Here is a 230686-nt window from a genome sequence, read left to right as displayed (position 1 = left end):
AAACCATGCTCATCAATGTAGCTCTGACTGGCTGCCGCAGCCATAGGACGGTCTACAAGCTTTCTCGCAACCAACCCTGAATCGCTTAACCTCCCATAACGGATGGCAAAATCAAAACCATCTTCAATAAAGTTCACCATGCTGGTGTTGTAGTTTATTTCTACCGTAAGATTAGGGTGTTGTTTGGCGAATTCCATTAAAGCTGGCGCTACATAGTTTTCAGCAAACCCGCCAGCCGCACTCACTCGTAACGTACCGCTTAATTGAGTTTGTTGCGTGGTGAGTTGTTCATTAGCTTGTTGAAGCCCAATTACTAACTCTTTGCACTGCTGGTAATACGCTTGGCCAGCTTCCGTTAAGCTCACCATTCTTGTCGAACGTGCTAACAAGGCGACACCTAATCGCTGTTCTAACCTGGTGACTTGGCGGCTGACGTGACTGGTACTGCAACCCAATTGTTTTGCCGCCGCAGAGAACCCTTGGCTCTCTGCAACCGTAACAAACTCGTTGATGCCTTCAAAACTGTCCATAACCACCTTTGCTATATGGCAATAATGTTTTGCTGATATGGTATATTATCACTCATTTGCTTTGCAATTAGTATGTAGGTGTTCAAAAATTACAACTAAGCCAATAGGGAAACCATCATGAAGAAAGTACTCATTATTGTAACTAACCATGCGACGCTGGGTGAAACTGACCAAGCAAACGGAACTTACGCACCAGAGCTAACTCATGCACTTAGCGAACTACTTGCTGCTGGCTTCGACTACGACATTGCTTCGATTAAAGGTGGTCAGGCCCCACTATATGGCACTGATATCGAAGGTGATGCAGTAAATGCGAAAATCTTAGATAATGATGATTTCCAAAACCGTATCAACAATACGATTCCCGTGTCACAGATCAACGGCGACAGCTACGACGCAATTTTCTATCCAGGTGGCTTCGGTCTTCTTTCCGACCTGGCAAGCAATGAAGACTTCGCAAAAATCTCAGCAAAACATTATGAAGATGGCGGTATTGTCGCAGCCGTATGCCATGGTCCTGCTGCTCTTCTTCCTATCACACTAAGCAATGGTGACAAGTTGCTTGCGTCTAAGTCAGTGACAGGTTTCACTCGTGAAGAAGAGATCGATTTTGGCACCATCAATGACATCCCGTTCCTTTTGGAAGAGTCTTTGGCACGTAGTGCAGCTCGTTATTCTAAAGTTCAACCTTGGCAGGAGTTTGTGATTGTGGATGGTCGTGTTATCACAGGGCAGAACCCTACAAGCGCTCACGGGGTCGGTAAAGCTATCGTGGATCTATTGGTCTAAACGATAATTAGGACTTAAACCATATATCACTGCGGTAACAAGTCCGATAAGAATTTCCCTCCCACATCCACAGTTGGCACTTCTCGGCTCAGAAGTGTTGTCATTCGAGTTAGCTAACCTAGCTAACTCGAAAGTTCCCCAAGGTGTACCATCGTTAATTGAATCTGTTCTAGGATGCTTTGTCACATGACTTAGCTATTACTAATAGGTGTGACGTAACCAATATGCGGATTTTTCGCTGAGTCAATGCGAGTAATCGCCTCAGTTAGATTATATGTTTACTTAGATTGGTATGATTGCATCGAAAATGAAGCACCTTCAATGATGACGGGTATACTATCCACCACTTGTACTCAGGTACCAGAGTATTACCAATACCAGCGTTATTAGGCCTACTGTTGCAAGTTTATATTTTTTTATCAACTCCTCTGCTTTGTTACCGGCAACATACACTACCAACGCAATACCAAAGTACCTCATGGCACGAGATAGTCCCGCTGCGAGTAGAAACAAAGGGAGAGAAAAGTGAGTTGCTCCTGCCGCCAACATAGCAATTTGGAATGGGATGGGCGCTATGCCTAAAGTCATGATAAACCAGAAACCTTCGGTATTTATTTGCCGTATGACATTAACGAGGCGTTGCTCGGTTATCCAGTGTGCAACGATCCAATCTCTTAGTAGTTCGAAAGTGTAGTATCCCAGCGCATATCCGAATAGCGCGCCCAAAATACAGCCTAAAGTAGCCATTAACGCAATCTGCCAGAGCTTATCACGTCGTTCCTGCAACAGTGGAATAAGCAATGCTTCCAATGGAACGGGGACAATCGTGGATTCAAGAAAAGAGGCAGTGAAAACACCACCCAAAATATACTCAGACTCAATCAGATCTTTGGTTTTTCTTTTCAGTTTTTTAACCATGAAAACTTTATCCTTCAGAGTATTTGATGAAACTTATTCAGCCCCTAGAGGCATTATTAGGATAGACCGTACCAGCAAGCGCCGTTTGCTTCCGCCAAACCAACTACAGACTCTGGGTGCAAGTTAAAAATTTCCAGAACTGTAATTTCCCGGCCTAACGTGCGGTTAAATAAATTTCGATGGCTAATATAAGCTTGATATCGTTCCACTATTTGTTTCATTGACTGACAAAAACATCCAGCATTAGATATTAATTAATTGCTCACGATATGTGCGTAATGACTTTTCGTTCATGCCTAACTAAAAGACGTCTATCAAGTTGGTGGCTATTCAAGCAGCAGATCTTTTGTAAGTAATGTGCAGCTATTTTTGACCCTATTTGGTTTTAATCTAATGGATTAGAAGTCAATGGGTATAGTATTTATCGCGGCTGAATCCCCAGTGATAGCATCAATTGATTAATTATATCTTCTAGCCACTTTGTTAGTGGATCATTTCTCCACTTCACGCCATAGACGTAGCCAAAGTGGCCTTCCAACGTCGGCATATTAATGTCGATATCAATACTAGCGTAACGACTGCCTAGCTGTTTGATTAAGTGTTTTGAACAGGGGAAAAGAAGATCCCGTTTTTCTATCGCATCAAGAATTACACTGAGGTGCGTGGTGCGCAGCTGGATTCGTGGCTTGATATCGAATGGTTTGAGTAGCCTTGAAATGTGCTGTTCTTTTTCATTCCAGTCTTTGATGATGTGCACTGCAAAAGGATGCTGAGTGAAATCATCAAGCTTCATTGTCTTGTTTGCGAGAGGGTGGTTTGCACGGCAGACGATACCAAAATGATCTTTTCCTCCTTTTCTCTGCACAAAGTGCTTAGGCAGATCCATCGGGAAGTAGTTGATCCCAAACTGGATATCACCGCTGTCTATCTTGCTTACCGTTGTCTCCGTCCAGTCTTCAATTGTCAGGTTCATTAGCGGTGCTTTTTCTGACAACAATTGAGCAAGAGGTGCCGCAAACCACTGACCAATAGAGCTGTTCATCGCTATATGTACATCTTGCCTGAAGCTAGCCGGATCGAAATCTACAGTGGTCTCGACCAGTTCTTTGATTGAGTCAATAATCTCCGGTAGCTGGCTTTTTATGCGCTCCGCTTTGGGAGTCAGTGTCATCTGCCCACCGTTACGCACGAGTATATCGTCAGCTAATAACTCTCTGAGTTTTTTGAGCGAGCGGCTTATTGCAGGCTGGCTCGTGGCCAGTTTATCTGCAGTTACTGTGGTGCTTTGTGTTTCAAGTAATACTGCAAGAATTTTCAATAAGTTGTAATCAAAATTAATCATAAGTTAAAGGACTGGTCTGAAATAAATTTAGTATATCAAATTTGATATAATATGAATTTAATTAGGTTATTTTTAATATAGATACTGTCTCAGTATATTGTTTTCAACGAATTAAATATCAGGCAGGCTCCATATGAAAACGTCGATTAAATCCCTTACCGCTGCATTAGGTGTTACTTTACTTAGTACAAGTGCTTTTGCCGGTACCAGTACGGCTCCTCTTACACAAAGCGAGCAAGAGTTAGCAAAAAATGCCTACATTTATGCTTATTCAATTGATGAGGCGTACAAGTTCTTTCATCGAACAGTGGTAGAAAAAGACTACCCGTTAAACCGTTTCCAGAACATCCGTCATATTGCAGATGATACTTATACTGACCACGTAACGATTAACAACGATACTCTGCATGTAATGGGTTGGTTGGATGTGGCAGCAGAGCCTGTTATTGTCAGCGTTCCAGATATGGATGAAGGTCGTTACTGGATTTTGCATACCATGGACATGGGGCACTATACCAATGCTATGTTCGGTTCTCGTACTCGCGGCACCAAAGGCGGTCAGTTCATGTTTGCCTCTCAGTCTTGGCATGGTGAAGTACCTGATTCAGTTGATGAAGTTATTCGCGTCGAGAGTAACATCGTGAAGTTAATGGGTCGTATCATGGCTGTGGGTAAACAGGACGAAAAAGTCGCCCTGAACTACATGGATAAATGGACGCTGCGTACGCTATCTGCATATTTAGGTGAAAGCGGCCCTAAAGCGGTAGTTCGTAGCTATCCGGATGTGAAAAATACTTCATGGCTTGAGCGTGTAAACTTCATGCTTTGTGACGGCAGCATGGCAGAGGCTGATAAAATGTGGGTTGAGCAATACAAATCAATCGGCATTGAAGCTTGTAAATATGACTTCACTGACAAGCAGCTTGATCTTGCAAAAATAGGTGAAAAAGCGGGCATGGAACACTTGCAAGAACTCGCGCCTAAGATGGTGGATTCTCGTAAGCTGCTAGGCACACGTGATGATTTGGGTACTGGTGCCCGTGACGAGTTCGCAGAAGGTACTTTAATTGGTCAATGGGGCCTACCGCCAGCAGAAACAGGCTATCGTCAAGCGGTTACAGATTCAGACGGTGAGCTTTTGGATGGTTCTAAACACGATTATGTGATGCGATTTAAAGCGCCTAATGCGAGTGAATTCTGGTCGGTTACGGTTTACGCTAACGATACCCGTTTAATGGAACACAACTCGATGAATCGTCACAGCCGTGGTGATAGAACATTAACGCCTGATTCTGACGGTTATTATACCATCACGATGAGCGCTAATACTAAGGGTAACGAAGGTGACGCCAACTTCCTTCCAATCCCGAATAAGCCGTTCTACTCAATTTTGCGTCTTTACGGACCGGATGAAGAGATTCAAAGCGGTAAGTACCAAATGCCTGAAACAGTAAAAGTGAAGTAATTTCTCTTGTGATGAGTGCTCAACCTACTTGGTTGAGCACTTTTGTTTGTGCAGAACCGAAGCCCTTTTAAGGTACTTGAAGTAATCCGTATATCGCTAATTTACGTAGAAACTCTAACAAACTTTTATATGGAAACTTATCGAGCGTCCTTAGAGGACGACATTGTTGAAAGTCAGCAATACCGTATTCGTGCTGTGTTAGTTCCCAAACTAGGCAACCACGCTAAATCATCTGACATAGCAGTCGAGTTTATTAATGTGAATAAACTCAGCGAAGATGAACTAAAGAACTATGAGCAGGGTATCGCTTTTATTAAAGGTATCGAAAACCCATATAAGCTCAAGCTCTCTAAAGTCATGAGCTTAGTCCAAGATAAACTGCCAGTTTCAACATGCCTCTTCACACAAAGTGTTGGAAGTTTTTTGAAGCGCGACCTCGTGAAGACAAGGTCGGATTTAAGGGGGAATATAGTTCATTTGTCGTAATGCTTGTAAGTTAAGCATTATCTAACGTCTTTTAGGAGGCAGCGACAAGGCCTCTATTTTACTGCTCTCGGATAGGCCCGTTCTCGCCTTTCCGGCAGGATAAAGCTTTCCGACATGTCCAAGATATAGCTCATAACCTCTGGTATTCGTCCTGGGGCTACGGCGGGTAATAATTGAAGCTGTCCGATTAGGGAGAGTGAAGCTTGCTTAAAGCCGATTTGATAAGGCATGACTGATTTTTGGTTGTAAGCCATCTGGCACATCAAAAACCTCAATAAATTATAAGCGACCAGCATTCCCCAAAGCTCTTGAGTCACCAGTTCCGGTGTCTTACTTCTCAAGGTTAATTGATTTTGAAGCATGTACTGCTTCATTTCACGATACCCTAGTTCGATCTCCCAGCGGTGACTGTAAAGCTCTGCTATATCTGCACCTGGATATTTCATTGCATCTGTCATAGAAGTTAATAAACGAACTTCTTTTCCTTTGATGTTCTTTGTGATTAACCTTGCTTGGATTGTTTTAGGTGCGTCTGCCCACTTCTTTTGAGCTTGCGGCGATAACTTGAGCTCAACGAGCTCTTGCCCTCGACCTAGTTTGGCTATCACCGTGTACTGAGATCCTTTTCTTAGTGGGATGAGCCAGTGCTTTTCCTCCCCGCTTGCCCGCCACTTATGGAGTAACCCTAGCGCATAAAATCCTCGGTCAAAAATGGTCAAGCTATTCGATGGTGCGTGATAAATTAGGGGAACGGTAAGGTCTACTTCACTTTTAGATACAGAGTCGAAAGAGGCGCCATTAAGCAAGTGACTGGTTAGCTCCATGTGACAGACCATTCTCACTTGAGGGTAGTCAGATATTGTGGTTTTGTTACCAGTTCTACCAAAGTGTTCGTCATTATCTTTTGTGTATGGTGTTCTCCACACTACACCGTCAACGGCGTGAAGCGTCAGACCATGCCAGTTCGGATGAGGTGTCTTACTCTGCCATAATTGTTGAGTTTGGTTGAAGACAGTTCTCATCACATCTGAGCCCAAACGCTTTCGCGCTTGTATTACGGCACTTGGTGCAACGAAAGGTTTCTTACCCGGCAGGAGAATATCGAGTTGTGAAACCACTTTATCCATAGATAGATGGCGGTAAAGAGACATTCCTAATACGCTCCAAACCATCATTTCCATTGGCAGTCTTCTCTTGCAATCCGCTGCATAAGCCACTCTGCCAAAGCGCCTTACCGAATTTTATATTATGAAAAGATGGTGCCTCGGGCCGGACATGAACAGGCACAGCGCGAACGCCGAGGGATTTTAAATCCCTTGTGTCTACCAATTCTACCACCAGGACAACTCAATCATGCGATAGGTTAGACATCATCTTTATCAACGACCTTCGCCGTGAGAAAGAGGCGTCCTGTAACCGATTGAGATTCATCGTAAAAGTTATCTTTTTGATTCAATCGGTTAAAGTGCGTTCCGAACAGATCAATAGACAAACATTTTGGACAATCAACAAACACTAGCCACAAGCTTAATTCTCATTTTTGATACTCCCTCATCAAATACGTGTTGATCTAACACCTCTGCGCTCTTGCCTTAAAAAATGTCACGCAAAACTGTAAACCAAGTGTACACCTGTACACGTAGTACATCTACAAAAAGCAATGTTTTAACTCTAACCTAACCTATTGAAGTTAAATGTATATTTTCAACTCCGACGAATATCGCATAACACCAGGCTAACAAACTGTTCACCCATGGCAAGATGAAACACTCCGCTTTTAAAAATATTTTATTTACATATCAGACAGATAGGTTTTGGTTTATTTATTGCTTTCATGAGTGCAACTGACAGCGAGTTCCAGTCTTAAACGATGTACTAACAACTCTGGATGAAGCTGTCTTGGGACGGGGGTAAAAAGTTTAGTGTGTTCAATGATTCCGGATCCAGTGTTGGCATCAGTGAATACTCACATAGCCCTTTTATCAACTTTCAATGAAAAAGAAGGTAGATGATGGAACATTTAATAAATAGCCGACATAAAGGGTTGCTCAAAGATGAAATTCAAGGAGTAACTTTATGAAATCTTACACTAAACTTTCGGACGCAGCAGCAAGTCCGAGAACAATGGTGAGTGGAACGCTAGTAGCCGCTGCGTTGACCGCTTTTTCTCTCTCTTTTCCCGCATTCGGTTTTATCGAACCACCTAATACCGTCAATCTAACTCATGAGGCCTGTCGTAACAATGGTGATATTATCTTGCCTAATGGCGACGGTAACTTCATTTGTCCTGATGACGCCTATACCACAGGTAACTTAGGTAAAGGCTGGAATGAACTCGACCTTGTGCCCCACAGAATCACGCTCAGAAATGGTAACAGTAATGGCAATATTACTTATAACCTTCGCGCTGCAGCGAACAATATAGATCAAGGTAAGTTAGGATATGATGCCTTTTCTCCTGCTGATGATATTGTTGTCATCGGGGATTGTGAGGTATCTACAGCCTTCAATGAACTTCCGCAACCGTGGGGCATCACTGATGAAAACCTTAATGGGGCAGATCAAAGCCTGTTCCAGGAGTTTGAAATCACCCAAGGCCCAAATACTTCTTGTGAAATTAACTTTTATTATCGCCTTGCGGTGGGTGCCAACGAATATCCAGGCTCATCATTGCAATCCTACCTTGCAGATCAGAGCGTATTTCAAGGTGGCCTTCGCACTATTTCACTTCCTGTAAGAGAAATACTGCCGCAAGACATCAGTAAAGATATGGATGCTAGGCAAGATACCGACTTTACCTGGAACCTTACCAAGGAATCAAACAAGGCCAGTATCAACCTCGGCGATACTTGTGATGTCGAAAATCCTGCATCTGAGGATGTGGCCATCACCCTAAAATGGCAACTTCTTGCGGGGGTCCCTGGTAAGGTAACGGTGAAAACCAACATCAGGTTAACCAATCCAGCCAGTCGCCCTATCGATGTTAATGTCACCGATATTATACGCGGTAACCTTGGCGATGGATTAACCGATCTAGATATCAAAAACTTTGATCCCGTCACTGTGCCTGCCAATACCAAGCGGCTACTGACAGTGCATATGTATATAGCTGAGCCTGATGTCACAGAGTTAATGGATATCGCCACTGCCACCTATACCGACCAAGCAACAGGTATTCCTGTGCCTGGAGAAACAGTCGCGAAGTTTGATCTTACTAGCGATGGTATGGGCATTCAGCCAGGGACTTCGACCAATACTACGGCCGTCGTCACCGATGAAGAATACCTCACAGGTAATTATTTGCAGTACAGTGCTGGCAGTACGGCAAGTGGCAGTGCAACAGGTAATTTCACCGTTGACGGACTCGAGTACACCTTTAATACTCTGCTAAACAAAATGTCACCTAACCTACTGTGGACATCTGGTACTCAGCCAGAGGAGAAAGCAACCTGTACTACCGCGGGTGAATGTTTTGTCACTATTAACAAAACGGTATCTGTTACCCAAAGACCTATCGTGACCAGTGGTACCTTGTCGGATCAAGCACACTTAGTTGCAAGTGATGGCTTTAGCGTAAGTTCGCCTACTTCAGGTCCACTTAACATTGAAATTACATCTGGTGCTTTAGTGGATTACAGCATTAAAGGCACCTTCTCTGATGATATTTTACAAGGCAACGAGGAGGTCACCTGTCAGGTTGTGGTGAAAAACAGCAGCGATGTGGAGGTGTTAAATACAGATTACACCTTTAAAGAGGGTCAATTAGAGATAGATGAAACCTTTGAAAATATCCTTCCCGATAAATACGCTGTCACTGTCGGTCCCTGTGATCCTAATATCTTCAAAGCAGACTTTGACCCAACTACCGATGAGCTTGATGCAACGACCACGATAGATCTTACTCTAGATGCTAACTCAACCTTGGATGATTGTAGTAAAGGCGTAGTCTTCATTGTACGTACGTCTGGAAATCTTGGGGCTGTTGCAGAGGTTAATAAGGTAACGGAACCTGCTGGTTTGGAAAATGGCTGGACGATGACTTTACAAGGTCCAGGCTTACCTGAAGGCCTATCTCTCGTAACCAATGATAACGATGCTATTGCGTTTGAACGCTTCCAGAAAGATCTAGCAGACTTCAGGTTGCAAGAGGGCGCCTATACCATCACGGAAACCCTGAAAGATGGCTGGACAAAAGTGAGTGCCGTCGGTGATTGTCAGTTTACTATCAATTATCCTGCCGATTACGGCGTAGTGAAAAAATGTGAATTTACTAACCGAAAACTAGGGACAGTGATCATCAATAAAGAAACTCTGCCTGATGGCGATACAGCCACAGCCTTTGCCTTTACTGATGATATCTCTGAACCTAATACCTTCGATCTCATGGATGATGGCACCAAAACCTTCTTGAATATTGCTCCTGGTAGATACACTGTCGCTGAAGCCGATCCTAATCCCGATTATGATCTCAGTGCGCTGGTATGTACCGACGATGCAACCCAAGAAGGCTACAACGTGGATGACTCTGGTGTCGATGTCGCCAACCTCACAGCAACCATTAACTTAGATGCAGGTGAAACGGTTGAATGTACCTTTACCAATACCAAACGCGGTATGGCGATGGTCAACAAATTAACCGACGGTGTTGCCAATACCAGTATAAATTGGGTATTCACGTTAAGCGGCCCTGAGGTCAATGCTAGCGACCAAACGATCCCTCAATCTGGCGAGGCCGATACCTTGCTTGACTTTAATAATGCCAAGTTGATTCCTGGTGAAACTTATCGTCTCTGTGAAGTCGATATCCCTGTTTCTTGGACAACGGTGTGGACTTTGGGTGGTGTAACCATTCCTGAGGTACTAGATAATGCCGATCCTGATTTCCTCTCAGGTGAGAACTACAGCCCAGTGTTTAACCCTAACTATGTTGCAACGGGAGAAGCTGATAACTCCACCGTGTGTGTGAAATTTGTTGTTGAGCCAGGTCAGACTCTATCGTTTGAAGTCAATAACATCTCACCACCAGGAGGTGATCAACGTACTATCGGTTATTGGAAAAACTGGAACACCTGTAGTGGCGGTAGACAGCAGTACAAGGCTGCAGATAATGGCTTCTTCTTGTTAGAAGATGCACTACCACTCAATATTGGTAGCCGCCTAGTGGTGAGTACTTGTGACGTTGGCCGTAGCTTGTTGGATAAACGAGATATCGACAGTGGGAAAAAACGTGCGGGTGATCCTGCATATGGTTTAGCTGCACAGCTTGTCGCTGCTAAAGCGAATGTAGCTGTTGGTGCTGGTACTTGTGCTGCCGCTACCAATGCAATAACAGAAGCTGATGTATTACTCACAGAGATTGACTTTGAAGGTAAAGGCGATGTGCTCAAGAAAGGTAAACGTCAGCTTAAGACCCAAGCCAATGACTTAGCAAGTAAGCTGGATGATTACAACAATGGATTGCTATGTCCTTAATCTGAGTTAAAGGCTCAATATGAGTAATGCCAGTCAGTTATGCTGATTGGCATTTTTCTTATTGAACGGCTGAATAAAACACACCTAACCTAGCTTTGATAAATAAGTAAGATTGAACTCTTGATTAGTGGTTTTGTCATATCCTTGATAATTAATCAAAAGCTAAATTAGCAAAGCCACTGACTCATAAATGTCCAGAACCTTTACATCGGGCACTTCTAGCTCAGAAATACCCCAATGCTTCTTAAGTACCATCGAGCATAAGATTTTGGTCATTTCAATTTTCCCAAGTTTATCTAATGCCTAGATTTGAGCTTTATTGAGTAAGAATTAAACTTATTGGCACATAAAATTGTGCGCAATGTCACATTGTTATGGAGTGATTCAAGAATTTGTTTTATTATCAGCTTAAACAAAACTTTAAAAAAGAGATCTTTATTATGCTTTCTTATCTTGAGCGGTTTTACCAAGTGTTACCAGTAGTTGCATTGGCATTATTAATAGCTTTAGTTTATGTAGGTATTGAACATTTTGTGACCAACAAAGGCACTGCATCAGCTCATAATGTTCAGCACAGTTTGAAAAGTCGGTGGAGTATTTTATTTTCTAACACGTTCGTTTCAATTTGGTGTTTGTTCCAACGCAATGCTAAATAGCTGTTGGTAAACCTAGTGTTCTGTGTTGCTATAGGGTTTTAAAAATCCACAATTAATACCGAGCACTGGGTTTAGCGAGCTTTGACGTACATCAGATAGTTTACATTTTTCTATATTAAGAGTTTCACTAAAACACATTTATCCAGAGACGTTTACGATTCCTAGCTTCGGGTGTGATCAACAAGCGATTCTGTCGTCCCTTAATTACCAAGCGACTTGGTCATTGCAATAACTACCGAGCGAAATTGATGGAACTCATTAGGTACCTCTAGAGTAATCAAGTTAGCTTTAAAGAGGGCTAAGGATGTTCTACATGGATTCAAAATCACAGTTTACTGTCGATATCATTAGCAAAATCATAGATGGCAGCATCAGTCTCAATAGTGCTGCGACCTTGCTCAGCAAATCCCGCAGGACTGTTGAGCGTTACCTCAGTCGATACCAGAAAGAAAGTGTTCGTTTCGTTGTTCATGGTAACAAAGGTCGTGCTCCAGCCAATAAAATCCCTGAGTCAACCACTAAAGTAAGCAAGTAGAATCTGACAGCACCTTTAAGATAGATAGCTCACATTTTTATTGTAATATTGCATTGTGTTGTGGTGTATATGTGGCAAATGTATAATTTTGTGGTTTGTTTGTAACAACCTCAATCTCTACTTAACGTCATTAAATGACTGAGCTTTTGACAATCAAAATAGGCCTTATAAGGGAAGTCATGTTTTTTAGTAAGTCGCTTCAAAAAGAAAATCAGCAATTAAAGCAAGAGCTGTACAGTCTTACCCAAGTGCAGCAAAGCCTTGATCAGGATATGTTAATGCTCTCCCTTGATACCGAGGGTAACGTTACGTCTGTTAACCAGAACTTTTTGCAACAGATGAATCTAACTGAGCAAGAGGTGTTGGCAAAGCACATCACTGAGCTTGTTCCATTTAAAGCGAGAAATACAGAGCACTTTCAGCGGATGAAGCAGTGCGTATTATCCAACACCTTTTGGAATGGTGCTATGCAGGTTTCTAAAGGGGATGGTGAAGAAGCATGGTTGCGCTCTATGGTTCAACCTATTTTTGATTTCACGGGAAAAGTTACCCGTTTTGCCGTGTGTGCTTCAGAATTGACTCGAACGATCAAAGCCTCTCGTGAGCAAGAAGATATGCTCAACGCATTGAATCGCTCTATGGCGGTCATTGAGTTTAGTTTGGAAGGTGTCGTTCTCAAAGCGAATAATAATTTCCTCAAAACAATGGGTTATACGTCAGAACAAGTTACGGGTAAGCATCACCGAATTTTCTGTACTCAGGAAGAAGCGGAATCCCACGCCTATGAGGAGTTTTGGCAAAAACTGGCGAGCGGTCAATTTGTTTCTGAGCGTTTTAAGAGACTAAATCGTTATGGTGAGGCTGTATGGTTGGAAGCCTCTTACAACCCAATACACAACGATAGAGGAGAGCTGTACAAAGTAGTGAAGTTTGCCACCGATATTACTGAGCAAGTTCTCCAAGAGCAGTCGATGGCGCAAGCCGCTCACTTAGCGAACGAAGTGTCTAAAGAAACAGGGACGCAAACGATTCAAGGCCAGCAAGTTATTGGGGCAACGGTTGAGAATATGCAGATACTTTCGGATCAGATGCAGCAAGCGAATACCGCGATTGAGGAACTCAAAGGCCACTCAGCGAAAATTAGCGAATTGGTAAAGAATATCAGTGGGATTGCAGATCAAACCAATCTGCTTGCGTTGAACGCTGCCATTGAGGCCGCTAGAGCAGGAGAGCATGGACGAGGTTTTGCGGTTGTTGCGGATGAAGTAAGGCAACTTTCACGTCGTACCAACGCGACGACTGATGACATTGTCACGATGGTGAAAGAAAACTTGGATCGGACCAATAACGCTGTCGATTTGATTTCTCAATGCCAAAAAGATGCGCTGAATACCCTTGAGTTGTCTGAGAAAGCAGGCAACGTCATGAATGATATTCAAGATGGCGCAAGCCGTGTCGTTGAGGCGGTCGCTCAGTTCAATCGCACGCTCTAGTAACGACTTACTATTCAAATGTGAGTGATGTTTCCTCGCCAGGCATGCAATGTGATCTGGCGCGGATTAACGCTTTTGAAATTGTTAGTTTCATGTATAGTAATTGTGTCTCGCAAACGTCAGCATGCTCCATTCTTCATTCATTTCTTGCCTGTATTTGTGATTCTTAAACAATAACTTCCATCGTTTTTCTCGACGTCAAAAACTCGTTCGATGAACTCATCACCGGGTGATTTTGTGAGTAATTATGCTTAATTCAGAACATAAAGCGACTATCATTCTTGTTGCTACGACCATGATTGCGGCACTTGGCTGGATTTTCTCTAAAGAGACCATACAAGGCTTACCTCCTTTTGGCTTTATCGGTTCGCGATTTACCATCGCGTCACTCTGCTTACTGCCTTTATGCTATCGACCTCTGTTGTCAGCGAGGTTAAGCGATGTTTTATCGGCAAGTGGCGTCGGCTTATTGTTGGGTAGTGCTGTAATGACGTGGATCTACGCGATTTCAATCAGTGATACGTTAGGCGAGGGTGCATTCATCATGAGCCTGTCGATGTTGTTTGTTCCTATTGTTGCCTGGGTAATGTTTCGTCAACGACCGCAGCGTATATTCTGGGTTTCATTACCAATTGCCGTTATTGGGTTAGCCTTTCTTTCCCTGGCAGACGGGTGGAAGCAGTCTGCCAGTCAGTTTTGGTTTCTTGGCGCGGCTCTGCTCTTGGCATTACACTTTAATGTAAACAGCAAATACTCACAGAAGCTACCTGTGTTATTGCTGACCTGCCTACAGTTATTTTCGGCGGGCTGTCTTGGTTTAGTGGTCTCCTATTTTATGGAGTCACTGCCAAGTGAAGTTGATGCATCAATATGGTGGTGGTTTGCGCTTAGTACCTTGCTCGCGACCAGCTTACGTTATGTAATGCAAACGATGGGGCAGAAGTTTGTCCAAGCGGGTAATGCCGCTTTGATTATGATTTTAGAGCCAGTATGGACAGTAGTATTGAGTATTCTTTGGTATGGTGAAGTACTGACGACCAACAAATTTATTGGCTGTATGCTCATTTTGTTTTCCCTCGTCATTTATCGCACCAGCGGCAGATTCCGTTTGCCGAAACGTATTTGATACCGTTCGTAGCAATACGTCGGACTCACCAAACAACGCTAGGATAATGACTTATGGCGGATACTGAGCATGAAGAAAAATTAGATTTTTTAGATAAGCTGAGTGTTTGCCTGTATCGACTAGGTATCAGCGTATTTTCTCTTTCCCTGTTAGGCCTTTCTGCATTGGTTTTCGGCTGGTTTGGTGGGCTAGGTGAGTACTACCGCAGTGTACTTGTCATGATTGGTATTTCGGCGGCGTTTTCGGCCGCTAATATTCATATTTACAGCAAGACGGTTCGGCTAGCCATCAGCTGGTCGAGCTGGATTGGCTTAGTGCTAATGTTAAGTGATTATGATTTAAGCCGAGTATGGTTGTCGCTTGGGTTTGTTTTTGTAACATTCTCAGGCATCGCGCTTAAAGAGTCTTATTGCTTTAAAGTGCCTGGGTTAAAATTCGTTCCGATTCTACTTGTCGTGACCACTCTTGCTCACTACTTTGATTTTTTGAACGTTGCCGCCATTGCCATGTTACTGGCAGGCATCATTATGGGTTACCTATCGATCGCTAAGTGGAGAATGCCACTGCACTTTGATATCGGTAATAAAGCTAAGTACGAAGTGTAAAGAGAAAGCAACGCCACTCAATTAACAGCCAATGATTGGTTCAAATCATCTGCGATTCTGAAAAGCGACCAAGGAGTTGGTCTCGACTACGGAGCTTACCGTTAGTAGATTCCTGATGTCGCTCTGGCTCCTCGGAATGACGATGATGGCTGAACATATCCCAAATCAATCTACAAATGTAGCGAAAGAAGCGCGTTTACATAGTGTCTGTTACTCATAGCGATGACGTAACGCCAATGAAACCTTCGATGTGGGTTGACGCTGTAACTCGTCGCTGATCACCCAGCCTGCTTTGGCTAGCAGTTCTAAATCAACGCCAGTTTCAATTCCCAGCCCCTGACAAAGGTAAAGCACATCTTCAGTCGCCACATTTCCTGACGCACCGTGAGCGTAAGGACAGCCACCCAGACCCGAAACACTACTATCAATGGTATTGATGCCCATCATCAGCGCCTGATAAATATTCACAAGGGCTTGTCCCCACGTATCGTGAAAATGGACGGCTAATTGCTGGTGTGGTACTTCGGCAATGACCGTTTCCAGCATGTCACTGACGCGATGCGGAGTGCCAGTACCTATCGTGTCACCGAGTGATACCTCATAGCAGCCCATATTGATGAGACTCTTAGCGACACTTGCCACTTGGCTGGGATGGGTCGCGCCGTCATAAGGACAGTCGATCACGCACGACAGGTAGCCTCGTACAGGAATACCGTGTTTCGCTGCTTGCTCCATTATTGGTTCAAATCGAGTCAGACTTTCTGAAATTGAGCAATTAATATTGTGCTGGCAGAAACCTTCTGAAGCGGAAGTAAAAATAGCGACTTGATTCGCGCCAGAGTCAAGCGCAATGTCAAACCCTCTCAAGTTTGGGGTAAGCGCTGAGTAGATGACGTTGCCACGCCGAGTAATTGCCCGCATCACCTCTTTCGAGTCGGCCATCTGTGGCACCCACTTGGGTGAAACGAAAGACCCGGCTTCGATATGCGTTAAACCAGTATCGGACAACAAATTGATCAGTCTGATTTTGGCTTGTGTCGAGACGGGCTGCTCGTTTTGCAGCCCATCCCGCGCTCCTACTTCGACAATATTTACCGTTGAGGGCAGTTTCATTTTTCCTCCGGCTTCTTAGTCGGTATCCATTTTGGGGGACGTTTTTCAAGAAATGCCTGTAAGCCTTCTTGCCCCTGAGGCGACACTCGAATATCGGCAATTAATCTGCTCGTGTATTGGATCAGGTGAGAATCTATTGGATTTTGATGGCATTGTTGGCACAGGGCTTTTGCCTGGCGCATCGCATCAGGACTATTTAGCACAAGTGATTCGATCAACTGATTAAGTGCGTCTTCAATGTCGTTTGCATCCCGGACTTCATGAACAATACCGTAACGCTCTGCGTCATCGGAAGAAATCACTTCGCCACTTAATATGTATCGACGGGCTTGTCGGTTGCCCATCGCCCGCATGACATAAGGGGCAATCGTGGCCGGAACGAGCCCGAGTTTTACTTCGCTTAAACAAAAATTGGCAGACTTACTCGCGATGGCGATATCACTGCAACAAATTAAGCCCAAAGCCCCGCCAAATGCTGAACCTTGAACGACGGCAATAGTTGGCTGCGGAAACGTATCTAACGTATCCATTAAGCGGGCAAGATTTTGCGCATCAATTAGGTTCTCTTTGCGTGTACTGTTTGCCATTGATTTCATCCAGCTTAAATCCGCACCAGAGGAAAAGTGCTCGCCACTGCTACGGAGAACCAGACACCGAACGTCATTTCTTAATGCCAGATAGTCAAGCCGATGTATCAACAGGTCAATCATACAGGCATCAAACGCATTGTGTTTTGTTGTTCTGTTTAGTGTGATGGTCGCCACTCCGTATTGATCGACCTGCCAAAGCACATCATCTTGCCTTTCAGCATTAGGAATAATGCTCGGTTGTAGTTCCTGCATATGCGTTTCCTTATCTCTATCCCACATTTACATTCTGCTTTTTTACATTCTAAAGATACCAAACTCGCTAGGATGAATCGGTGCGTTACGTGCCGCATCGAGCGCCTGAGCCAATACGTGGCGAGTCTCTTTTGGGTCAATAATTCCGTCATCCCACAAGCGTGCACTTGCGTAGTATGGGTGACCCTGTGTCTCATACAAGTCTATGATCGATTCACGAAATGTGTGTTCTTCTTGCTCCGACCAGGTTTCACCTTTGCGCTCTTTTATGTCTTTCCGAACCTGCGTTAATACCCCTGCAGCTTGCTCTCCGCCCATCACCGATATGCGTGCGTTTGGCCACATCCACATCATTGTAGGATCATAAGCTCGGCCGCACATGCCATAATTACCTGCACCGTAAGATCCGCCTATGATGATGGTGAACTTGGGCACTTCAGCACACGCGACGGCCATAACCAGCTTCGCTCCATGTTTTGCTATGCCTTCTTCCTCTACCTTTTTGCCGACCATAAAACCGGTGATATTTTGCAGAAAGAGCAGAGGAGTTTTACGTTTGGCGCACAGCTCAATAAAGTGCGCGCCTTTTTGTGAAGAGTCAGAAAATAGAATGCCGTTGTTGGCGACAATACCGATCAGGTGGCCATGGAGTCGCGCAAAGCCGCAAACAAGCGTTCTGCCATAGAGTGCTTTGAATTCATCAAAATCTGAATCATCGACAATGCGGGCGATAATCTCACGTACATCAAATGACAAGCGAAGGTTGGCATTGATGATGCCGTACATCTCCTCAGCGTCATAGCGTGGCGGTAAAATGGCATGTTCTGCTTTAGGTAGTGGTTCCTGATTGGCATTGCCGATTGCTTCACGAGCGAGTGCTAAGGCGTGTTCGTCACTTTCCGCATAGTAATCCGCCACGCCTGATTTTCGGCAATGGACATCCGCTCCACCGAGCTCTTCTCCGGTGACAACCTCTCCTGTAGCCGCTTTGACCAGCGGTGGTCCGGCTAGGAATATCGTACCTTGCTCTTTAACCATTATGGAGACGTCAGCCATCGCGGGTACGTACGCGCCACCAGCGGTACATAAGCCCATAACCACTGCAACTTGCGGTATCCCTTTGGCTGACATTCGGGCCTGATTGAAGAAAATACGTCCGAAGTGGTCTTTATCAGGGAACACTTCAGCCTGATGAGGTAGATTTGCGCCGCCAGAATCGACTAAATACACGCAAGGGAGTCGGCAACGTTGAGCGATCTCTTGAGCTCGTAAGTGTTTTTTTACTGTGAGTGGGTAATAGGTCCCGCCTTTGACGGAAGGATCGTTGGCGATCACCATGCACGGAATCCCCTTAATCGTTCCAATACCCGCTACGACCCCAGCGCAGGGAATGGTTTCGTCATACACATTCCAGGCAGCAAATTGACCGATTTCCAGAAATGCACTCTCATCGTCAAGCAATTTTGATACGCGTTCTCGTACGGGGAGTTTTCCCTTGCTTTGTTGATGTAAGATGGCCTTTTCGCCACCACCTTGTTTAATGGTTTCGATGTCCGCGTTAAGTCTATCCACCAACGTTAGCATTGCAGCTTTGTTGGAAAGAAACAGCTCATCCGTTGGCTTGGCTTTACTTTTTATAATGGCCATAAAGACTTCCTTTTTCGGGAGCGTGATTAACGTGATTCCTCGAATAATTCTCGCCCGATTAACATCCGGCGAATCTCAGAGGTACCCGCGCCGATTTCATACAGCTTTGCATCACGAAGCAATCTTCCGGTTGCATATTCGTTAACGTAACCGTTGCCACCAAGGAGTTGAATGGCATCGAGAGAGATTTGTGTGGCCAGTTCGGCACTGTATAAGATGACACCGGCAGCATCTTTGCGAGTGCATTCCCCTCTATCACAGGCCGAAGCAACGGTGTAAACATAGGATTTGGCAGCGCTCATACGCGAGTACATGTCGGCAAGCTTACCCTGAACAAGCTGAAACTCACCGATGGATTTACCAAACTGTTTACGCTCGTGTACATAGGGCACCACAATATCCATACAAGCTTGCATGATCCCTAACGGTCCGCCGGCAAGGATCACACGCTCGTAATCAAGGCCACTCATTAATACTTCCACTCCTCGATTTAATTCACCGAGAACGTTTGTTTTTGGTACGACACAATGAGTAAAAACAAGTTCGCAGGTATTGGATCCACGCATCCCCAATTTATCGAGTTTCTGCGCGTCACTGAATCCTTCAAATGTTCTCTCGATAATAAATGCGGTGATTCCTCTCGAACCAGCACCAGGATCGGTTTTGGCGTAAACCACTAAAACATCAGCATCCGGGCCATTGGTCACCCACATTTTGTTGCCATTGAGTTCGAAGTGATCGCCTTTGTCTTCGGCTTTAAGTTGCATACTAACCACATCTGAACCGGAGTTTGGCTCACTCATCGCAAGTGCGCCGACCTGAGAACCGTCGATGAGTTTAGGGAGATATTTTTTTCTTTGTTCTGCAGTGCCATTGCGGAAAATTTGATTAACACAGAGGTTGGAGTGGGCACCGTAGCTAAGCCCGACAGAGGCAGAAGCTCGACTGACTTCTTCCATGGCGATGACATGAGCAAGATACCCCATTCCTGCACCGCCATATTCTTCGTCCACTGTCACGCCGAGCAATCCCATTTCGCCAAATAGTGGCCACAAATAGTCGGGGAACTGGTTATTGTGATCGATATGCGCAGCAATCGGAGCAATATGCTCAGTAGCAAAGGCGTTAACATGGTCCCTTAGCATGTCAATGGTTTCGCCAAGGCCGAATTTAAGTGGGGTATACATAGATTTCATAATTTTTCCCCCGTAACAGGAGTCTAGGGATGCGTCGATATTTTGTTGTGTTTTTGCAGGGTTTGTAAGCAACGCTCTTTGGCGGCATTTAGTTCACCCATTACAACCCCGATATCATTCATTTGTTGTTGCAACACCGCTTGTTTTTCTTCAATGATATTGAGCATTTTAAGCAGCTGCTCATCATTTTGCTGAAGGTCGTACAATTCAAACAGTTCACGAATTTCTGCGAGTGAGAAGCCGAGTCGTTTTCCTCTTAATATCAATTTTAAACGGATTTTATCTCTGCGCTGATATACACGCATATTGCCTTTTCGCTCAGGCTCAATCAGACCAACATCCTCATAAAATCGAATGCTGCGAGTAGTAATATCGAACTCTTTAGCAAGATCGCTAATTTTATACTTTTCCATCACACACTTACCTCAAATTACTTACCTCAAACAAAAAACAGCTTCTCGAAGTCGGCCCCTGTGGTGAAAGGTCGGAGGAAAATTATTCTTTTATCAACTTGTTTCTTTACCTCACTGTAAAGGCTAGTGCTATGCTTACGTAAACGTCAAGAAATCACGGTGCGAAAGATTTGTCGTTTGATTTGAAACTTAAGCGGGTATGAAAGTTTTTGATAGCGACTGTGATGGGTAAATTTGTAGGCTGTGATACACCGTTTAAGGATGGGGAATCATGGAAAATGACATCTGGATTGTCAGTGCGAAAAGAACGCCAATAGGTCGCTTTCAAGGACAACTCCAAACACACTCAGCGCCAGCGCTCGGGGCTATCGCGATAAAAAGTGCGCTTCAGCAAGCACAGCAAACTTCAGTCGATGAGGTGTTTATGGGCTGCGTGTTACCGGCGGGCTGCGGTCAGGCACCAGCACGGCAGGCCGCGCTCGAAGCCGAATTGCCTCTTTCTACTGGTTGCACCACGATCAACAAGGTATGCGGATCCGGGATGAAGAGTGTGATGTTAGCGCATGACCTGATCAAAGCAGGCACTATTCGAACGGCCGTCGCAGGTGGTATGGAGAGCATGACGAACGCTCCTTATCTGATGAAAGAGGCGAGAAGCGGTATGCGAATGGGGCATCAGTCCGTATATGACCACATGTTCCTTGACGGCTTAGAAGATGCTTACGAAGGCCTATTGATGGGGGTGTATGCACAGCAAATTGCTGACAGACTCCACTTTAGTCGCGAAAAAATGGACGAGTGGGCTGCGATGTCAGCAACGCGTGCATTAGAAGCACAAGAGCAAGGGATGTTTGCTGAGGAAATCTCTCCAATAGAAGTTCGTAGTAAGTTGTCGTCTGTACTGTTTGATTACGATGAACACCCGCGTTCGATTAACTTTGAAAAAATGGCTCAACTGAAACCGGCGTTTGATATTCATGGCTCAGTCACTGCCGCTAATTCGAGCGCAATTTCAGATGGTGCAGCCGCACTTGTCCTAATGGACGAGGAAACCGCTCTGCACCGTCATCTCTCACCGCTGGCCATTATAAGAGGCCACGCTACTCATGCCAGAGAACCGGCAGAATTTACGCTCGCCCCTGTTTACGCGATTGAGCAACTGTTATCTAAACTCGATTGGACGATAGATGAGATTGACCTGTGGGAAATCAATGAAGCATTCGCTGTTGTTACACAAATCGCTATCGCTGAACTGGGGCTCGATCCTGATAAAGTCAACATCAAGGGCGGAGCGTGCGCACTTGGGCATCCTATTGGTGCGAGTGGCGCACGGATTCTGGTGACGTTGATCCACAGTTTACGTCAGCTACAGGCTTTAGGTGTCGACGGGGATTCAGCCAACAAAAAGTCCATGAAAGGGATTGCCGCAATCTGTATTGGTGGCGGAGAAGCGACGGCAATTGCTATCGAGGTGCCACTTTAATTCACGCAACGTTTACGAAGGAGTAGTCTATGATGACTCGTTTGGTTCCCTTATTTATTAGCGGTGAGTTTCGTGAATCTCAAACCGCAGATTGGATGGAAGTCACTAATCCTGCCACTAATGATGTGATTGCTTATGTGCCGAATTCAACCAATGAAGAGATGCACGCCGCCATCGACAGTGCTAAAGCGACGTTCCAAACATGGAAAGAAGTGGCGGTTTCAGAGCGAGCGCGATTAATGCTTCGTTATCAACATTTGTTGAAAGAGCATCATGATGAACTAGCGGTATTGCTCTCGCATGAAACAGGCAAGATTTTAGCCGATGCCAAAGGAGACGTTTGGCGCGGAATTGAAGTGGTTGAGCAAGCCGCAAATATTGCCAGTAATCTAATGGGTGAAACGGTAGAAAACGTGGCGACTGATATCGACAGTTACTCGTTAATCCAACCTTTGGGCGTGTGTTGCGGGATCACCCCGTTTAACTTTCCTGCAATGATCCCGCTATGGATGTTTCCAGTCGCGATTGCCAGTGGCAATACATTCGTTCTAAAACCTTCAGAGCAGGTGCCTTTAACGTCGATTCGTCTTGCTGAATTGTTTGAAGAGGCGGGTGCACCGAAAGGTGTCTTGCAGATTGTTCATGGCGGTAAGGCGCAGGTAGATTTTCTACTATCCCATCAAGATATTCGTGCTGTGTCCTTCGTTGGTTCCGTACCGGTCGCTCAATATATTTACACCACGGGTACGCAGCACTTTAAACGGGTACAGGCCTTTGCTGGTGCCAAAAACCATATGGTGATCATGCCAGACGCCAACAAAGAACAGGTAATAAACAATTTAGTCGGTTCATCCGTTGGGGCTGCAGGTCAGCGCTGCATGGCGATATCAGTTGCGGTGTTTGTTGGTGATTCGAAAGCCTGGATTGCCGATCTCAAAAACGAAATGGCAAAAGTACATCCTGGTGCGTGGGATGATGAAGAGGCGGCCTATGGGCCACTGATCAGTGAGCAGGCAAAACAGCGCGTTTTAGGCTTGATAGAATTAGGCAAACAACAAGGCGCGGTGTGTGAGCTTGACGGCAGCGAGTGCGAAGTGGATGGATTCCCTGATGGTAACTGGGTTGGGCCGACCTTGTTTAGCGGCGTGACCACAGACATGTCGATTTACACTCAAGAGATTTTTGGACCAGTGCTGGTCTGTATAGAAGTGGACACTCTGCAAGAGGCTATTGATCTGGTCAACCGTAATCCTTATGGAAATGGCACATCGATATTTACCGCCAACGGTGCGGCTGCGCGTAAATACCAACATGAGATACAAGTGGGCCAGGTGGGAATAAATGTGCCTATTCCAGTGCCTTTGCCATTTTTCTCTTTTACTGGCTGGCGAGGCAGTTTCTATGGCGATCTCCATGCGTATGGTAAGCAAGCCGTGCGATTCTACACCGAAACCAAAACGGTGACGTCACGCTGGTTCGATGATGACATCCCGAGTGGCCCAAACCTGACGATTCATTTGCGCTAAAGCATCAGCAAGGAGGTTTTATGGACTTTGAACTCAACGAAGACCAACGTGCCTTCTCCGATACCGCTCAACAGTTTTCACAAGAACGGCTCGCCCCAATGGCTGCGGAATGGGATGAGAAGCAAATCTTTCCCAAAGAGGTTTTACGTGAAGCCGGTGAGTTAGGTTTTTTGAGCCTTTATACGCCTGAAGAACAGGGTGGTTTAGGGCTGAGCCGTTTGGACGCTTCGATCATTTTTGAGCAATTATCCATGGGATGCACATCAACAACTGCATTTATGACCATTCATAATATGGTGAGTTGGATGGTGGCAAGCTTTGCACAGGATGAGGTTAAACAAAAGTTTTGCCCTCGATTAGTCACCGGAGATTGGCTGGGATCTTACTGTCTAACAGAGCCCAACGCTGGATCTGATGCGGCGTCACTCACTACTACTGCGTCCAAACAAGGGGACCAGTATATTCTTAATGGCAGTAAGACGTTCATTTCTGGCGCTGGCGATACTGATGTTTTGGTAGTCATGGCAAGGACCGGAGAGCAAGGCGCAAAAGGAGTTTCCGCATTTGTTGTCGAGGCAAACGCTAAAGGCATCAGTTACGGACGTAAAGAGCCCAAAATGGGCTGGAATAGCCAGCCGACACGTGCCGTCACATTCGAAAACGTCGCCGTTCCCACCAGTCAATTATTGGGTGAAGAAGGGCAAGGTTTTGTCATCGCGATGAAAGGTCTCGACGGGGGAAGAATTAACATCGCAACTTGTTCTGTTGGTACGGCGCAACAGGCACTCAACCACGCTACTCAGTACATGCAGGAACGAAAACAGTTCGGTAAATCATTAGCACAATTTCAGGCGCTGCAATTCAAATTAGCGGATATGGCGACAGAACTGGTTGCTGCAAGACAACTGGTGCGTTATGCCGCGAGCAAGCTCGATAAAGGCGATCCTGACGCGACGACGTACTGTGCAATGGCAAAACGTTTCGCAACGGATGTCGGATTCCAAGTCTGCGATCAAGCTCTGCAGTTATATGGTGGTTACGGATACATCAAAGAGTACCCAATGGAGCGCTATTTCCGAGATGTGCGTGTGCACCAGATTCTGGAAGGCACCAACGAGATAATGCGGTTGATTATAGCGCGGCGTTTGTTATCCGAGTCATCGGCGCTGCTGTGAATCTCTATTCGATCATTTTCAATTAGAAAGGATTCGATCTATGCCAACGAGTCAACAAGCGATTCAACACCAAATCAGCAATCACGTTGCTGTCATTACCATGAATAACCCACCTGCTAACACCTGGACTGTGGAAAGCTTAAATGCATTGAAAAATCTGGTACTTGAATTGAATCAGAATAAAGACGTTTACGCACTGGTGATAACAGGTAGTGGGGAAAAGTTCTTTTCTGCTGGGGCGGATCTCAAACTGTTTTCTGACGGAGATAAAGCGGTTGCATCGGCAATGGCACGCGCATTTGGAGAGGCTTTTGAAACGCTTTCAGACTTTCGCGGCGTTTCTATTGCGGCGATAAACGGTTATGCCATGGGCGGGGGATTAGAAGTGGCGTTGGCTTGTGATATTCGAGTCGTTGAAGAACAAGCCGTGTTGGCATTGCCAGAAGCAAAAGTTGGGTTGTTGCCTTGTGCTGGTGGTACGCAAAATCTTACCGCATTAATTGGTGAGGGTTGGGCTAAACGTATGATTCTTTGTGGTGAACAAGTCAGCGCGAGCCGGGCAAAAGAACTAGGCTTAGCAGAGGAACTGGTACAAAAAGGAGAAGCGTTACCCAAAGCGATAGAACTGGCAGGTTCAGTGGCAAATCAGTCTCCGTCTTCTGTCGCGGCATGCAAGATCCTGATTCAAAACATGCGTTCAGCGCCGAGAAAACATGGATTAGTCAAAGAGCGAGAGCTATTTCTTAATCTCTTTGATACCGAAGATCAGACAGAAGGTGTACGTGCGTTTCTTGAGAAACGTCAACCGAAATGGAAAAACCAATAGGAGTTCAAATGGCAGGGATGGTAACGATCACCGAGATGGATTGTACAGACGGCATTCACCGAATCGGTGTGGCGACATTAGACAATGTGTCATCTTTAAATGCGCTTACCTACGATATGTTAGTTCAGCTCCATGATCAGTTGCTGAAATGGAAAGATGACCCCCATTTAGTGTGTGTCGTACTCAACGGAGCCGGAGAAAAAGCCTTTTGCGCAGGTGGTGATGTACGGGCTATTTACGATGTCATGCACGATAAAGGGAAAGACACAACTGCCGAGTTTTGTACCCGTTACTTCACCTTGGAGTATGAGTGTGATTACCTCATCCATACCTATAACAAGCCAATTATCGCTTGGGGAGAAGGCATTGTGATGGGCGGTGGAATGGGGCTCTTCATGGGCGCGAGCCATAGAGTGGTCACGCCAAAATCGCGTCTGGCAATGCCGGAAATTAATATCGGCCTTTATCCCGATGTGGGGGCGACGTGGTTCTTAAGCCAAATAGATCCTGAGGTCGGATTATTTCTTGGTTTGACTGGTGCATTAGTTAATTCTAGTGACGCTGTCACAATTGGTTTTGCCGATTGGTTACTACTGGAAGAGCATTACCCAACGTTATTGCAGGAGCTACAAATACTACCGTGGGGAAGCAGTAATGCTAAAGAGCTGGTGACGGCTCTGTTAACTTTAATGGAAGAAGGAGTTATTGATAGCAAGCCAACCACACAAATTCGACCATGCTTGGAGCAAATTAAACAAGCCTGCAAAGGTGTCGATCTCAACCTTATTGCCCAGAGAATTATGGCAATGGACAACATCAATCCGTGGCTGGAAAACGCCAAAAAGACGTTCGCTGCGGGTAGCCCAATCACGGCGCATATTTGTTTTAGACAAGTTAAGGAATTTCATAGTCTACCACTGGCAGACTGCTTCCGGATGGAACTGACGCTTTCTGTTCGTTGCGCTTTGTTAGGCGAGTTTAAAGAAGGCGTGCGCGCGAGACTGATCGATCGAGATGATGAACCAAACTGGATGTTTAAAAGTGTACCCGAAGTCGATGAGGACCTTATTGATACCTTATTCACACCGCTTTGGTCGAGAGACGAGCATCCACTTGCGGAGTTAGAGAACGAAGGAGAATTACCATGAGCACCATTGCATTTATAGGTTTAGGCAATATGGGGAGTCCGATGGCGCAGAATTTACTGGCGTCTGGGTTCAATGTACAAGTTTATGATTTGGACAGCAAAGCGGCGAAAGAGCTAGAACCATTTGGCGGCATCGTTGCCAGTTCATTAGAAGAAGTGGTGGATGGGGCTGGTACCGTTATCACCATGCTACAAGCACCATCACAGGTCAGAAGCGCTTACCTGGGGGACCTACATGGTGGCGTAGGAGTACTTAATCTTGTTGCTCCGAATACCCTACTCATCGATTGTTCTACGATTGATCCGGACTCAGCACGACTCGTCGCGAATGAGGCTGCAAATAAACAATTGTTATTTGTCGACGCACCGGTATCGGGTGGGGTAACGGGAGCAAAAGCCGCAACCTTAACGTTTATTGTTGGTGGCTCTGATCAGGCATTTTCAAAAGCGAATGCCATTTTGCAGTACATGGGTAGGAACGTTTTCCATGCTGGTAAAGCCGGTGATGGTCAGATGGCAAAGATCTGTAATAACCTGATGCTGGGCATTTTGATGTCAGGAACCTGTGAAGCACTGAATCTTGGCATTGATCATGGCCTCGATCCTAAAGTTCTCTCAAATATTATGCTGCAAAGCTCGGGACGAAATTGGGCACTCGAGCTTTATAATCCTTGTCCAGGAGTGATGGAAAGTGCGCCGGCAAGTCACCAGTATCAACCGGGCTTTATGAGTAAATTGATGTTAAAAGATTTGGGATTAGGGCTGGATGCCGCATTGCAAACGCACTCTTCAGTTCCTATGGGATCGCTTGCTCGTAATCTGTATGCGTTTCATAACTCAAGTGGTCATGGGGAACTCGATTTTTCCAGCCTGTTTGAGTTCTATAAAAATCAAAAATGATGGAGATTAAAACATAACAGATTCTCTATCATGCTCCTCAACTCGCCTTAGGGAGTGACGCTGTCAGGTTAGTGAGTGCCATTTACCGCCTTCGTCATTCCCAACTGGCCAGACTGAGCAAAAAGGAATTTAGTAATCACCGAGAGTGACTTTTTGCCGTGTGATAAACATTTCGGCGTTGCAGAAAGTCATCATAAAGCGTTGGAGTACAGCCATGGATTTAAGCAACAGTGTTATTGCCATTACTGGCGCAGGGCAGGGGCTTGGGCAGATGATGGCGATTATTTTTGCACGTGCGGGAGCCGACTTGGCGCTGCTCGATATTAATGAAAGTGGATTACGTGAAACCCAACAGCAATGCCAAATGTTAAGTGGTAAGGCGTTCATTTACCAGTTAGACATCACCAATGAGCAGCAAGTAGAAAGCGCATTTGACGAGATCCTGCAAGACTTCGGGCAATTAAACGGGCTTATCAATAACGCTGGTGTAATCCGGGATGGCTTGTTAGTCAAAGCGAAAGATGGCGTGATCAGTAAGATGTCTCTTGAGCAGTTCAGTATGGTGATGAAGGTAAACGTGACAGGGACTTTTCTGTGTGGTCGAGAGGCTGCGGTGAAAATGATCGAAAGTCAGTCACGTGGTGTGATCATTAATATCTCCAGCGTTGCACGAGCGGGAAACATTGGTCAAACCAACTATTCCGCGTCCAAAGCTGCAGTCGCCACCATGGCGACGACTTGGGCTCGTGAGTTAGCACAGTATGGTATTCGTGTTGCAGCGATTGCACCGGGTGTTGTGCATACTCCTATGGCAGAAAATATGAAGCCAGAAGTGATAGAACGTTTGGAAAAACTCATTCCGCTTGGAAGGATGGGGAAGGCGGAGGAAATCGCACAGGCCGTTAAATATATCTTAGAAAACGAATACTTTACCGGAAGGGTACTTGAGATAGACGGCGGTCTGCGTATGTAAGAAACCTCTTTGGGAGGTTCCCATAACAGTCTATTTAGCGAGTCTTTTCCTTTCGTTTGTGTCATTGATGACTCGGCACGGGAAGTTATTTACCTTATGAATGTTTTTACGTTTAACTATGCTCGATTGATAAATACCATGTAAAAACTACGTGAAATCACTAAGTTGATCTAGATCACATTTCTTGGGTTTGAAATTTGACCAGGTTCCTCACCTGGTTTGGATGATGAAATCTTCAATTATTTACCGACCTTTCATTCAGTAAAGCAGCATGCCTTGTGGTTTGGTGGCTTATTACCACTGATGACATCAGCCATTAACCCAGCTCTCATCCTTATTGTTTGTTCGAAAATTGAAATGTTAGTTTCCATATATGGCTCGTGAGCTTTGACTTCGAACTCCTCATAATGCGCCCGAATGTAACATTGTATTTCAAAGTGTAACAATAAACTCACACTACTTGTGGGGTTTAATTGCGTTTTGACGTCCAATGTCGCATACGCTCAACACATAAACATTCTAATGACTATAACAACTGGTTCTCGGCATTTGCTTAGAAACCAGACAACCATCGAGAAAGTTAATGGAAGCCTCAAGATACAAACGCATCTTATCGAGAGGGAGTCTGGCGTCCGTCATACTTTTGCTCTCAGGATGTAATTCTGCTTTGCTTGACCCCAAAGGTGCTATTGGTGTCCAGGAAAAAGAGCTGATCATCACGGCTCTTTTGCTGATGTTGATCGTCGTGATCCCCGTGATTCTTATGACGATTTACTTCGCCTACCGATACCGCGCAAGTAACACTCATGAAGAGTACGCCCCTGAGTGGTCGCACTCGACCAAAATCGAAGTGGTGGTATGGACCATTCCAATCATCATTATTGCGATTCTAGCCACTATCACATGGCGTTCTACTCACGAACTAGAGCCGTCTAAGCCTCTGGAAAGTGACGTAAAACCAATGACGATAGAAGTCGTTGCGCTAGATTGGAAATGGCTGTTCATCTACCCGGAAGAAAACATCGCGACGGTTAACTACGTAGCGTTTCCAAAAGATGTTCCTGTCCAGTTCAAACTGACGTCCGATAACATCATGAACGCGTTCTTTATCCCCCGTTTAGGTACTCAGATTTATGCGATGCCAGGCATGGTAACCAAGCTAAATCTGATTGCTAACCACGAAGGTGATTACAAGGGCTTTGCCTCGAACTTTAGTGGCGAAGGTTTCTCGCAAATGAAGTTTACTGCATCGGCTATGCCTGACCGTGCTGCATTCCTTAACTGGGTGCAGGAAGTGAAAGCGAGTCCAGACCGCATTGAAGACTGGGTACAGTACAGCACGCTCGCAGAGCCGAGTATCGCTGAACCAGTGACCTTGTTCTCAAGCGTACCTCCGTTCCTGTTCAGTAACGTCGTGACTCAGCATCCGGGTTCTATGAACTGTTTGCCTGAAAACCAAGGATAATCGCAATGTTTGGAAGATTAACTCTGGATTCATTCCCATTCCATGAACCCATCATCGTTATTACCTTAGCGATAGTGGCTTTGGTTGGCTTAGGCGTAGCTTACGCTGTCACTAAAGCGGGAAAATGGCAGTATTTGTGGAATGAATGGTTTACTTCGGTAGACCATAAAAAACTTGGCTTTATGTACATCGCGGTTGCGATGGTAATGCTAATTCGTGGTTTCGCTGACGCAGTAATGATGCGTAGTCAGCAGCTACTCTCCTCTGCTGGTGAAGCAGGCTACTTGCCACCGCACCACTATGACCAAATCTTTACCGCCCACGGCGTGATCATGATTTTCTTCGTTGCAATGCCATTGGTTATTGGTTTGATGAACATCATCGTTCCGCTGCAAATTGGCGCGCGTGACGTGGCTTTCCCGTACCTGAACAACCTGAGTTTCTGGTTGTTTGTTGTTGGCGTGATTCTAACGAACATGTCACTAGGTTTGGGTGAGTTTGGTCGTACTGGCTGGTTGGCGTATCCGCCATTGTCAGGTATTGAGGCAAGTCCGGGAGTCGGCGTCGACTATTGGATTTGGGCACTGCAGATATCGGGTGTTGGTACAACGCTAACTGGTGTGAACTTCTTCGCAACGATTCTGCGTATGCGTGCGCCTTCAATGCCAATGATGAAAATGCCTGTTTTCACTTGGGCATCGCTGTGTGCAAACATCCTGATCATCATTTCCTTCCCAATCCTGACGGTTACTATCGCGTTACTAACGCTGGATAGATACCTGGGTATGCACTTCTTTACCAATGATCTTGGCGGCAACGTAATGATGTACGTCAACCTGATTTGGGCATGGGGCCACCCAGAAGTGTACATTTTGATCCTGCCGATATTTGGTGTGTTCTCTGAAGTAACGGCGACATTTTCTCGCAAGAAGCTATTTGGTTACACCTCGCTGGTATGGGCAACGATTGTAATTACCATTCTCGCGTTCGTTGTTTGGCTACACCACTTCTTCACAATGGGTTCTGGTGCGAATGTAAACGCCTTCTTTGGTATTGCTACGATGATCATTTCCATCCCGACCGGGGTGAAGATTTTCAACTGGCTATTCACCATGTACAAAGGGCGTATTCGCTTTACAACTCCAATGTTGTGGACGGTTGGCTTCCTGATCACCTTTACCGTTGGTGGTATGACGGGTGTATTGATGGCGGTACCGGGTGCGGACTTCGTTCTGCATAACTCAGTCTTCCTGATTGCTCACTTCCATAACGTTATCATTGGTGGCGTAGTGTTTGGTTGTTTTGCAGCGATCACTTACTGGTTCCCGAAAGCGACAGGTTTCACCATGAATGAAACTTGGGGCAAACGTGCGTTCTATCTTTGGATCATCGGTTTCTTGATGGCGTTCCTACCGCTATACGCGTTGGGCTTTATGGGCATGACTCGTCGTCTTAGCCAAGACATCAACCCGGAATTCTTCCCACTATTGGCAGTAGCCGCTGCTGGTACGGTAGTGATTGCTCTGGGCGTACTTTCTCAGTTCATCCAGATCTACGTAAGTATTCGTGACCGTGAACAAAACCGCGATCTTACTGGTGACCCGTGGGGTGGCCGTACCCTTGAGTGGGCAACGTCTTCACCACCGCCGTTCTATAACTTTGCGCACCTTCCAAAAGGTGATGTGCTAGATGCATTCTGGTACCAAAAGCAAAGTGGTGAGTTTGATCCAACTAAGGAAGTGGAATACGAGCGTATTCACATGCCTAAGAACACGGCAACAGGTATTTATGTCTCTGCTTGGTCACTGCTATTCGGTATTGGCATGATCTGGTACATCTGGTGGCTGGCTGGTTTGAGTCTGGTTGCTATCATCGTGACGAGTATCAAACACAGTTACAACGATGACGTGGATTACTACGTGGAAGTTGAAGAAATCAAAGCCATTGAAGCAGCACGTCGTGCTCAGCTTGAAGAAGCGAAGAAAGATTCAGTGAAAGACAACGAAAGCAAAGACGATCTGGAGGTGACATATGCAAACTAATGTCGCTGCTCATCATGACCATGATCACCACCACGATACTAACGGCAACAAGCTGTTTGGTTTCTGGGTTTACCTGATGAGTGACTGTGTATTGTTCGCAACTTTGTTTGCAACATACGCAGTACTATCTAGCAACTCGATTGCTGGCCCAACGGGTAAAGATATTTTCGAATTGCCTTTCGTGTTTGTTGAAACCATGTTGCTGCTATTTAGTAGTATCACATTTGGTTTTGGCATGATCGCGATGAAACGTAATGATGTTGCTGGTCTTAAACGCTGGCTGCAAATTACCTTTGCGCTAGGTCTTGGCTTCATTTGCATGGAAGTTTACGAATTCCATCATTTGATCGCTGAAGGCTACGGCCCTCAGGAAAGTGCGTTTCTTTCTGCGTTCTTTACGCTAGTAGGTACGCACGGTTTGCACGTGTCATTTGGTCTGCTTTGGTTGGCGATTGCTTATCACCAACTGTCTACCAAAGGCTTGAACGATAACATGGCGATGCGTTTTAACTGCTTGAGCCTGTTCTGGCACTTCCTGGATATTGTCTGGATCTGTGTCTTTACCATCGTTTACTTACTGGGGGTAATGTAATGGGACAACATATTGAAACAAGTGCGTCTGATTACGTTAAAGGCTTCGTTGCGTCGCTTATTCTTACGGTGATTCCATTCTACGTTGTTTGGGCGCAATCTCTGCCGGAGACCACGACATACGCGATTCTATTTGGCTGTGCATTGGTTCAGATCTTTGTGCACTTCAAATACTTCCTGCATATGGAAGCGAAGACCTCAGACGGTCGCTGGAATCTGGTTTCACTGATGTTTACTGCCATTGTTGTGCTCATCCTGATCGCAGGTTCGATCTGGATCATCTACAACATGAACGTCAACATGAAGTTGTAGGCCAAGGTATGCTGAAAAGTTATTTGTCTATCACCAAACCGGGCATTATTTTCGGCAACCTGATTTCTGTTGCGGCGGGTTTTTTCCTCGCCGCAAAAACAGAACCTGCTAGCCTGACGTTGTTTCTGACAACGCTGGCTGGTGTGGGGCTGGTGATTGCTTCAGGTTGTGTGGTGAACAATATTTTTGACCGCGATATCGATCAAAAGATGGCGCGCACTCAGAACCGTGAGCTAGCAAAAGGTAACATCAATATTGATGTCGCGTTTGTTTATGCTTTGGTTCTGCTTTTGGTTGGAACGGGCTTACTGTTTCAACTCGCCAATCCACTTTCTGCCGTTGTTGTCCTTCTCGGTTACGTGTACTACGTGTTCTTTTACACCATGTGGTACAAGCGTAATTCCGTGTATGGCACCTTGGTCGGCAGTATTTCTGGCGCTGTTCCGCCTTTAGTTGGTTACTTGGCGGTGACGAACTTCATTAGCTTAGAAGCCATTTTGCTGTTCACCATGTTCTGCCTGTGGCAAATGCCGCACTCGTACGCGATTGCAATGTTCCGCATGCAAGACTACCGTGAGGCAGGTATTCCTGTTCTGCCTGTCAAAGAGGGTATCCATAAAGCGCATCGTCACATGAAAGCGTACGTGGTGGCCTTTGGTGCTGTTTCATTGGGATTATTTTTGCTCGGTGAAGCAGGGTATGAATACTTGGCTGTCGCAGCTGTCGTTTGCTTTATGTGGACAAAAGTGACTTTCCGCAGCATTGACGATGAAAACTACGTTGCGTGGTCGAAGTCGGTGTTTAAAGTCTCTTTGCTGGTGGTTATGGGAATCAGCGGCGTGTTGGGAGTAGAGTTGCTTCCGTTGGTGATTTAACTGCTATAAAACAGCGACTAACGATGAATGTTAATCGCTGAACCACCGGATATATTTATTAATGTGTAAGATGTTCATGCTGGTGTGTCATTCCGAGGAGCCTAAGCGACATCAGGAATCTAATCACTGCAAAGTCGTAGTTCAAGCAAACACTCTCGGTTAGTAGATCCTGAATCACGCTCCTTCGTCGCTGTTCAGGACGACTGGATAGTGTGAATGTTCTGAATATGCCGCTCGCTGTCATACGAGCGGTACTACTCACTTAAACCAGCGTCTCCAGCATGGCTGCATCATACTCGACAAGTTGTTTCTTTTCCTGAACTCGGCTGATGTAGTCTGGGTTGGCAATAAATGGACGACCAATCGCAATCAAATCGAATTTATTCGCCTCAATCGCTTCCGCACCAGTTTCTGCAGTATAACCACCTACACCCAGCAATGTCTTTGAGTAAGTCTTACGCTTTTGAAGAGTTCTTTGATAACTCTAAACAAACCTTATCTGGCTTCGAGCGTTATCTTCTCGACATTATTGATTCCAAAGAGTGTAATAACAACGGCAACGGCTGTTTATTGCAGAAATCACTAAGTGAGCTTGATCAGCAAGATGAAGAGATCGAAGCCATCATTTGTAACATGCTTGAGCAATGGAAACTCAGTATTCAATCCAAGCTAGAGTTAGCAAAAGAGAATGAAGAAATTGCACCAGGGACCGATTGCGAGTTGTTAAGTGATATTCTGGTGATGAATATTTACGGTTTGCGGGCGTTTGCCAGTACAAGACCGACTGAAGCACGTCTGGGCCAACTCGTCGACAAAATCATGCAGAGTCTGAAAAGCAGCGGTGTGGATGAAAGGGGCGTGGCTTAAGTTCTACGGTTCGAGATTAGAGAAAGGATGGCTGTGATGCCATCCTTTTTTATAGCGAGCAACGTTTATATCGTTTATATCGTTTTTATGCCGAGGTCGGGTTCAATCGATGTTGACGTCGGCTGTATACGTATAACGCAATTCCTGGAATGTAAAGAATCGCTGAAAGCAACAGGGTATCGACACCTGCCGCATAGACTAACCAAATGCCATAAATACTGGCTCCAAAGCCAATCAATTTTAACTGCAAGCGAGCGTTAGTCTGGATGGATAACTTAAGCAGATACGCACCAACCAAGAAATACGGTATCAAAATCATTGACGTCGAAATCAAAACGAGCGTGTTATAACCTTCCCCTGTAAGCATCACGAGTATTAAACACAGTTGTACCGTTAAGCTGGTTAGGAACAGCGAGTTTTTGGGTGTGTCGTTATCGTTAGATTTCGCAAAATATTTCGGAAATGCACCGTACTTAGCTGCGGTGTAAGGTACTTCAGCAGAATACAAAATCCAACTTAAGTACGACGCCAGCACCGACACAATTAAACCGATACTGATCACCGCTTTACCCCACGAACCAGTCATCGCAGCCATCAGCCCAGCCATCGAAGGATTCGATATCGTGGCGATCTCTGCACGAGAAGCGATGCCAAGTGACATAAGAGAAATTAAAACGTACAAGATTAAGGCGGCGATGACACCAAGGTAGGTTGCGCGGCCGATGTCTTTGCGGTTTTTTGCTCGTCCCGACAAAATTACAGCACCTTCAATACCTGTAAACACCCAAAGTGTAATCAACATCGTCCCTTTCACTTGCTCTATAAAAGGTTGTTGGAGTGTTTCTCCTTGTGTATCGATATGAAAAGTGTCGGTATCAAAGAAGTAGTAAGCGGCACAGACAAAGAGGATTAGCGGTACACTTTTAGCCAACGTCGCCAGCAAATTAATGAAGGCAGCCTGTGTGACTCCTCTCAGAATCAAACAGTGAACTGACCACAGCACGAGGGACTCGCCGATAAAGGCAAAGAGGGTTGTCCCATCACCAAATAACGTAAAGTCTGGGGTATCTACAAAAGCACCGAGCGCCGCAAACGCTACGACAAGGTAGCCAACAACACCGATCGTCGCACACAACCAATAGCCCCATGCAGAAAGGAAACCTGCGAGATCACCAAACCCTTCTCTGGCATAGGCATAGATGCCGCCGTCCAAATCTGGCTTAAGGCGCGATAGGTGAAGAAAACAACCTGCCAAAAGTAGAATGCCGACGCCAGTAATCGTCCAGCCGACGATCATTGCATTGAGTCCGGCTACCTCTGCCATGTTTTGCGGCAGGCTGAATATTCCTGCACCAACCATGGAACTAAAGACTAACGCTGTTAATGCGGTTAAGCCAATTCGTTTTGTTTGTACCATAATTAACGCTTAGTCCTTGAAATATTGGCTTAATTTAGCGATGTGTTCCGGTCCGATACCACAGCAACCACCGATGATAGACGCGCCAGATTGACGCCATTTTTCTGCCCAAATCAGGTAGGCTTCTGGGCTTAAGTCGTCTCGAATTTCATCGAGGCCATCGTTCGCCGTTGCATCTTTAGGCTGTGGAGGAAACGCATTCGCGTAAACACCAAGGCGGATGTGAGATAAACCGAGTTCCTCTAGTGTACGCACTGACACCTGTAATGCTTCTTCTACGATTTCTGGTTGGCAACAGTTAAACAAAATGGCGCTTACCCCAGCTTGTGCCATGGTTGCAACGGCTTGTTGTACCGTCTCACCAGAGCGCAGACATGGTTCGTCTGTAGGCTCAGAATCTTCCAGTGTAAACGAGACCCAAAACGGCTTTTCTTCTGATGTTAATTCGTCGACCAGTGCTTTTACTGCCACCGATTCGGCAATTAAGCTTTGCGTTTCCGTAAGCCAGAAATCGACCGAATCTGACAAGCCGATAATTAACGGAGTCGCTAAGTCACGTACGTGTTCCTGATCGTACAGGTCTGGTCGGTATGAGCCGAATAGAGGAGGAAGTGAACCCGCGACTTTAGCGCCTGTCCCTTGCGCCGCTTCCTTTGCTACTTGGCCAGAAAGCTCAGCGAGTGACTGTCCTGCTTCCTTGAAACGCGTTTCTCCGATATGAAATGGCACCAATGCGTAGCTGTTGGTTGTGATCACCTGTGCACCGCTTTGAATGTAGTCCGTGTGTACCTCTTTAACGATTTCAGGCGTTTCGATCATAGCAAGCGCTGACCACTCTGGCTGGCGAAAAGGCGCGCCACGACGATTTAATTCTCGTCCCATACCACCATCAAGAATCAACATCGTATTCGTTTTCATTTTTCTTACACCTTTAAATGGATATCTAGCCGTTTGGATGGCTAAAATTAAATGAGAACGTTACCAAATTCAACTGTTAATTTGTTTTTCGCGCTTATTTTGTAAGGAGTGGCGAGGTTTTAAACAGAAGCGTTTAATTCATAAGCTATCACAGGTGATGCTAGTTGATGCTCATGAGCGACACCTTGCTGCAGCACTGTCGTCGGTTTGACATAGACATCCTCAAACCTGCTCGATAGAGTAAAAAACAGTTGTAAATACAATCATGGACGTAATTATGAAAAGGTCTCGAGTACTACTTTTAGCTTTATCTTCTTTGTTTTCGACGATGACACTCGCCGCCGGTGATACCATTCGCTTTGGTACGGATGCGACGTTTCCTCCGTTCGAGTCTATTACACCAGACGGTGAGATTGTTGGTTTTGAAGTGGACCTGGGCAATGCGATTTGTGAAGAAATGAACAAAAAGTGTGAGTGGGTTTCTTCTAGTTTTGATGGCCTGATCCCTAGCCTGAAAGTTCGCAAGATAGATGCGGTTTTCTCTTCTTTAGGTATTACCGAGAAACGTAAGCGACAAGTTCTGTTCACGGACGTTGTCTGGACGGGTTACTCATCGATGTTGAGCAGAGCAGAAGACAATATTGAACCTACAGTTGAATCTCTAAAAGGTAAGACAATTGGTGTCCAGCTCGGTTCTATGCAAGAAGAGTACGTGAGTAAGCGTTTTGGCCGCCATGGCGCGACGGTGAAAACGTATCAAGATCAGGATGCGGTATATTCAGATTTATTGAGTGGCCGTATTGATGTGTCGTTTCAGGATATGATTCAAGCTCAGTTCAACTTTATTGAAGCGGGTGACCATAATGACTTCACAAACACCAGAGTTCAGGATGAGCTGCTTCCGGCGGATTCTGCGATTGCACTGCGTAAAAATGATAAAAAGCTTGCTGATGTGATAAACGAAGGTTTGAAAAAGATTCGAGCTAACGGGACTTACGATCGCATTCAAGAGAAATACTTCGGTGAGCTGAAGCTTTACAGCGAATAAGCGGCAATTTCAACAACAGATAACATACAAAGGCAGTTGAGCACGCTTATCTGCCTTTTATCAATCTAATAAGTAGAGTCATTTATGCAGCATCAACAAACGCCTCTTATTTCTCCCGTGCTTGGTACTCAACGTGCTATCGATAGCTTCCATTTTGGTTGTGAAGGCAGTGGTAAAAAGGTCTACATTCAGGCTTCGCTCCATGCTGATGAACTACCAGGAATGTTGGTCGCGTGGAAACTAAAGCAACAGCTTATTGAACTGGAAGCTAAAGGTCGCATCAACGGGGAAGTTGTTCTGGTTCCAGTGGCAAATCCTATTGGACAGAATCAGCACCTGATGGACATTCAGCTGGGTCGTTATGAACTTGAAAACGGTCATAATTTTAACCGTGGCTATTTTGATACGTTTAATGATGTGAAGCTGGCCGTAAACGGTAAGCTGACCAACGACAAAGAAAACAACAAGCAATTGATCCTCGCAGCGATGAAAGCGGCGTTAGATAACTGGAACGTTGAGACCGAGTTTCAATCACAACAAAAAGCATTACAGTGCTTAAGCTATAACGCGGATGTGATGCTTGATTTGCATTGTGACTTTGAAGCTATCCTGCATTTATACAGTACTTATTACTCATGGGAAGGTATTGAGCCACTCGCTCGTCTGTTGGGCTCTGAAGTGAACATGCTGGCTGATGACACCGGTGGCAATCCATTTGATTGTAGTGTTGATATGGTTTGGCAACGTTTGAGTGCAGAGTATGGCGACATCATTCCTCAGGGCTGTGTTAGTGCGACGATAGAATTACGTGGTCAAGCGGATGTCTGTGACGAATATGCGGATCAAGACAGCCAGGGTATCCTCCGTTATTTGCATTCACTGGGCGTCATCAATGGTGAGTTTGAACCTCAACCTGACGAACCAGCACCACGTAGCGATCTTGCGGCGGTAGAAACCCTCAAGTCCACACAGGGTGGCGTACTAGTGCATAAAGTCAAAGTGGGTGAGTGGGTAGAGTCCGGACAGGTGTTTGCAGAAGTTATCAACCCGATCACCGATCAGGTTGAGCAAGTCAAAGTCACACAGGCCGGCCGTGTGTATTCAAGAACAAACCGTCGCACTGCCACCGCCGGTATGTTGATAGGAAACGTTGCCGGAGAGAACATCATCCGCAGCGGATATTTGCTTGCGCCTTAAAAGTTTTCTGCTGCTGTAAAGATGTGCTCATTATCGATGCTACTTGCAGAGGTTAATCGGGAAAGAATAGCGGGGGAAATGCTCTCGCTGTCCATTGTTAATAGTTGAACCTCTTTTAACTTCTCTTTCAGCGATGGTTTATCACTTATTTTTTCGAACACCACTCGCGAAGTAAAAGGGATACGGGAATTACGCCCCTGAATACCCATCGTTAAACCGGAAAGTAAGTGGATATTGCCTTTGGTAGCACCATATAAAATAGTTTGAGAAATGGCGCGTTGACAATGCACGCTGTAATCGACGATTTGTAATCGTTCACCCAGTAAAAATACCAAACCAACAAACTTGCCAATTTCTGCGCCTTCTTGCATGGCTTGCTCTGGATTCGCACGCTCATAGAAGTGGGAATACCCGACGTCATTTTGTAGCGAGAGACGAGCAAAGCCCTTACTGATGCAGCCTTCGTATGAGGGCGTCATGTAGTAGTAATAGTAGTCGCCAAGATAACGCTCAATAGATTGTGATGATTCAGCCATCATATTTTTGAGTTGCTTAGTATAGCGTTTACCCGCGGGGCTATCTTCAAGCAGGCTTTCGGGAGCGAGACTTTTCTTCTGAGTTGAGATGAGGTTTTTAAACTGCTCCGGTTCTAAATAGATTTCGTCACTATCGACGCCAAAGTAATCACAGATCTTTCTTAAGGTTTGCATGGATGGTTGGCTGTAGCCATTGAGGTATTTTGACAATTGTTGTCGATTAATACTCATCTTCCGACTGCATTCAGAGACGCTACCGACATAACTACATAGCAGTCGAAGGTTAACGGGAAGAGACTGTGATTCCATTTCTGCGACCTAAGGATGTGACTAAGAGAAAGAGTTTTATCACATTCGTGATGACACATAAACTGACTAATACAGACAGACTACTGCTAAGTGGTGGGATTTGTCATACTGGCGTAATAACAATTAAGTAAATTCTTCACAAAAATGAAGGAACAAATCATTGTTATGAACGACGTGCTATCTCGGATGTGGAGCCACAATCATGCTCCGTGGATCTTTAAACTAGGTTGCCTGCTATTGATAACTTTACTTCTATTAGTTATTCAATTCCCGCGTGCTGAATTACCGCCAGTCAATTCATTTAACCAGTTATCCTGTTCAGAGCTCGGCCAAAACTATCAAGCGGTGTCTGATCAAGAACAGTTAGATGTACTCATTCCTGCTCACGCTTTAGCGCTGCCTTTGTTAGCTAAATTGTGTAACAACGCTGTCTTCAGTAGTGCGTATTCAGATATTGTGGCGCATTGGGTTCCTCGTCAGCAAGTGACGCCACAGATCATTTACAGCCAAAAATTTGATGTTATGTGGTCGAGGGAATACCAGCTTGCAGGCTTGAGCCCGGACTATGGGAATTATTACGATAAATTGCTTAGTTTGTCTGGGTATGATGTGTTGTGGTATGCCAACCAAGCGATCAATGAATCGTTCCTCAAGACCCATCGAATCGGTTTATTAAACGATACCTTCAGCCGTTCTGGCTATCAGCTCCCAGTAAAACAGTTAACGTCGCTCTCTATTGATGTGAGCTCTTCACAAGTGACCTTATATCCAACGCGTAAAGCCATGATTGAGGCTTTCATACAAGGAGAAGTGGATGTGATTGCAGGGACCAATTACAGCCCGATAAACCAATCTGAAATCAGTTTGCATAAAGCGACTATCGCGAGTGGTGTGTCAGCTGGTGGATGGTTTATCTCTCGTTCGATGGAGAGTTTTTCTGATAAGACGTTCCGTGAGCGATTAACTCAGGCGTTAGGAGAAATAGGATAATGCGCTTGAAAGCTTTAGTGCAAGATACTTGGAAGACGTTGGCGGGACTGACGCTACTCTATTTGCTGGTTTCGTTAATTAGTGGATTTTACTTTACTCAATCCCACTATTCGCAATTTATCGATCAACATTTAATGACGGCGCGAAGTCAGATATGGCTTGATGGGGCGGAGATGGGGGAACGCCCAGAAACGCAAAACATTTTTATATTGAAAAGCCAGATGTTGTTAGATCAGGTAAGTTGGCATAATCCAGTACAAATTTTTCGTCAGTGCTACATTGTCACACCACATGCGCAAACGTCTGGTTCTCATTATTTAGGGTTCCCGTTTACATTCTCACTCGCTCTCTCTCCCGATCAAACCAGCGACATAGCCGTTATCGAGTGCCAGCTACAAAGTGGAATTTGGCTTGTTAGCTCCTTCGTACTCGCCGTTTTATCGATATTTTTGCTCTCTTTTCAGCCACGCCCATTAAATAGCGATGATCTAAAACTGTTGAAGCAAGTTCGTCGTCTAGACGGAGACAATCTAGAGTGCAAACGCTGGAAGCAGGCTATTCATCAATTTCGCGAGACAAGCCCTAACACGGCTGTCAATCAGGACTACTTTAATCGGTTACTCAATGCCAGAGCAGAACAGTTTCAAACCGTTGAAGACAAGGTCAGGATACTTGAACAAGCGTCGCGGCCACTTACTTTGTCGTTTTCAGTGAATAGTGGCAATGTCGAAGTACGTATAAATGAAATTGTAATCCCAATGTCCAGTACACCAGCGATTTACTGGTTATGGTATGCGAAAAAGCGGATAAGTGAACAAAATGATGGATGGGTACTTAATCCGCCAAGTAATCGACCTTCGCAAACTTTGGCTTCAGAACTGATTACGTTAATGGAAAACTACGGTGGTCATGGCAGAGCGATCAGCGAATTAAAACAACACGGATTAAAGGCGAAAACGCTCGATCAAAATCGCAATAAAATTAAAGATGCATTGGTCAAGGTGTTAGGAGAAAGCTTTATTGAGCATTTAGGTTTTGAAAGCGCGAAACATATCGATAATGCACAGTCTATTTATCGTTTGAAGATATCTCCAAATACTATTTCAATAAATGGGCTTTGAATTAAGTGACTGAAATTATTTGATTATATTTTAAAGATGTCTCTAATGTGGTTTGAGAGAAATCGGTAACAGAAGCTTCATAGTATTTCGTCAAAGTAGCTGCCAATGCGTTCAGACATGAAGTTTGAACGGGAAATCAAGCAGTGAAACAAACGGAAATATTATGAACAAATTATCTAAACTTTGCCTTGCTATTGCAGCGGGCTCGGCATGTGCAATGTCAGCAAATGCGTTTGCATTAAATATCGTGTTAACCAATGACGATAGCTGGGATACAACCAACATTAACGTGATGAAATCGGCACTGGAAGCCGCGGGTCACGATGTCATTATGTCTGCACCTTGTACAGGGCAAAGTGGTAAAGGTGGCGCGATGAGTCACTTTAAGCCTGTGTCGATCGATGAATCTAAAGCAGTATCACAGGAGTACTGTGTTGGCGATACCGATACTAGCGTTGCTTTTAAAGATTATGTCGAAGGTACGCCAGTAATGGCTGCGATTTATGGTATCGATATTGCCGCTCAGGAAGTGTGGGGTCAAAACCCAGATTTGGTTATCTCTGGGCCAAATGAAGGGAATAACCTGGGCTTTATGAATAATAACTCGGGTACTCTGGGTGCAACAATGGCGTCGTTAAGTCGCGGTATTCCTGCGATTGCCATCAGCGCGAACCATAATACAGCCAGTGATGCAGCGCAATCTCAATTAGTCGCGGATGTCATCGTGGATATTGTCGCTCAGCTTGTCGCAAATCAACCTTCAGGTCAGCCTTTGTTACCTGCGTACACAGGTTTAAATGTGAATACACCAGAAGATATGAATAATCACCTTGGATATAAGTTTACTGATGTTGGCTGGAACGCTGGAGCAGAGTTTGCGTTTAGTACGGATCTTTCTCAAAACAGTACTGCGATTTATTACATGATGAGCAGCCTTATCGCTGACGGAATGGACCCGGCGGAGGCACAAGCAGAAGCGGTTGCTTTATTAAAGGATAAAAAAGGACTCTCATTTAACGAGGGGGATGCAGGCGATACCAATGAGAACTCGGAAGGCGTTGCTGTAAACCAAGGCTATATTACGATCAGTACCATTGATGGGAATGTTCAGGCGGCACGCGGAAAAGTCGCGCTGGTTGAGCAACGTCTTGTTGGCTTGGAATAGGGGCAGCAAGAATGAAACAAAAGAAAACCCTGCTTGTCACTTTACTATCGGTTGCTGCTCTATGGGGTTGTGACAGCGATAACGATGAGAACAAACAAGCAGAAAGTGGTGTTTATGAAGGCGTTATTTGGGCAGATGATGCCTCTCCAGATGGTGCACAGGTAGTTGTACAAGAAGGTGTTGAGCCACAATTGACGCTTTGGGACGCAAGAGAACATCAAATATCTTATCTCGGGACTCAGAGTGATGAGCAAATCACTTTCGCTGCTGCTTCGGTAAATTGTGAAAAGAGTGGTACGAGCTTAACATGTAGTAACGCTAACGGCTCTTCAGTGTTATCACCGGTGACTTTGGAGAGTACCGATCTAAGCGTTTATGCCGGTACTTATCAGGCAAGATACGCTGATGGATTGTATCAGATGTCGATTGGTCAATCGGGATCGTTATCATTAACTGGTTCCGCCTGCAGTAGCGAAGGTGAGCTGACAACGTCGAGTGAACTGGACAACCTAGTAATGATGGAATTGTTTGATGAGCAATGCATTCAGGTTGGGAATGTAAATATCGCAACGCTTGAAGTAGATAACGATTCTTTGGTCAGTATCAACGTCCAAACTGACAGTGATCAGTTCCCTCAAGTTTGGGTTAAGCTTTAATAGATTTACAGTGTAAACAAAAAGCCGCTAAAATAGCGGCTTTAAATTAATATGCACCTAGGTGCGCTCCAGTGAAATTGGCTTGTAATTAAACCAAATCGAATCGGTCTGCGTTCATTACTTTTGTCCAAACCGAGATAAAGTCTTTGACGAACTTCTCTTGGTTGTCATCTTGAGCGTACACTTCAGCGTAAGAACGTAAGATTGAGTTTGAACCAAACACCAAGTCAACGCGTGTCGCTGTCCACTTCGCTTCGCCTGTCTTACGATCACAAATATCGTAAGAGTTGCGTCCAGTTGGTTTCCATGTGTACGACATATCAGTTAGGTTTACGAAGAAGTCATTGGTCAGCGCACCTACACGATCTGTGAATACCCCATGTTGAGTACCACCGTGGTTAGTGCCTAGTACACGCATACCACCAAGCAATACGGTCATTTCAGGCGCAGTCAAACCAAGAAGTTGAGCACGGTCTAGCAACATTTCTTCGGGTTTCACGGCATAATGCTTTTTCTGCCAGTTGCGGAAACCGTCAGCCAAGGGCTCAAGTACCTCGAATGATTCAACATCAGTCTGCTCTGCGGTTGCATCACCTCGGCCCGGTGTAAATGGCACTGTAAAATCAAAGCCTGCTGCTTTAATCGCTTTTTCCAGGCCAACATTACCCGCAAGAACGATAGTGTCTGCAATACTAATGCCCGAGTCGTCAGCGATCTTAGTCAATACGTCAAGCACGTGAGCGAGTCTCTGTGGCTCGTTACCTTCCCACTGATTTTGCGGGGCAAGGCGAATTCGTGCACCGTTCGCACCACCGCGAAGGTCCGAGTTACGGAAGGTTCGCGCACTGTCCCAAGCTGTCGATACCAATTCAGAAACACTTAGATCCGTCGCTGCGATTTTCGCTTTTACTGCATCGACATCGTAATTGGTTACACCCGCTGGAATTGGGTCTTGCCAGATAAGATCTTCGGCTGGAACATCTGGACCAACGTAGCGAGCTTTAGGGCCTAAATCACGGTGAGTCAGCTTAAACCAAGCACGAGCGAAAACCTCTTCAAAGTATTCTTGATCTTGGTAGAAGCGTTCAGAAATCTTACGATACTCAGGGTCAACTTTTAGTGCCATATCGGCGTCGGTCATCATTGGATTGTAGCGGACTGACGGATCTTCTACGTCAACTGGTTTGTCTTCTTCAGCGATATCAACTGGCTCGTACTGCCAGGCACCTGCAGGACTTTTAGTAAGCTGCCATTCGTGCTCCAACAACATTTTGAAGTAACCGTTATCCCATTCAATGGGTTGACTTGTCCAAGCGCCCTCAACGCCGCTAGTTACGGTGTCACGGCCAATGCCTCGAGATTTATGATTAATCCAACCAAGGCCTTGTTCCTCTACGTCGGCACCTTCCGGGTCTGGGCCTAAGTTGGCCGCATCACCATTACCATGTGCTTTACCAACGGTATGACCACCTGCGGTGAGGGCGACTGTTTCTTCGTCATTCATCGCCATGCGAGCGAAGGTGACACGCATATCTGCTGCTGTTTTTAACGGATCTGGGTTGCCGTCTACACCTTCTGGGTTTACATAGATCAATCCCATCATTACTGCAGCAAGTGGGTTTTCCAGATCTCGCTCCCCTGAGTAACGGCTACCTTCACCGCCACTTGGTGCTAGCCATTCTTTCTCAGAGCCCCAATAAATGTCTTTTTCTGGATGCCAAATGTCTTCTCGTCCGAAGGCGAAACCAAACGTTTTTAGACCCATTGACTCGTAGGCCATGTTCCCAGCAAGAATCATAAGGTCTGCCCAGCTGATCTTGTTGCCATATTTTTTCTTTATTGGCCATAGCAAGCGGCGGGCTTTGTCTAGATTACCGTTATCTGGCCAGGAGTTAAGTGGGGCAAAGCGTTGGTTACCAGTAGAGCCGCCCCCGCGACCATCAGCGGTACGGTAGCTCCCAGCAGAGTGCCAGGCCATACGGATCATTAAGCCACCATAGTGTCCCCAGTCTGCGGGCCACCATTCTTGGCTGTCTGTCATCAGGGTTTTCAAATCGTTTTTAAGCGCTTCTACATCAAGCGATTTCAGTGCTTCTCGGTAACTGAAGTCTTCACCCAGTGGGTTGGTTTTTTTATCATGCTGATGAAGAATGTCTAAATTCAGGGCGTTCGGCCACCATTCCATTACGCTAGAACCCGTTGAAGTCATGCCACCGTGCATTACGGGGCATTTTCCTGCTGAGTTATTATCGCTGTTATTCATAGGATGTCCTTTGTAGCAGTGAAATAGTATTTATCTCTAAACCAAGAATCTCAATCACTGTTTGAGTATCTGTTTAGCAGTTAATGTTGATACATCTCAGTAACTTGTATTTGATAATAGTAAGGAACCCGAGGTTTATCATATCACTTAGGCCGATTAATTTAATAAGCAAAGCCTATCAATCTAGAACTCAGTTTTCCTAGCGCGATCAGTGGTTAAAAACGTTTATGAGTTCTCTGTGGAAGGGAGAGTGTTTTTATCTAAAATAGGAAAAGTGATAACGTGTACTTGAAGTATTAGTGATATTCGCAGGCTAAAAATTAGCTTGCCTTTTATAAATTAGTTTAAATAATAGATAAAAGGCGAGTGAAGTCGTATTTATAATTAATAGTTATTATTAGCGTCTAAATTTGCATTACTTTATCACCTAGATAAGCTTTAAACTGTCATACGCTTTTAAACTGTAGTTACTGGTTAACTATATGAAAACAATGGTCATTGTTAATTAAGTGATTAAAATATCAATAATGAGACGTTTTTTCATTACCATCCGGCTGGATTCTTCTTACACTTTAAGCGTTTTAAATGTTAGCCCTGAGTGCTCTGCCGATGCCCGGGGCTGGATGTAGACGAGTAAATTAGAATATAAAATCCAGGAAGAGTGAAAAGAAAAACAGTACTCGAAGATATGACCTGTTTACCTGCCTACGTTATATAACGGACGATCTACTTTTAACAATATATTGAGATGTTAGAAGCAGAATTTTTAACTGAATAATAGCTACTCTAAATAAACGTTTAATTATGAGGAGCTTGGGTGTCGTATTCAATATTCGCAAGTGCTCATGTAAAACGTGATAGGCAACTTGTATGAAAAATATCGAAAACGCTAAGGTTGAAGACTTTACAAAACATTTCGGTGGCGAGGTAATTTTACCTGATTCTCCTTCCTATGATGAAGTTCGGCAAATTTGGAATGGAATGATAGATCGCAAGCCAGGTATGATTGCTCGCTGTAAATCAGCGGAAGACGTTGTGTTGTCAGTAAACTTCGCTCGTGAAAATAATTTGCTCGTCTCCGTTCGAGGAGGAGGCCATAATATTGCTGGTAATGCGATATGCGATGATGGCTTGATGATTGATCTATCTCTCTTAAATGAAGTTCAGGTCTATCCATCTGCGCAAAAAGCTATCGTTGAGCCCGGTTGTACTCTTGGTGATATTGACTCAAAAACTCAAAACTACGGGCTGGCTACACCTGTTGGCATCAATTCTACTACGGGAATAGCAGGATTGACGCTTGGTGGTGGCTTTGGTTGGTTGAGTCGTAAGTATGGTATGACGATTGATAGCTTGGTGTCTGCTAATGTTGTGACCGCAGATGGATGTCAATTACTCGCCAGTGAGACTGAAAATCCGGATTTGTTTTGGGCACTTCGAGGGGGCGGTGGCAATTTTGGCATCGTTACTCAGTTTGAGTTTCAGCTTCATCCGGTAGGGCCTGATGTTCTTAGCGGTTTGATCGTCTTCCCATTTAGTCAGGCTAAGTCTGTCATTAGCCAATTTGCCCAGTTCACTAAAACTGCACCAGAAGAACTCAGCGTTTGGATGGTCAGCCGTAAAGCGCCGCCTTTACCGTTTTTACCAGAAGATGTGCATGGTAAAGAGGTAGTGGTTCTTGCTATGTGTTATGCCGGAGATCCAGAAGAGGGTGAAAAGTTGATTGCGCCGCTTCGATCGTTTGGAGATGCGCATGGTGAACATATTGGTGTACAACCCTTTGCCGCATGGCAGCAAGCCTTTGATCCTTTGCTAACGCCGGGTGCTCGTAATTATTGGAAATCACATAATTTCACAGAGCTCAGCGAGGGTGTTATCGATGCGGCTATCGAATACGCAGGGAAATTACCGTCACCTCAATGTGAAATTTTTATCGCCTCTCTTGGCTGTGCCGCTTCTCGTCCTGCACCTGAATCGATGGCGTATTCTAGTCGTGATGCTGAGTACGTTCTCAATGTTCACGGGCGCTGGGAAGCTGAGGAGGATGACGAACGTTGCATAGCTTGGGCGCGCGAGTTCTTCGCTAAAACGAAACCATTTGCCAGTGATGGCGCATATATCAATTTCTTAACTCAGGACGAATCGGAGCGCACCGAGTTTGCCTATGGCCCGACTTATGAGCGTCTGCAGCAGATCAAGAAGAAATATGACCCGACTAACTTATTCAGAATGAATCAGAATATTAAGCCAGAGTAATAAGTATAGAATAATTGCTTGTTACTGCGGCTCGTTTCCTAAATCAAAGCTTCACCACAACGCTTATCAATATTTAAGCGTTGTGGGGGAGTGCTGCCATTACGTTTTGATAAACAATACCTGCCACATCCTGCCCATACTTACGTAATAACTCATTGTGTTTTGTGCTTGGTCTGATTTGATAAACATTGCATATCATTACTCATCAAACCAGTCATATGCTCTGTGATGCTGTTATATAGTTATACAATAATTTAACAAGGCATATTTTTATACATTTATATTGCATAAAACGCACTTATTGGTAGTATTAGCGACCGATGACGATTAATGCGGTATGACAGCATGAGTATTCAAGTTAGCGGGATCAACAAATCCTACGGTGATACACAAGTTCTTCACGATGTCAGTTTTAATTGTGAAAGCGGTGAAACATTGGTGTTATTAGGCCCAAGTGGCGCAGGTAAAAGCTCTTTGCTGCGCGTTCTTAACCTTTTAGAAGGTGCAGATAACGGCAAGTTAAACATTGCTAGTGACGCTTTCGACTTTTCAACTGAGATCAAAGAAAAGCAAGGTTTAGCGCTACGCCGTAAAGTAGGTATGGTGTTCCAGCAGTACAACCTTTGGCCACATATGACGGTCATGGAGAACTTGATTGAAGCGCCAGTCAAAGTCTCTGGTATGGCGAAAGACGAAGCCAAACAGCAGGCAATGCAAATTTTAGCGACATTGCATTTGGCGGATAAAGCTGATGCTTGGCCAATGCAGTTATCTGGTGGTCAACAGCAGCGTGTTGCGATTGCACGTGCGTTGATGATGAAACCTGAAGTGCTTCTGTTTGATGAGCCAACGGCCGCGCTTGATCCTGAAATTACCAACCAAGTGGTTAAGATAATCAAGGATTTAAGTGGGACAGGTATCACTCAGGTTGTCGTCACTCACGAAGTGGATTTTGCCAAAAAAATTGCCAGCCATGTTTTGTACCTTGAGAAAGGACATATTGTTGAACATGGTACAAGCGATGCGTTTACCAATCCGCAAACTACGCAGTTTGCTGATTACCTAAAACACTAAAAACAATTTATACCCACATAAGGGTATAGCTATAAACAACTATCACAGATGACCGGCTGTCATTGCGAGTGTCAGCCCAAGACGTACACACGGAGTATTGCAATGAAAAAGATTTTACTAGCTTCACTAATCGGCCTTATTTCTACAAACGTAGCAGCACAAGAAGAAATCAAATTCGCAATGGAAGCGACTTACGCACCATTCGAATACATGGATGAAAATAACCAAATCCAAGGCTTCGATGTTGATCTTGCGAATGCACTATGTAAAGAAATGGAAACAAAATGTAGCTTCTACAACCAAGCGTTTGACAGCTTGATTCCTGCATTAAAATTCAAGCGTTACGATGCGGCAATTTCGGCGATGGACATCACTGATGCACGTTTAGAGCAAGTAAATTTTTCTGATTCGTACTACGACAACTCAGCAGCCTTTGTTTCTGTAAAAGGCAAAGTTGAAGACAAAACTCAGCTGGAAGGCAAGCGTGTAGGTGTACAAAATGGCACAACTCACCAAACTTACCTGCTTGAGCAGCTTCCAGGTGTGACTGCGGTTCCTTATGCAAGCTACCAAGATGCATTCATCGATATGAAAAATGGCCGTATCGACTCTGTTTTTGGTGATACCGCTGTCGTTGCAGAATGGTTTAAGAAACAAGACAACCTAGTATACGTTGGTGAACGTGTGACCAATGCGAAATACTTCGGCAACGGTTTTGGTATTGCAGTAAACAAAGATAACGAAGAACTTGTCAACAAACTCAATACTGCTCTGAAAACCGTAAAAGCTAACGGTGAATACGACGAGATCTTCAACAAGTACTTCGGTAACTAATATGGCGTTATCGGGCTACTCTCTATCTCTTGTGCAAGCGAGCTGGATGACCGTCCAGTTGGCTTTTACAAGTCTGTTAGTCGGTTTGATTCTGGCAGTGGTTTTCGCCAGTGGTGAAATGTCTCGTCGTGTATTCGTGAAATGGCCAACAACGGCTCTTGTTACAGTGATACGCGGCCTGCCAGAGCTTCTCGTCGTGTTGTTCATTTATTTTGGTTCGACTCAGGTTCTGTTTTTGATCACCGGTGACTTTATTGAAGTTAGCCCGTTTTTGTCTGGTGTGATTGCGCTGTCATTGATTTTTGCTTCTTATGCCTCTCAGACCCTTCGTGGCGCACTTAAGGCGGTTGGAAAGGGGCAAAGAGAGGCAGCAAGTGCATTGGGGATAGGTCAAGTCCACGCTTTCGTGCGTATTGTTTTGCCACAAGCGGTGAGACACGCTTTACCTGGTCTTACTAACCAATGGTTGGTGTTATTAAAAGATACCGCGTTAGTTTCTCTGATTGGTGTCACTGACCTTCTGAAACAAGCTCAGCTTACTTCCGCAGCGACTCACGAAGCCTTCACTTGGTACGCAACAGCCGCGGCGGTTTATTTGGTGATTACTTTGGTGACGCAACGAGCGGTGAAGATGATCGATAAGAAGTTTTCGGTTAAAGGTATCAGTATGGGGCAGGAGGCAACCGCATGAACGAACAACACGTTTGGCAATTGGTTGAAGGTCTCGGAACCAGTATTCAACTGACAGCGGCTTCTTTAGTTATCGGTTGTATTATTGCGTTGTTAATGACCTTGACGCTGATACTGCGCACCCCTGGTTTGCATTGGCTTAGCCGCGGTATCATTACTTTGTTCACTGGAACACCTCTGTTGGTACAGATTTTCTTAGTCTACTATGGCCCAGGGCAATTTGATGTTATCAAAGAGAGTTTTTTGTGGACATGGCTCAGTCAGCCTTGGTTTTGCGCCATGGTCGCACTGGCACTAAACACGGCATCCTACAGTACTCAGCTATTTAAAGGCGCTTTCAACGCTATTCCATCAGGTCAGTGGCAAGCTTGTCGTGCACTTGGCATGGACAAATCTACTACGTTAAAAGTTCTACTTCCGTATGCGATTCGTCGTGCTGTTCCGGCGTATTCCAACGAGGTAATTCTGGTCTTCAAAGGAACGTCTTTGGCAAGCACGATCACCATTATGGACCTTATGGGATACGCGCAACGCATTAATGCTCAAACCTACGACACGCTCACCGTGTTTGGTGTTGCGGGAGCATTTTATCTAACGGTCAATGGCATTTTGACGCTGATTTTCCGTAAGGTTGAGAAGAAAGTCCTAGCGTTTGAAGCCGCGTAATCCTCTATTCAATTTTAAATGCCCCTATTCACGGACTCTCGAATAGGGGCATTTTTTATTTCTAGCTAACTGCAATCAACCCAATATTAAGTGACCATTTAACGTCATTGCCTTCCGTTGATATTTAGCAGCAGAATCTTTATTCCTATCCCAACATTCCCTGACTATCATAATAGTTACATGATGTTTTATCGAAAAAACAAAAGTGATGTGCTGATTATCATGGACTGTGCAAAATTGACTTATTTATCAGTTATATAGTTAATAAATCAGAAAGCCTACAATTAACTTGAGGAATAATGATGCAATTACTTGAATCCTTTTTTGGTATTATCGGAGACCTCACATGGGGCTGGGCCCTCATCCCGTTTCTCGTGATCTTCGGTCTGTTCTTCACAATCGTAACTGACTTCGTTCAATTCCGATTCTTCAAACGCATGTTTCGCGTCTTACTGACTAAAAACCAGACTTCAGATGCAAAAGCCATCTCTGGCCGAGAAGCTCTCTTGCTCTCTATCGGTGGCCGCGTAGGTGGTGGTAACATTGCGGGGGTTGCAGTAGCCATTACGCTCGGTGGTCCGGGGGCTGTCTTCTGGATGTGGGCGGTAGCACTGGTTGGTATGGCCACCAGTTTAGTCGAGTGTTCTCTGGCCCAGCTATACAAGCGAAAAGAAGGCGATGACTTCCGTGGTGGTGCTGCGCGTACGATTATTCATGGTCTCGGTGAAGATTATCGCTGGCTCGCCTACGTTTATGCGGTGTGTCTGATCGCCTCTTTTGCTATCGGGTTTAATGCCTTTCAGGGCAATACGGTAGCAGGTGCCGCTTCAGATAGCCTCGGGATCGATCGTTTGTACACGGGTATATTTCTTTCTATTGTTGTCGGCTTCATCATTTATGGTGGTATTCATCGTATCGCAAAAGCAGCAGATGTCATCGTACCTATCATGGCGGTTGCGTATGTTGCCTTAGCGCTCCTTGTCATCATTATTAATATCGCAGAACTTCCAGCCGTAATTGCGACTATCGTTAGAAATGCTTTCGGTATTGAGGAAGTCGTGGGTGGAGGCATGGGGGCTGCACTCGCTAACGGGTTACGACGAGGATTATTCTCTAATGAAGCAGGTTTAGGGTCTGCGCCTAACGTGGCAGCAACTGCAGACGTATCGCACCCAATTAGTCAGGGCATTACTCAATCACTATCGGTATTTATCGATACTATTGTTGTATGTAGCTGCACCGCTTTCGTCATTCTACTAGGCGATGTTTATGTACCGGGAGCGGAAGGGGTGGATGGCGTTGTCCTTACTCAGCAGTCTTTGGTGTCTCATCTGGGGCTGTGGGCTCAGTATTATTTGACAGGCGCGATACTGTTGTTCTCATTTAGTTCAGTGATTTACAACTATTACCTTGGTGAAAACGCACTCACCTTTATGTCTCACCGTAAGTCCTCTGTGCATATTTTGCGTATCGCCGTTATTGCTATTGTGTTTGTTGGTGCGGTTGCGCCTGGAGCGACTTCTGTCTTCTTCTTCTCCGATCCAATGATGGGTATTCTCGCGATTGTGAACTTACTGGCGTTGATAATGTTGTTCCCAACGGCAATGCGTTTGTTGAAAGATTATCGTAAAAAACTGGCAGCAGGTGCTGAGCATCCGGAGTTCAATCCAGATGAGTTCCCTGATTTAGATATTGACCGTACGGCGTGGGTACCAAAAAGTAAAAAATAATAAGCTCGGGGTAAAGGGCTCCTTATCTATCCTGCTGAAGTTAAGCTGTGAGGAAAAGGGCTTACTTGCGCATGTAACGCAACGAGTCAGGGAGCGATTCCCTGACTCTGAACCACCTCATCGACAACGCGATAAACCAACTTGTTGTCGACGTACACACTTTCCATCAAAGCAAGTGAGTAAACATCAACGTGTTGAGGCTTCACCTGTACGTTTTTCAAATGAGTATCGCCAGTAACATGACGAAAAAGCGTAATGTGAGGCGTGTATTTCTTTGACTCAGTGGGGAAACCTTGTGCTTTTAATGCATAACTGAGCTCTTTTTCCAGTCGCATTAACGCGCGATTATGCGCTATTCCCATCCAAATCAGCCGGCTTCTTTTTTGCTGAAATGAACCTAAATGATCAATACGTAAACGATCACATCGTGAATTCAACTGATGTAAGATGTCGACTAATTTCTGCTTCTGTGATTGTGTGGATTCACCAATAAAAGCTAACGTGAGATGAAGGTTCTCCATGCGAATCTGACGGCCGTTTATACCGTGCGAACGTAACAAATTCTGGTACGTCTTTAATTTGCGTTTTGTGTCATCATTAAATGTCAGTGCGAAAAATAACTTCATAGGAACTCCCTCTCAGACGAAAATTGTCGTTCACTCTCACTGAGTCACTTCAAGAATGCTATTAATAACAGTTTGAGTTTGTTCGTTCATTTTTACAGTAGACGGCAAGCACACGCAGAGTTCTTCTTCTAGGCGCTTGTCTTTAAGAGGGGTAAAAGCCAACTCACCATCCATTACTTGCTTTTCAATGTCGTACCAGGTCATAAAGCTGACCCCGGCACCATCACGTACCAGATTGGCCAACAGGTTAAAGGAATTGCTGGTGGCGGCAATATCAAAGCTACTGTTTTGTCGAAGAATCTCTGAGTAGAGGCGGGTATGCACCGACAAATTAATGTCTGGAAAACAGAGCGGCCACTTTAGGCATTCGTGCAACTCAATGGATTGAGTCTCTTTGTCCAACAAACCGGGAAGATGAACCAGCCCAATCTTACTCTTTTGCCGTGCTGCAAAATGAATTTTTTCATTTCTGGCGACGTTGAACGCAATAATAAAATCCAGCTGATTATCCAAGAGTAAGTCGGTCAGGGTTTGCGTGTCACCAGTTTTAAAATGAATGCGGACACTATCGAATCGATTGGTGAGTAAATTATAAAGTTTTGGAAGAACTCTGTTGCTCAGGCATTCAACCGCCCCAATTCGCAGTTGCACCAAGTTCTGTCGGTGCTCCTCCTTCAAGCTGCGACGAAAGCGGTTTTCAGCGGCAATCCATTCTTGCGCTTGTTTATAAAGTGCCTGGCCTTGCTCCGTTAGTTCAATACCTTTAGGCAGCCTCAAAAGTAACTGGGTGCCAAAATCTTCTTCGAGAATATTCATCTGACGGCTAAGAGCAGACGCAGCAATATGCAGCTTTTCTGCCGCTTTACGTACAGACTTTTCACGCGCAATGACGACAAAGGATCGAATTTCTTTAGTTAAAGCAGACATGAGCGGCACCTGGTTAGAAAGCTACTGTTCGAAATATTAGCACGCAGATATCTAAACGTTCTAGTTTAAACAACGAAAACTCTCTCTTATAGTGTTTTCAGATTCAACAAAAGATTCAAAGAGCATAAACAAATGGAGTTGCTTATGAAAAACGATATTGATCATCTGAAAACGACGATTTCTCTAGCTAAAGAGAGCGTAGACAGTGGTAATCATCCCTTTGGCGCAATGCTTATCGGCCCAGACGGAGAAATTTTGATTCGCTCGGGTAACACGTATAAACAAGATAAGGGAGTTGGACACGCTGAGTCTAATGTTGCCCGCCTTGCTTCGCGTCAATATGAGCCTGAATTCCTTGAAAAGTGTACGCTAGTGACATCTGTCGAGCCTTGCTGTATGTGTGCTGGTTCTATTTACTGGGCTGGCATCGGTAGTGTCGTATTTGGACTGACAGAAAAGCGTCTCGCTGAACTCACCGGTGACAACCCTGAAAACCTGACCTTAGACCTCGCGTGCCGAGATGTATTTACCGCTGGGCAACGTAAGGTTGAAGTACGTGGCCCATACGCTCAGCTGGAAGAAGAGATTGCCGCAGACCATATTGGATTCTGGTAAGTCGCCGTATTCGAAAACATCGATCTTTTAGGGCACTAGTAATAACCCAATCTTAGTAACCTGATTTTGGAAAAGTAGCACCTTATACAGTTGATACACTGGTCTCAAACTGCTTCAAAGCTCAGTTCTTCACCATGCCATTTGACTTACTTTTTAACCGACAACTAATGTATCCATTACATAAGTTAGAATTACACAGCGTGTTAAAAGTTACAGTGTGACAATGTGCAATAGCCAGAAGACGGAAAGTCAGCAATGAGAAACATAGCCAGATTAGGAGATTTCGTTCGCTCGTTCACCCAGTTAATCGAGCAAGTTGGTCAAGATGAGGAGCACATCTTTGCGGATGGTAAGGTGCTCCTGACAGAGCTTATCAGCCATGATGACTGGTTACCTGATGAGTTCGCACAGCCAAATCCAGAGTATTATCAACAGTACTTATTATATTGTGATCCGTTAGAACGTTTCTCTGTCGTGAGTTTTGTTTGGGGGCCGGGCCAAGAAACACCCGTACATGATCACTCGGTATGGGGGATGGTAGGGGTTATGAGAGGCGCTGAGTCTTGCGAAGAATTTTACCTTGATCCTGAATCGGAGCGGTTCGCGTCAAAGGGGACACATTACCTTCCGGTTGGTAGCATCGACTTAGTATCACCAAGGATTGGGGATATTCATAAAGTGTCGAACGCCCACTCAAATCACACGTCGCTTAGCATCCATGTATACGGTGCAAACATTGGTGGAGTGAGTCGTCATGGTTATGAACCGGGTACAGGGAAGAAAAAGGTTTTTATTTCTGGATACTCAAACGAAGTGCTTCCGAATATTTGGGACCGGACAAAGGAATAATCCAGATTTAGCTAGTGAAACTGTCTTGGGTAATGGTATACCGCAACTCAAAGTGCGTTTTCACGCGGCCCTTAACGTTGGCTGTACAGAAGAATAACTGAAAGAAGTAATCATTCAAATGCCTGTCTACGCCAGTTTTCCAGCAGCATTAAATTTTTAAAGAAGTAGTCATCTCATTAAAAGCATGATCGGTTATTGAGTATTTGATTAATAATTGGTGTTTTGGTTATTTTTTGTGCTATAAAGGTGCTCGCACGACTCCCGTACTGATTTTGGGAGTAAAAATTGGAGTAAAGATATGGTCAAATGGTATAAGTTTTATAGTTTAGGTGCGCTGATTGTTTTGACAGGGTGCAACTCTGTTGATGAAGACATTTCCCAAGCAAGCTCAACCCGAAATGAACAACAATTAGTGTATCCAGCTATGGCTGTACCATTGCAACCGAATGCAATCGCCGAGGCTAACATTGCAAAACTAAACCACCTCCTGACAGATAAAGAACTCAGCGATGAGTCTCGCGCCGAAATATATTTAAAGCGCGGCGTCTATTACGATCAGATAGGACTAAGAGATTTAGCTAGTACAGACTATGCCAAGTCACTACAGATCAATCCACGACAACCTGATATCTATAATCTGCTTGGGATGTACTACACCCAAATCAGCCAATTTGATGCTGCCTATGACGCATTTTACTCATCGCTTGAATTGGATCCGAATAATAAGCAAGCCATATATAACCGTGCAATTGCACTTTATTATGGCGGAAGAGCAGAACTTGCACTGGAAGATATGAAAACTTTCCATGAGGATAACCCTAACGATCCTTTCCGTGCTATCTGGTTATATATTATAGAATCTGACGTAGATAAAGCTTCAGCAACGGCACATTTACAAGAGAGTTATAAAAACCGAACCGATGAGTGGGGCTGGGTATTGGCAGGTATAATGCTGAACGAAATAACTGAAGAAAATGTCGTTAAATTAGTTACTAATAGCACATCAGACAATAAAGTGATGGCCCAGCGACTTACCGAAGCCTATTTTTATCTAGGTAAGTATTATACGGAAAATGGGGATATGAGCAGAGCTCTATCAGTGTACAAGTTAGCGATATCTTTGAACGTATGCAGTTATAATGAGCATAGCTATGCATATTTAGAGTTAGAACGTATTTCGAAAGAATTTGAAGCCGCGAAAGAAACGGGTAATACGGAAAAGTTTGTTACTTTAAACTAGTAGTACCTTCTGCAAGTCGCAATTCAGTAAAAAGGCGAATAACCGATTGAGTTATTCGCCTTTTATTAATTTATGTCAAGAGTATGCATCTATTTGAACATCTGAAGCTTAGCGACCATCTTCTTTCACTTTGTAGTTGAAATCAACGTCAATAACAGCACGATATTGCATAGCGCCTCGAGATACAGGAATTTCCTCAACCCGCACTTGAGCACTTTCTACGTTCATACTATGTCCTACGATACTTTGACCAGTAGGATTCAGTTTCCAACGTAACTGGTTGTCATTTGCGCTCGCCAGTGAGTCATACATATTGAAGCCAGCATCAATCGCTTCCTGTTTACTCGCAAATGTATCTGAATATAGTGTCTTGTTATTCTGCATTATCCGTTCACCAGCGGTAGCGGTAAACGCAAAAAACATACACATGATTGTAATTAACGCTTTCATAACAGTACCTCACAATGAACAGGATATTAGGCACACACAACGACTAAGTTCCAATTCATTTGTTCTCATATCATTCTGATACTAATCATTTTCACAATCTTGCAAGCTTTCTGCTGCCTGAGTGAGAATGAAAAGACTGCTATCTGAAAATGAAAAAATCAATTTCGACTTGTATGGATGTACTCCAAAACAGGAGGTCCATACTTAAAAAGTAGCACCTATTTGATCTTGATCAAGTTAAACGGGTTATTTTATGAGTGTTTTGTCATTAAGGGCCGCGGTAACCAAAAGCGTGTTTAAGAGACGGCTGACCTTTTGCGATCACCAACCGGCTTTGTCTTGTCTTTACTATCAACAAACTTGCTGGCTAATGAATGTGCAGGGAAATGATGGCGTTAATACCACCTCCCATAAGTGGAAAATTGCTCTGTGTACGCCACAATTAAAACAGTCAATCAAATTGGATGAGATCATGGAACGAAGGCATTTTCTGGCTTTATGGACGCTTCTGTTTGCACCTTCGCTTAAAGCAACAAGTCCAATGAAGCCTACACCAGCGCAAACCGAGGGGCCGTTTTATCCTGTCGTGGCTATACCTCTGCGTGAGAATTTGATTTTGCAGACCGAAGGGGTGGTAGGTGAGCCTATTATGCTACACGGCAAGGTTATCGACACCACGGGAAATGCGGTTTCTGGTGTTAAGGTGGAGATCTGGCAGTGTGACGGGCAGGGTATTTATGACCATCCCAACCAATCAAACAATGACAGATTTGATCCCCACTTTGCTGGCTTTGGTGCAGCCGTGACGGGTAAAGATGGGCGCTACCTTTTCCAGACTTTATATCCTGTTGCCTATGGTTCTCGTCCACCACATATACACGTTAAGCTGTGGCGTGGTGAACGAGAACTGTTGACCACACAACTTTATTTGCAAGGCCAAACCGGCAATGAGTGGTGGGGCGGAAAAGCACGTGACTATTTGCAGTTTGAGCCATTAAAAGTAGACGATCACCTAACCGGAGAGTTCACCTTTGTGATTGCCTAGATCTTTGTGACACTTAGCGTTTAGAGTTAGGTTGCAGAGTGTGTGTTCATCATTGATTTGTTTAAGTAGTACTTTTCCAGCTCGACTAAAAACAGCACAGACGATGCGACAATAATGATTCGTAGCCATACGTCGACTTCAAGTCCGGCGGTTCCAAACAACACCTGCATGAATGGCAGGTAGGTGAAGCATACTTGAAAGACGATCAGTACCGCGATCGCTATTAACACATAATAATTACCAATCAATCCTTGGCGGCAGAAAACAGAATCAAGGATGAACCGGGTATTGAACAAATAAAATATCTCGAACATCACCAGAGTGTTTACCGCGATGGTACGGGCTCTGGCAATATCCTCTTGTTGACTCATTTCCCAAACAAACATACCCAGAGTGCCAAACATCAATATGATAGAAACAAAGACTACTCGCCAAATAAGATGAGAAGTTAAAAGCGGCGTATCCGGGTCGCGAGGAGTACGTTGCATCAGGTTTGGTTCTTTAGGTTCAAAGGCCAATGCTAAAGCAAGCGTGACGGCGGTGATCATATTAACCCAAAGAATTTGTATGGGCGTGAGAGGGAGGTCTTTAAATCCCCAAACCACGGCTGCCAGTATGACTAGCGCTTCACCTCCGTTGGTCGGCAGAATAAACAGAATGGCCTTTTTGAGGTTATCGTAGACGGCTCTGCCTTCTTCAACTGCCGCGGTAATCGATGCAAAGTTATCGTCGGTAAGCACCATTTCGGCGGCTTCTTTAGCAGAGTCGGTACCCGTAATCCCCATCGCGGTGCCAATGTCCGAACGTTTAAGCGCGGGTGCATCGTTAACGCCATCGCCAGTCATCGCGACGATTTGTTGGTGCTGTTGCAGTGTGTTGACGAGTCGCATTTTATGTTCCGGACTGACGCGGGCATAGACATCAACTTCTCTGGCAACCGCGAACAGTTCATCGTCGGTCAGCGCATCGATTTGTATTCCTGTAAGTGCATCACTAGGGTTTATAAGACCTATCTGTCCAGCTATAGCTTGTGCGGTTAGGGCGTGATCACCCGTCATCATTTTTACTCGTATCCCTGCGCCCTTACACACGTCAATGGCATTGATTGCCTCTTGTCTCGGTGGGTCGAACAATCCAAATAGCCCAAGCATGATGAGGTCATCTTTAACATCGTCGAAAGAGAGTTCGAGTTGGGTGTATTTTGTTGGTCGATAAGCAATCGCTAAAACTCGCATCCCTTGCTTGGCCATGGCTTCAATTTGCTCATGCCAGTAATTTCGATCGATTTCGGTGGTTGTATTGACGCCGTTTTGATCTCCATGTTGTTGGTTACAGATGTCGAGAACCTGTTCGGGGGCGCCTTTAATAAAAATATACGCTTCTCCGATATGGTTATGGTGGAGCGTCGCCATAAAGCGGTGTTCTGATTCGAATGGGATAAGATCGGTCCGGGGAAAGCTTTTTGTCTCTGTTTCGCTGTCGATGCCTGCCTTCATACCTGCGATCAGCAGTGCGCCTTCCATCGGATCGCCCTGTATTTGCCATTTATCATCAACCAGCTTGATGCTGGCATCATTGCATAGCACAGCAGCTCTCATCGCCTGAATCAGAAAAGGATGATCATCTGGATATATCGACGCCCGATTAATGGTTACTTCGCCATGCGGATCAAACCCTGTACCGCCGATTCCGAACTCGTTACTTGAAGTTATGAGTTTTTGCACGGTCATTTCATTACGAGTAAGGGTACCAGTCTTATCGGTGCAAATGACGGAGACTGCACCCAGCGTTTCTACGGCAGGTAGACGGCGAATGATTGCATTACGTTTGGCCATTCTTTCCACACCAATCGCAAGAGTGATGGTCATAATTGCGGGTAATCCTTCTGGAATCGCCGCTACTGCTAAGCTGATTGCCGCAAGAAACATATCAGTAATGGGATAGCCCTGAATGAGTAGGCCATAAATAAAGGTTGCAATGGCAACAATTAAGATACCAGCCGTTAACCAGCGACTGAACTGAGCAATCTGCTTGAGAAGTGGGGTAGTAGCCGGTTTTACCCTTGAAACCAAGGAGCTTATTTTACCCAGCTCAGTATTGATGCCAGTCGCAACAACAACCCCTGAGCCTTGCCCATGAGTCACCATCGTTCCCGAATAAACCATGCAATAGCGGTCGGCTAATTCACTGTCTGAACTGACTGGCAGAGTCGTTTTTTCGATGGTCATAGACTCGCCTGTCAGCACCGCTTCGGCAACTTGAAGCCCTTTACTGCGAAACAAACGCAGGTCTGCAGGTACTCGGTCACCGGATTGTAGGATAACCACGTCGCCTACAACCAGTTCGTCGGTATTGATCTTGATTTGATGGCCTTCGCGTAAGACTAAGGCTGTCGGAGCGAGCATCGCTTGAATTGCATTGAGTGCGTTTTCCGCCTTGCCTTCCTGGATAAAGCCGATGATAGCATTGATGATTACAACGCCAGCAACTACGGCGGCATCCACCCAGTGACCTAGGGCGGCGGTGACAACCATGACAACGAGCAGAACATGGATCAAGACATTTTGAAACTGGCCAAGAAAACGCTGAAAAACCGTTCTCCCATGAGAGACCGGGAGTCTATTTGCTCCAAACTGAGAGAGGCGCTGAGCGGATTGTTGTGGACTTAGACCATCGGGCTGGCTTGAGAGTGTAGAAAAAGTTTCGTCGATGGACTTACTGTGCCAAAGATCGCCGGTTTCTTCCATGTATTAGGCTCCTACCTAATGGGGTACGTTGGAGTATGCTCATTGTTTGATAATTATAGAATATCGACTAGGTTTTGGATATGAAACGGGTAAGCAGGAGGCGCTCGTGGTTGACATCTATGGCTTTGATTCCTTTTCCCCTAAGCAAATTGCAGAGAAGGTGGATTCTATTGGTGTAGCAAAAGCACGCTTACCTCTTTTGTCTATGGTTATGTTGGGTATCTTAGCAGGCGCGTTCATTGGTCTGGGCGGTCTGTATTTTACTATCGTTAAATCGGATGCATCGTTAAGTTTCGCCACGCAGCAAGTGTTAGGTGGAGTAACCTTTTCTCTGGGATTGATACTTGTCATTATTGCCGGCGCCGAATTATTTACTGGCAACAACTTACTGGCGATGGCGTGGGCAGATAACAAAATCACGACAGCAGAATTGTTAAAAAACTGGGTTGTGGTCTGTTTGTCCAACTTCGTTGGCGCGGTTAGCGTCGCTGCAATGGTGTTTTTTTCTGGTCATTCGGAAATGAATCACGGAGCTATCGCAACAACGTATGCAAACATAGCGGCAGCAAAGTGTGAGATGCCTTTCTGGACGGCGTTTTTCCGTGGCGTGTTATGTAATGTCTTTGTGTGTATGGCGGTCTGGATGGCGTTAGCTGGACGCACTGTGGTAGACAAAGCGGTCGTCATTGTTTTTCCTATTTCCGCGTTTGTCGCAGCTGGATTTGAACACAGTATTGCGAATATGTACTTCATTTCTTTAGCGATGATGCTACAAAGTTCGGGTACGGTTGAATCCGTTGGCTCGGTCGGGATATTGGGCTTCTTCAGTAACTTGATTCCGGTGATTTTAGGCAATCTCGTCGGAGGAAGTGTGTTTGTTGGCTTGGTCTATCACATTATCTATCAGCGTGGTCACTCTGAAAGTGAATAATAAATGATTGCCTAAAGCAGGTTTTAAGATCACTTCTTCTCATGCTAATCGCCTAACGAATAACAGGAGACTGCTATAATTTAGCTAGATTCACGTAGCAAGGTTAAGGCTATGAGCTCTCAACAGAAAAATGAATCAAAAGCCCCTGATCTTCCTTTTCCGTTAGACGAAGATGCGATGCCATCGGTGCCGCTGCTCAACCATAGCACGGTTCGAGATCATCCAACTCAAACGGTATGTCCGTTTTGTGGTGTCGGTTGTGGGGTGCTTCTGAGTTGTGATTCACATGGTCAAGTGTGTGGAATTAGCCCACTGAATGCTCACCCTATCAGTCAAGGAAAACTGTGTGAGAAAGGGTGGAGTAGTCTTTACGCGATTTCAGCTGAAAATCGAATCACTCAACCTTTGAAACGCAACAAGGATAAATTCGTCCCGATCAGTTGGGATGAAGCGCTTGACGAAATCAGTTCGTCTCTACTTGGCATTGTTGAGGAGTTTGGCCCCGATGCGACTGGGGTGATCAGCAGCGCCCGTGCGACTAATGAAGACAATTACGCCGCTCAGAAATTTGCCCGTGCGGTATTAGGCACCAATAACATCGACCATTGCGCCCGTATTTGTCATAGCCCGACGGTTGCAGGCTTAAAACAGGTTTTAGGCTCAGGTGCGATGACCAACAGCACCAAAGATCTGTTTGAGGCAGAAGTGATCGTGGTGATCGGGGCTGACCCTACAGAAAACCACAGTGTTCTCGGCGGGCAGGTGATGAGTGCCAAACTTGCCGGTGCGAAGCTGATCGTCATCGACCCCAGAGTCACACGTTTAGCCAAGATTGCAGATTTACATTTAAAGCTGACTCCAGGAACCAACATCGCACTCATTAACGCCATGATTCATGTGATTTTAAGTAATCACTGGCATGACGAGGACTTTATTGCCAATCGTTGTGAGGGCTTTGAAGCATTGTCAGATCATGTAGAGCGTATTACACCTGAATCCGTCGAGAGTACGACCGGCGTTGAGGCGAATCTTATCCGCCAGGCTGCTCAATGTTATAGCCAGGCAGACAAAGCCATGATTATGTACGGTATGGGGATCACTCAATTTGTTAGTGGTACGTCCAATGTGATTGCATTAGCCGATTTGGCGCTGGTTTGTGGGCACATAGGCAAACCGGGCACTGGCATTAATCCACTACGCGGACAAAACAATGTTCAGGGCGCTTGCGATATGGGATGTTTACCTAATGTCTATCCGGGGTATCAATCAGTGGAAGATAGCGTTATGCAGTTGCGGTTCTCTGATTACTGGGATTGTGATGTGGCTTCGAGACCCGGCTTAACCTCATTGGGTATGACCAAAGCGGCGTTAGCAGGACATTTTCGGGCTCAGATTCTTTTTGGTGAAGATCCCGTGGTAACCGATCCGGATCAAAACCACGTTCGACAAGCATACAAGTCATTGGATTTGCTGGTTGTTGCCGAACTGACCATGACAGAGACAGCAAAACTGGCTGACTATATTCTCCCAGCCGCCTCGTTTGCGGAGAAGTCGGGCACCTTTACCAATTGTGAACGTCGCGTACAGCATATTAATCAGGCGATGCCACCAGTGGGTGAGGCAATGGCAGACTGGCAGTGGTTGCAAGCACTGGCAAAAAGAATGGGGAGTGACGCATTAAATTGGTGTAATAGTGAAGATGTGTTCGATGAGATGGCCGCGATTACCCCTTCGTACCAAGGGATGAGTTACGCGAAACTGGATAAAAATTATGGTCTTCAATGGCCATGTAACGAAGATGCTCCTGAAGGTACCGCAGTACTTCACGAAAATGAATTTCCCATCGGGCGAGCGCGTTTGACACCGGTTAAATACGTACCGATTGATGAACCTACTGACTCCGATTTTCCATTGCTGTTAACCACGAATCGGCTACATTTCCACTATGGCTGTGGCTCCATGACACGTAAATCTCCCTTATTGGAACGAGAGATCCCGCCAGGTATTTTGTTCATTAATCCTAGGGACGCTGACTTATTAGGGATTTCTTTGTATAGCCCGGTCAGCGTGCGCTCAAGGCGCGGTTACATCGAAACAAGAGCGATGATAACCGATGATGTCCCACCTGGCGTAGTAAGCATGCCTTATCATTTTAAAGAGGCACCATCGAATCAGCTGACCAATACAGCGCAAGATCCCGTCACCAAAATGCCAGAGTTAAAAGCCTGTGCCGTGGAGGTTGAGCTACTGCCTGTCGGGCATAAGCCACTCGCACCTTGGGAAAAACCGGGGGAAGTAAAATGACAAAGACTTACCTGTTAGATTCTTTAGATGAACTCAGAATGCACTTACTCCAGGATCGAGCGCTTTATCAGGTCGTTGCGAATAGTGAGCAGGGGGCGGAGGATTACTATTGGCAGCAAGTCATCGCGCAAGACCTACCGCCTTTGATTAATCAATTACCAACGCATTCGGCTAAGAGTTTCTTCTTCACTGAAAACGAACCAATGTACGTGTTTGACGGGAGGTTTTTTAAAGAGACACTGCCAAACGTGGAACCGTTTGTTTTGTTTGGTGTGCAAAGCTGTGATTTGGTCGCGATTCGTTATCAAGACGAGTTCTTTGATCAAGACCCATACTATCAAGCTCGCCGGAAACAAGCATTGTTGATCGGTGTGGATTGCACTCAACCCTGTAAGCACGGTTTCTGTCCTACCGTTAACGCTGGCCCAAGTGTGCGTGATGAAACCGCGGATTTAGTTATTCATCCTTTGGACGAGGAATCATGGCTGTTGGTGGTATTGTCGAAGTTGGGCGAAGAGGCGTTACAAGGACTCGATCTTAAAGTGGCGTCGACTCATCATAGGAGCAAACGCTGGGAAAATATCGCCCATTGTGAACAGGCTTTCCCTGACGACCGTTACCTTATTGAAGGCATTGAGAAAGTCAGTCAAGGCAGGGTGACCGATGAGTTTTGGCAAAAAGTGGGCATCCAATGTTTGGGATGTTCTGGATGTACGACACTTTGCCCAACCTGCTCGTGTTTTGGTACTCGTTCTATTACAGAGAATACGGATTCTGAAGACGCCCAACGTTCGCAACAGGACAATGTTTCTCAAAGCAACAATGCTTTTCAAGGTAATAATGTTTCTCAAGTCCGGTTTTGGGACTCTTGTTTATATGAGGGTTTCCAGCGTGAAGCCAGTTTTCATAACCCGACCAAGGAAGCGGCAAAAAGGGTAGAGCGCTTTTGGTATCACAAGTTCAGTATTGATTTTGTACCTGAGTTTGGACGCTATGGCTGTGTGGGTTGTGGGCGCTGCGAACAGACGTGCCCTGGAGTTATTGGCGTACATTCATTAATGAGAAGGATAGCCGATGATGTTTAACCTTACTCCGGACAGTATCGAAATTATTGATTTTTATGATGATGGAGAAGACACCCGTCATTACCATTTCCGCTTACTAGAGTTGGATCCAAAATGGCTGAAAATCCAAAGTGGCCAGTTTTTCATGCTTTGTGTACCGGGGGTTGGTGAAGCGCCGTTTACCTTTACTCAGTTACCTGACGAGTCGGGAAATTTTAGAGCACTAGTACGCATAATGGGCGCTGTCACACAAGCGCTGTTTAGTAAAGAACGTGGAGCGATACTAGGGGCTCGTGGGCCTTTTGGCCATGGTTGGAAGGCCAGTGAATTGGTGGATAAGAAAATTTTAATCATAGGTGGAGGGTGTGGCCTTGCCCCCTTGGTTAGCGTTGTTGAACAACTTATCGATCAGCAAAGTTACACCCAGCTGGAAGTGGTTTATGCAGCGCGGAATAAGCAATCCTTGTTACTGAAACCGGAACGAGAACGCTGGAAGCACTGCATTCCTATATTCAACGTGGTGGAAGATCCCTCTGGTCTTGATGAGCAAGATTATTATCCGGGGACGGCAATAGGTGTGTTACCTACCGTACTGCATTCATTCGGTGAGCAGCCAGATTGTGTATTGGTTGCTGGTCCTGAGGCGATGATGAGTGTCGTGAGCGAATATTTGGTTTCTTACGGTATTGATCCGCAAGATATCTATCTTTCTGTTGAGAGAAGAATGCATTGTGCGGTGGGGTTATGCGGACATTGTTACATGAAAAACCACTATGTCTGCACTCACGGCCCAACATTAAGCTGGGCCGAGGTGGGTGAGTTTTTAACTGTTTAATGCTGGTCGAGAGAGCATTTTACGGTTTATTGGATTGCGAAATTTCTTGCTCTGCTTTCGCTACCACAGTGCAGCCTTTAGCAAATGAGTCTGGGTTGAGCGAAATCGAATCGATGCCGCAAGAGACAAGAAACTCAGCAAATTCCGGGTGATCAGAAGGTGCTTGCCCACAGATACCGACTTTGCATCCTTTGCTGTGTGCGACATGGATGACTTGCTCAATCAGGCTTTTAACCGCGTCATCTCGGGCATCAAACATCGGTTTCAGTTCTGCTGAGTCGCGGTCAATGCCGAGCACTAGTTGAGTTAAGTCGTTACTACCGATAGAGAAGCCATCAAATCGCTCTGCAAATCGGTCGGCAAGAATAACATTAGATGGTATCTCGCACATTACATAGACTTGCAGCCCGTTTTCTCCTCGTTTAAGCCCCGCTTCCGCCATTACTTCCAGCACTTTGTCGGCTTCACTGACGGTACGACAGAATGGGATCATCACGATGATGTTATCGAATCCTATCTCTTCTCTGGCTTTTAAGATCGCCTTACATTCAAGCTGAAACGCTTCTTTGTAACGAGGATGGTAGTAACGAGAGGCTCCGCGTAAACCCAGCATCGGGTTCTCTTCATGAAGCTCAAAGAAATCCCCGCCGAGTAAGCCACGATATTCATTCGATTTGAAATCAGACATACGCACAATCACCGGTTTAGGATATTGGCTTGAGGCTATTTTGCTGACGCCAAGCGCAAGGTTATCGACGAAATAATCCGCCAGTGTGTCGAAGCCTTCACAACGCGCACGAATTTCGTTTTCGACCTCGGGATCGGTGATTTGTTCTGGATGTAACAGTGCCATAGGGTGCAGCCCAATATGGCTGGAGATAATAAACTCGATGCGGGTTAACCCAATGCCGGCAGTCGGCAGTTGCCACCAGTGGAAAATACCATCGGGCATGGCGGCATTAATCATGATTTTCGTTTTAGTCGACGGTAACGCTTTAAGGTCGATCTCTTGCGTGGTGTAACTAACTTCACCTTCATAAACCTGACCAACCGCACCTTGGGCACAACTCAGGGTCACCAGTTGTCCTGAGTTGAGTTTTTCTGTCGCGTGTTCGGTGCCGACAATCGCAGGAACTTTAAGCTCGCGACTGACAATCGCCGCATGGCTGGTTGGCCCACCTGAGTCGGTTATGATACCAGCCGCTTTGCGCATTAATGGTACCCAGTCAGGATCGGTTCGTTCAGTCACCAGAATTGCCCCTTCAGGAAATGAGTCTATATCATCAGGAGAAAGTACTGTGTAGGTTTGACCGACGGCGACTGCGCCACCGACACTGGCGCCTTCAAGCAGCACAGGCGCGTTGGTTTTTTCTAGTTTGTAGTTGACCAACAGAGCCGCATCTCTGTGGGATTCCACGGTCTCAGGCCTTGCCTGAACCATATACAATTGCTGGGTTTGGGTATCTTTGGCCCATTCCATGTCCATAGGGCAGCCATAATGGTGTTCTATGATCACGGCCCATTTGCTCAGTTGCAGTATTTCATCATCATTCAGTACCAGCTGATTGCGTTCTTCGTTGCTGGTTGGCAGGGTAATGGTTGGTTGAGTGACGTTCCCCGGTTCATTGAACTGCATTTTTTCCAGTTTGTTACCAAGCTGTTTTTCAATGATTGGACGTTTGTCTGATTGTTCAAGCAGCGGTTTATAGACCATAAAGCGATCCGGTGTAACCGAGCCCTTAACAATGGTTTCACCTAGTCCCCAACTACCATTAATCATCACTACGTCCGGGAAGCCGTTTTCGGTATCCAGGCTGAACATCACGCCTGCGCATTGTGACTCGATCATCTGTTGCACACCAACGGATAAAGCAACTTGTTGGTGTTCGAAGCCTTGTTCTTGACGATAAACAATAGCGCGGTCGGTATAAAGTGAGGCGAAACACTGCTTACAAGCCTCGAGCACTTGTTGATCACCACGAATGTTCAGATAGCTTTCTTGCTGGCCAGCAAAACTGGCTTCAGGGAGATCTTCTGCGGTGGCGGAGCTACGCACTGCGACCGATGCACAAGAGACGCCTATTTGTTCACATAAGGCGTGGTATGCATCTAAGATGGCGCTCTCTTGCTCAGGGGTAAAGTGTGCTTGGCTGATCAAGGCGCGTATGTTTTTGCCGGCTTCCGCTAGACTGATCTCTTCTCGATTCATTCGGTTAAGAAACTCGCCAATCGGATCGTTCAGTTCATTTTGTGCTAGAAAGTCGCGGAAGAATTGTGCGCTGGTGGCAAAGCCGTCGGGAACCCGAATGCCACTTGCACCTAGCTGGCTGAGCATTTCACCTAAACTGGCATTTTTGCCTCCGACGAGGCTGACATCTGTTTTATGAAGCTGTTGATATTGATATATCAACGGTTGTGCGTTTTGTGTAGACATAGTCAGCGTCCTTTATTCGTTTTTAAGGGGCTGTCTGCCGTCATTGTCGCGATAATGCTGCGCTTACTGACACCTTTCTTGCAGATAGCTTTTTAATTGGTTGTAACTGCGTACCTTGGTGTAGTCTCCTTCCGGAATACTGACGCCGGTACTCTTTTTCAGAGATGCAAGGAGATTAAGAAAGTCCATCGAATCGAGATCGCACTCTTCACGTAGATCTTCATCCAGGTCGATTTCGTCCATTTCAATTTCCGGCGCGATGTGTTTTATCGCTTCGGCAATCGTGGTTGGTATATTGATATTGCTCATAAAGCCTCCGGATGTTGAAGTTGCTTCGCCAATGCTTGCAGAAAACGAGCTCCTGTGACGCCGTCACTTACACGATGGTCAGCGGCGAGTGTCACCGTCATGATTTCGCCAATTTCTATTTGGTTCTCTTTGATTACCGGAGCCTGACGTTGGCGGCCAAGTCCAATGATGGCTACCTGAGGTGGGTAAATCACACCAGTAATACTATCGGCACCTCGTTCCCCGATACTGGTTACCGTTATGGTGGTTTGGCTAATCTCGGAGCTGCGAAGTCGCCCGCGTCGGCTACGTTCGGCTAAATCCCGTAGCGCATCCATAGTTTGATCCACGGATAACTGGTCCGCATTGAGAATGCCCGGAATGACTAAACCGCCTTCTCGCAGGCTGATGGTATTGCCTATATTCACCGCCGTAGAAGGGGTGAAGTGACCATCTTGATAAAATCCATTGAGAGCAGGGAATTTGACAAGCTGGCGGGCGATGGCGTTGAGAATGACTGCGGGTAGCAAAAGCCGTTGCTCTGGTTCACGCTGTTGATTCTGTTCTGCCAGCCAGGTTTGTACTTTAGTCAGGTCAATATCCAGCGCGAGATAATAGTGGGGGATCTCTTTTTTCGAGCGACTCATGGCATCACTGATGGCTTGCCGCATTGGTGACACGTTTTGTCGCTCCGTTGTTACTTTATCAGCAGCTGCCACTGTTGGTGAGTCACTATCTTTTGGTAAGTCTCGTAGGAGAACGGCACCATATGGACCACTGCCGGTAAGTGTCGACAGTTCAATTCCTGATAGATGCACAGTTTTTCTTGCGACTGGCGATGCGTATTGCCGTTGGTGGCCTTCAGAAGTAGAGTTGATGCGTTTTAATAGCTCATCAGTTGTTACGATGTCACTTCCTGTCGCAGATTCTGTCTCTGAAAGTCGAGCGGTTTTAGGGGCAAGGTAAGGTGGTAACTCTTCAGTTTCTGGTTTGGCTACAGGCTGCAATACTTCTGCTGTCGTTGAGGCGGCTTGTGTGTGCTCAATAGCACTGGAAACGGGTGTGTCGCTTTCCATTCGAGCCATAACACTACCAACCGGTAGTTTGATGTCCGGCTCTATCAGAAGCTCGGTAATGGTGCCGGTATGGTAAGACTCCATGTCTATCGCACCTTTGCTGGTCTCAATGATCGCAATGATGTCTCCTTTTTCTACGTGGTCGCCCGGCTTTATTTGCCATTCCATCAGTGTACCATCGCGCATGTCGGCACCAAGAGCAGGCATGGTGATATCAATTAAGGAGTCATCGTGGTTACTGTTTCCCATGAGCGGATTCTCCTCATTTTTCCTGCCAATCGGGCGTCATTAATGCTGCCTTTGCAGCGCTCACGATTTTGTCCACTTGTGGAATGGCGGCTTGTTCTAAATGGTGAGGGTAAGGTATTGGCACTTCTTGTGTACAAACCCTACCGACAGGCGCATCCAGTTGCCAAAAAGCGTTTTCCATGATGACTGCACTGACTTCACCCGCCAGACTGCCGGTATACCAACCTTCATCAATGATGACGGCACGATGAGTCTTCGAAACACTGGCAATGATGGTGTCGGTATCCAACGGTCTGAGTGAACGAAGATCAACCACTTCAGCGTCTATGCCTTCTGTCTCAAGTTGATAAGCCGCTTGTAGGGCCTTACCAAGGCTGCCGCCATAGGTAATAAGTGTGACGTCTTTACCATCCCGACGAACCAACGCTTTGTCCATCGGTGCATCAGGTGTTTCTGTAATCTGACCTTCTTCATTGAGTAGCATTACGTGTTCAAAAATGATCACGGGATCGGGGTCTGAAATCGCCTGACTGAGCATATAGCAAGCATCATTATGAGTTGCCGGGCTAAGTACTTTTAGGCCGGGAACGTGAGCGTAGAAGTTCTCCCAACTGTGAGAATGTTGTGCGGCGAGTTGTTTGCCTGCGCCACAAGCCATACGAATAACAACCGGGACGTTAAACTGACCTCCAGACATATGCAGCAGAGTCGCGGCGGTATTAATGATCTGATCCATCGCCAGTAAGCTAAAGTTAACGGTCATGACCTCGACGATAGGGCGCATGCCACCAAGTGCGGCACCAACACCTACGCCGACAAATCCCGACTCACAAAGCGGCGTATCAATGATTCGATCTGGGCCGAATTGTTCAAGCAGTCCCTTACTGACGGCGTAACAACCACCATAACGTCCGACGTCTTCACCCATGAGAAAAGATCGAGGTTCATTATTCAGTACGTCGCTAATTCCTGCGCGCAGTGCTTCGCGATAGGTCACTTTGTCGGGAGCCTGGCTACAAGGTAGCGGTTCAGGTGTTTGTTGGTTTTCGGGGCTATGGACAAAACGAGTCAGTTGTTCTTCTGGCTCTAGTTCACCACTTTCTGAGAAAGCGATGGCTTCACTGATTTCTTCAGCAATTTTCGCTTCTATATCAGCTAGCTCTTGATCCTGAAAGTGGCTGTTTTTCTGTAGCCAATGGATGAGTTGTTTAACGGGGCCTTTTTCTTCCCATAGGGCAACTTCACTTTTATCCCGATATAATTGCGTATCGAAACTTGAGTGCCCACGGAAGCGGTAAGTCTGACACTCGATAAGATATGGCTTTTTCTGATCTCGGACATAATCAACGGCTTCACCGGCGGCCGCTTCTACGTCAACCACATTCATGCCATCAACTTGGGTGGACTCAATACCGTAACTTTTGGCTTTTTGAGAGATATTGGTGTTCGACTCAGAGAGTGCAAGCGCCGTCCCCATTGCGTAACGATTGTTTTCACAGATGAACAAAACCGGGAGCTGCCAGAGTGCCGCGAGGTTAAGGCTCTCATGAAACTCACCTTCGGCAACGGCACCCTCACCAAAAAAACACACCGCAATAGCATCTCGCTGCATTTTTTTGTTCGCAAGCGCCAGACCGGTCGCAAGAGGCAGACCTCCGCCGACAATGGCGTTACCACCGTAGAATTGCAGATTCTTATCGAACAGGTGCATAGAGCCGCCACGACCGCGACTGCAACCGTTGGTTCGACCGTACATTTCAGCGAGTACGCTGCCCATACTCATCCCTCTGGCAAGGGCGTGTCCGTGTTCTCGATAGGTTGCGACGACTTGATCATCGTTATTGAGTGTCGACATCACTCCAACGGCGATGGCTTCTTCACCAATATAAAGATGGAGAAAACCACGAATCTTTTCCAGTGCGTAAAGCTCAGCGCACTTTTCTTCAAAACGACGAATACGGAGCATCTGTTCTAACTGCTTGAGCAAATGTTCACGATTGATATGGAGTCTCTTGTTCATTGTTCATCACTCTCCAAAGTCGAAATATCGCCTTCAGGCAAGCCAAGTTCTCGTGCTTTAAGTAAACGGCGCATGATCTTGCCACTGCGTGTTTTTGGCAGGTTAGTGCGAAATACGATTTCTTTCGGCGCTACTGCTGCACCAAGACGTTTACGAGCTAAACCAAGCAGCGATTGTTTAAGTTCCTCGTCCGCAGTCACATTTGGTTTAAGCGCGACAAAGGCTTTGACGATTTGGCCTGCAACGGGATCGGGCACGCCAATAACCCCAGCTTCTGCAACTGCAGGGTGCTCCATTAGGGCGCTCTCAACTTCGAAAGGACCAATCAAGTGGCCAGAAGACTTGATCAGGTCATCCTTACGACCAACGAACCAGAAGTAGCCGTCTTCATCTTTCATCGCCAAATCGCCACTTAGATACCATTCGCCATTGAAGCAGGACTGGTATTTTTCTTCTTGATTTAAATAGCCGCGAAACATAGAAGGCCAGCCGGATTTGAGAGCTAGCTCACCGACCTGCATCGGCTCGGTCTCCAGACGTAAAGAGCCATCATCGTTAGTGTTGACAATATCAGCTTCAATACCGGGTAGGGGTTTGCCCATCGAGCCTGGTTTGACTGGCCTTGAAGGGACATTCGCAATCATGATGCCGCCAGTTTCTGTCTGCCACCAGTTATCATGAAATGGCATACCAAAGACTTTTTCACCCCATTCCACTGCCTCCGGATTAAGCGGCTCACCGACACTGGCCATAAAGCGTAAATGTGACAAATCGAATTGCTTAGGCAGATCTTCACCAATTTTCATTAGCATTCGTATCGCGGTCGGCGCGGTATACCAGACGGTGACTTTTTGATCCTGCAAGATCTGATACCAACGCTCGGCATCAAATTCAGCCTCATCAATAATCATGGTCACCCCAAGACAAAGCGGGGCGATGATGCCGTACGTTGTCCCTGTTACCCAGCCCGGGTCAGCCGTACACCAATAGATGTCATCAGGCTTAAGATCCAACGCATAAAAGGCCGAGTGAATATGATGCTCTACCGCCTGATGAACATGAATCACCCCTTTTGGTTTACCCGTTGTGCCACTGGTAAAGTGAAGGAGCGCCATGTCTTCGGACTGTGTCGGCTCGCATTGGTGTTCGGGGTTAGTATCCACCATTAACTCGTGATAGTCATAACATCCGGGCTCGTCATCAAGGCTGCCATCAATCAGTATTATGGCTTTAATGTGCGTTAGCTCCCGCCACCAACTTTTGAGTTTTTTACGATATAAGCTGCGAGTGGTAATGACGACGTTGGCCACGCCGATTTCCATTCGCGAACGAATAGGTTCGGGTCCGAACGCAGAAAAAAGAGGGGTGAACACACAACCTGCTTTTAGGGTTCCTATCGCCGCTATATAAAGTTCTGGCCTGCGGCCTGCAAGGCTGAATACGCGACTACCCCGTGGTATGTCGAGCTTCGATAATAGATCAGCAAAACGGTTGGTTTGCTCGGTAAGATCGCGATAACTGAAATCAATAACTTCATTGTCTTTACTGATCCAACGAATAGCCAATTTATCTTGTTCCGGTTGATTAGCGTGACGATCCAGCGCTTCATAACCTATGTTCAGACCACCAGAGCTCAGCCCTTTAAGTGGAGGAGGGGAAAGTAATGCTTTGTGAGGTTCTATTTGCAGGTTGGCATTGTCCGCCAGCGTTTGGTGAAAAATTGTTTTAACCATAATTTGGCATCCCGCACAAAAGTGAACGATTTCCTGATTAGGGAAATAGACCTGCTAAAAGTATGGTTTATCGTGGTGGGTTTGTCACCGGGTAATTAAGTTTTTACTAATGTTTTGAGCTAGCCCAATTCTCTGCGTAATAGCTGTATAAAACTGGGCCAGTCGGCATGCCAGTTCCAAATTTAATCTATACTGTGAGGAATATAAATAATTAACAAAACAGTCACCAATGAATAACATTATTGGTGTGTTCATAACGCTAACCATCATCCCATTGATTTTGCTTCCTAAACCTTTTCAATAAAGGAGTCAGATCATGAGAAAGTTCACAAGAAAATTATTAGTTGCTGCGAGTTTGTTGCCATTGTTTATGTTTAGTTCGAATGTGTTAGCTTGCAGTACTACGCCTTTTATCGGATCTATGTGTGTGTTTGCGGGAAACTTTGCTCCTCGCGGCTGGGCTTTTGCTCACGGACAGCTTTTGCCCATCGCCCAATATAGTGCTTTATTCTCTATTGTAGGAACGACATATGGTGGCGATGGACGTACAACGTTTGCTTTACCAGATACCCGAGGTCGTACACTCATTGGTTGGGGTCATGGACCCGGGCTGAGCAATTATCAGTTAGGCCAGCGTGGTGGTTCTGAAACCGTAGCGTTAGAGGAGGAGCAATTGCCATCCCACTCTCATACAGCGACGACGTTGATGTCTGGAGATATAGATATTGACGGAGTGATAAACCTGCATGTATTTGGTGGTAAGCCAAATACGAAAAGCGCGGCAGGTAACTCACTTGCAGGGCTGAAATACGCTTCTGATGCTCCTGACGTTATGATGAGCCCTGATTCCGTTACTTTCAGTTTGGTGGCGGCAAACAACTTTACCGCTTCGACAACAGTATCAGGTACTGGTGGGAGTCAGGCTCATGAAAATCGTATGCCATACATCGCTGTAAGCTGGATCATTGCGCTTCAGGGTTATTTCCCATCGAGAAATTAACTGAATGTACAACATTTTTAATGACAGCCAGTTACGACTTGCTTTGCTCGTTTGTAGTCTGGCTTACTCATCTGCAAATTTAGCAGAAAATGAAAACAATTTGCTGGCCAAGGGATATGAGTCTCTTGCTCGTGGTGATTATGTTCAGTCGTTTGAAATCTTTACACAATTAGCCAAACAAAACTCGGCTGAAGCTAACTTTGTCTCAGCACTTTTCTACAAGCATGGTTGGGGTGACATAGACAAAGATCCAGCCAAATCTTGTGAATTCTTTGCTTCTGCCGCAGAAAAAGGTATCCCCGTTGCTCAACAAGAGTATGGTTTTTGTGTAATGCAGAACCATGCGGTAGGTTTAAATGAACAGCCTGGTGATTGGTTTAAGTTGGCCTATGAGAGTGGCGTTTACGAGGCTGCCTGTGACTTAGGGCGTTTGTACCTTGGCACTGTCTGGCAAGAACGAAATTTGCCACTCGCCGTACAATGGTGTCAGAAAGCGGCGGAGCGGAGCGCCGTCAACGCTCAGGTCACGTTAGGCGATATCTATATATCTCATTCAGAAGTCTTCGATTTAGAGAGAGTGGAATTTTGGTACACGCAGGCGATAAATAATGGCTCTGGGGAAGCGGCTTATAAGCTGGCAAGCCTTTATCTTAAAGTTGTAGGCGTGAAGAGTGGAGCCGAAAACGCCAATAATAAGGCACTGTATTTAATGGAACTTGCCTCATCTCGCCACATCGAAAAAGCTTATGAACCGACGGCAAAAATGTACTGGAGTAAGTTACACAATAGCGGTAAATCTAGCTCTGAAAAAGTGAGATCTGAACTGTTAGCTAAAAGCTATGTATGGGCAAAAGCAGCACATCAAGTGAACTCGACTGATGATGCCGCCCGATTCTTGGGAGAAATTGAAAAGGAGTTACCAGCACAGTGGAAGGAGGAGTTAGATTTTCAAGTACAAGAGTTTTATGAAAATCGTCGGCCGTAGTGTAGAGTAAGACGGAAAGTCCGCGACTTAAGCCACAGACATTTCCGCCTATAGATCGTTAAGTGATCATTATGATTGCGAACGCTGCATATGTGCTCTTATCACCTCAACTGCCATGTTATGGTCCTCTTCTGACGGTAATCCAGACACCGTGATCACACCAACTAGTCCACTTCCTTTGATACGAATAGGGAAGGCACCGCCATGGGCACAGTATTCTTTGGCATCTATGTGAGGCTGACTGTCAAAGTCGCGTTGCTTAGATTCGTTGTAATGCCCCAGATAATGAGAGCTGTGACCAAAGCGCAGAACAGATTGACGTTTGCGCTTCGCCCAGTCTTGCTTGTCTTTAGTACTGCCTTCCATTGCGTAACTAAACAGCACTTGCTCGAAGGCGTACACTTCAATAAACACGGTAGCCGATCGTTCCTCCGCCGCCGATTTCAATGCGCAGCCTAATTCCCATGCAGTGCCATGATTAAAATGATCTAACTGTAAGTCCGTTTCTTGATCTAATAGCTCTGATAAAATGTCTTTACTCATTTCCTTGTTCTCACACACTCTTTATTGGTAATTTTTGACCCAAGCGGCTGCTTTCCATCGCCAATTCAATCAGCTTGATGTTCCATAAGGCGTCTTCAGCGGAAACTGGTGGAGCCGTATTATTGCGAATTGCGTCCGCCATTTGTAAGAAGTAATGCTGATAGCCACCTTGTTCGGTGACTACAGCTTCTCGGTTATCGGCATTATAAAAGTAGCCATAGTCGTCGGGTGTTTCATCTGCCCAGCTCGGTTCGATTGGTGAAATACCTTCAATTAAACGTGGCTCTTGCGGATCTAACCCGAGTTTTTCAAAACTGCCGCCTGTACCTTTCAGGGTGAAACGCTTATTCGGCCCGGCACTGAATAGATCGCCGTGAACGATGGCCAAATGATTAGGATAGTGCATAACAACATCAAAATAATCAACGTTGGTCGAGCCTTCACGCATCATCTTACATTCAGCGCTGATCGCATCAGGAAGACCGAATAGTTCAAGTGCCTGATCAATTAAATGCGAGCCCAGGTCAAACAAAATGCCCCCACCATCTGTCGCCTGTTCACGCCAGCGCTGACGAACCTCTGGTCGAAAACGGTCAAAGTGAGATTCAAAATGCCTTAACTCGCCAATGCGTTTTTCTTCTATTAATTTTTTAACGGTTAAGAAGTCACCATCCCAACGACGGTTATGATAAACACTTAGAATGAGGCCTTTTTCTTTCGCCAGCGCAATAAGTGCTTCACCATCCGACACATTGGTCACGAATGGCTTTTCAATGATCACGTGTTTGCCATTTTCAAGGGCTTGCTTAGCGAGATCAAAGTGGACATCGTTTGGTGCTGTAATGATGACCAGTTCTGCATCCGAACTTGAGAGTAAATCCGACGCCGATGCATAGTGCTGTGCAGTTGGCCAGTCTTTGGTTACCGCTTCACCATTACTGGTGCTGATGGCGACAAGATCAAATTCATCTAATGCGCTAACGAATGGAATATGGAAGGTTTTTGCTGAAAATCCATATCCGATTACCGCGGTCTTTATTGGTGAAAAAGTCATAATATCTAACTCTCTGCTTGTGGGTAGAGAAGGCTCTACATCTCTGATTTGGCATAACGTGATTGAATGAGCATTGTTTGATTATCATCACGTTGCTTTAAAAACACTTATAAACAGTGCACAAATGCTTACCATTTTGCGCATTAATACTCAAATGTCTCATATTTACTTACGTATTTTCAAGTTAAAACCGAGGTTTCTGATCGATGATGATGAATTAATCAATGTAACTGTAAGTGTTTATACGTGTTTTTAAGTGTTTAACTGATAAGAATCAGTTACACTAAATTCGATCAAAACAAGGTGTAACTATTAATGACGCAAGACGAACGTTTGATTGAGATTGAAGCTCATATAAAAAATCACGGTAAAATCACCATAGACGAGATTTGCCACAAGTATGACATTTCTTACGATTCTGCGCGGCGCGATCTGGTTAAGCTGTCCAACCATCCGGGCATATTACGCATTAGAGGCGGCGCAATTCTGGATGATAAAAAGGTGACGATTTCCTTTAATCAGCGATCGAAATCCAACCCGATTAAACAAAACTTGGCTGCATTTGGGGCATCACTTGTCAAAGAACACGACATTGTATTTTTAGACGCTGGCACCACTTGCGCTGCACTGGCTCATTACCTCGAAGAGCCTTGCAGCGTGATAACAAACTCTCTAGAAGCACTAGGTGAGCTGAGTGATAAGTCTGGTATTAAAAAGTGCGTGCTTGGAGGAACGTTTGATGACTTTTCTCATGCCATACTTGGCGATATGACCACACAACAGATCAAGAAATATCAGGCAAATAAAGCATTTATTGGTGTGAGCGCTTTATCTGACTCGGGTATAACGACGGACTTGGAAACCGATGCCAACCTAAAGCTAGCAATGGCGAGCCAATCAACTCAGGTGATCTGTATCGCTGAAGATAGTAAGTTTAATACGCAGCTGATGTTTCAATCCTGTTCATGGTCAGAGATCGATTTTGTCATCACCAACCGTCGACCACCAGAGCATATAGCGAGGAAAATGGAAGACCATGGTGTTGAGCTTATTGTCGTGGATGTAGAGTCGGACAATAAAACTGGTCATGATCCAGAATAAAAAGAAGATTAGCAGTAGAGCAAATTAAAAAAGCGCCCAAAATCGTGACATTGTCACAAGGGCGCTTAAATACTTTCGAACACTTAGCTTTCAAATGAAAGTATGTCACCAAACGCTGATTTCCAGTCTTTATCAAATTGATCGACAGCGGGCTGCACGGCAGGGTGAGAGAACATCTGCGCCGCCACATCCACTGGCAGAGTGATCGCTTCGATACCTAACATCATCACTTCCATCGCTTGCTGTGTGTTCTTGAAACTTGCCGCTAAAATTTTTGTCGGAAGTTGGTTGTGATCGAGCAATAATTGCAGGTCGGCAACGACTTCGACACCATTACCATTCATTGCATCAATGCGGTTCACGTAAGGGGCTAAGTAATCTGCACCGCAAAGTGCCGCGAGAAAACCTTGCTGTGCGGAGTATATAGCCGTCGCTAGTACCTGAATTCCCTCTTGCTTCATTAACCTAATCGCCGCCAGTCCTGTCTCTGTTGCTGGCACTTTAACAACCATGTCGTAAGGTAATTCGTTAATTTGACGGGCTTCCTCAACCATACCTTCTACCGTTGTGCTAACGACTTGTGCATGGAAGCGAGGAGAGCCACCCAAAGCTTGATGCATGTTCTTTAGGGTTTCATTTAGCCCCTGTTTTGATTTTGCCAGAATACTCGGGTTTGTCGTCACGCCTTTTAGCGGCAGGCATTGGGCAAAGCGTGTTACTTCTGCGACATCAGCTGTATCTAAATAGAGTTCAATCATAAGGTTTACCTTAAACAAATTCTTTGTTTTGTTGATGGAGTCACTATATATCCGTCTATCGACAAAGATCTTGATTTCGATCAATTGTGTTTTCAAATGAAAGTATAATATTTTCATTAAATGAAAGTTAAGTTCGAAAGTGCAGATATCAAATCAAGCACAACAATGACGAAAGCGAAGAGGCGAATAGAAATGTATTTCAATATTCAGAGGTTCTCGACCCATGATGGTGATGGCATTCGTACCATCCTGTTTCTGAAAGGGTGCAGTCTGTCTTGTCCTTGGTGTCAGAACCCTGAGAGCCGCAGTGAAAAACGTTCGCTGTTATTTGATGCGCGTAGCTGTCTGCAAGAGTGTGAACTTTGCGTTGCTGCTAGCCGCGCAATGTCGTGTGAGGGGATTCAGCAAGTTGATCAACAAATTATCATTAATCGTAAGTCGATTAACCAAGAGCAACTGATTGCATTGCAAAATGTGTGTCCGACTCAAGCGTTAACAGTATGTGGTGAAGAAGCGTCAGCAGATACGTTGTTCGACACGTTAATGAAGGACAAACCGTTTTACGACCAAAGCCAAGGTGGCGTCACTTTCTCTGGTGGTGAACCGTTGATGCAAGCGGATCTGGTGACTGAATTGTCGCAAAGACTGCATGAAAACCAAGTCCCGACAGCCATTGAATCTTGCATGCATGTACCGTGGAAAAACGTAGAAAAAGTCGCGCCACATATCGACTGCTGGCTTGCTGATCTCAAACACACTGACGAAGACAAGTTTCTTAACTGGGCGAAAGGCTCGCTAAAACGCATCAAAGATAACTTTCGTAAATTAGCTCCGATAGCGAAACGTATTGTGATTCGTGTACCTGTGGTCCCGGGGTTCAACGACACCATCGAAGAGCTGAAAGAGATTATTGATTTTGCTGCTTCATTAGAAAGCTGCCAGGAACTTCACTTATTGCCGTATCACACCCTCGGCATGAACAAATACCGTTTGCTCGATATGCCTTACGAGTGTTCTGAAGAGCCATTAAATAAGCCAGAACTGATAGAAAGCGCAATGCACTATGCAAGCGAACATACCCAACTTAACGTGATTGTAAGAGGTTAATCATGAACCTACACACCCTTCCAGAGCGTATCAAAGCGCATAAATCGGCACTGGTAAACATTGTCACTCCACCAGTTTGTACCGAACGTGCAGAAGCATACACTCGCGCCTATCAGGCAAATGAAGATAAACCTGTTATTGTCCAACGCGCGTTGGCACTGCAAGAGCATTTGCGCACTCGTACCATTTGGATCAAGCATGACGAATTAATCATTGGTAATCAGGCAAGCAAGGTACGCGCAGCGCCAATCTTTCCTGAATACACGGTTCGCTGGATTGAAGCCGAAATTGACGATCTGGCAGACCGCCCAGGCGCTGGTTTTGCGGTTAGCGAAGAAGACAAAGAAAGTATCCACGCGCTAACGCCATACTGGCGCGGTAAAACCGTTCAGGATCGCTGTTACGGTTTATTTACTGACGAGCAGCAAGAGATTCTGGCCAGTACCATTATTAAGGCTGAAGGCAATATGACGTCTGGCGATGCGCACCTAGCGGTCGACAATGAGAAAATACTTAAGATCGGTATGAATGGTTTGTTGGAAGAGGTTCGTCAACATCGTTCCAACAATGATGTCTCTACTTATGAAGGTTTGAAAAAAGAACAATTCTATAAGTCAGTTGAAATCGTATTATTGGCGATTCAAGATCACATAGTGAGTTACGCGGATCTCGCCGTTGAAATGGCACAGACTGAAACACGCCCAGAGCGAAAAACCGAACTCGAAACCATTGCTGAAAACTGCCGTCATGTCGCTTATCACGCTCCGACGAATTTTTGGCAAGCACTCCAGTTGAGCTATTTCGTTCAGTTAATGTTGCAAATCGAATCGAACGGTCATTCGGTCTCTTTTGGCCGCATGGACCAGTTCCTCAACGAATACTATCAGCGCGATATCGAAAATGGTGTGATGAATAAAGCGTTCGCGTTAGAACTGCTACAAAGCTGCTGGTTGAAACTCCTTGAAGTCAATAAAATTCGTTCCGGTGCGCACTCAAAAGCATCGGCAGGTTCTCCGCTGTATCAAAACGTCTGTATTGGTGGTCAAAAGCTAAATAAAAATGGCGAACCAGAAGATGCGGTAAATCCACTGTCGTGGGCAATTTTGGAGTCTTGCGGCCAGCTTCGTTCCACCCAGCCAAACCTGAGCGTTCGTTACCATGAAGGATTGAATCAAGAGTTCTTGATGGGTTGTATTGAAGTGATTAAATGTGGTTTTGGTATGCCAGCGTTCAATAATGATGAAATTGTGATACCTGAGTTCATCAAATTGGGCGTCGAGAAAGAAGACGCTTACAACTACGCCTCTATTGGCTGTATTGAAACCGCGGTTCCTGGTAAATGGGGTTATCGCTGTACTGGTATGAGCTTTATTAACTTTGCTCGAATCTTACTTGCTGCGTTAAACGAAGGCATCGATGCGACCACTGGTAAAGCCTTCTTACCGCATAATAAATCGTTAGCGAAAGGTAACTTTACCAACTTTGATGAAGTGACCGCCTCCTGGGCAGAGCAGATTCGCTACTACACACGCAAATCGATTGAGATTGATTGTGTTGTTGACAGCGTACTCGAGCAACAAGCGCAAGATGTATTCTGTTCTGCACTGGTGGATGACTGTTTATCCCGCGGTAAAACAGTTAAAGAGGGCGGTGCAAAATACGACTGGGTATCCGGCCTGCAAGTGGGTATTGCTAACTTGGGCAACAGCCTGGCTGCTATAAAACATCTGGTCTTTGAAGATGCGCAGATTAGTCAGCCAGAATTAGCAAAAGCACTGGCTGAAGACTTTGCTGGGATTGAGAACGAACAGCTTCGTCAGCGATTAATCAACTTCGCGCCAAAATATGGCAACGATGATGATTATGTTGACCAACTTCTGGCTGATGCGTATCAGGTTTACATCAATGAGCTCAGTCAGTTTGTTAACACCCGTTACGGACGAGGCCCAATCGGTGGTGGTTACTACGCAGGGACATCCAGTATCTCCGCTAATGTGCCATTTGGTGCTTCTACCATGGCAACGCCAGATGGCCGTAAAGCTAAAACGCCGCTGGCGGAAGGCGCAAGCCCGGCATCTGGCTCAGATCGTTTGGGGCCAACTGCAGTGTACAACTCAGTCGGTAAAATCCAAGCCAATCAAATCTTAGGTGGTGTGCTGCTTAATCAGAAGTTAAGCCCGGCTGCAGTAGCTTCGGAAGGGGATAAGTTGAAGCTCTCTATGTTGATTCGTACCTTCTTTAATCACCATAAAGGTTGGCACGTACAATACAACATTGTTTCCCGAGAGACCTTGTTGGCCGCGAAGAAGAATCCTGAGCAATATCGCGACCTCGTAGTACGCGTTGCGGGTTACTCTGCATTCTTCACTGCGCTGTCGCCAGATGCACAGGATGACATTATTGCTCGTACGGAACATGAGTTGTGATTAATCTTTCACTTTAGTTTCAAATGAAAGGGAGAGGTGTTATAATAATGCCTCTTTTCTTTCTCGAAGATGAACTTATGAACCCAAGACAAAATGAAATCCTACAACTCGTTAATGACCGAAAGCGAGTTCAGGTGACTGAGTTATCGGACGTCATTGGCGTTTCTGGGGTGACAATCCGACAAGATCTCAATTTTCTCGAAAAAGAAGGGTACTTAAAGCGGGTGCATGGCGCGGCGATGGCTCTGCAAAGTGATGATATCGATAACCGCTTAGAAGTGCGCTTCGATATCAAGCAAGCGCTGGCGAATAAAGCGGCAGACTTAGTGGCGCCCAATGAGACGGTGCTTATCGAAGGTGGAAGTGCAAATGCGCTGCTGGCAAGAACATTGGCGGAGCGAGGTGACGTTACCATCATTACGCCTTCTGCCTATATAGCTCACCTCATACGTAATACTTCTGCCAATATCATTTTGCTTGGTGGTGTTTACCAGCATCAGGGTGAAAGCTTAGTTGGGCCTTTAACCAAGCTATGCATTGAAAATATCCATTTTAGTACCGCGTTTTTAGGTATCGACGGATTCCAGCCAGACACGGGTTTCACCAGTCGCGATATGATGCGTGCCGAGATTGCAACCACCATCTTAAATAAAAAACGCCGAAATATTGTGCTGACTGACTCGAGTAAATTTGGCCAGATTTTTCCCTCAACCATCGGGCGAGTTGAGCAAATCTCGATTGTGCTGACTGATAACTCTGCGCCGAAAGAGGCTATTAATTATCTTAAAGACAATGGCATTACTGTCTATTTTGGTTAACTGCGAGCCATATCTGGTTCACCACAGTGGCTGAGGATCTCTGTTCGGGCTTTGTCGCGCAGTTCAAGTGCTGCATTCCAGTCACTACCGTTCGGGTAGAGTGGCTCACTAATGGTTACATTGATGTCACCTCTGCGCGGAAAAAGAGAATTACCTCTGAGTTTAGAGCGAGTGCCACGCAAGGTTATCGGGATAATTGGGACCTGTGAGTTTGCGGCAGCAATAAACGCGCCCATATGAAATGGGTGCAGGCCAGACATCCGATATAATGTGCCTTCAGGAAAGACAACTATTGGCTGACACGCATAATCATCAAAAGCCAGCCTTTTGGCATCCCCGACACTTTTTTCCACGTCAAAACGCTCTACGAATTCTGTACCGAGTTTACTTAAGAAAATTCGGGTAAATGGATTATTGAGTAATTCACTCTTTGCTACAAACCGGCATGGTAATCCTGAGGCGGCGACTATCACCAGTCCATCGAGATAACTGCTATGATTCGCGACTAAAATGCAGGGGGCATTCGCGGCAGGTAAGTGTTCCTTTCCGTCTATTGTGCATTTTGTTCCCGTGAGTTTAATCAGAGCTTTGGCACCAAACTCGGTGATTTTCCAGCACATGGCTTTGTTGGGTAACAGTGCAACAAGCAGCCAGACCAAAGGCGCGAGTATCCCCAGTACGAGCCACGAATAGGCTGCGTAGCCAACATCTAAGAGCGTGCGCGTATATTTTAGAAGCTGAGGCTTGATTCCAGTGACGGCTAGACTGATGGTTTGCAGCCATAAAGCACGATGCTGCTTAGCAAAAGACCCACGCTCATGCAGTTCTTTACACGCACTGCGGCGAATTTTTCCGCTGGATGTTTTAGGGATAGAGTGGGGAGGGCCGATAATGACATCGTCCACGGGGTTACCAAGTAGTTTTAGCGAGAGTTTGTTAATTTTCTTTTTTAGCTGCTTGATTTTGTCTTTATTGGTTTCGCGACTTTCCGCTACCACGACCAGTTTCTCCGTACCGGAGTGATTGTCGTGGCTACCAAACGCGGCCACACAACCTTTGCGAATACCATCAATGCTGCCCACTGCTTGTTCCAACTCGTGAGGATAGATATTGCGTCCGGCTTTGATAATGATGTCTTTGCTGCGTCCGGTAAGAAAAAGCTCGCCACCTAAGGTAAACGCACGATCGCCCGTCACCAGCCAGTCATCATGGTAAAGAGCTTTGGTTTTTTCAGGGTTGCGATAGTAACCCTGGGTGGAGGATGGGCCCTGAAACTCAAGGGCGCCTTCTTCTCCGTCTGGTAACTCTTTACCAAGATCATCAACGATGCGGATCTGATGATCGGGAAGTGGATAGCCTAATCCAATAAACGGGATAGCATCTTGATCGTCTTTTTGGGCCAGCACCGCTCGACCGAACTGGCTTAACGCCTCTCTTTGGAAATACTCTATACGTGGCTCTCTAACGGTGACAGGAAAAGTCAGCCCAACGGAGGACTCTGCCAACCCATACACAGGTGACATGGTTTCTGGTTTAAATCCATACTTGGCGTATTTCTCGGAGAAATTCTGGATCGATTGTGGGCTGACAGGTTCAGCACCATTCCATGACAGTCTCCAACTGCTTAAGTCCAGCCCTTCTAGATCACTTTCTTTCACCCGGGCTACACAAAGCTCATAAGCAAAATTAGGTGCGGGAGAAAGGGTCCCTTTATGACGATGAATCGCCCACAACCATCGCTGAGGCTTGGTTAAAAAGAGTAGCGGTGACATGATCACTAACGGTATTGCATGGTAAAGACTGCCAAGCCATGCTCCAATGAGTCCCATATCGTGATAGACGGGCAGCCAGCTGACAAATACGTCATCAGACTTAGCTCCGATAACTTTGCCCATTGCCCGGATGTTCGCGAGTAAGTTCGAATGGGTAAGGGTGACGCCCTTAGGCACGCCAGTACTTCCTGATGTGTATTGCAGAAAAGCAATATCACTCGTGTCTGCATTGCCGATATCGGGGAAGGTGGTGTCTTTCTCCAAATCCTCTGTTGTGACGATGGCATCTATGGAGGGAACTTGTAACTTAAGTAAATGAGCGACGGGCTTGGCTTCTTTGACCGTGATTAATAGTTTGGCCTGCGCGTTGTTAAGAATACTGGCATGACGATTTAAGTGATCTTCCACATGTTCGATTCTGGCGGGTGGGTAAATGGGCACCGGCACGGCTCTGGCGTACAATATGCCAAAGAAACTATAGAAGTAGTCTGTACAGGTCGGCAGCATAATTGCCACACAATCGCCCGCTTCGACTCCGGCCTCTATCAGCCCTGCCGAGATCTTAAGTGCTTGTTGTTTTAGTTTGCGGTAGCTGACTTCCACAACTTCATCAGCGTTCTGGTACACGTAAAGATGAGGCCGTTCTGGATGAAGCGCCACATGCCAGTCTAGCAGCGCTTGCAATGTAGTGATCTCGGTTGGTAACTGATTAACCAAATCGAGTTTGATCTCGTTACCAGACCCATTCAATAGGCTTACGTTACTCGATGGTGCTGCCTTGAGTACCGCGCCTATTATATCCTCTGGCGTGGCGATGGTGGCGAGTGCGTGTTCTGGAAGGGAGACGTCAAAGTGACTTTCTACACGCGTGAGCAGCTCTGCACGGGTCAGACTATCCAGACAAAGATCTCGGTCAAGGTCACTTTTTAAGTGTACAGAAACCGACGACACGCCTTCGGGGTCCAATTCAAGTGTAAGACCCCGTACGATCTCTAAAACAGCTTGTGCGATATTCTCAGAATCTCTACCTGTACTGTCATTATTGTCAGACATTTGAAGCTTCCCGATAGAAGAAGAGTGCTGCTTGTTTACTCTGTTAAACTTTTTCCGTGTTTAAAGCGTAGACCACTAATTACAAGAGGTTACATATTCTGATAGTTCGGACCGCCACCGCCTTCTGGTGTTTTCCAGGTAATATTCTGCGAAGGATCTTTAATATCACATGTTTTACAGTGCACGCAGTTTGACGCATTGATCTGGAACGTCGGCTTTCCTTCAACTTCAATCACTTCATATACACCAGCAGGGCAGTAACGTTGGCTAGGCTCACCGAATAGGGCAAGATTCACATCGATTGGTATATGTGGAAATGTCAGTACTAGATGGCACGGCTGATTTTCTTCATGTTGTGTGCCTGACAGAAACACCGACGAGGGCTTATCGAAACTTATTTCACCATCCGGTTTAGGATATTCGATCGGATGAGATGCGCTGATTGGCTTGATTTGTTCATCATCATGCGAGTTATCGATAACTTTCCAGGGTAATGGTTTTTTAAATAGTGGACGCCATACATTGTGCTCAAAGGTAGCAAGTGCGCCTCCTAGTAGGCTACCAAACCTATGGATATTTGCGCCAAAGTTACGGGTTTCTATCAGCTCTTCATATAACCAGGAAGCTTTAAAGAGAGATTGATAATCAGGTTCAGGTGTAGAGTTTTGCAGTGCCACGTTTATTGCTTCTGCAGCCAATAAACCAGATTTCATCGCGGTGTGACTGCCTTTGATTTTGGCCACGTTTAGCGTCCCCGCATCACAACCAATTAAAAGTCCACCGGGAAATTGCTGTTTAGGCAGTGAAGAAAAGCCGCCTTTGGCAATAGCTCTGGCACCATAGGCAACACGCTGTGCATTTTGGAGATGTTTCTTGATGGCTGGGTGATGTTTAAAGCGCTGGAACTCATCAAACGGGCTTAAATAGGGGTTATCGTAATTAAGATCTGTGATCAGACCAACGGCGAGTTGATTATCATCCATATGATACAGAAATCCGCCCCCGGTCGTGTCGGTTTCGCTCAATGGCCACCCCGCCGAGTGGATCACGTTACCGGCTAATTGCGCTGAATTATCTGGCAATTGCCAAATTTCCTTTATACCTAACGCGTAATGTTGCGTTTGTTTACCTGCATCCAAATCGAATCGACGGATAAGCTCTTTACCTAAGTGGCCACGGCACCCTTCAGAAAATACCGTGTATTTTGCTTTCAGCTCGATACCCGCTTTGAAGTTCGGTTTTTTTTGCCCGCTTTTATCCAGCCCCATGTCACCCGTGGTGATCCCAGTGACGGCTCCGGATTGGTCATAGTTAATGCTCGCTGCGGCAAAACCCGGAAAAATTTCAACCCCAAGTTCTTCAGCCTGTTTTGCCAGCCAACGGCACAGGTTAGCGAGGCTGATGACGTAGTTATTTTCATCGTTATGCATCGGGCTTGGGGTGAGAGCGTGAGGAACCTGGACATGATTAAGTGATGTTGTCAGATAGAGAAAAGAATCGTTTGTCACAGAAGCCGATAGGGGAGCGCCCATGGTTTGCCACTCAGGAAACAGCTCATCTAAGGCGCGAGTTTCAAATACGGCACCAGAGAGAATATGTGCACCGACTTCGGAACCTTTTTCCACGACGCAAATGGATAATGGTTCGTCCTGTCGTTGCTGATTGAGCTGAGCCAATCGACAAGCTGTGCTTAACCCTGCAGGACCTGCACCGACGATTACGACATCAAACTCCATAATTTCTCGTTCCATTTCTCTGCTTCCTTTATCTTTTGTTCACCTATCTCATTGTCATATATAGAACTATAGTTCAGTTAACGTAAACGTGAGTTGAACTTATTACCGCAAAACTAAATATTTTATTTTTATTGTCGGAGAGTAATAAAGTCTCATACTAAAATGGCAGCGACCACGTCGGTAAGCTGCCATTTCTAAATCAAAAATGCCCCATTCGGTGTTTAAAGCAATTTATGCTGGATATTGCTGACAATATTTAGCCCGAAGTGGTCTAAATATTAAATTTGTTATCGGGAAATACCACTATCAGGCGAATTTGCGAGACCCAATTACGCACAGAATTACCCCGAGAGTGATAAGTACCATTACAGGACTGACAGTTTCATGCAGGAGCACCGCTGACAACCCCAACCCAAAGAATGGTTGTAAAAGTTGTAATTGACCGACAGAAGCAATACCTCCAATGGCTAATCCCTTGTACCAGAAGATAAAGCCAATCAACATGCTGAATAGTGAAACATAGCACAGGGAGAACCAGGCTGTATTGCCAATACTTTTGAACGATTCTGGCATCGTTAGTAACGAGGCAATCAACATGAAAGGTAAAGATATAATCAGCGCCCAACTAATTACCTGCCATCCCCCCAGAACACGTGTCAGTCTAGCGCCCTCTGCATATCCCAACCCGCAGGCAATGATGGCTGAAAGCATTAGCAAATCACCGACAGGTGAAATAGACGCTCCCTGAGATAGAGCGAATCCTATAACCAGTGCACTGCCTATTACAGAGAATATCCAGAATGCTTTTTGGGGCTGCTCACCACCACGTAAAACACCAAAAATAGCAGTTGTAAGTGGGAGGAGACCCAAGAATACAATTGAATGTGCGGATGTGACATGTTGTAACGCCATAGCAGTGAGTAAAGGAAATCCAACCACTACGCCTAGTGATACGACCATTAGGGAAAGTATTTGTGATGTATGAGGACGCTGCTGTCGAAACCCGAAGATGAGAATAGTCGCAAAGATACCTGCAATGGATGCTCGCAAGAAGGTCAAGAAAAATGGATTCATGTCGATTACGGCGAGCTTTGTTGCCGGTAACGAACCACTAAAAATGATCACTCCCAATAATCCGTTTAGCCAACCAGAAACCGAACCAGTATTTGTTTTATATGTAGTTAAATTCACCATTAAACCTCACTTTTTATACAGATAGCTCGCAGACTTGAGCGCTAAGTAGGCTGATGGTAATCTCACTAATTCATTACAATCAAATAATTGTCATGGATACAATTAATGAAAGCTAGGTACAAAAACATTGTTGATAAGCTAGCTGAACTCATTCGTTCGGGAGAAATACCGGCGGGAAACCGGCTACCAACTCATAGAAAACTTGCTGCTCAGGAACACATATCTCTAGCTACGGCAACGAGGGTATACAGTGAGCTAGAAATAATGGGCTTAGTTAGTGGAGAAACTGGGCGGGGAACGTTCGTCAGAGAAATATCTTTGCCCTATGGTCACGGTATCGATCAGCATGCAGTAGCAACAGATGTCCTTGACCTAAATTTTAATTACCCGTCTTTACCGGGGCAGGGAGAATTGTTACGCGATGCTCTTAGACAAGTATCTTCAGTTGGTGATATTGAATCACTTTTGCGGTACCAACCCCATGCGGGGAGGCTAGCGGAACGAGAAATTATTGCTGATCACTTATCGAGCCAAGGACTACAGCCATCTGCAGAGAATGTGATAATAGTTAATGGAGCACAGCATGGATTGACCATCTCAGTCATGGGGTTGCTAAAGCCCGGAAATGTAGTGGCTGTGGATGCGTTAACCTATCCGGGATTTAAAGCATTGGCAGAATTGTATCATCTCGAACTAGTCGCAATACCAACTCTTGCTGATGGTCCTGATTTAGCTGCTTTGAAACAAATGTGCAAAAGAAGGCATGTTAGAGCCATATACACTATGCCGACATTACATAATCCACTTGGTTGGGTATTAAGTAGAAGCCAAAGAGTAGAGCTAGCAGAGATTGCTCGGGAGCATGATCTCTTAATAATCGAAGATACCCCATATGCCTATTTATCCCTCAAGCCACCACGACCGATTGCGTTCTTTGCTCCGGAGCGTACCGTCTATGTCACTGGATACTCAAAGAATGTAGCAACAGGTCTTAGAGTTGGTGCTGTTGTCTGTCCGGATTTTTATCGAGAAGCACTCGAAAGAGCAGTCAGAGCAACCACATGGAACACTCCTTCAGTAATGACCAAATTGGTATGCAATTGGATACAAGATGGAACAGTGTCTCGTTTTGAAGATTTAAAGAGACGTGATGCAGGCAAACGACAAATCATACTCAGAGAGAGCTTAGGAGATATTCCATGTATTTCTCATCCCTCATCATACTTTGCCTGGATTCCTTTACCGGAAGAGGCAAGAGCTGATCGGATAGTAAAGGAACTAATGGAGATTAACATTTCCGTGTCTACCGCAGAGCCTTTTAGTGCGTCACAGTCTGTCACCCAAGCTATCAGAATAGCACTTGGTTCAGTTTCTATAGATGAACTACGTATTGCGCTTAGTAAAGTTCGAGAAGCTATAGAATTTGAGCTAGCTCGATAGTCAAAGACAATAATTAGCTATCTACAATATTGTTCTAAAACACTTCATGGCGGGCACTTCTAGCTCAGAAATGCCCCGTTTATTATTTCTTGGGTTACTCGAATATGCACAACCACTGAGGCTCTTTTACTAAATCCACCTATCTACTAACTAAAATGGGAACAAAGTATTTACTTTTGAATCCAAGAGAGATTTCAATTTATTAAGCCCTTCGCGTAGCCTCGCTTCAGTGCTGACTGACATTAATGAAAGACGGATATGACCCGCTTCTATGCCATTTACATCAAAATAGCTGCCACTGCTGACAAGGATATTTTGATTTTTAGCTTGTTGAACTAGGTGCTCTGCTTTCCATTGTTCTGGTAAAGGCAACCAGATGTGATATCCAGTGGATCTGCATTGAATCGTTGGGATGATCTCGCGAGCCATTAACTGCCTTTCTTGAGCAGTGCTACGTTGAGAGTTTGCTAATTCAAATGCTTCCCCTGTTTCTATCATGTGGGTTGCAGCGCTAAAGTTGATGGGAGATGGAAGCCAGATAGTCGATCGTATATGGGCATTTAGCAGAGCAATCTGGCTATCGGGCGCTTTGATATAGCCACATCTCATAGCTGGACTGATTGCTTTCGAAAGTGCCGATATATGAAAAGAGAGTTCTGGAATAAAGTTACTGATAGCGGGTATTGGCTTCTCATCAAGAAAACAGTAAATGTCATCTTCAACAAGCCATATGTTATGTTGACGAATCACCTTAGCGACCTCTTCCCGGCGAAATTCAGGCATGGTGATTCCGGTTGGGTTCTGGTGTGATGGAACGATAATGACCAGTTTAGGTTTGTGCTCTGCAATAACCGAGTCTAAAGCGTCCGGAGATACCCCATATTCATCCATCGGAACACCCACGATATTACGCTCAGAAAGATTGGCTATAGCAAAAATACCGGGGTAAGTAAGAGACTCTACAGCGATGGTATCGCCAGGTTTCGTCATAGCGTCGATGAGTAGAGAGAGCGCATGTTGTGCGCCACTGGTCAGAATTGTATTGTTGGCATTCCCGCCTTCCAAACCATAGTGCTCAGCCCAAGTCACTCCAGCTTGACGATGGGTTTCATGCCCTGAATGCTCAACATAGCCGATCAGCTCCGATGTTATTTTATTCGCTGTAGACTGGTAAGCCCGTTGAAGTGAATCAACATTTTTGTGCAGACAAGGCTGAAGAATAGAAAAATTATAATCGTCACTATGTTCAGGGGCCTGGATCGCTTTGCCTAAATCAGACCTTTCACATACATAAGTTCCCCGACCTACGTGTGATTCAATTCTCCCTTTATCTGCAAGCAGGTTGTAGGCTTTGGCGACGGTCGCTGGTGTCGTTTCCAGTTCATCGGCAAGCACTCTGTGAGTCGGTAGCTTTGAGTTAGGTTTATATTCCCCCGTTTCTATTCGACTCTCGATGATCTTGGCAATTTTGACAAACTTGGCGTTACTCACTGGCGCTCCTACAGATACTTCAATGACTCTCAAAGATAGTTACCTAGTTTAATTCATTTAAAAAATTATAAACATAAGTAAATTAACCTTATTGACATATGTCAATGTGATCAATTAAGGTATTTCAATGTAATAAACATCGTCAGTAAAAAGGGAACAACATGAATAATTCAAATAACATTTCAAAAGTCGCTTTCATTGGTTTGGGTGTAATGGGATATCCAATGGCAGGACATCTTTCAAATCGTGGCTTTGACGTTACTGTCTATAACCGTACGACTTCAAAGGCTCAAAATTGGACAACTGAATATCCGGGTAAGTTTGCAGTTACACCATCAGAAGCGTCTGAGGGAGCCGATGTTGTTGCACTCTGTGTCGGAAATGATGATGACGTTCGAAGTGTCGTATATGGTGATACTGGTGTACTTAACAGTATGTGTGCAGGTTCGGTATTGCTCGACCACACAACAACATCGGCTGAGCTGGCAGAGGAACTTGCTTCGAAGTGTGCAGCGAAAGGCATACATTTCATTGATGCTCCGGTGTCAGGTGGCCAGGCAGGCGCTGAAAATGGCGTGTTAACCATCATGTGCGGTGGGCAAAAAGACGTTTTTGACGCCATTTCTCCAGTACTTTCAAGTTATTCAAATCAAGTCGTTCTGCTGGGTGACAACGGTCAGGGGCAGAGATGCAAGATGGTTAATCAGATATGTATTGCTGGGGTTTTAAAAGGACTCAGTGAAGCGGTGCTTCTTGCCCAGAAATCAGGTCTGAACATAGAGCAGGTTGTTGATGTGCTAAAACATGGAGCAGCAGGATCATGGCAGATGGAAAACCGTGCGGTCACTATGTCTGAAAACAAGTTTGATTTTGGATTTGCGATTGACTGGATGCGTAAAGACCTTGGGTTCTGCCTTAACGAAGCTGAGAAAAATGGGTTATCCCTCCCTCTTACTGAAGAAGTGGATCGTCAGTATCTCTCTTTGCAAGAACGAGGGTTCGGTCGTCTTGATACTTCTGTGCTGATCAAAGCATATAGCAATGAATAATCGGAGAGGTACTCATGGAATGGTTAGGAAATGATATTACGCTTTTAATACTAATAGCATTAATGGTATCGGCCTTTGCGGCTGGTTTCATTGACTCCGTAGCTGGTGGAGGAGGACTCATTTTAGTTCCTTCTTTTATCCTTGCGGGATTACCGCCTCAATTAGCTCTGGGGCAAGAAAAAATTGTCAGCACATTAGGTACTATCGCAGCAATACGTAATTTTGTGCGCAATAAGAAAGTAATTTGGACCGCAGTGGCAACCGGTATCCCAGCAGGCTTAATTGGTGCATATGCTGGAGCACAAGCGATTCTCTACTTTGATCCGGATACTATCGGTAAAATCATTCTCTTTATGCTTCCGTTCGGAATTATTTTATCTTTTATTCCTAAGAAGAATCGTAATGAACAGAACCCAGCACCAATCAATAAAACAGTCATTCTATTTGGTGTTCCCGCCGCTGTATTTGTAATAGGTTTTTATGACGGATTTTTCGGTCCGGGTACAGGTAGCTTTCTAATTTTAGCTTTGCATTACTTACTGAGATTTGATTTGGTTTCGTCATCAGCAACTTCCAAGCTGTTTAATTTTTCCTCCAATATCGGCGCGTTATTCGCCTTTATGATTGCAGGTAATGTCTTATATATGCTGGCAATACCTTTGGTAGTAATGAACCTACTTGGTAATCATGTCGGGAGTTCATCAGCCATGAAATACGGAGCAAAACTGATTCAACGAACCATTTCAGTATCACTCAGTCTACTGATGATTTCGCTGGGTTATAAATTTCTGATTTAAAAACGAGCCAACAAAATTTATACGATAGAACTCTCATTCGATGCGGATGAGAGTTCTAGTATTATTCTACGTTATCTGAACAACCACGCTGTCAGTCGAGACGATGGCTTTTCCCATACTTGACTTAATCTGTATTTTGCTAAATTAAGTAGACACTCTAACGAACTTTTGTCCGTGCGACCTGAAGTCGTATGAAGTGTTGTTCTGTGATGGTCAAAATAACCAGTATGATACGTTAATACTCAGTTGTAGCGCGATTCAGACTCGGTAGTAGCCATTTGTATGAATCTTTATTTATGGTTGCGTATCATTTAGAACGGTGTGACCAGGGTTATTTGGTCGTTAAGTATGAAACTTTATGCCTCTCCTACATTTATCGCTATGTATTTATCTGAAAATTAGATACTTTTCTGAAGGTTAAAGTGAAAAGGCTTCCTAGATGGAAGCCTTTTAGACCCTAGCGTGTGAGTGCCGGTTATTTGGTACTTGGTCTTTGCAAATGCTCAGCCAGTACTTTAGTAAACCTTGCTGCTTCTCCACCAGTACAAGCTCGGTGATCAAACGTAATCGATAATGGCATGGCTTTTACGGCAACTGCTTTTCCCTTCCTTATCACCACACGGTTTACGATACGGCCAGCACCGACAATCGCGACTTGTGGGGGAGACACAACAGGTGTTGCAAATATGCCACCTATCGCGCCAAAGTTAGAAAGCGTAATCGTTGCGTGTTGTAAATCCTCACGATTGATTTTCCGCTCACGAATCCCTTCTACCGTTTGATCCAGCCAGCGACGAAGATCTTTTGATTCATACTCATCGGCATGGCGCAGTACCGGTACGTAAAGTCCGTGACGACTGTCTACCGCGACACCAAGATTGACGGTCGTGTGTACACAACGCGTCATGGTCTCTTCGTCAAACCACGCATTGAGGGCGGGTTCTTCCTGACATGCATGAACGATAGCCTGAATCAGTCGAATACTGATGTCTTCATTTGGTTTCCAGTTTTCCAACAGTGCTTCTTCAGTGATGGTCACAGCTGCCACATCTTTGTGTGACTGAGCCATGGCCGACACCATAGTTCGACGTGCGCCTTTAAGTACTTCGGTTCCTGGTCGCTGTTTACCTGCCTCATCGTAGATATCAGAGTCCATTATCAAGCCATTTGGCCCACTACCAGAAACGGCATTCAAGTCTACGCCAAGCTTTTTAGCTAACAAGCGGGCGGACGGCAGAGCCGTGATGAGCTTATCCTGTGAGGTGTTGTGGCTGCCTCCAACCCAAAAATCATCCACATTAATATTGTGAGATTGGTGAGATACGCTACCAACGACCGTGGCTGCGTCTGCTGTCTGCTTTTCCTCTGCAGGTGCGATTTGTTCTGCACCTGTTTCGTCTATTTCCAGCAATAACGCACCAATGTTAATGATATCGCCTTCTTCACCATGGCGGCTGACTACTTTACCAGAGTATGGGGCAGGGACATCAACCGTTGCTTTGGCTGTTTCGACAGTTAGGATCACCTGATCCAATTCGACCATGTCACCGATATTAACGTGCCATTTTACAATCTCTGACTCAGCAAGGCCTTCGCCGAGATCGGGTAAGTTAAACGTCTTCATTTCCAGTCCTCCATGAGCCCGCGCGCGGCGTTAACAATGTCTTCTTCCTGAATCATAAAATAGTCTTCGTTACGATAGTAAGGCATGATGGTATCCATTCCGGTCACCCGCTTAGGTGGTGCTTTCAACAAACACATCGCATGTTCGGCGGTACGTGCTAAAAGCTCAGAACCGACACCACACGTTTTACTCGCTTCATGAACGACAAGCAGGCGTCCGGTTTTTTCTAACGAGCTGAAGATGGTCGCGGTATCAATGGGTTTGATACTGGCTAAATCCAGTACTTCTACTTCGATTCCTTGTTTTGACAACGTTTGCGCCGCTTGTAAGGACTCAAGCACACAAGCGCCCCACGTGACTAATGTGATGTCACGGCCTTTGCGCAATGTGAAACACGTATCGAGAGGTAAGGCTTGCCCATTGTCGAGAACTTCGGACTTCACCGTTCTATAGATTCGTTTCGGTTCAAAGAACATAACCGGATCATTACTGCGAATCGCAGCGAGCAGTAATCCGTATGCGCGTTGTGGGGATGAAGGAACGACGACTTTAAGCCCTGGTGTATGGGCAAACAATGCTTCCACGCTTTCTGAGTGATGCTCTGGCGCGTGAATACCGCCACCAAATGGAGCACGGAACACGGCCGGGCAGGTGAGTCGTCCACGAGTTCGGTTTCGCATACGCGCGGCATGGCACATTAAATGTTCCATTGCCGGGAAAACAAATCCCTGGAACTGGAACTCCGCGACCGGACGTAACCCTTGCGTGGCCATACCGACTGCAACACCACCAATTAAGGCTTCTGCTAATGGTGTGTCAATGACTCGCTTCAATCCGAATTTGTGTTTGAGATCTACGGTGGCTCGGAATACACCACCGTTTTCACCCACATCCTCGCCAAGTACGACAACCTTCGAGTCTTGTTCCATTTCATGATGCAGCGCGAGGTTTACTGCTTCAACTAACGTGAGTTCAGCCATGTTTGCCTCCCTGCATGCGCATTGCTTTGTTGATCAGCTCATCTCGTTGTGTGTGGAGTTCTTGAGGAAGAGATTCATAAAGGTAGTCAAACCCTGCCTCCGGCGCTTGATTCGACATATCAAGATAACGTTCAACGGCTAATTCGACTTGTTGTTTGCACTCATCCAGCCATTGTTGCTCCTGTTCATCACTCCAGGCACCTTGATTGATCAAGAAGCTTTTGAGTCGACTGACAGGCTCAAACTGCCAGGCTGTCTGGACATCATCTTCATTGCGGTAGCGGGTAGCATCATCGGCGGTAGTATGGTCACTCAGACGATAGCTAACCGCTTCGATTAACGTCGCGCCTTTACCTTTTCTCGCTCTTTCCAGTGCAGTCACAGCGGCGTCATAAACAGCGATGACGTCATTACCATCGACGGTAATACCCGGAATGCCAGCGCCTTTTGCTTTTTCAGACAAAAATTCAGCGGCACATTGTAGACTTCTTGGTACGGAAATCGCCCATTGGTTGTTGTTAACCACAAATACCAATGGAATATTCCATGCGCCCGCACAGTTGATGGATTCGAGGAAATCACCTTTGGAAGTACCACCGTCACCACACATGACAAGCGCTGCCTCATGGTTGCCCTGAATTTTCAGCGCCGAAGCGACCCCAACGGCGTGGGTACACTGTGTGGCAATTGGGACACAAAATGGCAGATCCCGACTTGGTATCGGGCTACCTTCCGGTGCGAAATCGCTACCGCGTTCATCACCGCCCCAGTATTGCAGGTTCTTTTCCATACCAATACCACGACACCACATAGCTGGCATGTCGCGATAGTAAGGGACGAACACATCGTCGGCTTTGAGCGCACGACCGACGGCGATCCCAATAGCTTCAGAGCCAAGATGAGAAGGGTAGGTTCCTAATTTCCCGGTGCGTTGCAATGCAACGGCTTTATTATCATAAGTGCGAGTTAATACCATGTCGCGGTAAAAACCGACTAACGTTTCGATGTCAGCCCAGTTGGGTAGTTGGCCGACGAGGTTCCCATGATGGTCGATAAACCGATGCATGGGTAATGCCTGAACGTTCATCTCAAGCTCCTTTTGACGCTGCGGGTCTTTTGGACTGCAGCTGTTCATTTTCAAACCAAAGTTTGTATGGGTACTCAAACTTTGATATCAGCGCAAAAAGGCTATACCTCAGGTTGCGTTTGCTAATGACCATTATTGTCCTTCAGTCATTGTCTCCTTTAACAAAGCTGTGTTTGTGTGAAACACAAAGCGTTATTAGTACTGCTATTGAACGCCTAACCCTTTGATTCAATCTTGGTATAACCAGACACAATAAGTGTAAACAACTTGTTAAAAAATGCTTTATTTTAACATTTATTCAACAGTAAAGTTTTGCTTACACCCCTGTTAGGCAGAGTAATGTGCTAGTTTTTTGTGTTGGTTGTTTTATAAGTTGAATCTAATCACTAATTATTAGTCACTATTTACAACAAAATTAGGCTGTAAAATTTAACAAACTGAGCCATTATTATTGAGTCTTATCGGTTAAGGTGATTGGGAAAAGAGAATCTCTTCCCAACAGAATGGAATCAAGGTAGTGTTGCGGCACATTGAAGTAGTATCTATTCCAACCACTTACGTGAGTATGTGAAAGGATTACTTAGAGAACTGTATCTAAACTGATGGATAGAGTGAATTATGGAGAAGTTATGTATCGCGCCCACGTTTATTTTCCATTGCGACAGCAAGACAAAGCTCAAGCATTAAATGAGATCATTCGCCAAGAGCGTCAAGATGTATTGCGAGTATGTCCTTTGATCGGTCGATTACAAGGCCCTCATAAAATGCCAATGTTTGAGATACACCTGGAATCGCTAAGTGAAGAGTTTATCGCCTGGTTAGATGTAATTCGAGGTGACTTCTCGGTGCTGATCCGTCCCGTAAGCGAGCGAGAGTTACTCGATTATACGGAGAACGCGATTTGGCTTGGCCGAGAGTTAGGTGTGTTTGAAGAAAAATTAGAACCGTAATGATTCAGCAAAGTGGTTGTTAGTGAATAGATAAGAAGAACAGGGAAGTGACGTTTACGACCCCAAAACCATAAGCAGTGGAATCGACATATCAAAGGGGGAGGGTATGCTGACAATACTCCTGGTCGCACTTGCACTGTATATTTTTTGGTTACTATTTCGTAATGGCCCTGCTTTTGATGAGCCCGTACCTGCCCGAAAGCGCAGTTGGGTTGGCCCGACAGACAACAACGAAGAGTGGCAGGGTTACCGATTCGAGGTATTCCAGCCATTCAGCTCCCAAACCTCCTTTTATGCGATTGCCTATTTCGCTAACTTTATTGCAGCGCTTAACGCGATTTCGTGGTCAACGGTGTATGAGGGCGAATATCCCTTCATCATAAGCCGTTTTGGTAGTTACTTTGCCATCAATACCTATGATTCCTTGCTGGTGGCCGGATTTGTTGCGCTGGCCGTGTTTGTTATTAACTGGCAACTGGCGATGCATTGTGCCGGTATTCTCAGTCAATATTTGGTTCGTATTTTAATCATTAATCGAGCTCGCTTTGCCGCAGTGAGTCTGGTGTTCTGTAGCTATTTTGCTTATCTGCTCACCGTTGGTATTTTTTGGCTTTTCCACGATAGTTATACCATCTGGCATGGCTTAAAGCTGACGCCGGTTTTCTTACTGTTAGCTCTGATTGTCGTCGTTGCTTTGCCATCCAAGAAAAAAGAACCTGAAGAAAAACAATAACACGCTGTACAGTAGCAATTCACTCTGTGTTGGGTTAGCATTGCCGACCTTTTTTAGTCAGTGGGAGGATCTATGTTTATCGGCTTTGACTACGGCACTGCAAACTGTTCAGTGGCAAAAATGGAATCAGGCGAACCAGTACTGCTCAAGCTTGAAGAAAGTAACTATTTCATTCCTTCCACGCTTGCAGCACCGACGCGTGAATCGGTATCTGAGCATCTATTTCGACATCGAGATATTAAACCGTTCGATCAGGTTGGAGAACAAGTGCTCCGCCGGGCCATTAACTTAAATCGCGAAGAAAGCATTGAGCTCGAACCGGAAGACATCGATTTTGGTCAGGCGGCTCTGAATCGTTATTTGGAAGATCCTCGCGACATTTACTACGTTAAATCGCCAAAGTCATTCTTAGGTGCTTCCGGCCTACGTGATGTTCAACTTGCCTTCTTTGAAGACTTGGTTTGCGCCATGATGGATAACATCAAATCACAAGCAGAAAATGATGCACAGGAGTCTATTACCGATGCCGTTATCGGTCGTCCAATAAACTTCCACGGACGGGGCGGAGAAAAAGCCAATATTCAGGCGGAAGGTATCCTTTTGAAGGCTGCTAAACGTGCGGGATTTAAAAATGTCGAGTTTCAGTTCGAGCCTGTCGCTGCTGGCTTAGAATACGAAGCGACGCTAACTGAAGATAAGACAATCCTGGTGGTCGATATTGGTGGTGGTACTACTGACTGTTCACTGATTCAAATGGGGCCATTATGGTCAGGGAAAGCGGACAGAACCGCGAGTTTGCTTGCACACAGTGGTCAGCGTGTCGGCGGTAATGATTTGGATATTGCGATTGCGTTTAAGCAACTGATGTTCCCGTTTGGTATGGAGAGTAAAATGGAATCGGGTATCGTTATGCCAACGACCCAGTTCTGGAATCCCATCGCGATTAACAACGTCGAAGCACAGAATGACTTCTATTCACGTGAAAATCTTGGTGCGTTAAAGCTGCTTCATAAACAGGCGCAGGAACCAGAAAAGTTGAAGCGTCTGCTTGAGGTGTATCATGAATCTTTGGGCTACAACATTGTTCGTCGTGCTGAAGAAGCTAAAGTGGCGCTCTCTGACGAGGCTTCGTACCTTGCGGGTATTAATTTGTTGTCTGAGCTTATTGAAGTCGATGTTAAACGTGATGAAATGATCGATTCTATTCAATCTCCTAAGAATAAGATGACGGCGCTGGTTTCCGAAGCGGTAGACCAAGCGGGTGTGAAGCCAGACGCGATCTTCATGACGGGTGGTTCAGCGCGTTCACCTATTTTACGTGATGCTGTGCAGACGGTACTTCCTAATATTCCGGTTGTGAGTGGAAACTACTTTGGTTCGGTCACTGCTGGTTTAGCTCGCTGGGCTGATGTGTGCTTTAAGTAGTTTGTAACACGAATTAAAAAAGCCCGACCAATTGGTCAATGCCAATCGTTTAATAATCTTATCCGAGTCATTCCAGCGAGCCCTAGCGAGACTAGGAATCTAATAGCAGCGCGCTGAGTAGCGAATGAAATAACTTTGGCCATAAAGTATTCGGAAATTAGATCCTGAATCACGCTCCTTCGTCGCTGTTCAGGAAGACGAGAGACTTAAACATGCCATTCGCTGTTAAACGAATGGCATTAGACTGGTTGGTCGGGCCTTTTGTACTTATAAACCAATTAGTGATTAGTGGCTCATATGCTTTTCCATATGGCCTTTACTTTCGACAGCTACCTCTACATCGACTTTGCCAGCATTTTTAAACGTCAGTGTGACAGGGAAACGGTCGCCTTTCTTTAGACTCTGAGTCGGGTTAAAAATCATCAGATGAAAGTTTCCTGGTTCCAGTGCTACACTACCGTTTGCCGGTACGTTAATCTCATCAACCTTAACCATCTTCATTACACCATCTTCCATAATGTGGTTGTGCAGTTCGACACGTCCTGCGATAGGGGTTTCTGCCGCGATCAGTGAATCTTCAGCATCACCGTGGTTGTTGAGTTGTAAGAAGCCGCCAATCACAGGTGCATTTGGTGGCGCTTCACGGCTCCATGGGTGAGCAATGTGAATCTTGCCTGCTTCATATTCATGAGCAAGGCTGATTGGGCTCGCAACTAACGCGACAAGTGTAATAGCAAGAGTTTTAATCTGTTTAAGCATTGGTATTTTCCTTTTGATGGTAATGGCTTCCCCTTATCATCCAATTGGCGAAGGGGATTATTGTTTTTCTAATGGCCTGTTAAAAGATCAGGCAGGAAAAATACAAGGTGGAGATTGTTTCGGTGCGACATGCTTGTAAACCAGCCTGCCGCTCTGTGTAAAGTGATACGGAGTCAGCGCGTGTTTTACACGTCGTAACCAATTAATAGTGGCAAGATAGAGTCCAATAGCGCACAGCAAAAAGAGCTGCACGGCTTGAAGCAGAGGACACTCAAACTGAAAACCTTCATGTAAGTTGAGATTATGGATGAAGGGAGAGGCAGTGTGGTAGTTAGCTTCAATGAGCGTACTAATATCGACCCATTTAAAACCGTCCGCAGTACACAGCAGCACTTTTTCGTTCTGAAACTCGCTGAGCCAGTTTTTATTGTGGACTTGAGTTGGGTTGAGCACCGCGGTGGAAGCAAGATACAGCTGAAACAGCACGGCGAAGATGACCGCTATTGCGGCTCCGCGTTGTGTTTTCTGCGGTGTCTGCTCTTTTTCCATACGGCTTTTTTATTGATGTTGTTCGGCGCAGGATACTAACAAATAACCCTGCGAATGTAATGATAAGATTGAGAAAAAGTGATGTAACTGTGTTTTGTTTGTGTCTTGCTGATGGGGTGTGCATGTTTATAGACGCGATTGCTTACCAAAGACTGTATTCAATCTGCTGTCAGTACTGGGTTTGTCGAAATTGACTGGTGGATTTACGTGCTAGATTTGCGGGTTATCAATTCAAAATGAACATCTATTCTGCACTTGTTTGCCATTAACGGAAATATGACAGTAATTTAATACAGGATACGGTATTCTCTTCCACCTTTATATATGCCTCAGCGTGTCTTAGTCAGTTATTGGCCGCGCAATCTTAAGAAATTCCTCCAATGAAATACGAACAACAGATCGAGTTTCGATACCCTAAAGGCCGATTTGCCATGGTGAGTGTTTATGCATTTACAGGCGCGGCTATCTTGGCATCGACCATTTTTTCTCTTTTGCTGTTTTTGTCTATTGACGAAAACCCAATGATGCAGACCTTGTTTGGTGGTCTGGCTATCATATTCGAAGCTGGTAAATTCTATGCATGGTACGAGTATGGCGAGCGCCGAGCCCACAGAAACTATCCCGGTGCGATTACGGCGTTGGTGTTTTACTCCGTGCTTGCTGCGATCTCCATCGGTGGCAGTATTGGCGGGATAAATAGCGCTACAAATAGTGCTCAAAGCCATATTTCGGTAGAGCAAGCAAAAGTAGATGCGTTCAACCGTCAAATAGAGGCTATCGATAAACAGATCGAGCTGAACAATATCGCGGCTCAGAAATATATCGAGATGGAACGTATTGCCACAGGTGTAACGCGAATCCAACAACAAAACAAAACACTACGTGAAGAGCAGCAGAAGTTGGCGATGGAGCGCGACAGCTTACCGCCAGTGACTCAAGGTTCCGTTATTGGATTGATCGACAGCTTAGCGAAAGCATTTGGAACGAGCTCTCAGCATGCACAACTTGGGCTGGTTGTGTTCTTATCTATTTTGCTCGACTTCTTTGCTGCTTTCTTTGTTGGATTGATTGGTGAAGAGCAACGTTTTCGTTATTTCTATCGCCGTTACCATGGCGGTCAGTTCGAGACGATTCGTGATATTGAGCCTCAGCCAGCAGGTTATCTTCCTCATATTAAAGAAGAGCAAGAATCATTGGTGAATGAGTCGTCAGTACCAGAACCAACAGAAATTGATGAGCCTGAAGAGAAAAAAACCTTGTTCGAACAAGTCAGTGATGCACTCAGTACGCGTCAGATTACCTGTACTAAAAAGGCGGTAGCAAAGCAGTTTAAGTTATCAGCTGAAGAGGTAGATAAGGTGTTTGAAACGCTTGCAGAGCAGGGGCTGGTTGGTAAAAAAGCGAATCATCATTACCACTGGATTGGTGAAAAAGAAGCGGCATAGCGCCCAATCAGATATTTAAAAAAGAGCGTCAACGGACGCTCTTTTGCTATCTATCAATAGCGTACTGATCTAGTCCTTAGTGAGTTTTTTCGTCACGTCTTTTACTGTGGTTTTTTCTTTCTCTGGTGTCACCGCATCAACCGCTTTTCCTGCAATACCATCATCCGGAACTTTATCTGCTGCTGTATCTTTCAATGCTTCCTTAGGTGTACAGTGTCCACCCACACCAACCACCGCTTTGGTCGCTGCCGCTTTTACTGCCTTGCCTGCATCACAGTCGGGATCAAGGACTCCCGCATAAGTCGCTGCTGAGCCGAAAAGAAGGAGCAGCAGAGCTAGATTACATTTCTTCATCATTGTCACCGTGGTCAGTAAACATAAGTAAAGTGTAATCGAGATAGCTGACTTTGTGAGGAAACCTAGTCAACTCAGCAACGCCACCATAACCGTAAACCTCAGGCTGATGTATGGCTCATATTAATGCCTGTTTTGAACGTAACTTACAGTGAGACAAGAAAAAACGTTAATTTGGAGTAGACTCAATATAGCGAAATAAAAACTCAAGGAGTGGCTATGCTTTCATATTTGGTCAGCAGAAGCATTGAAATCAAAAAGTCTCAAAAAGAAATTATTGACTACCTCAAGGATTTTAGAAACTGGCCTAAGTGGTCACCTTGGGTCATTCTCGAGCCGGGCTGTGCGCTGAATTACCGTGGTGAACAAGGGCATGTCGGGGCTGCCTACGAGTGGGATGGTCAGCGAATCGGTTCTGGCTCGATTGTGCTAGAGAGTACCCAGGAGCATCGTTTGGATATGGAGCTGCATTTTTTCCGACCGATGCAAAGTAACGGAAAAGTAACTCTTTTAGTTACGCCGTCACAAAACGGTTGTTTAGTGGAGTGGCAGTTACATTCAGCTGCTCCGTGGAACCGATTTTTTCTCAAAAGTTTATTTAAGTCGATGCTTGAGATGGATTTCGATCGTGGTCTAAAGATGCTCAAAAGCCAATTAGAAACCGGGCAAGTACTTTCAGAGCTTGTCGAGATAGCAAATCGCAAACAGCCAACCGTTCATTATGTTGGTATACCGGGTTCTGGAACGATTCCCGAGTTGGGCACCATTATGAGTGAGCATATGCATCGATTAAATGAAATGGCAGCAGCTGAAAAGATGCCAGTGAATGGTGCGATGTTTAGTTACTACCTCTCGATGGATATAAAACAAGGGCAGTTTGAATTTATTACATGTCTGCCTGTCGATAATCCGATTTCCGTACCTGAAGGGTTTGTTACTGGGACCATTCCTGAGTGTGAGACATTTGTGGTAGAGCATCGAGGAGAATATCAATTACTGGGTAATGCCTGGGCGATGGCGAAGAATTTAACCCGTCAGAACGGGATTAAAGTGAAGAGTAAACCGCTTGGAGTCGAGCGTTACTTAAATAGCCTGGGAGAGACGGAGCTGGCGGAGTTAAGAACAGAGGTGATTCTTTTCGAAAAATAAACGTCTCTAAATAATGGTTACTTATGATTAAACTTTGAGTAATTGATTGAAAAATATGATTAAAATCCATGTCATTCAAATTTGAGGTCAGGATTAGTAAGAGAATATATGTTGATCAATATCACAAAATTCATTTCATTATCAAATGTGACAACTTACTGTCATAAAAACTTAATCTACGTATGGGTTGTAAAAAAACTTTAACTTAGACATAGTGTTATTAAGCCCTTGATAAAAGGCTTAATACAGCAAACAGGAGATTGCCTATGCACAATGAAATGATTCAACCTTCACACTTCGGCATTATTGGCCGTACTTGCATCGCCTCAATAATCATGATGGCGGGGATTTTCACTCTTATCTAATAGAGTTGTAGAACAACCCGTTTCTACAGAGAAAATGCTGCAAACTTCAGGGAATTACCTTAACCTTTAATAAGGTATTCCCCTGAACCTCAACTCATAAACCTCATTAGCTAAACAGTAACGCACTCACTGCCACAACGCCCGTCATCAAAACAAAGTAAGTGGATAGCTTGCCACGATACTTATGCAAAGACTCAATCTTATACACTGCGATCATCGGCATGATGAATAGGATCATTGCGATCACCGGACCTGAAAGCGCCTCCATCATACCTAAGATGCTCGGATTCATAATGGCTGCTATCCAGATAGAGATAAACAGCATAACAATACTCACTTTATCCGCACGGTGGTGAGATAGGTTTGAATTTTTCGTTAGTAGTCCATTCAGGCTTTCTCGAGCACCTAAAAAGTGGCCAAGGAAAGAAGAAGTGATTGCCACGAAAGCGACCAAAGGCCCTAGTGTCGCAATAAACGGATTGTCAGTTGCGTTTGCTAAATAGGAAAGTACGGATACGTTTTGTGCTTTCGCCTCAGTCAGTTGCTCTGGTGAGAGCGTTAACACGCACGAAAAAACGAACAGTAGTACGAATGCGATAAGCATGATACTGGTGCGACGTAAAATGGCTTCGGCTTTGAAATCCGCATTTTCACCGTAATGACGGCGCTGTACATTGGCGAAGCTTGATATGGCTGCGGCGTGGCTAAAAGAGAAAATGACCACGGGAACTGCCAACCACATCGTGTTTGCGAACGAAGAAGCTTCCGGTAGATCTAACACTGGCATCGTCCAGTTCGGCATTAGATAAAAAGAGAGAAAGGCGAGAATCGCAACTAATGGATAAACCATAGCGGCGAAGGCTCGTAACATAGCCTTCTCTCCAGCCATCATAATAGCAATCAAGCCAAATACGAGAACGCCTGAAAGCATAGGTCGGGGTAGCGATTCCATGCCTGCCTGGTTCAGCATAAAACTATCAACGGTGTTGGTAATTCCCACGCCATAGATCAGAAGAATTGGAAAGATAGACAGAAAATACAGAAGGGAGATCGCACGACCTGCTTTCGCGCCAAAGTGTTCTTCAACCACGTCTGTAAAGTCGGCGTTTTTAATCTTGGAAGATAACACAAATCGAGCCAATCCTCGGTGTGCTAGAAAAGTCATTGGAAAAGCAAGCAGCGCCATACTGACTAAAGGCCAAAAGCCACCAATACCTAAGTTGATCGGTAGGAACAAAATACCAGCGCCTACAGCCGTACCAAAGAGGCTAAGCACCCAATGTGTATCATGTTTTGACCATGGTGCTGTGTTTAACTCGCTATAAGTTAAGCTTTTTTGAGACTCTTTCACTGAAGAATAGCCTTTATATAAATAATAATGCGGCAGATGATATATTTATTAGTGACTTTAATCACATTGGTAAGGTGGTGAATCATACTGTAAAAGCGGCAATGTCGTAAATTATCAAACCATGAATATTTTCAAAAAGCAGTGTTATGTGTATGCATTTGGTTGTTTTTGTGGTTAAAAATGTCATTTTATTTATATTTTTTGGTTTTAGATTTTGTGGTTAAAGTTTAGACATAAAGGAATAATCTGGGGAGTAGATCTTCGATTAGAGTTAGAAAAGTAATAGATAAACGACATTCGAAAACTCGAAAGCAGGAAGTTAATGCCGTTTGTTTAATCGAGAGTGTCGTGTTTAAGTCTCCCGTCTTCCTTATCAGCGACAAAGGAGCAAGATTCAGGTTTTAATTTCCGAACACTCTATAGCTAGAATTATGTCATTAACTGCTCAGCGCAGTGCTAAGTGCTATTAGATTTCTAGTTTCGCTAGGGCTCGCTGGAATGACTCAGACAAAATCGATAAGTGACTGGTATTAAAAACAGAAAGTGGGAGTGTCTGTATCAAGATATCTGCACGATAATGAGTGCCATTTGCACTCTATCAGTGCGCAGTGTTCAGGGCATTAACTATTCGGAATTTAATAACTTGTTGTTATTTAATAAAAATAAAAGTTGGCATCCCGATTGCATTATAACAAGTGTTCATCGTTAACTCGATGTACCGCTCTCCTTAGCAGGCGGAGTAGCGGGATAGGGTATTACTTTTGTTAAAATGTACTAACAGCGTTTAAGTTGAAGGCAGTGCAGCCTCTCTCGATTCGGGAGAGGTTTTTTTTTGCATATAACATTGCTGGATATAAAGTTAATCTTGGTATCTCCAATTCACTTTCGACTAAGGTAAGCCTGTAGCGATACAGTCAATCCGCTCAACAAATTGGCTATTAAGCTTGAGGGAAAGAGATCTGCATTGATTGTGATAGCAAACGTGGTAAAACTAGGTTAAGCATGATGAAACAGATTAAAATCCGACAATACGAGGGAATATGAGTAGTATTTTGGAATGCATCCGAACGGTAGGGCGCGGAGAGCGGGGTAGAAAGCCGCTTAATTTTGAGCAGGCTTACCGCGTGATGGATGAATACTTAGACGATGAGTTTGATGATGATCAGATGGCGATGCTGCTGATGCTCATTCGGGTGCAGAATGAAACTCAGCAAGAAATTGCGGGCTTTGTAAAAGCATTCCAGTCTCGTATGCCTGCAATAGGCGCGGATATTGACTGGCCTTGCTACGCTGGTAAACGTCAAGCTGCGGGACAACCGTGGCACCTTCTTGCGGCAAAAATACTTGCAGATAACGGCTATAAAGTTTTGCTGCATGGTTATCATGATCGTCAGTCTGGTCGCAGGCATGCAGAAGACTATTTGAGTCAGCTCAATATTCACCAAGCCCAATCAGCGGACGAGGCGAAACGCGTTCTTGAGAAGGAAAATATCGTTTATCTCCCTTTGAGCGCTTTTGCACCGAAGGCTGAAAACATGATTGGTTGGAAAAATCGCTATGGATTAAGAACGCCGATCAACACGGTTGTTCGGGCACTGAATCCTGGGCAAGCGACCATTGGGATTCGCGGCAGTTTTCATCCGGGATTTCAGCAACTTCATGCGGAAGTTGAACACGAAATTGGCCAAACTCGTCACGCTGTTGTCTCTTTCAAAGGTCAATCCGGTGAATCCGAATATAACCCGAAAGTGAGCCAAACGGTTTGGCTAAGTCAAACCAGTGGTGTTACTTCTCATTACTGGACTGAGCAAATGCTTTCGGAAGTACCTTTGCCATCCATCTGTCCTTTTGTTACGGAAGAAGAAGACCTAACACAGATGGCAAATACCGTGATTGCGACGATGACGGTGGTGCTTTTTGCTGAAATGCAAGACCGAGAAAAAGCTTACGAACGAGCGTTTTCGATGTGGGAAAGTTATGTTCAAGAAGCGTAACAGATAACGTTTTGCCTGATAGATTAGGCTGATACAAAGATGCGCTATTTTCATAGCGCATCTTAATTATTGCGTGATTAGCTGACAGCAATCTACCATCAGGCAATCTTAGTCAGCCAGTTGTGCGTGTCTGGTGCTTTGCCCCACTGGATATCGTTAAGTGCTTGACGAAGTTTTTGCGCAGCTGGGCCAGCTTCGCCAGTACCAACTTTAAAATCCTGACCGTTATGGATAAGCGTACCGACAGAAGTCAATACCGCTGCAGTGCCTGAAAGCATTGCTTCAACGCCAGGTTTAGCGGCGCGCTCCAGTAGCTCTTCCACAGAGACTTCGCGTTCTGTAACGGTCATACCAAGATCTTTAGCAATCGTTAAGATACTAGAGCGTGTAACACCGTGTAAGAAGCTTGAGTCTAGGGCTTTAGTAATGATCTCGTTACCATCAACCAACAGGAAGTTCGCAGCACCTGTTTCTGTAATGTAGCCATTTGGACAGAAAAGAACTTGGTCTGCCTGGTATTTTGATTTTGCTTCTAATGTTGGCGCTAACGCACTCGCGTAGTTACCACCACTTTTGATCATACCCATGTGTGGCGCGCAACGTTGGCCCGTCTCATCTAGCAGTAGACGTAGTGCATGAGCACCACCAGAGAAATAATCACCCACCGGAGAAAGCAGGATATAGAGCATAGATGAAAGTGATGGCGCTGCTGCTTTACCAACGGCTGCCTCTGTACCAATGTGAGTTGGGCGAATGTACATTGAGCCTGGTGGCAGAGGCACTTCAGATGAGAACTCAGATACAATATCAATAATCATTTTTGATACTTGTTCTTTATCAATCTCGGGTAAAGAGAGTAGCTGACTACTTTGTGCAAAACGCTCTACGTTTTGATCCATTCGGAAAATGTGTACGCTGCCATCTTCGTGACGGAATGCTTTTAGACCTTCGAAGCAAGTGCTTGAGTAATGCAATACGTGAGCGCCGGGATGAAGTGAAATACTGTCTGATGTAACGATCTGTGTGTCAGACCATTGATTATTTTCAAATGTTGCTAATGCCATCCTAGGCATAAACTCAGTACCAAAAGCCGCCATTATGACTCCTTTCTTATTCAAATTATCAAGCAGATAGATCTGCCTTGTTCAATATGCGTGTTTGCATTATATGTTCTTAAACTTTGTACGTTAACAAGTAATTAACGACTGTATGCGATCTCATGTGCCAAAACGTAGCTCTGAACGTCATAAATTAGCATAAAGAGTGTTTCAATCAGAACCTTACTCGTATCACACAAAATTAGTTTGTAAGAGCATCATGAATGGAAAGTGTGAGAACAGCAAGCAGAATGTCGCATGCAATACGGAGAGATATATAAATTGTCCCGATCTCAAGATAATCAAAGCCAATGACCCGTATATTAGGTGCCTTTTGTTCGTTTCCTTATCACCCGTTGCGGTGATTTTTGAGCGATTGACTACCTCGTCGCAAGAGAATTTTATTAATAGATCTATAGTTAAGTCGATTTCCCTATAAAATATAAGGAGAAGGCGTATGGGATCTTTTCTCGTTTTTAATTTCGACGGCACAGGTAATGAACCAGAAGATGCGAAGCAAGAGGTAAAATATAAGGCAAAACAGGAAGATGATAACATCAGTAATGTTCTCAAACTTCATTTGATGATGGGCGGTAATCTATTCCTGAGTGGAGAGCAGTATGGACACTCAACTCAAAACACTATTGATCATTGTTTTTATTATCAAGGCGTTGGTACAAATGGCAGTTGGGTTAAACGGGCGATAAATCAAGGGTTAGCGTTGGAAAGCTGCGATGTGGCTTCGATACTTAACAAAGCCAAAGCCGATTTTAATAAACACTACAAAAAAGGCGATATTGTGCTAGCTACCGGGTTTTCTCGCGGGGCGGCATTGGCACGCCGTTTCGTTGGTCTGATTGCGAAAGAGCATCCTGGCGTGACCGATAATACCAAGCCATTCGTTTTCCTCTGCGTGTTTGATACGGTCGCAAGCATTGGGTTACCCAACTTGAGTACCGCAAGCAGGCCTGATTATGATGTTGTATTTGAATATGGGTGCACCTTATCACACATAGTCAAACAAGCGATCCATATGGTTAGTCTGGATGATAAACGTCGGGCATTTCAGCCAACGTTAATGAACTATGATCCGCAGAGGATCCATGAAATTTGGTTTGCAGGTGCTCACTCTGACGTAGGTGGAGGTTACTACCGTGACGGTCTATCGGATATTACGCTCAGTCATGCGATGAAATGGCTTGAGTATATGACCAGATATCATTCTCTTCCGGCAATACAGTTTAAATTTCCTACTCAAACCGATATCGATAATGCCTGTCCTAAGAGATTAAAAGGTATGATCGGTCTTGACGATTTGCAGCGTAATCCAAATTCGTTAGGCAAAAATCATCAGCAGGATAGGTGGCCGATTGTCGATTGGGTGACGTTAGATGATCGCCGCTGTTGTGTCATTGATAGAGATAAAATCAATGAGGGATTGTCACCTGTTATACATTATGCCGTCGCTGAACGCTTACATCGCGATGATGATTACCGCCCTAAGTCTCTAACGAACAAGCGTCATTATCTTTGGTATGACTTCATCAACCCTCCAGTAGAATGTCCAAGCTACACTCAGCATATTCATTATGCAGCGGTAAATTGGGAAGAGTTGAACGTTGCTCAATCAGTGGAACGAATTATTGATGCTGACCGGTTCTATAACTTTACTGGCATAGTGGTTAAACAAGGAGAGGAATACGAAATACGGGTGAGAGACGGGGATGTATGGCATGACGGAAAGGACATTAGCTGTGACGGTGATGGCTGGAACTTAGATCAGGTACAACTTGGGTTAGCTGAGCTTCCTATTCGAGCAATGAAAGGACTACGAAGAGTGCCGAGCTCTGACTGGTTTACGCTGTGTGCTGTAGTTGATAGCGATGATGACAGCGCGAGAGCAGTTGGGCAAAATGGGGTTTATCGAGTCACTAAAACAGGTGAACTTCAGTTTTTTGCCAACGACTTGACGTTTAAATACGGTAACAATAGTGGCAGTCTACGAGTCAGAATAGAAAGGATTAAATAACTTACTCTAATTTCGACAAAAAGCGGGGGGTGGGGCTGTGCTGTATATGTTTTAGTAGGCCAGCCTTATTTTTAATTTGTAGATTAGAGTAAACATGAGCCCTTTAATTATCATATATTTAATGACTGTCCGTTTTATACGTATTCACTCATAATTATTTTCATTGGATTATGCAACTTAAGTTATATAAATGTCAATAAGTGGTCTAGAATAGTAGGTACTACTTTTATTATTACTTAATAAATTATATTAAAGGGCTTAATTTTATATGAGTTCCTAGTTACGTAGTAGAGGGTTATAACAATGAAAGTTATAGAGTTGTTATCCATTAAAGCGCCTCTTCCCGTTAGTGAGTTAGTTGAAAAGCAAGTTGAAGAGTTGCAAAAGGCATTGTGCATTTTAGGTTATCCAGTAGGTATAGTGGATGGTCTCATTGGGCCAAAAACTCGTAATGCCTGGGCCGAGTTTAAGACCGATGAACTACCAGGAAACCCCGGTCTAATTGGTAAGGAGTCGATTGAGCGTTTACAGGTGAGGCTAGAGGGGATAACAGCAAATGACACCTATGATTTCACCTGTAAAGAAGGGGTCATCGATGCCATTAAACATGAATGTGCAGAGCAAGGATTATTACTCGATACACAGAAAGCCTATGTATTAGCAACAACTCAGTGGGAAACCAATCAAACTTTTATGCCCGTCCGGGAAGCATATTGGCTTAGTGAAAATTGGCGTAAGAAGAATCTTAGATATTTTCCATTTTATGGTCGGGGCTTTGTTCAACTTACCTGGAAGAACAACTACGAAAAGTATTCACAATTACTTGATATCGATCTGACTAATCAACCAGATATCGCTATGCAACCTAATATCGCTCTATTTATCCTTATTCATGGGTTTAAAACGGGTACTTTTACTGGAAGACGAATCTCAGACTATATTAATGAAAATAATACGGATTTTATCGGTGCAAGACGATGTATTAATGGTACTGACAGGGCTCATGAAATATCAGAGATTGCAAAGGGATTTATGAGGAATCTTTAATTAAAAAAGAGGTATAGTAACTTATTGATTGGGCGATAAAGTTATTAAAATAAATCTTATCGCCTGATTTTTACTTACTCTTTCAGGTATATTACCTAATAAGATGAAGTCGTGTTTACCTGTAATTCAGTATATCCGGTGCTTTCATCCGTCTCACGGCTGAAAGAGAGGCTGGGGTAACTATGGATGATTACTTCAGCGGTCGTATCGATAATAGTGCCTTCTATTAAATGTCCGCCCCAAACATGTCCATGTTTGTCAGAAACCGAAATATGAACATGTTGGTGTTCGGGAGTCAAAGTACCCATAACCGAGACAAGCTCTAAGGGTTCTTGCTTGCGTAATGTACTGTCTGCACCAGCGAGTCTGAGCTGAAGTTGGGAGACACATCCAACGCAAGAGGCAATGGAACCCGCTCCGATGTTATGATCCCTAACGATCTTCGCGAGACTATGTTTAAGATCCATGCCTTTGGTTAATCTAATTGCAATGACGTCGATGGACATATCATTTCCTTATCAAAGTCAGTAAACACGACAATGCAGTGTCTAAATCTTCATAACGCTTGGCTTTGCCGAGCACCCGCATGCCTTGCATATTGTTTAGAATAAAACGGGCTAATTCAGTTGGTTTGAACGTTTTAGGGATTAACGTTTCCTTTTGCGCGTTTTCTATTGCCTCACTCATGATGTCGATGAGGTGGTCAAACAAAAAATGTCCCATGCGCAACACATCATTATCCTCTCCAGCGTGTTCAACCAACGCATTTTGAACAAAGCATCCGCAATTACTTTTGTGCTGAAGTGCGGCAAACGATGTTAAAAAGGTTTCGATCTCCCTCAGGGATGCTCCGCTTTTTCTCAAATCAGCCAGAGAGGGCAATGACACTTTTTTTAGGTACGCATCCAGAGCTTCATAATAAAGCTGCTGTTTATCGCCATAGGTATTGTAAAGGCTGAACCGGTTGATGTTCAGTTCATCTGTGAGGTCGGAGATAGAGGTATTTGAAAAACCTTTACGCCAGAACAGATTCATGGCGACCAAGAGCTTCTCATCTCGGTCAAAGTTAGCTTTTCTTGCCATATCGGTACCTACCTAGAAATATCGCTTTCGCTCATCTTCCCAACTTATGAAGGGAAGAGCAATTATATTCTTGACTGATCGTTTAGAAACTGGCTACAGTATAACCTAACCGAACAGTTAGATAAAGGAATAGGGTGTACGATGAAGTTATATGAAACCGCGATGACGCCAAGTTGTAAGCGAGTTAACATTTTTCTTAAAGAAATCGGCGGTGATGTAGAGCGAGTCGCAATAAACGTGCGTGACGGAGATAACCTTGCAGAGACGTTCAAACAAAAGAGTGTGAATGGCAAAGTACCCGTTTTAGAGTTAGATGACGGCACAACACTTTGTGAAAGTGTCGCGATTTGCCGTTATTTCGACGAGGAGTTCAGTAACGATCTGAACTTATTTGGTGGTAACCAGCGAGAGCGCGCTCAGGTTGAAATGTGGCATCGTGTTGTCGAGTTTCAGGGGCTTTATGCTGCGTTTCAGGCGTTCCGCAACATCAGTGCTATCTATAAGGATCGTGAAAACTGCGTGAAAGAGTGGGGCGAAGAGTCAAAATCTCGCGTAGTGGCTTTCCTTCCGGTTTTGGATAAACGCTTAGGGGAAAGTGAGTATATCGCCTCGGATCGTTACACTATTGTGGATATTACCGCTTACATATTCGTTGGGTTTGCAATTAATGCACTTCAGATTGATGTGCTTTCAACCGCGCCAAATATCGCCCGTTGGTTTGAGAAAATTTCAGCTCGAGAAGCACTTCAAAGCTAGAATCCATCACCTTGCTGGGTTATTGAAAGCAGCGAGAGTCCATTTAACTTGCTGCTTTTTCTTTTCAAAAATTACGAACCCTTTCAATTTGTTGAGTATTTCTCTTCTTTTATCCCTACTCACCTATAATTAAACTTGTAACCGTTAAATTATCTTTCTGGGCGTATAGAATCGATGGCTCTGTAGCTTTGAGCATTGGTTTTAATCGAGAAAGTGCAATAGAGACAAGGAGAGGTTTATGAATATTCAACCTAAAACCATTAATAACGTCCTGATTGCAATGTTGATGATGTCTATTTTCGGCTTGGTTGAAATGTATCACAGTAATACTCAACAAAGTCATGAAATTGAACAGCTACGTGGTCAGTTGATTCAAAAGGAAAATCAGATAGTTGTATCAAATGAAGCGCTATCATATACGCGTTACCAGCACCAATTATTAGCCGAAGATTACAATCGTTTTAGAGATCAGCAATCAATGAGCAATCTACTAACGCATTGACCAGAGGTTTCCTGTGAGGGGGAGCGGAATAATTCGGGTTTGCGGGATTGCCTATCAAACGCTTGTGGCTAAATGATTCTGATGAATTTTACGTTTATTATCGTAAGACCCTAAAAACCAAGTAAAGCATTATTGCTCTACTTGGCCCCTAGCACTGACAAATGGATATTATTTCGGTTCTGTTGTTTGTGGTGGAGCAAGCAACGCCTCCAGTTCTTCTTGAGTCAGTAGATCATCAGTTCTGAACATGCCGTACTCGTCATCCAGCGACATTTTTGTTCGGCTAATGAGGTACCTTTTCTGAGTTGGCGTTAAATCTTTGAGCGAATCAATAAGCTCCCTAAAGTTGCTGCTGTTCATTGCCATATATCCCCCCGTTTTAAGCCTATACAGGTTTGCTATTTAAATTGTCTAAATACGCAAAGATCTGTTGATTAATCGTTAATAGCTCCCTATTAACTATAGTGATATCTGACACATCCGGTGCAATATTGTTGCGTGTATCTTCTTCAATCTCTTGTAACGCTGTGACAGCGGTATCTTCTCCAAAGCTTTCTAACACTCCTTTTAAGCTATGCGCTAACAAGTGCAGTTCTGGCCAATTTTCATCGGCATATAACTCATTAATGCGTTCTAAGCCATTAACGTGTTCGTCCAAGTAGGTCGAAAACACGGTGATAATGATGTCGACATCGTTATCCATAACTCTATTTAACACGTCAAAATTGATCATTTATTCATCCCTATCAAGCAGGCAATAGTTCAAAGGTTCAGGCGGTTGGCTCACGTAAAAGCCAAAAAGACAGTCTTTCAACCAGAGAGACCAATTAGGAGGTATTGCGTGTTGTAATAAATGTCTGATTCTATGATCGTTTGATGCGTTACTTATGTGCGTGGGCTCAATCACGTTCAGCCTAAGTGCTTTTCCAACTATATAGGTACAAACAGTAAGCATATAAATTAGGTTTTGATGATGCTGATACGATGATGAGAGGCGACGCGGAATATGTTGAGGCGGTTCAGTAAGTCCCTGTTTTGTCGGTATAGCGGCGATGGAAGTGAATGTGATACGATAAAGTGAGAATAAAAAAGAGCCTCTAAAGAGATTGGAGTTAGTCCAGTCTCTTTGTGCGTTTCTGACACAAGTCGTATTAAAAGCCTTCGGACTTAACGCACCGAGTTGGCAATTCACCAACATCGAAGCCGCTGAGCCATCAGCAACGACTAAGCTATTTAAGTCACTAATTGCGACTTTACCCTCAGTCAATGTCCATCATCCCTACAGAGTGTTACTTTTTAAATTAGTAACCCAAATACATAATATCAAGGTGATAGCGAGTAAAAGAGGACATTCCTCACCTTTTATAGGGTATCGTATGGTTAACATGGCTGGGTTTAATTTAGTTGATGAACTAAGTTTTAGGTGAGATTTAATTAAACCAACAATTGCCGATTTCGAGTCGTTTTATACAATTTTAACTCGCATACATCTTGTCCTTTTCGTCCCCGAAATGGGAGGCGTATACTTTCTTTGTTGGGATAAGACTAGGAATGATATGTCAGCAAAGATAGGTAATAAAAAATCAGTTTAACGCTGGTTGTTGAGCTTGCGCTCCAGTCGTTCTATCTCATCAAGTAAATCAAGGGCTACCGCAATGCCGGGCATATTCAATCCCAAATCTTGTTGCATTCGCTGAGCTCGAAGGGCACGACGCAAGTTGGAGGTTTTAAATCGCCAATGTACTGGTTGGTCTCCTTGTGGATCAAGCACACCTTCATCCACTAGAGCGATGACCCATTCAACGGGTTTATCACAAGCTCGACAAAGCTCTGCTAGTGTCAGAGTTGGCTCATATTCTCCAGAAACCGATATAATTAACTGTTTTGTGGTTATTTTCTTTACCATAATTAAACGCCTAACTGGCTGCGGGGATTAAAGGGCATCAAGGCTTGCATCTGGCGGAACAACTCTTTTTCCTGTTCGGTTTCAACTGTCGGTAAGACAATATTCAGCTTGATCAACATATCACCAGGTTTACTACCAGGCAGCCCACGTTCACGTAGTCGTAAAGTTTTCCCAGAAACTGAGTTAGCCGGTATGGTGACTTCGATTGGCCCCATAGGAGTGGGGAGTTTTACTTTCGATCCCAATGCCGCTTCCCATGGTGTGATAGGAAGTGTCAGACAAAGATTGTTCTGCTCCATACGATAAAATGGATGTTGGCGGAAGGTGACCTCAAGATACAAATCGCCCGGAGTGCCACCTGAATAGCCCGGAAGTCCTTTTCCCCCAATACGAATGTGTTGTCCTTCTCTTATTCCCTTAGGAATACGTAAGTTAATCGTTAAAGCCTCTTCTTTGTTGGGCGAAGAATTTGCTAAGGTCAGCGTTTTTACCGCGCCATGAAAACTATCTTCAATCTCTATCTGTATCTTTGCATGTAAATCTTCGCCCTTCGCAGTGAAGGTGTGACTACCAGACGTATAACGAGAGTGAAAAGGCTCACTTCTAAAAGAACCACCAAACAGTGATTCAAAAAAGTCCGAAAATGCGCCAGGATCTCCTTGACTGGAACCGTCACTGTAAAACTGAAAATTACGTTTCCAGTTAGGTGGTGCTTTAAATTCCTGTCCAGATGTCCAATCCTCACCAAGCTCATCATAAGCTGCACGTTTTTTGGGATCTTTCAAGACTTCGTACGCTTCTTTGGCTTGAATAAACTGTTGCTTTGCATTCGCCTCTTTAGATACATCGGGGTGGTATTTTCGTGCGCACTTTTTATAGGCGCGTTTAATCTCCGTTAGCGTTGCATCACGGGGAACACCAAGAATTGCATAGTAATCGCGATATTCCATAACACTCACTACACTCACTAATAGGCAAAGTTATTTAACAGTAACGTATTTCAGCTTTACTCTTATTCATAGTATATGGGTGATTTATGTTAATCGGAAAGGTCATTATTTTCGTATTAACATCGTTCTATTGAATCTGTTAAATACGCATCAGTAATAAGTTCCAGTCTCGTATCCGGCATTACCAACCCTAAGGGAGCATCAGGTTTAGCTCCGTCTCTCTAAAGAACGCTTCTTACGGCTTCGGCGATGTTGTGCATTTGTCTTGTTCAGTTGTACTACACTGAAATATAAATTCCCGATTGAATTCAAGGCTTAGGAGCGATCCAACCAATGCAAAATAAATCGCAAAACAAATGCCTATCCCTGACGGAGGCTCAGCTTTATCATGTCTGCGACCTTGATCTTCTGAACTTTGAGACCACCGATGAACTAGAACCGTTGGTGGACCCTCTAGGGCAGGACCGGGCAATGGAAGCTCTGAATTTCGGGCTAGATATGCCTCATGCCGGTTACAATATCTTCGTTACCGGCTCTACTGGTTTAGGCAAACATACCCTGATTGACCGATTGTTGAAGCATCGCTCCCGGGATTATCCACCGGCTGATGACTGGTGTTACGTCAATAACTTCGACCATCCACAGCAACCCGTGACATTACAGCTTCGGGCTGGGGACGGTCGACGGCTGCGACAGAACGTGCAACAGTTAGTGGAATACTTGGTTCAGGCGATCCCAGAAACGCTGCAAAGCGATGAACTTCAGGCGCGCATACAAGCGATCCAGACGGATTACACTGAACGTTGTCGGCGGGCTTTTGCAACCGCTGAATCCCATGCTGAAGAGCATCATATTATCTTAAAGAAAACCCCGACCGGTTACACTTTTCTGCCAGAACTTGACGGAGAAGTCTTGAATCAGGAGGCATTCCGTAAATTGCCAGAGGCACAGCAGGATAAGATTGATGCCGAGCTAAAGGCATTGCGTCAGGAACTGCACCAAATATCCCGGGACATGCCTGTTTGGCATCGTCAAAGTCAACAGGCAATCAAAGATTTACAGCGAGATACCGTTGCTATCACCATCAGTCAGTTGTTTCTTGAGCTGGAACAAAAGTTTGCAGCGTATCAGTCGGTGATTGATTATCTACATAGCCTCAAACAAGACCTCATCGATAATATTGATCGTTTGCAACAGATTCTTAGCAGCCTGCCAGAAGAACACAAAAGTGACAAAGTGGCGGAATATTTCACCGAATATCAAGTGAATTTGTTGGTCGATAACAGTGATGTTGAAGGAGTACCTGTGATTTACGAGGACAACCCGACAGTGTCTAATCTGCTCGGGCGGGTAGAGCACCTCAGCCATGCCGGTACTTTGTATACTAATTTTATGTTGATTAAACCCGGAGCGCTTCATCGTGCTAATGGTGGCTATCTGGTACTGGATGCAGCCCGATTAGTCGATCGTCCTTTGCTGTGGGATTCGCTTAAACGAGCACTGCGTTCCGGCCAAATCCGAACCCAGTCCCTTGAGCAAATGTTGAGCCTGGCCACCACCACCACGATCGAGCCGCAGGTAGTGCCGCTTGATGTGAAAGTGGTGCTATGTGGCAGTCGGCTCTTATACTATTTGCTCAAATATTATGATCCGGAATTTAGCTTATTATTTAAGGTCCAGGCCGATTTTTCAGAGGAACTTCCCCGGGATAGTGCCTCGATGAAACTTTATGCCCAACTGATTAAGACGGTACAGAGCCGGGAACATTTGCTTCCTTTGTCAAGGGAAGCCGTTGCCCGGGTGATCGAATACAGTAGCCGAATGATGGATGATCGGGAAAAACTGTCCTTACACATGAATTCGCTGATGGATTTGTTGCGTGATGTGGATTATTGGTCGAGAAAGCGTGAAGAAAAAATCATCACCGCAGAGGCAGTCGAAGCTGCGGTGGCGGCGCGACGCCGTCGGGTGAGCTATCTCAAGGAGCGTAGTCAGGAAAGTGTGTTGCGGGGGATTCGCACTATTGATACCGAGGGGGTCGCGGTAGGCCAGATAAACGCGCTGTCGGTGGTATCAGTTGGGGACCATCCCTTCGGGTTACCTTCTCGGATCACTGCGACCACTCGTCTTGGTGACGGGAAGATCCTCGACATTGAGCGAGAAGTAGATCTGGGTGGCTCGATTCATTCCAAAGGTGTGATGATTCTGAGTGGATTTCTTGGGGAGCGCTTTGGCCAAAACCAGCCGCTGTCACTGAGTGCCTCGCTGGCCTTTGAGCAATCCTATGGCGGCGTTGAAGGTGACAGCGCTTCTGCTGCGGAATTGTGCACTTTATTATCGGCGATTGGCCAGTTCCCACTCAAACAATCAGTGGCCATTACCGGGGCGATTAATCAACATGGTCTGATTGAGGCGGTTGGCGGCATTAACGAGAAAATCGAAGGTTTTTTCGAGATTTGTCAGGCGCGTAAGCTAAAAGGAGAGAATGGGGTGATCATTCCAGCAGCGAATATTCCCCACCTGATGCTGCGGGAAGATGTCCGTGCCGCCGTGCGGGGGCAACGGTTCCATATCTGGGCGATTGAACATGTTGACCAGGCCATGACGTTGCTTACTGATTTACCCATTGGAGAACTGGTTAATGGAAAGTATCCGGCGATGAGCATCAACGGCAAAGTGAGTGAGCGTTTGTGCGAATTGAACCGGATACGCCAGCAGTTTAGTGGGCAAGCAATGAATAATCATAGCGGAAATTCTTCCGATGATCGCTAATCCTGATTGTCGCGCTACCTATCACGAACTCAAAAGAAACGGTTTCTAAAAACAGTGAATATCCACAAGCTTTAGGTAATCGTTCATTTCACTATCAAATAATAGTTCCGGTCACACTCATCCCAGTGGCCGGATACTTAAACGGATAACCCGTCCTGTTGTTTTAATTAATTGGTAATCAATCCTGCCCAGCAACTATTAAATCCGGGATGGTCGTTATACCAATGATATTGGTAACTATTAACCTTAAGTCTATGTATCTTGATTCTAGATATATCGTTTACCCTGTATCAGCATATTTGTTTTAGGATTTATGGTATTCCGCTGGTTAAGCGGGCTGACTTTTTCGTCATTGATCGACACCTGTTGGCGTATCTGAATGCCATTGAAAAGTTCAACTGTGTCTACTGTAGTTATGGTAATGGCGTTATTGCTTATAGCCGAGAAATTACTTCCAGAACGGAACAATTCTGGTGCCCAATCAAGCATGCAAAGAGAACGTCACACCATCACTCGAGAGTCGATAAGTTTTTTGAATATGGTGATGCGAGTGCCTGGAGAAATGACCTCGAGGCGATAAGAAAGGATTGGAAGGATAAGCACTGATTATCGTTTTAGGTTTTAAACAGCTTATTGGTTGGTGTTTGAGTAAGCGGTACCATCAAACGAGACGTCTAATAAAGATAGGTATCAAGACCAAAAGAACTCATAATTTGTTAGATTAGTAAAGCCAATGAAGCGTTGGTTGTCTATGAGTGAATGACATAGTCCGAGTGGAAACAGAAAGCAAAAAGCGAACCTAAGGTTCGCTTTTTAATTAACATGTCATATCTAATCTAGGCCAGTTGCCAACTTGATATGACATAATCAACAACTGATCACAGATAACTAAGATGGAAACTCGCTAGTTTTCTAAATCAACCATCTGGAATACTCATTAAAAATAACCAAGTAGGAAACTCCAGTGCTTCATGGCTAATGAAGGTAGCAGATTTGGTTAACTAAGTTGGAAACACTCTCCTCATAAAACTCTCTTTTTAGAGTAATTGCTCAGTTCGTAAAACCCGAACCGTACTTTGCGAACTGCACTTTAGGAACCGCCGTTGGTTCCACTGTTCTCGCAATTACGCTCTCAATCTGTGCAACCTTTGTCAGTTCCTAGATTTGGTATCAATGATGCTGTTAGTGTTATGTTTTCGACCTGGTTGACGATATAATTATTCTGTAAATAGCTGATTATAGGGGAATAAATGAAAGTTATTAGTGATAACAAAACTCTTGAAAAGACATTGATTAGTTTGATTAGTAAGCACGAACAAGTATCAATTGCGGTAGCATGGGCATCGGCCGAGACAAAGGTATTCAACGCCTTTTTAGCTAACAAAACTAAGATATGTACTTCAACGATTGGGACACATTTTTACCAGACTGATCCCCGTGTTTTGAAAGAGTTTATAGGTAGCAAGCAAGTACACTTCGTTACTCAAACCAGTGGCGTGTTCCATCCCAAGGTATACCTGTTCAGAACTGGCCTTAAGTGGGAAGCAATTATCGGTAGTTCTAATATGACTAACGGAGCGTTCACCTCGAACAACGAGATCAACGTTCATCTTAGTAGCAAAGATGATGAAGGCAATATTTCATTTGATGAACTCTTAGCACAACTTAGTAAGTACTTTGAAGTAGGGGTGTCTGTTGACGAAGAGTACGTGAATACATATAAAATTTATCATAAGAAACAGAAGCCTCGTTTAGATAAGTTGGCGGATCGTTATGGGAAAACAAAAGCATCTAAACCGTTACTTAATAGTGTTGTAATGCAAATGGAGTGGCCCGCGTACTTAAACAAGGTTCAGCAAGATGTTAATCATGCAATCTTGACTCGATTAGAACTTCTCGAAACTATCAGAAGTTATTTCAATACATACGATGACTATAAATCTATGCCTCTGGCTGCTCGTAAAACAATCGCAGGGCTACCCAATGATGTGCATAAGCATTGGGGATGGTTTGGTAGCATGAAAGGTGCTGGGGTTTATCACAGCAATATCAATAATAACAATGAGTACATTTCAGAGGCTCTTGAGCATATCCCGCTTTGTGGGGAGATTAGCATATCTCAATATAATCAGTATGTTGAAACATTTAAGAAAGCATTCCCGAATGGTAGAGATGGTATCAGTATTGCCAGTCGTTTACTTGCTATGAAACGTCCAGATTTCTTTGTTTGCATTGACTCCAAAAACAATCGTGCAATGTGTGCTGACTTTGGTATTAAAGTGTCTGGTATGACCTATGAACGATACTGGGATGAATTGATAAGCCGAATCCACGAATCAGTGTGGTTTGACAGTCAGGAACCTAGTAAAAAGCTAGAAAAGCGAGTTTGGAGAGGTAGAGTTGCATTGCTCGATTGTATCTTTTATGAAGAAGAGTAATGTGAATAGGTAAGTGCTCTCAATCAAAGTGAGTTCTCAACGGTATCCATAATGGGATGGGGTGAACCCCAATCGCTATAACTACGTTGGGAACTGCTTCAAGAAACTCTTTATTGCATAATACTAACTAGTCTATGTGGCTATAAATCCAGGTACTAGAGCTCGAATAGAGTCAACATGCTCCAGCTCGTGTCTATTCATCAACTGCAAGTTGAAGGCATGCGGCGGCAAAGAAGCATCAGGCGTGCAGTCTACGTGGAGGTCATTGAGCACGTAGCCAGCTAATGCTTCGTTGGCTGTAATGTTTCGCACATATTGACCTTCCATACCAAGGTCAATAGCTAAGTCATTTCTATTTTTATGCTTAGAGTGCGGTGCAACACTTAGGACAACGTCACGATTCCAAAGAGTATCGTCCTCTATAGTCTTGTCGTATGAGCTGTCAGTTTGTTCAGCCTTAAGAATTCGACTGATTCTAAAGCACAGGAACTTAAGTCTTTTGCTGTCCCAAGCACGGATGTGCCAAGCCCCAAGCCCTTTAAATAGAGAATGAGGCGTCAGGGTTCTAGTCTCGGTGCTAGTTGAGGAACTATACAGGACAGAAATACAGTGCTTATTCAGAATCGACCTTGTGACTTGAGAGACGATATCAATGGGTAGTGAATCCAACACTGTCGCGAAGCTGCTTACACCATAAGTTGTTACTGGAATGGAGTTAAGCTCCTGACCCCATGCTATTAACCTCAGAGCGGCTTCTGGGTCATGCTCAAAAGCTGGGCTAAACGATGCTGACCTCATATATGCTCGCAGGCTTTCGTTGAAAACCGTGTTGTCGGGAAAACGTTCTTTGTAAGCATTAAAAGAACGGCTTGCTGTAGCAACGGCAATATCACCGTGCTGAATAAGGTCGGAGCGATTCACTTTCCCAAAGAAGCAGAGATAGAAATCAATAAGCCTTAGTCGTTTGGTTTGCGGAGATTCGACACAACGCACAATGATTACCCTTATCAAAATGAACTGTACTAATTTACTCTAACGAATCATTTGATTCCAGTGTAATATGAGACTAGTTGATTCAAACCATGTTGCTCGACGCGTTACTTACGGCGTAGATTTCTGACTTTGAGGATTACAATGAACGTCAATGATTACTTATCGAAGATCGAAGAAGGTTTGCCGATAAACTTGAGGAGGTTTATTGAGAAGCTTGATTTGAAAGATCCTGAACAGTGGATGTCCATCTATGAGGCAAAGTGTGTACGCACAGGACATGTGCTGAAGGTGTTGGATGAAGAACGTCATTCATCGTTCTATACAAAGGATATCTCAAGTCGAATAGAGGGCGCGAAACAAGGTAAATCACACGTCATTAGTACAAGTTTTTCCCATATCCTCTTACTTAATACGACTAGTTTTCCAAATACTCCATATGTGATTGTTTCATCAGAAGCTGGGGTAATTAGTTCTTTACCCAAGCTGAGCGATCAAGCCGTTGTTATTGAGAACATAGAGAATTTTTATCGGTACATCTCTTTTATGGAAAGCATAGGCCGTGAAGAGTTGATTGAGCACACTGACTTTTTGTTTGGTGCAGGGACACAAATCAATAACAGCCTAAATTTAAAGTTTCTTACGAACTACAAACGGATCTACGTAGCGGGAGACTTAGATCTAGGCGGTCTGAAGATTTTTAAAACATTAGCAATGAACGTGTCAGATTGCTATTGGCTTTCCCCTGTTGATTGGGCCAAGTTTGAAGCGTTTTTCAATTTGAAGCCCAAATCTGTTGCGGAATGGCAACAAGCGATTTCTATTGCCAGTGAATTAAATCTAGAAAAAGAAAAACAGTTGTTACATACACATAGAGCATTTTTGGAACAAGAAGCCCTACTACCATAAGGATGGGATGATGGAAGATTTTCGCATAAGTATTTCAAGATTGATTGTCGTCGACTCCGTAGGGGTAGCTATTGCAGAAATTGATCTTAGAAACGGTGGGATCATAATTGCGAAGGGTAATGTTGGTAAAACATCAATACTTAACGCGATTCGGTTGTTTCTACTGCCAGAGACAAACTTCAAGAAGAGCTTTCAGAAGTTTGGATTCATGAATAACAAAGGTGAACCCTATACGGACGATGAGAGTTTTGAACACTATTTCCCGAGTAGATCGAGTTTCTTGATTTTAGAATGTGAGAATTTTCTTGGTGGCCCAGTTCCGCATTGTCAGATTCTTTATCGAGGTGAATCTAAGTCTTACAAAAGAATGTTTACATCTCTTCCGTACCAGAACATAAAAGATCTCTTTTGGGATTCAAGTATTGGAGAAGATGGTATTGGAGGAGCAGTACAAAACCTATCGATCGATTCTGTGAAGAAGGCATTAAAAGAAAGAGATCCTAAGTACTTTAAGACTATTGAGCGCCCTCAGGCAATCAAAGAAGCGTTGTATGCAAATGATTTACTTGATGTAAATGCCATGCGTTATTGTTTGTTTCCATTGAGCAAGTTAGATGATGCCAGCATTAACTCCTTTAAAGCATTAGTTAAGCTTCTTTTTGATATGAAGACTGGTTCTGATGCTGTTAGGCTGGCTATTGCCAACATCATTGAGTCTACTAAGAAAGAGCGTAAAGATGAATTAAGCCTTGATATCAATGAGTTTTTGAATAGAAACCAGATGCTTGGCGATAAGGAACTTCATCTACAGAAAGTAAAAAATCTAAAACCAAAATTTGAAGAACTTTCTATCTCGTACGCCACTTTAACAGACAACCAAAGTGCAGAAACTAAGTTGCTGCAATTTGATCGTGTGCTTAGAGGGGAGTTGGACTCTAAAGCTAAAGAACACAAGTTGCTTGAAGACCAGATACATTTGGCGCTTGAGCGGAACAAGAATAACCAAAAGTTTCGCGATGACGCACAACGACACCTCAATGAGTTGAAGGGAGCCCTTAAACAGGAAAGTGCGAAATTGGAGAAACTACAACCTCAGCTAGATACAGCGAAAAGGATCATCGATGATTACTTTGGAAAGCCTATTTCTGAAATTGAAGAGCTCCTTGCTGAAGAGCTTGATGAAGAGGTATCCAATCTCGACAACTTAAAAGATGCATCTAAAAGGAAGGTGCGTATTGAACAATTGAAGACGTTGATAGCAGATGAAAATAGGCACATCAGAATACTTAATCGAAGCTTAGAGTTAAAAGAATTTTTCTTATCAAAGCAGTTAGAGATCGGCGATTATCAAATACTATCTTCGATAAATAGTATTATTTCCAAAGCTAACCCTGGTCGTAGGTTAACAGAAACAGAGTTAGATCGCTTTAAAGGATTTTTAGCTCTTTTTGAAAGAGATAATCAGCAATATCGTTTCTTTGATAGGACTCTAAATATTGCCAGTTTGATTGAAGAACATTCAACAGAAGAAGAGCTTGAGCAGAGAACTAAGAACTTAGCTGCTTTTGAGGATGAGTTGCATGAGTTAGAGAAAATTGGCAACCAAAGCGATATCCTTACTCAAACTGAAATAGCTAGGTTACAGCGTAAACTAGAACGATATGACAGTGAACTTACCAAAGTTAAGAGCTATGAGTTCAACCTCCAAACCGCTAACTATGCCAATGAGGAAGTACGATCTTTAACCCAACAAGTTGAAGAAGCTGAAAACTCATTATCTAAAGCCCAAAATAGTCTAGACATATCTCAAAGGGAGCTAGCTGAATCAAAGGAGAGTTTAAGTAGCTTCAACTCAAATTTAGAAAAACTTAAAGGCTTGAGCCAGAGAGTGAGTAATAGCCTAGCTCGACATCAACTTGTAGATTTTCCACTGGAGAAGCTAAGTGTTGAAAGCGTTGAAGTGTCGGAACAGTTTTTTGAAAGTCTGGAAAATGCACTATTAGCAAAAGTGCAGGCGCGTAGTGGCGTTACATCCAATATACATTTTTTGGTTAAAGAAGGTGTCATCGACAATGATGACGACTTGTTTACCGCGACTCTTTCTGATGAACAAATTCGTCATACATATAAGCAGATTGAGTCAAAATTTGTACATGTGGATGAAGAGATAGCTAATCTGAAAAGGCAGTTTGTTGCCCTTAAGAGTGAGATTCATGGAATCATTACTGAACTTGAGAAAAACCGACAGCTAATTGATAGCTTTGAAGGGTTTATTAACACTGAGTTTAAGAAAGCGACCATAAATGATTTATCGGAAGTAAAAGCTAAAATCGGTGTTAATAGTCGATTCGAAGCACTATTGGCAGAGGTAGCACACATTGACTTATATGCCGATAGCCGACTTTCAAGTGAGTTTGTGGATCGACTCAAGACCTTTAGTAAAGAGTTTTTTGATGAAGGCACGGCATCAACTTTAACTATGGAAAAGATACTCACGGGAATCAACTACCATGTTAAAAAACAGGGCGCGAAGAGTCTTGAGACAAAATCTCAGTCCACTTCGACAGTGATGCTAATAAACATCAAACTAGTTGAAGTGTTACTAAAATCTGTCCAGCAATCGAGCTGTAAAGTATTTTTCCCATTAATTATAGATGAGGGAGCTTCTGTAGATCTCTCGCAATTTCAGTGGCTTTTGCCACAACTCAATGAGTCGGGTTTTAGAGTACTAAGTGCATCTACACATTCAGTATCTAGTGAGTTGATATTACTCTTTGGCTACTACTTCAAAATTGACTCGATGAAAACAAGTCTTCCTTATCATCCTGAGCGTCAGATTGCCTTTACTAGTGAACCTGAGTACATCATTAAACCAAGCGTAGCGAAGGAAGATCAGATGTGTATTTTTGGAGAGACTGATGAATAGCCAAGTTCTAGATACACTTCCGACATTTAAGTTAATGATGGAGTATAAAGCCATCATGCTTGAGTCGATAAGGTCAATGGATACATATGGTGAATCGTATGTACGCGAATACGATTTTAATGCAGCTGTATTTAAGTGTCTCAAAACGCTGGAAGGAGATACAACTCAGCAAAATGCTGTCAGAGTAGCTTTTTCAAAGGATAATCTGATTAATTCACATATTTTGTCTGATTTTGATCATTTCGAAGGTGCTGGGAGGCTGTTTTTCGATAAAGCAGTACTGGACATTTTTAGACTGTTTGATAGAAGCTTAATCCAAGAACTTACCCATATAGAGTTAAACACAAGGCTTGTTGCATTAAGGGAGCTAACTGATAGGTTTGACAGTGGTAGCCTTGATTTTAACCCCCAAGACTTGGACTACAAGGAGGCATTGGGAGCTTTGTTTAGAGCTCTTGCTGCTCTGCAAAGTCTAATTCGTAGAAACCTTACTCGCATGGAAGATGTGAATAGGGACTTGAGCGAACAGAGTGAGAAAGCCCTGAAGGCTACCAACCCTAATGTCGTACAAGCATTACAAAAAGACAATATTGAACATATATCAAACCTTTTGGTGAGACATATCCTACCCACTAGGGCTTTTTTGGATGAGAAAGTGGTGCTTAGAGATGGGGCAAATTTATTGGCATGTCTGGAGAAGCTTAAAAGGTTGTTTGAAGTACATAGTTTAGATAGTGAAGCTTCGACCATGCTCCGATATGCAATTTCATTTAATGCTTATCATAAAGACATAAGTCGTATATCTACATCTATTGATCAGTTCTTAGCTCGCTCAAGGAAAAGGCTCACGCAGTTTAATGCAATCGAAAATGCATTTTCTGAGTTAGTGGAGTATTTAAAAGAAACACAACAGGACTTAAGGCGTAAAAGAATCAGTTCAGATTTTGCTCAAACATCAGGTTTGTTTTGTGGTTTGATGAACCAGCCTCGTCCCAAAGACCTCCGACTGAGTGATTCACAGTCGTACTTTAATAATATAACCACGGACATCACCACGAAGCTTGAAGATTACAAACTTGTTAATCAGCTTGATTTATCTCTTTTACAGAGCTCTAAAGATAATAGTTTAGACACGCGCTTGGAAAGGGTGAAACAGGTTAAGCAACTAATGTATTCGATGAGATTCGAGCATTGTGATGATTTAATAAAAGTAGTGAGCGATAGGCTAGAGGGCTTGTTGGACGATTACCAAATACTTGACCTTCTTGAAGCCCTAATGACTCTAAATTCAGTAGGCCAGTTAAACCTTCACAACCATCTTCCAAGAGTTACTAATATTTTTCATGAGATAACGGTAGGTGGGTATGTGTTTAAGTACAGAAAAATAAAATTGGAGGTACGAGAGACTTATGCATACGACTAATAACCTAATATCTAACACTTTCGACTATGCTGACCTCGAACTCAGTCAGCAAGTCTACTCCCAGTTCTCGTCTGGCAAAGTGATCACTAAGCGCATTTATGAAACATATACTCAGCAGTTTATTGAGAACCCTTTGTATACAGAGCTATATAAGCATTTGGATAGCCATTATAGCCTCCTTTACAAGCACATTGGGTTTGAGCTGGTTTTTAACTCCGGAGGCGAATTTTTTCACATTCGTAAAGATGATAGTTCAGAAGATGCGGACGAAAATGCTACTAAGGTACAAGCATTGCTTTTAGTGATAGCTAGGTTTTGGACTGATAAAAGTTTCGATCTAGATGATTTAGCCAATGAACATTTTGGCCTTAAAGCTAAACATATAGATGAGATCAAACGAAATGAGCAGTATGACCGTATTCGAGGGGCACTAATGCCAAAAGATGACTGGGATGCATGCGTGCGCTTTCTCTTGAATCGTAACTTTATGTACCGATGCGGTGATGGGCATTATGTAGTGAGTTCTGCGGGCATGTTCTTTATTCAACACCATGTAAAAAAATACGAAGAATCGATCAGCTAATCTCTTACTTGTTCGCTAAACGAGAGTATTACCTAGTTCTTACAACAGAGCTTTTTGGTTAGTAATGCTCACCGCATATGTAGTTGGTAACACTCAAAGGAAGTTAGATGAAAATTTGGGCGTATGTTACAGATAAGAATCAAAAACCTATTTCAGGTAAGCAAGACCATAGTCAACTCATGATGTACATTTGGGAAGCTCTCAAACTTAAACGGGATCATGGGGCGGAGTTTAACCATTTCATTCTGTGGAGCACTCACAGAGATCCAAAAGATCGGAAGCCTGTGCATCCAAATAAAAATGGCTTTTTTAGATATAATCCTAAGAACGCAGCTAAAGAAGTACAGGGTGATAGTGATGGAGAGAGTCTATCGCATCAGTTAGCAATAGAAGCACTAACGTCTTTAAGTACGATTCCTTTTAAGATCGGAAACCAAGACCTTCCGCTAAAGTTTGAGTACTTTGACAAGGATTATCAATCTACTCGGCTCCAATTTGGTAGCGACAAGTACTTCTATCCTGATGCTATTGGTTATCTGTCTAAAGACTCTCTGATGTACGATGAGTGGGGGGGAAAGGTTGCGTTAGAAATTTTTGTCACTCACAGTTGCGAACCCGATAAGGTGAAGGCATTCGAATCCCACAATATTCCTATCTTGGAAGTAAAGATCTCCGATAGCATTAGGTTTCGCAAAGAATTGAACAAACAGCCTTTTACGCCAGAGGACTTAGAGGACTACTTTGAGAAACTACGCGCTAGATTTAGCCAACAAGTCTTTGCGAAGATTTTGAGCAATCCACTTGTGACGCAACACTCAAGAACAATCATCAAGAAACTGAAAGATACTTTAGATAGTTCTAACGACAAAATGAGTCGTGTAACTAGAAATGTTACACTCTTAGAAAGGGAATCGGCCCGCTATAAGCAATACGTGGAGCAGCTAAAGATTTCGCAAAATCAAGAGTTGGAATCCTTCCAAAGCATCTTGCTTGAGAAGCAGAAAAGCTTTGAGCAAAGTAAATTAGACCTCCATCAGCAATACCAACGTCAGATCGGGATTTCAAAACTCTACACAGGTATGGGGATTGTGTTTACAGGAGTGCTAACTACGCTAATGCTATTTTTGTTAGCACTCCCTCATATCAATTACGAACTTGCTGCTGGGCTAGTCGTTGACTATTTCAATTGGATAAGCAATTGATATTTACTTTGATAACTACTATTCAAAGAGAGCTGTAGAGTCTCTCATACTGTTTATTGCTGAAGTTTCGCAAATTTGGACAACGACTCTGCGCTCACTTTCCTTACTTTTCGTCTTCCTTGAGCCAGATTCGCTGACTCAACCTCAAACTCATGTAATCGGAAATAGCTATAAGTGTACTCTCCTTTTGAATAGCCACCGAGTCAGTAGACACTAGTTAGTCTTCTCTCATATTGCTTCTCATACTCTACAGGCGACAATTGATTATTGGAACAGTGCCTGCGTTTTACGTTGTAGAACATCTCAATATATTCAAAGATATCCATGCGAGCATCTTCCCGTGTAGAGTAGATTTTTCGTTTAACTCGTTCTCTTTTCAGTAACTGGAAAAAACTTTCTGCCACAGCATTATCGTGACAATTACCTCGACGACTCATACTGGCTTCCAGTCCATGTTGCTTTAAGAACTTGTTCCAGTCGTGACTCGTATACTGACTGCCTTTATCTGAATGTACGAGCACCTTTTGGCTTGGAGAACGGCGCCATATAGCCATTAAAAGCGCATCCAAAACCAACTCTTTAGTTATTCGACTTTTCATCGACCAACCAATCACTCTTCTAGAAAAAAGATCGACAACAACGGCAAGATACAACCAACCTTCATGTGTTTTTATATAAGTAATATCGGTCACCCACGATTGGTTTGGAGCCGTTGGATTAAACTCTCTGGCTAATTTGTTAGCCGAAATGACATGTTCAGTACCCGCTTTAGCTCTGGGTTTACGATACCCGCGTTGTGACTGTAAGCCTTCTCGTTTCATCAAGCGATGTACTTGGTTGATTCCACAGAATTCCCCTTCATCTCGTAGGTCTCTGTATATCTTCCGATAGCCATAAACCCCACCTGATTCCAGCCAAAACTGTTTAATAAGTCCGAGAAGATACTTACGCCGTTTCTCTTGTTTGCTGTCAGGGTATTTTAGCCAGGCATAAAAACCACTTGGATGAACCCCAAGGATTTTACACATTCGTCGAACAGGCCAAACTGACTGGTTGGCTTTGATAAAGGCGTACCTCAGTCGGACTGGCTTGCGAAGTACACCGCGGCTTTTTTTAGTATATCCCGCTCTTCGGTAACTCTTTGCAGTTCTTTCCGAAGCCTACGAATTTCGGCACTTTCATCAGATTGAGCTTGGTGTTGGGAGGAGTCGGGACCGTAGCGCTTCACCCAAGCATAAAGACTATGGGTAGTCGTCCCTAAGCGGTTGGCAACATCAGCCACACTATGACCTTTTTCCGTGACCTGTTTTACCGCTTCAATTTTAAATTCTTCTGGATATCTTTTGCTGCTCATAAGCACCTCTCTGTTAGTCATTTTGTCTAACTAAAAGGTGTCTATCAAGTCGGTGGCTATTCAAAAAGCAGTGCAGGTGACCTTTCTGACATTCAGAAAGATGAAGATCGCGAGGCAGTGATAAAGATGTTTAAATGGCTTACAGACGTCTCTAAGGAACAGGCTCCTAAGCTGCAAATTATTGTGACAGATCACGCGGATATTGGCGAAGACTGGTTCCAAGCTTGCACAGTTAAACCTAAATGGAGAGGAGAACATGCTTTAATTCCTCAGAGTTGGGTAACTAGACACGAGCGCGAGTCACAACGTAGCTCGTCGTAGCAAAAAATAGCAGGTACATAAAAGGCGAACCAAATGGTTCGCCTTTTGTTATTCAAGTTAGTTTCCAACTTAGTTATCGGTTTCCAACTCGGTTATCACAGTTTTCAACTTGGTTATCTGTGATCAACAACGAAATTAGTCTTCGTAGTTCTCGATGCTTGGGCATGAGCAGATTAGGTTGCGGTCGCCGTATACGTTATCTACGCGGTTTACCGTTGGCCAGTATTTCCAAGACTTCGTCGCTTTCGATGGGAAACAGCCTAGCTCACGAGAGTAAGGGCGATCCCATTCTGCTGCAGCAAGGTCCACTTGAGTGTGCGGTGCATTTACTAGAGGGTTGTTCTCTAATGGCCACTCACCGTTTTTCACTTTCGCCATCTCTTCGCGGATTGCGATCATTGCCTCACAGAAGCGATCTAGCTCTTCCAAATCTTCTGACTCAGTAGGCTCTACCATCAGTGTACCAGCAACTGGGAATGACATCGTTGGCGCGTGGAAACCGTAGTCCATTAGACGCTTCGCGATGTCTTCTTCGCTGATACCTGTTTCTTCTTTTAGCGGGCGAATATCAACGATACATTCGTGTGCTACACGGCCATTTGTACCACGGTAAAGAATCGGGTAGTAAGGACGCAGACGTTCCATTACGTAGTTAGCGTTAAGAATCGCAACTTTCGTCGCATCTTTAAGGCCAGCTTCACCCATCATCGCAATGTAAGCCCAAGAGATAGGCAGGATAGATGCGCTACCCATATCTGCTGCTGAAACCGCTAACTCTTTACCTTCTACGCCATTTTCGATATGACCTGGTAGGAAAGGTGCCAGGTGAGATTTAACACCGATAGGACCCATACCTGGACCACCACCACCGTGAGGGATACAGAAGGTTTTGTGTAGGTTCAAGTGAGAAACGTCAGAGCCGATGAAACCTGGAGAGGTTAGGGCAACCTGTGCGTTCATGTTAGCGCCGTCTAGGTAAACCTGACCACCTGCTGCATGAACCATTTCACATACTTCTTTCACGTGCTCTTCGTATACGCCGTGCGTAGAAGGGTAAGTGATCATGATGCTTGATAGGTTGTCTTTGTGTTTCTCAATTTTCGCTGCTAGGTCAGTCATGTCGATGTTGCCATCTTCATCACATTTAACCACAACCACTTTCATTGATACCATTGACGCTGTCGCTGGGTTAGTACCGTGTGCTGAGCTTGGGATCAAACATACGTTACGGTGACCTTCGCCACGGCTGTCGTGGTAGCGTTGAATCGCGATAAGGCCCGCGTATTCACCAGACGCACCAGAGTTTGGCTGTAGAGAGAAATCATCGTAACCAGTGATTTCGCATAGCTTCTCTTTCAGATCTTTAGCTAGCGCAGAGTAACCTGCCGCTTGCTCTAGAGGAGCGAATGGGTGAATAGAACCAAACTCAGGCCAAGTAACAGGGATCATCTCTGCTGCTGCGTTCAGTTTCATCGTACAGCTGCCCAGCGGGATCATACCGTGAGTCAGTGAGAAGTCTTTGTTCTCTAGCTGTTTCAGGTAACGCATCATTTGCGTTTCGCTGTGGTGCGTGTTGAATACTGGGTGAGTCAGGAACTTAGACGTACGGCGCAGTGGTTCTGGAATTGAAGCAAACTCGTTGCTTGCGATTTCTGACGATAGCGCATTTACGTCTTGTTCTACATTGAATACTGCGAATAGAGCGTTGATGTCGTCAGTAGTGGTTGTTTCGTCGAAGCTGATACCTAGTTTGCCGTCAAGCTTACGTAGGTTGATGTCTGCCGCTTGTGCTTTCGCGTAAAGCTCTTCAGTTTTGCCATCAGTATTGATAGTGATGGTATCGAAGAAGCTATTGTGAGCAAGCTCGTAGCCAGACTTAGTCAGACCAGCAGCCAGAATCGCAGTCATGTGGTGAGTGCGACGAGCAATCGTGCGTAGACCTTCTGCGCCGTGGAATACCGCGTAGAAAGAAGCCATGTTCGCTAGTAGTGCTTGCGCAGTACAGATGTTTGATGTCGCTTTTTCACGGCGGATGTGCTGTTCACGCGTTTGCATCGCCATACGTAGTGCTTGGTTGCCGTTTACATCGATAGAAACACCGATTACACGACCAGGCATAGTACGCTTATGCTTATCACGCGTTGCCATGAATGCTGCGTGTGGACCGCCGTAACCCATTGGTACGCCGAAACGCTGAGCAGAACCAATAACCACGTCTGCACCCATTTCACCTGCTGGTTTCAGCAGAGTAGAAGCGAGTAGGTCAGTAGCAACCGTTACTAATGTTTTGTTAGCTTGTGCTTTTGCGATGATGTCGGTTAGATCACGTACTTCACCCGTTGTGCCTGGGTATTGAACAAGTGCGCCAAATACGTCTTGTTCTGGTAGAGATTCCAGAGTACCTACTTGTACGTCAAAGCCGATGTATTTTGCACGAGTCTTTACAACTTCTAATGTTTGTGGATGAACGTCGTCAGCCACGAAGAATACGTTACTTTTGCTCTTACCTGCGCGCTTACATAGCGTCATCGCTTCAGCTGCTGCCGTTGCTTCGTCAAGAAGAGAAGCGTTCGCGATTTCCATACCAGTCAGGTCCATAACCATTTGCTGGTAGTTCAGAAGTGCTTCAAGACGGCCTTGAGAGATCTCTGGTTGGTAAGGTGTGTATGCAGTGTACCAGCCTGGGTTTTCTAACACGTTACGTAGAATCACGTTTGGCGTGAAGGTATTGTAGTAACCCTGGCCGATGAAAGTGCGTTTAATTTGGTTTTGGTCAGCGAACTGGCGCATTGCAACCAGCATGTCTGCTTCGCTTTTTGCTTCTGCTAGTGCTAGCGGTTTTTCCAGACGAATTTGTGCAGGAACCGTTTCTTCGATAAGTGCGTCAAGGTTAGCAACATTGATCGCATCCAACATTTTTTGTTGATCAGATTTGTTTGGGCCGTTGTGGCGAGCAACGAACTCATTTTGTGTGCTGAGGCTTTGAAGTAATTCAGTCATTGTCCTTTACCTACTCCATCGTTCGGGTAACGTATCGGGTCGTTACTAATAAGGTCCGAACATTGAAAAAAAGCTGCCTTCCGGGCGGAGGCAGCTTTGAAAATCTTCCTAATTACTCTTCTTCGATAGAGTTTAGGTATTCTTCTGCGTCTTTTAGATTGTCTAGTTCAGATGGATCAGACATCTTAACTTTAACAATCCAGCCACCTTCGTACGGTTCTTCGTTGATTAGCTCTGGGCTATCTTCTAGTTCTTCGTTGATTTCCACAACTTCACCGCTGATAGGCGCGTAGATATCTGAAGCCGCTTTTACAGATTCAACTAGAGAGAAGCTATCGCCAGCTTCAATTTCGTCTTCCACGTCTGGCAGGTCGACGAATACTACGTCACCCAACATTTCCTGTGCGTGCTCAGAAATACCGATAGTTACTGTGCCATCGCCATTATCACGTACCCACTCGTGGCTCTCTGCAAACTTCAATGTGTTGTCCATTGCTTAATCTCCAAAAAATAACTGCGTTTAAATTGTTTATTGGTAAAGAGGGAATCGGCCGCACAGTGCTTTCACTTCTTTGCGAACGCGCTGTTCTACTTCTGCGTTACCTTCAGGGCTTTCTACTAACCCATCCAATACATCGCCAATCCAATTACCGATGAGCTTGAATTCTTCTGCGCCAAAGCCGCGGCTTGTGCCAGCTGGTGTACCCAAACGGATACCCGATGTAATCATAGGCTTCTCTGAGTCAAATGGGATGCCATTTTTATTACATGTGATTCCCGCACGCTCGAGAGCTTCTTCTGCTTTGTTACCTTTCAAACCCTTAGGGCGAAGGTCAACCAGCATTAGGTGAGTATCGGTTCCGCCAGTCACAATGTCGCAACCGCGAGTCTGCAATACTTCAGCTAATACTTTTGCGTTATTGATCACTGAATTGATATAAGTTTTGAACTCAGGGCCAAGCGCTTCACCAAATGCGACGGCTTTTGCAGCAATAACGTGCATTAGCGGGCCACCTTGAAGGCCAGGGAATACCGCTGAATTGATTTTCTTAATGATGTCTTCGTGGTTGGTTAAGATCATGCCGCCACGTGGACCACGCAATGTTTTGTGCGTTGTTGTCGTTACAACGTGTGCGTGTGGTAGTGGGCTTGGGTGAGCACCAGTCGCAATCAGACCCGCAATGTGCGCCATATCAACCATTAGAATCGCGCCAACTTCGTCTGCGATTTCACGGAACTTAGCGAAGTCGATAGTACGTGGAATCGCACTACCACCAGCGATGATCATTTTTGGTTTGTGCTCAACTGCAAGAGCACGAACATCTTCATAATTGATTTCTAGTGTTTCGCGGTCAACACCGTACTGAACCGCATTAAACCATTTGCCTGAAAGAGCAGGGCGCGCACCGTGTGTAAGGTGGCCTCCGGCGTCTAATGACATGCCTAAAATGGTGTCGCCCGGCTGAAGAAGTGCCAGTTTAACTGCACCGTTTGCCTGAGCGCCTGAGTGAGGTTGAACGTTTGCGTATTCACAACTAAAAAGTTTTTTCGCGCGTTCGATAGCGATTGCCTCAACCGTATCTACGTGTTCACAACCACCGTAGTAACGACGACCAGGGTAACCTTCAGCGTATTTATTTGTTAGGCAAGTGCCTTGAGCTTGCATTACCGCTTTAGAAACAATGTTCTCAGAAGCGATAAGTTCGATTTGTTCGTTTTGGCGAGCGAATTCCGCCTGAATTCCAGCAAAGACAGCATCATCTGTCGCAGAGAGGTTGGTAGAGAAAAAGTTTTCCAAGCTGTGGTTAGGGTAACTCTTGTTCATGGTAGTTGACCTTCCAAATCTGAAAATGAACCCGCATAGATTGAATTATTGGTTTGCGGTTAGGTTCATTTGTCCTCAAAACAGCTGCACTGCGTAGCAGAACAGAGCGAACATTCAGCCCTAAAGTGGGCAAAAACTCCGTCGGATTGTGCTTTTACTTTTGAATCTCTTATGCCCAATCGTTACGGAAAAGTGCATCTCTACATCTAACAAGGCTGTAACATAACGCTTGAGGCGGGAACAATCAACAAAAAATTTCCTATAGGAAACACGTATGCGATTTTTGTTAACCTGAGCACACTTTAATTAACTTGGTGGACTTTTATCCATTATACGCTTCATGCACAATGCATATAGGGAGAGAGATAAGAACAATTACAGAGGGAATTATGGCAGGAAGTATTTATGATGAATACCCATCGATGACGCTTGCGAAAGACAATCATGATGAGAATATTGAGCCTTTAAAGCTTGGGCAGCGTATTAAAGATATTCGCTCAAAGCTGGGTATTACACTTGAAGAGGCGAGCCAAAGAACCGGTCTGGCACGTTCTACACTAAGTAAAATAGAGAACGAGCAGATTTCTCCTACCTTTCAGGCGATGCAAAAACTAGCGCTTGGATTGCAGATTGATATGCCGCAACTATTTGAACCACCAAGAAAAAAAGTTGCGGCAGGGCGTAGGGATGTGACTCGTAAAAGCGAAGGGAAACCTCACCCTACGCAAACCTATGAGCACGAACTACTTGCCACTCAACTTTCCAATAAGAAAATGATGCCTTTTAAAAGCCAGATTCGTGCCCGACATTTTGACGAATATAAAGATTGGATTCGTCATGACGGTGAAGAGTTCTTACTTATCTTATCTGGCGCGGTTAAGTTTTACTCTGAGTTCTATGAGCCCGTGGTTCTAAACGAAGGTGATAGTGTTTACTATGACGCTAATATGGGTCATATGTTAACCAGTGTAAGTGAAGAAGACGCACAGATTATTTGGGTTACAGCCAAGTAGTGATAAAAATTTGTAAATTTCCTATAGTGAAGGCAAACGATTGCTATTGGTTTAAAATTCGTTAGAATGGCGCTCAGTTGAAGAGGTATCACTCAATTGAGCGCCTTTTTTTAGCGTTTTATTGTGATTAAAATGTTAAAAGTCACACTTTTGAAAGCCAACAGTCGTCTTGTTCGTGCAAAATGGAATCAAGCGTGTTTATTATTGGAAACATAGAAAGCGAATGCTGATAGCATTCTCGGGTCTATCTAAATGGAGACGAAAATGACTCAAGAACTTCTGAAAACACCTCTGCATGCTCTTCATATTGAAGTTGGCGCAAAAATGGTCCCGTTTGCGGGTTACGATATGCCGGTTCAGTACCCACTAGGCGTTAAAAAGGAACACTTACACACTCGTGATGCAGCGGGTCTGTTTGATGTTTCTCACATGGGGCAACTTCGTTTAATTGGTGAGGGTGCAGCTACGTTCCTAGAGACATTGGTTCCTGTAGACATTATTGACCTGCCAAAAGGTAACCAACGCTATGCTTTCTTTACCAATGAGCAAGGCGGAATCATGGATGACCTAATGGTAGCAAACCAGGGTGATCATCTGTTCGTTGTGGTTAACGCTGCTTGTAAAGAGCAAGATATTGCTCACCTTAAAGCTCACCTTCCTGCTGATGTTGAACTTGAAATCATCGAAGATCGCGCTCTACTAGCACTTCAAGGTCCAAAAGCGGCTGAAGTACTTAAACGCTTTAATGCTGAAGTTGCAGATATGCTGTTTATGGATGTGAAGAAACTCGAAATCCTTGGCGTTGAATGTATCGTAAGCCGCAGCGGTTACACTGGCGAAGATGGTTATGAAATCTCAGTACCAAACTCTCACGCTGAAGAGCTAGCCCGTAAGCTTACAGCGGAAGCTGAAGTTGAGTGGATTGGTCTTGGCGCGCGTGACTCACTGCGTTTGGAATGTGGTCTTTGCCTGTACGGTCACGACCTAGATACAACCACAACGCCTGTCGAAGCAAGCCTACTTTGGGGCATTCAAAAAGTTCGTCGCACTGGTGGTGAACGTGAAGGTGGTTTCCCTGGCGCAGACATCATCCTTAATCAAATTGAGACTAAAGATGTCGCACGTAAACGTGTTGGCTTGGTTGGTCAAACTAAAGCTCCAGTTCGTGAAGGCGCAGAGCTATTTGATGCTGACGGAAATCAAATCGGCGTCGTGACCAGCGGTACTGCTGGCCCTAACGCGGGTAAGCCAGTTTCAATGGGTTATGTTCGTGCAGATTTAGCGGCTATTGGTACAGAGTTGTTCGCTGAAGTTCGTGGCAAAATGCTACCGATGACGGTAGAGAAAATGCCATTTGTACCTCAACGCTACTACCGTGGCTAAGTAGAATAGATGGAAAAATGCCGGGCTAATTAGCCCGGCATTTTTTTATCTTAAATTTCGGTGTCGATAGATTTAGCTTACCGCCTGATCAATGTGACAGCACATGTCGATAACGATATCTTCTACCTTCGCAGGGTGGAGCATATCTTCTTTATTAACACTGAACTGGCTTGCGATGATTGTGTTGAACAGTTCCCAGTGTTTTAGCAGCATCTTTTCACGATCATCAGCAATATCGGGCCATGTTTGCTGCATCATTGGTGCTAGTGAAGTTGCGCCATGAGCAAACAGGAGCATTTGCCATTTAGACTCCCAGTGATCGACCTGCGCGTCAGGGTATTCGCGGTTGTACTCTTCAAAAATGCCAGAGAAAATCGCACCAAACTCTTCTTTTGAGCGCAGGAAGTAATCAAATAGTGCTTCGTCATCTTGCCGGATAGCATCCGCAATCATTTGTATAGGATGTGGGTTGACTAACGTAAATGCCAGCATACGCACCGTAAATAGATAAATCTTTTTGTTGGAAGGCGTATCTTCGGGCATTTGGTTGAGCAGTTCGGCCATGTAGTCTTGCAAATACTCGTCCATCGCATCACTAACCGCTTGCCAGATTTTTTCCTTGCTGCCGAAGTGATGTCGGATCAAGCTATGTGAGACCCCCGCTTTTTCACTGATATTTCTAAGTGAAACACGCGAGTAACCAAGTTCGCAAAACATATCTGCCGCAACCTTAAGGATGACACATTTAGTGTGTTCAGCTGCTTCAGCACTACGTCTGCCTTGCTTTCTCTCATTCATAGTTCGACTTTTCCCGAATAATAATCAACGCGTTACTTTTACCAGAAACTTGCCTATTTGACTAATTTATTTATTGCACAAATGGAAAATATGTTGATCTATATCTAAATAGCAATATACTGCACGACTGTATAGTAAATAAAATATGGAGATATCGGATGCGTAAACATTATCTAAAACGCATCGTGGTTGGCGCCGTGATGACAATAAGTCTGTCTGGAATGCTGACTGGATGTAATAAAGCCATATCGGAACCGTCAGAACCTTTGATTAAACCTGTGAAGTTGTTGGCGGTTAAGGATTTGTCTGTGGCTGATTCTGATGCTTTTCTCGCTCAAATAGATGCAACTCATCGAGCACAGCTGTCGTTTCAGGTTGGTGGTGAAGTTGAGCAGTTGCTCGTCAGAATGGGTCACGATGTCAAAAAAGGCGATGTGTTAGCAACGTTGGACCCGAAAGACCTTCAATTAGCGCTGAATTCCGCCCAAGCACAATTCTCACTTATACAAACGCAGTGGCAACGTGCTAAGAGCCTATACAAGAAAAAGCTGATCAGTACCGATGAATACGACCAAAAAGAAACGCAATATAAAGCAGCATTGGCTAACTTCGAGCAGGCAAAAACGGATTTAAGTTATACAAAAATTCATGCCCCTTTTGACGGTGTGGTCTCTTATACCTATGTAAAACCTTTTCAGGTCGTTGGTGAGAATCAGGAAATCTTAAACCTGATTGACAACAGTACATTGGACGTCTCTTTCACGTTACCGGTGACTTACGCAGAATCTGTATCGCTTTCTTCATTAAAGGAGGCGGAGATGTGGGTGACGATGGACAGTGAACCGAGCAAACGCATTCCGGGAAAATTTAAAGAAATCTCTACTCAACCTAATATCGATACCAATAGTTATGAAGCAATTGTAACTATATCTCGCCCGACTGATCGTAACTTGCTTACCGGTATGACAGGTCAAGTGCATATCGCGAGACAGCATGTATCTGATTCAGTGACGTTGCCTAAATCAGCTTGGGTGAACAAAGAGACTCATCATGGTGATGTTTGGGTGATGGACGGCGAAACGCAACAAGTTAAAAAGGTTACCTTGTCACTTAGTGATAGTGGTAGCGTTGAATCCGGACTAAAAAGTGATGATTACGTCGTCATAGCTGGTGTTGAACACTTAGTTGAAGGTCAGGTGGTGAAAGCCTGGGCTAGAGAGGGAGGCATTTAATGAAAAGCACTCTATTTATCGTTTCTGCGATTGCTCTAGCTACTCTAACCGGATGTCAGGGTGATAACCAACGGGTTTCTGAACAGTCACTCTATGTTTCAACTGTATCTGTCGGTGCGCCAGTGAAAAGCCAATTCAGAGCGTTTAAAGGGATAGTGGTTCCAGCCGAGCAAACACCAATCGCTTTCCGCCATGCGGGTGAAATTCAGCATGTACTCGTAAAAGCGGGTGATGTGGTTAAACAAGGTCAAATGCTCGCCAAGCTCGATGATAGCAAAGAGAAACAAACGGTTAATGATGCGCAAGCTCAGTACACCTTAGCCATTCGCCAGTTGAAGCGCGGTACAGAGTTGTATCAACGTCAAATGATATCAAAAGCGGAACTGGACGAACTGACAGCAAACAAACAGCTGGCAGAAGCGAACTTCTACAGTGCGACCAACCAATTGAACTACACGCGTCTATTTGCGCCATTTTCCGGCAAGGTATCTGACGTTTATAAAGAACGGTTTGAGCGAGTTAGCGCAGGTGAAACGGTACTGAATCTGTACCAGAACAACTTGGTTTATGTACGAATAGAACTCTCTGATAATGTCTTGGCGCTTGTTAATCCAAACACTGAAAATACCAACTACCAGCCTCGAGCGACCTTTTCTGGAGTGACGAAATCCTACTTGTTGAATTACTTAGAGTACACGAGTGAACCGAATGCCGACACTCAGACTTATGAAATGTACCTGACGATGCCTCAGCCAGAAAAAGAAATCTTACCAGGTACAAGCGTTAGCGTGATGGTTGATATGGTCGAAGCCGGCATCACCTCGATTGATGGTTACAACGTTCCTGTTACTGCGCTGCAGGCAGGAAGCAAGCCGAATGAGTTCTCTGTATGGAAATTGAAGGGTGACTTGGTGAATAAGGTACCTGTTCATGTTTCTAAAGTGAACGGTCAGGGTGCGGTCGTGTCATCCGGAATTAATCAAGGTGATGTGTTGGTGAATTCAAACTTACGTAAATTACGTGAAGGCAAACATGTGGAAGTGGTGGAGAAGGAACAATAATGAACATTGCTGAGTATTCGATAAAAAACAAAGTCATCAGTTGGCTGTTCATTGTTATTCTTGCCATTGGTGGTGTCACATCGTTCCTTGAGCTTGGTCGGTTGGAAGATCCAGCATTCACTATTAAAGACGCAATGATTGTGGCGAGTTATCCAGGTGCGACTTCTAAAGAGGTGGAAGAAGAACTCACTTATCCGTTGGAAAAAGAGATTCGTAAACTCCCATATATCGATGTCGTTACTTCAACGTCGTCGGATGGTATGTCACAGATCATGGTCAGTATGAAGATGGACTATGGTCCAGATGAACTGCCGCAAATCTGGGATGAAATGCGCCGAAAAATTAATGATCTGCGACCAAATTTACTTCAGGGTGTGCAATCTCTTCAGATTATTGATGACTTTGGTGACGTTTATGGTGTGATGTTGATGTTAACGGGTGACGACTATAACTATGTCGAGCTCAAACGTTATGCTGATCACTTAACCCGCGAAATAGAGTTGGTAGAAGGGGTTGGAAAAGTTGATATTACAGGTGACCAGCAAGAGATGCTGTTTGTTGAGATATCTTTAGATCGACTTGCCGCTTTGAACATTGATATGAACGTAGTCTCCAGTTTGCTAAACCGACAAAACAGTGTGGTGTCAGCAGGTGAGGTTATGGTAAATGGCGAAAGTCTTATCATTCGTCCAAGTGGTACGCTAAATACTGTTGAAGAACTAGGAAATCTGATCATTCATGGTCGAGATACTGGCAACCTGATCCGCTTAAAGGATGTCGCGACGATTTCTCGTGGCATTGAGGAAAAACCAAGCAACGTGATTTTGTTTAACGGCAAAAAAGCGATCAACATTGCGATCTCTTTCGCATCCGGTGTCAATGTAGTCGAAGTCGGTGAGCGTATTGAAGCAGAGCTAAACAGTTTAGAGTCCATCAAGCCTGCTGGTCTTGATATGAGCTACTTCTACAACCAGGCACAAGAGGTGGATCAGTCCGTAAAAGCTTTCGTCATTAGTCTGGCCGAAGCCGTCGCCATCGTAATCATCGTACTGCTGTTTACCATGGGGTTACGCAGTGGTGTCATTATCGGGACCGTACTCCTGCTAACGGTGTTTGGTACCTTTATCCTCATGAACTACAACAATATCGAGCTACACCGGATTTCTCTTGGTGCTCTTATTATTGCCTTGGGTATGCTGGTAGATAACGCGATTGTTGTAGTCGAAGGTATCCTCGTTGGCCTAAAGAAAGGGCGCTCAAAAGTTCAGTCCGCCGTAGATATTGTTAAACAGACTCAGTGGCCACTGTTGGGCGCGACTGTAATCGCCATTACGGCATTCGCACCAATCGGGCTTTCGCAAGATGCGACGGGCGAATTTATGGGCTCGTTGTTTTGGGTGCTTTGCTTCTCGCTATTCCTGAGTTGGGTAACTGCCATCACGCTAACTCCGTTTTTGGCGAATCTGTTACTGAAAGAAGATAAAGTGTCAGCTGAAGAGGAGCAAGACCCTTATAAAGGTTGGTTGTTTGAAGTATTCGGATCGTTACTCAAGGTTGCTTTACGTTTCCGATGGTTAACCGTTGCCGGTATGGTGGCATTGCTTTTTAGCGCTGTCGTGGCATTTGGTAATGTAAAACAGCAGTTCTTCCCGCCATCAAACACACCTATGTTCTATGTAGACATGTGGATGCCGGAAGGCACAGATATTCGCGAAACAACGAAAAAAGCACAAGCAGTGGAAAGCTATATTCAACAACAAGACCATATTGATTTTGTTTCGGCAACGATTGGTCAGGGGTTACAGCGTTTTGTTTTGACCTATCAACCAGAGAAAAGCTATGAAGCTTATGCTCAGTTCCAGGTTAGGGCAACAGATCGCGAGAATATGTTTAAGCTTTTGAATACGCTCGATGCCAACTTAGCAAAGACATTTAACCAGCCGACATTCCAATTTAAGTTGATGGAGTTTGGCCCGTCACCAGCATCCAAAATAGAAGCGAGAATCACTGGCCCGGATCCACAGATACTGCGTGATTTGGCCGTGCAAGTGGAAGATATTCTGCATACCGACCCAGGTGCACGAAACATTCGTCATGACTGGCGAGAACGAACAAAAGAGCTTGTTCCGGTATTTAATGAATCGAAAGCACGTCGTTTGGGGATTTCGAAAGAAGACCTTTCAAGCACGTTGCAGATGGCATTTGGTGGTCGCGCGTTAGGGTATTTACGAGACGGAACACATACGCTGCCAATCGTGACTCGACTTCCTGAAGACGAGCGTGTGGATTTTGAATCACTGCAGAATGTGAATATCTGGAGCCCGTCACTGCAGACTTATATCCCCGTTGATCAAATCATCGATGGTGTGAAGTTAGACTGGAATGAACCACTAATTCAACGTCGTGACCGCAAGTGTACTCTAACGGTATTAGCGGACCATGATGTGCTGAGTGAAGATACCGCAGCAAGCTTGTTTGCTCGTGTTCAACCAAAAGTGATGGCATTACATTTGCCTGATGGATACGAAATTACCTGGGGTGGGGAATATGAAACGTCGAAAGACGCGCAAGAAGGGCTGTTTGGCTCGTTGCCTATGGGTTATTTGCTGATGTTCATCATCACCATTTTGCTGTTTAACTCGGTTAAAAAGCCGTTGGTTATTTGGTTCACCGTACCCTTGTCCATTATTGGTGTGTCATTCGGCTTGTTGACCACAAACATGCCATTCAGCTTTACCGCCTTCTTAGGCTTGTTAAGTTTGAGCGGGATGATACTGAAAAACGGTATTGTATTACTTGACCAAATTAACCTTGAACTAGAGTCCGGAAAAGATCCCTATCTTGCTATTGTAGATAGCGCGATCAGCCGTGTTCGCCCGGTAAGTATGGCGGCGTTAACGACCATTCTAGGTATGATTCCACTCGTCTTTGACGCCTTCTTTGGTTCCATGGCGATAACGATTATGGCAGGACTTGGTTTTGCTACAGTACTGACACTAATAGTAGTGCCAGTGATGTTTGCGATTCTGTTTAGGATAAGTCCCAATCGTAGTAAATAAATGGTCACTATCTTTAACCACTTATCTACTGTGATTGGAATACGACCACTGCATAAGGACTCCTGACTTGTATTGAGTCAGATTCCTGCCTAGCCCTGAGAGGTTTTCTCAGGGTTTTTGTATCAAAACCAGAATAAAAAAGCCTCCCTCAACCGGAATATGAGGGAGGCTTAAGATGCCAAGGGGGGCTTTTATCTAAATTGTATTAAGCAGTCACTTCTTGCTTTGCTTCTGCTTTATTTTTTAGGAATGCGTAGGTGAAGCCTGTTACTGCTGTACCTGCTGCAATTGCTACCAAGTACATTAGTACTGGCGTGATTGCGTTAGGGATAAGTAGTACGAACAGACCACCGTGTGGTGCCATCAATTTTGCACCAAACAGCATAGAAAGTGCACCTGTTAACGCACCACCTGCCATACAAGCTGGGATAACGCGCATTGGGTCTTTAGCTGCGAACGGGATTGCACCTTCAGAGATGAAGCATAAGCCAAGTACAAATGATGCTTTACCTGCTTCGCGCTCACTTTCTTCAAATTTCTTCTTCGCAAGGAATGTCGCCAGACCCATACCCAGTGCCGGTACCATACCTGCTGCCATGATTGCCGCCATTGGTGCATAAGTTTCAGATGCCAGAAGACCGACACCGAAAGCGTAAGCGGCTTTGTTTACCGGACCACCCAAGTCGAAACACATCATTGCGCCAAGGATAATACCCAGCATTACTGCACGGTCTGAACCCATGGTGTTTAGGAATTCAGTCAGACCATTCATGATGCCTGCAACCGGACCACCAACGATGTAGACCATCACTAAACCAGTAAACAGGGTAGCAACGAAAGGAATGATCAGAATCGGTTTGAGTGCTTCCATCGATTGTGGCAATGATACTTTGTCAGCCAAGAACTTCGCCGTGTAACCCGCAATGAAACCAGCAGCAATACCACCCAAGAAACCAGAACCAATAGAGCTTGCCAGCATACCGCCAACCAAACCCGGAGCAAGGCCCGGACGGTCAGCAATTGAGAAGGCAATGTAACCAGCAAGAACAGGAATCATAAGCGCGAAGGCTGAGCCACCACCGATATTCATCAGTGCCGCTGCCATAGTACCTTCTTCTTTAAACGCTTCGATACCGAATACGAAGGATAGGGCGATGATCAAACCACCAGCAACCACCACTGGAAGCATGTGTGATACACCCGTCATCAGGTGTTTGTACACACCTTTCTTCTCTTCTGTTGCACCTTCACTTGATGCAGCGCCAGAGTGTTGGTAAACGGTAGCCTGCTCAAAGGCTTTATCCATTTCTTCCGCTGTTTTCTTAAGCGCTGGACCAGTCTTAGTACGGTACATTTTCTTACCGTTAAAGCGGTCAAGCGGAACTTCGATATCTGCAGCAATGATAACCAGATCCGCATCTGCAATTTCTTGATCAGTCAGTTGGTTTTTTGCACCTACAGAGCCGCGAGTTTCCACTTTGATTTGGTGACCACGACGTTTACCTTCTTCATCCAGCGCTTCCGCTGCCATAAAGGTATGTGCTACGCCCGTAGGACACGCTGTAATTGCGACAATTTTCTTAACGGCAGAGCTAGAAGCAGCTTCTGAAGGTGCTGAAGTTACGGTTGCTTGCTCAAGTAAAGCAGCATTCTCTACAGCGGTTTTCAGAAATGCCTCGGCATCTTTTGCTACAGCGCTGATATCTGATTGATAGACTTTCTTGCCCACGAAACGAGAGGTATCAACTGGAGTATTAGTAGCAATAACGATCGCTTCAGCTTGTTCAATGTCAGCGTCTGTTAGCAAGTTAGGTTCAATGATGCTCGATTGACATTCAATTTTCGCATTCCAACCTAGTTTAGTTACCGCTTGATCGAGTAGTCCTGCTGCCAGGATGCTGTTTGCAACACCACTTGGACAGGCTGTAATAATGGCAATATTCATACTGATAACCTTCTGTTCCTTAGTTATTGTCTAAGTTTGTATTAGAGTTAAGCTCGCTCACTTGAGTTTGCAGCTTAATGTTCTCCAGTTCTTCCTGACTGGTAAGTCCAACGCCGACCTGACTGACTGCTAAAGCAGAAAGTGCAGTGGCGAAGCGTAATAAATCGTCTTTTGGCATGACTTGCATGTGGCCCCAGCACAAACCTGCAACTAGTGTGTCACCGGCACCTACCGTGCTAACCACGTTCATTCTAGGTGGTTGTGCGCGTAGCCATTCACCTTGGTTTAGCCACATCACACCATCGGCTCCCATAGAAACCACGATGTTTTCAATGCCTTTATCGCTCAATGTTTGCGCTGCTTGTTGGCATTGTTCTGGTGTTTCCAGATGCTCACCAACGAAGTCACTGAGTTCTTCATCATTTGGTTTGATAAGCCAAGGGTGGGCATCGATACCCGCACTTAAGGCGGCTTTACTGCTATCAAACAGAACTTTTTTGCCAAGTTGATGTAACTTTTCAATCCAGGCAGCGCATAGTTCTGGCGTTACGCCACCTGGTAGGCTGCCCGCGAGAACAAAGTAGTCGTGTGTTTCTGCCAGACGGAAAAGCGTCTCTTCAAAGCGAGAAATATCTTCAGCCGTAACCTGAACGCCAGGAAAGTTGATGTCGCTGACTTCGCCGCTTGATTCAACAAGTTTTACGTTAATACGGGTTGAGCCATTTACTTCAACGAACTCGTCTTTAACATCAATCTCTTCAAATAACTGATGAAAAAGCTCTGGGTTATCTTTACCCAAGAACCCCGTTACGGTCACGTCAGCACCTAAATCACTCAGCACTTTCGCCACGTTAACGCCTTTACCTGCAGCATGAAGGTTGCTTTGTTTTACCAGGCTAACTGAGCCAACTTTTAACGCTTCCACCGAGCCAGTAAGATCGAGGGCTGGGTTTAGCGTGATAGTGACGACTTTGTTTGTTTTCGTGCTAGTCATAACCGCTCCTTAACCTTCACCAAGACCAGATGCGATTGCGTTACCGATTGATTCAAGTGCTTGAGCCGCATCCGGACCTTCAGCAGAGAACTGAAGTTGGTGGCCGTGTTTCACACCTAGGGCGATAACTTTCATTAGGCTTTTCGCGTTTACTGTTTTGCCGTCGCCATCCAAGTTAGACACCTGAATTTTTGATTCGAATTTTTTCGCTTCAGCAACCAGCATTGCACCTGGACGAGCGTGCAGACCATGCGAGTTTTTGATTTTGAACACTGCTGTGTTTCCATCTTCGGAAGCGGCTGGAGCCATTTCTTCACCTTTGAACAAAGCAAGAACTTGTTCTGCAGATGCATCAAGAAGTTTGCCGTGTTCTTTGTTGAAAACCATGCTTGACAGTGTGTTTAAGATCGATTGGTGAGCATTGTTACAAGCAGCAAAAGCAACCAATGCGCGTACCGGTTGACCTTCATAGTTACAGTCGTTGGCGGTAGAAACGAAAGAAACACCAGTGCGAGACACTTGCTTGTTACTACCTACCAGCCACAGACCATTGCCAAGGTTAGTTGGTGCTTTAGTCACGAGATCCGCAACAAACTCTTTGTCGGCGCATCCGGTATTTTTAAGTAGGCCACCAGCAACTGCGCTCATTTGAACCATGTCGCTTGCAGGAAAGTTTAGTTGAATAAGTGAAGCATCGAAGTCAGCTTCTAGCTGAACATCACCATGAAGTAGGGCGATGATATCATCTTCATTCTTAGCGTCACGAAGGCGCTCTTCCACACCGTCAGCACCCAGAACTTTAGTTAGCTGTTTAAGGATGCCCAGGTGTTCATCAGACTTAGCAGCGATACCAATCGCAACAAATACTTTATTGCCATCGCCCCATTCAACGCCTTCAGGGAAGTGATGCACTGCAACACCCGTTGTTTTTACCATTGAGCGAGTGTCAGTCGTTCCGTGAGGTATCGCAATACCATTACCCAAAAAGGTTGAGTTTTGGTTTTCACGATTCAGCATGCCTTCTACATAACCTTGCTCGACCAAACCTTTTTCAGTCAGGCTCTGGGCAATGCTTTTGATTGCTTCAAACTTATCTGTAGCAGATTGTGATAGGGTAATGTCGTTCTTACTTAGCTTAAGCATGGTGCTCTCCAGCATTAAGTTGTCAATTTAAAATACGTTCCGGTTGTGCTGCTTTACGTCGTCTTAAAGGTGATGGCGTTAGCGCCCAACATTTTGTCTGATTTATTTATTTTTATGTTTGGCTGAAACGATTCAGCTGTGCGTTAAATTTTTTAAGAACTTCAGCAAAACTATTTAAATCAATCGTTAATTTTCGTTCTTATAATCCTAGACCATGTGGCTGATAATTGCCGTGTTTTGGTGATTTATGTCAATTTTTAGGTTTTTGCTGAATCCTTTCAGCTTTTATACTGAATCGGTTCAGCATATAATTCAACTTATCTTGAGATCATTGATGTATTAATATGATCATGCGCACAGAATAAGGTGAATAATATGACACTGGATGAAATAGCTAAATTAGCAGGGGTTTCAAAGACCACTGCAAGCTATGTGATCAACGGGAAAGCGCAGAAGTATCGAATCAGTGAGAAAACGCAAAAAAGAGTCATGGCGGTTGTCAATGAACACAACTACAAGCCCGATCACGCGGCATCTGCATTACGAGCAGGTAACTCACGTTCTTTTGGCCTGATTATTCCAGATTTAGAAAACACCAGTTACGCACGTTTAGCTAAACTGATCGAACAAAACTCGCGTAAAGCGGGGTACCAAATTTTAATCGGCTGTTCTGATGATGATCCGGAAACGGAGCAAAAGGTTGCTGAAGCGTTGATCAGCCGTCGTATTGATGCATTGTTTGTCGCGAGCGGTATGCCCAATGCCAATGAGTTTTATCTCAAACTGCAAAACTCAGGCACACCTGTTATTGCACTCGACCGTCCAATGGATGACGAGCATTTTTGCTGCGTGCTTAGTGAGGATTTTGACGCTGCCCTGGAACTGACCGAATCAGTACTCTCAGAAGAGATAAACTCTGTTGGATTGATCGGTGCATTGCCTGATTTACAGATATCTAAAGAACGTGAATTAGGCTTTCGCTCTGCCTGTCAGAAAGGCAACAAAAAAGTTCAGGTTGGTTATGGCCAACAGTTCTCTCGCGAAGAAGGAAAAAAGGTCCTTGCTCAATGGCTAACTGACGAGCATCTTCCGGATGCTATTGTCACTACATCTTACACGTTACTTGAAGGTGTTTTAGACATGATGCTGGAGCACCCGGAGTTGATGCGCAAAATTCGTTTAGCCACGTTTGGTGATAACCGTCTATTGGATTTTCTCCAGGTCAAAATTAACTCTTTGCCACAGCAATTTGAGGTGATCGCAGACAGTGCGATGGAATTAGCGTTGAATGCATCGGCAAAACGTTACAAGCCTGGAGTAGAGCTAATTCCTCGTAAAATAGTGAAGCGCCAGTAACCATTGGTTCACTTAAACTACAATTTAACTTCGATCGTCAGTGCAACAAATGCATGGTCGCTGGCGAACTTGTCTCTCTCATAAGATGGGTTGATGAGGTGTTGATCTAACACTTGGTAGTCAACGACTTCGGCGACAGAGATATCGGAGTGAGCATCAAACTCCTGTGATAGCAGTATATAATCGAGCACATTGCCTTTTGAGAAATGATAGTGCGTCGCAGGACGGTCGCTTAGTGTTGGTGATACTTGTAAATCCCAACCATCTTTGAGTTGCAATTCAGTGACGCTGTCACCAAAGGCGGCGGTTAACGCACTGTTTACACCGCTGTTTGTGATAGGTTGATTCATATCCCCCATTAAAATGGTTGGTATCGGTGTGTCTTTATATTGATTTTGCATCGAGTCCCGGAGCATGACTGCTTCCCATCCCCGTTGTTGTGTCGACAACCAGCGAGCAATGACATGGCTTACATCTTCAGAGTTATTAGCATCCGCGGGACGCTGTGATTTCAAATGCGCAACATAAACGGCGATATGACCAAGAGTGGGATGAACAATCTGCGCATAAATGGGTTTGCGGCTAAATTCTGGTGCAGTATCGAGTCCAAATGGGTTAAGTGAGCTGCGATCGAATGTTACAGCTTGGACCTTTTCTATCGGAAATCGAGAAGCAATAGCGACCACTGGGTGGGTGTATATGTACTCATCTTCTACATTGGGTGTATCGACAGTGGCGAAATAGGGGTATCCAATGTTTTTAAAGAAGGATTTCGTTTCTTCGATACTAAACACTTCTTGCAAGCCAATGATGTCTGGTTCGAGTTTTTCTATTTGATTTTGCGTCCAGGCAAGCTTTCCCTGCCAGTGTTCACGTGAGTAAATGTTCTCAAAGTCGTAATAGGCATCAGGTGGAGCAATAAAATTAAATAGATTCGCCGTAACAAAAGTTATCTGGCTGGGTCTGGACAAAATACGTTCTCACTTTATAGATTTAATGCAGAGTATATACCTAAGCGTGGGTCAGTTGCAGGGTAATCCCCCTAAGTTAACAGAAAGAATACGTTAATAATTGCGGCGAGGTTTCTATTTCTGCTCAATCTGTTTAAACTCCCGAACAACAGCATAAATGAGTAAATGACATGACCCAAGATTACGACCAAGAAGCTTATTTAGATAACGAAGAGTTTGAAGGTGAAGAGATAGAAATCGAAGCGATAGGCATCGAGGTTGATGCTCACCCAATCGAATTGTACAAACTTTTCAAAATCGCAAACTTGGTAAGTGGTGGCGGTGAAGCCAAGCACATCATTGATGAAGGTTATGTCGCAGTCAACGGTGAGCTTGAAACGAGAAAGCGCCGCAAAATGTACGATGGCGATTTTTTCGAGTTCAATCAAGAATACTACGTTGTTGTCTGCGATGCGCCGGTTACTGAGCCAGAAGCAAAAGAACCTAAACAGAAAGCCGCGCAAAAGCAGCATAAACCTCAACCTTCGACTAAACAGCAAAAAACAGCGAATAAGTCGAGCAAAGGAAATAAAGCGAGTAAGTCAAAGAGCAATAAAAACAATGCGGCAGAAAACAAACCCAAGCCGACTCGCGATCCAAAAAGCGGACGTAACTCTATCGACTTTTTCTGATTTGGTCTCTTAGAGCCTAGTCATAAAGATAAGAAAAGCGCCGACATTAAGTTCGGCGCTTTTTCGTTAGTGGTCATTCAATAAGAATAAGACTTTGATCTTTTCTCGACATAGCGAAAAAATAGCGAAAGACCAAAGCAGACGATGAAGTAGGTGAATCCTACGCATAACCAGATCTCAAAAATATATCCTGATGAGTTCGCCATCTCTGTTCCGACAAACGTCATCTCTTGAATAGAGATCAGAGAGACGATAGAGGTATCTTTAACCAAAGATATGGTTTGTCCGGCGAGAGCTGGGGTAATAGCTTTAAGTACTTGTGGGGCGATGATAAATCGGTATTTTACCCAAGCTGACAGCCCCAACGAATCTGCCGCTTCCCACTGGCCCTGATCAATACTTTGCAAGCCAGCCCGGATCACTTCTGCAATGTATGCCGATGATAGTAAACCAACGCAGAGTACGCCAGAAGCGAGGTTCTCCCATAGCTGAGCAGGACCAAATAAAAAGTCTTGGAGAGAGTTAGGCTCACCTTGATAATTTCGCAATAGTGACTCTAACCCCAGCAGTGGGATCAATTGATTAGAAATAAAAAAGTAGAAGATAAATACGAACACCAGAGGTGGAATATTTCTCACTAATTGGATAAACGCATTCGCGGGTGTCCGCAGCCAAATGGACTTTGAGAAACGAGCTAACCCCAGTAGTGTACCCAACACTAGTGCAAAGGTGAGCCCCCAAATGCTTAACCTGAGTGTAGAGATCAAACCCTGGAAGAAGTAAGGAAGGCTACCGTCAGCTCTGGGAGTAAATAGCAAGGTTAATGCTTCGGACCAGTGCCAAATGTAATTAATGCCAACGGTTGAGCGGTAGTATAGCCAGACACCAACCATTGCACAGACAACCACCAATACTGCGTCGAGCAGAGTAAAACGTGCCCGTGATGAATCTGGCCTTGCTCTACTTGGTGCGAGTCGTGTGCTGGTTTGTCCGCTCAAATTTGCTGCCTCCAATCATTCATGAATAAGGAACCGAGGCTCATTTAATATGTGAACCTCGTTCTATCCGTTGAGCAAGGTTATTGACCTTGAGCGACTTGATCCTGCCAGTCTAAGGTAGAAAACCAGTATTCATAACGCTCTTCCAACCAGCCATCTTGAGTTCGGGCTTCAATCCACTTATTAAAGAAGGCCTTCTTATCTTCTTCTCCTAAGCGCACTGCAAACGCTTCATTACCTTTTGAAAGACGTTCGGAAAATGGCAGGAATAGCTTGTCACTGTGCTTCACTGTCTCATGCTCAGGTTTAGGACTTGAAGCAATGACAGCGTGAGCATTACCATTTAATACTTCCTGAAATGCCTGTGCATCATCATCAAACTGCAATAGCTTCGCTTTAGGGAATGTTTCTCGGGCAATTTGAACGGTAAATGCGCCGCGACGTACCGCAATATTAACTCGGCGAGAGTCAAAGTCAGAAAACTCAGTAAAGCCCGATGCAAGCGCTTTATTTGCGGCTACCTGTACGCCTGAGTGAGAGTACGGTTCGGTGAATAACACGCTTTTTGCACGCTCAGGTGTGATAGACATACCACCAATGATGACATCAAACTTCTTAGCAAGAAGTGCAGGGATGATGCCGTCCCAGGCGGTAGGCACAAATTCAATCTTCAAGTCCGAATCGGCAGCCAGTCGTTTGGCTACGTCAATTTCAAAGCCGATGAGTTCTCCTTGTTTGTTTCGCATTGCCCAGGGTACAAACGTGGACATGCCAACACGCAGCGTACCTCTTTCCTTTATTTGATCTAAATTTGGCGTGGTGGATTCTTCACTTGCTAACGACGGTAATGTGAGAGCAAGCCCCAATATCGCAGTGATGGTCGCTTTGAATAACGTCATGTTATCTCCTTATAATTTGCGCCAACTGGCTCCTAACTTGTGCTCCAGCAACGCTGATAAGCCGGACAATGAGAGTGTGAGAGCAAGGTAAATCGCTGCCACGGTAAACCAAATTTCAAACGGCATCGCCGTTTCTGAGACAATATTTCTCGCTTCGGTAGTCAGGTCGAAGATCGCCATCACGCTGACAATGGAAGAGTTCTTTATTAGTGACACCACTTCGTTGGTTAACGGCGGCAATGTACGCTGCAATACCTGAGGTAATATGATGTCTTTATAACTATAGAATGACGAGAGACCGAGCGTCTTTGCTGCTTCAAACTGACCTTTAGGAATACTGTTTAACCCCGCACGGAAAATCTCTGCAGTGTAAGCACCTTGAAACAGTGATAACGCCAACACTGCGGTGCTGAAACGGTCGAGCCCGATGACCGGACCAAACACGAAGTAAAGTAAATAAATCTGCACTAATAATGGTGTATTACGAATCAGCTCAACGTAAGCGCCGCCAATGGCATTACCGATTTTTGAATCGCTTAACCTGAGCAGTGCCGTGACTAAACCAAAGACTAAAGTGAAAAACAGACTGATGGCTGAGATTTTCAGCGTGACGATTAAACCGCTTATCAGTTCAGCAGACCACCATTCACCGTCTTCATAAAACGCGATGTAATCCGTTACGCGATCCCATTGCCATTGATAACCCATGGCTTGCGCGCCGGAGTCGAGCACCCAGACAACAGCAACAAACAGAATTGCCATTTGCAGTAGAGCCTGTAACGCAGGTTTAAATACTCGTCTTATCATCAATAACTTAAAATCTGGTTTAAAAACGTACGTGTTCTAGGATGTTGAGGCTCATTGAATAGGGCTGCTGGAGAGTTGATTTCCACGATTTCTCCTTCATCCATAAACACGACTCGATTTGCGACTTTTTTCGCGAACCCCATTTCGTGAGTCACACAAATCATGGTCATGCCGGTTTGCGCAAGTTCTACCATCACATCCAGCACCTCGTTGATCATTTCGGGGTCTAGTGCTGAGGTTGGCTCATCAAATAATAGCAGGTCTGGCTCCATACAGAGGGAGCGGGCGATTGCGACCCGCTGTTGTTGGCCACCGGATAATTGAATTGGGTATTTATCAGCTTGTTCTTCAATATCGACTCGTTTGAGATAGTGGCGCGCTCGTTTTTCAGCTTCCTTTTTTGACAGTTTTAATGTTCGTATCGGCGCGATCATCAGGTTATTGAGTACCGTCAGGTGAGGGAAAAGGTGAAAGTGCTGAAACACCATGCCGATTTTACCCGGCTGAAGTCCTTTCCCGTTTGCAGGTTGCCCAAAAACGTAAAGTTGTCCCTCTTGTATCGATTCCAAATCATTAATACAGCGGATAAGCGTTGATTTTCCCGAGCCTGATGGACCACAGACCACAACAATTTCACCTGAGTGGACAGAAAAGTTGATGTCTTTGAGCGCGTGGTAATCACCATACCACTTGTTTACGTTGCTAAATTCAACGACGGGAGTGCTGTCTTTCAAAATTCACGCTTTTTAGGGTAACGATGATTCAAACATAGCAACGAGTGAGTTAGATTTCAGTTAGTGCGGACACATATTCGATCCAGAATAGGATAATAAATATCCCCTATAAATGACGGATAAAAAACGTAAGTCACCTGATCCATTACGCATTAATAACGGTGAGGTAGGGCGTACGAATTACTATCGCTATTACCGACATAGTAATAAGAGTTTGCGCTGAGTAGTAAGTCACCATGACTACCTGACGAGAAAAAATGGATTGACCGTCAAAACGTCCGAACGCCAATACCATACCGGAAATAACGAAGAGTAAACATCCCAATATAGCAAAGGATGAGGATTGAGTCTGACCACTTAAATAGTATTCCAGCGCCATCCAACTCATCGCCATCAGAACCAGTATATAGATTGCTACCGGTAGTTTCTGCTTTCCCAGACTCGGTCTGAAAAACATATAAATACAACCACCTAAACCAAAGATGGCGATGGGTAGCCAGGGTGTGATATGCCAAGCGGAGATGAGTGCAAAACTGAAACAGTAGGATAAATGGGCTAAGACAAATGCACTGAATCCTAGCAGTGACTTGTTTCTGTGTGACATGAGCAAAATGTCGCCAAACAGGGAGAGCGACAGACCTAATAAAATCCATTGGGTGTAGGGTAGATGGGTGGCTTCTGATGTGAGCAAGATGCCAATCATTAAGAGAAGCGGAAGCGGTTTGGATGCGTAAAACAGCCACTTCGGACCGTTACGAATACTCATAATATGCAAGGACGCCAATACGACAACGACTAGCCACATAGATTGTTCTCTTGAATAGACAAAATAAGCAGCCTGGTGCTATCGATCTGAGCAAGTTATCCAAGTCGGATACTAACTCCTTCATTTTTTATTTACGCTAAGCTGCCGCTATAAAATTCAATTATTTTTAGTATTTTCGAGCTGTTAGGGGGCATTGCTTTTATTAACGTTACATTTAGCCCTAAAAGCCTAGATATAAAACTCATATTTTTAAAGCGTAGCATAAAAAACGGTATTGTGACTTTATATGCACAATACCGTAATGTTATATCAGTCGGTCTGAAAAACGCTCTTACGCGATGGCTAGATCAAGAATTTCGCGGCTAGTAGCAAGGTCAATGGCTTGGTTTTCACCAAGGACAGTCATACCGTGCTTTTCTAATTGCTCGATGACCGTATCAATTGCCTGTTGGCGATCATCACTGTAATTTTCAAGTTTGGTTTCAACACCGAGTTGGTGATAAAAATCTTCAATCAACTGAACAGTGCGTTCCGCAAGATCATCACTCGCTTCTAAAGCAAATATATTTCGGCCCATTTGTTCCAGCTTCGCTCGCTTGAACTTCATTTGATTGCGAAGCAGAGATGGTTGAATGATCGCAAGTGATCGCGCGTGGTCAACTCCCCAGATAGCGGTTAATTCGTGACCGATCATATGTGTCGCCCAGTCATGAGGTACACCACTACCGATTAAGCCGTTAAGTGCTTGGTTTGCGGACCACATCAGGTTTGCACGCCATTTGTCATCATCGCGCTCGGCAAATTGTTCACCAAGTGTTTTTAGCGTTTTTAGTAAGGTCTCAGCGTACCCGTCTTGTACCATTGCACCTGTTGGTAACGTTAAGTACTGTTCACAAACGTGTACCCAAGCATCCACAATACCGTTGATTAACTGGCGTTCTGGCAGTGTTTTCATAACGTCTGGGTCGAGTACGGCAAATTTTGGCTGCACGGAAGCGGCCCCGAATGACAGTTTTTCCTGAGTTTCTGCTCGGGTGATTACCGCACCTTTATTAGACTCTGAGCCTGTTGCCGGTAGAGTCAAAATCGAGGCTAACGGCACGGCTTCTTCTGCCTGGTGTTGACCAATTAGGATATCCCAACCGTCACCATCATATTTAGACGCTGCTGCCACGTACTTCGAACCGTCAATGACAGAGCCACCACCCACGGCAAGAATAAAGTCGACGTTTTGTGCTTTCACAATCTCTACGGCTTTGTCTAACGTTTCTTTGGTCGGGTTTGGCTCTACGCCAGAGAATTCCAACCACTCATGGCCTTGTAACGCATCCGCTACTTGATCATAAACCCCATTCTTCTTGATAGAACCACCACCGTAAATAATCAGTACTTTTTGGTCTTCAGGGATGGCTTGTTTAATTGAAGCGATTTGGTTCTGACCAAAGTAAATTTTGGTTGGATTGACATAAGAAAAGTTCATTACAGGCCTCTTTGTTCTTTGTTGAGGAGATTGAATACGTGCATATTAGTACTGGGTGGATGAGTGTAGTAGGCTCATTTATCGAAATAAATTGCCTATTTCTACAAAATTAATTGTAAATCTATAGAACGTATTGTTTTGATGGGTGTACAGTGTGCATGTTCACTTTATACATAGAAGTCAGCCGTTACTTGTAGAGGCTTAAAATGAGTTCACTAGCAGAAGTTATGAAGCAGTATGTTGAACTGCACGACTTACATGATTTGGAAGGGTTTAAACAAACCGCGATAGAAGGCGTGTGTTTTTATCGCAATAGTAAGGGAAATAACCGGAAGCCCTTTGTTTATCAATCTGGGATCCTTGTATTAGGGCAAGGACATAAAAACATTCATATTGGCCCTAATCCAGTGCGGTACGGTCCTGATGATTATCTAGTCGTTGGTGTACCAATGCCATTAGAGTGCGAAGCGTTTGCGTCTAACGGAGAGCCTTTATTGGGGATCTCGATTGACATCGCACCAGCGTTACTGAATAAACTTGTAAAAAAACTGGAAACGCAAAATTTCAGTAATACCTGCTCTGATGCTTCTCTGTGTGGGCTGAAATCTGTCACCATGAACGCGAGTATGTTGGATGCGTGTAAAAGGCTGATGACAGCACTTTGCAGTGATCTTGATGTTGTAATGCTTGGCGAACTGCTACTAGAGGAAATCGTGTATCGAACCTTAGTCAGTAAGGAAGGGTATGTGTTATTTGAGCTCGCTCATCAGGAGGGCTCTTATGCAAGGGTGGCAAAAGCGTTAACCCGTGTCCATCAGGCATATGATGAGCAACTCAACGTACAGACACTGGCGAAAGAAGCCAACATGAGTATTTCTGCATTTCATCAGGCATTTCGTAGTGTAACGCTCGAATCTCCTCTGCAATACATCAAAAAAGTGCGCTTGAATAAAGCTCGAGATTTAATTCAGTTAGAAGGACGGAGGGTGAATGATGCTGCTCGGCTGGTTGGTTACAGTAGCCCGTCACAGTTTAGTCGTGAGTACAAACGCCACTTTAACGAAACGCCAAGGGCAACAAAAGCTTAGTGATCTTGAGTCAAAAATCGTATCTTTTTTCGCTCTTTTTATTAATTTGCGACGGACTTATTTATTTGAGCTAAAAAATTAGCGATTGCTGCCAAATGACTGATACAAATTTGCAAAATAGTAGTGAATTGTTGAGAAATGACACTGAAAAATGATCACTACAAGCGGTGATTTTTAAAAACTGTACTTAAGTTATTTTACTTCGAAATAAAAGTGTAAATGTGTGCTACAGCGCGTGTATTTATTTTTTAACAATAACTTAAGGAAAAGGGAAAATGCACCTTAAAAACGGGAAAGCAGTGAAAAGTGTCTTCACACTTAGTACGCTGACGGCTTCTTGCCTTATGGCTTTCAACAGTTATGCTGCTGTTGATTGCTCTCCATTGGAGGTTTGGGAGTCATCAACAATTTATGCAGGTGGTGAGCAAGTCAAGTTCGAAGGTAACGGCTACGAAGCGCGTCACTGGACACAAAATAACAACCCTTCATTGTCAGGTCAGTGGGGGGAATGGGAAAACCTGGGAGCATGTGCAAATACAGACCCAGTTGATCCGCCACAAAACGCCGCCCCAACGATTGTCTTAACTTCACCTTCTGCGTCAGACACTGTGAGCGTAGGGGAAGTTGTGACTTTATCTGCTGATGCGGCAGACTCAGACGGCACAGTAAGTAAAGTAGAATTCCTTGTCGATGGTGTCGTTGTTGGACAGTCCAATTCAGCGCCTTTCTCAGCTTCCTGGACTGCCACAGAAGGACAGCATAATTTCTCCACATTGGCATATGATGATGCGGGTGGGGTGAGTTCAGCAAGCAGTGTCACCCTAACTGTTCAAAATTCTCAAGCGAGTAACGAAGCGCCAACCGTTGATCTCACGATTTCAACACCTTCAATAGAGCTAGGTGGTAGTGTAACGTTGACTGCCAATGCAACCGATACCGATGGTACCGTGTCTAAAGTCGATTTTTACATTGCAGGCGTATTAGTAGGAACCGCGACAAGTGCACCATACTCTTTAAACGTTTCTCCTTCACAATCGGGCTCTCTGGCGGTCTATGCAAAAGCGACAGATGATGCTGGTGCCGCTACAGATTCTTCATTAGTTACTCTGACTGTAAACGGCGGTGCAGTTGTATCCAATTGTCGTCCGGATGGGTTATATCAAACTTCTGGTATCGACGTTCCTTATTGTACGATCTACGACGAAGAAGGGCGCGAGAAGATGGGAGCTGATCATCCACGTCGTGTGATCGGTTACTTCACCAGCTGGCGTAGTGGTGACGATCCACAGTCTACGTATCTTGTAAAAGACATTCCATGGGAGCAATTGACTCATATTAACTACGCGTTCGTTAGTATTGGCTCAGATGGCAAGGTAAATGTTGGTGATGTCAACGATCCAACCAACCCTGCAACCGGAAAAACGTGGCCTGGTGTAGAAGTCGATCCGGATTTGGGTTTCCAAGGTCACTTTGGCGCTCTGGCAACTTATAAGCAAAAACATGATGTTAAAACGTTAATTTCCATCGGTGGTTGGGCCGAAACCGGTGGCCATTTTGATACCAATGGTGAGCGCGTTGCAGACGGTGGTTTCTACACCATGACAACCAATGCTGATGGCTCAGTTAATCACGCAGGCATTGAAACGTTCGCGGCTTCTGCTGTGGAAATGATGCGTAAGTATAAATTCGATGGATTGGATATTGATTACGAATACCCAACATCTATGGCTGGTGCTGGCAACCCTTATGATAAGGACTTCATGGAGCCAAGACGTGCATACCTATGGGCGTCTTACCAAGAGTTGATGAAAGTACTGCGTGAGAAGTTAGATGCGGCTTCGGCTCAGGATGGTGTTCATTACATGTTGACCATCGCTGCACCTTCATCTGGCTACTTACTGCGAGGTATGGAAACGTTCGACGTAACCAAGTATCTGGACTACGTAAACATTATGTCGTACGACTTGCATGGTGCTTGGAACGACCATGTCGGTCACAACGCTGCACTGTTTGATACAGGGAAAGACTCGGAGCTTGCTCAGTGGAATGTGTATGGCACCGCAGCTTATGGTGGTATTGGTTACCTGAACACGGATTGGGCTTATCATTATTTCCGTGGTTCGATGCCAGCAGGTCGTATTAACATCGGTGTTCCATACTACACTCGTGGCTGGCAAGGCGTAACTGGTGGTGAAAATGGCTTATGGGGCCGTGCCGCGCTACCTAACCAGTCCGAATGTGCAGCAGGTACTGGTGAAGGCGAAAAGAATAACTGTGGGCATGGTGCGGTGGGCATCGACAACATGTGGCATGATCTAGACCCAGCAGGCAATGAAATGGGCGCAGGCTCTAACCCAATGTGGCATGCTAAAAACCTAGAAGAAGGCATTTGGGGCTCTTACGCCGATGCATACGGACTTGATCCTTTGAATGATCCTTCTGACCAGCTCGTTGGTACGTATACTCGTCATTATGATGACGCAGCGGTAGCCCCTTGGTTGTGGAATGCAGATAAGAGCGTGTTCCTATCTACGGAGGACAAAGCATCCATCGAAGTCAAAGCCGACTACGTTATCGACAAGGAGATCGGTGGCATTATGTTCTGGGAACTGGCAGGTGACTACAACTGTTATCTACTTGATAAAAACGGTAACCGAACTTCTGTCGATGCAACCGAACAAGCGTGTGCTGCGGGGAATGGTGAATATCACATGGGTAACACCATGACAAAAGCCATTTACGACAAGTTTAAATCCGCAACACCATACGGTAATAAAGTTGCTATGGGCGCGATTCCGACAGAAGCAGTCGATATTATGGTAAGTGTGGGTGGCTTTAAAGTCGGCGATCAAAACTATCCAATCAACCCTAAAATTACCTTTACCAACAACACCGGCCAAGCCATTCCTGGTGGCACAGAGTTCCAGTTTGATATTCCTGTATCCGCGCCGGACAATGCGAAAGACCAGTCTGGTGGTGGTTTAAAAGTTATCGCATCGGGTCATACTCGTGCAAATAACATTGGCGGTTTGGATGGCGTAATGCATCGTGTCTCCTTCTCACTACCTTCTTGGAAAGAACTTCCTGCAGGTGGAACCTATGAGTTAGATATGGTTTATTACCTACCCATTTCGGGTCCAGCGAACTATACGGTTATTTCTGGCGGTAAAGAGTTTGCGTTTAAATTCGAGCAGCCAGACTTGCCAATTGGTGATTTAACCTCTGGCACGGATGGAGATGGCGGTACTACAGAGCCAGGAACTTGTGATACTTCTGGCCTGGTAACATACCCAGATTTTCCTCAAACGGATTGGGCGGGAAATCCAAGCCATGCCAATCAAGGTGATAAAGTGATTCACGACGGTGTGGTATATCAAGCAAACTGGTGGACGTCTTCTGTGCCGGGTAGCGATGGTAGTTGGTCTACAGTATGTAATATCTAAGATTTATTCCTGACAACTAACGCAAAAGCGCACGATATCAATCGTGCGCTTTTTTGATTAAGCAAAAATTGTCGAACAGTTAAAACGTATAACTTTCAGGAACAACGACAATCCCTTTCTCTGAAATTCTGAATCTCTTGGCGTCTTCAACTTTATTAAGCCCGATCTGTGTGTTCGGCGGAATGCGCACGTGCTTATCGATAATACAGTTCACTAGCTGACACCCTTCACCGACTTCAACATCATCGAAAAGAATGCTGTCTACCACGGTCGCGCTGTCGTTAATGCGAACGTTGGAGGAAATAATGGAGTGTTGTACTGAGCCACCAGAATTGACCACGCCATTGGCAATGATAGAGTTGATGAAAATGCCTTCATTACCTGTTGCGGATGATACGGTTCGCGCAGGTGGGAATTGGGGTTCATAAGTACGAATAGCCCAGTTTGACTGGTATAAATTCATTGGTGGTACAGGTTCTAGCAGATCCATGTTCGCTTCAAAGAACGAGTCAATTGTACCGACATCTCGCCAGTAGCAGTCTTTATCTACGCGTCCTTTGCTTCCGCAGAATTTATAAGCGTACACAGACTCGGTATCGATTAATTTCGGAATGATGTCTTTACCAAAGTCATGGCTGGATTGTTCGTTGTTGGCATCTTCTCTCAGTGCGTCTTTCAGGACATCCATATCAAAAATATAAATACCCATTGAGACGAGGCTTTTCGATGGATCATCAGGCAGAGTAGGAGGGGTCTCAGGTTTCTCGATAAATGATTTAACTAATCCATTTTCCTCGGTTCCCATCACACCAAATGCAGAAGCCTCTTCTACAGGGACATCCATACAAGCCACCGTCAGTTTAGCGCCTTTCTCTTTATGCTCTTCAAGCATTGCCGCGTAATCCATTCGGTAGATATGATCACCGGACAATACCACTACGTAATTTGCATCATTACGGGACAATAGCCATAAGTTGTGGTAAATCGCGTCGGCAGTACCTTCATACCATGCACCACCTTTGCGCATCTGAGGCGGAATAGCAGTAATGTACTCACCAAGCTCGGGATTAAAGATCGACCAACCATCACGAAGGTGCTTCTGTAAAGAATGAGACTTGTATTGAGTTAGGACTAATATTTTTCTTAAACCTGAATTAAGGCAATTAGTTAGAGTGAAATCGATGATGCGATACTTACCGCCAAAAGGCACGGCAGGTTTGGCGCGGTCATCAGTAAGTGGGCTAAGTCTGGAGCCCACACCTCCAGCTAAAATTACGGCGAGTGCGTCTTGCATAGTGTTCCCTTTCCCTTGTATTACATGACCCAAAATAGTGCTGAACCGGGGAGAGATGGTTTTGAGCAAACGAATTTTTGAATGACATGTACTGGTGTGTTTATGTTCTATTGCAACTTTAGTACAAGAATCGAGCCATAGAAAAAATAACGAAAAATCAAAGGGATTTATTTGAAAACTTACAAGTAACGCACTGTTTTAGGGAAGAGTAATAATAGCTCGCATCATTGTGGTGCAAAAGGTTAGTTGGTCAAAATGGTTAACAATTTACATTGTAAAGCATTGCCAAAACAATAAGATATAGAGAGCGGTGTACGCTCTCTAAAATAAACATTAACCAAAATGTTGAGATGAGGTATCGTTACGACAAGCCGATAATGTTGCCGTCGTCATCTAAATCCAAATTGATAAATGCAGGTTTGTCCGGAAGGCCTGGCATTGTCATTACACTACCAGATAGCGCATAAATGAATCCCGCGCCAGCACATAAACGTAACTCACGTATAGGAACGGTAAATCCATGTGGTGCGCCTTTGATAGCAGAATCAGTAGTGATAGAGAGCGGCGTTTTTGCAATACACACCCCAAGGTCGTTAAAGCCTAATTGTTCAAATCGGTTGAGCTGTTCGAGGCTTAACTCGCTCAGTTCAACATTTGATGCTCCATAACCAGCCTCACAAACCGACATCAATTTCTCTTTCAGTGATTGTTCTTTTGTGTAAAGCGGACGGAAATTAGTTTGACTATTACATGCCTCTACCACAAATTGAGCAAGTTCTACTGTACCTTCGCCACCGTTTGAAAAAGCGTTACTGATGGCAACATTCACACTTGGGTCATAATCACGAATCAACTGACGCAGTGTTGAGAGCTCCTGTTCACTGTCTTGCGGAAATTGGTTAATAGCAACAACAGCGGGAAGACCATATTTCTTTACGTTATCGATATGCCACTTCAGGTTTTCAAATCCGGCTTCTAATGCTGGTTTATCTGGGTTAAATATGGAATCTGGAATAGCGACGCCCGGACGAAGATCATAATGTCCGGAATTCGCTTTAATACCACGCAGAGTCGCCACGATAACCACACAGTCGGGAGCGTGGTGTGCAGCTGCCGCTTTAATATTACAGGCCTTTTCTAAACCCATGTCTGATCCAAAGCCAGCTTCGGTTACGGTGTAACTAGAAAGTTTTAGTGCAATCTCATCAGCGATGATAGAAGAATTACCATGAGCAATATTCGCAAACGGACCTGCGTGAATAAGAGTAGGGACACCTTCTAACGTCTGCATCAGTGTTGGTGCAATAGTTTCTTTCAACGTGACAGCCATTGCTCCGGCGACCTGAAGATCTTCCGTTGTGACTGGCTGACCGTCCAAGTTATAAGCGACAACGATCTGTCCGATTCGTTTGCGAAGATCTTTTAGATCTTTAGCGAGTGCGATGATTGCCATGAGTTCTGAGGCTGCAGTAATGTCGAACCCTTCGCTTCGCTCGATACCGTTAATGGTTTTTTCTGGTTCGTTTAAACCAATGGTCACCATGCGTAAGCTGCGGTCATTATGATCCATCACCCGTTTCCACGTGATACTGTTGATATCAATTTTCAACGCTGTTAAACCGGTGCGAGCTTCAAATGCGTCATAGCCTTCACGTTGTTCGTGGTAAAGGCGAGCATCTAGCGCTGCTGAGGCGAGGTTATGCGCGGCGGTGACGGCGTGAATATCACCCGTTAAATGTAAGTTTAACTCTTCCATTGGTGCAACTTGAGAGTAACCACCGCCAGCTGCCCCTCCTTTGACGCCGAATACGGGTCCCATAGAAGGCTGTCTGATACAGGCCATTACGGATTGGTTTAGCTTTGCTAACCCTTGTGCCAGTCCAATCGTAGTAACTGTTTTACCTTCTCCAAGTGGTGTTGGCGTGATAGCCGTGACTAAGACTAACTTACCGTCTTTATTTTCTTTCAGACGGTTCAGACACTTAGGATGCACCTTGGCTTTGTGTTTACCGTGGGTGTCATATTCGTCAGGCAGTAATCCCGCATTCGCGGCAATCGTATCAATAGAGGATAAAGGGGTGTTTCGGCAAATTTCAATGTCAGACTGCATGGATGCTCCCAAAGTGGCTAACCCGTGTTGCATAAAGCGATGGCATTGCGGTTACGCAATCGTTTGCGCGAGAATAATACTGGTAAAAAACCAACTGTAAAGAATTTAATGCGATTTACTGTGCTGCATACTAGCAAAAACAACTAAACACTGCTCTAGATCAAAACAAAAAGGCCACCAAATGGTGACCTAGGTATGCTTTTACTCTGAAACGCTAGTTTTTAGCGATCCCAGTATGCTTCTTCTAAACTGTCTTCGCGTTCTGGCAGCGCACGAGATAGGCGAGGAGAGTGTTGAGTCAGCACCTCGTAACTCACTCGGTTTGCATATTTACAAATTTGGGAAAGCGAAGAGTAGGTTAAACAACGCACTTCGTGCTTTTCTGAATTTGGCACTTCTTTTTGGTGGAATGAATTTGCGGCCATATCGTGCAAAAGAGCGGAAAGTGCTGCATCACCCGCACCATTTGTATTCTTAATTTCTAGCGGACCACCTAAATAAGGGCCAATGTGAGAATACACTTTCATCCCATTTTGGCAATCAGACTTACGCATCGCTCGGCTGAATTCATATTGATTGAACTCTCCAATTGCGCTATCCAAAATGTCATGTGTGGTTTCGCGTTTCACTTTTTCGTCAGTGTAACCTGCCATGTATAAGCCATTTGGACCTGCGGTACATAATACTAAGTCAACCCAGTCTAGGGCTTTGTCTGCCGCCGCAAGGGGATCGCTTAATCCAGTTAGCGCCGCGCCTTCCTCTTCATTCATCGCAACCACAGATACATTTTTACGAATGTATTCCTGCCACCACTCTTCATTACCTTCGATTACGTACTTTGTTCCCAATGTTAGGACAACAGGAACGTCATGCTGGTGAGCGAAATCGATGGCTTTCTGTACCGCTTGTGGCATCGGGTCTTCTTTTTTGCCACGCATTAGATAAGACGACACCACCAATGCTGAGGCTTTGCTGAATACCTCTTGTGGAATACTATCCGGTAGAAGTTGGTTCATGTGACCTTCGTTAATAGCAAAGGTGCGCTCGCCGTCTTGAGAGATAAGGGTATAGCATCGACCAATAGGGCCATCTACCGTTTGTAGGTGGTTAAGGTTCATACGAGAAGAGGTTCGGCATAGATATCGGTATGCAAAAGATCCTACTTGAATGTTCTTAGACATGACGCCTAGAAGTACCGACTTACTGTCTGCAAGTACCGAATAGTTGTGCAGAGTATTCCCGATGGTATCTCCAGGGTATTGATGAGCAATAAGGCCTTGTTCAACCAGCTCTTCGTAAAGTGCGTCAGCTTTGCTCTCTTCAAGAACGAGAGAATGTCCTTTACTTAAGTTGTATTTTTCTAAAAACGCATCGTCTACACGTGCTTCGATATCGACGATGGTTTGGCCTACCCCGACAACCGTTGGACGATATAACTTTGGTGTTTGTCGAATTTGGTTAACGATTGGATCACGAGCGTGAGTTGGAAAGTAGTGTTTAGATTTACGCTGGCCGGGAAACTTCATGCTTGTTCTTGAGTGAGAAAAAAAAGAGGCCGGATTGTATCACACAAAAATGAAATAAAATTGATCCTGTTGCAATAAAACATGCCCACCAGCACATTTGGTGGGCATTGATGAAGAGTTAAACAGAGATTAGTTGGTTTTTTCTACAGTGGGCTCGACGTAAGCTTTCGTTCCCCACAGCGGTACCGTTGATAAGCTATGTTTGAAACTCCCAGATGTCTCTTTGGTTGAGTATGAAAGGTACATCAGTGTTTGATTTTCAGGATCATAAATACGGCGAATTTTCATTGATTTAAAGAAGATACTCTTCGATTTCTTAAACACAACATCGCCAGATTTACTTTTATCAATGTTAGCAAGCATTTCAGGCGTGATTTCCCCCGTCTGGCGGCATGAGATAGAGCTATCACTTGGGTCTGCCAAACTGAAATCGGCTTCAATACTGGCAACATGGCAAGTGACTCCTGGGACCTCAGGATCGACAAGCGTATTGAGTTTGATGTCTTTAGATAAACGCTTTAATACACAACCTTTTAAAGTTTGCTATAATTCGTTTAAAATCAAGCATAATCAGGTGGTTAGATGTTCTCGTTCGATAAGTCAAAGTTCAAGGGGATTTGTGTTCCTTACGCCCGCTTCTCAACAAAGGGGCAATCTAAAATCGGCAAAAAGTCGCTTGAACGTCAGATTGAAGAAGCTCGTCGTTATGCAAAATCGAACAATTTATATATCAATGAAGACCTGATTTTTGCGGATAAAGGGATCTCAGGTTTTGCACAGCAAGGCAACATTGCGAAAGCTTTCAAAAAGGGTCAGATGCAAGTGATGTTAGCATTGCTTGAAGAAGTGCCTTACCAAGAACGTGAGTTCATTTATGTCACGTTTCATAACTTTGACCGTTTCTCTCGAATGAGTCCAAAGCAAGCGCGAACCTACTTTGATCTGATTTTGCAAAAAGGCTTTAACGTTGTAACCACAATCGATAATCAGCTATACACTCGCCATGATAAAGACCTTGGCAAAATGCTCATCTCAACAATCAAAATGACAACGGCTTGGGAAGAGAGTCAGGTTAAAAGTATCTACATCAAAGATGCTTTGGCACGTAAAAAAAAGGTTGTTGAGTATCTGTATACTCATCCAAGTCAAAAGGGTAAATACAAGCACATCGGGGTTGTTCAACCGAACATGCCGAGATGGATTGACCATGAAAAAATTGAGCTGACATACACTGATGAGAGTGGTTCAAAAAGAACGGATTCGTTCAAAAAATTTACGTTGAACAAAGAAAAAACAAAGATAGTGAATTATATCTTTGACCTAAAAATTCAAGGTTTGGGATACGCTCGAATTTGTAGACGATTGAATGAAGAAGGGATTCCAACATTCGATCAGGGCAAGCACCGAATCGCTAAAAAATGGCATGTCTTTGCAGTGCAGAACCTGATCTGCAATGAAATGGTTTTGGGTCATATCACTCTTCATACACACAATGAAGAAGAGTATATGTGTGAAATCGATAAAGTATTCAAGAAGCGGAAGATTAAACAAACTGCTACTGAAAAGCTTTACAACTATTATCCTGCCGCTGTATCAGAAGCAAAATATCTTGAAGCGCATAAGAATACCATTCAGCAAGATAAACCTAAAAAGCTTGGGCGAATTGGTGAAAGAACCAACATCTTTGCACAAATATTATTGTGTGAGTGCGGTGGAACTTTGCAGTACCGCAGAACGAAAAAGAACAAGAAAAAGACAGGATCTGTGAGTGTTAATGAGTATCTACAGTGCAATAACGCTTTTGTTAATCATAAGTGTAATAGTCAAACAATTAATTACACGATGCTTGAAACAGCATTTTTCAGATACGTAAACAATATCGATTTTAAAAAGATTTGTTCAACAACAAACAGCAAATACGCTTTAAAAATTATTGATCTTGATACGGACATCAAAGAGCTTACTGATGAAATTGAATCTCTGAAACTGAGAGAAGCAGGTTTAGCAAAAACCTATATGTCACTCGCAAGTGCAGGTTTAGACGGTTCAACAGCTTTAATCGATAGGGAAAATACTAAGAAAGAAATTGCTGAGAAAGTCTTAGAGCTTGAAAATCTTGAACTTAAAAAGAAAGGTTTAGAAATCGAAGCTGATAAAGATAATCGTGAATTTGTTGATATCAACGATTATATGTTGAACAAGAATAATTATTCGAGTGATGAAAAGATCATTATTCGTAAAAAGATAAATGACTTTCTTCATTCAAAAATCGAATGGATGGAAGTTGTTTCAACAGAAAGACAGAAGTTTGTGATTATCGCGTTTCATGACACCGTTATTCGAACCTTTGCATTTGATGATCGATGTGCAAACGACTTGATGTTTAATGAGATTGACGTTGATTTGTCAGGTCTGAACAGGGTTCAAGCATCAAACTTGATGTTTACGCTTATAAAAGCAATTAGAAACTCTCTTAAGGGCATAGAAGCCGTGATCACAAAAGCTGATTTGATTAGATATTTACAGCACATCAAACAAGACTATTTAAAAAATATTGGAGAACAAGCAAGTGTTTAACTTTGACAAGTCGAAATACAAAGGCATTTGTGTGCCATATGCACGTTTCTCTACTGATGTGCAAGATGAAATCGGTCGTAAATCTCTCGAACGTCAAATGGAAGAAGCAAAGCGTTTCTCTAATGAATATGGTTTGTTCTTTGATGAAGAGATAGCGTTTGTAGACCGTGGCGTATCTGGTTTTGCTTTGAGTGGCGATACAGCTAAAACGTTCCAGAAAGGTCAAATGCAGTTGATGTTAGAGCTGCTTGAAGAGATAGATGTAGCTGAAAGAGAGTTTATCTACATCACATTTCACAACTTTGACCGTTTTTCGCGTATGAGTCCAGACGTTGCCAGTCGCTATTTTGAACAAATTCTTGATAAAGGATTCAACATCGTTACGACGATTGATAATGAAGTCTACAAGCGCAATAGTGGCAACTTAGAGCAGATGATTATCTCAATCATTCATATGTCTACCGCTTACTACGAATCAGAAGTGAAGAGTATCTATATCTCTGATTCGAGACAGCGGAAAAGAGATGTGATCGAGTATCTGTACAACGATGAAACGCAGAAGGGCAAACATCGTCATGTTGGTATAAAAGCGTGTTGTCCACGCTGGATTAAAACAAAAGACATTATCTATGAGTATGTGGGAAAAGACGGTTCTGTTAAGAAAGAAGCGTTGAAACGCTTTGAGATTGATGAAGAACGCGCCCAAATAATCAACTACATCTTTGATTTGAAGATCCAAGGGCTGGGGAATGGCAAGATCTGTCAAGTGCTGAACGAACAAAACATTCCTGTCTTCCACAGTGGCAACTATACAAAAGCCAAATACTGGAACTTATCGACAATCAGCAACTACCTGAAAAATGAAAATGTCATAGGGCATTCGTATCTGTATCACAAAGCAAAAGAAGAAGTTTTTAATGAAAAAACACAGACATTTTCGACAAAGAGAGTACGAAAAATCGCTACGGACAAGCTCTACAACTACTATCCACCAATCATGAGTGAAGAGAAGTTTAATCAGGCAAAAGAAGCTGTAAAGGCAAATTCTAATAACGTTGATAGAAGTAAGGCGAGTGAGAAGCCGCACATGTTCTCTAATTTGATGCGTTGTAGCTGCGGCACAAGACTTCACTACAAGCTGACAAAGAAGAACAACGTTAAAAAGGTCGATGATTACTTTGAATATTTGAAGTGTGAAAGATCGGCTTTGAATGATGGTTGCGAAGGGGAAAACATCAACTATAAGAACTTTGAAGCACAGTTTATCAACTTCATTCGATACATAGATGTGAATGAAATTCTTGATCATGCAAATGGAGTAGAAGCAGTAACCCAAGGCTTAACAGAGTTGGAAGAACGCGAAGCGGCAATCAATCTTAAAATCACTGGTTTGACTAAGACTTACCAGAGTTTAATCAATGCTGGTGTGGACGGTAGTGATGTTTTAGTAGAGCTTGAAAAAGCAAAAGGTGAGCTTCAAGAAGTTGAGTTTGAGAAAAGTAAATTGCTGAACAGCATGAAGAGTCAAACATCATCATCTTCTGAATCGATTAAACAGAAGAAGAGTGCCTTAAAGTCGAAAGTTTTTGCTGAAAAAGTAGAAGCAAGGAAAGCGGTGAATGAGCTGCTTAAACAAAAAATTCGTTGGATGGAAGTTTATGCAACGGCTTACGCAAAGTTTGTGATCGTGTGTTTTGTTGATAATGTGATTCGAACTTATGCATATCAAGATGAATTTGCAAAAGACCTGATGTTTAACACGATAAAGATAAACACAGATGGTTTAAAAGGCTATGAAGCAAATGAATTGATGGTTTTGATGATAAAAACAGTTCGTGAATCATTGGCTGGAATGAATGAAGTTATTACCAATACAGACTTAAAAATTAAATTAGCAGCGGTGAAAAGTGAATATACGAACAAATAACGTGATGAATGTCACATATATTTTTTCTGGATTTTTAAAACAATGAAATGTCAAGTGTTTTTTATTGACTTTTCGTATTTATTTTAATAATATTTACAGCGTTAACTCGCTCGATTATTTAATTAAATAACTCTACTAATACTTTTGAAGGAAAGTGTATGAAACAATAAATAAATGAGCACCAATTAAAAGGTGTGATAAATGAAACAACAATCTATAACTATGCAAGAAATCAGGAAGGAGTATGTAAGAAGCAGGAAGTTTGACAATCAAATGTCATTTCAAGAGATGATGTCAAAGTCATTAGAGATAATTGAAACAAAACCTTTTGTGAGAAATGATGATGAACTTGATTTTTCGTTTTCGAATGAAATTATTCATATCTAAGTGAAAAAGACTAACAGGAAGTTAGTCTTTTTTTATGTCTGAAACATATGATTCGATTGTTAAATGTATCTAAATGAATTAAAATTAAACAATTACTTTAATCAATTGGTGAAGCTATGGCTGTTACATCGCACAGGGTATTTCGTTCAGATCATTACAAACAAGTAAAAGAAGCGGTTGATACTGCAACTGAGTTAAATGCTATAAATGTTTCTAAACGATATTATACAGGAAAAAGCAATAACAGTTTTGACTCTGGCGAAAACAAAACCTTTCCTCACTATCTTCTTGAAGAATTGATAGATCGTTTAGGTGCAAACTACTTCTACCGAACAGCCGTTGTAGAAGTGTTCAACCCGATCAAAAGCAAGTTAAATCAAGCCATCATCGATGATCAAAACATCTTGAACGGTCAAAATATCAGAGATTTCAATCACTTGTTCGAGATAAACGCAAGCTTTATTGCAGAACTATATCCAAACCGTTTTTACTCGTTCAGCAGCGGTTCTAACTTGCTGAAATACCTGAAAACTTTTCCTACAATCAACTATCTATTCGAGTTTGAACATATCAAAGAAGACTTTGCAATAATCGTCTTAGAGCAGATGATTAAAGATAGTATAATCGAATCTAATACAGAACATTAAGCATCCCTTGGATGCTTTTTTTATCAAAGTCTCAATATAAAATATCATGATTCTCGTTTAAAATTCTAAGTATATTAAAATTATGATATTCAATTTATACAGTATTTAAAACAAATCATTGCCGCTGAAATATACACTCTCTTAAATAAATTGCTTTTGATGATAAAATATAATTATAAGCAAATTAAATAAGGAGAGTTTATGTTGTTAAAAAAATCGAAAATTGATTTCATGGAGAATTTATCAGATAAGTTAGTTTCGAACTTACCTGATGAGCTAAATCTATCAGAAGATGATGTGTTTGAAGAGTTTGTGTTAGAAAATTCAAAATCATTGGTAAGAACCAAAACATATCTGAATCATTTGTCAGACAGAATATTAGAAGAATACGAATCGACATTAGATCTTGATGAAGCGTATGAGCATGTTATGCAAAATGCTGATGTAGCAAGTCTTGTCTTTCAAGATCTGAACTTGGGAAACGGGCGAATCGTCCCTGTAACAGATATAAGTGTTAATGGCGGTTTATCTGATGTTGAACAGTTCAATTTTGATCAGAAAGATAAAGTTTTAAACGCTGATGATTTAGCAGTTTTAAGCGAATTGAACCCTTCCAGCAATGTTTATCACAATAAGCTGAGAGAGATGTTTAAGAACAAGTTCGATAGTCTGAACGACTCGTTAACTCTGAACCATAGCTTTAAAGAGTTGATGCTTGATTACACGTTAGCTAAAAATTCTGATGTTGTAGAGTTGAGCATAGGTGATAGATTCGAGCACGAATGCACACACTTCATAGCGTTAGAAGACTCAGTGTACAAAATCAATGGTACTGAGCTGACAAAGATTGATATTGTTGAAGCAATAGATTCTGAGCTGTTGAGTTATGAATCTAATGACTTGAAATTCGACATAATCTCAAACGTTGAGTTAAAGAACAAACGACTGATTGAAATTGAATGTTTGTTGGAAGACGGTGATGAGACTGTTTTTGCGAATATCAACTTTGATTTGCGTGATTCACAGTTCCATTTTGATCCCGTTTTCAACAAACTGAACCTTAGCACTGACAATATGCTTGAACTTGAAGAAGCGTTGATAAACAGCATAAACAACGTCATGGAAGAGCCAGCGGCTACATACAAGCTTCTACCAAATGGCGTTAAAGTTCCGCAACTGGACGGTGCAACGACTGATGTTGGTAGCTTGTTTGTTCTAAGTGCGCGACATCAAGATGTTAAAGAGATCTACACTGATTTAGATAACAATGTAAAAGTGTTTGCTGCAAGTGAGATGCATCCTATGCATTTTGAGAAAGTGTTAAAGGCATTTGGCTTTGAAACACAGAAACTTGATAATCAACTTGCTGTGAAGAACAAAGATGATGCTGAGATTACTTTCTATCAGTTAAATGAGTCAAATAGAACAGAACTGAGTAGTGCAGAAGTTGCAAAAGAGTTAAAACAGAAAATATCTGATGAATGGAATGTAGATGTTTCAAATAAATCAAAAGAAAAACGGAATCGAAAAAGAGCGTTTAATCTTTAAATTAAAAGGAAAAGGTGCAAGAGATTGCACCTCTTTTTTGCAATTAATTTTTGACATGATATAAATTATTATATAACGAAATGGAGAAAATATTATGTCAAAAGTTATAGATAATGAATTAATTAAAAATAAAAAAGAATTAGAATTAAAATTTAACGCGATGAGTTATGAAGCTGAAAAGCTGATAAACCAAGAAGAAAAGTTAACTCATGAAGATACACTTTTTTTAAGTGAGTATTTTGTTCTTGAATGTAAGTTAATTGATATGAATGATTACATAAACACTCTTATCAAACTTGAACAAAAGCATAAAAAAGAAAATAAAATCGCTAAAAAAGTCATAGAGTACAACTTAGCTTTACGTAGAAAAACGGAAAAAGACAAGAAGAAACTGGAAGAGTACATAGAGATTCACAAAGATATTTATGTTGAGTTTCTGAATTCAGATGAGAATTTCAATGCGTTCTTGATTGATTTTATTCGAGTAGATGCTGCGAATACGTATGCTGCAATAGTATTAGATAGGGTCAAAAGTACGACTGATGCGATTTTTGAACAAAAAAATGAAATTCACAAAGGAAAAATAAAAGTAATTCTCGGATTTATTGCTTTAATCTTTGTTTTGAAAGGTTCATTGATGCTTTATCACTCTGTATTTATTTGACAAATAATTAATAGATGCTTTAATGATAAATAAGAGATCTTGTTCCCTCCTTACAAGTTACTCTTGTTTTATTTAAATAAGAAAATTGATAATTGAAAATGATTAAGAGCAAGTAACATTGCTCTTTTTTTGTTTATGTAAAAATTGCAATTTTGAATAATACACTTTTTTTAAGCAAAAACTATATTTGATTTTCTATATAATTTAAATTATTTAGATAAATAGTATCATTGCGACAACAAAAGAATAATCCTAAAAATACAGTTTTTTAATTCTTCTTGTTGATGCATTAGAATGAAATTCAAATAATTTGTTTGACAAGTATAATTTAAATGTTATACCTATTAGTGTATAGAGTTAGTTGTGATATACATAATGAAGCTTTGAAAATAGCTATATATTTTAATTGAAAATATCCATTTTTGTGGAAGTTGTAAGTATCGAATCTTACTATAGCAATCAACTTTATTTTTAGAGTTAAAACAAATGAGCTAATGCGCTGATCACGCATTGGCTTTTTTGATTTATAAATATAAACAACATCTCGTAGATTTTGTTTGTGTAAAGTTTGCAATGTTGGATAAACCACGATTTTTAGAAAAACTATATTTAATTTTCTATATCATTAAAAAATATTTTCTCTGTAAATAAACAATATTCAAATCACATAGTAGACCAAAACTTTAAATGATTGTTATAAATGGTAAATTGTAAATATAATCAAAAAAGGAATTGACTATGAAAAGACTAATTGCCATTACTGCATTATCACTTATCAGTGTCTTTGCTAACGCGAAAGTAGCTGACCGTGAAGAAATTCTAAACAGAAGTGGTGTCTATTACTATTCGAAGCTTGTACAAGTTCAAAAGTTTCACAACCCGAACAATCCAAGCCAACTAATTGTACGCGAATATTATAATTTGGAATGCTATGTCGGGAGTGACCAGAATCCTTACAATAATGAATTAGAAGACTGGTATAGCTTGCCAGAACAAATTAATAAAAGGATGTTGTCTGATGAAAGTTTAAGAGAGTGTAGAACAGCAATAAACGTGAACAAATGCAATAAAAAGGTATGTGATTAAAGGAGAGATACAGATGAAGAGAATAATGATGTTAATGTGTTTAATGATTGGAACATCGCAAGCGTTCGCTGCTGATGATAACAGCTATGAACAGAAACAGTGGAGAAAGTTAGGTGATGTGTACTATTACGCAATACCTTATGATGCTGCACCTTATACTAAGCCGATGTTTGTTTTGTCGTGTGTAACAGGCTACCCGAATCGCATAGGCGGCTTTGAAAGAAGCTTAGGTGTTAGAAGTAGTCCAATTCTAAATGCTGCTGATAAAGCACTTTGTGAAAGGGCTTTGGCTTGCAATGAAGACAACAAATCTAAAAAATGCAGAAGATAAGAAATAAGAGAATCCAGAACGGGTTCTTTTTTTATGTTTAGGAAAATTATTTTCATTTAAAAATGCACAATTTAAATATTCAATTGAGAGATTTTTCTTTGATAAGTTGAAAGATTCGAAATAAATGTTCTAATATAAGTAAATATATATATTTAATGGGAGTGTTTATGAATACAAATAAAATATTGGATTTTATAGCGGATTATTTATTAAACTTGATAAAGGTTATATTTATTTCTCTAATCTTGAATAAATTGTCAATTGCTGGTACTGCTGATTTTATGAGTGATTTAATGAGTGAATCTATAAATGATGTTGTTTTACTTAAGATTAGAAACGAAAGCGGTGAAATGATTTTGATTCAATCAAATATTCTAATGATTCTAAATATCATGAGTGTTATTTGTGCATACATTTCGAAGCTATTGCTATATATATCACCAATTTTAGCATTTGCAATTGCAGTATTTCAAAATTACGTAAAGATTGATTCAACAGTTGAACAAGAGATCGAAGTTAAAGCTATTAAAAATAGAATAGCGAAGATAATTAATAGTTTTGAATTCGAAGAGACGCAAGAGAATGTTTTTTTAGCATCATGTAATGAATTCTACAAAGAAAAAGTACAATCACTGTCAGAAGAATTTGAACAATTAAAAGATGACGAAAGTTGTTCACTTAAAATTGGAAAATTCGAAGAGATGCACAGCAAGATTCAAGAGATACAGAAAGCTTATGTGAATGATATAGAACATATAAAGAGCATTGAGTCACTGGGTTATATAACAGAAAATCAGAAGATCTCGAATACACTGCACACAATCTAAAGCAAAAGAGAATCCAGAACGGATTCTTTTTTATGTTTATAGATCAAAAATGTGGAACGCAATAATCACGCAAACGGATTTTCGTGATAAGGCGTTTTAGTGTGTTTTAAGGCAAAAAACGGGTTTAAGATGAGAATAATAAAAGTATTCTCTTTCTATACCGAAAAAATCCCTTTAAATAGCCATTTTTTGAAAGTCGCGTTTTTGTGTGTGGGACTGTCGAATCACGCAAGTTTTGTACAACAAAAATCAACCTATGCGCGTGTGAGCGTAGAATTGAAAAGTAGCGACTAAACACTCGACCACAAAGAATTACATTTAATCTCACGTTCATAGTGAGATAGGGAAAAGAGACGTTTGCATTATGCAGATAATCCATTTGTTTTAAATGTAAATTTCGTTATTGATGATTTTGAGAAAAAGAGTGTTCTTCTATTCGAAAATGACGTTTAGTATTTTTTGCAAAAGTTGCAATTTTTCATAATATAATAAATATGCTATTTAAATTGTCTTTGTTTGTGAATTTATGTATTGTCAAAAAAGCATTAAAATATTTATTTAAAAATAATTTAATTATTTTCAGTTTATCTGTTGACTTATATTGAATTGATGATAATTTAAATAGTGAAGTTAATTTATTTCTTAATGTACTTAATAATAAAAATAGCAAGAGAAAGAAGAAGGACTTTTATCCAAGGATGGATAATTTCTCTAAATTTCCAATATACTTTGCCGCTTGATTGAGCGGCTTTTTTTTGTCTTTTTGAAAATGGTGATACAATAGATAGTATAATATTAAGGATTAACTATGAAAGAAATTCAAAACTTTATAACTCAGAATCATCACTTAGATTTCTTGAATGAAAGAATCGAATGTTTGAACGAAACTCAATTTCGCTTCAAATACTCTGACAATGGCTTAGTTTACGTGAAACAAAGCCAAAAAGCAGATCTGACGTTAACAGCAAAAGAACTGTTTAACGACTTAAAAACGTTAGACAAAACAATGTGCGCTTTTGTCTTTGCCAAAAGCTTCAATCCTGAAAGTGATAGATCTAAATATCTTGATAGAGTGGGGAATCTTGCCGCTGAACTACTGAACCAAGACTCTCTCAAAACTGTGCAAGTGAATGACCTTGATGATCTGAATCAGGTCTACCAGAACCTTCCTGATTTTGCCTTAAAATCAATGTTTAATACTGATGTGTGCTGCTTTACCGTAGCTGATAATGAAGTGTATTACTTATCGCAAGTAGAGCAGCACGTTTACCCAATGTCTAAAACGATGTTCAAGGACGACTATGACACGATACGTGAAGCTATCGTTGAGCGTGGGGAAGAGATTGAGTTCATTTCTCCATACCTATCAAACACAGAGATTAAGGCGTTAACGCCTGTTATTTCTGAACTTTATGAAGATAGAGATTTAATTCATGGTACTGTACTTTGTCAGACCGTAGCCTTCTATCGACAAGGGCATAAAATGCCAGTCTGTGAAGTGGATTTTTCAGCATACGGACTACGAAAAGAAGCGAAATTCTCAAAGCACATGTTGGCACAGAACGTGTTTAATCTATCAGATAGTGACTTACTCGATGAACTGAATAAACATCATGAAAACGTAATAGACAACGCATTCGACAAATTCTTAATCAACATACCTGAGAAAATTATCTCTATAGGGGAAAGGCAAGACAGAGAGCGCGTTAACAAGCTTGAACAGTGGCAAGCATTGTCTGTTTTTAATGACTCTATCGACTTCACCAAAGACGCGAGACAACAGCAAAATCTCGAAGCTGGCATAGATCAGCACATCGACCAAGACTTGATTGATTCGTTGAACTTTGATTTTACGGACTTTGACGCGAGTGTTAGCAAGCAGGAAAACAAGCGCAATAAGAGAAAATTATGAAGTTTGGTAAAAATTGCAAGTTTTGCAAAAAGTAAGAAAGCCACTCAAATGAGCGGCTTTTTTTAATATTTAAATACTAAATGATAAAGTTCTTTTATGTAGCAAACACTCAACGCTTTTTCTTTAAAATTCTGAACTGTAATCAGAATTTCAATGTTGTCTTGTAATTTTTGTTTTGTATTTTGATAGTTGTACTGATCGATAGAGTCGTCCGGTTCTAATAGCTTCAGCTCTTCTCGTAGCTGTTCAAGTTCGTCAAGATTCATGTTGTTTTCGATGAATTCACATAAAGCGTCATATTCAAGACATGTTGATTCGTAGTGCTGCATTAAATACTCAATTTCTTCTTTCATTTGTTTCTCCTTAAAGTTAATTTGTTCCTGTAATTGTTAAACCATATTTTGAGTTTTAATCAAATTATTTATATAAAATAAAACTCTTGTACTATTTGAAAATCATTTAGTTTGAAACTAAATGTGCTGATGTTTATTTGTCAGATTGTGATATTTCATAAATATTATTGTGATTCTTTTGACGAGAATATTTTAAGTGATATAACTTTTAATATAAATGCAATTTAATGAATAGGAGAAATGCGCATGAAAAATGAAAAGATAACGTTCGAGCCTGAAACTTACGAATCATTGACTGATTATCTTAAAAACTTACACGAAAAGAATTTGTCGCTTGATGAGATAAATGATCTTAATGGAGACAGTTTAGAAAATCAGATTAGATTCAATAATGAACAAATCAAGTTCAAGTCAGAACTGCAAAAAACAAGAACTACAAATAAAAGAAGGAGATAAGCATGAGTAGAGAAAAAACAATTTTAGAAGAGTTAGAATCGTTGATTAAGATAGACCATCTATATTATGAAGAGTTGATTAAATGTGATGTAAACGAAAATGAAGCTTGGATAAGAGCAATGGCAAGATACTTTTTAGATATTGATGATTCATATGAATCGATTGATATATATAGAGATGTTATCTATGATGAGTATTGTTTGAAAGATCGAAAAGCACATTCACACTGTTTTGAGACACATGGTGTATATATTCTTGATGAAATCGATAAAGATAAAGTTCAGTCACTTAAAAACTTGAATATTGACTATAAGATAGTTTCTGAAATATTCAATTCTCTTAGCGATGAAGATTTAAAAGCTGAACTTGAACGTAGAGAAAAGGCTGTATCACAAGAACAAGAGCTTGATTTCGATGATGGTTTAGATATTGAAGTTCAAGAGCTGGAATTGAAGCTTTTAGGTGATGACGATTTAGAATTTGATGAATAGGGTAAAACTCGGTTGGGGCATTGGTAAAGACGGTACTTCCAAGATTTCAACATCTCAAAGAAAAATACAAATAAAAAGACATCTTCCCGATGTCTTTTTTTATAACTGTAAAAATATATTCAAAAATCATTTCCCTTTAATTCTAAACTAAATCCACTTCCTTAAAGTATTTAATCAGTTCATAAAATTGTTGATTATAAAATATATGGTATAACAATAATTAGATACAACAAATAAAAATGAAAAGGAATGAATATGACAAGAGAGAAAAGATTAGTTGAGATTAGAAGATTGTTTAAATCTATCGGAAGTAGATTAGACAGTTTACAGATGGCTGTTGAAAAAGAACAACTTTCAAATCTCGAAAAGAAATTTAACAAAAGGAGCAAAAATGATAGACGCAAAAGTTTTCGAACAAGAAACTGATATAGATTTAATCGTAATAGATGAATCAGATACTAATTCATTTTACGTGTTTCGATACGATGAAACTGATTATCGATTCGTAGATAGCATTTATGGTTTAAGTCTGTATCAAAAAGAAAATGATGAATTAGTTGAAGTCACTTATAGCTATGACTTTGATGATATCAACGATTTGCAGTTAGAAATCTTACATCAGAAGATTACAAGCAAAATAGAAACAATTATTAAACAATTAAATACTAAGGAAGGAAAATAATGAACAGAGAAGAATATACACAACTAATGATAGACAAGTCTAAAACACTTGCAGCAAAAGACTTAAAGAAAGTAGAGAAGTTTGCGAAGAAACTAAGCAACATGAGCTATCTACAACCTGAGAAATTTGCAGATCATATTATTATGGAGTGTTTCAAAGAAGATGGTGTTAGACCTGAATACTTTTTAGACAAAACTCAAACGCCAAGTAAAATCTTGTTCGAGAAGTCAGATCAGCAAATAGCATTTGCAAATCGTGTTGCTGAATATCAAGAAGCAGAAGCTGTGGTTAAAGAGTTGAGCAAGCACAACAATGTAAATTCAGTTAACAACTCAAACATTGTTACTTTTTCAAAAGAATCGATGATCTTCAATCCAGAATATATAAATGATTATCACACTGAGTATCTTAAAGAAGTTAGTGATAAAACAATGTTCGTCGTAGCTGGCGAAAAGCCAAAAGCTCTTGAATACACAGACAAATACTCCTTGTTTCACGTTAAGCCAACTCAGAATGAAATCTCGATTGTTGTAAAACCTGATAGTCAAGCAAAGACGAATTCGAACAATGATGTCGCTAATGTTGATATACCAGAAGTTGAATATCCTCTTCAAAAATCAGATACAAAAGTGAAGAGCTATCAAGACTATGTTGATGAGTTATTAGAGAAGTATGAAAGCAACTACTCGCTTGAAAAATTGAGTAAAACAGGCTTAAAACAGCGTTTGTTCAACGCTGAAACAGGCGGCTCAATACACATCGAAAAGAGTGTATTAGGTTCAGTTACTTTAACCGCTGGCACTGGCACAGCAGCAGAAGACTTAGCGACGATGCTATTGAAAGGAAAGGGTCGATTAGTGCAAGTTCCTTCTCCAGAAAGTGAAGAAGACTTTACTAACATGATTGAAGCGTGGAAGAAACTTCAAACAGATGGTTACGACTTGGAAAATATCAAACTTGATAAAGAAGGTGTGCCGCAGAGATATCATGATGCGTTGGCCGAAATGAAAAAACCAGGTTATGTGATAGGCGGTGAAGAGCTGAACAATGATGTTGAAGAGCCAGCAAAGCCAGAAAATTCGTTCGTGGTTGTAGATGACAATCCTTTCGAAAATGAAGGCGAGACACCTGAAATTCCGAAGAATGAAGGTGAAACACCACAAGAACCAAACAAGCAAGAACAGCAGGTAGATGACAATCCCTTTGAAGGTGAGAATGCTGTGAAAGCTGAACAGGCGAAAGAGCCAGAGAAGCAGATTGTTGATGATAATCCATTCGAAGGTGAGAATGCTCTAAATGAACCTCAACAGCCAGATCAGCAAAGTGATGAGTTAGATATTGATTTTGGTGATCTTGAATTTGATGATGAAGATGAAGCTAAAAACAAAGCAAATCAAGAAAAAGACTTTGATCCTGACTTCGATGACGCGCTTGTAGATGCTGTGAATGGGATTGATCCAAACAGCGATGAAGCCGTTGAGCAACGTGCCATTCAAGAAATACAACGTGAAACTGGCACAAGTCCTAATAACACACAGAAAACTCATCAACAACAAGCTAAAAAAGCAAAACTGAGATAAAAGAAAGACCGCCACTTGGCGGTTCTTTTAGTTCTGACTTACAGTGTTTTGTTTATCGATTGAGAGAAGCAAAGTTTAATCAACATAATGTCTGGTAAGGCATGGAACTGATACTTGTTAAAATCTTTGTCAGTCTGATCGAAATGATGCGACTTGATAAGCCTATCAACTACATGTTCCAACTTGACGTTTTGCAGCGTTGATTCAGAGTCTAACGAATACAGACGTTTGTAATGTTCAACAAGTTCTGATTCTAATTGCTTGTAAGCAACACGATACGCTTGTGCGCTGTCCTTTGTGTCTTTGATTGTCCAAGATTTAAGTATCGATTTGATGGTATCAGCGTTAACACCAATGGCTTTAAGCTCTGCCTGATAAGCAGTGTTAAGTTCTCGATCACGGTTAATCGAGTTATAGACCTTGATCATTTCGTCTGCATATAAGCGTTTAACAATCTTTGTCTTGCCGAACTTGCTGAACAAACCATTCCACACAGTTTGCATGTCGTATTGAGAAGTTAAATCAAAGCCGAACATGTTAGTGAAATATGTTGATGCGTTCGCAAACACCACATCACGTTTTGCTTCAAATTCTTTCATTATCTTTTCAGTATCACTTCTCAGAAGCTTTTGATGCTGTACGTTCAAGTTCATTAAGATCTTAGCTTTTTCCATGATTAGGTCCACATCGATTCCAGAAGCTACCGCTAAAAACGCATAATGATCTGTCCATTCACTTGCATTTCGTGGCATTCTAACGTTGACGTATTGATTTAAAAAGTTCAATTCTTGTTTATTCATATTATATATCCCTTATTAGTTATTGTTATTATTCGTATAACATGCATTGTTTTTAATTCAATAATAAAAACCACTCTTTATATAATAATTTTTATAGCTTCAAAAAAAATTATCGTAGTTAAAAGAAAAACGTTCAACTTTTTGGTTTGAGATTTGTTCAAAGAAAAATACGATGTAATATATAAATAAAGAAGACAATAAAGGAGAGTGTAGCAATGGACAGAGAACTGAATACAAAAATGGAAGCATTTGAGGACGGTGTGTTAACGAGAATGCAGGGGTATAATAAATATTTCAATCCTTTCCGCAATACTGACAAAGATGAGTTATATCAAGAATGGCAAAAGGGATGGACGGAGCAACACATTGTCATGTTGAACTAAACCTTAGAACAACCAGAAATTGAAGAGTGCGTATGCGCTCTTTTTTTTGCTGTTATATATTAAATATCATATTACTTCTGAAATTGTTTTTCTTTTAATTCAAGTAATTTTAAAAGCTCATCTGATTTTATCAAGCTCTGATGATTTGTATGTCCGATTATATATGTTAATAAATAATTAACATTAAAAATATTTTAATACAAATATTTCAAACGATAAATATCAAGGATGAAGTTTATGAATAAAAAATTATTATTCTTCTTCACAGCATTTTTAACAGCGTTTGCACCTGTTTCATTTGCTGCGGGAGAAGTAGAAGAGAGAATGAGATTAGTAAGTTCACTTTATTATGTTCTTACAATCTTTGTTATGTTTCTTGGACTGGTAATGATGTATCAAGCGGCATTAAAATTAAAAAGAAGAACTGAAGATCCAAACGACACAAAAGCTTTTCCAAGCGCAATTCTTGTAACGTTTTTTGCAGGAGCTTTAGCGTTCAACTATTCAGGCACTGCTGGTTCTATGATAAGCAGCTTACTTGGAAGTGATAAGGGCTATTGTTTTGTTCTTAACGATTCAATTGAAGATTCAAAAGATCTGCATACAGATAATTGTTGGGATTCTACCAATTCAGAGATATTGGGTGACATTGCCGATAAGGTTGATGAAATGGAAAGCGGTAAAGGCGATGTTTTAAAGGAAAACGCAAAAGTTGTCGTAGGACTTTTTCAGTTTATCGGTCTGATATATTTTGCAAAAGGAATTTATGGATTGAAACTCACGTCAGAAGGGCAAGGAAGAGCAACGTATGGCAAGTCAATTATAACAATGATTCTTGCAGCTTTGATCATAGATTTACCACACACGTTAGAATTTATAAAAGAAACATTGCAGTTAATAGGATTTGGAACATAACCAGAATTGACACTCAAAATTGAGTGTCTTTTTTATTACTCTTCTATATCAAATATTATATTTTTCAAAATTAATTATTCCTTTAAATTAAATGTATTTTAATATCTCAGTTATTTTTTGTTTTTCAAATAATTTGTATATCATAATTTATATGATAAATAATAATTATATCAAAACTATAATTTCATTATTTAAAAAAGGAAGGAAAAAATGAAAAAAACAATAATTACATTAGCTTTATTAACAACATTCGCTTCAAACGCTGCTTTTGTGTCATTTATTGGCGATAGCAAATACAACATAGCGTCAAATGATCCATCGAGTGAAACAGGTCAAATCGTAGGTGGTGGCGAGTACGTGTCGAGTGAACCTTCAACTGGCGGTGGGAGCGAACCTGTTGTAGTTGCTTGTGAAGGTCCAGAGCTTACGAAAAGACAGTTACAAGACCTTGTAATGTCAGGCGGTGATTACTCGAAAGCGTGTGTAGGCACAATCACTGATTTTTCACTTGTATTTATGAATCGTAATGTCAATTACGACATAACAAACTGGGATGTTTCGAGCGGTGAAGATTTTAGCGGTATGTTCGAAGGTTCAAGCTTTAATCAAGACATAAGCGGCTGGAATGTTTCTAACGGTAATAACTTCTACGCGATGTTCAATAATGCTCAAAATTTTAATCAAGACATCAGCGGCTGGAATGTATCAAATGGACAGAATTTCGGAAGCATGTTTATGTATGCAAGAGCATTTAATCAAGATATCAGCGGCTGGAATGTATCAAATGGTACTGACTTTAGCAAAATGTTTTCAGCAACAAGAGACTTTAATCAAAATATAAGCGGCTGGAATGTTTCGAATGGTAGAAATTTTTCATACATGTTTGATAATGCCAAAGCATTTAATCAAGATATAAGCAGTTGGAATGTATCAAATGGCAATGATTTTAACAGAATGTTCAGATCAGCAAATGTGTTCAATCAAGATATTAGTGGATGGGATGTTACAGCAGCAACAAGTTGGTATGATTTTAATCAGAATGATCCAGTGGTTTTAGTGTCAGAAAATATTCCTGCCAAGTTCAGATAAGGAATAGTTGTAATGATTGCAATAATTATAATGATCATGATGTTTTTGGGTTTCTTCATAGTTGTTGCTTACAACATGATGTCATTGAACCACAACTTAGTAGTTTCAGCGGAAGCTGAAACTATTGAGAATGAGTTAGAGATTATAAAAACAAAGCTAATCAAATCAGCTTTATCAATCCAAGGCAAAGACAACTATTCTTTGCCTTTTGGTTTAGATTCAGGCAATAAACATGGTTTGCCGTTAGGCTTAGGACTACCACTTAGAAACATTTCTGGATATGAGTATCAGTATTGTCCGTTCTCGAAAAACATTGAAGAAGGTACGTTTAACGTCTCTCAAAATGCTGGTCAAAACTACTCTGTAAACGTGAAGAAAATCAATGGTATTGACTATGTGGTAAGTTCAAGTGAAAGCCTTGCTTTAACAGATGCGCCAGCGGTAGCGGCACTGATTATCTCAAAATATGACGATGAGCAAGTAAACTGTTTAGATGTTCAATATGACGTTAACACAGCACAGTTCTACTTGAACAATGCGAAAGTTAAAGCGGTAACGTTTGAAGAGATAGAGCTGTACAACAGTTTCAGCTTAGAAAATGATGAACTACTGTTAAATGTTGATAGTTCAACGGTAATCGATATGTTGGCACTCGTAGAGAATGATTCATCGAATCGTTCTTACAAGCTGAATCTGTTAGGTGATGTAGTTTTGAACAAAGACTACGAAATCAAAAGAGATGAAAGGGCTAAAATCACGATTAAGACGAATGGCTATGCGCTGCAAGGGCAGTCTATCAGCTTTAACAATGTTGATCTGAACATGTATAACGACACTAAAACAACAAGCGACAACTTAACGAATTTCGATTTTGCAAATTCACTGGTTAGACTCTCGAACGTGAGCATTGGTGATGTATCGATAAGCAACACAGACGCACATTTCAACAACGTCCATTTAAAGAACGATACACTTCACCCTATCACTTTGATGAACAGTAGTTTGGATATAGAAGGTGAGTTGTTGTTTGAGCCAGCGGTTAACTTTCAATCTCTGATTCGAGCAAAAGGTTCTGATGTAGCACTGACAGGGACGATCAATGAAAAGCTTGGTTTGGGGCAAGGCGATAACTTGATTTATGTAGACACAGGATCGAAGTTTTATATGAACACAGGCGCAATCGCGCTAAACAAATCTCTCAAAAATGGTGTGGATCTGTTGATAGTTAAAGGTTCGTTTGTGACATCGAATCAAAACAACGGAATAGCGATGATTGAAGATGATAGAATCAATGATCTGATTCGTGTAGATGGCGGTGAAATCTACATCGATGATTTAACAACGAACATAACTAACAATTCTGGTTTTGCCGTAAATCAAATTCTTCAAGACAATGACTATCACGGTTCTGTGATTATAAAGTCGATACTCCATTCTGGCTTATCAGGTTGTTTGAATTTAGTGAAGAAAGAAATAGATGGTGGAATGATCGTGAATCGACACAAAATTATTCCATGTAATTAATTTTAAAGGCACTCTTTGAGTGTCTTTTTTTGTTGTTTTAAAATCACAAAAAATATAAATAATGATAATTATTGTGATGCTTATCACAAATAATCGTTGTTATAAAAATCAATCAATTCTGTTTTTATGTATTTTATTTAATGAATTAAAAAATATCTGTAGCAAACACAAGGTGTTAGCTCTATGTGGTTGCTAACATATCGATATTTTGATGTCAATGCTACTGTATTGACAAATTAAATTAAATTTTGCTATTGTATTTAGCGTTGAAGAACAAGACGGAAAAACATTATGAGTAAATAAATTAACTTAAATTATTCAATACGAAATGGACTTCTCTTTAACAATAACAATTAAACAAAGGAGAAGAAATTATGAACTTTTATGAATGTGAACTACAAACAAATGACATTGCAGCAATCAAGTTTGCGTTAGAATGTTTTAGAGTTCAAGAAGATGGCGGTAAGAAAGAAACGCGAGAAGTGTTTAATCGTTTGAAGAACAAAGTCAAAACTAAACAAACAACGATAAAAACGATTTTTGTGATTGATGAAGATAATACTGTTAAATGTTGCGGTATGTTTGAGTCGATGGCTGAATATCCAAACTTTATTTGTATGAAAAGCATCTATTTTTCAAGGGATTATGCAGCAGAAGTCGAACTTTCAACAACTTTAGATTTGTTTCATGATGCATTAAAATCAGATGGGTCAAAACTTATGTTGAAAGTTGATGATCGAATTTTGAATGGATATTCACAAGAGTATTTGAACGCTGGTTTTAATAAAATCTTGATGACAGAAAATCAGAATTATGTTCTAAAAGATAAAGATATTATAGAACTGAGTGGCACACCGAATGTTAAAATTGTCGTAGATTTATCGCACTTTGTTTCAAAAGAAAGTTTTATAAAAACACAATTTCACTCTCTCTTGGAGCATGTAGAAATTGATGAACAAGTAGCATGTCTTGTAGCGAATCTTAAATCGATGATCGATGATGCGAAAATAAGAAGTGGAAATGAAAACATTGTTGACGAATGGCAAAAAATCGTAGCTTGGCTTGATGCAGAAGATGACACACTTTTAAGTAAAGATGAAATTATTGATTGTTTTGCGAAACTACATCATGATTTTTCTGTTATATCTGAGGTAAGTGAAATTGATGAGATAAACGAGATTTTTGCATCGATAGAAGAGTTGATTGAAATTGCTCTTCTGGCCATTGCTCATTCTGAAATTGAAATGCAAGAAGCAGCATAATGAGTTTACTAAAAATTATTCAAAGCTCTTCTGACAAGCTACTTTTGAATCAAAAACATCTGTTCGAGTCATTAGTTCAAATGACTTATCAGTTTGTCAATCTTGGCAAAATAGAGAAAAAGTATCAGCATCTTCAAGCTGTGTATGAAGAGTTTTCTGTCGCGTACATGAATGAAGTGAAAGAAAAGCCATTCAGGGATGTGCTTGGTGAGTTGATGGCTGAACTGAATGTGTTGTGTAACGGCAAGTATTCTCGAAAAGCACAGCACTTTACACCTCAAGCAGTATCAGAAGCTGTTTCTGCGCTGCTTGGCAAGCCGAAAGAAAGTGATCACCAAACTGTCAGCGATATTTGCTGCGGTTCTGGTTCTCTTGTTCTTGCTGAAATGAAAAAGTGTGTAGATTTAGGGTACAAAGGAACTCTATCGCTGATACTGAATGATTTAGACACGTTTGTTTGTAAAGTAGCTACGATTCAGATTGAGTTTAACAATTTGATTCATGTTAAAAATCAGTATGAGTTGTCATATATTATATACAACCACGATGCTTTGCTCGAATATAATCTCTTTTGCAACGGCATCGTAGACGATTCAAACGTTATTGGATGTTCTGTTCCAAAAAACATTACAGAAAATGTGATTGAACAAGAATTCAAGTAACGTACAGGTAAGAATGAAAAAGCCCCGATATTCGGGGTTTTCTTAATTTACGATTAGTGAACGATACTTGGTTTTACATTTCAAAACTTTTGTAGAAACTAAATTCGTTTTTCTGTTTATCAGTTCTTTTGATTCAAATTTTATGACACATCCAAACGTTTCTAAGTAGCCAATTAAGATATCAAGAGAGAAACGTTCGTGTTTTAAAGCGATGAGATCACTAACTCTTGGTTGCTTGATGTCTAAGATTTCAGCAACTTCTCTCTGTCTTAAATGATCTTCTTTGATTTTGTTTCTTATTGCTTTCATCAATTCTATTTTATTCAAAGTTGAATTGTCGTATTTCAATTTATTACTCATATTAAATTCCTTTTTATTATTGTTTATAGTTATCATAAAACATCTATATTTTTCGTCAATACTAAAACTTTGATAAATTGACATTTAATTTATTAGCGTTTGAAAAACTTTTTAAATTAAAGTTTTATTCGTAATTACAATAATATTTAATCTTCTTTGTTTAGAGAATTATATAAATAATTTGGTATTTAACAATTCAATGATAAATTATTAAATAGGAAACTAAAAAGGAGAGTTTTAAAATGAAAATGAAAGAAATATTATTAACTTCATTAAAAATATTGATGATTGCAAGCATCGTCGCAATCGCATTTGTAGGCGGTGATATGTTTGAGATGTTTAGAGATAGTGTGTTACAGCAACAAGGGTTTGCAATACCAGTAAGTGGTTTTATATTCCAAATCGCTGCTATTTTATGTTTAGTCGTGTTGTATCCCGTAGATTTAATGCGAGATAGGGAAGTGGCTATTTTCAAGAGATTTGCATTAATTTCTATCGCGGCTATCTTGTTGTTGATCTCTATTGTGAATTTTATATTGATTCTTAACACGTTGCTCAATTTTGAGTTTGTTTTGCTTCAAGTCATTTTCTTAGCAGCAGCGGTTTTTTCATTAGTTCTTTCTTGCAAAGTGCTGATAAACGTCTCAAAAGATTCAACTGACAATCAGATATTAAGCTTCATCAATGCAATTCAAGCTTTATGTTTAACGACAATCATATCTTTAATATCATACCAAGGCCAAGGTGATATACAAGAACTGTTTATCGATATGTTTGAATGTATGCTTATTTACACAGCATGTATCGCAATTTATCACGGTAGAATTAGATGGAATGAGCAAAACGGAATCAGAGAAATAGCATAAAATGACAGAAAATTAGAGAAGATGAAAGTCTTCTCTTTTTTGTTTTTATCTGTTTTCTTGAATGATTTAAATTGCATGGTAAACTGATTAAGAAAATGACATTTGACTAAAATACATTAGCTTAAATCAGTTTTTTTGTTTCTATGACATTTCAAAATGTCGAATGTAAAAAGGACACTAATTCAGTGTCCTTTTTCTTTTTTGTGAAAATTGCAAACTTTGCAATTCTTCCTATTTTTAAGCTCTGAGTCTTTGACCACTGCGTTTGTTGCCCTTAGTTGATTCAAGCTTTTGTGCTGCTTCAATTCCATACTGTTCTTTGATTTTGTCCTTAAATTTAAGTTCAAGTTCTTGTCTAAGTTTTGGCGTGTTGTGCTTGTCGTATGCGTTTTTGATATAGCCATAAACACGATCTGCATGTTTAGCGACTTTTATCAGTTCACCTTTGTCCTTGCCGATGTTACTGATGATATAAGCAGCGTGTTCTTCCATTAGATAGTCATAACCTAACGTCTTTGACATTTTAGACGTTGCAAGCTCTACAATAGCTTCTTCAAACGCATTTACACCATCTACTCTTTTGCCAACCTTTCTCTTGTCTATCGCTTGTGTAGAGTGGCAAAACTCATGGCACTGAACAGCAAAATAATGCGCATGAGAAGTGTATTTTTCGGGTGCTGCCATTTTAACTACGGAATGGCTGCGGTCTTCTGCCGTAATGCAATGCGCCACGTTCAATTCTTCTTCTACGAACTTGATCTGTGGATACTCTGTTGTTATAGCTTGTTTGATGATCTCAGCATCTACCCACGCATCTAAATTCATGCGTTCAATGTCCATCTTGCGTTCTGCAATCTTCTCTTGCATAGCGATTTGTGGGATTTGGTCTTTGATATGCTGTGGCAAAACGTCTTTCAGTTCGTCAAGCGAATGATACTTGTAACCTTTGAAATTGTTCTTCATGTTCGTGAGTATCTGACCTATTTCCAAAGGATTTTTGCCTTGCTCTTTAAGCTCTTCGATGCGCTTGTAAGCTGCTGAACCTGTCAGTTGTTTGCCGTTCTCAGTATCGTAGCAAGAGAAGAAGCTACTCATTACTTCTGCCTTTGCTTGATTTCCCTTCATAGGCTTGTCAGGATCAAAAGCTTTTGGAGCGTTATCAAGTACAAAATCATCTTTTAAATGGTTTAAAAATCCAGCCATGTTTTTAAATGTTGCAAGCACTGGAATATTCAGTGTTAGCTTTTCACCTAAAATCGGATCAAACTCTATCTGACTAAGTTCTTGAACACGAAATTCTTGCAAAGAAAAAGTGTTGTTCTTTTCATTAAAGATAAGTTTAACAGGTGGAATCTGTAATTCATTTGAATAGATATAACTTTCTCTTTTTGCTCTTTCCGCATTTTCTTCAAAGAATGCAAGCAAACTATCTTCAACAACATTATAGTTTTTAAGTTGTTCTTCTTGTTTCTTTTTCAACCAAGCTTCTTTTTCTTCTGTTGTCCAGTCAGTTTTTTTAGTTTTACTTTTCGCTTTGTAGTTTCTTCTTTTTGTAGTAGCCATAAATCTTTCTCCTTATTTTATTAAATATTTAAAGCTGATATAAATTGTTTTATCATATATTTAATTTTTTTGAAGAAAGACAAAAAAAGAAAAGCAAATGCTTTTCTTTAATCTCTGGATTATTTCATTTATATAATAGCTAAATCCCAAGTTTTTCTTTTGTCTCTAAATACACTGCATAAGCTTCTTTTGCGCTTATATTTCTCGCATTGTTCATTTGCAAAGCCTTCGCCTTGTTTTTTAGATAATCATTCGCATCGAAATCCGTGAGATGCTTGCTCATCGTTTCAATCTTTTCTTTTGTTAAACCATTGCGTATACGTTTAATTACTTCTTCCCTTGTGAGATTGTTCATATACTTATGACACTCCATCATTTTTAATTACTCCTATATTTTATTTGTTATATATAGTCGTTATAAGTTATATATCGATAAATGCAACAATGTGATATTTCGAAATTAACTTTAATACTTTTTGCAAGTTTTGCAATTTTTCCGAAATGTTTAAAATTAAACATTATTCATTTGTAGCCATTTTTTGACTGTCAAAAAAATATTTATAAATTTCTATATTGACTTGTAATTTTAAATTGATAAAACGTTTATATATTCAAGAGTGACTACTTGAACTAATCAATTATCAACTTATTAAATAAAGGAAATGAATTATGCTAAACACAGCGATCAAAACAATTAGAAAAGCAATCAGCAAAAGAGAAGTTAAGACATCAGATATTTTAGGCTACCATGCAGGTTACATTAACGCGCCAGCCTATAACAAGACTGAGCTGACTTGGATTCTTACAGACAAGGACAACGCAAGAGCATTAACACAGATTGAGAATGCTATGAAGTCCATCATAGCTTATGCAGAAGCTTATAAATCAAGTGAGTTAACGCACTGGAACGTGGAAGGTTTTGACAGAGATTCACTTAATCAAGAATCAAAGCTGCAAGAGTTGAAAAATCGAGTATTTGAAGTAGCAGCGTATCGCGGTGAACAGAAAGTATATCTTGGTTATTCTTCAAATGGGGAGATCTTAGAGAAACAAAATCCAAGAGATTCAAACGGTATTGTTCTTACAAAAGAGAGTGCTACTTTTACGCATATAAAAACATTTAAACAATAAACGGAATTAAAACGAGTCGCTAATTGCGGCTCATTTTTTTGACAACAATAAATTATATTATAACATTTTATATATATCAAAATTATAACAAAAAGGAGAATATAATATGATTGCGACACACATCAAAAGGCACAACGCACCAAAGGGACTATTTTCAGGAAATATGCATGATGCACAAATTAGTTTAGATAATGAAAAGATTTATCAGATGATTTTCTTGAAACGAAATTTAAACAAGTTTATTGAGAAAGGGGAGTTAAACCAAAGTATCATAGCTCAACATTTCGGGACATCGCAAAGTCAAATATCACAACTGTTGAATGGAAAAATAGACAGTTACACAATGGAAACACTGACAGTTTTCGCTTTTATGGTTGATAGTAAATTAGGTTTAGTATCAACAAGAGAACAAGCTAAACAAAAGATGTTGAATAACAAACTCGCGCTGATGAAAGAAATATCGATTAAGGTAAAAGAGAAATTAAAAGCTGATGGTATAAATCAATCAGAATTAGGGAGAAAGTATTTTAATACTAATCAATCTGTCGTTTCAGAGTTTTTCAATGAAGAGAATTTCAAAGTTCACGTTTCGAATTACAGCTATGACAGACTTAGAAAATATGCTTACGTTTGCGGAATAACTGAAAAAGAGTTAGATGAATACGAAAAGTAAAAATATTTTTCAGATATAGAGAAGGCTTTTGCCTTCTTTTTTTTGCTTGTTTAAAGCAAATTAAAAATTAGCACATTGCTGAAACTTGTTAATTATTAAAGGAATGATATAAATAAAAATATATAAGATAAAAAAGGAGATTGCAAATGTTTAGAAAAATAACATTGCTATTATTAACAGCAGGGATGCTGACAGGTTGTTTACCCGATCAACCAACTGACGATGATTGTATCGACACAGACGCTGATTTGTCAGAAATCACGAACAAATCATTTTCAGAACATTTTACGATTTGTAAATCATTAGATAAAAATGTGCAGTTAAACAATGTATTTGATGATATAGCAGATCAAGAAGAGAATATATTCAGTTCAAACCAATTCATAACAGAAGCTGACGCAGCAAGAAAAAATGCTGAACAGGCAGTAATTCAAGAAACGGGTGATCTGGTTTTTGAGCTGAATAATGACTTGGTTGATTTTTTCAAAAGTCATGGTGGTTTAGTGACATACACGATCTTAGGTATGTTGTTGAGCGGTCTATATGGTTTAAAAAGATTTAATTCAGAACAACATTCAATCATCGACATAGTAGCAAAATCAGTAGCGATTTTTGCACTAATTATGTTTTTCGGGTCTGTCGTTAGTCAATCGCAGTGGTTTCAGAAAGGTTGGTCGAGAGTAACAATCCTTACGGGCAACGGCTTTATAAAGAATTTTGAAGCAAAACAGATCGACAATCTAACATCGATCAAAAGAAAGGTTTCAACTGATTTTAACAATCAAGCGCAAATTACCATTGATAGCTTGTTTAAAGCGAATATCTGTTTAAGTAACAACAGAAAAGAGATGCTTCAACATAAGGAATTAACGTTAAACGGCTACGGCGATGTCAGTGAACTTGTCTCTTTCTATAAGGGAAAAAACGAACCGTATTTTCCGCGCACTGAGCCAAGAAACGAACGTGTGATTAAGTATCACTACAATAACTTATCACAGTATCCGACGATCTCTGGAATCGAGCTGAAAGGTTGTGGTTTCTTGCCGTTCCAAGCGACTGAATTTTCAGGCGAGCTTGCTGAAATCATGCGTTCAGTAGACTTTTCGACAGTGCTTTTTGACGCGATTGTTAGTAACAATTTTGAAAGTGGTTGGACAAAAATCTCTGAAAAGTTCGATGATTTGAATCCTGTCAGTGATCAGATGGCCAAGAATAGAAAAACTCAGTTGCTGGTTGCCTACAAAAAGGAATTCACGAAAGGGTTAATCGCAGGTGCGGTGCTTTATGATGAAACAACGGGTGAACCGATCAAGACTGATTTCTCTAACTTTAACAAGCTGATGCAGCAAGCAGATGAGTATTACAAATACGTTAATAAGAGTGTTTGTATTGTCAATAACGAAATACTTATAGAGACAAACAAACGTCTTCCTGAGTTTATGCAGACTGGTGAAATGACTTATTACTACTGTATGGATTTGAACAACGAAACGCCTTTGTTAGTCAGTAAGAACTTATACATACCAGAATCTGGTTCAGTTCAACACAAGAGTTCGAAACGTGTAGAGAAGCAGAATGATGTTGACAGAGAAGCGAAAAAAGCACGTAACTTTTTTAAAGCATCAAGACAAGAGTTGGCTGATTCTTATTCAAAAGTTCATGATGTTTATAGTAAAGAATTGGATAAGATTTACAACATAAACGAGACGTTAATCGAATACTACAATTGCGGTTCGAGATGCGTGCAGAAGTTTTGGAAAACGGTTTATCACGACAATCCTGAACTGAGACATTTATACAGTGTGAGTGGCTTTTTCTTCAAGTTCGATTATTCAAAGTCATTGCCATATTTCAATTCGAGTGTCGATCAGCAAGTTGATAGTTACGCAAAAATCTACAATGTCGATTTTGTTGAACAGTTCATTCCTAAAGACGATGTAAATTTAAAGCTGATACGAGCTTTTGAAGAGATGAATGGCACGATAGGCACTGAGATGCTTAAAAATCAGTGGCACGTTGAGTCAAGCGTTGAGAATACGGTTAAAGGTGACTCTTGGTTGGACGGTGTTGAATCTACCATCAAAAATCAAGAAAGACTTTACTGTATCGGCTTGCCAGAAACTGGCGATGCTAAAACAGAGTGTCGAGACTTTATGGTGAATGGCGGTGGTGTTACCACTTATTATGACATACAAAGCCAGTATTTAGACTATGGTTCGGATTTAGCAATCGGTGGAGCGGTAACGAAAAACTCAGCTTCATTCGCAGCAAGTGTTGCAGAAAAAAAGCTTAACTCTTATATCGCAAAAGAGAACAAGTCTAAAAAGTCATTTGCGACTGGTAGTAAAAAATCATCGAAAAAAGGTGCAGCGGTTGCCGCACAGTCAGCAATGATAGCAGCGCAAGCAGCATCATTTTCTGGCAGTGTGATGGTCGTTTTTGGTTCAACGGTTTACATTGTGGGACTTTTGATGAGTATGCCCGATATGTTTATCAACGGTATGATTCTGATTTCAGATTTAAGTTCAGCATTGACGTTGCGATTGCTACCGATTTTGATAATCACGGCAACCGTCATGTTTTTCTTGTTCGGCAGGGATAGGAAAAGCATCTTTGATTACGGGTTCTACATCTATCGCTTAGTGCTAACGCCTGTGCTTCTGAAAATCATCAGTTTTATCGTGATTCCGTTGTCTTTGTACACGAACGATATGATAAAGAACTACGCTGCAGCTACGATTGATACGACAACGTTTGATAACATGCTCATTGCAGATTCGGCTTTCGCCTTTGGGTTAAATTTCATATTGGTAGGAATACGTAGTATTTTCTTGTTTGCTTCAATTATTGTGATGATTTTCTTCTCACTCAAATTGCCAGGATGGATCGCCTTAGCAGCAGACCGCCTTGACCAAGTAACACTGTTCAAAACTCGCACAGATGATGCTTTTGAGCAAAACAACTTTACGAAAAACGCAATTGCAATTGCAGGGATGAAGCACAGCAAAAAGATTGCAGGTTTCGATAAAAATGAGAAAGATCTACGAGATCGCAGAAAAATTGCGAAGCGTGGTATCAAACCGAATCGAGACATGAGTTCGAATGTTGGAGTTGATAAAAAAGAATAAATAACTTAAAAGATTTCACTAAATGTGGAATCTTTTTTTATTTAAATATAAGCAAATACTATTTCTGACTTGTCTTGAAACTTTTATTTATTTCATTAGATGTTATAAATATTAATATATAAATTAAATAAATATGGAGAAGTCAATGTTTAGAATAATAAAAAGGAGAAATTCCAAATCAGAAAAAGATAAAGGTACTGAAACTAAAAGTTTAAGTTCTGTGCCAAAACGTCTATTTAAAGCGATTGGTAAAGGGTTTTTAAGAACAACAATTGTTGTTGCTGTGATGTTTTTATCACTTGGTTTATATGCTCATGCGAACGGATTTTTTGCAGCTAATGATTATAATTACACTTATGAAGCCTACCAGAAACTTATTTCTGGTGAATTCGGAATACACACATCTGTTTCATCGGCGTTAGCCGATCAGTATGCGTTACACAATTCATTTGCAGTGTATTTTAGCTACTCGATTGTAGGTGTAGCGTTAATGTGGTTCATATTCCAATGGATCGTAAGCACAAAAACAAACAGTGTAAATTCATCGAATCACGCGATGAAAATTATTCTGTGCCTTTGTGCAGCCGCTTTCCTTAATACTCCGATTGTTGAGACGAAAACACCAAACGGATTAGTCTATAAAAAGCCGCTAATTACTGTCATGTTTGAAAGTTTGGTAGGTGATGTGCTCACACAAGCTGGCGAGATGAGCGAAAGAGATTATGGTCAATTAGTTGAAATACCTGAGATTAAATTAGCTCCTGAGCTGGCTTACTATGATTCGTTCAGAGAGTTTTCAGTCCTAATGTTAAAAACTGACTTTTTAGAAGGTGTTGAACATCAGATAAAAGTTTATGAAGAGTCGGGTGAATACTACATGCGCTTTAAAATGGGTAGTAAGTATTTAAAGTTTAGGCTTGCAAGTAACCAAGATTTGAACGCAAAAGCTTACAACATCGGTGTTGATCTAAAATCGTTAGAAAAAGAATACGTCATTGCATATTTTACAGATTTAGTGAATCACGCAATTAAAGTGAGAAATGCGCTAAATGGTGTAAATATTGAATCTAACTCTACAATTAGTAAAGGGTTTTTGGGTTCGAACGACTTTGATCAGATCAGTAATTACAGTATGGATTATAAGAAATATTGTGATTCAATCTATGATAATATTCCTTCGCGTTTAAATGAGTATGGCGTAAATGAGTATATAGAAGTGGCGGCTAAATGTGCGTCAAAAACACACATTTCTAAATACTATCAAAATCCTTTTTACGACTATGACACAGTGATGTTTACGAATACAGAATTGAAAAAAGGCTTTGTTGCTAACTTCGGTAATGATCGTCAATCACTAAAAATGAATGTCGATAGTTTAATCGTTAAAACACAACAAATGTGTAGCTCTGGAAGTTATCTTGCTTGTGCGCCATCGGTAACAATTGCAGCTTATGAAGATAAGGTGAGAAACTTAAAACTTGATATTTTTACGCCTATCGTTCGCATGTTTGCACCTTTAACATTTAGCATGGACGACTCCTATAATCTACAAACGTCAAGAAAAATTGAGGGTGAGATTGTCTTATCAACAGACTTTGAAGATTACAGCTCGTATTACGCTAAAAGTGAACCAATTGCGACAATACCGTTTACGCCCGTTGTCGCACAACGAATGCAGCAAGATTTAGATGGAATTTTCAATTACATCGATTTAGATATGATTGACTTGTCAAAGATCGATCAAGAATTAGTTGTGAAAACGCTTGTAGGTATCGATACAAAAGAAGTTTGGGGAAGACTAACAACTTGTTCTTTTAATCCATCTCAGATCAAAGATGGATACCGCTGTATGCGCCCGACAGTCGAACTTTCAAATGCAGCTATCGGCTTCTGGCAGATCGCTGTTAGAGCGTACTTATTAGCTACTGTGAACACATCTGATGGTTATGATCAAAGTGTGTTCAAAACGAACAAGAACATGTTTGGTGGCAAAGTGAATTTGCTGAAAACAAGTGCTATCGGCTATGCGACAAACGAGCCATTTATTGATTCACCATACTACGCTGCGGATACTATGAATAACATGATTATAGCAAAAGTAATAATAGAGATGGTGAACCCAAACAATGTTGCAAGTGAAATGATTGCGGAGATTTTCTACACGATTGCAATAGTTTTTTGGTTTGTCAGTATCTCGATTTTCTTGTTTGTTTACGCGATACCAACGATTTACTTCAAACATTTATTTATGTCGCTTCAAGAATTGTTAGTGCATCAAATCATTGCACCTCTTTCAGTCGCTGTATGGTCTGTAAATGCCGATCCACTACACGTCTTTAAAGAGCTTGTCAAAGCGTGTTTGAAATTCTTAACGTTCGTGGCCGTGTGCATTATGGGCTTTCACTATATGGATCTAATCTTGATGGCAGTAATCGAACAAATGCTTGAATATCAAGTGATGGAATGGCAAGGGATTACGCATTTTATCGCAGTTTATACATCAAAATTACTTTCATTCGTTTTAAGTGCTTTTGTGATTCTTAAATCGCTGCGTAAAGAACTTGATGAAGTTAATCAGATGAGTAATGTGAATTAAAAAGGAGAGAGATTATGAAGTTTAAAATGTTATTAAATGAACAAAATACGATTCGATTCTATCGTGAATTGTTCATTCATGAATTTAGTGTGATTCCGAATGGGATCACACAAGATGAAATTAACGAATGTGGAACAAATCAAAGTCTAAATGATTTTACGTATGAGTTAAAAGGATTATCAGAAAAAAGTGAAATACTGAATAAATTGATTTCACAATGTCATGATAAATTCGCTGACTTTTTGCATGATAGTTTAGACAGAGAAATGAGATTGCAATTAGAATCTCATAGCTATGAGATTAAAGATTTACTTATACAAGCTTTGTATGAAGAAGAGAAAGAGCAAAAGTCGATGACGTTCTCTTTGGTAGATGGGAATGATAGTTTGAGAAACTTAACAGAGATGGAAAAGCGCGATCTCACTATGATTGCATCAAGGATTAAGCAAAAGCCACATCTCAAACCTTTATACGACAAGTGTGAAGAGATTACGGTTAAGTTTATCAAGTACAATCACAAAGTTAAGAAACGTAAGTTGAAAGGCAAAAAGCCAAAATAAAGAAAACACTCCGCGATGGAGTGTTTAATTTTTAATGAACTGAGTTAATACGTCATTTGTTTTTCTGTCTTGTTTTATCTTGTTTTTTTGAAAATACTCAATTCTGTTTGTTATATGTTGTAACCACAAGAGATCACAAAACTCTTTTGTCGCGCCAGATTCTATCATTAGCTTTGAATAGTATTTATCATCTGCTACTGATAACATCCAGCCGTTAGTATTGAAATGTCGCTTGAAATCTTCTTTCGAAATTCTTCTTTCTTCCAATTCTTTATTGAATAGTTCAGCAAATTCTTTATCTTTCAATTTTTCGTTAAGCTTTTCAATTTCAGCTTTTACTTCTTTTCGTTCAATGATTTTTACTAATAGTCTCATAATAGTTCATTCCTTAAATTGTTTATCTAATTAAAAATATATCATGATATATAACTAATTCAAAAAATTGGTTGAACATATAAGAATAAATGGTATAGATAAAGTAATAATAAATATAATTTTTAAGGAATAAAAATGAAGAAATTAACATTGTTCGAATTAAATCAAAAAATAGAGTCAGAAAAAAGGTTGAGTATTCAGTTCAAAGGTTGTGAATTTAAAGAAGCAAACGACAAAATCTACATGATCAAATTACCAAAACAGCTTGAAAAACATAAGGGTTCTTTGGATTTTGACAAAAAGCTAAAATCAGCACTTAAAAATCTTGAAGCAATTGCAGGACAAGAGATTGTCTTTACAAACGGTGAACCAATCGAGCTTGAACAAACAGAATCTGGTTCAATTGAATCAAGTGTTGTAAATGGTTTAATCAAGTTTTCGGCAAGTAGTGGCAAGATCCGAAACCTTCCAGTGAATTCAATGTTCAGGTTGAAAGTCGATGAATTACTTATCAAAGAGATAGAAGAGACAAAAGCTCTGAACAACAGACTTTTAGATGAATTGAAAAACGACTTAGATTATGCAATTGATTTGATTTTGCAGTTCGAAACAAAGAACAAAGGACTGATCAGCAACTACTATGCAGTTGTGAAAAAAGACAAGAAGTTCGTCAAAAGTGGGGACGCTGTAAATCTAAGCGAATCAACTATTCAAAGCTTAGTGTTACACATAAACAAAAAATATAAAAAAGCGTTTAGAACAAGCGAATTACCCACGTTCACGCATTTTAAAGAAGCGTTTATGTATGGGGTTTCAGGGCAACACATCAAGCCACTACACGATGTTCAAGAAGTAGTTGAACAGTTTAAAGCTATGCGCTGTAAAACAATTCTTGGTAGACCTGCGGCTGAGTTTCTGACAAAAGCACTGTATCAAGAGCTTGATGGTCTGGATGTGCTGATCTACGACTATACCAATCCGCGCATTTCAGCGTATGACACGAACAAGATCTTAATTGCTAATGCGATAAACAACTTCTTCAATAAGATAAACGATGATTTAGCGCAATACATCGGCAACGCTAACGCTCGTAGAGATTTAATCGAGCTGTATTCAAGAATCTTGTGTGATTATTATATTAAGGGCGTACAACACGACTTAGATGTGATAATTGCTTCAAATATGCGCGAAGGAAAACATTAAAAAAAGAACCTCAATCGAGGTTCTTTCAATTTCTGGTTTAAAGCTTTGGTTTGTTGTTTGAACTGAGTGTTGAAGTTTTACTTTCACGTAAGCTTTCGATTCTCTTTTCATTCTTGCGAACATAATCTTCTAAGATAATTCCGTTCATCGTTAAATCCGTAAAACCAGCTTTTTCAAGTTTAACAATTGAGCGATTCAAGAATTCTTCATAACGTTCTTTGAACGCACCTTGAAACTCATCATTACTCAACACAAACGCACCATGAAGATTCGTGAAGTTAAACGAATTTTTGTTAGGCGTGTTTATCGCTTTATCAATTGACGCTTCGGCTTTTTCAAGCATGGTGTCGAACTTCTTATTCATAAACTCAACTGTACGCTCATCAAATCCATTTCGAACTTCGATACGTGATCGCATGTCTTGGTTAGGGCAGAAGGCACGTTCAACGTACATAGTCCTTAGAAAATCACAGACTTTTCCATCCTTAGCGTAAAATGACGTTCCGTAGTCAGCATTATCAAGATTCTCCAACACTTCTTTTTGAGTATGCGCCCACGTATCTAACGCTGCGCTTCTTGCTTGAAATGGTTGGAACAGAACATCAAAAGAAGAATCAGCAGATGGCTTAAAGTAAACAGTCGGTTGTTCATTCCTAATGCTGTAAATGTAATAACCGCCATCATACGTACTACGTTGTTCAAGTTTACGATAGTCATAGTTTTTCTGTATCGACAATAGCAAAAACGACTTAGCATCAGCGTTTTGATTCATCTTATCAAGAATGTTCTTATTGTTACTCATAAATGCAACTTTGTACTGCATAAATCTCGCAGGGAACGCATCCATAACCCAAGTCAAATTCAGTCTGATAATCGTCTCATCATCAAGCTCAAACAGCTCTTTAATATCTTTGCCGCGCAAGTCTTCACTAAACCAGCTCGATTTATATTTAAACGCGCTATAATCCGCTTGTGCTTTACCAGCTTCGAACCAATCTGTATTTTCGCTGTGAAGCTTTTTGCGGTTCTTGTTAATCTTGTGATACGTCAAATTGCCTTGCTTGTTCAAGTTAACTAAGATGCCACTTTCTAAACACATCTGCATGTAAGTTTCGAAATACTTCCTTTTTATCTTAATCGCTTCCTCTTTAGAATATGGCGCAAGAGACAGCTCATGATTCATAGCCGCTTTGGTCATACGCATATTGTGCGCAAGTACAACTTGTATATTGTCAACATCATACGGTAAACGCTCTTGCTTGGTCTTGAACGTCTTATTGATTTCATGTTGAAGCTGATTACGCTCGTTGTACGAACTTGCAAAACGCTTAACTTTACTTCGAGCATCACCCTTAAAGCTTGCGTTGTTAAATTTGATGCCTGTTTTCATGTCAGTGAATTCAAAGATGTGCTCAACATCCTTTTTCTTATCAAAATGACTGTTAGTGTCTTTTTCGTGATCAAAGCCAAAGTCGATTTCAACGCCTTTTTCTTTCAGCTCTTCTTGTAGCTTGTCATAGTCAACAATGTTGTTGTTTAAAGCTTTACTCACGATTCGTGATACTTCTTCTTTACGAGATTCGTAAACAGCTTCTGCTTCGCTTTTCAACGCCTCTTCAAACACTGCTTTTGCTTCTTCGTTTTTGTCTAATTCTTCAAAGAACTTATCGACTTGAAGCTGATCATCGATGTCGCAGTCGTAACCATTGTTCTTAATGTAGTTCTTAAAAATTTTATCTAAGTTAAGAAGAGAAGGTTTATTCATAATATCTAACACTGCTTCTTCTTTAAGGTCGTTAGAGATTTGTTTAACAGCACCGATAGCTACGCCTTCTTCAATAAACTTATACAGTCTTTTACTCTTGCTTTTATAGCTGTATTTTTTCTCTAACTTCACACTTACCTTTCTGTAGATATCCACGTAATTTCTCGGTGAAGAGAATAGTCCAGTCGTAGGATCGAACGGTGGTGCGATGTAATGAATATGTGCTCCCATTTTCCAGTCTGGACTGATATGAATATTCATAGGCAGCTCAACATCAGATATCTTAGTTTTAATTTTATGCTTCTTTGTCTTCTTTTTCTGTTCTGCTTTACAGGCATTATGAAATTCTTTTTCAAACTCTTTTGTCCACAAAATCAGAAAGTCTGTGATCATCCAACGGGCATACTCTTCTTCATTAAATACGTTCATTTTTACTTTGTCTTGTTCTGACAGATTTTTGTAGTTGTTGTAAGCAGTATCGCGTATACGCTCTGTTTCAATATCATCTAAGCGATGAGTGCCAAAACGAACAGGTAAGTAAGGAATAGCTTCTGTCTTGCTTACGCTTTTTCCACCAACTGTTGATGATTTAGTAACAGTTCTTGATGTAAGTTCGTGACACTCATTATTTTCGTCCATCTTTGACCATTTTCTTGCGCCAGCAAACCTTTTTTGCCAATGATCTAAGGCTTCTCTCGCGTATTTCGCATAAAGTTCATCTTTTTCACTATTTGTTAGTTTGTTTTCACGATAGCGAATGACATCATTATAATGTTCTAATTCTGCTATATTACTTACAAACACTGAAGCTTCAACGTTTGGATCTTTTTTTCTTAAGTATTTAATGTGTTTTGCAAATGGCTCAACAGCCCACCCACTATTTGTATACACTTTTGAAAACATAGTATTTTTCTCCTAAAAATTTAATATCTAATATTATGTATATCATTTTTAAAATCATTTGCAAAAATCGAGAATTTAATATTTGTTAATTTCTATATTTTTAAATTTTCTGTATGCAAAATAAAAAATATTTAGTGTAATTTAAAGTGATAAATTAAGCGTTTATGAATTTTTGCAATTTTTGCAAAAAATACTATTGACAAAAATCAAGGTCCTTGTAATCTAAAATTATATAGATAAGAAATAATTATCTAAAACATTAAGAAAGGAATTAGACATGACAAATAATAAATCAATAAAATTGTTAACTAAAAAAGAAGTTAATGATTTGGAAGTTAAAAATGATTCAACAACAACTTTGATAGTTCGTAGTAAAAAGGGCGGTTGCGCAAAAACAACAAGCGCAACAAGTTTAGTTCACGGCTTGGCAAGATTAGGTGAGAAACTAAATATTGTGTACGTTACAGCAGATGTAAATGAAGGCGCGAAAAGATTATTCACCGAAGAATATTGTAAAACACAATTTCCAAATGGTGTTTACTTCAAAAGCATTGCTATAAAAGACGCATGGAAAAAATCTACAAGCAAAATAAACAGAGAAATCGCAGCAGAGCTTTTAGCTGATGAAAGATTACTTGAACATGCAAAAGCAAAAGGTTTAGAGATTACCGAAGAAGATTTAGAAAACACATTTTATTTAGAGAGAGATGGTGAAATCCAAAAAGTCGATTACCTGATTTATGATATTGCAGGTGGTGTTGATCAGATTGAAACTGATCAAATTGCGAGAGATAGCTTAAACGGGTTTATCACCGTCGAGCTTGCAAACGACTTAGACTCTAAGAACAACGCTCTTGATTCGATTCGTGATATGGCACTTGAAGAGATTGCGTATACTAAGCGTTTTCTAACAGCACAAGGTTATGACGTTGAGAAGATTCCAACTGACAAGTTTAATGCACTAAAAGAACAGATTGGCTTTACTTACACATACATCTACTCAAAAAATTATCAAGGTGCGATGAGTGTTAGCGATCCACGCGAGACTGTTGCTGAACTGAAAAAGCTTGAAGAAGAGTTTGGTATCAAAATCGATTTTCTGATTTTACCTTGTGTTAAGTTCAACGAACTGAAAAAACGCGGTCTGAGCTATCTAACAACGCGAGAAGAAGCGAAAGCGCAAGGACACAGCATTGGTCGAGTTAAGACAATTGAGAAACATCCTGAGTTTCAAGAGTTCATGACAGACTTTATCAAAAGTGTCTTAGGTGGTTACACAGCAAATAAATACGAACTAATGACGAAAGGGAGATAGGAAAATGGCACGTAGAAACATTGATTTAAGTATTTTAGGCGATGATTTAAAACTTGATAATGCAGTAGTTGCTACTGAAATAAAAGAATCAGTCGTGCTATCGCAAAAAGAAACAACAAGCAAAGAAAATTCAAAATTTATGTCTCTAAATCTTCCAAAAAGTTTGTTAAACAGAATCATAGCTTCTGACCTGCACAGTGAAGAGACAATCCAAGATGCGATAAGCGCAATGATAAAAATTGGACAAGAATCAGAAACAGTGTTTGCACCAACATCTTTATCAATGGCAAATGGGAATAAACTAAGATATACAGTTAAAATTCCTGATGGCTTTGAAGGTTTTTTTTCTGACACAGTTAAGCTGAATATGTTGACAGCAAACAAAAGTCGCTTTGTAGTACATCTCATTGAGTGGGTTTTGGACGGTTGCCCTGAGATGTCTGTCGAACAAAAAGTTGTTAGCGAAGAAGAGATGCTGATTGAAGTTATTAGAAAATCGGTTTTACTAATTTCGAATTCGACTGACAAAAAAGCTTCTGCGGTTGTTAATGAGATAGGATTAAGCAGCTCGGATTACACTCGATTAGATCAAAAACGAATGGTTGGTCTTAAAAATGTGGTAAACAAATTGAATAATTCAAAGTTTGGAATTGAAATTGATACTAAAAAAGATTTAGTGAAAATTAAACTTGAAGATGAAACAGAAATAAAAAGTTTCGACAAGTTTATATCTTGGAAGGCTTTTCATTAAAGCCTTACCAAAAATAAAGTAAATAGATATATTTTTGATTGACAATAATTAAAAAAGTTGATTTTAATAAATGGTCCTGATAAAATATAAACAAGAATTGAGTTATATCTAAACAAGGTTATAAATAAACAAATTAAATTAAAAATGAGAGGAAATGATTATGTGGTTAATTCATGATATATTAACTGGAATTAGTGCATTTATTGTATCACACATTCGCATGATGTGTGGCAGCATGGGTTTAGTTCCAGCAATCTTCGCTTGGGCGATGGTCTATGGCGCTTATATGTGGACACAAACTGGTATTTTCTGGTAAAAAACTTCTGTTGAAGTAAAACAAATTCGCAAGTGAAATGCTTGTAGAGTAGTTGTATATTTTAAACGGAGAGTTATCAGTGAATATTCAGAAGTATTAAAAACACTCTAATCGAAAGTTAGGGTGTTTTTTCTTTATTTATCGCTATTCGTTATTTTTGTAAAGTTTACAATAGCAGATTTTTCATATTCCATTGCTACATAATACAGATCAAGAACTTTTTCATACTGCACTTCTTGATTATCTCTGATAATAGAATCACGTATTGTCATTGACAGATCTTGAATCTTATGTGCTTTTTGAACAGAAATTTTATCATACACATTTCCGACTTGATCAACATCATGAGCCGTTAAGTTACAATGTCCAACGGTTTTTGATACTTTTTTCAACAACATCATCAATCGGAAAATATACACTTCAACGTCATAATTCCCTTCATAGCCACGATTCAAATAGTACAAACCGCGCTTATCACTTTCCTTGCGTTTCATGTGTTTCACAACTTTCCAATCACTCAAAAGACAGAACCACAACTTCTCTTCGATTTTTCTATCGTAGAATTTAATCTCATCAATCTGTCTTACTTCTTCATGAAAAGCCCAAGGCACTTTATCGAACTCAATGTCAGAAACGATTTGAGAATATTTGCGCATAATGAAATAGATATGCTTGATACACTTGAACACATACCACGCTTCTTCAACCAGATCTTCCATCTCTTCGCTAATGTCGTTAGTTGGGGTGATATCGCTTGTATAAGCTATTGGCAGAAAGATGTTCTCGATACACAGTTTAACTAAGTCATTGATAAACTGTATGTGATAAGCTGCGTGTGCGAAAACAAGCTGCGTATCTTCTTCAAAAGCTGGTATTAGATACTCACGGTAGTTGTAAATGTCCATCAGCCACTCAAAATCATATTCGATTTCTTCAACGCGCTTCTGTAAAGGTGTTTTTTGTCTAAAAGTCAGTATGTTAGCTTGCATTTTTCACCACCTTTAATGATATTTCAGGCTCGATATGAATGTCGTCAAAATCTATGATTTCGCGGTATAAGTAGTAGCCAATCTCTAAGTTTGCTTGTTTGTTATTTTTGTTTTCTTGAACGTGCGATAAGCAAGACTTTTGAGCTGCAACTGACAGGTAATCCATATAGTTAGTGATTTCGTTATGACATACGACAATCACTTGTTTTAGCTTGTTCAGTATGATGCCGTTGTCCATCGCAAGATGAAAAAACACAGCCTTTTCTTTATCGAGATAAGATAGGTGAGCGTAATGCTCTACAAAGCTAAAAGGGGTAGTAGCCTTTCTATCGACAGTGATTAAATCAGATTTCGACAGTGGCAATTTCCAATTGTTCTTTTTAAGAACGTCATTCTCAATGTTCATAAGTTGTTCAACAGCATCGATCCATTTGAAACAATGGTTTGCGAATGTGTGAAGCAACTGTATATCTGCTTTTATTGGGGTTATGTAAGAATCTTTACCATCAGCTTCTAAATACGCTTTAACTGTCAATACGTCGATCAGTGTTTGAGCATAAAATTCTTTAAGCTCATACAGATCGAAACGAATACGGTTGTGAAAATCATCAAGCGTTCTATCATTGAGAAAAGCAAAGCTTATCTGCTTGAACGTTTGATCCATTGTGTTTAGATGCGCCAGCATCTTTATATCTCTGTTATACATATAGAAACTCCTTTTCTATGTTGTTTTTGTTATGGTTTAAAATGTTGTGCTTCTTTAAAGCAACGTAGCTTTTACCGTGTGTTTTGAGCACTGGTATGAAATCACCACCGTTACTAATGAAAAAGCCGCGCTCGGATTCCCAAGCTTCTAACTCTTGTTCAGTCGTTATGTCGTAATGCGCTTTGACGAACTGCTGTAAGTAAGCTGAGTCAGTAGGGCAAAGACTTACTGCGTCTTTGTCCAATAGATTCACTTTCGTTAAGAACAATAGTGCAGAGTAAGGATCTGAACTCTTCTCGTAATGCTCAATTGCCTTGCGGCAAAGCTCTGTGTGATTCTGAACCATAAAATCAACGAACTGTTCAGATGAAAGTGGCTCAATGATGTTTGCCATCTCTTCAATCTCATTTTTGATTGAAGCTGGAAGATGAAAAACGCCACTTTTTGTTTTAATCACTTCGCAAAGTTTGAACAAATCTTTTTGATATTCTTTAAAATAAAGTGGTTCATAAACTCTTTTATACAAATAATATGCAAGTTCATCTTTTATATCGAACTCATCAAGAAACAATAATCCTGATGGTTTGATTATTTCTTCAAGTTCTTCTGGATTTGAAATGAATCCAGAAACTATAAATTCATTATCAATACGAATTGCAATGAATCGTTCGATTCGAAACTTTGCCATTGCATCATCGATCAATGTTTGAAAATCATTTTTTATTGACATAACTTACTTCCTTAAAACTTTTATATATTTAAAATTGTATAACATTAAAAACTTGAGTCAACAAAAGGAACAGTGATAGTAAAGGGATAAAGAAAAAGATAAGTATCACTACTTATCTTTTGGTTGTTAATTTAAATGTCTGTTGTCGATTCTTTTTGCTAAAAACTCAACAAGTTTTTTAAACTGCAAACACACTTTGATAATTGTTCTTAATCGAAATTTATTAATTTCATTTTCGTTTGAGTTTTCATTACAAAACAAATTACAGTCTTTAACAATCTTGTTGATTTCAGAAAGTAGTTTGTTCATCTCTTCAATATCTGTTTTGTTGCTTTTGTCGATACTTTGTTTTTGCAAAGTCATGTTTTCAAGTAACCAGATCACAATCTCTGTGTTGGTCTTCTCAACAGGCTCATAAGCTGACAAAGGGTTGGACGGATTGATGTTGTTTTGCTCATAGCCAAGCTTCAACAGTTTGAGAGTATTAAGCACTTCTCTTTTCTCTTCGTCATTGATGCTGTCCATAGCGTTTACCATCTCATCCAGTTGTTCATAGACGGTTGCCATACGTTTGTTTTTTGATAAACGATGTCGAGAGAATTGAGAGATTCTTTTCACTTCATTTAGCTTCTCAACGTCATACACAAAACAGCAAGTTCGCTTGGTGAAGTTGCCAGCTTTTTTGATCTGATTTAGTTCACGCAAATAGTTGTTTTTTTCTTCGCTTGTAATTGGCACAAGCGTTAAACCTTTCATGACATCTGTGTCGTAATAACTTAAACATAATCTGATTTTATCAAGCAACACATCTATAAAAGATTGGTTGTTGTATCTGTTAAAAATCGAAACGAAATTCTTCTTGTTTACTAAGTCAGTTATGAATGAATTGAACTCGATTAACGACATAGCTTTTAGATCAAGATCAACGTCTTTTGACTTGCCATGAAATTCTTTTGCCGCTAAAAAGTGAAGTTTAATCTGTGAAGCGTTTTGGCTGAATCGCTTAACAGTAGAACCTTTGTTAATTGTTTTGACAATTTCCTGATCTAAGTGCTCTGAGTTGTAAATAGTGATCGGTTCATTTCTTATCAGTTTGTTTATCAATCCTGTGGTTTTAAATGCTCCATTTGTATCTTCTTTTATTCTTGAAATGAAACTCATAAGTTCATCGTTGTACGAGAACGAAAACTTGAACTTTTGTTTCTCGGTTTGTTGTGTTTGGTCGATGAAGTTTTGAATAACTTCGGTATTGTCATTGCTCATAATTTCTTCCTTAATTTTTTTGAAAACGGGCGAGTCCTTCGCCACGTTTGTTTATTATTTTTATTTCTGTTTTTTGGTTGCTGTTTTCTTAACGACTTTGTTCTTTTTGATAATCTGTTTTGGTGTCAAAACGGCAAGTGAACTTAGTGCATCAATGGTGTCTTCCAGTGATACGTTTTCATCAAGAAAGCGTTCATTTAAAATCTCGTAAAACTGATCGATAAGTTGTGATTTTTCTTGTTTAAAATTTTGTTCACCTATATTGCTGATTTCAGTTGAATAGCTTTCTAATTTTTCGATGAAGTTTGTGATTAAAGTTTTTGGTTTTACGTTATTGTTTTTTGATTCTTTAACGTGTTCATTCCATTTCGATTTTATTAAATCATTTTCATTCAGAATGATGATTTCGATTCCTTTTAAAACTATTTCATCTTCATCAAAGTTAGGTGAGTTTGTATCGCTAAAAGCTCTTAATAAAGGTGTGATTTTTTTGGTCAAATCTTGTATCTGTTTTAAGACAATTTCAGCTTCATTTTTTTGATTCGAAATGTTGATAAAATCAGTGCTCAGTTCTTGCAGTTTTTTTACTTCATTTTTAATCGCTTGTGCTTTTAATTTTCTCTCATCATTTTGTTCTGATTTTTGAACTTGTTCTTGAACTGTTTCAGTTCTATTTTCTATAACAGAATTTTCATTTCTATGATGCTCTTCTGTTACTCTATATGTATTATGATGTGTATTTTCATTAGTGCTATTTATGCTCATTGTATCTCTCCTTAATTTAAATATTTATACCAGTGCATATATACCTATTTACCATCACATTTGATTTAGTCAAATGTGTACTACGACTGGCAGGAGTTGGATTGCTCGAAGAGAATCCATTTTTTGTTTTTATGATTACTCACTTGAAGGGTGAGTAGAGTAAATACAACTCGTCTTGCAAAGCCCACATAGCTATATAATTGAAGTTTGGATTTTAAAGTTTCAAAATGTACTGAGTAACTTTTTTTCTAATAGAAAACTATACTCGTTGAAAAGTGTCGTGAGTATAATTTACCTAATGTTAGAGATGAAAAACGACATCAATTTAGTATCAATAAATGAATGGTTTTCGATATCGAAATTGCACAACAGATGACGTTTGTTCTATCGCAAAAAGATTAAAGGCAATGTCTGCGACATTGCTAATTTCTGAAAGTCCCGAAATAGATATCGCGTGAGAAATTCACATAAGCCATAGGGATGAATTATCGATAAAAACGCGACGAAAATAGTTATAAAAAATGAAATTAAAATTGAAAAATAAACAGAGATTTTTTGTTTAAAATCAGTGCTGAAAAGTAGGACAAAAATGGAATGAAAAAAGTAGTAAATTTTGGTTCAAAAACTATGACAGAAAAGTGTGTTTTTTGTTCGTGATTTTTGTAGTAAAAAGTGTGTCATAGATCGGCAAGAATTTTATTGAAAAAGAGAAGGGCAGTTGATCGAAAAAGTTGAAATAAAAAATCGAGTTAGGTTTGAAAAAGTTGATCAAAAAGTTAAACCAAAATCTCGAAAACTTTTATTCAAAAAATGTTCGGTTGTTGATCGAAAAGAAGGATAACTCTCTTCATCAATTGTGATTATAAAAGTTGATCTAAAACATCGATAGAAAGTTGAAAAAAGTAGAACGATTGGGTTTGAAAAATATTACATCAAAGTGTGTCATAGATCGGCAAGAAAATTATCGAAAAAGAGAAGGGCAGTTGATCGAAAAAGTTGAAATAAAAAATCGAGTTAGATTTGAAAAAGTTGATCAAAAAGTTAAACCAAAATCTCGAAAACTTTTCACAAAAAAACTTTCGGTTGTTGATCGAAAAAAGAACAACTCTCTTCTTCTATAAGATTGAAAAAAGTCTGTGTATCCTTGCAATGGAAAACTAACACAAACTTAAAAGTAAATGAGTGTGCTTATCTCGATTCATCTTTCGTCTTTTCCATCTCGTAAAGAGCTAAAACTTTAACTGGAATTGCTTTGACATTTTGATCAGATTTAAAAGCATAGGCTTGCTCTTCTAAGTCAAAAAGTTTTGCTTTTAAAATATCATCTTCCATATCGGATTCATCACTAACATAGTAACTATCACTCACATCTTTTTCTCTTTGTTCTGTCTCATCGATTAGGCGAACAAGAACGAAAGATTCACTCTCTTTTAAAAGTCGAAGTTCACTCAAACGTAGCTTTTGTTCGATAGATAAAATGCTCATACAACTCTTCCATAAAAATAATAATCTCAACATTATAATGCATATCATTTTTTGACTCAATCATAATTTATAGATGACGAAATTTGCAATTGAAATCATGATAAAAAAGTTATCTTTCCTGTACTGATTCGTCTCCAAAAAATTAAAAATAAAATAAATATTATAATACTTAATTTTTCAGTCTGTAAATGGCGGTTTTTATTTCAATAATTAGTAAATTATATTTCCTTTAATTTAAGTAATATTCGAACGTCTCTAATGCTCTAAATTGACTAATTTATATAAAATGTTAAATATTTAATATAACAATTAAGGAGAGACAAATGTCATTTATAAAAGGAATTACAGAAAAAATAAATGTCGCAATTGTAATATGTCTAACTGTTTTAACATTTTCAAGTAATGTTTATGCAGATAGTGATTATGCAGTTAGCAGTTTATTCAGTGATAAACAAGAAGGGATCGATTGTGAATCCCCAAAAGAATTTTCACGCTTGAGTGGTAATCGAACTAACGCGAATTACTTACCACCTTGTTCTTCATATTTAGAAGAGTATGACTATACGATAGTGGCGTGGAATTGGCTGATCACTAAAGATGAATATGATGAAAACAGCTCTATGTTTGAATCCTATGGTAATGATCCAAATCAGCAAAGAGTTGCGTTCAGAGAATCAACATTTGATTGGGGCATAGGCTTAGATTTGATTGTCGGATTTTTCGCAATGATTGTAGCTCTGATATGTATCATTCAAACATTCGTATACATGAGTGAAAATGAAGAGAAAGGAGTGCCAAGACCTGTCATATTCATCTTGGTTGGCTCAACATTTATTGCTTTATTGAGTTGGTCATTTGTAAGAGCAAAGCTGCTCCTTTATATAGCTCTAATCAATAACGCAATCGCTTTAAATTTCCATAACGTAGAAGATGAGTTAGCTGTTTACAAAGACGGTTATTTAGAAACTCTTGTTAGTGATGCAAAAGACAAAAACAATCAAGTTTTGTCAAATGCTTTACACAAATCAATTTTGGAACGTGAAATCTTTGAAAGAAAGGCGTTGAACAAATGGTTCGGAACAAGCACTGAATTTGAAGATAATGGTGTGTTTTACAATAGTGATCAAGATTTATCCGCAGAAGAGTATTTCAGATATGCATATGAATGTTTTTCAACTTATAAAGCAGACGTTTACACATCAAGCGAATGGAACTTCACGAACGGTTTTAACTTTGTAAACAAGATACCAGATGAGATCGTTATCAAATACGGGGGCGAAACTCAAAACAACTACTGCAACAGATTGAATTTCGGTTATGAGATAGCTGACACAACGATTAAGTCAGACTTCCCTAATGTTATGACGAATTTCTTTCAAGGTATCTATAAAGAAGACATGTCTGATGAAACGTCAGTGTATGAAGATGCCAAGGGATTGTTCGACATTAGCCTTGGTAACGCAGAAAAGACTATCGCTAAGGTTGTTGAAGCTGGTTCAAACATGAATATGCGCAATGATGGTTCGTTGATGCAAGCATTAGCAGCAGTGAAGCAAGCTGATCCGAATCGTAAAAACATCAAAAGCACTGAAAGTTATCAGAGACTTGTAGAGCAATTCGAAAAAGACTTTGCGCAAGCTATGGTGTTTGAAGATAGTTTCAGTGTCGAAGAACGTTTGAATCTGTCTAACTTAACCATAGAAGCATACAAGATGGCTATCTTAGGCGGTTATGAACACGGTGAAATTGACGCAACTTATGAGCAAATCACGGGCTTTCAAGCTTTTGAACGTTTTATGAGAGAAACAGCGCGTTTGAATCTTGAATATCACGCTGCGAAGAAAAGTGACAGAAAAGATTTCATGTTTAGACAGCAAAGAGCTGATGAGTTTAACAGACTTGATCTAAGCAAGGACAACGATAGATACAAACCTAATATAGCTTCTGGTTTTGATTTAGACGGTTTCGAGTTCAATTACAGTTCAGTTGATATAGAGAAGAACAAGGACAAAAGGTTTTCTATTAAAGCTGTGGGCGATCCTGATAGAACAATTGAACTGTATAGAGAAGTTGTTGACCGCAAGCTTGCTGTTCAAACTCTTTTCAATGCGATAGACACAGCAGGGTACAAATGGGCTATGGCGAACGCTGAAGCTATGGACGAAGAGCTTATCGTTGAAATGCTTAACAGTATCAAGCCAACGTTTCAGTCTGTTACTGACTTTAAGAACAAGCAAATTGATAAACGTGCTGGACTTAACCAGGTATTGAATAGCGAAGTAGATTTATACACGATTACTACTCATTCGTGGAACACAAACGAACCGCAGACGTTTTACCCTTATCCAGCGGTCGGTATCGATATCAGTGACGTTGACGGTATAGAGTTATTTGATAAGCAAAACGAGCTTAAAAAGTATGACGCTTCAATGCTATTAAGTAACGCTTATTCTGCGAGAACGCCTAACGTTGTATCAGATAAGTCATTGATGGAGCGATTCGGTGTTAACGACATGATCAATGATATCTTCTCGATGGGTGATTGTAAGATCAGAGATGCGAATGGCCACTGTCAGATGTCACCAACGCAATTATCATACTCGTACAAGACAAAGGCAATTAAGTTAGCAACTATATCTGGCAGTACAGTAGTCGTAGCTGAGTTAGCAGGTTCAATTTGTAAATTTAAGAACGTTGCGAAATTGTCAGCAAAGGGTAAGTTTAAAACAGGGAACGGCAAGGCGATGCAAGCTGCAGAAGAAGCAGTAGAAGGTGGCTGTGACATAGTTAATGGTGTCAAAGACTTGGTGAGCAATGCAGCGATGGTTGTATTCATCATCTCATTAGTTTTAATTGTAGCGAATACGATTGCAAGCAATATCGGTATATATGTCGGGCTTCTGATTCTTGTTTACACTCATCGTTCGTTTATCCCCTTAGCTGCGCTAACTTTAGTCACGATAGTCGTAGAAGCTGTTCAAATGTTTATCAGTGTAGTGTTCGGACGTGCGAGACAATATTTTGAAAAGACAAAAGCTCTTATAAGTGAAGCAGGTTTTCAGATTATCTTCTTCCCGCTAATGATACTTTTCTTATTCTACACGTTAACAACGCCTGTAATCTCTGGTGCGATCTATGATTTGGTTAGCAGTGCGATGAACACGAATAGTACAAATCCATTTTCTGTAATCATTACAGGTTTGGTGCATCAAATTGTTAATCTTGCTTATATCTGGTTCTGTTTGTTCGCTGGTTTGCAGAAAGTAGAAGGTTCGTCGAGAGAGATATTCAGACTAACTTCGAATCACATGAACACTGACACTGGTGAAATTACGTTTGCTAATCAAGCTGCAATGTTCAATCTTTATGATAGAGCAACGCGCACAGTCCAAAACGCGAAAACAACGACTTTTGGACATCAGCAAAAACCAATCGCAGAAAATCTTAAAAATGGTGCTAAAAAAATCCTTGCAACAAAAGAAAGGCATTCTGTAAATAAAGATAATAAATAAGCATATATTGCAATAATTAAAAGACATCTGAAAAGGTGTCTTTTCTTTTTGAGAAAAATTAAATGTATATAAATTGAATTATATTAAATCAATGATATAACGGAAATATAATAAAATTAAAAATAGGAGAGAATTGTGAAGAAATTTAATTTATTAGCAATGCTGTTCTTTATATTTTCGTTTAATGTCACATTTGCTGAAAATCAAACGTTAGAATATAAAGTTTCAGATTGTATTTCAGTGTCAGATAATCGTGATTTAATGACACAGATAAAATCCAATGGAGAATGTATAGACGAAATATCAGAGAATAATGAACTTGGTGATAAGAATTTAGAGACGAAAAAAACTCTGTACAAATCAATTTTGAGTTTGATTTATCCTGTTGTGCAAGTAGCTTCAACCATTACAGCAGCAATTTTTGGTCTATTTCTGCTATACAAAACGATGAGAAAACTTGCGTTTGATGAAAACATGGACGTTTCTTCAAATGTCATTGGTTACGCTGTTTTAGCGTTAATTACAGCAATTGGCTCGAATACAGGCACGTTGCCGTTCTTAACAAACAAGCTTTTTGAAAATACTGACAATCAAATCACTAATTTCTTGGCAATGAATAACGTTGTCCAAGCAAGATCTGAAACTGCTAAACAGCCGCTGATTGATTCAAACATAAAAGAGACAGCACAAGCAGTGCAAAAATTAGGTTATGGCATAGTTAACTCTGAATTTTGTTCTTTGAAGTATGTTCAAAACCAAATGTCTTTCTTCGATTATCCAAACGATTTAACGTTTAAAGACTCAAAAGAGATGAGCTGTTTAAGCGAGAAAGAAACAGAAGCGAAAGGAATGAACTTTTTAGAGCGCGGTGGACGTTCACCTTTGAACTATGCAGTTAAAAAATGTAGTCGCGTTATCAGTTCTAAGGATTACGATTGCGGCTTTGTAGACGGTGTTGAATCTACAAGTGCCATAGGCACATTGGTGAATCAATACGCTCCTGAATTCATTGAAGTAGCGAAAAACTACGATGCTGAGTTATGTGAAGACCTAAACATCGATTCACTGAGCAAAACAGATTTGAAGTCCTATTGCAGAGAGTGGAACGGTGATCGCTTTGTCTTAAAAAGCTCTGAGATGACAAACGCTGAGATTGATTCAGCTCTTGTCGCTATAAATAGCGCGATGATGAAAAATGTGAGTGATGCTATCTCCAAGGACTTAAACAAGCGTGTAGAAAAAGATATAGCTCTATTCAACACGTTTGAACTTGCTAACGCTCTTGTTAGTTCAGGGATTGATGAAGATCTGATGCAGAATGAATTGGCGGCATTACTCTCTGAGATTAACTACTCGAATCCTTATATCGTTGATCAAACATTTGGCAACGAACTACAAAATGAGTATCAGGCAGGTTCAAACATCTCATCTCTTAATGGATACTACGACAGATTGAATCAAAACTTACGCAAAATCTACACTTCTGACGCGATGGCCGAAGACACAAGTATGCAAATTCTAAGAGTGTTGAGAGATCCGAAAACGCTTTTTGGACGTTATACAAAAGAAGGTTTTGAGATTGACGCACAACCACTTAAATCAATACAAGATAACTACAAATCAATTGGTGTAATGTGGATTGCAGGGTATACGGCTGGTAATTACATTTTCAGTCGTGGCAAAGACATTGGCGATAAAGCGATGATGAAAGTTGGTACAAAACTGAGATCAACAAGTAACGGCTTGCTATATACAATCTTCATATCGTTCTTGTTCATACCGATAGTCGTATTCTCGAAAATTGTGCAAATTTTAGTTCAAGTGTTTTTGAAAATCGTCGGTTTGATTGGTGCAGTGTATGCATTTATATTTAAGAAAGACGAACCGTCACAGCTCTTCATATCATTTCTTGATTTGAAGCTGATACCTGTAATGATTATGTCATTAACAATATCTTTAATGCTAACTTCATTCTTTACAGCGATCTGGTATGACAATCTAACAGCGTTGGGGTTAGAAGCTATGCAGAAAGATAGCTTGGGATTATCTATTGTGAAACCGTTCCTTTTCTTGCTTGGATACACGATACTTATAAACTTGATTTTTTTATCGTCTTACTACGCTACTTCGAGCGTTATAGCGAAAATGATTAGATTTACAAAAGCGATAGCATCAATCGAAATGAACGAGCAAGGTGTAAATAAAGGTGTTAAAGACATCAACAATGTTCTTGGAAGATTTTTAAGATAAAATAATTAAAACCTTTCTGTATTTAGAAAGGTTTTTTGTTTGTTCTCTTGTAATAAATAATTTGTATGTTATATAAAATTATGAATATATCATTTATAGGAGAATAAAATGAAAAGAACAGCAATATTATTATCACTAATAAGTGCAGCAAGTTTTGCAAACGCAGCAAATTATCCGTACATTGAATGTGAAGATCTGAAAATGGATATAGAAGAACACGGTGTTTCTGACTTGAACGGTTTAAGATTCACATCAATTGACACATTAGACCGAATGACAGTGCCAAAGATAGAGTTTTCTTTTGGGTCAAATGTCTATATAGAGTTGAACGACAGAAAACAATACAAAATGTTTGATGTAGTGAAAGAAGGAAATAAGTATTCATTCACGACAACTAAAGAGAAAAACAACTTAGGAATCTATGTTGATCGAAAAAATGCGTTTGCTTTTGAAATAACTGACTTGGGGAACGGTGAATACAACTTCCAGATGTTCAAAGCTCGATATGAAGGGGATTATACAGATAAAAAAGTAGTGTGGATTCCATATAACAAGTTTGTACAAGGTGATGATTTCGAAACGCCTGTGCGATACGCAGTGGATGAATCTTCAATCGATGCGCGAAACGAATTTAAATGCGAAAACTAAAAGTTATAAAGAAGAAGAGAAAGGTAAGTTCCTTTCTTTTTTTGTCTGATAGTTTTGTAAAAATTGCAAAACTTGTAAAAAGTATTAAATGATTTGATTTGTACATAAAAACTTGATTTACGATCATCAATGATTTAGATTTGTTGTCGAGCATTAAAATGTTTTAACATTTGCAAAAGGATCATTTAATGACAACCGAATTTGAACTACCACAAATCACTGAGACAGAACAGTTGCATGTTGCACTGAATGTCATGAAATCAAAACGCAGCGTTCGTAAATTTGTTTCTGAGCATGGTCTTGATGCTTTAGAAAGTGTTAAAAAAGTTGTTGACTCTATCATCGAAGATGAGATGGAAGAGATTCGCAAAGCAGAAGAAGTGCGTAAAAACCATGAAACTGCATTGAAGCAAGCTGCTCAAGGCTATGTTGATGCAATGAAAGCCGCTGGCATTGAAGTTACAATCAATGAAGCGTTAGAGAAGCTAAGTGCTATCAACGCTGAAACGCCTGTTAAGAAAACGAAATCAACTAAACCACGCAAAGAGTATAAATTCTTGATTGGTGGCGAAGTTGTTACTCGTCCATTCGCTCGTCCATCGAAAGAAATTGAAGAAGAAATGCAAGCTAATGGTTACTCTGAGCAATACATGCTTCTTTCACCAGAGTCTTTCGAAGAGTTCTTAGCAGACGCTGAAACGAACCCTAAGTACAAAGCGCGTATTGACGAAATCAAGGCGTTTTTCGCAAAAAAGCGTAAAAGCTCGAAAGAGCAAGATGTCGCAGACATCAACACGAATATCGAAGTTGAATTAGCACTTGATATTGAAACAGCAAGAGAGAAGTTCAGCATTGAAATGACAGAAGATTTCATCTTCCAAGGCGCAATCTCTGATCTAACATCTGAGCAAGAAAAGCTGTTAATCGCCATCTCTGATGATCATACGGTAGAAGGTGGAATCGATGCTATTGAAGCATTAGATTCATAAACATCGATCTAAAGCCAAAGAAAGCCACTCTTTTTGAGTGGCTTTTTAATTTCTGGAAGTTCTAAAACTTGCACGTTGCAATAGTCATTTTAATCATTTTTCTAATTTTACTATCAAAGTGAATATATAAAATCAATTTTCTACTCTTCTTAATTATTCCTTTAACCACCACAAAATCTAAACTCACTTCTCTCAAATAAACTAATCAAACTGAATATTTTAATACTGATATTTTTTGGAATTATCAAAGATTCAATATAATGATATTAAGAAACAAATTTCAATTATCATTCAAGGAGAGAGAATTATGAGAACGGAGATACAAGCAATCATTACAGAAGCAGAACTAAAATCAAAACATGGTTCACTAAAACAATGGGTAGAAGAACTAACAACTAATCACAGCTTTTCATATATAGGTGATTGTGCCGATAAAGAAGAAGCACAGCGCACAGCGTATGAGTGTTCTACTGATGTTGGGATATGTTCATACGTCGAGACAGAATATACAGTAAGCAAGCGCATTAGTGAGCTTGAATCACAAGAAGACAAGGTTCTTGAAGCGTTGAAAGCGATAGATAAGAGACGCTGGAATGGTGAAAGTGGCTTAGAGATAGACAGGCAGGAAGATGAGCTTAATCAGCAAGCGGCAGCGATAGAGATTGCAATGAATAAGGAATGGGAAAAGCTTGAAACACAAACTAAGAGTTATGTGTTAATTGCAGATTTTTAAAATAAAGAGATGGCAAAAGCCATCTTTTTTTTGTCGTGTGTTTTAAAGTTTTAGGAAAAATTGCAAGTTTTGCAAAAAATAATAATGTGTATTTTAAAACAATATTTAGTTGTTTTAAAAATTATTAATAATTAATTTACTATTGTCTCTTGCAAGTTTTGATATTAATGATATTAAATATAGATAATAATCAATAAACATACTAAGGAGATACAATGGAAAGACTTAAATTATTTGGTTGGGACATTGACAAAAAAATGTCGAAAAGGGCTGCAAGAGCAATTCAACAACAAAGATTACCAATTACCCACGCATCTTTAAGATTAGGATTAGAGCCTGAGACGATTTTAAAATATTTCGCAAAATATGGTAAAGAATATCATCATCACGGATATAAGGCGTTAAAAGTAAATCATTATGATGTTCAAAAGATTTCAAATATATGTTTAGAGTCAAATGAGCATATCGATTTTGATAATCAAATGAAAATTCATAAACAACAGTTTTTTAATGAAATAACAAGTGTTTGGGGTGAGCTAACTACTATTAAAAATGATGAAGTAAAAACAATGAAACCAGTTTATTATACTAAGGTTGGTAATCAAATATGCTATTTCTATGAAAATAGGACTTTCCGTATAGAGCCAGACGACAAATTTTCTTTTTTGCCTATTTACGATGTAGAGAGTCTTAATATAGATAAACGTGATATTTTTCGAGCTGGGATAGATAATCGAAGTTATTCATATAAAGAAAAAATATTCGAACGATTTCTTAATGCTCATCCTGAAATTAAAGAAAAGATTGAGGGCATAAGAGAACTGTATCGAATAATGCCGGGTAATGATTATAATGTAATAAACATCACTCAAGTCAAGAAAATACCAAATGATAAAATTGAAGATTTCCTTGTAGAAATCTTTGACGACTACTCAGAGGGTAACTTAGAGTATTATTTTTTTGAAAGGGAAGAGTTTCACGAAAATTTTCTTTTTGTAAAAAATGAAAATCTGGAAGATTTAGTTTTCAAGCGTAATGTTGATGTTTGTAATCATTGTATGGGTGATTCAGATATAAGAGATGTGCAAACTGAAGTTATTGAATTCATAGTTAATAACAAATCTTCATTTGACGAATCAGTTATTACACGCGCAGAGAACTATGATACACATTGTGCTTTATTGAAGCATAAGCGTGAAGCAATCTTGGCAAGATTTGGAGATAGAAAGGTATTTGGCTGGCGTTTTGACATGACTGATATATTAAGTAGTAATAAACATATTGATATACCAGCAGTTGAGATCAATATGATAGATGAACTTGAATATATGGGTATGAACGAATTGGATGAATTGAACGAAAAATTAAATACTGAAAATTATGCATTGATTGGTGATTCAATTCAAACCACAATTATGATTAGAGTCGAGGATTATCAATTAGAGGAATCAAAAGCATGGAATCTCTCGGAACTAAACCCTGAAATGGATGAAGATGAACTTCATTTGGAATATGTAACTGGTTATTGGAGTCCTTGGTCAATGGTTGAGTAAAGTATGAAACCTTAAAATAATTACAGTGGTATATCTACTGTTTTATTATATTCGTAAATGTATTTTTTATGAATTGTCTACCTGTATCATTAAATAATGAATTATACATTTTGAATTTTATAATTTAATGGTAAAATATAAATAAGCAAAATTATTGGAGGGCTTATATGAATAGAGGAAATGGTTATGATGGATACTCAAGATCGAACAACGCTATAAATGCAGAAGAAGAAGGAAGATTTCCTGCTTCGAAAGCTGCGAAAATTTTAGGTATTACAACTGATACTTTAAAACACTTCTTCGAAACAGATCACATGGAGTGGCATCATACTTCAAAACATTATAATAAAGTAAAGTTTTATGATGTAACTGAAATTGAAAAAGAGATGACACAAGAAGTGTTGGATTTTGATAAAGAAGTTCGACGCAAAAAGAGAGAGAACAAACCCGTGAAACTCTCAGGCTGTGAAGTCGAGTGGATTGAGTGGGTCGGCACTGGACGTAACAAACGTAAAGTAGAGCATAAAGAACAAGGCTGTAAGATTGTAATCTCTGGTCAAAAACATGTGATCACGACAAAGAGTGGTCACACATTTACAAAAATGTTTGGTGCAAGCGGTTTTTCATACAAGACAAAAGAGCAATTGAAAAGTGAAGCTGATGCAATAAAGCAACACAAACAGCGTAAAAAGCAAGCTACAACAAAGCTGAATGCAGATTTAAAGGCTATGTTCTCAGATAAGTCTAAGCAGTTAGTCGTTGTTGATTATCGAAACTATGTAAGAAATTCAGATACTAACAAAATTGAAGCTTTAAGAATTGACGAACAAGATCAAGAGTTCGAGAAACTGACTCAAAAAGCATTTAAAGAAAAACTTCAAGAGAGTGGTTTAGACTATGCACAGAGAACGGTTGGTGAATGCATTAAGAACGGGTATTCACGCTTAGGTGTAAGCCTTTTAGTTATTCACTCAGAAGATCCACAATCTGTTTTACACGAACTTAAACAAAACCGTGTTGATAGTTACTTAGAAATCGGTAAACGTGAAGGTTTAGATGAGTTAAAAGAGTATATCGATATAGACGTTCTATCTGAGCACATTAAGCATCGAAAAGATGATTTGGCTATGTCTATCAAAGATAAACTAAATGAAGAACAAATGCAGTCGTTTATCAACAAAAATCATTCAAAACAAGAACCAGAGAATGTAGAAGTTGTTAAACAATCTCAACGTAGCAAAAATCGATTAAGATAAAGGAGATGGCAAATGCCATCTTTTTTTGTCGTGTTCTTAAAGTTTTGGTTAAAATTGCAAGTTTTGCAAAAAATACTAATCTATCATTTTTAAACAATTTTTAATCTATAAACAATTCCCTTTGATTATTTTACTATTGTGTCTTGCAACTTTTGCGATTGATGATAAAACATAAAATATACACTAAGGAGAATTTTAATTATGAAAAGTATTTTAGAAATAATCGAATCAGTTGCATGTGAACACAGTGAATTATTGAATCTTGATAAAGACAGTAAAGTTGATATCAATGACTATGTGTTGATATCAAGAACTAAGTTGAAGCCACTACGTAAGACACTTACTAAACTCGGATTCACAGTATCACTTATTCCAACTCGACAAACCAACAAGTTCATTCACAAAAAGATAGTTGAGAGTTTGTGTGAGCAGCTTGAAGATCAGCCGTTGTTCGTTGAACGTTTTGATACTGAAAAGAGAACAAAGAAGAACAATGGTTTTAGGGACTTAGAATATGAATATCTCAACGTAACGATAAAACGTAAACTTCAAGAGTTGAATCTAACAAAACCTGATGATTCAAATAGAGTTTTTTTGTTCAATTTCCCTGAGTATAACGACGGACTTACAAAATTTCTTAAACGACATGACTTTGGTGAATCACAAACCTTTTTTCGAGATTATCACAAGAATCGAGTAGCAGTTCATGAAAAGTTACTTGAATTTATCAATAGCGAGTTGATGTCTGATAAGGTATTTAAAAAATATTATGTCAATTGATTAGTAAAAATTGCAAGTTTTGCAAAAATAACTAAAAGTTTTAGTTTTTAAAAGTGTTTAGAATTGCGTATTTTCTTTAATGCATTGATTTTAATTGTTTTGTGACGATTGACTTATACTAAATCTTTGATAAATAAATAGTAAGGCAAGAAGCCAAAGTATCAATTATCAAAAGGAATTATTATTATGAGAAAGTCAATTAGCAAAGCAACAAGAAACGCAGCATTATCTATTACATTAAGTATCTCAGCTATCGCAGTCGCTGCAACGTGCTTCTATTCAGTCAAAACCATTTCAGAAGGAAAAATAGAAGAAAGAGCAGCTATGGAACAACTTGTAGCGAAAAGAAAAGCGACAATGAATAAAATGTATGAATTTCGTATCAAACAAAAACAACAATACACATTCATTATTCAATAAAAAATGAAATATTTTTAGGGCACTCAGTAGAGTGTCTTTTTTGTTTTCTAACGTTGTTAATAAATTAATTTATATAATTCTCTTGAACATCGAATTAAATATGATAATAAAATATTTGTAGTAACTAATTAAAAGGAGATATTTACTATGGATATTAAAACAAAGTTTTCTGCTGTAATTTTAACAGCAATCGCAACAAGTATAAGTTTTGCCGCTGGCGTTGGAGAATTAGTACAAGGTTGGGGCGAAACAGCTACCGCACTGCAAGTTTTATTAGTGATTGGTGCTTCATTAGTTGGTTTAGGTATGATGGCTGCTGGCGGTATGCAACTTAAAAAACACGGTGAGAATCCACAACAAGTACCACTTAATAAAGGTCTTATCTTTTTAGCGTCTGGTGCATTACTGTTTGGTTTAAGTGCAACATCTACCACAATGCTTGATACAATATTTGGAACGGGTGCTGCGGAAGGTTCGACAGAAGTTAGTTCAGAATTTTAATCACAGTTATATTTAATAAATTCTCTTTTTACAATTGACATAATTTTTATTTAATATAATTTATAAGGTATGGACACTTGTCATGTTCACATTTCATTTTCTTAAAGTTGAAGAACAAGGAAGCAAACGAAAGTTTGCTTTTCTTGTTTTTGTCGTTTGTGTTTAATTAATCTCTCGTTGTTGTTTTTTATTATTTATATGTTATTGAATATATTAAAGCATAATTTAAACAATGGAGAGATAAATTTATGAGCGATAAAACAAATGATTTAAATGATATTGAATCGAAAGACGAAACAACAAAAGATAAAGCTGTTCAAATTGTATCAAGGACAAATGATGAACTGAAAGGGACTGTTAACGCTGTTAAGGGCGTTAAGTCATTAAATGATGTAAAGGCATTGCCTGTGAAGATCAAAGGTATTTTGGCTGGTTTGGGCGTTGTTCTGTGCTTGTTGGTCTATATGTTGTTTGGTGGAAGTAGTTTTGATTACCGTGGCGAGTATGTGATAGATCAGTCTGCATATACCAAACCACAAAAAATCCCTGAAACTAAGAACGTATTCTCTATCACAGACACTGAGATAACGCTTATGGGCGATAAAGAAACGTATCGAGTTGTTGAAGAACGTGGTGATTCAGTACTTATCAAGATAGGGAAGAACGAGAATGACTTGTTAGACGCTGAGATAAAGAAAACGGATAAAGGCATTGATGTTCTGTTGAAAGGTCGTGCAACTATCGTTATGCACATCAAACCGAAAGAGTAACACTTTCCAGACATTGAAGAAGGCGAAAGCCTTCTTTTTTTGCGTCTATGACGCTCTGAATTGCTGTTTGTCGTGGTTTTGCTAATGTTAGTGCTGTGTTTGACATAAGTCACTGAGAAACACGCTTAAGGATAATCAGATATGAGAATACAAGCATTACTACCAATTCGTTTAAAGATCCAAGGAAGTGAGCACATCTTCCTGATAGATTATGACTTAGCTGTAAAGTTCAGATCTGGTGAGATTAGTATGATTGAACTACAAGAGCTTAGTTCGAGTGTGTCTATCAATACAAGCTACGCTATGTAACTCTCATTAATCTACATACGGCAATCTATCTATTATCTTGTCTCAAACCATTGAACAAAATTAAATTGCTATTCCTTTCAGTCATAGCCAGTTCTGAAAGAATTGGCATTTTAATAACTGATACTGCAAACACCTTCTACAACAATTCCCGTTCATAAAATTCTAAATAAGAAAGAAAGAAGAATCTCTAATTCTTTTAAAGCTTAACTGTAGTTCGCTTGCGAATTACAGAGTTTATAAAAGATCTTTTAGTATATTAAAAAGAGTTTATAGTTAGTGTATTTCTCCTTAGTCATGAAAGTGTTTCACCTTAGACACATATAGCATAATTACGTGTTTCACCTTAGACACGACAGATACATTTTACGATCAAAACTGTCATATATTGGCATTAAAATTGAGATTGTTTTTAGTTTTGAAAACTTCCAAGGAATTTAAATATTATAATATGCTTAACTTTTATGAATAAAATCGATTGATGTTTATATCTTTAATCTATTTTTTCGATGATAAGTTTTAGTAAAGATAAAATTCAATTTAAAGCAAAAGCTTAAAATCATTATGTTTGTGAGAATATTTTAGTATCTGAATTGTATAATTAACTTTTTAACTTCGTAAATAATTTGATTTTATGAAGAAAATAGCTGAATGGCGTTGTTTGACAAGAAATAAATAAATGGTATCACATATATTACAGAAATAAAAAAAGGCATCATAGAGATGCCGTTTCGAAAGAAATAAGTGGTACAAACACTTTAAAACTTTTTGAGCTTAATTACAATTTACCTTGAATTATTAAATTGTCAAGTGATTGAGCTTCAAAAAGTGGATTTTCGAAATCAAACTTTTTGGAGCTATTTTTATGAGTAAATTAAACAAAAACAAAAAAACTAATCTTGTTGCATTGCCGTTCAGCACTGCAATATTAAACCATAAAGCAAGCACTATCGATGTGCTTTTCCAAGACTTATTACCAAAACACATTCTTACCCTGATCTGGATTATCGGGCGTTTTCAGTTGTTTCAAAACACACATTTCAACAAATCTGACCAAACATTTTTCATCACTCAAGACGCTTTTATCAAGTTCAGAGATAGATATAGAAGAAGTTCTGAAATGGTAGATATGATGAATGCATTGCGCTCACATCCATACATTTCAGATATTCAATGGGGCAAAAACGACACTATCAACATTGAAATTAGTGAGCGTTTTCATGAAGAAATGGCTAAGTCAAGAAAACATTACTACGTAAATTTAGAGTTTCTATCTACAAAAGAAGTATTGAAATCGAGAGACATGATGTTTTATGCGATTTTAATCGATTTTAAC

At 41.8% G+C, this 230686-nt stretch carries 192 protein-coding genes, 1 tRNA gene and 6 pseudogenes (2 of these 199 running past the window's edge); 121 read left to right on the top strand and 78 right to left on the bottom strand.

Annotated features, from left to right (window positions below; translation table 11 throughout):
- A protein-coding gene (locus RXX31_RS03850) for a LysR family transcriptional regulator (protein WP_317587781.1) crosses the window boundary here: on the bottom strand, positions 1–530 show its 5' portion. It extends 355 nt beyond the left edge of the window; 530 of the gene's 885 nt are visible here — the first part of the coding sequence; its start codon is at positions 528–530; its stop codon lies beyond the left edge, outside the window.
- 117 nt (positions 531–647) lie between these two features.
- Here RXX31_RS03850 and RXX31_RS03845 point away from each other — a divergent pair, with 117 nt between their 5' ends.
- Complete coding sequence (locus RXX31_RS03845) at positions 648–1319, top strand: type 1 glutamine amidotransferase domain-containing protein (RefSeq protein WP_317587780.1); 672 nt, start codon at positions 648–650, stop codon at positions 1317–1319.
- Positions 1320–1655: 336 nt separating this feature from the next.
- Here the strand turns inward: RXX31_RS03845 and RXX31_RS03840 are convergent, their stop codons facing one another.
- Entirely contained in the window at positions 1656–2237 is a 582-nt protein-coding gene (locus RXX31_RS03840; protein WP_317587779.1) for a YqaA family protein, read from the bottom strand.
- Between the two features lie 421 nt (positions 2238–2658).
- On the bottom strand, positions 2659–3579 hold the full coding sequence (locus RXX31_RS03835) for a LysR family transcriptional regulator (protein WP_317587778.1): 921 nt from the start codon (positions 3577–3579) through the stop codon (positions 2659–2661).
- Between the two features lie 133 nt (positions 3580–3712).
- Here RXX31_RS03835 and RXX31_RS03830 point away from each other — a divergent pair, with 133 nt between their 5' ends.
- Positions 3713–5044, top strand: a complete 1332-nt coding sequence (locus RXX31_RS03830) for a DUF1254 domain-containing protein (protein WP_317587777.1) — start codon at positions 3713–3715, stop codon at positions 5042–5044.
- Positions 5045–5583: 539 nt separating this feature from the next.
- On the opposite strand, the pseudogene RXX31_RS03825 reads toward RXX31_RS03830, so the two are convergent.
- Together RXX31_RS03825 and RXX31_RS03820 are read right to left on the bottom strand one after the other, a co-directional pair.
- Positions 5584–6726, bottom strand: a pseudogene (locus tag RXX31_RS03825) (IS4 family transposase); the annotation flags it as partial.
- A 61-nt stretch (positions 6727–6787) separates the two neighbouring features.
- Positions 6788–6868 (bottom strand) — tRNA-Leu (locus tag RXX31_RS03820).
- A gap of 738 nt (positions 6869–7606) precedes the next feature.
- Between RXX31_RS03820 and RXX31_RS03815 the strand changes: the two genes are divergently transcribed.
- The 6 genes and pseudogenes from RXX31_RS03815 to RXX31_RS03795 all read left to right on the top strand — a co-directional run bounded on the left by RXX31_RS03815 (position 7607) and on the right by RXX31_RS03795 (position 15417).
- The gene (locus RXX31_RS03815; RefSeq protein ID WP_317587776.1) at positions 7607–11002 is read left to right on the top strand and encodes a hypothetical protein; all 3396 of its coding nucleotides are present in this window, start codon (positions 7607–7609) and stop codon (positions 11000–11002) included.
- 960 nt (positions 11003–11962) lie between these two features.
- Positions 11963–12181 (top strand): annotated as a pseudogene (locus tag RXX31_RS03810) (ISNCY family transposase); the annotation flags it as partial.
- Between the two features lie 146 nt (positions 12182–12327).
- Positions 12328–13149 (top strand): annotated as a pseudogene (locus RXX31_RS24805) (PAS domain-containing protein); the annotation flags it as partial.
- 15 nt (positions 13150–13164) lie between these two features.
- Positions 13165–13686 carry a methyl-accepting chemotaxis protein gene (locus RXX31_RS24800; RefSeq protein ID WP_411197965.1) on the top strand — a complete coding sequence of 174 codons (522 nt, stop codon included), beginning with the start codon at positions 13165–13167 and terminating at the stop codon, positions 13684–13686.
- A 247-nt stretch (positions 13687–13933) separates the two neighbouring features.
- The gene (locus RXX31_RS03800; RefSeq protein ID WP_317587774.1) at positions 13934–14812 is read left to right on the top strand and encodes a DMT family transporter; all 879 of its coding nucleotides are present in this window, start codon (positions 13934–13936) and stop codon (positions 14810–14812) included.
- A gap of 53 nt (positions 14813–14865) precedes the next feature.
- Positions 14866–15417 carry a DUF2301 domain-containing membrane protein gene (locus tag RXX31_RS03795; protein WP_317587773.1) on the top strand — a complete coding sequence of 184 codons (552 nt, stop codon included), beginning with the start codon at positions 14866–14868 and terminating at the stop codon, positions 15415–15417.
- A 210-nt stretch (positions 15418–15627) separates the two neighbouring features.
- On the opposite strand, the gene RXX31_RS03790 is transcribed toward RXX31_RS03795, so the two are convergent.
- From RXX31_RS03790 to RXX31_RS03770, 5 genes are read right to left on the bottom strand one after another with little or no spacing between them, the layout of a single operon-like run.
- Positions 15628–16530 (bottom strand): hydroxymethylglutaryl-CoA lyase, encoded by a 903-nt coding sequence (locus RXX31_RS03790; protein WP_317587772.1) that lies wholly within the window; start codon positions 16528–16530, stop codon positions 15628–15630.
- The gene (locus RXX31_RS03785; RefSeq protein WP_317587771.1) at positions 16527–17372 is read right to left on the bottom strand and encodes an enoyl-CoA hydratase-related protein; all 846 of its coding nucleotides are present in this window, start codon (positions 17370–17372) and stop codon (positions 16527–16529) included. The genes RXX31_RS03790 and RXX31_RS03785 overlap by 4 nt, the downstream gene beginning before the upstream one ends.
- 42 nt (positions 17373–17414) lie before the next feature.
- Positions 17415–19019, bottom strand: coding sequence for a carboxyl transferase domain-containing protein (locus RXX31_RS03780; RefSeq protein WP_317587770.1), 1605 nt, complete (start codon positions 19017–19019; stop codon positions 17415–17417).
- A gap of 26 nt (positions 19020–19045) precedes the next feature.
- Positions 19046–20215 (bottom strand): isovaleryl-CoA dehydrogenase, encoded by a 1170-nt coding sequence (locus RXX31_RS03775; RefSeq protein ID WP_317587769.1) that lies wholly within the window; start codon positions 20213–20215, stop codon positions 19046–19048.
- 23 nt (positions 20216–20238) lie between these two features.
- Complete coding sequence (locus tag RXX31_RS03770) at positions 20239–20628, bottom strand: MerR family DNA-binding transcriptional regulator (protein ID WP_317587768.1); 390 nt, start codon at positions 20626–20628, stop codon at positions 20239–20241.
- 271 nt (positions 20629–20899) lie between these two features.
- Between RXX31_RS03770 and RXX31_RS03765 the strand changes: the two genes are divergently transcribed.
- From RXX31_RS03765 to cyoE, 12 genes are all read left to right on the top strand, one after another.
- Positions 20900–22111: a thiolase family protein gene (locus RXX31_RS03765; RefSeq protein ID WP_317587767.1), complete on the top strand. Its 1212-nt coding sequence runs from the start codon at positions 20900–20902 to the stop codon at positions 22109–22111.
- Between the two features lie 32 nt (positions 22112–22143).
- Positions 22144–23637, top strand: a complete 1494-nt coding sequence (locus tag RXX31_RS03760) for a CoA-acylating methylmalonate-semialdehyde dehydrogenase (protein ID WP_317587882.1) — start codon at positions 22144–22146, stop codon at positions 23635–23637.
- A gap of 20 nt (positions 23638–23657) precedes the next feature.
- Positions 23658–24812, top strand: coding sequence for an acyl-CoA dehydrogenase family protein (locus tag RXX31_RS03755; protein ID WP_317587766.1), 1155 nt, complete (start codon positions 23658–23660; stop codon positions 24810–24812).
- A gap of 40 nt (positions 24813–24852) precedes the next feature.
- On the top strand, positions 24853–25638 hold the full coding sequence (locus RXX31_RS03750; RefSeq protein WP_317587765.1) for an enoyl-CoA hydratase: 786 nt from the start codon (positions 24853–24855) through the stop codon (positions 25636–25638).
- Positions 25639–25646: 8 nt separating this feature from the next.
- The gene (locus RXX31_RS03745; protein ID WP_317587764.1) at positions 25647–26786 is read left to right on the top strand and encodes an enoyl-CoA hydratase/isomerase family protein; all 1140 of its coding nucleotides are present in this window, start codon (positions 25647–25649) and stop codon (positions 26784–26786) included.
- Positions 26783–27685: a 3-hydroxyisobutyrate dehydrogenase gene (gene mmsB, locus RXX31_RS03740; protein WP_317587763.1), complete on the top strand. Its 903-nt coding sequence runs from the start codon at positions 26783–26785 to the stop codon at positions 27683–27685. The genes RXX31_RS03745 and mmsB overlap by 4 nt, the downstream gene beginning before the upstream one ends.
- Before the next feature lie 214 nt (positions 27686–27899).
- Positions 27900–28658 carry an SDR family oxidoreductase gene (locus RXX31_RS03735; protein WP_317587762.1) on the top strand — a complete coding sequence of 253 codons (759 nt, stop codon included), beginning with the start codon at positions 27900–27902 and terminating at the stop codon, positions 28656–28658.
- 583 nt (positions 28659–29241) lie between these two features.
- Entirely contained in the window at positions 29242–30123 is an 882-nt protein-coding gene (cyoA, locus tag RXX31_RS03730; protein WP_317587761.1) for a ubiquinol oxidase subunit II, read from the top strand.
- A 5-nt stretch (positions 30124–30128) separates the two neighbouring features.
- Entirely contained in the window at positions 30129–32165 is a 2037-nt protein-coding gene (gene cyoB, locus RXX31_RS03725) for a cytochrome o ubiquinol oxidase subunit I (RefSeq protein ID WP_317587760.1), read from the top strand.
- Positions 32155–32757 carry a cytochrome o ubiquinol oxidase subunit III gene (cyoC, locus tag RXX31_RS03720; protein WP_317587759.1) on the top strand — a complete coding sequence of 201 codons (603 nt, stop codon included), beginning with the start codon at positions 32155–32157 and terminating at the stop codon, positions 32755–32757. The genes cyoB and cyoC overlap by 11 nt, the downstream gene beginning before the upstream one ends.
- A complete protein-coding gene (cyoD, locus tag RXX31_RS03715; protein WP_317587758.1) occupies positions 32757–33068 on the top strand; it encodes a cytochrome o ubiquinol oxidase subunit IV in 312 nt (103 codons plus the stop codon). The genes cyoC and cyoD overlap by 1 nt, the downstream gene beginning before the upstream one ends.
- Positions 33029–33943 (top strand): heme o synthase, encoded by a 915-nt coding sequence (gene cyoE, locus RXX31_RS03710; RefSeq protein ID WP_317587881.1) that lies wholly within the window; start codon positions 33029–33031, stop codon positions 33941–33943. Before cyoD ends, cyoE begins: the two co-directional genes overlap by 40 nt.
- A gap of 262 nt (positions 33944–34205) precedes the next feature.
- On the opposite strand, the pseudogene RXX31_RS03705 reads toward cyoE, so the two are convergent.
- Positions 34206–34403, bottom strand: a pseudogene (locus tag RXX31_RS03705) (alkene reductase); the annotation flags it as partial.
- On the opposite strand from RXX31_RS03705, the gene RXX31_RS03700 reads away from it, so the two are divergent.
- A complete protein-coding gene (locus RXX31_RS03700; RefSeq protein ID WP_317587757.1) occupies positions 34382–34810 on the top strand; it encodes a TetR family transcriptional regulator C-terminal domain-containing protein in 429 nt (142 codons plus the stop codon). The pseudogene RXX31_RS03705 and the gene RXX31_RS03700 sit on opposite strands and share 22 nt — an antisense overlap.
- Positions 34811–34895: 85 nt before the next feature.
- Here the strand turns inward: RXX31_RS03700 and RXX31_RS03695 are convergent, their stop codons facing one another.
- On the bottom strand, positions 34896–36227 hold the full coding sequence (locus RXX31_RS03695; protein WP_317587756.1) for a basic amino acid/polyamine antiporter: 1332 nt from the start codon (positions 36225–36227) through the stop codon (positions 34896–34898).
- Positions 36228–36236: 9 nt separating this feature from the next.
- Entirely contained in the window at positions 36237–37145 is a 909-nt protein-coding gene (locus RXX31_RS03690; protein WP_317587755.1) for a homocysteine S-methyltransferase family protein, read from the bottom strand.
- 277 nt (positions 37146–37422) lie between these two features.
- On the opposite strand from RXX31_RS03690, the gene RXX31_RS03685 reads away from it, so the two are divergent.
- Positions 37423–38193: a transporter substrate-binding domain-containing protein gene (locus RXX31_RS03685; RefSeq protein ID WP_317587754.1), complete on the top strand. Its 771-nt coding sequence runs from the start codon at positions 37423–37425 to the stop codon at positions 38191–38193.
- An 84-nt stretch (positions 38194–38277) separates the two neighbouring features.
- Entirely contained in the window at positions 38278–39390 is a 1113-nt protein-coding gene (locus RXX31_RS03680) for a M14 family metallopeptidase (RefSeq protein WP_317587753.1), read from the top strand.
- Here RXX31_RS03680 and RXX31_RS03675 read toward each other — a convergent pair.
- Positions 39387–40235: a helix-turn-helix transcriptional regulator gene (locus tag RXX31_RS03675; protein WP_317587752.1), complete on the bottom strand. Its 849-nt coding sequence runs from the start codon at positions 40233–40235 to the stop codon at positions 39387–39389. The two genes, RXX31_RS03680 and RXX31_RS03675, sit on opposite strands and share 4 nt — an antisense overlap.
- A gap of 165 nt (positions 40236–40400) precedes the next feature.
- On the opposite strand from RXX31_RS03675, the gene RXX31_RS03670 reads away from it, so the two are divergent.
- The 4 genes from RXX31_RS03670 (at position 40401) to RXX31_RS03655 (ending at position 44167) form a co-directional block, all read left to right on the top strand.
- A complete protein-coding gene (locus tag RXX31_RS03670) occupies positions 40401–41225 on the top strand; it encodes a hypothetical protein (protein WP_317587751.1) in 825 nt (274 codons plus the stop codon).
- The gene (locus RXX31_RS03665; protein WP_317587750.1) at positions 41225–42346 is read left to right on the top strand and encodes a hypothetical protein; all 1122 of its coding nucleotides are present in this window, start codon (positions 41225–41227) and stop codon (positions 42344–42346) included. Before RXX31_RS03670 ends, RXX31_RS03665 begins: the two co-directional genes overlap by 1 nt.
- A gap of 163 nt (positions 42347–42509) precedes the next feature.
- Positions 42510–43511: a 5'/3'-nucleotidase SurE gene (locus RXX31_RS03660; RefSeq protein WP_317587749.1), complete on the top strand. Its 1002-nt coding sequence runs from the start codon at positions 42510–42512 to the stop codon at positions 43509–43511.
- Positions 43512–43522: 11 nt separating this feature from the next.
- Positions 43523–44167 (top strand): hypothetical protein, encoded by a 645-nt coding sequence (locus RXX31_RS03655; protein ID WP_317587748.1) that lies wholly within the window; start codon positions 43523–43525, stop codon positions 44165–44167.
- 88 nt (positions 44168–44255) lie between these two features.
- On the opposite strand, the gene katG is transcribed toward RXX31_RS03655, so the two are convergent.
- A complete protein-coding gene (gene katG, locus RXX31_RS03650) occupies positions 44256–46430 on the bottom strand; it encodes a catalase/peroxidase HPI (RefSeq protein WP_317587747.1) in 2175 nt (724 codons plus the stop codon).
- Positions 46431–47300: 870 nt separating this feature from the next.
- Here katG and RXX31_RS03645 point away from each other — a divergent pair.
- The 6 genes from RXX31_RS03645 (at position 47301) to RXX31_RS03620 (ending at position 53680) form a co-directional block, all read left to right on the top strand.
- Entirely contained in the window at positions 47301–48686 is a 1386-nt protein-coding gene (locus tag RXX31_RS03645; RefSeq protein ID WP_317587746.1) for an FAD-binding oxidoreductase, read from the top strand.
- A 345-nt stretch (positions 48687–49031) separates the two neighbouring features.
- Positions 49032–49760, top strand: coding sequence for an arginine ABC transporter ATP-binding protein ArtP (gene artP, locus RXX31_RS03640; RefSeq protein WP_317587745.1), 729 nt, complete (start codon positions 49032–49034; stop codon positions 49758–49760).
- Positions 49761–49862: 102 nt separating this feature from the next.
- Entirely contained in the window at positions 49863–50594 is a 732-nt protein-coding gene (locus RXX31_RS03635; protein ID WP_317587744.1) for an arginine ABC transporter substrate-binding protein, read from the top strand.
- A 1-nt stretch (position 50595) separates the two neighbouring features.
- Positions 50596–51285, top strand: a complete 690-nt coding sequence (artQ, locus tag RXX31_RS03630; protein WP_317587743.1) for an arginine ABC transporter permease ArtQ — start codon at positions 50596–50598, stop codon at positions 51283–51285.
- Positions 51282–51950 (top strand): arginine ABC transporter permease ArtM, encoded by a 669-nt coding sequence (artM, locus tag RXX31_RS03625; RefSeq protein ID WP_317587742.1) that lies wholly within the window; start codon positions 51282–51284, stop codon positions 51948–51950. The genes artQ and artM overlap by 4 nt, the downstream gene beginning before the upstream one ends.
- Before the next feature lie 302 nt (positions 51951–52252).
- A complete protein-coding gene (locus RXX31_RS03620; RefSeq protein WP_317587741.1) occupies positions 52253–53680 on the top strand; it encodes an alanine/glycine:cation symporter family protein in 1428 nt (475 codons plus the stop codon).
- A gap of 86 nt (positions 53681–53766) precedes the next feature.
- Here the strand turns inward: RXX31_RS03620 and thpR are convergent, their stop codons facing one another.
- The gene (thpR, locus tag RXX31_RS03615) at positions 53767–54306 is read right to left on the bottom strand and encodes an RNA 2',3'-cyclic phosphodiesterase (protein WP_317587740.1); all 540 of its coding nucleotides are present in this window, start codon (positions 54304–54306) and stop codon (positions 53767–53769) included.
- Between the two features lie 36 nt (positions 54307–54342).
- The gene (locus RXX31_RS03610) at positions 54343–55233 is read right to left on the bottom strand and encodes a LysR family transcriptional regulator (protein ID WP_317587739.1); all 891 of its coding nucleotides are present in this window, start codon (positions 55231–55233) and stop codon (positions 54343–54345) included.
- Positions 55234–55377: 144 nt separating this feature from the next.
- On the opposite strand from RXX31_RS03610, the gene RXX31_RS03605 reads away from it, so the two are divergent.
- The 4 genes and pseudogenes from RXX31_RS03605 to nlpI all read left to right on the top strand — a co-directional run bounded on the left by RXX31_RS03605 (position 55378) and on the right by nlpI (position 57937).
- Positions 55378–55848 carry a nucleoside deaminase gene (locus tag RXX31_RS03605; RefSeq protein WP_317587738.1) on the top strand — a complete coding sequence of 157 codons (471 nt, stop codon included), beginning with the start codon at positions 55378–55380 and terminating at the stop codon, positions 55846–55848.
- A 255-nt stretch (positions 55849–56103) separates the two neighbouring features.
- Complete coding sequence (locus RXX31_RS03600) at positions 56104–56697, top strand: cysteine dioxygenase (protein ID WP_317587737.1); 594 nt, start codon at positions 56104–56106, stop codon at positions 56695–56697.
- A 7-nt stretch (positions 56698–56704) separates the two neighbouring features.
- A pseudogene (locus tag RXX31_RS03595) lies at positions 56705–56791 on the top strand (carboxymuconolactone decarboxylase family protein); the annotation flags it as partial.
- 204 nt (positions 56792–56995) lie between these two features.
- Positions 56996–57937 carry a lipoprotein NlpI gene (gene nlpI, locus RXX31_RS03590; RefSeq protein WP_317587736.1) on the top strand — a complete coding sequence of 314 codons (942 nt, stop codon included), beginning with the start codon at positions 56996–56998 and terminating at the stop codon, positions 57935–57937.
- A gap of 108 nt (positions 57938–58045) precedes the next feature.
- On the opposite strand, the gene RXX31_RS03585 is transcribed toward nlpI, so the two are convergent.
- The gene (locus tag RXX31_RS03585) at positions 58046–58387 is read right to left on the bottom strand and encodes a DUF3316 domain-containing protein (protein WP_317587735.1); all 342 of its coding nucleotides are present in this window, start codon (positions 58385–58387) and stop codon (positions 58046–58048) included.
- A gap of 472 nt (positions 58388–58859) precedes the next feature.
- Here RXX31_RS03585 and RXX31_RS03580 point away from each other — a divergent pair, with 472 nt between their 5' ends.
- Positions 58860–59432, top strand: coding sequence for a protocatechuate 3,4-dioxygenase (locus tag RXX31_RS03580; protein WP_317587734.1), 573 nt, complete (start codon positions 58860–58862; stop codon positions 59430–59432).
- 26 nt (positions 59433–59458) lie between these two features.
- Here the strand turns inward: RXX31_RS03580 and RXX31_RS03575 are convergent, their stop codons facing one another.
- Positions 59459–62179, bottom strand: coding sequence for a cation-transporting P-type ATPase (locus RXX31_RS03575; protein WP_317587733.1), 2721 nt, complete (start codon positions 62177–62179; stop codon positions 59459–59461).
- A gap of 106 nt (positions 62180–62285) precedes the next feature.
- Here RXX31_RS03575 and RXX31_RS03570 point away from each other — a divergent pair, with 106 nt between their 5' ends.
- The 4 genes from RXX31_RS03570 to RXX31_RS03555 all read left to right on the top strand — a co-directional run bounded on the left by RXX31_RS03570 (position 62286) and on the right by RXX31_RS03555 (position 67313).
- The gene (locus tag RXX31_RS03570) at positions 62286–63110 is read left to right on the top strand and encodes a formate/nitrite transporter family protein (protein ID WP_317587732.1); all 825 of its coding nucleotides are present in this window, start codon (positions 62286–62288) and stop codon (positions 63108–63110) included.
- 111 nt (positions 63111–63221) lie between these two features.
- Positions 63222–65414: a formate dehydrogenase subunit alpha gene (fdhF, locus tag RXX31_RS03565; RefSeq protein WP_317587731.1), complete on the top strand. Its 2193-nt coding sequence runs from the start codon at positions 63222–63224 to the stop codon at positions 65412–65414.
- A complete protein-coding gene (locus RXX31_RS03560; protein ID WP_317587730.1) occupies positions 65411–66499 on the top strand; it encodes a 4Fe-4S dicluster domain-containing protein in 1089 nt (362 codons plus the stop codon). Before fdhF ends, RXX31_RS03560 begins: the two co-directional genes overlap by 4 nt.
- Positions 66489–67313: an FAD-binding oxidoreductase gene (locus tag RXX31_RS03555; RefSeq protein ID WP_317587729.1), complete on the top strand. Its 825-nt coding sequence runs from the start codon at positions 66489–66491 to the stop codon at positions 67311–67313. Before RXX31_RS03560 ends, RXX31_RS03555 begins: the two co-directional genes overlap by 11 nt.
- A gap of 19 nt (positions 67314–67332) precedes the next feature.
- Here RXX31_RS03555 and ppsA read toward each other — a convergent pair whose 3' ends face one another.
- The 5 genes from ppsA to acsA all read right to left on the bottom strand — a co-directional run bounded on the left by ppsA (position 67333) and on the right by acsA (position 75113).
- The gene (gene ppsA, locus RXX31_RS03550; RefSeq protein WP_317587728.1) at positions 67333–69747 is read right to left on the bottom strand and encodes a phosphoenolpyruvate synthase; all 2415 of its coding nucleotides are present in this window, start codon (positions 69745–69747) and stop codon (positions 67333–67335) included.
- 63 nt (positions 69748–69810) lie between these two features.
- Complete coding sequence (locus tag RXX31_RS03545) at positions 69811–70056, bottom strand: acyl carrier protein (protein ID WP_317587727.1); 246 nt, start codon at positions 70054–70056, stop codon at positions 69811–69813.
- Complete coding sequence (locus RXX31_RS03540) at positions 70053–71360, bottom strand: dihydrolipoamide acetyltransferase family protein (RefSeq protein WP_317587726.1); 1308 nt, start codon at positions 71358–71360, stop codon at positions 70053–70055. Before RXX31_RS03540 ends, RXX31_RS03545 begins: the two co-directional genes overlap by 4 nt.
- Positions 71361–71373: 13 nt before the next feature.
- Positions 71374–73380, bottom strand: coding sequence for a pyruvate dehydrogenase (acetyl-transferring) E1 component subunit alpha (pdhA, locus tag RXX31_RS03535; protein WP_317587725.1), 2007 nt, complete (start codon positions 73378–73380; stop codon positions 71374–71376).
- The gene (acsA, locus tag RXX31_RS03530) at positions 73377–75113 is read right to left on the bottom strand and encodes an acetate--CoA ligase (protein WP_317587724.1); all 1737 of its coding nucleotides are present in this window, start codon (positions 75111–75113) and stop codon (positions 73377–73379) included. Before acsA ends, pdhA (RXX31_RS03535) begins: the two co-directional genes overlap by 4 nt.
- A 316-nt stretch (positions 75114–75429) precedes the next feature.
- Between acsA and RXX31_RS03525 the strand changes: the two genes are divergently transcribed.
- Both RXX31_RS03525 and RXX31_RS03520 read left to right on the top strand, forming a co-directional pair.
- Positions 75430–76113 (top strand): phage tail protein, encoded by a 684-nt coding sequence (locus RXX31_RS03525; protein WP_317587723.1) that lies wholly within the window; start codon positions 75430–75432, stop codon positions 76111–76113.
- A gap of 4 nt (positions 76114–76117) precedes the next feature.
- A complete protein-coding gene (locus tag RXX31_RS03520) occupies positions 76118–77098 on the top strand; it encodes a tetratricopeptide repeat protein (RefSeq protein WP_317587722.1) in 981 nt (326 codons plus the stop codon).
- A 69-nt stretch (positions 77099–77167) separates the two neighbouring features.
- Here RXX31_RS03520 and RXX31_RS03515 read toward each other — a convergent pair whose 3' ends face one another.
- Complete coding sequence (locus tag RXX31_RS03515; protein ID WP_317587721.1) at positions 77168–77641, bottom strand: heme-degrading domain-containing protein; 474 nt, start codon at positions 77639–77641, stop codon at positions 77168–77170.
- Positions 77642–77651: 10 nt separating this feature from the next.
- Entirely contained in the window at positions 77652–78695 is a 1044-nt protein-coding gene (locus RXX31_RS03510) for an oxidoreductase (RefSeq protein WP_317587720.1), read from the bottom strand.
- A gap of 315 nt (positions 78696–79010) precedes the next feature.
- On the opposite strand from RXX31_RS03510, the gene RXX31_RS03505 reads away from it, so the two are divergent.
- On the top strand, positions 79011–79796 hold the full coding sequence (locus RXX31_RS03505) for a DeoR/GlpR family DNA-binding transcription regulator (RefSeq protein WP_317587719.1): 786 nt from the start codon (positions 79011–79013) through the stop codon (positions 79794–79796).
- Positions 79797–79879: 83 nt separating this feature from the next.
- Here the strand turns inward: RXX31_RS03505 and RXX31_RS03500 are convergent, their stop codons facing one another.
- Complete coding sequence (locus RXX31_RS03500; protein ID WP_317587718.1) at positions 79880–80554, bottom strand: fructose-6-phosphate aldolase; 675 nt, start codon at positions 80552–80554, stop codon at positions 79880–79882.
- Positions 80555–80746: 192 nt separating this feature from the next.
- Between RXX31_RS03500 and RXX31_RS03495 the strand changes: the two genes are divergently transcribed.
- From RXX31_RS03495 to RXX31_RS03485, 3 genes are all read left to right on the top strand, one after another.
- Positions 80747–81661 (top strand): glycyl-radical enzyme activating protein, encoded by a 915-nt coding sequence (locus RXX31_RS03495; RefSeq protein ID WP_317587717.1) that lies wholly within the window; start codon positions 80747–80749, stop codon positions 81659–81661.
- A gap of 2 nt (positions 81662–81663) precedes the next feature.
- Positions 81664–84087, top strand: a complete 2424-nt coding sequence (locus tag RXX31_RS03490) for a formate C-acetyltransferase/glycerol dehydratase family glycyl radical enzyme (protein ID WP_317587716.1) — start codon at positions 81664–81666, stop codon at positions 84085–84087.
- 77 nt (positions 84088–84164) lie between these two features.
- Positions 84165–84905: a DNA-binding transcriptional regulator YciT gene (locus RXX31_RS03485; protein ID WP_317587880.1), complete on the top strand. Its 741-nt coding sequence runs from the start codon at positions 84165–84167 to the stop codon at positions 84903–84905.
- On the opposite strand, the gene RXX31_RS03480 is transcribed toward RXX31_RS03485, so the two are convergent.
- From RXX31_RS03480 to RXX31_RS03470, 3 genes are all read right to left on the bottom strand, one after another.
- Entirely contained in the window at positions 84902–87730 is a 2829-nt protein-coding gene (locus RXX31_RS03480; RefSeq protein ID WP_317587715.1) for an AMP-binding protein, read from the bottom strand. The genes RXX31_RS03485 and RXX31_RS03480 overlap by 4 nt on opposite strands.
- Before the next feature lie 89 nt (positions 87731–87819).
- Positions 87820–89481, bottom strand: a complete 1662-nt coding sequence (locus tag RXX31_RS03475) for an electron transfer flavoprotein-ubiquinone oxidoreductase (protein ID WP_317587714.1) — start codon at positions 89479–89481, stop codon at positions 87820–87822.
- 291 nt (positions 89482–89772) lie between these two features.
- Positions 89773–90660, bottom strand: a complete 888-nt coding sequence (locus RXX31_RS03470) for a DMT family transporter (protein ID WP_317587713.1) — start codon at positions 90658–90660, stop codon at positions 89773–89775.
- A gap of 105 nt (positions 90661–90765) precedes the next feature.
- Here RXX31_RS03470 and RXX31_RS03465 point away from each other — a divergent pair, with 105 nt between their 5' ends.
- Positions 90766–92100, top strand: a complete 1335-nt coding sequence (locus RXX31_RS03465; RefSeq protein WP_317587712.1) for a PLP-dependent aminotransferase family protein — start codon at positions 90766–90768, stop codon at positions 92098–92100.
- 150 nt (positions 92101–92250) lie between these two features.
- On the opposite strand, the gene RXX31_RS03460 is transcribed toward RXX31_RS03465, so the two are convergent.
- Entirely contained in the window at positions 92251–93591 is a 1341-nt protein-coding gene (locus RXX31_RS03460) for a PLP-dependent aminotransferase family protein (RefSeq protein ID WP_317587711.1), read from the bottom strand.
- A gap of 161 nt (positions 93592–93752) precedes the next feature.
- On the opposite strand from RXX31_RS03460, the gene RXX31_RS03455 reads away from it, so the two are divergent.
- Together RXX31_RS03455 and RXX31_RS03450 are read left to right on the top strand one after the other, a co-directional pair.
- A complete protein-coding gene (locus tag RXX31_RS03455; protein ID WP_317587710.1) occupies positions 93753–94640 on the top strand; it encodes an NAD(P)-dependent oxidoreductase in 888 nt (295 codons plus the stop codon).
- 14 nt (positions 94641–94654) lie between these two features.
- Positions 94655–95437 carry a sulfite exporter TauE/SafE family protein gene (locus RXX31_RS03450; RefSeq protein ID WP_317587709.1) on the top strand — a complete coding sequence of 261 codons (783 nt, stop codon included), beginning with the start codon at positions 94655–94657 and terminating at the stop codon, positions 95435–95437.
- A gap of 475 nt (positions 95438–95912) precedes the next feature.
- Here RXX31_RS03450 and RXX31_RS03445 read toward each other — a convergent pair whose 3' ends face one another.
- From RXX31_RS03445 to pdhA (RXX31_RS03435), 3 genes are read right to left on the bottom strand one after another with little or no spacing between them, the layout of a single operon-like run.
- Positions 95913–97061 carry a dihydrolipoamide acetyltransferase family protein gene (locus RXX31_RS03445; RefSeq protein ID WP_317587708.1) on the bottom strand — a complete coding sequence of 383 codons (1149 nt, stop codon included), beginning with the start codon at positions 97059–97061 and terminating at the stop codon, positions 95913–95915.
- On the bottom strand, positions 97058–98041 hold the full coding sequence (locus RXX31_RS03440) for an alpha-ketoacid dehydrogenase subunit beta (protein WP_317587707.1): 984 nt from the start codon (positions 98039–98041) through the stop codon (positions 97058–97060). Before RXX31_RS03440 ends, RXX31_RS03445 begins: the two co-directional genes overlap by 4 nt.
- Positions 98034–99128: a pyruvate dehydrogenase (acetyl-transferring) E1 component subunit alpha gene (gene pdhA / locus RXX31_RS03435; RefSeq protein ID WP_317587879.1), complete on the bottom strand. Its 1095-nt coding sequence runs from the start codon at positions 99126–99128 to the stop codon at positions 98034–98036. Before pdhA (RXX31_RS03435) ends, RXX31_RS03440 begins: the two co-directional genes overlap by 8 nt.
- Before the next feature lie 629 nt (positions 99129–99757).
- Here pdhA (RXX31_RS03435) and RXX31_RS03430 point away from each other — a divergent pair.
- The 3 genes from RXX31_RS03430 to yegD all read left to right on the top strand — a co-directional run bounded on the left by RXX31_RS03430 (position 99758) and on the right by yegD (position 102236).
- Positions 99758–100078 (top strand): DOPA 4,5-dioxygenase family protein, encoded by a 321-nt coding sequence (locus tag RXX31_RS03430; RefSeq protein WP_317587706.1) that lies wholly within the window; start codon positions 99758–99760, stop codon positions 100076–100078.
- A 106-nt stretch (positions 100079–100184) separates the two neighbouring features.
- A complete protein-coding gene (locus RXX31_RS03425; protein ID WP_317587705.1) occupies positions 100185–100811 on the top strand; it encodes a hypothetical protein in 627 nt (208 codons plus the stop codon).
- Between the two features lie 72 nt (positions 100812–100883).
- The gene (gene yegD, locus RXX31_RS03420) at positions 100884–102236 is read left to right on the top strand and encodes a molecular chaperone (RefSeq protein ID WP_317587704.1); all 1353 of its coding nucleotides are present in this window, start codon (positions 100884–100886) and stop codon (positions 102234–102236) included.
- Between the two features lie 285 nt (positions 102237–102521).
- On the opposite strand, the gene RXX31_RS03415 is transcribed toward yegD, so the two are convergent.
- Positions 102522–102995: a copper chaperone PCu(A)C gene (locus RXX31_RS03415; protein ID WP_317587703.1), complete on the bottom strand. Its 474-nt coding sequence runs from the start codon at positions 102993–102995 to the stop codon at positions 102522–102524.
- A gap of 87 nt (positions 102996–103082) precedes the next feature.
- A complete protein-coding gene (locus RXX31_RS03410; RefSeq protein ID WP_317587702.1) occupies positions 103083–103544 on the bottom strand; it encodes a hypothetical protein in 462 nt (153 codons plus the stop codon).
- Positions 103545–103924: 380 nt separating this feature from the next.
- Between RXX31_RS03410 and RXX31_RS03405 the strand changes: the two genes are divergently transcribed.
- Positions 103925–104989 (top strand): Preprotein translocase subunit SecY, encoded by a 1065-nt coding sequence (locus RXX31_RS03405; RefSeq protein WP_317587701.1) that lies wholly within the window; start codon positions 103925–103927, stop codon positions 104987–104989.
- A 69-nt stretch (positions 104990–105058) separates the two neighbouring features.
- On the opposite strand, the gene RXX31_RS03400 is transcribed toward RXX31_RS03405, so the two are convergent.
- Positions 105059–105343, bottom strand: a complete 285-nt coding sequence (locus tag RXX31_RS03400) for a hypothetical protein (RefSeq protein ID WP_317587700.1) — start codon at positions 105341–105343, stop codon at positions 105059–105061.
- A gap of 219 nt (positions 105344–105562) precedes the next feature.
- On the opposite strand from RXX31_RS03400, the gene RXX31_RS03395 reads away from it, so the two are divergent.
- Positions 105563–106492: an SRPBCC family protein gene (locus RXX31_RS03395; protein ID WP_317587699.1), complete on the top strand. Its 930-nt coding sequence runs from the start codon at positions 105563–105565 to the stop codon at positions 106490–106492.
- A 471-nt stretch (positions 106493–106963) separates the two neighbouring features.
- Here RXX31_RS03395 and RXX31_RS03390 read toward each other — a convergent pair whose 3' ends face one another.
- A complete protein-coding gene (locus RXX31_RS03390) occupies positions 106964–108208 on the bottom strand; it encodes an aromatic amino acid transport family protein (RefSeq protein ID WP_317587698.1) in 1245 nt (414 codons plus the stop codon).
- Positions 108209–109248: 1040 nt separating this feature from the next.
- Between RXX31_RS03390 and RXX31_RS03385 the strand changes: the two genes are divergently transcribed.
- Entirely contained in the window at positions 109249–110202 is a 954-nt protein-coding gene (locus tag RXX31_RS03385) for a glycosyl transferase family protein (RefSeq protein ID WP_317587697.1), read from the top strand.
- 98 nt (positions 110203–110300) lie between these two features.
- Here RXX31_RS03385 and RXX31_RS03380 read toward each other — a convergent pair whose 3' ends face one another.
- Complete coding sequence (locus tag RXX31_RS03380) at positions 110301–111299, bottom strand: branched-chain amino acid aminotransferase (protein ID WP_317587696.1); 999 nt, start codon at positions 111297–111299, stop codon at positions 110301–110303.
- Between the two features lie 457 nt (positions 111300–111756).
- On the opposite strand from RXX31_RS03380, the gene RXX31_RS03375 reads away from it, so the two are divergent.
- Together RXX31_RS03375 and RXX31_RS03370 are read left to right on the top strand one after the other, a co-directional pair.
- The gene (locus RXX31_RS03375; protein ID WP_317587695.1) at positions 111757–113328 is read left to right on the top strand and encodes a DUF2235 domain-containing protein; all 1572 of its coding nucleotides are present in this window, start codon (positions 111757–111759) and stop codon (positions 113326–113328) included.
- 303 nt (positions 113329–113631) lie between these two features.
- Positions 113632–114375: a carboxypeptidase gene (locus tag RXX31_RS03370; protein ID WP_317587694.1), complete on the top strand. Its 744-nt coding sequence runs from the start codon at positions 113632–113634 to the stop codon at positions 114373–114375.
- Between the two features lie 95 nt (positions 114376–114470).
- Here the strand turns inward: RXX31_RS03370 and RXX31_RS03365 are convergent, their stop codons facing one another.
- Entirely contained in the window at positions 114471–114881 is a 411-nt protein-coding gene (locus RXX31_RS03365; RefSeq protein ID WP_317587693.1) for a DNA-binding protein, read from the bottom strand.
- A gap of 1 nt (position 114882) precedes the next feature.
- On the bottom strand, positions 114883–115458 hold the full coding sequence (locus RXX31_RS03360) for a TetR/AcrR family transcriptional regulator (protein ID WP_317587692.1): 576 nt from the start codon (positions 115456–115458) through the stop codon (positions 114883–114885).
- A 141-nt stretch (positions 115459–115599) separates the two neighbouring features.
- On the opposite strand from RXX31_RS03360, the gene RXX31_RS03355 reads away from it, so the two are divergent.
- Both RXX31_RS03355 and RXX31_RS03350 read left to right on the top strand, forming a co-directional pair.
- Positions 115600–116214: a glutathione S-transferase gene (locus tag RXX31_RS03355; protein WP_317587691.1), complete on the top strand. Its 615-nt coding sequence runs from the start codon at positions 115600–115602 to the stop codon at positions 116212–116214.
- 238 nt (positions 116215–116452) lie between these two features.
- Positions 116453–116716 carry a hypothetical protein gene (locus RXX31_RS03350; RefSeq protein WP_317587690.1) on the top strand — a complete coding sequence of 88 codons (264 nt, stop codon included), beginning with the start codon at positions 116453–116455 and terminating at the stop codon, positions 116714–116716.
- Positions 116717–116884: 168 nt separating this feature from the next.
- Here the strand turns inward: RXX31_RS03350 and RXX31_RS03345 are convergent, their stop codons facing one another.
- The 4 genes from RXX31_RS03345 to RXX31_RS03330 all read right to left on the bottom strand — a co-directional run bounded on the left by RXX31_RS03345 (position 116885) and on the right by RXX31_RS03330 (position 119572).
- The gene (locus tag RXX31_RS03345; protein WP_317587689.1) at positions 116885–117076 is read right to left on the bottom strand and encodes a hypothetical protein; all 192 of its coding nucleotides are present in this window, start codon (positions 117074–117076) and stop codon (positions 116885–116887) included.
- 25 nt (positions 117077–117101) lie between these two features.
- Positions 117102–117449, bottom strand: coding sequence for an Hpt domain-containing protein (locus RXX31_RS03340; protein WP_317587688.1), 348 nt, complete (start codon positions 117447–117449; stop codon positions 117102–117104).
- An 855-nt stretch (positions 117450–118304) separates the two neighbouring features.
- Positions 118305–118622 (bottom strand): chaperone modulator CbpM, encoded by a 318-nt coding sequence (locus tag RXX31_RS03335; protein ID WP_317587687.1) that lies wholly within the window; start codon positions 118620–118622, stop codon positions 118305–118307.
- A 2-nt stretch (positions 118623–118624) separates the two neighbouring features.
- The gene (locus RXX31_RS03330; protein WP_317587686.1) at positions 118625–119572 is read right to left on the bottom strand and encodes a DnaJ C-terminal domain-containing protein; all 948 of its coding nucleotides are present in this window, start codon (positions 119570–119572) and stop codon (positions 118625–118627) included.
- A 333-nt stretch (positions 119573–119905) separates the two neighbouring features.
- Here RXX31_RS03330 and RXX31_RS03325 point away from each other — a divergent pair, with 333 nt between their 5' ends.
- Together RXX31_RS03325 and RXX31_RS03320 are read left to right on the top strand one after the other, a co-directional pair.
- Positions 119906–122344: an ATP-binding protein gene (locus RXX31_RS03325; protein ID WP_317587685.1), complete on the top strand. Its 2439-nt coding sequence runs from the start codon at positions 119906–119908 to the stop codon at positions 122342–122344.
- Between the two features lie 1250 nt (positions 122345–123594).
- Positions 123595–124782, top strand: a complete 1188-nt coding sequence (locus RXX31_RS03320; RefSeq protein ID WP_317587684.1) for a phospholipase D family protein — start codon at positions 123595–123597, stop codon at positions 124780–124782.
- 132 nt (positions 124783–124914) lie between these two features.
- Here RXX31_RS03320 and RXX31_RS03315 read toward each other — a convergent pair whose 3' ends face one another.
- The gene (locus tag RXX31_RS03315; RefSeq protein ID WP_317587683.1) at positions 124915–125580 is read right to left on the bottom strand and encodes a WYL domain-containing protein; all 666 of its coding nucleotides are present in this window, start codon (positions 125578–125580) and stop codon (positions 124915–124917) included.
- Positions 125581–125916: 336 nt separating this feature from the next.
- On the opposite strand from RXX31_RS03315, the gene RXX31_RS03310 reads away from it, so the two are divergent.
- The 5 genes from RXX31_RS03310 (at position 125917) to RXX31_RS03290 (ending at position 132815) form a co-directional block, all read left to right on the top strand.
- Positions 125917–126681 (top strand): Wadjet anti-phage system protein JetD domain-containing protein, encoded by a 765-nt coding sequence (locus RXX31_RS03310; RefSeq protein ID WP_317587682.1) that lies wholly within the window; start codon positions 125917–125919, stop codon positions 126679–126681.
- 10 nt (positions 126682–126691) lie between these two features.
- The gene (locus RXX31_RS03305; RefSeq protein WP_317587681.1) at positions 126692–129607 is read left to right on the top strand and encodes a hypothetical protein; all 2916 of its coding nucleotides are present in this window, start codon (positions 126692–126694) and stop codon (positions 129605–129607) included.
- Positions 129600–131030, top strand: coding sequence for a hypothetical protein (locus RXX31_RS03300; protein WP_138937051.1), 1431 nt, complete (start codon positions 129600–129602; stop codon positions 131028–131030). Before RXX31_RS03305 ends, RXX31_RS03300 begins: the two co-directional genes overlap by 8 nt.
- Complete coding sequence (locus tag RXX31_RS03295; protein ID WP_055465062.1) at positions 131017–131613, top strand: condensin complex protein MksE; 597 nt, start codon at positions 131017–131019, stop codon at positions 131611–131613. The genes RXX31_RS03300 and RXX31_RS03295 overlap by 14 nt, the downstream gene beginning before the upstream one ends.
- Positions 131614–131720: 107 nt before the next feature.
- Positions 131721–132815 (top strand): hypothetical protein, encoded by a 1095-nt coding sequence (locus RXX31_RS03290; protein WP_317587680.1) that lies wholly within the window; start codon positions 131721–131723, stop codon positions 132813–132815.
- Between the two features lie 203 nt (positions 132816–133018).
- Here RXX31_RS03290 and RXX31_RS03285 read toward each other — a convergent pair.
- A protein-coding gene (locus RXX31_RS03285) for an IS3 family transposase (protein ID WP_317587679.1) occupies positions 133019–134169 on the bottom strand; the annotation gives its coding sequence in 2 pieces (ribosomal slippage) (positions 133019–133932 and positions 133932–134169; 1152 coding nt in all).
- A 90-nt stretch (positions 134170–134259) separates the two neighbouring features.
- On the opposite strand from RXX31_RS03285, the gene RXX31_RS24795 reads away from it, so the two are divergent.
- Positions 134260–134490 (top strand): DUF3732 domain-containing protein, encoded by a 231-nt coding sequence (locus RXX31_RS24795; protein WP_411197964.1) that lies wholly within the window; start codon positions 134260–134262, stop codon positions 134488–134490.
- A gap of 135 nt (positions 134491–134625) precedes the next feature.
- Here RXX31_RS24795 and gcvP read toward each other — a convergent pair whose 3' ends face one another.
- From gcvP to RXX31_RS03270, 3 genes are all read right to left on the bottom strand, one after another.
- Positions 134626–137490 (bottom strand): aminomethyl-transferring glycine dehydrogenase, encoded by a 2865-nt coding sequence (gcvP, locus tag RXX31_RS03280; protein WP_317587678.1) that lies wholly within the window; start codon positions 137488–137490, stop codon positions 134626–134628.
- Positions 137491–137602: 112 nt separating this feature from the next.
- On the bottom strand, positions 137603–137983 hold the full coding sequence (gene gcvH / locus RXX31_RS03275) for a glycine cleavage system protein GcvH (protein ID WP_317587677.1): 381 nt from the start codon (positions 137981–137983) through the stop codon (positions 137603–137605).
- A 36-nt stretch (positions 137984–138019) separates the two neighbouring features.
- Entirely contained in the window at positions 138020–139315 is a 1296-nt protein-coding gene (locus tag RXX31_RS03270; protein ID WP_317587676.1) for a serine hydroxymethyltransferase, read from the bottom strand.
- Between the two features lie 389 nt (positions 139316–139704).
- Here RXX31_RS03270 and RXX31_RS03265 point away from each other — a divergent pair, with 389 nt between their 5' ends.
- Together RXX31_RS03265 and gcvT are read left to right on the top strand one after the other, a co-directional pair.
- Positions 139705–140328, top strand: a complete 624-nt coding sequence (locus tag RXX31_RS03265; RefSeq protein WP_317587675.1) for an XRE family transcriptional regulator — start codon at positions 139705–139707, stop codon at positions 140326–140328.
- 264 nt (positions 140329–140592) lie between these two features.
- Positions 140593–141711, top strand: a complete 1119-nt coding sequence (gene gcvT / locus RXX31_RS03260; protein ID WP_317587674.1) for a glycine cleavage system aminomethyltransferase GcvT — start codon at positions 140593–140595, stop codon at positions 141709–141711.
- Positions 141712–141783: 72 nt separating this feature from the next.
- On the opposite strand, the gene RXX31_RS03255 is transcribed toward gcvT, so the two are convergent.
- Positions 141784–142509: a TetR/AcrR family transcriptional regulator gene (locus RXX31_RS03255; protein WP_317587673.1), complete on the bottom strand. Its 726-nt coding sequence runs from the start codon at positions 142507–142509 to the stop codon at positions 141784–141786.
- A 158-nt stretch (positions 142510–142667) separates the two neighbouring features.
- On the opposite strand from RXX31_RS03255, the gene RXX31_RS03250 reads away from it, so the two are divergent.
- Genes RXX31_RS03250 through RXX31_RS03240 form a run of 3 tightly spaced genes read left to right on the top strand, consistent with a single transcriptional unit; the run spans position 142668 to position 147861 of the window.
- Complete coding sequence (locus RXX31_RS03250; RefSeq protein WP_317587672.1) at positions 142668–143741, top strand: efflux RND transporter periplasmic adaptor subunit; 1074 nt, start codon at positions 142668–142670, stop codon at positions 143739–143741.
- Positions 143741–144802, top strand: coding sequence for an efflux RND transporter periplasmic adaptor subunit (locus RXX31_RS03245; protein WP_317587671.1), 1062 nt, complete (start codon positions 143741–143743; stop codon positions 144800–144802). Before RXX31_RS03250 ends, RXX31_RS03245 begins: the two co-directional genes overlap by 1 nt.
- Entirely contained in the window at positions 144802–147861 is a 3060-nt protein-coding gene (locus tag RXX31_RS03240; RefSeq protein ID WP_317587670.1) for an efflux RND transporter permease subunit, read from the top strand. Before RXX31_RS03245 ends, RXX31_RS03240 begins: the two co-directional genes overlap by 1 nt.
- 205 nt (positions 147862–148066) lie before the next feature.
- Here RXX31_RS03240 and fruA read toward each other — a convergent pair whose 3' ends face one another.
- The 3 genes from fruA to fruB are packed head-to-tail and all read right to left on the bottom strand — an operon-like array spanning position 148067 to position 151943.
- Positions 148067–149806: a PTS fructose transporter subunit IIBC gene (fruA, locus tag RXX31_RS03235; RefSeq protein ID WP_317587669.1), complete on the bottom strand. Its 1740-nt coding sequence runs from the start codon at positions 149804–149806 to the stop codon at positions 148067–148069.
- 19 nt (positions 149807–149825) lie between these two features.
- The gene (pfkB, locus tag RXX31_RS03230; protein ID WP_317587668.1) at positions 149826–150800 is read right to left on the bottom strand and encodes a 1-phosphofructokinase; all 975 of its coding nucleotides are present in this window, start codon (positions 150798–150800) and stop codon (positions 149826–149828) included.
- A gap of 9 nt (positions 150801–150809) precedes the next feature.
- Positions 150810–151943: a fused PTS fructose transporter subunit IIA/HPr protein gene (fruB, locus tag RXX31_RS03225; RefSeq protein ID WP_317587667.1), complete on the bottom strand. Its 1134-nt coding sequence runs from the start codon at positions 151941–151943 to the stop codon at positions 150810–150812.
- A 375-nt stretch (positions 151944–152318) separates the two neighbouring features.
- On the opposite strand from fruB, the gene cra reads away from it, so the two are divergent.
- Positions 152319–153299: a catabolite repressor/activator gene (gene cra / locus RXX31_RS03220; protein WP_317587666.1), complete on the top strand. Its 981-nt coding sequence runs from the start codon at positions 152319–152321 to the stop codon at positions 153297–153299.
- Between the two features lie 17 nt (positions 153300–153316).
- On the opposite strand, the gene RXX31_RS03215 is transcribed toward cra, so the two are convergent.
- Positions 153317–154270: an endonuclease/exonuclease/phosphatase family protein gene (locus tag RXX31_RS03215; RefSeq protein WP_317587665.1), complete on the bottom strand. Its 954-nt coding sequence runs from the start codon at positions 154268–154270 to the stop codon at positions 153317–153319.
- A gap of 170 nt (positions 154271–154440) precedes the next feature.
- Here RXX31_RS03215 and RXX31_RS03210 point away from each other — a divergent pair, with 170 nt between their 5' ends.
- Positions 154441–154941 (top strand): RNA-binding S4 domain-containing protein, encoded by a 501-nt coding sequence (locus RXX31_RS03210; RefSeq protein ID WP_317587664.1) that lies wholly within the window; start codon positions 154441–154443, stop codon positions 154939–154941.
- 77 nt (positions 154942–155018) lie between these two features.
- On the opposite strand, the gene RXX31_RS03205 is transcribed toward RXX31_RS03210, so the two are convergent.
- From RXX31_RS03205 to RXX31_RS03180, 6 genes are all read right to left on the bottom strand, one after another.
- A complete protein-coding gene (locus tag RXX31_RS03205) occupies positions 155019–155939 on the bottom strand; it encodes an amino acid ABC transporter permease (RefSeq protein ID WP_317587663.1) in 921 nt (306 codons plus the stop codon).
- 80 nt (positions 155940–156019) lie between these two features.
- Entirely contained in the window at positions 156020–156838 is an 819-nt protein-coding gene (locus tag RXX31_RS03200) for a transporter substrate-binding domain-containing protein (protein ID WP_317587662.1), read from the bottom strand.
- Positions 156839–156847: 9 nt separating this feature from the next.
- Positions 156848–157645, bottom strand: a complete 798-nt coding sequence (locus tag RXX31_RS03195) for an amino acid ABC transporter permease (protein WP_317587661.1) — start codon at positions 157643–157645, stop codon at positions 156848–156850.
- Entirely contained in the window at positions 157645–158379 is a 735-nt protein-coding gene (locus RXX31_RS03190) for an amino acid ABC transporter ATP-binding protein (protein ID WP_317587660.1), read from the bottom strand. The genes RXX31_RS03195 and RXX31_RS03190 overlap by 1 nt, the downstream gene beginning before the upstream one ends.
- A 145-nt stretch (positions 158380–158524) precedes the next feature.
- Entirely contained in the window at positions 158525–159184 is a 660-nt protein-coding gene (locus RXX31_RS03185) for a lysoplasmalogenase (protein ID WP_317587659.1), read from the bottom strand.
- A gap of 292 nt (positions 159185–159476) precedes the next feature.
- The gene (locus tag RXX31_RS03180) at positions 159477–160625 is read right to left on the bottom strand and encodes an iron-containing alcohol dehydrogenase (RefSeq protein WP_317587658.1); all 1149 of its coding nucleotides are present in this window, start codon (positions 160623–160625) and stop codon (positions 159477–159479) included.
- Between the two features lie 206 nt (positions 160626–160831).
- Here RXX31_RS03180 and RXX31_RS03175 point away from each other — a divergent pair, with 206 nt between their 5' ends.
- Both RXX31_RS03175 and RXX31_RS03170 read left to right on the top strand, forming a co-directional pair.
- On the top strand, positions 160832–161713 hold the full coding sequence (locus RXX31_RS03175) for an AraC family transcriptional regulator (RefSeq protein WP_317587657.1): 882 nt from the start codon (positions 160832–160834) through the stop codon (positions 161711–161713).
- A 275-nt stretch (positions 161714–161988) separates the two neighbouring features.
- Complete coding sequence (locus RXX31_RS03170) at positions 161989–165156, top strand: chitinase C-terminal domain-containing protein (RefSeq protein ID WP_317587656.1); 3168 nt, start codon at positions 161989–161991, stop codon at positions 165154–165156.
- A 79-nt stretch (positions 165157–165235) separates the two neighbouring features.
- Here the strand turns inward: RXX31_RS03170 and glgC are convergent, their stop codons facing one another.
- The 4 genes and pseudogenes from glgC to RXX31_RS03150 form a co-directional block, all read right to left on the bottom strand.
- Entirely contained in the window at positions 165236–166450 is a 1215-nt protein-coding gene (gene glgC / locus RXX31_RS03165) for a glucose-1-phosphate adenylyltransferase (RefSeq protein ID WP_317587655.1), read from the bottom strand.
- 361 nt (positions 166451–166811) lie between these two features.
- Positions 166812–168560, bottom strand: a complete 1749-nt coding sequence (locus RXX31_RS03160) for a formate--tetrahydrofolate ligase (protein ID WP_317587654.1) — start codon at positions 168558–168560, stop codon at positions 166812–166814.
- A 221-nt stretch (positions 168561–168781) separates the two neighbouring features.
- On the bottom strand, positions 168782–170086 hold the full coding sequence (locus tag RXX31_RS03155; protein ID WP_317587653.1) for an inosine/guanosine kinase: 1305 nt from the start codon (positions 170084–170086) through the stop codon (positions 168782–168784).
- Positions 170087–170215: 129 nt separating this feature from the next.
- Positions 170216–170593: pseudogene (locus RXX31_RS03150) on the bottom strand (CreA family protein); the annotation flags it as partial.
- A gap of 75 nt (positions 170594–170668) precedes the next feature.
- On the opposite strand from RXX31_RS03150, the gene RXX31_RS03145 reads away from it, so the two are divergent.
- From RXX31_RS03145 to RXX31_RS03100, 10 genes are all read left to right on the top strand, one after another.
- Positions 170669–172663, top strand: a complete 1995-nt coding sequence (locus tag RXX31_RS03145; RefSeq protein WP_317587652.1) for a recombinase family protein — start codon at positions 170669–170671, stop codon at positions 172661–172663.
- Positions 172656–174590 (top strand): recombinase family protein, encoded by a 1935-nt coding sequence (locus RXX31_RS03140; protein WP_317587651.1) that lies wholly within the window; start codon positions 172656–172658, stop codon positions 174588–174590. The genes RXX31_RS03145 and RXX31_RS03140 overlap by 8 nt, the downstream gene beginning before the upstream one ends.
- A 201-nt stretch (positions 174591–174791) precedes the next feature.
- Entirely contained in the window at positions 174792–174977 is a 186-nt protein-coding gene (locus RXX31_RS03135; protein ID WP_031846776.1) for a hypothetical protein, read from the top strand.
- 116 nt (positions 174978–175093) lie between these two features.
- Positions 175094–175624, top strand: coding sequence for a hypothetical protein (locus tag RXX31_RS03130; RefSeq protein WP_046264602.1), 531 nt, complete (start codon positions 175094–175096; stop codon positions 175622–175624).
- A 201-nt stretch (positions 175625–175825) separates the two neighbouring features.
- Positions 175826–177172 (top strand): hypothetical protein, encoded by a 1347-nt coding sequence (locus RXX31_RS03125; protein WP_317587650.1) that lies wholly within the window; start codon positions 175826–175828, stop codon positions 177170–177172.
- Between the two features lie 94 nt (positions 177173–177266).
- A complete protein-coding gene (locus RXX31_RS03120; RefSeq protein WP_256950925.1) occupies positions 177267–177836 on the top strand; it encodes a hypothetical protein in 570 nt (189 codons plus the stop codon).
- 738 nt (positions 177837–178574) lie between these two features.
- Positions 178575–178922 (top strand): hypothetical protein, encoded by a 348-nt coding sequence (locus RXX31_RS03115; protein ID WP_256950926.1) that lies wholly within the window; start codon positions 178575–178577, stop codon positions 178920–178922.
- 13 nt (positions 178923–178935) lie between these two features.
- The gene (locus tag RXX31_RS03110) at positions 178936–179253 is read left to right on the top strand and encodes a hypothetical protein (protein WP_256950927.1); all 318 of its coding nucleotides are present in this window, start codon (positions 178936–178938) and stop codon (positions 179251–179253) included.
- Positions 179254–179420: 167 nt separating this feature from the next.
- Positions 179421–180080 (top strand): hypothetical protein, encoded by a 660-nt coding sequence (locus RXX31_RS03105; RefSeq protein ID WP_317587649.1) that lies wholly within the window; start codon positions 179421–179423, stop codon positions 180078–180080.
- Positions 180081–180888: 808 nt separating this feature from the next.
- Complete coding sequence (locus RXX31_RS03100) at positions 180889–181992, top strand: hypothetical protein (RefSeq protein WP_317587648.1); 1104 nt, start codon at positions 180889–180891, stop codon at positions 181990–181992.
- Positions 181993–182054: 62 nt separating this feature from the next.
- Here the strand turns inward: RXX31_RS03100 and RXX31_RS03095 are convergent, their stop codons facing one another.
- On the bottom strand, positions 182055–182345 hold the full coding sequence (locus RXX31_RS03095) for a hypothetical protein (protein ID WP_317587647.1): 291 nt from the start codon (positions 182343–182345) through the stop codon (positions 182055–182057).
- A 246-nt stretch (positions 182346–182591) separates the two neighbouring features.
- On the opposite strand from RXX31_RS03095, the gene RXX31_RS03090 reads away from it, so the two are divergent.
- The 4 genes from RXX31_RS03090 (at position 182592) to RXX31_RS03075 (ending at position 185554) form a co-directional block, all read left to right on the top strand.
- On the top strand, positions 182592–182801 hold the full coding sequence (locus RXX31_RS03090; protein WP_140366848.1) for a hypothetical protein: 210 nt from the start codon (positions 182592–182594) through the stop codon (positions 182799–182801).
- A gap of 2 nt (positions 182802–182803) precedes the next feature.
- A complete protein-coding gene (locus tag RXX31_RS03085; protein WP_317587646.1) occupies positions 182804–183292 on the top strand; it encodes a hypothetical protein in 489 nt (162 codons plus the stop codon).
- A gap of 391 nt (positions 183293–183683) precedes the next feature.
- The gene (locus tag RXX31_RS03080) at positions 183684–183974 is read left to right on the top strand and encodes a hypothetical protein (RefSeq protein WP_317587645.1); all 291 of its coding nucleotides are present in this window, start codon (positions 183684–183686) and stop codon (positions 183972–183974) included.
- A complete protein-coding gene (locus RXX31_RS03075; protein WP_317587644.1) occupies positions 183974–185554 on the top strand; it encodes a hypothetical protein in 1581 nt (526 codons plus the stop codon). Before RXX31_RS03080 ends, RXX31_RS03075 begins: the two co-directional genes overlap by 1 nt.
- Positions 185555–185592: 38 nt before the next feature.
- Here the strand turns inward: RXX31_RS03075 and RXX31_RS03070 are convergent, their stop codons facing one another.
- On the bottom strand, positions 185593–186354 hold the full coding sequence (locus RXX31_RS03070; protein WP_317587643.1) for a hypothetical protein: 762 nt from the start codon (positions 186352–186354) through the stop codon (positions 185593–185595).
- Positions 186355–186569: 215 nt separating this feature from the next.
- Here RXX31_RS03070 and RXX31_RS03065 point away from each other — a divergent pair, with 215 nt between their 5' ends.
- The 6 genes from RXX31_RS03065 (at position 186570) to RXX31_RS03040 (ending at position 192189) form a co-directional block, all read left to right on the top strand.
- Complete coding sequence (locus tag RXX31_RS03065; RefSeq protein ID WP_165480124.1) at positions 186570–186737, top strand: hypothetical protein; 168 nt, start codon at positions 186570–186572, stop codon at positions 186735–186737.
- A 237-nt stretch (positions 186738–186974) separates the two neighbouring features.
- On the top strand, positions 186975–187652 hold the full coding sequence (locus RXX31_RS03060) for a hypothetical protein (RefSeq protein WP_317587642.1): 678 nt from the start codon (positions 186975–186977) through the stop codon (positions 187650–187652).
- Positions 187653–187862: 210 nt separating this feature from the next.
- Entirely contained in the window at positions 187863–188741 is an 879-nt protein-coding gene (locus RXX31_RS03055) for a BspA family leucine-rich repeat surface protein (RefSeq protein ID WP_317587641.1), read from the top strand.
- A gap of 12 nt (positions 188742–188753) precedes the next feature.
- On the top strand, positions 188754–190265 hold the full coding sequence (locus RXX31_RS03050; protein WP_317587640.1) for a hypothetical protein: 1512 nt from the start codon (positions 188754–188756) through the stop codon (positions 190263–190265).
- Positions 190266–190639: 374 nt separating this feature from the next.
- Positions 190640–191527, top strand: coding sequence for a hypothetical protein (locus RXX31_RS03045; protein ID WP_317587639.1), 888 nt, complete (start codon positions 190640–190642; stop codon positions 191525–191527).
- Entirely contained in the window at positions 191527–192189 is a 663-nt protein-coding gene (locus RXX31_RS03040) for an N-6 DNA methylase (RefSeq protein WP_317587638.1), read from the top strand. Before RXX31_RS03045 ends, RXX31_RS03040 begins: the two co-directional genes overlap by 1 nt.
- 42 nt (positions 192190–192231) lie before the next feature.
- Here RXX31_RS03040 and RXX31_RS03035 read toward each other — a convergent pair whose 3' ends face one another.
- On the bottom strand, positions 192232–192549 hold the full coding sequence (locus tag RXX31_RS03035; protein WP_140366859.1) for an XRE family transcriptional regulator: 318 nt from the start codon (positions 192547–192549) through the stop codon (positions 192232–192234).
- Positions 192550–192791: 242 nt separating this feature from the next.
- On the opposite strand from RXX31_RS03035, the gene RXX31_RS03030 reads away from it, so the two are divergent.
- On the top strand, positions 192792–193415 hold the full coding sequence (locus tag RXX31_RS03030; protein ID WP_317587637.1) for a hypothetical protein: 624 nt from the start codon (positions 192792–192794) through the stop codon (positions 193413–193415).
- 237 nt (positions 193416–193652) lie between these two features.
- Here the strand turns inward: RXX31_RS03030 and RXX31_RS03025 are convergent, their stop codons facing one another.
- Together RXX31_RS03025 and RXX31_RS03020 are read right to left on the bottom strand one after the other, a co-directional pair.
- Positions 193653–194978, bottom strand: coding sequence for a zincin-like metallopeptidase domain-containing protein (locus tag RXX31_RS03025; protein WP_317587636.1), 1326 nt, complete (start codon positions 194976–194978; stop codon positions 193653–193655).
- Positions 194979–195117: 139 nt separating this feature from the next.
- Positions 195118–195333, bottom strand: coding sequence for a hypothetical protein (locus tag RXX31_RS03020; RefSeq protein ID WP_069533402.1), 216 nt, complete (start codon positions 195331–195333; stop codon positions 195118–195120).
- Between the two features lie 314 nt (positions 195334–195647).
- On the opposite strand from RXX31_RS03020, the gene RXX31_RS03015 reads away from it, so the two are divergent.
- The 5 genes from RXX31_RS03015 (at position 195648) to RXX31_RS02995 (ending at position 203066) form a co-directional block, all read left to right on the top strand.
- Positions 195648–196109 (top strand): hypothetical protein, encoded by a 462-nt coding sequence (locus RXX31_RS03015; RefSeq protein ID WP_317587635.1) that lies wholly within the window; start codon positions 195648–195650, stop codon positions 196107–196109.
- Between the two features lie 106 nt (positions 196110–196215).
- Complete coding sequence (locus RXX31_RS03010; protein WP_317587634.1) at positions 196216–196782, top strand: XRE family transcriptional regulator; 567 nt, start codon at positions 196216–196218, stop codon at positions 196780–196782.
- A gap of 146 nt (positions 196783–196928) precedes the next feature.
- Positions 196929–199910, top strand: coding sequence for a hypothetical protein (locus RXX31_RS03005; protein ID WP_317587633.1), 2982 nt, complete (start codon positions 196929–196931; stop codon positions 199908–199910).
- Positions 199911–200055: 145 nt separating this feature from the next.
- Positions 200056–202506 (top strand): hypothetical protein, encoded by a 2451-nt coding sequence (locus RXX31_RS03000; protein ID WP_317587632.1) that lies wholly within the window; start codon positions 200056–200058, stop codon positions 202504–202506.
- 14 nt (positions 202507–202520) lie between these two features.
- Entirely contained in the window at positions 202521–203066 is a 546-nt protein-coding gene (locus tag RXX31_RS02995; protein WP_317587631.1) for a hypothetical protein, read from the top strand.
- 24 nt (positions 203067–203090) lie between these two features.
- On the opposite strand, the gene RXX31_RS02990 is transcribed toward RXX31_RS02995, so the two are convergent.
- On the bottom strand, positions 203091–203441 hold the full coding sequence (locus tag RXX31_RS02990; RefSeq protein ID WP_317587630.1) for a hypothetical protein: 351 nt from the start codon (positions 203439–203441) through the stop codon (positions 203091–203093).
- A 135-nt stretch (positions 203442–203576) separates the two neighbouring features.
- Between RXX31_RS02990 and RXX31_RS02985 the strand changes: the two genes are divergently transcribed.
- Positions 203577–204644 (top strand): hypothetical protein, encoded by a 1068-nt coding sequence (locus RXX31_RS02985; protein ID WP_317587629.1) that lies wholly within the window; start codon positions 203577–203579, stop codon positions 204642–204644.
- Positions 204645–204681: 37 nt separating this feature from the next.
- On the opposite strand, the gene RXX31_RS02980 is transcribed toward RXX31_RS02985, so the two are convergent.
- On the bottom strand, positions 204682–207312 hold the full coding sequence (locus RXX31_RS02980; RefSeq protein ID WP_317587628.1) for a hypothetical protein: 2631 nt from the start codon (positions 207310–207312) through the stop codon (positions 204682–204684).
- A gap of 277 nt (positions 207313–207589) precedes the next feature.
- Here RXX31_RS02980 and RXX31_RS02975 point away from each other — a divergent pair, with 277 nt between their 5' ends.
- The 3 genes from RXX31_RS02975 (at position 207590) to RXX31_RS02965 (ending at position 209694) form a co-directional block, all read left to right on the top strand.
- Positions 207590–208627: a hypothetical protein gene (locus RXX31_RS02975; protein ID WP_317587627.1), complete on the top strand. Its 1038-nt coding sequence runs from the start codon at positions 207590–207592 to the stop codon at positions 208625–208627.
- A 4-nt stretch (positions 208628–208631) separates the two neighbouring features.
- On the top strand, positions 208632–209378 hold the full coding sequence (locus RXX31_RS02970; RefSeq protein WP_317587626.1) for a hypothetical protein: 747 nt from the start codon (positions 208632–208634) through the stop codon (positions 209376–209378).
- 160 nt (positions 209379–209538) lie between these two features.
- A complete protein-coding gene (locus RXX31_RS02965; protein WP_206626485.1) occupies positions 209539–209694 on the top strand; it encodes a hypothetical protein in 156 nt (51 codons plus the stop codon).
- 134 nt (positions 209695–209828) lie between these two features.
- On the opposite strand, the gene RXX31_RS02960 is transcribed toward RXX31_RS02965, so the two are convergent.
- The 5 genes from RXX31_RS02960 to RXX31_RS02940 form a co-directional block, all read right to left on the bottom strand.
- Complete coding sequence (locus RXX31_RS02960) at positions 209829–210683, bottom strand: hypothetical protein (RefSeq protein WP_317587625.1); 855 nt, start codon at positions 210681–210683, stop codon at positions 209829–209831.
- Positions 210673–211389 (bottom strand): hypothetical protein, encoded by a 717-nt coding sequence (locus tag RXX31_RS02955; RefSeq protein ID WP_317587624.1) that lies wholly within the window; start codon positions 211387–211389, stop codon positions 210673–210675. Before RXX31_RS02955 ends, RXX31_RS02960 begins: the two co-directional genes overlap by 11 nt.
- Positions 211382–212119: a hypothetical protein gene (locus RXX31_RS02950; protein ID WP_317587623.1), complete on the bottom strand. Its 738-nt coding sequence runs from the start codon at positions 212117–212119 to the stop codon at positions 211382–211384. Before RXX31_RS02950 ends, RXX31_RS02955 begins: the two co-directional genes overlap by 8 nt.
- Before the next feature lie 126 nt (positions 212120–212245).
- A complete protein-coding gene (locus tag RXX31_RS02945) occupies positions 212246–213382 on the bottom strand; it encodes a hypothetical protein (RefSeq protein WP_317587622.1) in 1137 nt (378 codons plus the stop codon).
- 60 nt (positions 213383–213442) lie between these two features.
- On the bottom strand, positions 213443–214147 hold the full coding sequence (locus RXX31_RS02940; protein ID WP_317587621.1) for a hypothetical protein: 705 nt from the start codon (positions 214145–214147) through the stop codon (positions 213443–213445).
- Positions 214148–215040: 893 nt separating this feature from the next.
- Here RXX31_RS02940 and RXX31_RS02935 point away from each other — a divergent pair.
- Entirely contained in the window at positions 215041–215268 is a 228-nt protein-coding gene (locus RXX31_RS02935) for a hypothetical protein (RefSeq protein WP_317587620.1), read from the top strand.
- A gap of 67 nt (positions 215269–215335) precedes the next feature.
- Here RXX31_RS02935 and RXX31_RS02930 read toward each other — a convergent pair whose 3' ends face one another.
- Entirely contained in the window at positions 215336–215632 is a 297-nt protein-coding gene (locus RXX31_RS02930) for a hypothetical protein (protein WP_317587619.1), read from the bottom strand.
- Positions 215633–215955: 323 nt separating this feature from the next.
- Between RXX31_RS02930 and RXX31_RS02925 the strand changes: the two genes are divergently transcribed.
- From RXX31_RS02925 to RXX31_RS02870, 12 genes are all read left to right on the top strand, one after another.
- Positions 215956–219144, top strand: coding sequence for a hypothetical protein (locus tag RXX31_RS02925; RefSeq protein WP_317587618.1), 3189 nt, complete (start codon positions 215956–215958; stop codon positions 219142–219144).
- A gap of 135 nt (positions 219145–219279) precedes the next feature.
- On the top strand, positions 219280–221394 hold the full coding sequence (locus tag RXX31_RS02920; protein ID WP_317587617.1) for a hypothetical protein: 2115 nt from the start codon (positions 219280–219282) through the stop codon (positions 221392–221394).
- A 108-nt stretch (positions 221395–221502) separates the two neighbouring features.
- Positions 221503–222042 carry a hypothetical protein gene (locus RXX31_RS02915; protein WP_317587616.1) on the top strand — a complete coding sequence of 180 codons (540 nt, stop codon included), beginning with the start codon at positions 221503–221505 and terminating at the stop codon, positions 222040–222042.
- A 188-nt stretch (positions 222043–222230) separates the two neighbouring features.
- Complete coding sequence (locus RXX31_RS02910; RefSeq protein ID WP_140290775.1) at positions 222231–223031, top strand: hypothetical protein; 801 nt, start codon at positions 222231–222233, stop codon at positions 223029–223031.
- 235 nt (positions 223032–223266) lie between these two features.
- Positions 223267–223764 carry a hypothetical protein gene (locus tag RXX31_RS02905; protein WP_317587615.1) on the top strand — a complete coding sequence of 166 codons (498 nt, stop codon included), beginning with the start codon at positions 223267–223269 and terminating at the stop codon, positions 223762–223764.
- Positions 223765–223979: 215 nt separating this feature from the next.
- Positions 223980–225317 (top strand): hypothetical protein, encoded by a 1338-nt coding sequence (locus RXX31_RS02900; RefSeq protein WP_317587614.1) that lies wholly within the window; start codon positions 223980–223982, stop codon positions 225315–225317.
- Positions 225318–225484: 167 nt separating this feature from the next.
- A complete protein-coding gene (locus RXX31_RS02895) occupies positions 225485–226573 on the top strand; it encodes a hypothetical protein (RefSeq protein WP_317587613.1) in 1089 nt (362 codons plus the stop codon).
- A 201-nt stretch (positions 226574–226774) separates the two neighbouring features.
- Entirely contained in the window at positions 226775–227353 is a 579-nt protein-coding gene (locus RXX31_RS02890) for a hypothetical protein (RefSeq protein WP_317587612.1), read from the top strand.
- A gap of 186 nt (positions 227354–227539) precedes the next feature.
- Entirely contained in the window at positions 227540–227773 is a 234-nt protein-coding gene (locus RXX31_RS02885; protein ID WP_317587611.1) for a hypothetical protein, read from the top strand.
- Between the two features lie 147 nt (positions 227774–227920).
- Positions 227921–228274: a hypothetical protein gene (locus tag RXX31_RS02880; RefSeq protein WP_317587610.1), complete on the top strand. Its 354-nt coding sequence runs from the start codon at positions 227921–227923 to the stop codon at positions 228272–228274.
- 248 nt (positions 228275–228522) lie between these two features.
- Positions 228523–229044, top strand: coding sequence for a hypothetical protein (locus RXX31_RS02875; protein ID WP_317587609.1), 522 nt, complete (start codon positions 228523–228525; stop codon positions 229042–229044).
- Between the two features lie 1171 nt (positions 229045–230215).
- Positions 230216–230686: the 5' portion of a hypothetical protein gene (locus RXX31_RS02870; RefSeq protein WP_317587608.1), read on the top strand. It continues 297 nt past the right edge of the window; only the first 471 of its 768 coding nucleotides appear in the window; its start codon is at positions 230216–230218; its stop codon lies off the right edge, out of view.

This window comes from Vibrio sp. EA2 (assembly GCF_033042495.1).
In the GTDB taxonomy this organism is placed as follows: Bacteria; Pseudomonadota; Gammaproteobacteria; order Enterobacterales; family Vibrionaceae; genus Vibrio.
This window is presented reverse-complemented; position numbering and strand designations above follow the sequence as displayed.

Excerpts from the sequence above, each read along its gene's own strand:
- RXX31_RS03845 (WP_317587780.1), top strand. The coding sequence starts at position 648 with ATGAAGAAAGTACTCATTATTGTAACTAACCATGCGACGCTGGGTGAA.
- RXX31_RS03840 (WP_317587779.1), bottom strand. The coding sequence starts at position 2,237 with ATGGTTAAAAAACTGAAAAGAAAAACCAAAGATCTGATTGAGTCTGAG.
- RXX31_RS03835 (WP_317587778.1), bottom strand. The coding sequence starts at position 3,579 with ATGATTAATTTTGATTACAACTTATTGAAAATTCTTGCAGTATTACTT.
- RXX31_RS03830 (WP_317587777.1), top strand. The coding sequence starts at position 3,713 with ATGAAAACGTCGATTAAATCCCTTACCGCTGCATTAGGTGTTACTTTA.
- RXX31_RS03815 (WP_317587776.1), top strand. The coding sequence starts at position 7,607 with ATGAAATCTTACACTAAACTTTCGGACGCAGCAGCAAGTCCGAGAACA.
- RXX31_RS24800 (WP_411197965.1), top strand. The coding sequence starts at position 13,165 with ATGGCGCAAGCCGCTCACTTAGCGAACGAAGTGTCTAAAGAAACAGGG.
- RXX31_RS03800 (WP_317587774.1), top strand. The coding sequence starts at position 13,934 with ATGCTTAATTCAGAACATAAAGCGACTATCATTCTTGTTGCTACGACC.
- RXX31_RS03795 (WP_317587773.1), top strand. The coding sequence starts at position 14,866 with ATGGCGGATACTGAGCATGAAGAAAAATTAGATTTTTTAGATAAGCTG.
- RXX31_RS03790 (WP_317587772.1), bottom strand. The coding sequence starts at position 16,530 with ATGAAACTGCCCTCAACGGTAAATATTGTCGAAGTAGGAGCGCGGGAT.
- RXX31_RS03785 (WP_317587771.1), bottom strand. The coding sequence starts at position 17,372 with ATGCAGGAACTACAACCGAGCATTATTCCTAATGCTGAAAGGCAAGAT.
- RXX31_RS03780 (WP_317587770.1), bottom strand. The coding sequence starts at position 19,019 with ATGGCCATTATAAAAAGTAAAGCCAAGCCAACGGATGAGCTGTTTCTT.
- RXX31_RS03775 (WP_317587769.1), bottom strand. The coding sequence starts at position 20,215 with ATGAAATCTATGTATACCCCACTTAAATTCGGCCTTGGCGAAACCATT.
- RXX31_RS03770 (WP_317587768.1), bottom strand. The coding sequence starts at position 20,628 with ATGGAAAAGTATAAAATTAGCGATCTTGCTAAAGAGTTCGATATTACT.
- RXX31_RS03765 (WP_317587767.1), top strand. The coding sequence starts at position 20,900 with ATGGAAAATGACATCTGGATTGTCAGTGCGAAAAGAACGCCAATAGGT.
- RXX31_RS03760 (WP_317587882.1), top strand. The coding sequence starts at position 22,144 with ATGACTCGTTTGGTTCCCTTATTTATTAGCGGTGAGTTTCGTGAATCT.
- RXX31_RS03755 (WP_317587766.1), top strand. The coding sequence starts at position 23,658 with ATGGACTTTGAACTCAACGAAGACCAACGTGCCTTCTCCGATACCGCT.
- RXX31_RS03750 (WP_317587765.1), top strand. The coding sequence starts at position 24,853 with ATGCCAACGAGTCAACAAGCGATTCAACACCAAATCAGCAATCACGTT.
- RXX31_RS03745 (WP_317587764.1), top strand. The coding sequence starts at position 25,647 with ATGGCAGGGATGGTAACGATCACCGAGATGGATTGTACAGACGGCATT.
- mmsB (WP_317587763.1), top strand. The coding sequence starts at position 26,783 with ATGAGCACCATTGCATTTATAGGTTTAGGCAATATGGGGAGTCCGATG.
- RXX31_RS03735 (WP_317587762.1), top strand. The coding sequence starts at position 27,900 with ATGGATTTAAGCAACAGTGTTATTGCCATTACTGGCGCAGGGCAGGGG.
- cyoA (WP_317587761.1), top strand. The coding sequence starts at position 29,242 with ATGGAAGCCTCAAGATACAAACGCATCTTATCGAGAGGGAGTCTGGCG.
- cyoB (WP_317587760.1), top strand. The coding sequence starts at position 30,129 with ATGTTTGGAAGATTAACTCTGGATTCATTCCCATTCCATGAACCCATC.
- cyoC (WP_317587759.1), top strand. The coding sequence starts at position 32,155 with ATGCAAACTAATGTCGCTGCTCATCATGACCATGATCACCACCACGAT.
- cyoD (WP_317587758.1), top strand. The coding sequence starts at position 32,757 with ATGGGACAACATATTGAAACAAGTGCGTCTGATTACGTTAAAGGCTTC.
- RXX31_RS03700 (WP_317587757.1), top strand. The coding sequence starts at position 34,382 with ATGTCTTTGAGTAAGTCTTACGCTTTTGAAGAGTTCTTTGATAACTCT.
- RXX31_RS03695 (WP_317587756.1), bottom strand. The coding sequence starts at position 36,227 with ATGGTACAAACAAAACGAATTGGCTTAACCGCATTAACAGCGTTAGTC.
- RXX31_RS03690 (WP_317587755.1), bottom strand. The coding sequence starts at position 37,145 with ATGAAAACGAATACGATGTTGATTCTTGATGGTGGTATGGGACGAGAA.
- RXX31_RS03685 (WP_317587754.1), top strand. The coding sequence starts at position 37,423 with ATGAAAAGGTCTCGAGTACTACTTTTAGCTTTATCTTCTTTGTTTTCG.
- RXX31_RS03680 (WP_317587753.1), top strand. The coding sequence starts at position 38,278 with ATGCAGCATCAACAAACGCCTCTTATTTCTCCCGTGCTTGGTACTCAA.
- RXX31_RS03675 (WP_317587752.1), bottom strand. The coding sequence starts at position 40,235 with ATGGAATCACAGTCTCTTCCCGTTAACCTTCGACTGCTATGTAGTTAT.
- RXX31_RS03670 (WP_317587751.1), top strand. The coding sequence starts at position 40,401 with ATGAACGACGTGCTATCTCGGATGTGGAGCCACAATCATGCTCCGTGG.
- RXX31_RS03665 (WP_317587750.1), top strand. The coding sequence starts at position 41,225 with ATGCGCTTGAAAGCTTTAGTGCAAGATACTTGGAAGACGTTGGCGGGA.
- RXX31_RS03660 (WP_317587749.1), top strand. The coding sequence starts at position 42,510 with ATGAACAAATTATCTAAACTTTGCCTTGCTATTGCAGCGGGCTCGGCA.
- RXX31_RS03655 (WP_317587748.1), top strand. The coding sequence starts at position 43,523 with ATGAAACAAAAGAAAACCCTGCTTGTCACTTTACTATCGGTTGCTGCT.
- katG (WP_317587747.1), bottom strand. The coding sequence starts at position 46,430 with ATGAATAACAGCGATAATAACTCAGCAGGAAAATGCCCCGTAATGCAC.
- RXX31_RS03645 (WP_317587746.1), top strand. The coding sequence starts at position 47,301 with ATGAAAAATATCGAAAACGCTAAGGTTGAAGACTTTACAAAACATTTC.
- artP (WP_317587745.1), top strand. The coding sequence starts at position 49,032 with ATGAGTATTCAAGTTAGCGGGATCAACAAATCCTACGGTGATACACAA.
- RXX31_RS03635 (WP_317587744.1), top strand. The coding sequence starts at position 49,863 with ATGAAAAAGATTTTACTAGCTTCACTAATCGGCCTTATTTCTACAAAC.
- artQ (WP_317587743.1), top strand. The coding sequence starts at position 50,596 with ATGGCGTTATCGGGCTACTCTCTATCTCTTGTGCAAGCGAGCTGGATG.
- artM (WP_317587742.1), top strand. The coding sequence starts at position 51,282 with ATGAACGAACAACACGTTTGGCAATTGGTTGAAGGTCTCGGAACCAGT.
- RXX31_RS03620 (WP_317587741.1), top strand. The coding sequence starts at position 52,253 with ATGCAATTACTTGAATCCTTTTTTGGTATTATCGGAGACCTCACATGG.
- thpR (WP_317587740.1), bottom strand. The coding sequence starts at position 54,306 with ATGAAGTTATTTTTCGCACTGACATTTAATGATGACACAAAACGCAAA.
- RXX31_RS03610 (WP_317587739.1), bottom strand. The coding sequence starts at position 55,233 with ATGTCTGCTTTAACTAAAGAAATTCGATCCTTTGTCGTCATTGCGCGT.
- RXX31_RS03605 (WP_317587738.1), top strand. The coding sequence starts at position 55,378 with ATGAAAAACGATATTGATCATCTGAAAACGACGATTTCTCTAGCTAAA.
- RXX31_RS03600 (WP_317587737.1), top strand. The coding sequence starts at position 56,104 with ATGAGAAACATAGCCAGATTAGGAGATTTCGTTCGCTCGTTCACCCAG.
- nlpI (WP_317587736.1), top strand. The coding sequence starts at position 56,996 with ATGGTCAAATGGTATAAGTTTTATAGTTTAGGTGCGCTGATTGTTTTG.
- RXX31_RS03585 (WP_317587735.1), bottom strand. The coding sequence starts at position 58,387 with ATGAAAGCGTTAATTACAATCATGTGTATGTTTTTTGCGTTTACCGCT.
- RXX31_RS03580 (WP_317587734.1), top strand. The coding sequence starts at position 58,860 with ATGGAACGAAGGCATTTTCTGGCTTTATGGACGCTTCTGTTTGCACCT.
- RXX31_RS03575 (WP_317587733.1), bottom strand. The coding sequence starts at position 62,179 with ATGGAAGAAACCGGCGATCTTTGGCACAGTAAGTCCATCGACGAAACT.
- fdhF (WP_317587731.1), top strand. The coding sequence starts at position 63,222 with ATGAGCTCTCAACAGAAAAATGAATCAAAAGCCCCTGATCTTCCTTTT.
- RXX31_RS03560 (WP_317587730.1), top strand. The coding sequence starts at position 65,411 with ATGACAAAGACTTACCTGTTAGATTCTTTAGATGAACTCAGAATGCAC.
- RXX31_RS03555 (WP_317587729.1), top strand. The coding sequence starts at position 66,489 with ATGATGTTTAACCTTACTCCGGACAGTATCGAAATTATTGATTTTTAT.
- ppsA (WP_317587728.1), bottom strand. The coding sequence starts at position 69,747 with ATGTCTACACAAAACGCACAACCGTTGATATATCAATATCAACAGCTT.
- RXX31_RS03545 (WP_317587727.1), bottom strand. The coding sequence starts at position 70,056 with ATGAGCAATATCAATATACCAACCACGATTGCCGAAGCGATAAAACAC.
- RXX31_RS03540 (WP_317587726.1), bottom strand. The coding sequence starts at position 71,360 with ATGGGAAACAGTAACCACGATGACTCCTTAATTGATATCACCATGCCT.
- pdhA (WP_317587725.1), bottom strand. The coding sequence starts at position 73,380 with ATGAACAAGAGACTCCATATCAATCGTGAACATTTGCTCAAGCAGTTA.
- acsA (WP_317587724.1), bottom strand. The coding sequence starts at position 75,113 with ATGGTTAAAACAATTTTTCACCAAACGCTGGCGGACAATGCCAACCTG.
- RXX31_RS03525 (WP_317587723.1), top strand. The coding sequence starts at position 75,430 with ATGAGAAAGTTCACAAGAAAATTATTAGTTGCTGCGAGTTTGTTGCCA.
- RXX31_RS03520 (WP_317587722.1), top strand. The coding sequence starts at position 76,118 with ATGTACAACATTTTTAATGACAGCCAGTTACGACTTGCTTTGCTCGTT.
- RXX31_RS03515 (WP_317587721.1), bottom strand. The coding sequence starts at position 77,641 with ATGAGTAAAGACATTTTATCAGAGCTATTAGATCAAGAAACGGACTTA.
- RXX31_RS03510 (WP_317587720.1), bottom strand. The coding sequence starts at position 78,695 with ATGACTTTTTCACCAATAAAGACCGCGGTAATCGGATATGGATTTTCA.
- RXX31_RS03505 (WP_317587719.1), top strand. The coding sequence starts at position 79,011 with ATGACGCAAGACGAACGTTTGATTGAGATTGAAGCTCATATAAAAAAT.
- RXX31_RS03500 (WP_317587718.1), bottom strand. The coding sequence starts at position 80,554 with ATGATTGAACTCTATTTAGATACAGCTGATGTCGCAGAAGTAACACGC.
- RXX31_RS03495 (WP_317587717.1), top strand. The coding sequence starts at position 80,747 with ATGTATTTCAATATTCAGAGGTTCTCGACCCATGATGGTGATGGCATT.
- RXX31_RS03490 (WP_317587716.1), top strand. The coding sequence starts at position 81,664 with ATGAACCTACACACCCTTCCAGAGCGTATCAAAGCGCATAAATCGGCA.
- RXX31_RS03485 (WP_317587880.1), top strand. The coding sequence starts at position 84,165 with ATGAACCCAAGACAAAATGAAATCCTACAACTCGTTAATGACCGAAAG.
- RXX31_RS03480 (WP_317587715.1), bottom strand. The coding sequence starts at position 87,730 with ATGTCTGACAATAATGACAGTACAGGTAGAGATTCTGAGAATATCGCA.
- RXX31_RS03475 (WP_317587714.1), bottom strand. The coding sequence starts at position 89,481 with ATGGAACGAGAAATTATGGAGTTTGATGTCGTAATCGTCGGTGCAGGT.
- RXX31_RS03470 (WP_317587713.1), bottom strand. The coding sequence starts at position 90,660 with ATGGTGAATTTAACTACATATAAAACAAATACTGGTTCGGTTTCTGGT.
- RXX31_RS03465 (WP_317587712.1), top strand. The coding sequence starts at position 90,766 with ATGAAAGCTAGGTACAAAAACATTGTTGATAAGCTAGCTGAACTCATT.
- RXX31_RS03455 (WP_317587710.1), top strand. The coding sequence starts at position 93,753 with ATGAATAATTCAAATAACATTTCAAAAGTCGCTTTCATTGGTTTGGGT.
- RXX31_RS03450 (WP_317587709.1), top strand. The coding sequence starts at position 94,655 with ATGGAATGGTTAGGAAATGATATTACGCTTTTAATACTAATAGCATTA.
- RXX31_RS03445 (WP_317587708.1), bottom strand. The coding sequence starts at position 97,061 with ATGAAGACGTTTAACTTACCCGATCTCGGCGAAGGCCTTGCTGAGTCA.
- RXX31_RS03440 (WP_317587707.1), bottom strand. The coding sequence starts at position 98,041 with ATGGCTGAACTCACGTTAGTTGAAGCAGTAAACCTCGCGCTGCATCAT.
- pdhA (WP_317587879.1), bottom strand. The coding sequence starts at position 99,128 with ATGAACGTTCAGGCATTACCCATGCATCGGTTTATCGACCATCATGGG.
- RXX31_RS03430 (WP_317587706.1), top strand. The coding sequence starts at position 99,758 with ATGTATCGCGCCCACGTTTATTTTCCATTGCGACAGCAAGACAAAGCT.
- RXX31_RS03425 (WP_317587705.1), top strand. The coding sequence starts at position 100,185 with ATGCTGACAATACTCCTGGTCGCACTTGCACTGTATATTTTTTGGTTA.
- yegD (WP_317587704.1), top strand. The coding sequence starts at position 100,884 with ATGTTTATCGGCTTTGACTACGGCACTGCAAACTGTTCAGTGGCAAAA.
- RXX31_RS03415 (WP_317587703.1), bottom strand. The coding sequence starts at position 102,995 with ATGCTTAAACAGATTAAAACTCTTGCTATTACACTTGTCGCGTTAGTT.
- RXX31_RS03410 (WP_317587702.1), bottom strand. The coding sequence starts at position 103,544 with ATGGAAAAAGAGCAGACACCGCAGAAAACACAACGCGGAGCCGCAATA.
- RXX31_RS03405 (WP_317587701.1), top strand. The coding sequence starts at position 103,925 with ATGAAATACGAACAACAGATCGAGTTTCGATACCCTAAAGGCCGATTT.
- RXX31_RS03400 (WP_317587700.1), bottom strand. The coding sequence starts at position 105,343 with ATGAAGAAATGTAATCTAGCTCTGCTGCTCCTTCTTTTCGGCTCAGCA.
- RXX31_RS03395 (WP_317587699.1), top strand. The coding sequence starts at position 105,563 with ATGCTTTCATATTTGGTCAGCAGAAGCATTGAAATCAAAAAGTCTCAA.
- RXX31_RS03385 (WP_317587697.1), top strand. The coding sequence starts at position 109,249 with ATGAGTAGTATTTTGGAATGCATCCGAACGGTAGGGCGCGGAGAGCGG.
- RXX31_RS03380 (WP_317587696.1), bottom strand. The coding sequence starts at position 111,299 with ATGGCGGCTTTTGGTACTGAGTTTATGCCTAGGATGGCATTAGCAACA.
- RXX31_RS03375 (WP_317587695.1), top strand. The coding sequence starts at position 111,757 with ATGGGATCTTTTCTCGTTTTTAATTTCGACGGCACAGGTAATGAACCA.
- RXX31_RS03370 (WP_317587694.1), top strand. The coding sequence starts at position 113,632 with ATGAAAGTTATAGAGTTGTTATCCATTAAAGCGCCTCTTCCCGTTAGT.
- RXX31_RS03365 (WP_317587693.1), bottom strand. The coding sequence starts at position 114,881 with ATGTCCATCGACGTCATTGCAATTAGATTAACCAAAGGCATGGATCTT.
- RXX31_RS03360 (WP_317587692.1), bottom strand. The coding sequence starts at position 115,458 with ATGGCAAGAAAAGCTAACTTTGACCGAGATGAGAAGCTCTTGGTCGCC.
- RXX31_RS03355 (WP_317587691.1), top strand. The coding sequence starts at position 115,600 with ATGAAGTTATATGAAACCGCGATGACGCCAAGTTGTAAGCGAGTTAAC.
- RXX31_RS03350 (WP_317587690.1), top strand. The coding sequence starts at position 116,453 with ATGAATATTCAACCTAAAACCATTAATAACGTCCTGATTGCAATGTTG.
- RXX31_RS03345 (WP_317587689.1), bottom strand. The coding sequence starts at position 117,076 with ATGAACAGCAGCAACTTTAGGGAGCTTATTGATTCGCTCAAAGATTTA.
- RXX31_RS03340 (WP_317587688.1), bottom strand. The coding sequence starts at position 117,449 with ATGATCAATTTTGACGTGTTAAATAGAGTTATGGATAACGATGTCGAC.
- RXX31_RS03335 (WP_317587687.1), bottom strand. The coding sequence starts at position 118,622 with ATGGTAAAGAAAATAACCACAAAACAGTTAATTATATCGGTTTCTGGA.
- RXX31_RS03330 (WP_317587686.1), bottom strand. The coding sequence starts at position 119,572 with ATGGAATATCGCGATTACTATGCAATTCTTGGTGTTCCCCGTGATGCA.
- RXX31_RS03325 (WP_317587685.1), top strand. The coding sequence starts at position 119,906 with ATGCAAAATAAATCGCAAAACAAATGCCTATCCCTGACGGAGGCTCAG.
- RXX31_RS03320 (WP_317587684.1), top strand. The coding sequence starts at position 123,595 with ATGAAAGTTATTAGTGATAACAAAACTCTTGAAAAGACATTGATTAGT.
- RXX31_RS03315 (WP_317587683.1), bottom strand. The coding sequence starts at position 125,580 with ATGAGGTCAGCATCGTTTAGCCCAGCTTTTGAGCATGACCCAGAAGCC.
- RXX31_RS03310 (WP_317587682.1), top strand. The coding sequence starts at position 125,917 with ATGAACGTCAATGATTACTTATCGAAGATCGAAGAAGGTTTGCCGATA.
- RXX31_RS03305 (WP_317587681.1), top strand. The coding sequence starts at position 126,692 with ATGGAAGATTTTCGCATAAGTATTTCAAGATTGATTGTCGTCGACTCC.
- RXX31_RS03300 (WP_138937051.1), top strand. The coding sequence starts at position 129,600 with ATGAATAGCCAAGTTCTAGATACACTTCCGACATTTAAGTTAATGATG.
- RXX31_RS03295 (WP_055465062.1), top strand. The coding sequence starts at position 131,017 with ATGCATACGACTAATAACCTAATATCTAACACTTTCGACTATGCTGAC.
- RXX31_RS03290 (WP_317587680.1), top strand. The coding sequence starts at position 131,721 with ATGAAAATTTGGGCGTATGTTACAGATAAGAATCAAAAACCTATTTCA.
- gcvP (WP_317587678.1), bottom strand. The coding sequence starts at position 137,490 with ATGACTGAATTACTTCAAAGCCTCAGCACACAAAATGAGTTCGTTGCT.
- gcvH (WP_317587677.1), bottom strand. The coding sequence starts at position 137,983 with ATGGACAACACATTGAAGTTTGCAGAGAGCCACGAGTGGGTACGTGAT.
- RXX31_RS03270 (WP_317587676.1), bottom strand. The coding sequence starts at position 139,315 with ATGAACAAGAGTTACCCTAACCACAGCTTGGAAAACTTTTTCTCTACC.
- RXX31_RS03265 (WP_317587675.1), top strand. The coding sequence starts at position 139,705 with ATGGCAGGAAGTATTTATGATGAATACCCATCGATGACGCTTGCGAAA.
- gcvT (WP_317587674.1), top strand. The coding sequence starts at position 140,593 with ATGACTCAAGAACTTCTGAAAACACCTCTGCATGCTCTTCATATTGAA.
- RXX31_RS03255 (WP_317587673.1), bottom strand. The coding sequence starts at position 142,509 with ATGAATGAGAGAAAGCAAGGCAGACGTAGTGCTGAAGCAGCTGAACAC.
- RXX31_RS03250 (WP_317587672.1), top strand. The coding sequence starts at position 142,668 with ATGCGTAAACATTATCTAAAACGCATCGTGGTTGGCGCCGTGATGACA.
- RXX31_RS03245 (WP_317587671.1), top strand. The coding sequence starts at position 143,741 with ATGAAAAGCACTCTATTTATCGTTTCTGCGATTGCTCTAGCTACTCTA.
- RXX31_RS03240 (WP_317587670.1), top strand. The coding sequence starts at position 144,802 with ATGAACATTGCTGAGTATTCGATAAAAAACAAAGTCATCAGTTGGCTG.
- fruA (WP_317587669.1), bottom strand. The coding sequence starts at position 149,806 with ATGAATATTGCCATTATTACAGCCTGTCCAAGTGGTGTTGCAAACAGC.
- pfkB (WP_317587668.1), bottom strand. The coding sequence starts at position 150,800 with ATGACTAGCACGAAAACAAACAAAGTCGTCACTATCACGCTAAACCCA.
- fruB (WP_317587667.1), bottom strand. The coding sequence starts at position 151,943 with ATGCTTAAGCTAAGTAAGAACGACATTACCCTATCACAATCTGCTACA.
- cra (WP_317587666.1), top strand. The coding sequence starts at position 152,319 with ATGACACTGGATGAAATAGCTAAATTAGCAGGGGTTTCAAAGACCACT.
- RXX31_RS03210 (WP_317587664.1), top strand. The coding sequence starts at position 154,441 with ATGACCCAAGATTACGACCAAGAAGCTTATTTAGATAACGAAGAGTTT.
- RXX31_RS03200 (WP_317587662.1), bottom strand. The coding sequence starts at position 156,838 with ATGACGTTATTCAAAGCGACCATCACTGCGATATTGGGGCTTGCTCTC.
- RXX31_RS03195 (WP_317587661.1), bottom strand. The coding sequence starts at position 157,645 with ATGATAAGACGAGTATTTAAACCTGCGTTACAGGCTCTACTGCAAATG.
- RXX31_RS03185 (WP_317587659.1), bottom strand. The coding sequence starts at position 159,184 with ATGTGGCTAGTCGTTGTCGTATTGGCGTCCTTGCATATTATGAGTATT.
- RXX31_RS03180 (WP_317587658.1), bottom strand. The coding sequence starts at position 160,625 with ATGAACTTTTCTTATGTCAATCCAACCAAAATTTACTTTGGTCAGAAC.
- RXX31_RS03175 (WP_317587657.1), top strand. The coding sequence starts at position 160,832 with ATGAGTTCACTAGCAGAAGTTATGAAGCAGTATGTTGAACTGCACGAC.
- RXX31_RS03170 (WP_317587656.1), top strand. The coding sequence starts at position 161,989 with ATGCACCTTAAAAACGGGAAAGCAGTGAAAAGTGTCTTCACACTTAGT.
- glgC (WP_317587655.1), bottom strand. The coding sequence starts at position 166,450 with ATGCAAGACGCACTCGCCGTAATTTTAGCTGGAGGTGTGGGCTCCAGA.
- RXX31_RS03160 (WP_317587654.1), bottom strand. The coding sequence starts at position 168,560 with ATGCAGTCTGACATTGAAATTTGCCGAAACACCCCTTTATCCTCTATT.
- RXX31_RS03155 (WP_317587653.1), bottom strand. The coding sequence starts at position 170,086 with ATGAAGTTTCCCGGCCAGCGTAAATCTAAACACTACTTTCCAACTCAC.
- RXX31_RS03145 (WP_317587652.1), top strand. The coding sequence starts at position 170,669 with ATGTTCTCGTTCGATAAGTCAAAGTTCAAGGGGATTTGTGTTCCTTAC.
- RXX31_RS03135 (WP_031846776.1), top strand. The coding sequence starts at position 174,792 with ATGAAACAACAATCTATAACTATGCAAGAAATCAGGAAGGAGTATGTA.
- RXX31_RS03130 (WP_046264602.1), top strand. The coding sequence starts at position 175,094 with ATGGCTGTTACATCGCACAGGGTATTTCGTTCAGATCATTACAAACAA.
- RXX31_RS03125 (WP_317587650.1), top strand. The coding sequence starts at position 175,826 with ATGTTGTTAAAAAAATCGAAAATTGATTTCATGGAGAATTTATCAGAT.
- RXX31_RS03120 (WP_256950925.1), top strand. The coding sequence starts at position 177,267 with ATGTCAAAAGTTATAGATAATGAATTAATTAAAAATAAAAAAGAATTA.
- RXX31_RS03115 (WP_256950926.1), top strand. The coding sequence starts at position 178,575 with ATGAAAAGACTAATTGCCATTACTGCATTATCACTTATCAGTGTCTTT.
- RXX31_RS03110 (WP_256950927.1), top strand. The coding sequence starts at position 178,936 with ATGAAGAGAATAATGATGTTAATGTGTTTAATGATTGGAACATCGCAA.
- RXX31_RS03105 (WP_317587649.1), top strand. The coding sequence starts at position 179,421 with ATGAATACAAATAAAATATTGGATTTTATAGCGGATTATTTATTAAAC.
- RXX31_RS03100 (WP_317587648.1), top strand. The coding sequence starts at position 180,889 with ATGAAAGAAATTCAAAACTTTATAACTCAGAATCATCACTTAGATTTC.
- RXX31_RS03095 (WP_317587647.1), bottom strand. The coding sequence starts at position 182,345 with ATGAAAGAAGAAATTGAGTATTTAATGCAGCACTACGAATCAACATGT.
- RXX31_RS03090 (WP_140366848.1), top strand. The coding sequence starts at position 182,592 with ATGAAAAATGAAAAGATAACGTTCGAGCCTGAAACTTACGAATCATTG.
- RXX31_RS03085 (WP_317587646.1), top strand. The coding sequence starts at position 182,804 with ATGAGTAGAGAAAAAACAATTTTAGAAGAGTTAGAATCGTTGATTAAG.
- RXX31_RS03080 (WP_317587645.1), top strand. The coding sequence starts at position 183,684 with ATGATAGACGCAAAAGTTTTCGAACAAGAAACTGATATAGATTTAATC.
- RXX31_RS03075 (WP_317587644.1), top strand. The coding sequence starts at position 183,974 with ATGAACAGAGAAGAATATACACAACTAATGATAGACAAGTCTAAAACA.
- RXX31_RS03070 (WP_317587643.1), bottom strand. The coding sequence starts at position 186,354 with ATGAATAAACAAGAATTGAACTTTTTAAATCAATACGTCAACGTTAGA.
- RXX31_RS03065 (WP_165480124.1), top strand. The coding sequence starts at position 186,570 with ATGGACAGAGAACTGAATACAAAAATGGAAGCATTTGAGGACGGTGTG.
- RXX31_RS03060 (WP_317587642.1), top strand. The coding sequence starts at position 186,975 with ATGAATAAAAAATTATTATTCTTCTTCACAGCATTTTTAACAGCGTTT.
- RXX31_RS03055 (WP_317587641.1), top strand. The coding sequence starts at position 187,863 with ATGAAAAAAACAATAATTACATTAGCTTTATTAACAACATTCGCTTCA.
- RXX31_RS03050 (WP_317587640.1), top strand. The coding sequence starts at position 188,754 with ATGATTGCAATAATTATAATGATCATGATGTTTTTGGGTTTCTTCATA.
- RXX31_RS03045 (WP_317587639.1), top strand. The coding sequence starts at position 190,640 with ATGAACTTTTATGAATGTGAACTACAAACAAATGACATTGCAGCAATC.
- RXX31_RS03040 (WP_317587638.1), top strand. The coding sequence starts at position 191,527 with ATGAGTTTACTAAAAATTATTCAAAGCTCTTCTGACAAGCTACTTTTG.
- RXX31_RS03035 (WP_140366859.1), bottom strand. The coding sequence starts at position 192,549 with ATGAGTAATAAATTGAAATACGACAATTCAACTTTGAATAAAATAGAA.
- RXX31_RS03030 (WP_317587637.1), top strand. The coding sequence starts at position 192,792 with ATGAAAATGAAAGAAATATTATTAACTTCATTAAAAATATTGATGATT.
- RXX31_RS03025 (WP_317587636.1), bottom strand. The coding sequence starts at position 194,978 with ATGGCTACTACAAAAAGAAGAAACTACAAAGCGAAAAGTAAAACTAAA.
- RXX31_RS03020 (WP_069533402.1), bottom strand. The coding sequence starts at position 195,333 with ATGAACAATCTCACAAGGGAAGAAGTAATTAAACGTATACGCAATGGT.
- RXX31_RS03015 (WP_317587635.1), top strand. The coding sequence starts at position 195,648 with ATGCTAAACACAGCGATCAAAACAATTAGAAAAGCAATCAGCAAAAGA.
- RXX31_RS03010 (WP_317587634.1), top strand. The coding sequence starts at position 196,216 with ATGATTGCGACACACATCAAAAGGCACAACGCACCAAAGGGACTATTT.
- RXX31_RS03005 (WP_317587633.1), top strand. The coding sequence starts at position 196,929 with ATGTTTAGAAAAATAACATTGCTATTATTAACAGCAGGGATGCTGACA.
- RXX31_RS03000 (WP_317587632.1), top strand. The coding sequence starts at position 200,056 with ATGTTTAGAATAATAAAAAGGAGAAATTCCAAATCAGAAAAAGATAAA.
- RXX31_RS02995 (WP_317587631.1), top strand. The coding sequence starts at position 202,521 with ATGAAGTTTAAAATGTTATTAAATGAACAAAATACGATTCGATTCTAT.
- RXX31_RS02990 (WP_317587630.1), bottom strand. The coding sequence starts at position 203,441 with ATGAGACTATTAGTAAAAATCATTGAACGAAAAGAAGTAAAAGCTGAA.
- RXX31_RS02985 (WP_317587629.1), top strand. The coding sequence starts at position 203,577 with ATGAAGAAATTAACATTGTTCGAATTAAATCAAAAAATAGAGTCAGAA.
- RXX31_RS02980 (WP_317587628.1), bottom strand. The coding sequence starts at position 207,312 with ATGTTTTCAAAAGTGTATACAAATAGTGGGTGGGCTGTTGAGCCATTT.
- RXX31_RS02975 (WP_317587627.1), top strand. The coding sequence starts at position 207,590 with ATGACAAATAATAAATCAATAAAATTGTTAACTAAAAAAGAAGTTAAT.
- RXX31_RS02970 (WP_317587626.1), top strand. The coding sequence starts at position 208,632 with ATGGCACGTAGAAACATTGATTTAAGTATTTTAGGCGATGATTTAAAA.
- RXX31_RS02965 (WP_206626485.1), top strand. The coding sequence starts at position 209,539 with ATGTGGTTAATTCATGATATATTAACTGGAATTAGTGCATTTATTGTA.
- RXX31_RS02960 (WP_317587625.1), bottom strand. The coding sequence starts at position 210,683 with ATGCAAGCTAACATACTGACTTTTAGACAAAAAACACCTTTACAGAAG.
- RXX31_RS02955 (WP_317587624.1), bottom strand. The coding sequence starts at position 211,389 with ATGTATAACAGAGATATAAAGATGCTGGCGCATCTAAACACAATGGAT.
- RXX31_RS02950 (WP_317587623.1), bottom strand. The coding sequence starts at position 212,119 with ATGTCAATAAAAAATGATTTTCAAACATTGATCGATGATGCAATGGCA.
- RXX31_RS02945 (WP_317587622.1), bottom strand. The coding sequence starts at position 213,382 with ATGAGCAATGACAATACCGAAGTTATTCAAAACTTCATCGACCAAACA.
- RXX31_RS02940 (WP_317587621.1), bottom strand. The coding sequence starts at position 214,147 with ATGAGCATAAATAGCACTAATGAAAATACACATCATAATACATATAGA.
- RXX31_RS02930 (WP_317587619.1), bottom strand. The coding sequence starts at position 215,632 with ATGAGCATTTTATCTATCGAACAAAAGCTACGTTTGAGTGAACTTCGA.
- RXX31_RS02925 (WP_317587618.1), top strand. The coding sequence starts at position 215,956 with ATGTCATTTATAAAAGGAATTACAGAAAAAATAAATGTCGCAATTGTA.
- RXX31_RS02915 (WP_317587616.1), top strand. The coding sequence starts at position 221,503 with ATGAAAAGAACAGCAATATTATTATCACTAATAAGTGCAGCAAGTTTT.
- RXX31_RS02910 (WP_140290775.1), top strand. The coding sequence starts at position 222,231 with ATGACAACCGAATTTGAACTACCACAAATCACTGAGACAGAACAGTTG.
- RXX31_RS02900 (WP_317587614.1), top strand. The coding sequence starts at position 223,980 with ATGGAAAGACTTAAATTATTTGGTTGGGACATTGACAAAAAAATGTCG.
- RXX31_RS02895 (WP_317587613.1), top strand. The coding sequence starts at position 225,485 with ATGAATAGAGGAAATGGTTATGATGGATACTCAAGATCGAACAACGCT.
- RXX31_RS02890 (WP_317587612.1), top strand. The coding sequence starts at position 226,775 with ATGAAAAGTATTTTAGAAATAATCGAATCAGTTGCATGTGAACACAGT.
- RXX31_RS02885 (WP_317587611.1), top strand. The coding sequence starts at position 227,540 with ATGAGAAAGTCAATTAGCAAAGCAACAAGAAACGCAGCATTATCTATT.
- RXX31_RS02880 (WP_317587610.1), top strand. The coding sequence starts at position 227,921 with ATGGATATTAAAACAAAGTTTTCTGCTGTAATTTTAACAGCAATCGCA.
- RXX31_RS02875 (WP_317587609.1), top strand. The coding sequence starts at position 228,523 with ATGAGCGATAAAACAAATGATTTAAATGATATTGAATCGAAAGACGAA.